208 protein-coding genes, 3 tRNA genes, 2 pseudogenes and 2 riboswitches (2 of these 215 running past the window's edge) are annotated in these 226944 nt (G+C 59.7%); of the genes and pseudogenes, 127 read left to right on the plus strand and 86 right to left on the minus strand.

All coding sequences use genetic code 11. From position 1 onward, the window contains the following. Positions 1-305: the end of an endonuclease/exonuclease/phosphatase family protein gene (locus ACRQ1B_RS20315; RefSeq protein ID WP_432295854.1), read on the plus strand. 544 nt of this gene lie to the left of the window's left edge; the window shows 305 of its 849 coding nt (coding positions 545-849); its start codon lies beyond the left edge, outside the window; its stop codon occupies positions 303-305. Here ACRQ1B_RS20315 and ACRQ1B_RS20320 read toward each other — a convergent pair. Beyond that, the gene (locus ACRQ1B_RS20320) at positions 285-1394 is read right to left on the minus strand and encodes an NAD(P)/FAD-dependent oxidoreductase (protein ID WP_432295855.1); all 1110 of its coding nucleotides are present in this window, start codon (positions 1392-1394) and stop codon (positions 285-287) included. The two genes, ACRQ1B_RS20315 and ACRQ1B_RS20320, sit on opposite strands and share 21 nt — an antisense overlap. An 803-nt stretch (positions 1395-2197) precedes the next feature. Between ACRQ1B_RS20320 and ACRQ1B_RS20325 the strand changes: the two are divergent. Further along, positions 2198-10666: pseudogene (locus ACRQ1B_RS20325) on the plus strand (GH36-type glycosyl hydrolase domain-containing protein); the annotation flags it as partial. A gap of 424 nt (positions 10667-11090) precedes the next feature. Here ACRQ1B_RS20325 and ACRQ1B_RS20330 read toward each other — a convergent pair. Together ACRQ1B_RS20330 and ACRQ1B_RS20335 are read right to left on the minus strand one after the other, a co-directional pair. Continuing rightward, a complete protein-coding gene (locus tag ACRQ1B_RS20330; protein ID WP_432295857.1) occupies positions 11091-11492 on the minus strand; it encodes an endonuclease domain-containing protein in 402 nt (133 codons plus the stop codon). Between the two features lie 262 nt (positions 11493-11754). Beyond that, positions 11755-13503 (minus strand): glucan ABC transporter ATP-binding protein/ permease, encoded by a 1749-nt coding sequence (locus ACRQ1B_RS20335; RefSeq protein WP_432295858.1) that lies wholly within the window; start codon positions 13501-13503, stop codon positions 11755-11757. Positions 13504-13732: 229 nt separating this feature from the next. Here ACRQ1B_RS20335 and ACRQ1B_RS20340 point away from each other — a divergent pair, with 229 nt between their 5' ends. Continuing rightward, positions 13733-13888 (plus strand): DUF3309 family protein, encoded by a 156-nt coding sequence (locus ACRQ1B_RS20340; protein WP_112728864.1) that lies wholly within the window; start codon positions 13733-13735, stop codon positions 13886-13888. A gap of 38 nt (positions 13889-13926) precedes the next feature. Continuing rightward, a complete protein-coding gene (locus tag ACRQ1B_RS20345) occupies positions 13927-14181 on the plus strand; it encodes a YMGG-like glycine zipper-containing protein (RefSeq protein ID WP_132277485.1) in 255 nt (84 codons plus the stop codon). 104 nt (positions 14182-14285) lie between these two features. Here the strand turns inward: ACRQ1B_RS20345 and phbB are convergent, their stop codons facing one another. Together phbB and ACRQ1B_RS20355 are read right to left on the minus strand one after the other, a co-directional pair. Continuing rightward, a complete protein-coding gene (phbB, locus tag ACRQ1B_RS20350) occupies positions 14286-15011 on the minus strand; it encodes an acetoacetyl-CoA reductase (RefSeq protein ID WP_432295860.1) in 726 nt (241 codons plus the stop codon). Positions 15012-15058: 47 nt separating this feature from the next. Next, positions 15059-16240 carry an acetyl-CoA C-acetyltransferase gene (locus ACRQ1B_RS20355; RefSeq protein WP_432295862.1) on the minus strand — a complete coding sequence of 394 codons (1182 nt, stop codon included), beginning with the start codon at positions 16238-16240 and terminating at the stop codon, positions 15059-15061. Positions 16241-16484: 244 nt separating this feature from the next. Between ACRQ1B_RS20355 and phaR the strand changes: the two genes are divergently transcribed. Continuing rightward, a complete protein-coding gene (gene phaR, locus ACRQ1B_RS20360; protein ID WP_432295863.1) occupies positions 16485-17069 on the plus strand; it encodes a polyhydroxyalkanoate synthesis repressor PhaR in 585 nt (194 codons plus the stop codon). Positions 17070-17159: 90 nt separating this feature from the next. On the opposite strand, the gene rpmF is transcribed toward phaR, so the two are convergent. From rpmF to mtgA, 3 genes are all read right to left on the minus strand, one after another. Further along, complete coding sequence (gene rpmF / locus ACRQ1B_RS20365) at positions 17160-17345, minus strand: 50S ribosomal protein L32 (RefSeq protein WP_112458846.1); 186 nt, start codon at positions 17343-17345, stop codon at positions 17160-17162. Between the two features lie 174 nt (positions 17346-17519). After that, complete coding sequence (locus ACRQ1B_RS20370) at positions 17520-18179, minus strand: glutathione S-transferase family protein (RefSeq protein WP_432295864.1); 660 nt, start codon at positions 18177-18179, stop codon at positions 17520-17522. Positions 18180-18251: 72 nt separating this feature from the next. Then, on the minus strand, positions 18252-18932 hold the full coding sequence (gene mtgA / locus ACRQ1B_RS20375; protein WP_432296137.1) for a monofunctional biosynthetic peptidoglycan transglycosylase: 681 nt from the start codon (positions 18930-18932) through the stop codon (positions 18252-18254). A gap of 215 nt (positions 18933-19147) precedes the next feature. Here mtgA and ACRQ1B_RS20380 point away from each other — a divergent pair, with 215 nt between their 5' ends. After that, on the plus strand, positions 19148-20074 hold the full coding sequence (locus ACRQ1B_RS20380; RefSeq protein WP_432295865.1) for a polyprenyl synthetase family protein: 927 nt from the start codon (positions 19148-19150) through the stop codon (positions 20072-20074). 49 nt (positions 20075-20123) lie between these two features. Next, positions 20124-20765: a LysE family translocator gene (locus ACRQ1B_RS20385; RefSeq protein ID WP_432295866.1), complete on the plus strand. Its 642-nt coding sequence runs from the start codon at positions 20124-20126 to the stop codon at positions 20763-20765. A gap of 82 nt (positions 20766-20847) precedes the next feature. On the opposite strand, the gene ACRQ1B_RS20390 is transcribed toward ACRQ1B_RS20385, so the two are convergent. From ACRQ1B_RS20390 to ACRQ1B_RS20400, 3 genes are all read right to left on the minus strand, one after another. Then, entirely contained in the window at positions 20848-21507 is a 660-nt protein-coding gene (locus tag ACRQ1B_RS20390; RefSeq protein WP_432295867.1) for a YiaD family glycine zipper/OmpA-like lipoprotein, read from the minus strand. A 138-nt stretch (positions 21508-21645) separates the two neighbouring features. Beyond that, entirely contained in the window at positions 21646-22896 is a 1251-nt protein-coding gene (gene ispG, locus ACRQ1B_RS20395) for a flavodoxin-dependent (E)-4-hydroxy-3-methylbut-2-enyl-diphosphate synthase (RefSeq protein ID WP_432295868.1), read from the minus strand. Between the two features lie 119 nt (positions 22897-23015). Then, positions 23016-24209: an MFS transporter gene (locus ACRQ1B_RS20400; RefSeq protein ID WP_432295870.1), complete on the minus strand. Its 1194-nt coding sequence runs from the start codon at positions 24207-24209 to the stop codon at positions 23016-23018. A gap of 105 nt (positions 24210-24314) precedes the next feature. On the opposite strand from ACRQ1B_RS20400, the gene ACRQ1B_RS20405 reads away from it, so the two are divergent. Further along, complete coding sequence (locus tag ACRQ1B_RS20405) at positions 24315-25214, plus strand: DMT family transporter (protein WP_432295871.1); 900 nt, start codon at positions 24315-24317, stop codon at positions 25212-25214. A 31-nt stretch (positions 25215-25245) separates the two neighbouring features. Here the strand turns inward: ACRQ1B_RS20405 and pyc are convergent, their stop codons facing one another. Beyond that, positions 25246-28704 (minus strand): pyruvate carboxylase, encoded by a 3459-nt coding sequence (pyc, locus tag ACRQ1B_RS20410; protein WP_432295872.1) that lies wholly within the window; start codon positions 28702-28704, stop codon positions 25246-25248. A 105-nt stretch (positions 28705-28809) separates the two neighbouring features. Continuing rightward, positions 28810-29550, minus strand: coding sequence for a helix-turn-helix transcriptional regulator (locus ACRQ1B_RS20415; protein WP_432295873.1), 741 nt, complete (start codon positions 29548-29550; stop codon positions 28810-28812). A gap of 446 nt (positions 29551-29996) precedes the next feature. Between ACRQ1B_RS20415 and ACRQ1B_RS20420 the strand changes: the two genes are divergently transcribed. From ACRQ1B_RS20420 to ACRQ1B_RS20440, 5 genes are all read left to right on the plus strand, one after another. Next, positions 29997-33101 (plus strand): helicase-related protein, encoded by a 3105-nt coding sequence (locus ACRQ1B_RS20420; protein WP_432295874.1) that lies wholly within the window; start codon positions 29997-29999, stop codon positions 33099-33101. A 4-nt stretch (positions 33102-33105) separates the two neighbouring features. Beyond that, positions 33106-33531 carry an RNA-binding S4 domain-containing protein gene (locus ACRQ1B_RS20425; RefSeq protein ID WP_432295875.1) on the plus strand — a complete coding sequence of 142 codons (426 nt, stop codon included), beginning with the start codon at positions 33106-33108 and terminating at the stop codon, positions 33529-33531. Between the two features lie 198 nt (positions 33532-33729). Next, a complete protein-coding gene (fdxA, locus tag ACRQ1B_RS20430; RefSeq protein ID WP_432295876.1) occupies positions 33730-34068 on the plus strand; it encodes a ferredoxin FdxA in 339 nt (112 codons plus the stop codon). 420 nt (positions 34069-34488) lie between these two features. Further along, positions 34489-35061 carry a CarD family transcriptional regulator gene (locus tag ACRQ1B_RS20435; protein WP_432295877.1) on the plus strand — a complete coding sequence of 191 codons (573 nt, stop codon included), beginning with the start codon at positions 34489-34491 and terminating at the stop codon, positions 35059-35061. A 307-nt stretch (positions 35062-35368) separates the two neighbouring features. Further along, positions 35369-36232 carry an RNA polymerase factor sigma-32 gene (locus tag ACRQ1B_RS20440; RefSeq protein WP_432295878.1) on the plus strand — a complete coding sequence of 288 codons (864 nt, stop codon included), beginning with the start codon at positions 35369-35371 and terminating at the stop codon, positions 36230-36232. A 131-nt stretch (positions 36233-36363) separates the two neighbouring features. On the opposite strand, the gene ACRQ1B_RS20445 is transcribed toward ACRQ1B_RS20440, so the two are convergent. The 7 genes from ACRQ1B_RS20445 to ACRQ1B_RS20475 all read right to left on the minus strand — a co-directional run bounded on the left by ACRQ1B_RS20445 (position 36364) and on the right by ACRQ1B_RS20475 (position 44834). Beyond that, positions 36364-37803, minus strand: coding sequence for a M48 family metalloprotease (locus ACRQ1B_RS20445; RefSeq protein WP_432296138.1), 1440 nt, complete (start codon positions 37801-37803; stop codon positions 36364-36366). A gap of 337 nt (positions 37804-38140) precedes the next feature. Beyond that, positions 38141-38860 carry a thiamine ABC transporter ATP-binding protein gene (locus ACRQ1B_RS20450; protein ID WP_432295879.1) on the minus strand — a complete coding sequence of 240 codons (720 nt, stop codon included), beginning with the start codon at positions 38858-38860 and terminating at the stop codon, positions 38141-38143. Continuing rightward, positions 38860-40482: a thiamine/thiamine pyrophosphate ABC transporter permease ThiP gene (thiP, locus tag ACRQ1B_RS20455; RefSeq protein WP_432295880.1), complete on the minus strand. Its 1623-nt coding sequence runs from the start codon at positions 40480-40482 to the stop codon at positions 38860-38862. The genes ACRQ1B_RS20450 and thiP overlap by 1 nt, the downstream gene beginning before the upstream one ends. A gap of 4 nt (positions 40483-40486) precedes the next feature. Continuing rightward, positions 40487-41470 carry a thiamine ABC transporter substrate binding subunit gene (gene thiB, locus ACRQ1B_RS20460; RefSeq protein ID WP_432296139.1) on the minus strand — a complete coding sequence of 328 codons (984 nt, stop codon included), beginning with the start codon at positions 41468-41470 and terminating at the stop codon, positions 40487-40489. Positions 41471-41541: 71 nt separating this feature from the next. Continuing rightward, a riboswitch (TPP riboswitch) is annotated at positions 41542-41646 on the minus strand. Between the two features lie 88 nt (positions 41647-41734). Continuing rightward, positions 41735-42145: a response regulator gene (locus ACRQ1B_RS20465; protein WP_432295881.1), complete on the minus strand. Its 411-nt coding sequence runs from the start codon at positions 42143-42145 to the stop codon at positions 41735-41737. 205 nt (positions 42146-42350) lie between these two features. Beyond that, on the minus strand, positions 42351-44174 hold the full coding sequence (locus tag ACRQ1B_RS20470; RefSeq protein ID WP_432295882.1) for an ABC-F family ATP-binding cassette domain-containing protein: 1824 nt from the start codon (positions 44172-44174) through the stop codon (positions 42351-42353). Between the two features lie 3 nt (positions 44175-44177). Further along, positions 44178-44834, minus strand: coding sequence for a thiamine diphosphokinase (locus tag ACRQ1B_RS20475; protein ID WP_432295883.1), 657 nt, complete (start codon positions 44832-44834; stop codon positions 44178-44180). A gap of 147 nt (positions 44835-44981) precedes the next feature. After that, a riboswitch (SAM riboswitch) is annotated at positions 44982-45059 on the plus strand. Between the two features lie 59 nt (positions 45060-45118). Here ACRQ1B_RS20475 and metA point away from each other — a divergent pair. Then, positions 45119-46045 carry a homoserine O-acetyltransferase MetA gene (metA, locus tag ACRQ1B_RS20480; RefSeq protein ID WP_432295885.1) on the plus strand — a complete coding sequence of 309 codons (927 nt, stop codon included), beginning with the start codon at positions 45119-45121 and terminating at the stop codon, positions 46043-46045. A gap of 122 nt (positions 46046-46167) precedes the next feature. Then, on the plus strand, positions 46168-47187 hold the full coding sequence (locus ACRQ1B_RS20485) for an aldose epimerase family protein (RefSeq protein ID WP_432295887.1): 1020 nt from the start codon (positions 46168-46170) through the stop codon (positions 47185-47187). Between the two features lie 4 nt (positions 47188-47191). Here the strand turns inward: ACRQ1B_RS20485 and ACRQ1B_RS20490 are convergent, their stop codons facing one another. From ACRQ1B_RS20490 to ACRQ1B_RS20520, 7 genes are all read right to left on the minus strand, one after another. Then, positions 47192-47845 (minus strand): exopolysaccharide biosynthesis protein, encoded by a 654-nt coding sequence (locus tag ACRQ1B_RS20490; protein ID WP_432295888.1) that lies wholly within the window; start codon positions 47843-47845, stop codon positions 47192-47194. A 117-nt stretch (positions 47846-47962) separates the two neighbouring features. Continuing rightward, positions 47963-48616, minus strand: coding sequence for a DUF2076 domain-containing protein (locus tag ACRQ1B_RS20495; protein ID WP_432295889.1), 654 nt, complete (start codon positions 48614-48616; stop codon positions 47963-47965). 28 nt (positions 48617-48644) lie between these two features. Then, positions 48645-49358 carry a Bax inhibitor-1/YccA family protein gene (locus ACRQ1B_RS20500; RefSeq protein ID WP_432295890.1) on the minus strand — a complete coding sequence of 238 codons (714 nt, stop codon included), beginning with the start codon at positions 49356-49358 and terminating at the stop codon, positions 48645-48647. A gap of 24 nt (positions 49359-49382) precedes the next feature. Continuing rightward, the gene (locus ACRQ1B_RS20505) at positions 49383-50156 is read right to left on the minus strand and encodes an anti-sigma factor family protein (protein ID WP_432295892.1); all 774 of its coding nucleotides are present in this window, start codon (positions 50154-50156) and stop codon (positions 49383-49385) included. Next, positions 50143-50688, minus strand: coding sequence for a sigma-70 family RNA polymerase sigma factor (locus ACRQ1B_RS20510; protein WP_432295893.1), 546 nt, complete (start codon positions 50686-50688; stop codon positions 50143-50145). Before ACRQ1B_RS20510 ends, ACRQ1B_RS20505 begins: the two co-directional genes overlap by 14 nt. Before the next feature lie 124 nt (positions 50689-50812). After that, positions 50813-50887: transfer RNA gene (locus ACRQ1B_RS20515), tRNA-Gly, on the minus strand. A gap of 240 nt (positions 50888-51127) precedes the next feature. After that, positions 51128-51202: transfer RNA gene (locus ACRQ1B_RS20520), tRNA-Gly, on the minus strand. A gap of 254 nt (positions 51203-51456) precedes the next feature. On the opposite strand from ACRQ1B_RS20520, the gene ACRQ1B_RS20525 reads away from it, so the two are divergent. The 4 genes from ACRQ1B_RS20525 to ACRQ1B_RS20540 all read left to right on the plus strand — a co-directional run bounded on the left by ACRQ1B_RS20525 (position 51457) and on the right by ACRQ1B_RS20540 (position 54046). Continuing rightward, positions 51457-51981, plus strand: a complete 525-nt coding sequence (locus ACRQ1B_RS20525; RefSeq protein WP_432295894.1) for a prolyl-tRNA synthetase associated domain-containing protein — start codon at positions 51457-51459, stop codon at positions 51979-51981. Between the two features lie 59 nt (positions 51982-52040). Then, positions 52041-53063: a thioredoxin gene (gene trxA, locus ACRQ1B_RS20530; protein ID WP_432295895.1), complete on the plus strand. Its 1023-nt coding sequence runs from the start codon at positions 52041-52043 to the stop codon at positions 53061-53063. A 111-nt stretch (positions 53064-53174) separates the two neighbouring features. Continuing rightward, entirely contained in the window at positions 53175-53849 is a 675-nt protein-coding gene (locus ACRQ1B_RS20535; RefSeq protein WP_432295896.1) for an LON peptidase substrate-binding domain-containing protein, read from the plus strand. A gap of 8 nt (positions 53850-53857) precedes the next feature. After that, positions 53858-54046, plus strand: coding sequence for a Trm112 family protein (locus ACRQ1B_RS20540; RefSeq protein ID WP_432295897.1), 189 nt, complete (start codon positions 53858-53860; stop codon positions 54044-54046). 1 nt (position 54047) lies between these two features. On the opposite strand, the gene ACRQ1B_RS20545 is transcribed toward ACRQ1B_RS20540, so the two are convergent. Continuing rightward, positions 54048-55262 carry a ubiquinone biosynthesis hydroxylase gene (locus ACRQ1B_RS20545; protein WP_432295898.1) on the minus strand — a complete coding sequence of 405 codons (1215 nt, stop codon included), beginning with the start codon at positions 55260-55262 and terminating at the stop codon, positions 54048-54050. An 80-nt stretch (positions 55263-55342) separates the two neighbouring features. On the opposite strand from ACRQ1B_RS20545, the gene tesB reads away from it, so the two are divergent. The 6 genes from tesB (at position 55343) to ACRQ1B_RS20575 (ending at position 62684) form a co-directional block, all read left to right on the plus strand. After that, on the plus strand, positions 55343-56230 hold the full coding sequence (tesB, locus tag ACRQ1B_RS20550) for an acyl-CoA thioesterase II (protein WP_432295900.1): 888 nt from the start codon (positions 55343-55345) through the stop codon (positions 56228-56230). A 213-nt stretch (positions 56231-56443) separates the two neighbouring features. Next, positions 56444-56794 (plus strand): P-II family nitrogen regulator, encoded by a 351-nt coding sequence (locus ACRQ1B_RS20555; RefSeq protein WP_432295902.1) that lies wholly within the window; start codon positions 56444-56446, stop codon positions 56792-56794. Between the two features lie 28 nt (positions 56795-56822). Next, positions 56823-58184, plus strand: a complete 1362-nt coding sequence (locus ACRQ1B_RS20560) for an ammonium transporter (RefSeq protein ID WP_432295903.1) — start codon at positions 56823-56825, stop codon at positions 58182-58184. A gap of 230 nt (positions 58185-58414) precedes the next feature. Next, complete coding sequence (locus tag ACRQ1B_RS20565; RefSeq protein WP_432295905.1) at positions 58415-61054, plus strand: FtsK/SpoIIIE family DNA translocase; 2640 nt, start codon at positions 58415-58417, stop codon at positions 61052-61054. Positions 61055-61127: 73 nt separating this feature from the next. After that, positions 61128-61772 (plus strand): outer membrane lipoprotein carrier protein LolA, encoded by a 645-nt coding sequence (locus ACRQ1B_RS20570; RefSeq protein ID WP_432295907.1) that lies wholly within the window; start codon positions 61128-61130, stop codon positions 61770-61772. A 111-nt stretch (positions 61773-61883) separates the two neighbouring features. Continuing rightward, positions 61884-62684, plus strand: a complete 801-nt coding sequence (locus tag ACRQ1B_RS20575; RefSeq protein WP_432295909.1) for an exodeoxyribonuclease III — start codon at positions 61884-61886, stop codon at positions 62682-62684. A 186-nt stretch (positions 62685-62870) separates the two neighbouring features. Here the strand turns inward: ACRQ1B_RS20575 and ACRQ1B_RS20580 are convergent, their stop codons facing one another. Both ACRQ1B_RS20580 and ACRQ1B_RS20585 read right to left on the minus strand, forming a co-directional pair. Then, positions 62871-63326 carry a cyclic nucleotide-binding domain-containing protein gene (locus ACRQ1B_RS20580; RefSeq protein WP_432295910.1) on the minus strand — a complete coding sequence of 152 codons (456 nt, stop codon included), beginning with the start codon at positions 63324-63326 and terminating at the stop codon, positions 62871-62873. Positions 63327-63338: 12 nt separating this feature from the next. After that, positions 63339-64022, minus strand: a complete 684-nt coding sequence (locus ACRQ1B_RS20585; RefSeq protein WP_153355576.1) for a response regulator transcription factor — start codon at positions 64020-64022, stop codon at positions 63339-63341. Between the two features lie 133 nt (positions 64023-64155). On the opposite strand from ACRQ1B_RS20585, the gene ACRQ1B_RS20590 reads away from it, so the two are divergent. Continuing rightward, complete coding sequence (locus ACRQ1B_RS20590) at positions 64156-64704, plus strand: L,D-transpeptidase family protein (protein ID WP_432295911.1); 549 nt, start codon at positions 64156-64158, stop codon at positions 64702-64704. A gap of 5 nt (positions 64705-64709) precedes the next feature. Here ACRQ1B_RS20590 and ACRQ1B_RS20595 read toward each other — a convergent pair whose 3' ends face one another. From ACRQ1B_RS20595 to ACRQ1B_RS20610, 4 genes are read right to left on the minus strand one after another with little or no spacing between them, the layout of a single operon-like run. Beyond that, positions 64710-65297: a biliverdin-producing heme oxygenase gene (locus ACRQ1B_RS20595; RefSeq protein ID WP_432295912.1), complete on the minus strand. Its 588-nt coding sequence runs from the start codon at positions 65295-65297 to the stop codon at positions 64710-64712. A gap of 51 nt (positions 65298-65348) precedes the next feature. After that, complete coding sequence (locus ACRQ1B_RS20600) at positions 65349-66446, minus strand: MBL fold metallo-hydrolase (protein WP_432295913.1); 1098 nt, start codon at positions 66444-66446, stop codon at positions 65349-65351. A 37-nt stretch (positions 66447-66483) separates the two neighbouring features. After that, positions 66484-66921, minus strand: coding sequence for a type II toxin-antitoxin system VapC family toxin (locus ACRQ1B_RS20605; RefSeq protein WP_432295915.1), 438 nt, complete (start codon positions 66919-66921; stop codon positions 66484-66486). Beyond that, positions 66921-67166 carry a type II toxin-antitoxin system VapB family antitoxin gene (locus tag ACRQ1B_RS20610; RefSeq protein ID WP_432295916.1) on the minus strand — a complete coding sequence of 82 codons (246 nt, stop codon included), beginning with the start codon at positions 67164-67166 and terminating at the stop codon, positions 66921-66923. The genes ACRQ1B_RS20605 and ACRQ1B_RS20610 overlap by 1 nt, the downstream gene beginning before the upstream one ends. A 310-nt stretch (positions 67167-67476) precedes the next feature. On the opposite strand from ACRQ1B_RS20610, the gene ffh reads away from it, so the two are divergent. From ffh to ACRQ1B_RS20685, 15 genes are all read left to right on the plus strand, one after another. Further along, positions 67477-69036: a signal recognition particle protein gene (gene ffh, locus ACRQ1B_RS20615; RefSeq protein WP_432295917.1), complete on the plus strand. Its 1560-nt coding sequence runs from the start codon at positions 67477-67479 to the stop codon at positions 69034-69036. Between the two features lie 14 nt (positions 69037-69050). Further along, complete coding sequence (locus ACRQ1B_RS20620; protein WP_153355566.1) at positions 69051-69368, plus strand: chorismate mutase; 318 nt, start codon at positions 69051-69053, stop codon at positions 69366-69368. A gap of 55 nt (positions 69369-69423) precedes the next feature. After that, positions 69424-69804 carry a 30S ribosomal protein S16 gene (gene rpsP, locus ACRQ1B_RS20625; protein WP_112728913.1) on the plus strand — a complete coding sequence of 127 codons (381 nt, stop codon included), beginning with the start codon at positions 69424-69426 and terminating at the stop codon, positions 69802-69804. A 135-nt stretch (positions 69805-69939) separates the two neighbouring features. Further along, on the plus strand, positions 69940-70548 hold the full coding sequence (locus tag ACRQ1B_RS20630; RefSeq protein WP_432295919.1) for an NYN domain-containing protein: 609 nt from the start codon (positions 69940-69942) through the stop codon (positions 70546-70548). Between the two features lie 13 nt (positions 70549-70561). Continuing rightward, entirely contained in the window at positions 70562-71098 is a 537-nt protein-coding gene (gene rimM / locus ACRQ1B_RS20635) for a ribosome maturation factor RimM (RefSeq protein WP_432296140.1), read from the plus strand. Between the two features lie 15 nt (positions 71099-71113). Then, a complete protein-coding gene (trmD, locus tag ACRQ1B_RS20640; RefSeq protein ID WP_432295921.1) occupies positions 71114-71788 on the plus strand; it encodes a tRNA (guanosine(37)-N1)-methyltransferase TrmD in 675 nt (224 codons plus the stop codon). Positions 71789-72036: 248 nt separating this feature from the next. Further along, positions 72037-72579: a 50S ribosomal protein L19 gene (gene rplS, locus ACRQ1B_RS20645; RefSeq protein WP_432295922.1), complete on the plus strand. Its 543-nt coding sequence runs from the start codon at positions 72037-72039 to the stop codon at positions 72577-72579. A 160-nt stretch (positions 72580-72739) separates the two neighbouring features. Beyond that, positions 72740-73498: a BA14K family protein gene (locus tag ACRQ1B_RS20650; RefSeq protein WP_432295923.1), complete on the plus strand. Its 759-nt coding sequence runs from the start codon at positions 72740-72742 to the stop codon at positions 73496-73498. A 288-nt stretch (positions 73499-73786) separates the two neighbouring features. Beyond that, on the plus strand, positions 73787-75193 hold the full coding sequence (gene leuC / locus ACRQ1B_RS20655; protein WP_432295924.1) for a 3-isopropylmalate dehydratase large subunit: 1407 nt from the start codon (positions 73787-73789) through the stop codon (positions 75191-75193). A gap of 922 nt (positions 75194-76115) precedes the next feature. Next, positions 76116-77018: a diaminopimelate epimerase gene (gene dapF, locus ACRQ1B_RS20660; RefSeq protein ID WP_432295925.1), complete on the plus strand. Its 903-nt coding sequence runs from the start codon at positions 76116-76118 to the stop codon at positions 77016-77018. Beyond that, entirely contained in the window at positions 77015-78301 is a 1287-nt protein-coding gene (gene mtaB, locus ACRQ1B_RS20665; RefSeq protein WP_432295926.1) for a tRNA (N(6)-L-threonylcarbamoyladenosine(37)-C(2))-methylthiotransferase MtaB, read from the plus strand. Before dapF ends, mtaB begins: the two co-directional genes overlap by 4 nt. A 20-nt stretch (positions 78302-78321) precedes the next feature. Further along, positions 78322-80079, plus strand: coding sequence for a signal recognition particle-docking protein FtsY (gene ftsY, locus ACRQ1B_RS20670; protein WP_432295927.1), 1758 nt, complete (start codon positions 78322-78324; stop codon positions 80077-80079). A 70-nt stretch (positions 80080-80149) separates the two neighbouring features. After that, positions 80150-80797 carry a septation protein A gene (locus tag ACRQ1B_RS20675; protein WP_432295928.1) on the plus strand — a complete coding sequence of 216 codons (648 nt, stop codon included), beginning with the start codon at positions 80150-80152 and terminating at the stop codon, positions 80795-80797. Further along, on the plus strand, positions 80794-81381 hold the full coding sequence (locus ACRQ1B_RS20680; RefSeq protein WP_432295929.1) for a DUF2585 domain-containing protein: 588 nt from the start codon (positions 80794-80796) through the stop codon (positions 81379-81381). The genes ACRQ1B_RS20675 and ACRQ1B_RS20680 overlap by 4 nt, the downstream gene beginning before the upstream one ends. A 112-nt stretch (positions 81382-81493) precedes the next feature. Then, positions 81494-82681, plus strand: coding sequence for a GGDEF domain-containing protein (locus tag ACRQ1B_RS20685; protein ID WP_432295930.1), 1188 nt, complete (start codon positions 81494-81496; stop codon positions 82679-82681). A 19-nt stretch (positions 82682-82700) separates the two neighbouring features. Here the strand turns inward: ACRQ1B_RS20685 and ACRQ1B_RS20690 are convergent, their stop codons facing one another. The 5 genes from ACRQ1B_RS20690 to ccmA are packed head-to-tail and all read right to left on the minus strand — an operon-like array spanning position 82701 to position 85616. Further along, positions 82701-83318 carry a DsbE family thiol:disulfide interchange protein gene (locus ACRQ1B_RS20690; RefSeq protein ID WP_432295931.1) on the minus strand — a complete coding sequence of 206 codons (618 nt, stop codon included), beginning with the start codon at positions 83316-83318 and terminating at the stop codon, positions 82701-82703. Next, positions 83315-83500 carry a heme exporter protein CcmD gene (gene ccmD / locus ACRQ1B_RS20695; RefSeq protein ID WP_432295932.1) on the minus strand — a complete coding sequence of 62 codons (186 nt, stop codon included), beginning with the start codon at positions 83498-83500 and terminating at the stop codon, positions 83315-83317. The genes ACRQ1B_RS20690 and ccmD overlap by 4 nt, the downstream gene beginning before the upstream one ends. 1 nt (position 83501) lies before the next feature. Continuing rightward, positions 83502-84272 (minus strand): heme ABC transporter permease, encoded by a 771-nt coding sequence (locus ACRQ1B_RS20700; RefSeq protein WP_432295933.1) that lies wholly within the window; start codon positions 84270-84272, stop codon positions 83502-83504. Positions 84273-84315: 43 nt separating this feature from the next. Beyond that, a complete protein-coding gene (ccmB, locus tag ACRQ1B_RS20705; RefSeq protein ID WP_432296141.1) occupies positions 84316-84975 on the minus strand; it encodes a heme exporter protein CcmB in 660 nt (219 codons plus the stop codon). Next, positions 84972-85616, minus strand: a complete 645-nt coding sequence (gene ccmA, locus ACRQ1B_RS20710; protein WP_432295934.1) for a heme ABC exporter ATP-binding protein CcmA — start codon at positions 85614-85616, stop codon at positions 84972-84974. The genes ccmB and ccmA overlap by 4 nt, the downstream gene beginning before the upstream one ends. Positions 85617-85886: 270 nt before the next feature. Here ccmA and acnA point away from each other — a divergent pair, with 270 nt between their 5' ends. From acnA to ACRQ1B_RS20730, 4 genes are all read left to right on the plus strand, one after another. Beyond that, positions 85887-88580 (plus strand): aconitate hydratase AcnA, encoded by a 2694-nt coding sequence (gene acnA / locus ACRQ1B_RS20715; RefSeq protein ID WP_432295936.1) that lies wholly within the window; start codon positions 85887-85889, stop codon positions 88578-88580. A 95-nt stretch (positions 88581-88675) separates the two neighbouring features. Continuing rightward, positions 88676-89413, plus strand: a complete 738-nt coding sequence (locus ACRQ1B_RS20720) for a TSUP family transporter (RefSeq protein WP_432295938.1) — start codon at positions 88676-88678, stop codon at positions 89411-89413. A gap of 189 nt (positions 89414-89602) precedes the next feature. Then, the gene (locus tag ACRQ1B_RS20725) at positions 89603-90352 is read left to right on the plus strand and encodes a DUF1223 domain-containing protein (RefSeq protein ID WP_432295940.1); all 750 of its coding nucleotides are present in this window, start codon (positions 89603-89605) and stop codon (positions 90350-90352) included. 310 nt (positions 90353-90662) lie between these two features. Next, on the plus strand, positions 90663-91052 hold the full coding sequence (locus ACRQ1B_RS20730) for a DUF2794 domain-containing protein (protein ID WP_432295941.1): 390 nt from the start codon (positions 90663-90665) through the stop codon (positions 91050-91052). Positions 91053-91064: 12 nt separating this feature from the next. Here the strand turns inward: ACRQ1B_RS20730 and ACRQ1B_RS20735 are convergent, their stop codons facing one another. From ACRQ1B_RS20735 to ACRQ1B_RS20750, 4 genes are all read right to left on the minus strand, one after another. Beyond that, complete coding sequence (locus ACRQ1B_RS20735; RefSeq protein WP_432295942.1) at positions 91065-91622, minus strand: GNAT family N-acetyltransferase; 558 nt, start codon at positions 91620-91622, stop codon at positions 91065-91067. Positions 91623-91728: 106 nt separating this feature from the next. Next, positions 91729-92463, minus strand: coding sequence for a Bax inhibitor-1/YccA family protein (locus ACRQ1B_RS20740; RefSeq protein WP_432295943.1), 735 nt, complete (start codon positions 92461-92463; stop codon positions 91729-91731). Positions 92464-92658: 195 nt separating this feature from the next. Next, a complete protein-coding gene (locus ACRQ1B_RS20745) occupies positions 92659-95205 on the minus strand; it encodes an ABC transporter permease (RefSeq protein WP_432295944.1) in 2547 nt (848 codons plus the stop codon). After that, a complete protein-coding gene (locus tag ACRQ1B_RS20750; RefSeq protein WP_432295945.1) occupies positions 95202-95915 on the minus strand; it encodes an ABC transporter ATP-binding protein in 714 nt (237 codons plus the stop codon). Before ACRQ1B_RS20750 ends, ACRQ1B_RS20745 begins: the two co-directional genes overlap by 4 nt. An 88-nt stretch (positions 95916-96003) precedes the next feature. On the opposite strand from ACRQ1B_RS20750, the gene ACRQ1B_RS20755 reads away from it, so the two are divergent. From ACRQ1B_RS20755 to ACRQ1B_RS20770, 4 genes are all read left to right on the plus strand, one after another. Further along, positions 96004-96666: an arylesterase gene (locus tag ACRQ1B_RS20755; protein ID WP_432295946.1), complete on the plus strand. Its 663-nt coding sequence runs from the start codon at positions 96004-96006 to the stop codon at positions 96664-96666. A gap of 66 nt (positions 96667-96732) precedes the next feature. After that, complete coding sequence (thpR, locus tag ACRQ1B_RS20760) at positions 96733-97320, plus strand: RNA 2',3'-cyclic phosphodiesterase (RefSeq protein ID WP_432295947.1); 588 nt, start codon at positions 96733-96735, stop codon at positions 97318-97320. A gap of 25 nt (positions 97321-97345) precedes the next feature. Then, positions 97346-97639 carry a 4a-hydroxytetrahydrobiopterin dehydratase gene (locus ACRQ1B_RS20765; RefSeq protein ID WP_432295948.1) on the plus strand — a complete coding sequence of 98 codons (294 nt, stop codon included), beginning with the start codon at positions 97346-97348 and terminating at the stop codon, positions 97637-97639. Between the two features lie 70 nt (positions 97640-97709). Beyond that, on the plus strand, positions 97710-98108 hold the full coding sequence (locus ACRQ1B_RS20770; RefSeq protein ID WP_432295950.1) for a YkvA family protein: 399 nt from the start codon (positions 97710-97712) through the stop codon (positions 98106-98108). 10 nt (positions 98109-98118) lie between these two features. Here ACRQ1B_RS20770 and ACRQ1B_RS20775 read toward each other — a convergent pair whose 3' ends face one another. Next, positions 98119-98706: a sigma-70 family RNA polymerase sigma factor gene (locus ACRQ1B_RS20775; RefSeq protein WP_432295952.1), complete on the minus strand. Its 588-nt coding sequence runs from the start codon at positions 98704-98706 to the stop codon at positions 98119-98121. Between the two features lie 324 nt (positions 98707-99030). On the opposite strand from ACRQ1B_RS20775, the gene ACRQ1B_RS20780 reads away from it, so the two are divergent. The 5 genes from ACRQ1B_RS20780 to ACRQ1B_RS20800 all read left to right on the plus strand — a co-directional run bounded on the left by ACRQ1B_RS20780 (position 99031) and on the right by ACRQ1B_RS20800 (position 103814). After that, positions 99031-99534 carry an invasion associated locus B family protein gene (locus ACRQ1B_RS20780; protein WP_432295953.1) on the plus strand — a complete coding sequence of 168 codons (504 nt, stop codon included), beginning with the start codon at positions 99031-99033 and terminating at the stop codon, positions 99532-99534. 220 nt (positions 99535-99754) lie between these two features. After that, positions 99755-100999: a dual-specificity RNA methyltransferase RlmN gene (gene rlmN, locus ACRQ1B_RS20785; RefSeq protein WP_432295954.1), complete on the plus strand. Its 1245-nt coding sequence runs from the start codon at positions 99755-99757 to the stop codon at positions 100997-100999. Between the two features lie 93 nt (positions 101000-101092). After that, positions 101093-102046 carry an ABC transporter substrate-binding protein gene (locus ACRQ1B_RS20790; RefSeq protein ID WP_432295956.1) on the plus strand — a complete coding sequence of 318 codons (954 nt, stop codon included), beginning with the start codon at positions 101093-101095 and terminating at the stop codon, positions 102044-102046. 77 nt (positions 102047-102123) lie between these two features. Then, a complete protein-coding gene (locus tag ACRQ1B_RS20795) occupies positions 102124-103023 on the plus strand; it encodes an ABC transporter permease (RefSeq protein WP_432295957.1) in 900 nt (299 codons plus the stop codon). Further along, positions 103020-103814 carry an ABC transporter ATP-binding protein gene (locus ACRQ1B_RS20800; RefSeq protein WP_432295958.1) on the plus strand — a complete coding sequence of 265 codons (795 nt, stop codon included), beginning with the start codon at positions 103020-103022 and terminating at the stop codon, positions 103812-103814. Before ACRQ1B_RS20795 ends, ACRQ1B_RS20800 begins: the two co-directional genes overlap by 4 nt. 66 nt (positions 103815-103880) lie before the next feature. Here ACRQ1B_RS20800 and ACRQ1B_RS20805 read toward each other — a convergent pair whose 3' ends face one another. Together ACRQ1B_RS20805 and ACRQ1B_RS20810 are read right to left on the minus strand one after the other, a co-directional pair. Continuing rightward, positions 103881-104522 (minus strand): LysE family translocator, encoded by a 642-nt coding sequence (locus ACRQ1B_RS20805; protein ID WP_432295959.1) that lies wholly within the window; start codon positions 104520-104522, stop codon positions 103881-103883. A gap of 66 nt (positions 104523-104588) precedes the next feature. Beyond that, a complete protein-coding gene (locus ACRQ1B_RS20810; protein ID WP_432295960.1) occupies positions 104589-105446 on the minus strand; it encodes an SDR family NAD(P)-dependent oxidoreductase in 858 nt (285 codons plus the stop codon). Between the two features lie 101 nt (positions 105447-105547). On the opposite strand from ACRQ1B_RS20810, the gene ACRQ1B_RS20815 reads away from it, so the two are divergent. The 3 genes from ACRQ1B_RS20815 to ACRQ1B_RS20825 all read left to right on the plus strand — a co-directional run bounded on the left by ACRQ1B_RS20815 (position 105548) and on the right by ACRQ1B_RS20825 (position 107415). After that, a complete protein-coding gene (locus ACRQ1B_RS20815; RefSeq protein WP_432295961.1) occupies positions 105548-105796 on the plus strand; it encodes a type II toxin-antitoxin system ParD family antitoxin in 249 nt (82 codons plus the stop codon). Beyond that, on the plus strand, positions 105786-106133 hold the full coding sequence (locus tag ACRQ1B_RS20820; RefSeq protein WP_432295963.1) for a type II toxin-antitoxin system RelE/ParE family toxin: 348 nt from the start codon (positions 105786-105788) through the stop codon (positions 106131-106133). Before ACRQ1B_RS20815 ends, ACRQ1B_RS20820 begins: the two co-directional genes overlap by 11 nt. A gap of 64 nt (positions 106134-106197) precedes the next feature. After that, positions 106198-107415 carry an argininosuccinate synthase gene (locus ACRQ1B_RS20825; RefSeq protein ID WP_432295964.1) on the plus strand — a complete coding sequence of 406 codons (1218 nt, stop codon included), beginning with the start codon at positions 106198-106200 and terminating at the stop codon, positions 107413-107415. A gap of 81 nt (positions 107416-107496) precedes the next feature. Here ACRQ1B_RS20825 and ACRQ1B_RS20830 read toward each other — a convergent pair whose 3' ends face one another. Next, a complete protein-coding gene (locus ACRQ1B_RS20830) occupies positions 107497-108672 on the minus strand; it encodes a multidrug effflux MFS transporter (RefSeq protein WP_432296142.1) in 1176 nt (391 codons plus the stop codon). 55 nt (positions 108673-108727) lie between these two features. After that, on the minus strand, positions 108728-109174 hold the full coding sequence (locus ACRQ1B_RS20835; RefSeq protein ID WP_432295965.1) for a MarR family winged helix-turn-helix transcriptional regulator: 447 nt from the start codon (positions 109172-109174) through the stop codon (positions 108728-108730). A 207-nt stretch (positions 109175-109381) separates the two neighbouring features. On the opposite strand from ACRQ1B_RS20835, the gene ACRQ1B_RS20840 reads away from it, so the two are divergent. The 7 genes from ACRQ1B_RS20840 to ppa all read left to right on the plus strand — a co-directional run bounded on the left by ACRQ1B_RS20840 (position 109382) and on the right by ppa (position 118770). Further along, complete coding sequence (locus ACRQ1B_RS20840; protein WP_432295967.1) at positions 109382-111472, plus strand: M3 family metallopeptidase; 2091 nt, start codon at positions 109382-109384, stop codon at positions 111470-111472. Positions 111473-111588: 116 nt separating this feature from the next. Then, the gene (locus tag ACRQ1B_RS20845) at positions 111589-112704 is read left to right on the plus strand and encodes an ABC transporter ATP-binding protein (RefSeq protein WP_432295968.1); all 1116 of its coding nucleotides are present in this window, start codon (positions 111589-111591) and stop codon (positions 112702-112704) included. After that, a complete protein-coding gene (locus ACRQ1B_RS20850; protein ID WP_432295969.1) occupies positions 112697-113656 on the plus strand; it encodes an ABC transporter substrate-binding protein in 960 nt (319 codons plus the stop codon). Before ACRQ1B_RS20845 ends, ACRQ1B_RS20850 begins: the two co-directional genes overlap by 8 nt. A gap of 121 nt (positions 113657-113777) precedes the next feature. Continuing rightward, entirely contained in the window at positions 113778-115457 is a 1680-nt protein-coding gene (locus ACRQ1B_RS20855) for an ABC transporter permease (RefSeq protein ID WP_432295970.1), read from the plus strand. Positions 115458-115591: 134 nt separating this feature from the next. Further along, a complete protein-coding gene (typA, locus tag ACRQ1B_RS20860) occupies positions 115592-117415 on the plus strand; it encodes a translational GTPase TypA (protein WP_432295971.1) in 1824 nt (607 codons plus the stop codon). A 201-nt stretch (positions 117416-117616) separates the two neighbouring features. Continuing rightward, complete coding sequence (locus tag ACRQ1B_RS20865) at positions 117617-118123, plus strand: GNAT family N-acetyltransferase (RefSeq protein ID WP_432295972.1); 507 nt, start codon at positions 117617-117619, stop codon at positions 118121-118123. A 113-nt stretch (positions 118124-118236) separates the two neighbouring features. After that, positions 118237-118770 (plus strand): inorganic diphosphatase, encoded by a 534-nt coding sequence (ppa, locus tag ACRQ1B_RS20870; RefSeq protein WP_432295973.1) that lies wholly within the window; start codon positions 118237-118239, stop codon positions 118768-118770. Here ppa and ACRQ1B_RS20875 read toward each other — a convergent pair whose 3' ends face one another. Beyond that, entirely contained in the window at positions 118771-119082 is a 312-nt protein-coding gene (locus tag ACRQ1B_RS20875) for a DUF167 domain-containing protein (protein WP_432295974.1), read from the minus strand. A gap of 9 nt (positions 119083-119091) precedes the next feature. Next, positions 119092-119436 carry a YggT family protein gene (locus tag ACRQ1B_RS20880; RefSeq protein WP_432295975.1) on the minus strand — a complete coding sequence of 115 codons (345 nt, stop codon included), beginning with the start codon at positions 119434-119436 and terminating at the stop codon, positions 119092-119094. A 113-nt stretch (positions 119437-119549) separates the two neighbouring features. Between ACRQ1B_RS20880 and ACRQ1B_RS20885 the strand changes: the two genes are divergently transcribed. Then, positions 119550-120794, plus strand: coding sequence for an MFS transporter (locus ACRQ1B_RS20885; RefSeq protein WP_432295976.1), 1245 nt, complete (start codon positions 119550-119552; stop codon positions 120792-120794). 3 nt (positions 120795-120797) lie between these two features. Here ACRQ1B_RS20885 and ACRQ1B_RS20890 read toward each other — a convergent pair whose 3' ends face one another. The 6 genes from ACRQ1B_RS20890 to hemC form a co-directional block, all read right to left on the minus strand. Next, on the minus strand, positions 120798-121568 hold the full coding sequence (locus ACRQ1B_RS20890; RefSeq protein ID WP_432295977.1) for a glutamine amidotransferase: 771 nt from the start codon (positions 121566-121568) through the stop codon (positions 120798-120800). Continuing rightward, complete coding sequence (locus ACRQ1B_RS20895; protein ID WP_432295978.1) at positions 121565-122056, minus strand: tellurite resistance TerB family protein; 492 nt, start codon at positions 122054-122056, stop codon at positions 121565-121567. Before ACRQ1B_RS20895 ends, ACRQ1B_RS20890 begins: the two co-directional genes overlap by 4 nt. After that, entirely contained in the window at positions 122056-123759 is a 1704-nt protein-coding gene (locus ACRQ1B_RS20900) for a heme biosynthesis protein HemY (protein WP_432295979.1), read from the minus strand. The genes ACRQ1B_RS20895 and ACRQ1B_RS20900 overlap by 1 nt, the downstream gene beginning before the upstream one ends. 9 nt (positions 123760-123768) lie before the next feature. Beyond that, positions 123769-125253, minus strand: coding sequence for a COG4223 family protein (locus tag ACRQ1B_RS20905; protein ID WP_432295980.1), 1485 nt, complete (start codon positions 125251-125253; stop codon positions 123769-123771). 111 nt (positions 125254-125364) lie between these two features. Beyond that, the gene (locus ACRQ1B_RS20910) at positions 125365-126063 is read right to left on the minus strand and encodes a uroporphyrinogen-III synthase (RefSeq protein WP_432295981.1); all 699 of its coding nucleotides are present in this window, start codon (positions 126061-126063) and stop codon (positions 125365-125367) included. Positions 126064-126066: 3 nt separating this feature from the next. Next, a complete protein-coding gene (gene hemC / locus ACRQ1B_RS20915) occupies positions 126067-126996 on the minus strand; it encodes a hydroxymethylbilane synthase (RefSeq protein ID WP_432295983.1) in 930 nt (309 codons plus the stop codon). Positions 126997-127069: 73 nt separating this feature from the next. Here hemC and tsaD point away from each other — a divergent pair, with 73 nt between their 5' ends. Genes tsaD through ACRQ1B_RS20940 form a run of 5 tightly spaced genes read left to right on the plus strand, consistent with a single transcriptional unit; the run spans position 127070 to position 130583 of the window. Further along, complete coding sequence (gene tsaD / locus ACRQ1B_RS20920; protein WP_432295984.1) at positions 127070-128164, plus strand: tRNA (adenosine(37)-N6)-threonylcarbamoyltransferase complex transferase subunit TsaD; 1095 nt, start codon at positions 127070-127072, stop codon at positions 128162-128164. Continuing rightward, the gene (locus ACRQ1B_RS20925) at positions 128161-129150 is read left to right on the plus strand and encodes an NAD(P)H-dependent glycerol-3-phosphate dehydrogenase (protein WP_432295985.1); all 990 of its coding nucleotides are present in this window, start codon (positions 128161-128163) and stop codon (positions 129148-129150) included. The genes tsaD and ACRQ1B_RS20925 overlap by 4 nt, the downstream gene beginning before the upstream one ends. Before the next feature lie 25 nt (positions 129151-129175). After that, complete coding sequence (locus ACRQ1B_RS20930) at positions 129176-129472, plus strand: YciI family protein (RefSeq protein WP_432295986.1); 297 nt, start codon at positions 129176-129178, stop codon at positions 129470-129472. Positions 129473-129478: 6 nt separating this feature from the next. After that, positions 129479-129919, plus strand: a complete 441-nt coding sequence (locus tag ACRQ1B_RS20935; protein WP_432295987.1) for an EVE domain-containing protein — start codon at positions 129479-129481, stop codon at positions 129917-129919. Positions 129920-129938: 19 nt separating this feature from the next. Further along, positions 129939-130583 (plus strand): class I SAM-dependent methyltransferase, encoded by a 645-nt coding sequence (locus tag ACRQ1B_RS20940; RefSeq protein WP_432295988.1) that lies wholly within the window; start codon positions 129939-129941, stop codon positions 130581-130583. Positions 130584-130602: 19 nt separating this feature from the next. Here the strand turns inward: ACRQ1B_RS20940 and ACRQ1B_RS20945 are convergent, their stop codons facing one another. Beyond that, a complete protein-coding gene (locus ACRQ1B_RS20945) occupies positions 130603-130983 on the minus strand; it encodes a hypothetical protein (protein WP_432295989.1) in 381 nt (126 codons plus the stop codon). A 302-nt stretch (positions 130984-131285) separates the two neighbouring features. Here ACRQ1B_RS20945 and sdhC point away from each other — a divergent pair, with 302 nt between their 5' ends. From sdhC to lpdA, 16 genes are all read left to right on the plus strand, one after another. Continuing rightward, positions 131286-131675 (plus strand): succinate dehydrogenase, cytochrome b556 subunit, encoded by a 390-nt coding sequence (sdhC, locus tag ACRQ1B_RS20950; RefSeq protein WP_306834224.1) that lies wholly within the window; start codon positions 131286-131288, stop codon positions 131673-131675. Positions 131676-131686: 11 nt separating this feature from the next. Continuing rightward, positions 131687-132067, plus strand: coding sequence for a succinate dehydrogenase, hydrophobic membrane anchor protein (gene sdhD, locus ACRQ1B_RS20955; protein WP_432295991.1), 381 nt, complete (start codon positions 131687-131689; stop codon positions 132065-132067). A gap of 6 nt (positions 132068-132073) precedes the next feature. Continuing rightward, positions 132074-133930 carry a succinate dehydrogenase flavoprotein subunit gene (gene sdhA / locus ACRQ1B_RS20960; RefSeq protein ID WP_432295992.1) on the plus strand — a complete coding sequence of 619 codons (1857 nt, stop codon included), beginning with the start codon at positions 132074-132076 and terminating at the stop codon, positions 133928-133930. Between the two features lie 18 nt (positions 133931-133948). Beyond that, complete coding sequence (locus ACRQ1B_RS20965) at positions 133949-134728, plus strand: succinate dehydrogenase iron-sulfur subunit (protein ID WP_432295993.1); 780 nt, start codon at positions 133949-133951, stop codon at positions 134726-134728. An 18-nt stretch (positions 134729-134746) separates the two neighbouring features. Then, on the plus strand, positions 134747-135553 hold the full coding sequence (locus ACRQ1B_RS20970) for a nucleotidyltransferase domain-containing protein (protein ID WP_432295994.1): 807 nt from the start codon (positions 134747-134749) through the stop codon (positions 135551-135553). 140 nt (positions 135554-135693) lie between these two features. Then, positions 135694-136218: a protease inhibitor Inh/omp19 family protein gene (locus tag ACRQ1B_RS20975; protein WP_432296143.1), complete on the plus strand. Its 525-nt coding sequence runs from the start codon at positions 135694-135696 to the stop codon at positions 136216-136218. A gap of 30 nt (positions 136219-136248) precedes the next feature. Next, positions 136249-137409 carry a cell division protein ZapE gene (gene zapE, locus ACRQ1B_RS20980; RefSeq protein ID WP_432295995.1) on the plus strand — a complete coding sequence of 387 codons (1161 nt, stop codon included), beginning with the start codon at positions 136249-136251 and terminating at the stop codon, positions 137407-137409. 189 nt (positions 137410-137598) lie between these two features. Further along, positions 137599-138561 carry a malate dehydrogenase gene (gene mdh / locus ACRQ1B_RS20985; RefSeq protein ID WP_432295996.1) on the plus strand — a complete coding sequence of 321 codons (963 nt, stop codon included), beginning with the start codon at positions 137599-137601 and terminating at the stop codon, positions 138559-138561. 35 nt (positions 138562-138596) lie between these two features. Then, on the plus strand, positions 138597-139790 hold the full coding sequence (gene sucC, locus ACRQ1B_RS20990) for an ADP-forming succinate--CoA ligase subunit beta (protein WP_432295997.1): 1194 nt from the start codon (positions 138597-138599) through the stop codon (positions 139788-139790). Between the two features lie 17 nt (positions 139791-139807). Then, on the plus strand, positions 139808-140713 hold the full coding sequence (sucD, locus tag ACRQ1B_RS20995; RefSeq protein ID WP_432295998.1) for a succinate--CoA ligase subunit alpha: 906 nt from the start codon (positions 139808-139810) through the stop codon (positions 140711-140713). Positions 140714-140917: 204 nt separating this feature from the next. Continuing rightward, positions 140918-143920: a 2-oxoglutarate dehydrogenase E1 component gene (locus ACRQ1B_RS21000; protein WP_432295999.1), complete on the plus strand. Its 3003-nt coding sequence runs from the start codon at positions 140918-140920 to the stop codon at positions 143918-143920. Between the two features lie 61 nt (positions 143921-143981). Next, positions 143982-145220 carry a 2-oxoglutarate dehydrogenase complex dihydrolipoyllysine-residue succinyltransferase gene (gene odhB / locus ACRQ1B_RS21005; protein ID WP_432296000.1) on the plus strand — a complete coding sequence of 413 codons (1239 nt, stop codon included), beginning with the start codon at positions 143982-143984 and terminating at the stop codon, positions 145218-145220. A gap of 29 nt (positions 145221-145249) precedes the next feature. Beyond that, a complete protein-coding gene (locus ACRQ1B_RS21010) occupies positions 145250-145663 on the plus strand; it encodes an MAPEG family protein (protein WP_432296001.1) in 414 nt (137 codons plus the stop codon). Between the two features lie 46 nt (positions 145664-145709). Next, complete coding sequence (locus ACRQ1B_RS21015; protein WP_432296002.1) at positions 145710-146462, plus strand: SDR family oxidoreductase; 753 nt, start codon at positions 145710-145712, stop codon at positions 146460-146462. Positions 146463-146481: 19 nt separating this feature from the next. Next, positions 146482-147120 carry a LysE family translocator gene (locus tag ACRQ1B_RS21020; RefSeq protein ID WP_432296003.1) on the plus strand — a complete coding sequence of 213 codons (639 nt, stop codon included), beginning with the start codon at positions 146482-146484 and terminating at the stop codon, positions 147118-147120. 28 nt (positions 147121-147148) lie between these two features. Beyond that, positions 147149-148555, plus strand: a complete 1407-nt coding sequence (gene lpdA, locus ACRQ1B_RS21025; RefSeq protein WP_432296004.1) for a dihydrolipoyl dehydrogenase — start codon at positions 147149-147151, stop codon at positions 148553-148555. A gap of 68 nt (positions 148556-148623) precedes the next feature. On the opposite strand, the gene ACRQ1B_RS21030 is transcribed toward lpdA, so the two are convergent. The 3 genes from ACRQ1B_RS21030 to ACRQ1B_RS21040 all read right to left on the minus strand — a co-directional run bounded on the left by ACRQ1B_RS21030 (position 148624) and on the right by ACRQ1B_RS21040 (position 152843). Continuing rightward, positions 148624-150621, minus strand: coding sequence for a BCCT family transporter (locus tag ACRQ1B_RS21030; RefSeq protein WP_432296005.1), 1998 nt, complete (start codon positions 150619-150621; stop codon positions 148624-148626). A 119-nt stretch (positions 150622-150740) separates the two neighbouring features. Beyond that, complete coding sequence (locus tag ACRQ1B_RS21035; RefSeq protein WP_432296006.1) at positions 150741-151838, minus strand: TraB/GumN family protein; 1098 nt, start codon at positions 151836-151838, stop codon at positions 150741-150743. 69 nt (positions 151839-151907) lie between these two features. Then, positions 151908-152843, minus strand: a complete 936-nt coding sequence (locus tag ACRQ1B_RS21040) for a tyrosine recombinase XerC (RefSeq protein WP_432296007.1) — start codon at positions 152841-152843, stop codon at positions 151908-151910. Between the two features lie 133 nt (positions 152844-152976). On the opposite strand from ACRQ1B_RS21040, the gene ACRQ1B_RS21045 reads away from it, so the two are divergent. The 20 genes from ACRQ1B_RS21045 to ACRQ1B_RS21140 all read left to right on the plus strand — a co-directional run bounded on the left by ACRQ1B_RS21045 (position 152977) and on the right by ACRQ1B_RS21140 (position 177032). Next, positions 152977-153903: a GNAT family N-acetyltransferase gene (locus ACRQ1B_RS21045; protein WP_432296008.1), complete on the plus strand. Its 927-nt coding sequence runs from the start codon at positions 152977-152979 to the stop codon at positions 153901-153903. A gap of 43 nt (positions 153904-153946) precedes the next feature. Next, positions 153947-155092 carry an AAA family ATPase gene (locus ACRQ1B_RS21050; protein WP_432296009.1) on the plus strand — a complete coding sequence of 382 codons (1146 nt, stop codon included), beginning with the start codon at positions 153947-153949 and terminating at the stop codon, positions 155090-155092. Between the two features lie 48 nt (positions 155093-155140). Then, positions 155141-157378: a primosomal protein N' gene (locus ACRQ1B_RS21055; RefSeq protein ID WP_489753111.1), complete on the plus strand. Its 2238-nt coding sequence runs from the start codon at positions 155141-155143 to the stop codon at positions 157376-157378. 59 nt (positions 157379-157437) lie between these two features. Continuing rightward, complete coding sequence (locus tag ACRQ1B_RS21060) at positions 157438-157821, plus strand: AGROH133_08824 family phage infection protein (protein ID WP_432296010.1); 384 nt, start codon at positions 157438-157440, stop codon at positions 157819-157821. A gap of 261 nt (positions 157822-158082) precedes the next feature. Beyond that, positions 158083-158649 (plus strand): F0F1 ATP synthase subunit delta, encoded by a 567-nt coding sequence (locus ACRQ1B_RS21065; RefSeq protein ID WP_432296145.1) that lies wholly within the window; start codon positions 158083-158085, stop codon positions 158647-158649. Next, on the plus strand, positions 158649-160178 hold the full coding sequence (gene atpA / locus ACRQ1B_RS21070; protein ID WP_432296011.1) for a F0F1 ATP synthase subunit alpha: 1530 nt from the start codon (positions 158649-158651) through the stop codon (positions 160176-160178). The genes ACRQ1B_RS21065 and atpA overlap by 1 nt, the downstream gene beginning before the upstream one ends. Before the next feature lie 30 nt (positions 160179-160208). Further along, positions 160209-161090 carry a F0F1 ATP synthase subunit gamma gene (locus tag ACRQ1B_RS21075; protein WP_432296012.1) on the plus strand — a complete coding sequence of 294 codons (882 nt, stop codon included), beginning with the start codon at positions 160209-160211 and terminating at the stop codon, positions 161088-161090. Between the two features lie 23 nt (positions 161091-161113). Then, positions 161114-162571, plus strand: a complete 1458-nt coding sequence (gene atpD / locus ACRQ1B_RS21080) for a F0F1 ATP synthase subunit beta (RefSeq protein WP_432296013.1) — start codon at positions 161114-161116, stop codon at positions 162569-162571. A 77-nt stretch (positions 162572-162648) separates the two neighbouring features. After that, on the plus strand, positions 162649-163056 hold the full coding sequence (locus ACRQ1B_RS21085) for a F0F1 ATP synthase subunit epsilon (protein ID WP_432296014.1): 408 nt from the start codon (positions 162649-162651) through the stop codon (positions 163054-163056). A gap of 129 nt (positions 163057-163185) precedes the next feature. Beyond that, a complete protein-coding gene (locus ACRQ1B_RS21090; RefSeq protein ID WP_432296015.1) occupies positions 163186-164328 on the plus strand; it encodes an iron-containing alcohol dehydrogenase in 1143 nt (380 codons plus the stop codon). Next, positions 164328-165827: an aldehyde dehydrogenase gene (locus ACRQ1B_RS21095; RefSeq protein WP_432296017.1), complete on the plus strand. Its 1500-nt coding sequence runs from the start codon at positions 164328-164330 to the stop codon at positions 165825-165827. Before ACRQ1B_RS21090 ends, ACRQ1B_RS21095 begins: the two co-directional genes overlap by 1 nt. A 6-nt stretch (positions 165828-165833) precedes the next feature. Next, positions 165834-166958 carry a mandelate racemase/muconate lactonizing enzyme family protein gene (locus tag ACRQ1B_RS21100; RefSeq protein ID WP_432296018.1) on the plus strand — a complete coding sequence of 375 codons (1125 nt, stop codon included), beginning with the start codon at positions 165834-165836 and terminating at the stop codon, positions 166956-166958. 94 nt (positions 166959-167052) lie between these two features. Next, the gene (locus ACRQ1B_RS21105; protein ID WP_432296019.1) at positions 167053-167985 is read left to right on the plus strand and encodes an L-lactate dehydrogenase; all 933 of its coding nucleotides are present in this window, start codon (positions 167053-167055) and stop codon (positions 167983-167985) included. 70 nt (positions 167986-168055) lie between these two features. Beyond that, positions 168056-168949: a LysR family transcriptional regulator gene (locus tag ACRQ1B_RS21110; RefSeq protein WP_432296020.1), complete on the plus strand. Its 894-nt coding sequence runs from the start codon at positions 168056-168058 to the stop codon at positions 168947-168949. A 159-nt stretch (positions 168950-169108) separates the two neighbouring features. After that, positions 169109-169582: a formate dehydrogenase subunit gamma gene (locus ACRQ1B_RS21115; RefSeq protein WP_432296146.1), complete on the plus strand. Its 474-nt coding sequence runs from the start codon at positions 169109-169111 to the stop codon at positions 169580-169582. Further along, complete coding sequence (locus ACRQ1B_RS21120) at positions 169579-171135, plus strand: formate dehydrogenase beta subunit (RefSeq protein WP_432296021.1); 1557 nt, start codon at positions 169579-169581, stop codon at positions 171133-171135. Before ACRQ1B_RS21115 ends, ACRQ1B_RS21120 begins: the two co-directional genes overlap by 4 nt. A gap of 4 nt (positions 171136-171139) precedes the next feature. Then, positions 171140-174019, plus strand: coding sequence for a formate dehydrogenase subunit alpha (gene fdhF, locus ACRQ1B_RS21125; protein ID WP_432296022.1), 2880 nt, complete (start codon positions 171140-171142; stop codon positions 174017-174019). A gap of 172 nt (positions 174020-174191) precedes the next feature. Continuing rightward, positions 174192-175016 (plus strand): formate dehydrogenase accessory sulfurtransferase FdhD, encoded by an 825-nt coding sequence (gene fdhD, locus ACRQ1B_RS21130; RefSeq protein ID WP_432296147.1) that lies wholly within the window; start codon positions 174192-174194, stop codon positions 175014-175016. 7 nt (positions 175017-175023) lie between these two features. Continuing rightward, positions 175024-175296 carry a formate dehydrogenase subunit delta gene (locus ACRQ1B_RS21135; protein ID WP_432296023.1) on the plus strand — a complete coding sequence of 91 codons (273 nt, stop codon included), beginning with the start codon at positions 175024-175026 and terminating at the stop codon, positions 175294-175296. A gap of 77 nt (positions 175297-175373) precedes the next feature. Beyond that, positions 175374-177032, plus strand: a complete 1659-nt coding sequence (locus ACRQ1B_RS21140) for an OFA family MFS transporter (RefSeq protein ID WP_432296024.1) — start codon at positions 175374-175376, stop codon at positions 177030-177032. 76 nt (positions 177033-177108) lie between these two features. Here the strand turns inward: ACRQ1B_RS21140 and ACRQ1B_RS21145 are convergent, their stop codons facing one another. From ACRQ1B_RS21145 to ACRQ1B_RS21170, 6 genes are all read right to left on the minus strand, one after another. Further along, on the minus strand, positions 177109-178893 hold the full coding sequence (locus ACRQ1B_RS21145; protein ID WP_432296026.1) for a methyl-accepting chemotaxis protein: 1785 nt from the start codon (positions 178891-178893) through the stop codon (positions 177109-177111). A 232-nt stretch (positions 178894-179125) separates the two neighbouring features. Further along, positions 179126-179605 carry a chemotaxis protein CheW gene (locus tag ACRQ1B_RS21150; RefSeq protein WP_153355374.1) on the minus strand — a complete coding sequence of 160 codons (480 nt, stop codon included), beginning with the start codon at positions 179603-179605 and terminating at the stop codon, positions 179126-179128. A 221-nt stretch (positions 179606-179826) separates the two neighbouring features. Then, on the minus strand, positions 179827-186243 hold the full coding sequence (locus tag ACRQ1B_RS21155) for a translocation/assembly module TamB domain-containing protein (protein WP_432296027.1): 6417 nt from the start codon (positions 186241-186243) through the stop codon (positions 179827-179829). A 49-nt stretch (positions 186244-186292) separates the two neighbouring features. Then, complete coding sequence (locus ACRQ1B_RS21160; protein WP_432296028.1) at positions 186293-188224, minus strand: autotransporter assembly complex protein TamA; 1932 nt, start codon at positions 188222-188224, stop codon at positions 186293-186295. A 223-nt stretch (positions 188225-188447) separates the two neighbouring features. Beyond that, positions 188448-189062 carry an acetate uptake transporter gene (locus ACRQ1B_RS21165; protein WP_432296029.1) on the minus strand — a complete coding sequence of 205 codons (615 nt, stop codon included), beginning with the start codon at positions 189060-189062 and terminating at the stop codon, positions 188448-188450. Positions 189063-189311: 249 nt separating this feature from the next. Next, the gene (locus ACRQ1B_RS21170; protein ID WP_432296031.1) at positions 189312-189578 is read right to left on the minus strand and encodes a YMGG-like glycine zipper-containing protein; all 267 of its coding nucleotides are present in this window, start codon (positions 189576-189578) and stop codon (positions 189312-189314) included. 347 nt (positions 189579-189925) lie between these two features. On the opposite strand from ACRQ1B_RS21170, the gene hemA reads away from it, so the two are divergent. Continuing rightward, positions 189926-191140 (plus strand): 5-aminolevulinate synthase, encoded by a 1215-nt coding sequence (gene hemA, locus ACRQ1B_RS21175; RefSeq protein ID WP_432296033.1) that lies wholly within the window; start codon positions 189926-189928, stop codon positions 191138-191140. A gap of 83 nt (positions 191141-191223) precedes the next feature. On the opposite strand, the gene dxr is transcribed toward hemA, so the two are convergent. Next, on the minus strand, positions 191224-192393 hold the full coding sequence (dxr, locus tag ACRQ1B_RS21180; protein WP_432296034.1) for a 1-deoxy-D-xylulose-5-phosphate reductoisomerase: 1170 nt from the start codon (positions 192391-192393) through the stop codon (positions 191224-191226). A 138-nt stretch (positions 192394-192531) separates the two neighbouring features. Here dxr and ACRQ1B_RS21185 point away from each other — a divergent pair, with 138 nt between their 5' ends. Then, positions 192532-193764: an FAD-dependent oxidoreductase gene (locus tag ACRQ1B_RS21185; RefSeq protein WP_432296035.1), complete on the plus strand. Its 1233-nt coding sequence runs from the start codon at positions 192532-192534 to the stop codon at positions 193762-193764. A gap of 23 nt (positions 193765-193787) precedes the next feature. On the opposite strand, the gene ACRQ1B_RS21190 is transcribed toward ACRQ1B_RS21185, so the two are convergent. Next, positions 193788-193864, minus strand: a tRNA-Arg gene (locus tag ACRQ1B_RS21190). 72 nt (positions 193865-193936) lie between these two features. After that, positions 193937-195100 (minus strand): M20 aminoacylase family protein, encoded by a 1164-nt coding sequence (locus ACRQ1B_RS21195; protein ID WP_432296036.1) that lies wholly within the window; start codon positions 195098-195100, stop codon positions 193937-193939. A 205-nt stretch (positions 195101-195305) separates the two neighbouring features. On the opposite strand from ACRQ1B_RS21195, the gene ACRQ1B_RS21200 reads away from it, so the two are divergent. Both ACRQ1B_RS21200 and ACRQ1B_RS21205 read left to right on the plus strand, forming a co-directional pair. Then, the gene (locus ACRQ1B_RS21200) at positions 195306-196361 is read left to right on the plus strand and encodes a D-alanyl-D-alanine carboxypeptidase family protein (RefSeq protein WP_432296148.1); all 1056 of its coding nucleotides are present in this window, start codon (positions 195306-195308) and stop codon (positions 196359-196361) included. Positions 196362-196408: 47 nt separating this feature from the next. Continuing rightward, positions 196409-197602: a CobW family GTP-binding protein gene (locus tag ACRQ1B_RS21205; protein ID WP_432296037.1), complete on the plus strand. Its 1194-nt coding sequence runs from the start codon at positions 196409-196411 to the stop codon at positions 197600-197602. Between the two features lie 3 nt (positions 197603-197605). On the opposite strand, the gene ACRQ1B_RS21210 is transcribed toward ACRQ1B_RS21205, so the two are convergent. The 5 genes from ACRQ1B_RS21210 to ACRQ1B_RS21230 form a co-directional block, all read right to left on the minus strand. Then, entirely contained in the window at positions 197606-197845 is a 240-nt protein-coding gene (locus tag ACRQ1B_RS21210; RefSeq protein WP_432296038.1) for a sulfurtransferase TusA family protein, read from the minus strand. 8 nt (positions 197846-197853) lie between these two features. Further along, a complete protein-coding gene (locus ACRQ1B_RS21215) occupies positions 197854-199179 on the minus strand; it encodes a L,D-transpeptidase family protein (RefSeq protein WP_432296039.1) in 1326 nt (441 codons plus the stop codon). A 208-nt stretch (positions 199180-199387) separates the two neighbouring features. Then, a complete protein-coding gene (locus tag ACRQ1B_RS21220) occupies positions 199388-200341 on the minus strand; it encodes an acetyl-CoA carboxylase carboxyltransferase subunit alpha (protein ID WP_432296040.1) in 954 nt (317 codons plus the stop codon). A gap of 53 nt (positions 200342-200394) precedes the next feature. Beyond that, positions 200395-201342, minus strand: a complete 948-nt coding sequence (gene xerD / locus ACRQ1B_RS21225; RefSeq protein ID WP_432296149.1) for a site-specific tyrosine recombinase XerD — start codon at positions 201340-201342, stop codon at positions 200395-200397. A gap of 19 nt (positions 201343-201361) precedes the next feature. Continuing rightward, positions 201362-201532: a hypothetical protein gene (locus tag ACRQ1B_RS21230; protein ID WP_432296041.1), complete on the minus strand. Its 171-nt coding sequence runs from the start codon at positions 201530-201532 to the stop codon at positions 201362-201364. 250 nt (positions 201533-201782) lie between these two features. Between ACRQ1B_RS21230 and ACRQ1B_RS21235 the strand changes: the two genes are divergently transcribed. From ACRQ1B_RS21235 to ACRQ1B_RS21245, 3 genes and pseudogenes are all read left to right on the plus strand, one after another. Next, a complete protein-coding gene (locus ACRQ1B_RS21235) occupies positions 201783-202382 on the plus strand; it encodes a shikimate kinase (protein WP_432296151.1) in 600 nt (199 codons plus the stop codon). Between the two features lie 5 nt (positions 202383-202387). Continuing rightward, the gene (gene aroB, locus ACRQ1B_RS21240; protein ID WP_432296042.1) at positions 202388-203518 is read left to right on the plus strand and encodes a 3-dehydroquinate synthase; all 1131 of its coding nucleotides are present in this window, start codon (positions 202388-202390) and stop codon (positions 203516-203518) included. Between the two features lie 128 nt (positions 203519-203646). Next, a pseudogene (locus tag ACRQ1B_RS21245) lies at positions 203647-204393 on the plus strand (transporter associated domain-containing protein); the annotation flags it as partial. An 18-nt stretch (positions 204394-204411) separates the two neighbouring features. On the opposite strand, the gene ACRQ1B_RS21250 reads toward ACRQ1B_RS21245, so the two are convergent. After that, a complete protein-coding gene (locus ACRQ1B_RS21250; RefSeq protein WP_432296043.1) occupies positions 204412-204693 on the minus strand; it encodes a BolA family protein in 282 nt (93 codons plus the stop codon). A 103-nt stretch (positions 204694-204796) separates the two neighbouring features. Here ACRQ1B_RS21250 and ACRQ1B_RS21255 point away from each other — a divergent pair, with 103 nt between their 5' ends. From ACRQ1B_RS21255 to ACRQ1B_RS21275, 5 genes are all read left to right on the plus strand, one after another. Next, positions 204797-205423: a J domain-containing protein gene (locus ACRQ1B_RS21255; RefSeq protein WP_306834316.1), complete on the plus strand. Its 627-nt coding sequence runs from the start codon at positions 204797-204799 to the stop codon at positions 205421-205423. Between the two features lie 65 nt (positions 205424-205488). Then, positions 205489-206481, plus strand: coding sequence for a cobaltochelatase subunit CobS (cobS, locus tag ACRQ1B_RS21260; protein WP_432296044.1), 993 nt, complete (start codon positions 205489-205491; stop codon positions 206479-206481). 19 nt (positions 206482-206500) lie between these two features. Then, the gene (gene cobT, locus ACRQ1B_RS21265; protein WP_432296045.1) at positions 206501-208393 is read left to right on the plus strand and encodes a cobaltochelatase subunit CobT; all 1893 of its coding nucleotides are present in this window, start codon (positions 206501-206503) and stop codon (positions 208391-208393) included. Between the two features lie 65 nt (positions 208394-208458). Then, on the plus strand, positions 208459-209415 hold the full coding sequence (locus ACRQ1B_RS21270) for an esterase-like activity of phytase family protein (RefSeq protein WP_432296046.1): 957 nt from the start codon (positions 208459-208461) through the stop codon (positions 209413-209415). Positions 209416-209462: 47 nt separating this feature from the next. Beyond that, positions 209463-210029, plus strand: coding sequence for an ATP-binding protein (locus ACRQ1B_RS21275; protein WP_432296048.1), 567 nt, complete (start codon positions 209463-209465; stop codon positions 210027-210029). Here ACRQ1B_RS21275 and ACRQ1B_RS21280 read toward each other — a convergent pair. Beyond that, on the minus strand, positions 210016-210651 hold the full coding sequence (locus tag ACRQ1B_RS21280; protein ID WP_432296049.1) for a queuosine precursor transporter: 636 nt from the start codon (positions 210649-210651) through the stop codon (positions 210016-210018). The genes ACRQ1B_RS21275 and ACRQ1B_RS21280 overlap by 14 nt on opposite strands. Positions 210652-210759: 108 nt before the next feature. After that, positions 210760-211050 carry a 50S ribosomal protein L28 gene (rpmB, locus tag ACRQ1B_RS21285; RefSeq protein ID WP_432296050.1) on the minus strand — a complete coding sequence of 97 codons (291 nt, stop codon included), beginning with the start codon at positions 211048-211050 and terminating at the stop codon, positions 210760-210762. A gap of 233 nt (positions 211051-211283) precedes the next feature. On the opposite strand from rpmB, the gene ACRQ1B_RS21290 reads away from it, so the two are divergent. Together ACRQ1B_RS21290 and ACRQ1B_RS21295 are read left to right on the plus strand one after the other, a co-directional pair. Next, positions 211284-212057, plus strand: a complete 774-nt coding sequence (locus ACRQ1B_RS21290; protein ID WP_432296051.1) for a DUF3108 domain-containing protein — start codon at positions 211284-211286, stop codon at positions 212055-212057. A gap of 36 nt (positions 212058-212093) precedes the next feature. Continuing rightward, complete coding sequence (locus ACRQ1B_RS21295) at positions 212094-212321, plus strand: hypothetical protein (RefSeq protein WP_432296052.1); 228 nt, start codon at positions 212094-212096, stop codon at positions 212319-212321. A gap of 131 nt (positions 212322-212452) precedes the next feature. Here the strand turns inward: ACRQ1B_RS21295 and ACRQ1B_RS21300 are convergent, their stop codons facing one another. Together ACRQ1B_RS21300 and gloB are read right to left on the minus strand one after the other, a co-directional pair. Next, complete coding sequence (locus ACRQ1B_RS21300) at positions 212453-212884, minus strand: cupin domain-containing protein (protein WP_432296053.1); 432 nt, start codon at positions 212882-212884, stop codon at positions 212453-212455. Next, a complete protein-coding gene (gene gloB, locus ACRQ1B_RS21305) occupies positions 212885-213655 on the minus strand; it encodes a hydroxyacylglutathione hydrolase (protein ID WP_432296152.1) in 771 nt (256 codons plus the stop codon). Positions 213656-213743: 88 nt separating this feature from the next. Here gloB and ACRQ1B_RS21310 point away from each other — a divergent pair, with 88 nt between their 5' ends. The 3 genes from ACRQ1B_RS21310 (at position 213744) to ACRQ1B_RS21320 (ending at position 216615) form a co-directional block, all read left to right on the plus strand. Next, a complete protein-coding gene (locus ACRQ1B_RS21310) occupies positions 213744-214487 on the plus strand; it encodes a class I SAM-dependent methyltransferase (RefSeq protein ID WP_432296054.1) in 744 nt (247 codons plus the stop codon). Positions 214488-214579: 92 nt separating this feature from the next. Further along, positions 214580-215689 (plus strand): histidinol-phosphate transaminase, encoded by a 1110-nt coding sequence (hisC, locus tag ACRQ1B_RS21315; protein WP_432296055.1) that lies wholly within the window; start codon positions 214580-214582, stop codon positions 215687-215689. Then, positions 215686-216615, plus strand: a complete 930-nt coding sequence (locus ACRQ1B_RS21320) for a prephenate/arogenate dehydrogenase family protein (RefSeq protein WP_432296057.1) — start codon at positions 215686-215688, stop codon at positions 216613-216615. Before hisC ends, ACRQ1B_RS21320 begins: the two co-directional genes overlap by 4 nt. On the opposite strand, the gene ACRQ1B_RS21325 is transcribed toward ACRQ1B_RS21320, so the two are convergent. Next, on the minus strand, positions 216616-217617 hold the full coding sequence (locus ACRQ1B_RS21325) for a DUF2125 domain-containing protein (RefSeq protein WP_432296058.1): 1002 nt from the start codon (positions 217615-217617) through the stop codon (positions 216616-216618). Between the two features lie 45 nt (positions 217618-217662). Here ACRQ1B_RS21325 and ACRQ1B_RS21330 point away from each other — a divergent pair, with 45 nt between their 5' ends. Beyond that, positions 217663-218214, plus strand: coding sequence for a gamma-glutamylcyclotransferase (locus ACRQ1B_RS21330; RefSeq protein ID WP_432296059.1), 552 nt, complete (start codon positions 217663-217665; stop codon positions 218212-218214). On the opposite strand, the gene ACRQ1B_RS21335 is transcribed toward ACRQ1B_RS21330, so the two are convergent. The 4 genes from ACRQ1B_RS21335 to ftsE all read right to left on the minus strand — a co-directional run bounded on the left by ACRQ1B_RS21335 (position 218215) and on the right by ftsE (position 221610). After that, positions 218215-219006 (minus strand): lysophospholipid acyltransferase family protein, encoded by a 792-nt coding sequence (locus ACRQ1B_RS21335; RefSeq protein WP_432296060.1) that lies wholly within the window; start codon positions 219004-219006, stop codon positions 218215-218217. It lies immediately after the preceding gene. Between the two features lie 95 nt (positions 219007-219101). Next, positions 219102-219818: a YdcF family protein gene (locus tag ACRQ1B_RS21340; RefSeq protein ID WP_432296061.1), complete on the minus strand. Its 717-nt coding sequence runs from the start codon at positions 219816-219818 to the stop codon at positions 219102-219104. A gap of 81 nt (positions 219819-219899) precedes the next feature. Next, positions 219900-220850 (minus strand): cell division protein FtsX, encoded by a 951-nt coding sequence (locus ACRQ1B_RS21345; RefSeq protein WP_432296153.1) that lies wholly within the window; start codon positions 220848-220850, stop codon positions 219900-219902. A 100-nt stretch (positions 220851-220950) separates the two neighbouring features. Continuing rightward, positions 220951-221610 carry a cell division ATP-binding protein FtsE gene (gene ftsE / locus ACRQ1B_RS21350; RefSeq protein ID WP_112728113.1) on the minus strand — a complete coding sequence of 220 codons (660 nt, stop codon included), beginning with the start codon at positions 221608-221610 and terminating at the stop codon, positions 220951-220953. A gap of 217 nt (positions 221611-221827) precedes the next feature. Here ftsE and ACRQ1B_RS21355 point away from each other — a divergent pair, with 217 nt between their 5' ends. From ACRQ1B_RS21355 to ACRQ1B_RS21365, 3 genes are all read left to right on the plus strand, one after another. Next, positions 221828-222520: a hypothetical protein gene (locus ACRQ1B_RS21355; RefSeq protein ID WP_432296062.1), complete on the plus strand. Its 693-nt coding sequence runs from the start codon at positions 221828-221830 to the stop codon at positions 222518-222520. 54 nt (positions 222521-222574) lie between these two features. Further along, a complete protein-coding gene (hpt, locus tag ACRQ1B_RS21360) occupies positions 222575-223135 on the plus strand; it encodes a hypoxanthine phosphoribosyltransferase (RefSeq protein ID WP_432296063.1) in 561 nt (186 codons plus the stop codon). Positions 223136-223264: 129 nt separating this feature from the next. After that, positions 223265-223645, plus strand: a complete 381-nt coding sequence (locus ACRQ1B_RS21365) for a response regulator (protein ID WP_432296064.1) — start codon at positions 223265-223267, stop codon at positions 223643-223645. A gap of 712 nt (positions 223646-224357) precedes the next feature. Here the strand turns inward: ACRQ1B_RS21365 and ACRQ1B_RS21370 are convergent. Both ACRQ1B_RS21370 and ACRQ1B_RS21375 read right to left on the minus strand, forming a co-directional pair. Continuing rightward, positions 224358-224651, minus strand: coding sequence for a GIY-YIG nuclease family protein (locus tag ACRQ1B_RS21370; RefSeq protein WP_432296154.1), 294 nt, complete (start codon positions 224649-224651; stop codon positions 224358-224360). A gap of 122 nt (positions 224652-224773) precedes the next feature. Continuing rightward, on the minus strand, positions 224774-226944 hold the 3' portion of the coding sequence (locus tag ACRQ1B_RS21375) for a TIGR02302 family protein (protein ID WP_432296065.1). Its footprint extends 610 nt past the window's final position; 2171 of the gene's 2781 nt are visible here — the last part of the coding sequence; the start codon falls outside the window, past its right edge; it ends in the stop codon at positions 224774-224776.

Genomic DNA, 226944 nt, shown 5'->3' on the forward strand with positions numbered 1-226944 from the left:
GATCGCGCTCCGAACAGCCGACCGTGCTGCTCGGCGATCTCAACGAATGGCGCCTTGGCGATCGCTCCTCTCTGCACGGGTTGGCCAGCGTGTTCGGCGGCACACCGAAAGCGGTGCCCAGCTTTCCCTCGCGCCTGCCGGTTCTGGCGCTCGACCGCATCATGAGCAATCGTGCCGGCCTGATCGAGCGTGTGCATGTGCACGACAGCGCGCTTGCGCGCATCGCGTCGGATCACCTGCCCATAAAGGCGGTTGTGCGGTCGGCAGCCGAAGCCGTTGCCCTGTCAGCCGACGCCCAGGCGTGAACGGATGTCCGCGGCAATTGCCAGTGAGGATGTCAGTCCCGGGCTCTCTATGCCGAACAGGTTGATCAATCCTGCCATGCCGTGCACCTCCGGCCCGTCGATGCGAAAGTCCTCTGCCGGCGCGCTCCGTTCGCCGATCTTGGGGCGAATCCCCGAATAGCCCGGGACCAGTCCATCATCCGGCAGATCCGGCCAGTAACGGCGGATCGCTTCGAAAAATCCGTCGGCGCGGCGGGGATCGACTTCGTAATCGATGGTGTCGACCCATTCCACATCGGGTCCGAAGCGTGCCTGCCCACCCATGTCCAGCGTCAGGTGCACACCTAGCCCATGCGCCTGCGGGGCAGGGTAGATCAGCCGGCTGAAGGGCGCCCGGCCCGAGAGCATGAAATAATTGCCCTTGGCATATCGCGTTGCAGGCACGAAATCGATCGAAAGTCCGCCGATCCTCCGGGCGATGTCAGATGCATAAAGTCCACCGGTGTTTATCAGCATGCTGCAGGTGAGCGTCATCGGCTCGGCGCCGCCGACTGAAACCGTAAAACCGGTTCCTGTCGCTGTCGCCTGCTCGAAAGGGGAAAGCAGCGCGATCGCTGCGCCGTTTTCCTCCGCGTCCCCGCGCAGGGCCAGCATGTAGCCATGGCTATCGATGATACCGGTGGAGGGAGAGACCAGTGCGGCAACGCAGGAAAGCGCCGGCTCCATTCGCCTGGCTTCATCGCCGGAAATAATTGCAAGGTCGTCGCAACCATTGCGCTTTCCCTTGGCCGCCAATCCCTCCAGAAACGCCACCTCCGCCTCTGTGGTCGCCACGATCAGCTTGCCGCAACGGCGATACGCCACGCCATGGCTCTTGCAGAACGCATAAAGCCGCCGCCGTCCTTCGATGCAGAACTTCGCTTTCAGGCTGCCTTGCGGGTAATAGAGCCCCGCGTGGATCACCTCGCTGTTGCGCGAGGACGTACCGGTGCCGATCGCATCGGAACTTTCAAGCACGACAACGGAGAGGCCTACCATTGCCAGCTCGCGCGCCACCGAAAGACCGATGACACCCGCCCCGATCACGATCGCATCGATATCCGTTGCCATTCTGTCCCTCTCCAATTTTTACAGTTTTTTTACATATCGTGAGGTTGGAGCAAAATACTGCGGTAATTGCCGAAATTCGCCGCATACGAAAAAGGATTTTCTAAGGCAACCGGGTGGCGGCGCAAGTTTATCTCTATCGAAGTGGTAGAGTTAAGATAGGATAGTGCTGGCTCAATCATGAGCTTTAAGGCTGGAGGACATCATGCGGCATCTCGATACACATGCGCCCCACCGGCAACTTTCCGGACGTTATAACAAGTGGCATTCTGTCCTGCACACCACTTTGGTCGCTGCGGCTTTTGCCTTTGTCTGTGCCGTCACGCTAGGGCTTTTCCCGTAAGGCGAATAAGTCATCATCGTTCTCGAAAAACACCTTCCATGTCCTGCATGGGAGGTGTTTTGCTTTGCGGAGATGTTTTAAGCGACGACAGGCTCACCATTTTTCACTGAACATCTTGCCTCTATTCGCCTGCCCTGAATATGTTTCGGTTGATCCAAATCTGCCTCGTCGTTGGACAGTCGTAAAAACATCGTAATCTATGTTCCAAGCGGCTGATTACGTTCAGGTTTCATTCAGGCCTCCGGCGCTAGACCGATCAACCCTTAGGATCCTGGAGGAACATGTGGGCCGTTGCTGTCATTCGATTTGCCATATCGCGCTTGGCCCCTATCTCCTCCGTGCCCGCAAGCATGATCCGGACTGTGTCCGGGTGATGCCTGCAGCAAAATGACAGGTGGGGCCGCCGGACCCGCAAATCCCCCGGCAAGCGCCTATCCGACATTCCTCTTTCAGAAGCCGAGTCATGTCCTTTCATAATACGCCGTCCGCCCCTCGCGAAACCGATACCAGACAGATCGACCATAACGAGGCGATCCGCTCCACCTATCTGACGATAGAGGAACTGCGCGAATGCGGAGAAACGCTGGCGCGCGACGGAACGCAGACCCTGCCCGGCCTGATGGATTTCTCCTTCCGTGAGCGCCATCGTGAAAACGAAGCGGAGATCCTGAAAGTCTACCGCACGACCGCGAAGGATGTGGATGCCGGCGCGACGATTACGCCCGCTGCCGAATGGCTGATCGACAATCATTACATCGTCGAGGAAGCCATTCAGGAAGTCCGGCGCGACTTCCCGAAAAAATTCTATGCCCAGCTGCCGACGATGAAGGTCGGTAGCATGGAGCTGCCGCGCGTTCTGGTCATGGCATGGCTTTATGTCGGCCACACCCACAGCACCGTCTCGCGCGAAAAGCTAACGGCCATTACAGAGGGCTTTCAGGTCCATCAGCCGCTGCAGATCGGTGAGCTTTGGGCGCTGCCGTCCTTCCTGCGTTTTGTGCTGGTGGAAAATGCCCGTCGCATCGCAGTTCGTGTGGCTCGCTCGCGCAACATGCGCCTCAAGGCCAATGAGGCAGCCGACGAAATCATCCGCCTCAACGATCCGACTGCAAGTGCGCAGCTTCTGGCGCAGCTTGAGCCGCTGACGGACGACAACACGTTCAACACCCAGTTCCTCTACCGCCTGCGCAATGCGCCGCAGAGCCAAAATGTTGCGCTGGAATGGCTGGAAGAGCGCATGCGCCGCGCCGGCACTGACGCCGAAGACGTGATGATGGCGGAGCATAACCGCCTCTCCTCCGGCAATGTCACGATGGGCAATATCATCAAGAGCCTGCGTGAGATCGACGATACCGAATGGAGCGTCTGGTTCGAGGAAGTCTGCCTTGTCGACCAGGTTTTCCGCGAGCAGAGCGATTACCAGGTTCTCGATTTCGGTTCACGCAACTCCTACCGCAACCGCGTCGAAAAGCTTGCCCGCCGCACCAAGAAGTCGGAAATCGATGTCGCGAAGGCGGCCATCGCGCTTGCCGAGCAGGCCTCAAGCGCGCCGGATGCCGATCCGCACAAGGCCAACGTCGGCGCCTTCCTTGTCGGCATGTACAAGGAAGATCTTGAAAACGCGATCGGCTACAAGCGCAGCCCCTGGCAGTCCTTCATTGCCAAGGTGCAGGGCATGCGCTGGCTGTCCGTCGCCGGCCCGATCCTGCTTCTGACTGCGCTCGTTCTCGGTATTGTCGGTTATTTTCTTGGCGCCGCCGGCATGTCCTGGCCGGTCATCCTGCTTTTCCTCCTGATGTTCGCTCTGCCGGCATCGGAAGGTGCCACCGGCCTGTTCAACACGCTGGTGACCTATGTGGTGAAGCCGGCGCGTCTGGTCGGTTACGAGTTCAAGGCCGGTGTGCCGGAAGAAGCCCGCACGCTCGTCGTCGTGCCCTGCCTCATCAACAATCGCGATACGGTCGATGAACTCGTCCGCAATCTGGAAGTCCATTACCTCGCCAATCCGCGCGGCGAAGTGTATTTCGCGCTTCTCAGCGACTGGCGCGACGCCCAGGTTGAAGAAGCCGAGGGCGATCTCGAAGTTCTCGAATACGCCAAGCGTGAAGTCGCCAATCTTTCCGCGCGTTACGCGTTCGATGGCGGCACGCGCTTTTTCCTGCTGCACCGCCGCCGCCTCTACAATCCGTCGGAAGGCGCGTGGATGGGTTGGGAGCGCAAGCGCGGCAAGCTGCATGAACTCAACATGCTGCTCCGTGGCGACAAGGACACGACCTATATGGCCGGTGCCAACACCGTGCCGGAAAACGTCCAGTACGTCATGACGCTCGATGCCGATACGCGTCTGATGCGCGATGCCGTCACCAAACTGGTCGGCAAGGCGCATCACCCGATGAACCGCCCGGTTCACGATCCGCGCACCGGCCGCGTCGTTCAAGGCTACGGCCTTCTGCAGCCGCGCGTCACCCCGTCTTTGACCACGGGCAAGGATGCCTCGGTCTTCCAGCGCATCTATTCCGCCAGCCGCGGCGTCGATCCTTACGTCTTCACCGTTTCCGACGTTTATCAGGACCTGACCGGCGAAGGTTCCTTCACCGGCAAGGGCCTCTACCACGTCGATGCCTTCGAACACGCGCTGCGTGGCCGTATCGACGAAAACACCGTTCTCAGCCACGACCTTCTCGAAGGGTCGTTTACGCGCTGCGCTCTCGTCACCGATGTCGAACTGGTCGAGGACTTTCCGACCCGTTACGAGGTCGAAGTCTCGCGCCAGCATCGCTGGGCGCGTGGCGACTGGCAGTTGTTGCCTTACATCCTCGACCCGATGCGCGGCGTCACCGCGCTCGGCCGCTGGAAGATGATCGACAACCTGCGCCGTTCGCTTACCCCGATCGCCTGGTTCTTCGCCTCGGTTCTCGGCTGGTATTTCATGTCACCGCTCGGCGCGCTGATCTGGCAGATCCTGCTGATCTTCATGCTGTTCGTCGCACCCACCCTGTCGCTCATCCGCGGCATCGTGCCGGGCTCGACGGATATCGTGCCGCGCGCGCATTTCCACTCGCTGTGGACCGATGTGCGCGATGCCAATGCACAGGTCGCGCTGCGGATCGTCTTCATTGCCGACTCTGCCTGCATGATGACCGACGCCATCGTGCGTTCGCTCTACCGCCTCTTTGTCAGCCGCAAGATGATGCTAGAATGGCGCACGGCCGCCAGTATCCAGGGTTCGGCCCAAGGCAGCCCTGCCGATTATTACCGGCAGATGTGGCACGCCCCGGTCGTGGCGCTGCTTGCCCTGTTCCTTGCGGCTCTGCCGGAAGACAACGCCTTCCTCATCGGCTTGCCTTTTGTCGTGCTCTGGGTCCTGTCACCGCTCGTTGCCTGGTATGTCAGCCAGTCTGCCGAGACCGAAGACCAGTTGTTCGTGCCGGAAACTGTCTCCGTCGAACTTCGAAAGATTTCGCGCCGCACCTGGCGTTATTACGAGACCTTTGTCACGCAGGAGCAGCATTTCCTGCCGCCGGACAATTTTCAGGAACGCCCGGAACCGATCATTGCTGCGCGCACCTCGCCCACCAATATCGGCGTCTATCTGCTGTCCACCGTGTCGGCCCGCCATTTCGGCTGGATCAGCTTCACGGAAACCGTCGAGCGTATCGAAAACACGCTCGCGACCGTTGAAAAGATGGACAAGTATCGCGGTCACCTGTTCAACTGGTATTACACCGATACGCTGAAGACGCTCGGCACCCGTTATGTCTCGACGGTCGACAGCGGTAACCTTGCCGGTCACCTGATCGCCATTTCGTCGGCCTGCCGCGAATGGGCGGAAGCGCCGTCGGCGCATCTTCAGGGCAATCTCGATGGTATCGGCGATGTCGCCGGCATCCTGAGTGAAAACCTGAAATCCCTGCCCGATGACCGCAAGACCGTGCGTCCGTTGCGCCGCCGTCTGGAAGAGCGTATCGCCGGCTTTGCCAGCGCGCTGGCCGCCGTCAAGCGCGAGCATGAATTCGCCTCGATCCGCATCATCAACCTGTCTGTTCTTGCGCGCGATATCCAGAAGCTCGCCGTCAATCTTGATCACGAGGTCGGTTCGCCGCAATCCGGTGAAGTGGTGCGCTGGACAGAATATCTGGTCGCCGCCTGCGAAGCCCATATCGCCGACACCACATTCGATCATTCGACGCTGGAACTGATGCGCAAGCGCCTCGCCGTGCTGCGCGACAAGGCCCGCTCGCTGGCCTTCGCGATGGATTTCACCTTCCTCTACAACAAGGACCGTCGTCTCCTGTCGATCGGTTATCGCCACGAGGAGAACGAACTCGACGAGGCCTGCTACGACCTTCTGGCGTCGGAATGCCGTCTCACCAGCCTGTTCGCCATCGCCAAGGGCGACCTGCCGACCGAACACTGGTATCGCCTCGGCCGTCAGGTCGTGCCGATCGGTTCGCGTGGCGCGCTGATCTCGTGGTCGGGTTCGATGTTCGAATACCTGATGCCGCCGCTCGTCATGCAGGAGCGTCAGGGTGGCATTCTCAACCAGACCAACAACCTGATCGTTCTCGAACAGATGAACCACGGTCGCCGTCTGGGTATTCCGTGGGGCATTTCGGAAGCGGCGTTTAACGCGCGCGATCATCAGCTGAACTACCAGTACACCAATTTCGGCGTACCCTCGCTCGGCCTGAAGCGTGGTCTCGGCCAGAACGCCGTCATCGCGCCTTACGCCTCGATCCTCGCCAGCCAGTATGCCCCGCATGCGGCGCTGGAAAATCTCGAAAAGCTGCGGGCCGTCGGTGCGCTCGGCAAATACGGCTTCCACGATGCGGTCGATTTCACGCCGACCCGCGTGCCGGAAGGCAAGCGTTGCGCCGTGGTCTACAACTATTATGCGCACCACCATGGCATGTCGATTGCGGCGATTGCCAATGTCGTCTTCAACGGTCGCCTGCGCGAACTCTTCCACGCCGATCCGGTGATCGAAGCCGCCGAACTGCTGTTGCAGGAAAAGGCACCGCGCGAAGTGCCCGTCATGAGCGCCAAGCACGAGGAAACCCCCGGCAGCGGCCAGGGCGAACTGTTGCGCTCGGAAATCCGCACCATCACCGATCCGGCCGCTCAGGATCGCCAGCTGGTCTTCCTGTCCAACGGTCACTACTCGACCATGCTCACCTCCACCGGCACCGGTTACGCCACCTGGAACGGCCTGTCCGTCTCCCGCTGGAAGCCGGATCCGACCGAGGATCGCTGGGGCCAGTTCATCTTCCTGCGCGACACCGCCACCAATCAGTGGTGGTCGACGACCGCGGAACCGCGCCGTATCGAAGGCGAGGAAACCAAGGCCATCTTCGGTGACGAAAAGGCCGAATTCCACAAGACGGTCGGCACCCTCACCAGCACGGTCGAATGCATCGTCGCCACCGAGCACGACGCCGAAGGTCGCCGCCTGACGTTGCTCAACACCGGCAGTGAAGACCGCTACATCGAGGTGACCTCCTACCTCGAACCGGTCATCGCCCACGACAATGACGACAGCGCCCATCCGGTGTTTTCGCGCATGTTCGTGAAGACAGAGATCGGCCGTCGTGGTGATGTCATCCGTGCGACGCGCAACAAGCGTTCGCCGGGCGATGCCTCGATGTGGGTGGCGCATCTCGCCGCCGACAATGCCGGTTCGTCGCGTCCGACCGAATTCGAAACCGACCGCCGCCGTTTCCTCGGTCGTGGCCGCACGCTGTCGGAAGCCGCCGCCTTCGATCCGGATGCGACGCTCTCGGGTACTGACGGCTTTACACTCGATCCGATCATGTCGCTGCGCCGCGTCGTGCGCGTTCCGGCCGGCAAGAAGGCGACGGTGATCTTCTGGACCATTGCCTCGCCGATCCGTGAAGAACTCGATGTGGCGATCGAACGCTACCGTCACGCCGATGCCTTCGGTCACGAACTGACGCAGGCCTGGACCCGCGTTCAGGTACAGATGCGCCACATCGGCATCAACTCGCAGCAGGCCGCCGCCTTCCAGCAGATCGGCCGTTACCTTGTCTATCCGGACATGAACCTGCGTGCCGATGCGGCAACGCTCGAAACCGGCCTTGGCCGCCAGTCCATGCTGTGGGCACAGTCGATTTCGGGCGATCACCCGATCCTGACCTTGCGCATCAATGACGAAATGGACATGGACGTCGCCAAGGAAGCGTTTTCCGCCCAGGAATATCTGCGCTCTCGCGGTGTCACGCTCGATCTCGTCATCGTCAACGAAAAGCCTGCCTCCTATGCGCAGGACATGCAGCACGCTATCGACCAGCTCAGCGAGAACATTCGCAAGCTCGGCCAGACCGAAGGTGCCCGCGAACACGTCTTCTCGCTGCGCCGCGACCTGATGGACGAAGAGACATGGGCGGCCCTCATCGCCGCCTCGCGTGTCGTCCTTCATGCCCGCAACGGCAAGATCATCGATCAGGTCACCCGCGCAGCCGCCCTTGCGCCGGCATCGGCGACAGCTGAAGCCAATCGTCAGGCCTTGCTATCTGCCGAAAACTTTGCCGCACCTGTTGGTGGCGAAGCACCTGCCGACCTCGATTTCTGGAACGGTTTTGGCGGCTTTTCCAAGGACGGTTCGGAATATGTCACCCGTCTCAACGGCGGCGGTTCGACGCCGCAGCCGTGGATCAACGTCATCTCCAACGAGAACTTTGGTTTCCACGTGTCGGCGGAAGGCGCCGGCTACACCTGGAGCCAGAACTCGCGTGACTACCAGCTGACGCCGTGGAGCAACGACATGGTAGTCAACCGTCCGGGCGAAGGTTTTTACCTGACCGACCTCGACAGTGGCATGCTGCATACGCCGTTTGCCGCCCTGTCGCGTCGCCCGGCAACGAAGTTCGAAGCCCGTCACGGCCTCGGTTATTCGGTCTTCTCCGCCGATGATGAAAGCCTGAAGATCGAGCTCACCCAGACGGTCGACCGCACGCGGCCGATCAAGCTGTCATCGATGAAGATCCGCAACTCCGGTTCGGAAACCCGCCGCCTGCGTGTCTATGGTTATGTCGAATGGGTGTTGGGTTATAACGTCAAGCGTTCCGCCCCGTTCATCCTCTCGTCTCGTGATGAGGACAGCGGCGCAATCTTTGCCACCAACCGGTTCAGCAACGATTTCCAGCGCACGGCCTTCTTCGTTTCGAGCGAACAGCCGTCCGGCTTCACCACCAGCCGCCGCGAATTCGTCGGCCGTCATGGGTCGGTGGCGCTGCCGTCTGCCGTCGTTGCCGGTGCTGCTCTCAGCAGCGCCATGGAACTGGATGGTGATCCGTGTGCGGCTCTCGCATGGGATGTCGAAATCGCACCGGGTGAAGAAAAGATCGTCACCTACGCGCTCGGCGATGCCGCCACCCGTGAGGAAGCGCAGGCCTATGCCTCCGGCATCCGCTCGGAAAGCTTTGGCGATATTCTCGCGAAGACCCAAGCCTTCTGGCAGGAATTCACCGGTCGCCTGCAGATCAGGACGCCGGATACGGCGTTGAACAACATGGTCAATCACTGGCTGCCCTATCAGGCGCTGGGATGCCGTATCATGGCCCGCACGGCCTTCTACCAGTCGAGCGGCGCATACGGTTTCCGCGACCAGCTGCAGGATACACTGGCCTTCCTCATCCACGAACCGGCCCTGGCACGTCGCCAGATCATCAATGCCGCCTCGCGCCAGTTCAAGGAAGGCGATGTCCAGCATTGGTGGCTTCCTGCCACCGGTGCCGGCGTGCGCACCAACATTGCCGATGACGTGGTGTGGCTCGCCTATGCTGCCAACCAGTATATCACCGCGACCGGAGACAAGACCCTGCTGGACGAGGAGCTTCCCTTCCTCACCGGTCAGGCCTTGGCTGCCGGCCAGCACGATATCTTCTTCCAGCCCGGCGTGACGGAAGAAAAGGTCAGCCTCTACGAACATGCCGCCATCGCTCTCGATCTCGCTATCGAGCGCACCGGATCGAACGGCCTGCCGCTCATCCTTGGCGGCGACTGGAACGACGGCATGAACCGCGTCGGCTCGGGCGGCAAGGGCACCAGTGTCTGGCTCGGCTGGTTCCTCGCCAGCGCTCTGCGCAGCTTCACGCCCATCGCCGAAGAGCGTGGCGACAAGACCCGCGCAAAACGCTGGACGGCGCATCTCGCCTCGCTGAAACAGGCTCTGGAAACGGCGGGCTGGGACGGCAGCTATTATCGTCGTGGTTATTTCGACGATGGCGGTCCGCTCGGTTCTTCGGAAAACCTCGAATGCAGCATCGATAGCCTCGGCCAGTCGTGGAGCGTGCTGTCGGGCGAGGGCGATCCGGAACGGTCCAGGCAGGGCATGGATGCGGTCGTCGAAAAGCTGATCGACGAACAGGCCGGCATCATCCGCCTGTTCACGCCGGCCTTCGTCAACACGCCGCAGGATCCGGGTTACATCAAATCCTATCCGCCGGGCGTGCGTGAAAACGGTGGCCAGTATACCCATGCTGCCATCTGGGTGGTGCTGGCGCTGGCAGCACAGGGCCGCAACGAGGATGCCTGGAAGGCCTTCCAGATCCTCAACCCGGTCAACCACGCGCTCACCCCGGATGCAGCCGAACAGTATCGCGTCGAGCCTTATGTCATCGCAGCGGACGTCTACGGCGTCGGCGATCTGACGGGCCGCGGCGGCTGGACTTGGTATACCGGTTCGGCGGGCTGGCTCTACCGCGCCGCCATCGAAGGCATCTTGGGCATCAAGCGGGAGGGCGGCCGTCTTCAGGTCAACCCGGTGATCCCGGCCGAATGGGACGGCTTTGAGCTCGACCTGACGCTGCCGGAAGGCACGTTCAAGGTGGCGGCCAAGCGGGCTGCCGGTGATGAGCTGGCGGTTACGGTGAATGGTGCGGCGCTCGACGCAGCAGGTGGTGCGGTTCTGGGCGGTAGTGCGGCGGTCATTGCTGCCACCGCTGTTGTCGAAAAGCCCGCCAAGGTTGTCGCTGCAAAGCCTGCCCGCGTTGCCAAGCCAGTTGTTGAAGAACCGGCGGCGGAAAAGTCTGCAAAGGTGACAAAGCCGAGGACACGCAAGAAGACAGAGGAGTGATCCTGTCGACTTGCTGAATTGATCAGAACCCGCTCTCCGGTTGGAGGGCGGGTTTTTTGATGGGGGATAGGGTGCCGGTGCCCCTCATCCGGCTGCCGCCACCTTCTCCCCGTCATGTCGGGGAGAAGGCATATGCCGCACTACCGTTGCCTCAAGCGCCGATGGCGAGCATGGCACGTCCCCTCTCCCCGTTCTTACGGGGAGAGGGTTAGGGTGAGGGGCAACCTCCAAGCCACCTGGCTTGTTTGGTGATCAGAAAACTTCAGCCTGTCTGCCACGGAATGAAACGCATCTCGGCAGTTTCGACTGCTTCCAACAACCGGCCATCCAGCACAGCGACAATCGTCTCCGTAACGGCCTCCGTCTCAGTCAGCACATCAACATTCCAGAACCGCAGAATGGCCCAACCCTCCTGGGTCATGAAGCCATCCCGGTGCCGATCATGCGCGCTGCCGGAATGCTGGCTGCCATCGACCTCCACGACCAGATGCGCTTCCCGGCACGCAAAATCGGCAAAATACTTCCCAATGGGAAATTGCCGCACGAACTTGAAGCCGTTGAGTTGCCGATTGCGCAATTCATTCCACAGCTTGGCTTCGGCATCATTATCTGTTTGCCGAAGCGATCGTGCGCGTTTGGTTTTGGGTTGATCGGGACCGCGCATCACCGCTTCATCCGTTGGCAATCAACGGTAAATCCCAAGTTTTCGATGCTTCAGCAAGTGCGAGATCTTTGTGTATGTGGCGGCCCCTCATCCGGTTCGCTGTCGCTCCACCACCTTCTCCCCGCATGCGGGGAGAAGAAATATGCCGCGCCGTATCGTCCCAAGCAGCAAGGCTGACCAGTGTGGACCTGCATCCCCGCTTTTCACCACACACAAAAATGCCCACCGGTGAGGGCGGGCATCATGTCGGTCGCGAGCAAAATCACTCAGCTGCGGTCTTGGTGTCGTCCGTCAGAAGCCCACTGGTTCTCAGCAGCGAGGCAAACCGCCCACCTTTCTCACTCAGCTCGTCAAAGCTGCCCATTTCGGCGATACGGCCCTGTTCGAGGAAAATGACCTTGTCGGCGTCGCGCACAGTGGAAAGCCGGTGGGCGATGATGAACGTGGTGCGGTTCTCACGCAGCCGGTCGATCGCCACCTTCACTCGCGCCTCGGTTTCCACGTCGAGCGCACTGGTCGCCTCATCAAGAACAAGGATCGGGGCGTTCTTGAGAATAGCACGGGCAATAGCGATACGCTGGCGCTCACCACCGGACAGCCGGTTGCCGCGTTCCCCGACAGAGGTGTCGAAACCCGTCAGTCGCGTCTGGATGAAATCGGCGGCGGCAGCTGCTTCGGCGGCAGCGAGCACCTCTTCTTCCGTCGCGCCATCCCGGCCGAGGCGGATGTTTTCGCTGATCGAGCGGTTCAGGAGGCCGGCATCCTGAAACACCGTGGCAATCGAATTGCGCAGCGATTTTCGGGTGACGGTGGAAATATCCGTGCCATCGATAAAAATCTTGCCCGTTTCCGGCTCGTAAACGCGCTGCAGTAGGTTGACCAGCGTCGTCTTGCCGGCACCTGTCGGGCCAACGATCGCAACTGTCTCACCGGCATTGGCAACGAAGGAAACGTCATGCACGCCCTGCGAGGTGCCGCCGAAAGCAAAGTTGATATTACGGAATTCCACCTTGCCGCGCACTGCGCCAAGTTCGGCAAGACCGGCCGGTTCTTCTCGCTCCTCGACGGAGTCTTCCAGCACGAAAAAGTCGTCCAGCTTGGCACGGGCTTCAAAGATCTGGGTAGCGAACTGGCGCAGAAGGTCCAGACGGCCGATCAGAAGGTTGGCGAAACCGATAAAGGCGATGACGTCACCGATCTTGAGTTCGCCGCGCTGAACAAGCATCGTGCCGATGACGAGAATAACGCCCATGGAAACGGTGGAGGCGGTGCGGTTCAAGGCGCCGGCAAGCGCCCACCAGTCGAGAACCGGATACTGGGCGGCCAGCAGGTTCTTGGTGTAGTCGCGTAGTGCACGCGTTTCCTGTTCGATGCGGTTATAGCTATGCACGACCGACACGTTGCTGATCGAGTCGCTGACGTGGGAAAATACGTTGTGATAATGGCTTTCCACGGAGGCCTGACCCTCCTTGGTGCGCTTCATCACCATGCGACCGATGAACCAGTAGATGATGGCGAGAACCATCAGCACGAGGCTGAGGCGCCAGTCCATGGAAATTGCGGTCGGGATCAGCAGTGCAATGGCAACGGCGGTGGCCAGATGCGTGCGCATGAATTCCAGCCACAGGCCGAACAGGGTTTCTGCGGCACGCAGAAGCGTGTGCAGCGCGTTGGACGTGCCACGCTTGTGGTGCCAGGACAGCGGCATGGAAATGATGCGGCCAAAGGCTTCCGTCAGAAGCGTGGCGCGGCGCCCATGCGCCAGCCGGTCCGCCTCACGGGCCACCAGCACGTAGGCGATCGTGTTGAACAGTCCAAAACCCGCCCAGGCGAGCAGGATAGGCGTCACCGGACTGTTGGAGGAGATCGCATCGAAAATCCGGCCAAACAGGATCGGCTCGATAATGGCTACCGCCGCAAGCACGACGTTGGCGATCACCACCACCGTCACCTTGAGGCGGTTGGCACCAAGATATTTCAGTGCTCTCCAATAGATCTGCAGCAGGCTCAATGCGTCATCCTTTGATGATATTTCATGCTTTTTTAGAGTGTCCAACCTGTATCGGCGCTGAACAGGTCAGATAGCGCGGCAGGTGGTGGCGACCAGACCGGCATGTTCAGGAGATAAATGTCATTCATCAGGTGTTCATACGGACTCTATCAAAACTTCGTGGAACAAAGTGATGGTTTTCACGTTGTCGCGGTCACAAAGCTAACATGATTTGTGTCGGAGAACTTCAATGCTTGGTACGATCCTGCTCGTTGTCCTTATCCTGCTTCTGATTGGTGCCCTCCCGAATTGGGGTCACAGCCGTAGCTGGGGTTACGGTCCGTCTGGCGGTCTGGGCCTCGTTGTTCTGATCTTGATCATTCTGCTTCTGATGGGCAGGATTTAACGAGCGGGGGACCCCGCGTTTTTGGGAAGGAAGTCGTTATGAAGAAAATCGTCCTCGTTGCCGCCATGGTCGGCGCTCTCGCATCCTGCACCTCCACCGAAAAGGGCACCGCCATCGGCGCAGGCTCCGGCGCCCTGATCGGTGGCGCGGTCACCAATAGCTGGGGTGGCGCAGCCGTCGGCGCGGTTGCCGGTGGTCTGGTTGGCGCCGCGATCGGCGAATCGCAGAAGCGTCAGGGCTACTGCATCTATCGCGATCGTTATGGCCGCACCTACGAAGCTCGTTGCCGCTAATCGACGGCTTGAACGTCCAGAAAACCGGCGCGGAGATGAAAAATCTCCGCGCCGGTTTTCTTTTGGCCCCAAGCATTACGACGTCTCAGGCGAAAAACGACGTCTCAGGCGAAAAACTGCCCGCCATTGGCGCTGAAGGTCGAACCGGTGATGAAGCCGGAATCATCCGACGCCAGAAACACCACGCAGCGGGCGATTTCTTCCGGCGTGCCCAATCTCCCGATCGGGATCTGTGGCAGGATTTTTTCGGCAAGCACATCCGGCGGTATCGCCATCACCATCTCCGTGCCGACGTAACCTGGGCAGATGGCATTGACGGTGATGTTGCGGTTCGCCCCCTCCTGCGCCAGCGCCTTGGTGAAGCCGAGATCGCCGGCCTTGGCGGCGGAATAGTTCACCTGGCCCGCCTGTCCACGCTGTCCGTTGATCGAGGAAATGCTGATGACGCGGCCAAAATTGCGCTCGCGCATGCCGGGCCAGACAGGATGCGTCATGTTGAAGAGCCCGGTCAGGTTGGTGGCGATCACCGCATTCCACATGTCGGGCGTCGTCTTGTGAAACATGGCATCGCGCGTGATGCCGGCATTGTTCACCAGCACATCCACCGGCCCCAGCAGCGCCTCCACCTCGGCGATGCCCGCCACGCAGGCATCGTAATCACGCACATCCCAGCGAAACACCGGTATGCCGGTTTTTTCGTGAAAGGCGCTCGCCCGCTCGACATTGCCGGCATAATTGGCGGCCACATGATAGCCCGCCGACTGCAAGGCGATGGAGATCGCAGCGCCGATCCCGCGCGTGCCACCCGACACCAAGGCCACTCTGGTCATTCCCGGCGCCTCCATTTCATCCGCTGCCACCGGCAGGCGGGCTTACATCACATCGCTTCCAGACACATGGCAACACCCATGCCGCCGCCAATGCACAAGGTGGCCAATCCCTTGGCAGCTTTCCGGCGCTTCATCTCGAACAGCAGTGTGTTAAGCACCCGCGCACCGGACGCCCCGATCGGGTGACCAATGGCAATTGCTCCACCATTGACGTTGACGATGGCCGGATCCCATCCCAAGTCGCGATTGACGGCGCAGGCCTGCGCCGCAAACGCTTCGTTGGCCTCCACGAGATCGAGGTCGGTAATTGACCACCCGGCTTTCTCCAGCGCTTTGCGCGAGGCCGGGATGGGCCCGGTACCCATCAGCTGCGGATCGACGCCGGCGGTCGCCCAGGAGGCGATGCGGGCCAGTGGCGTCAGGCCACGGCGCGCCGCTTCCGCTTCTGTCATCAAAAGCACGGCGGCGGCACCATCGTTGATGCCGGAGGCATTGCCTGCTGTCACCGTGCCATCCTTGTCGAAGGCCGGGCGCAGTTTCGCAAGGCTGTCCAGCGTTGCGCCGATGCGGATATATTCGTCGCTATCGATCGTCACATCGCCCTTGCGGGTCTTCAGCACAAAGGGAACAATCTCGTCGGCAAAGCGTCCGGCCTTCTGTGCGGCCTCGGCCTTGTTCTGCGAAGCGACGGCAAACTGGTCCTGATCATCGCGCGAGAGCTGCCACTGGCGAGCGATGTTTTCCGCCGTGATGCCCATGTGGTAACCGTAGAATGCGTCGGTCAGGCCATCGCTGATCATGGTGTCGACCATCTTCATGTCGCCCATCTTGGTGCCGCTGCGCAGATGCGCGCAATGCGGCGCCATCGACATCGATTCCTGCCCCCCGGCGACAATGATTGCGGCATCGCCGGTGGCGATTTGCTGCATGCCGAGTGCGACGGCGCGAAGTCCGGAGCCGCAAAGCTGGTTGACACCCCAGGCGGTCGTTTCCTGCGGTGCGCCCGCCTTCATCGCCGCCTGCCGCGCCGGGTTCTGGCCTTCACCGGCGGCAAGCACCTGGCCCAGAATGACCTCGTCCACCTCGCCCGCATCCACGCCGGCACGCTCCAGAACGCCTCGAATGACCGTGGCGCCCAGTTCGTGAGCGGGAACGGTCGAGAACGCGCCGTTAAAGGCACCGACGGCGGTGCGTGCAGCGGACACGATCACGATCGAAGGCTGGTTCATGGGATGTCTCCTCAAGCATCGGCATGGTTTTCCTGAAACTGGCAAAGCTCATGCGCCAAGTCAAACTGCATTGCACCAAGGCGAGGTAATGGCGGAATTGCTAATATGCCTGCATTTTCCGCGCAGCATGCCTTCATCGCAGCGCACAAAAATCCATTGTCACTGCAACCGGTTTGGGCGTAGTGTTCTCGCGGGAGAGGAAACCCGCATAACAGAACGATGTTAAGGGGACGAGGAGGAGAATATGGCGAAGAATGAAGGCCAAGTTGTCATCAAGAAATATGCCAACAGACGCCTCTATAACACAGGCACCAGCACCTATGTGACGCTGGAAGACCTTGCGAAAATGGTCAAGAAGGGCGAGGAATTCTCGGTCCAGGACGCCAAGACCGGCGAGGATATTACCCATTCTGTCCTGACGCAGATTATTTTCGAACAGGAATCCAAGACCGGCAACACCCTTTTGCCGGTGTCCTTCCTGCGTCAGCTGATCACCTATTACGGCGATCAGATGCAGATGGTCGTGCCGACCTTTCTCGAACATTCGATGAAGACGTTTGCCGATCAGCAGACGCAGATGCGCGAGCATATGACGCGCACATTCGGCGAAACGCCGCTCACGAAAAACCTGCAGGCACCGATGCAGATGATGGAAGAACAGGTGCGCCGCAATACGGAAATGTTCCGTCAGGCGGTGCAGATGTTCACGCCGTTCACAGGGCAGGTGGAAACGCCTCAAGAACCTCGCAAGCCGGCTGATGCGAAGGACCTCGACGAGCTGAAGGAACAGCTGCGCTCGCTGCAGACGCGTCTGGACAGCATGACATGATCTGTCCCTGAGCTTTCTTCGGCAACTAAGGACAACAAAAAAGCCCGGTCGCGAGACCGGGCTTTTTTGAATGACTTGCGTCAGAAAAGCTTATGCGCTTTCCTTCGGGGTCAGAACCTGACGACCGCGGTACATGCCGGTCTTCAGGTCGATGTGGTGCGGACGGCGAAGTTCGCCGGAGTTCTTGTCCTCGACGAAGGTCGGGGTTGCGAGCGCGTCAGCAGAGCGGCGCATACCGCGCTTGGATCGGCTAACTTTTCTCTTCGGTACTGCCATTTTAAGTACTCCAATTGACGTGCAGACTATAATCCCCGGCCGAGAAATCAGGCCGAATGGACGTGTCTGGAACTCGGAAATTGGGGCGGCTTATACATGCGGTATCGGCCTTTGACCAGTCCCCACAGCGATTTTCGAGTCGATTTTTGAGAATCGCCCGATCGGCACTTCGATTCAGGCCTCGTCCTCGGGAACGATCCAGCTTTCCGCCTTGGCCGCCGCCTCCCAGCTTTGCCATGCGGCTGTCGCCTTCATGGCTTCCATATAGACACGGGCGTCGTCGTCAACGGTTATGTCGTAGACATCCAGTCGATTGACGACAGGCGCATACATGGCGTCTGCGGCGGAAAAGGCGCCGAACAGGAAAGGCCCGCCGGAACGTTCGCGCATCTCCCGCCAGATGGTGGTGATACGCTTCACATCGTCCGCGACGGCTGTTGCCGTATCCGCATCAAGGTCGAGGGCGGCCCGCGGGCGTCGCATGTTCATCGGGCAGGCATTGCGCAGGCCGCGAAAGCCGGAGAGCATCTCCATGGAGATGGCGCGTGCCATTGCCCGGTCACCGGGATCTTCCGGCCAGAACTGTTTTTCCGGATAGAGCTCGGCGACATATTCGATGATCGCCAGCGATTCCCATACCCGCAGCCGGCCATGGTGCAGCACCGGCACTTTTGAGGTGGGGGAGATTTCGGCAAAACAGGGATTGCCGGCCGGCATGTCGAACGGGATCAGCACTTCTTCAAACGGCACGTCGAAAGCGGTCAAGGCGATCCACGGGCGAAAGGACCAGGAGGAATAGTTCTTGTTGCCGATATAAAGCGTCAGCGCATCCATGCCAGGATCTCCATTGGTGGTGAGGAGAACCTAACGACAGGTTGCAATCGTGACCAATGAAATCCTGAGAACCTATCTATAAAGGCAGGTGATATAATCGCCAGCACTCTGCGCGCGGCGTTCGACCACGGAGGCCAGGCGCTGCATGCCGCGACCGGGCTTGCTTGCGACCCGGGTGATAGGGTTTGGCAACGAAACGGCGAGGAGGGCGGCCTGCCGGCGGCTGAGTTTTGAAGCGGACGTCTTGAAATGTCTTTGGGCGGCCGCACCGGCACCGTAGGTCTGGGGCCCCAGTTCGGCGACATTGAGATAGATTTCCATCATCCGCTCCTTCGACCAGATGAAATCCGCCCACAGCGCAAGCGGCATTTCCAGCCCTTTGCGCAGAAAGGACCGGCCATTCCACAAAAACAGGTTTTTCACCGTCTGCATGGGAATGGTGCTGGCACCACGGGTGGATTCCCCATCCAGCGCATCCTGAACGACACCGCGCATCTGGTTCCAGTCGACGCCGCCATGGGCGCAGAACTGGCCGTCTTCCGACATCATCACCGAGCGCACGAGGTTCGGCGAGATATTTTCGAAAGAGGTCCATTGACGATCATAACCACGCAACATGGCAAGGTCTGCGATCATCAATGTTGAGATCGGGCGGATGAACGGGATGGCGTAAAGGACGACGAGAAAATAGGGGAGGATCAGAAACGCTGCGATGGCCAGCATAACGCGCCGGACAATCGTGTTTGAAAGCATCCGCCGGTGACGGGATCGCGCCACTGGCTGCTCCTCTTTCCTGTCATGCTGTTCGACCGGGCTGATGTCCAAGATCGCACTCATTTGTCGCCTCTCGCCCGTTCTAGCGTCCAAACCCCATAAAAACCAGCCGTCCGGCCCGGTCATGCCCGTAAAACTAACGGTGATCGGAATATGACATTGCCAGTGCTTTCGCCGCATGTCAGATAGCGCCCATGATCTCTGAGACCAGCCATTCCGCCTCCGTCTTCGAAAATCGCCTGCGTGACAGCGCGGCGGAAACGCAGGCGGCCCTTGTCGCCATGCTGGGCGGGGATGCGCTGGCGGACGAGACGGTACGGCCTTCGAACCTCCTGGCGGCCATGCGTCACGGCACATTGAATGGTGGCAAGCGCCTGCGGCCGTTTCTGGTGCGCGAAACGGCGGCCATGCTCGGCGGCAATGCCGCTGCGGCGCTGCGTGTCGGCGTGGCGCTGGAATGCCTACATTGTTATTCGTTGATCCACGATGATCTGCCAGCCATGGATGACGACGACCTGCGCCGTGGCCAACCGACCGTACACAAGGCTTATGACGAGGCGACGGCCATCCTCGCCGGCGACGCGCTTCTGACCTGCGCTTTCGATATTATCGCGGCACCTGAAACCGATCTTTCCGACCGCCAGAAGGTCGAGCTTGTGCTCGCCCTGTCACGCGCCGCCGGCATGGGTGGCATGGTGGGCGGGCAGGTGCTCGATATCGAGGCCGAAAAGAACCGGCCGGATGAAAAGGGTATTCTCACCCTGCAGGCCATGAAGACCGGCGCCTTGATCCGTTTTGCCTGCGAAGCGGGAGCCATCGCAGCCGGAGCCGGCGAAGCCGATCGCCAGACCCTGCGCCGCTTCGGAGACATCATCGGCCTTGCCTTCCAACTGGCCGATGATCTTCTCGACATCAAGTCGGATGCGGCAACGCTCGGCAAGGCCACCGGCAAGGATGCCGGCCGTGGCAAGGGCACGCTTGTTGCCTTGCATGGCATGGAATGGGCGGAAAAGCGGCTGGATACGCTGGTGGCCGATGCCGAAAATCTGCTCTCGCCCTATGGCGAAAAGGCTGCCATTCTGCGGGAAGCGGCTCGCTTCATCGCCGACCGCAAGAGCTGACCGGTTCGGACCCATCGGGTGCTTCGGACCTCCCGAGGGAGAGTAACGCATGCCGGATATACATACTTTCCTTTCGGCGATTTGGCCGGCTTATACGGCTTATCTCATCACGGTTCTCAGTCCCGGTCCCGCCAATTTCGCCATCATGGGTACGGCTATCGCGCAAGGCCGCCACGCCGGCCTCGTCATTGCGCGCGGCATTTTCTGTGGTTCGCTGACATGGGGTGTTTCAGCGGCGCTCGGTCTGGCGGCACTGTTGCGAACCTATGCTTTCGCACTCGAAATCATCAAGGTCGTTGGTGGTCTTTACCTGATATACCTCGCGTGGAAGGCCTACAGGTCTGCGCGGACGGCAGATGCCGCGCTGACGGGCGGCGACGTAAGGACGAACTATACGACCAGACAGCTATGGTTGCGTGGTTATGCCATCCACATCACCAATCCGAAGGCGATTTTTGGTTGGCTTGCGATCATGTCGCTGGGCTTGCCGGCCGATGCACCGCCGTCCATGGTTCTGTCGATGCTTGGCATCTTCAGCACGTCGAGTTTCGTCATCTTCATGGGCTATGCGCTGCTGTTTTCGACCCGGCATGCGCTGCGTATCTACAAATCCGCCCGCCGCTGGATCGAAGGCACCATGGCGATCTTTTACGGCGTCGCGGGTATCAAGCTGCTGACCAGCCGCATCTGATGACACTTGTCGAAATGAAAACAGCCCCGCAACCCATCAGGAGTGCGAGGCTGTCGATAATGGTTTTAGACCGTCAGGCCGATCAGTTCTGCTCGATCGGCGCAATCGCCACTTCGACACGGCGGTTCTGGGCGCGTCCGTCCGGCGTTGCATTGGTGGCAATCGGCTGCGACGGGCCGAAGCCCATGGTCGAGATACGGCGCTGGTCGATACCACGGCCGCCGAGATAATTGGCAACCGAAGCGGCGCGGCGCTCCGACAGGCCCTGGTTATGCTGCAGGCTGCCCGTCGAGTCGGTGTGGCCATTGATGTCGATATAGGTCTTGCCGAACTTGTTGAGCACGATCGCGACCGAATCCAGCGTCCGGTAGAACGGCGGAATGACCTGGTCCTGATCGGTGGCAAACGTGATGTTGGACGGCATGTTGAGGATGATGCGGTCGCCCTGGCGGGTGACGGACACGCCGGTGCCCTGCAGTTCGCGGCGCAGCTCGGCTTCCTGATTGTCCATGTAATTGCCGATCGCACCGCCGGCCAGACCGCCGATCGCGGCGCCGATCAGCGCATTGCGGCCCTTGTTGCCGCCGCCGACCACGAGACCGCCCAGTGCGCCGAGACCGGCGCCGATGGCAGCGCCGCCTGCCATGTTCGAGGTCTTTTGCTCACCCGTATACGGGTCGGTGGTGGTGCAGGCGGAAAGATAGGTGGCGCACAGCGCTACCAATGCAAACTTCTTCAGCATTCGAATCGTTGCCCCCGTCGTCTGAGATGTTTTTCCCTTTACCACAAAATGCGGCGAAACGACGAGTGAACGGATAAGTGATCGATTGTCAGTGCGGTGGTTACCGACTGACAGCCTGAATTCAGGCGTTTGCCGAGATTACTCGGCAGCCGTCTTCTGGCCAAAACGGTTCTCGATATAGTCGATCACCAGCTTTTCGAAATCGGCGGCGATGTTCGGTCCACGCAGCGTCATCGCCTTCTTGCCGTCGATGAAGATCGGCGCGGCCGGTGTTTCGCCGGTGCCGGGCAGCGAAATGCCGATATCGGCATGTTTGCTTTCGCCCGGACCATTGACGATGCAGCCCATGACGGCGACGTTCAGCGCCTCGACGCCAGGATATTTTTCACGCCAGATCGGCATGTTCTTGCGGATGTCGTTCTGGATGTTCTGGGCGAGTTCCTGGAACACGGTCGAGGTGGTACGACCGCAGCCGGGACACGCGGCCACGACCGGAATAAACTGGCGGAAACCCATGACCTGCAGGATTTCCTGGGCCACCTGCACTTCCTTGGTGCGGTCGCCATTCGGCTCCGGCGTCAGCGAAACGCGTATGGTGTCGCCGATGCCGTGCTGTAGCACGTAGCCCATGGCAGCCGACGATGCGACGATGCCCTTGGAGCCCATGCCGGCCTCGGTGAGGCCGAGATGCAGGGCATGGTTGGAACGCTCGGCCAGCATCGAATAACAGGCGATCAGGTCCTGCACCTGGCTGACCTTGGCCGAAAGAATGATGCGGTTGCGCGGGAGGCCGATCGATTCGGCGAGTTCCGCCGAGATCAGCGCCGACTGCACGATCGCCTCGTGCATGACCTGACGGGCCGACAGCGGCGATCCCTGTTCGGAATTGCGGTCCATCAGCGTGGTCAGGAGATCCTGATCGAGCGAACCCCAGTTGACGCCGATGCGCACCGGCTTGTCGTAGCGGATCGCCATCTCGATGATGTCGGCGAACTGCTTGTCCTTCTTGTCCTTGAAACCGACATTGCCCGGATTGATGCGGTACTTTGCAAGCGCCTCGGCGCAGGCCGGATGATCGGCAAGAAGCTTGTGGCCGATATAATGAAAATCGCCGACGAGAGGCACGTCGAGACCCAGACGCAGCAGGCGCTCGCGCACCTTTGGCACGGCAGCAGCACTTTCGTCGCGGTCGACGGTGATGCGCACGATTTCCGATCCGGCCTTGTAGAGGGCCGCGACCTGCGCGACCGTCGCATCGACATCGGCGGTATCGGTATTGGTCATGGACTGGACGACAACGGGCGCGCCGCCGCCGACGATCACGCCACCAACATCGACGGCAACAGTGGCGCGACGGGGTTTTGGATCATAATCGATGGGTGAGGACATCAAACGTCTCGGTACCTTGGCTATTGGACCACTCAGGTGGATCATGGCATGCGCCTTGTCAACCTGCGCGGTCGTCACTTTACCTCGTTCCGCTCCTCACGGCGAGCCTTCTCATTGCGTCAGTGATGTGCGCTGTCGGCATGGCGGGCAAGCGATGAAAACGCCATGGCGATGATGATCAGCACCGAAAGACCGACAAAGATGATGCCGAGCCCGGTATGGCGGGCGATGAAACCGATGGCCGAAGGCGCCACCAGAATGCCGGAATAGCCCATCGTCGTGACGATGGAGAGACCGACGCCCGGCGCCATGCCCGGCAGATTGCCGGCCGCGGAAAAGGCGATCGGCACGATGTTGGAAATGCCGATGCCGCACAGCGCAAAACCGATGATGGCGATGGTGGAATTGCCGGCGAAGCCGATAATCATCAGGCCGACAATGGCGATGGCGGCGCAGGCCCGCAGCGTTTTCACCGCGCCAAAACGGTCGCGGATCAGGTCGCCGGCAAAACGCATCACGGCCATGGTCAGCGAGAAGGCGGCAAAGGCGAAGCCGGACAGCGTCGTGGATGCGCCGAGTTCGTTGCGCATGTAGAGCGCACCCCAGTCGAGGATGGCGCCCTCCGGGATCATGCAGAACAGTGCCAGAATGCCGATCAGCCAAGGCAGGGGCGATTTCGGAAGGCCACGCGGTCGGCTTGAGGCGTCTTCGTCGGGATGCGGGGCATCATGAAAAACAAGCGGCCAGGCGGCAGCAAGCATAATGGCCGCAGCCACGGTTGCGATAAGGGCGTGAGAGCCGACGCCGATATGGTCTATGAGAAAGCCGCCGGTTGACGCGCCGATAAGCCCGCCCAAGCTCCAAAAGGCATGGCAGGACGACATGATGGCGCGGCGCATATGCCGCTCAACCGAAACCGCATTGGCGTTCATCGCCACATCCATGGCGCCGATCAGCCCGCCGAACAGGAAGATCGCAATGCCGCCGGTCCAGATATCGTAGACATAGGTGAGATAAAGGAGGCAGGGCGTCACCAACACTGCGACAGTGCGGGTGACGAGGCTCGAACCAAAACGGGCAATCTGGCTGCCTGCAATCGGCATCATCACCAGCGAGCCAAGACCAAAGATCAGGATCATGACGCCGAGTTTCGCCTCATCGAGGTGAAGCCGCGTCGCAAATTCCGGAATTTTGGGTGCCCAGGCGCCGATCAGGAAACCGTTCATCAGAAACAGGAGGGCAACACCGATACGTTCGCGGGTGATCGCAGGCCGTTCGGCCCGAGCGGCGGAATTTTGCATCTTCGTATCCATCCGTCCTCCCTTCATCGGGCGAAGCAGAAACCCGATTGCATTCTTTCTGAAATACCCTAAAGCGCAGAGCCTGCAACCATGCGAGGCGCCAACGGGCGTAATCCTTTGAAATCCAGCACAGCCAGCGGCATTCTTTTCGTCAGCCTGTCCTATTTCGTGTTCACGCTTCACGATGCGGTGGTCAAGCTTCTGGTCGCCGATGTCAGCGTCTGGCAGATCCTGTTTTTCCGCAGCATGACGATCCTGATCGCCTGCCTGATTATCGGCGGGCGTGGATTTGTCGGCCGCGTCATCCGCACGCCTGTGATGAAGCCGATGGCGGTGCGCAGCCTGTTCCTGCTCGGCGCGTGGTTTGCCTATTATACGGCGGCGAAATCGCTGCAGCTCGCCGAACTCACCACCATTTATTATGCCGCGCCAGTCGTCGCCACGCTGCTGGCCATCCCGATCCTGCATGAAAAGGTGCCACCCGTGCGCTGGGCAGCGATCATTCTCGGTTTTGTCGGCGTGCTGATTGCCGCCAATCCGGTCGGCCTCACCATCTCCATCCCGGTTGGCCTGGCCCTGCTGGCCGCAATCCTGTGGGCCGGCGCCAGCGTGCTGCTGCGCAAGACGGCAATGAACGAATCGACGCTGGTGCAGATGACGCTGACCAACGCCTTCTTTGTGCTGATGACCTGTGTCATGGCCATCTATCACTGGAAGGCAGTCGATCTCGGGAGTGGTGTCCTGCTTCTGCTGGTCGGCCTGCTCGGCGGCACGGCGCAGGCGGCGCTGTTCGAAGCCATGCGGCGTGCGCCGGTTTCTGTTCTGGCGCCATTCGAATATTCGTCGCTGATCTGGGCTTTCGTGCTGGGCTACGTCATCTGGCAGGATATTCCGGCCAGCAATGTGGCGTTCGGCGCCGCCCTGATTTTTTGCGCCGGTTTGCTCATCGTCTCTTCGGAGCGGCTGGCGGCCCGGCGTTATCGCCTCGGCAAGCCGGACGAGGTGACGGACGCCTGAGCTTTTGTCAGGCGCCCGCCATTCTTTCTGATCAGCTGCCGTAAACGATCAGCAGGTCTTTTGCGTCGATCTGGTCGCCGGCCTTCACCAGCACTTCCGAGATCGTGCCGTCCTTTTCCGCATGCAGCGCGGTTTCCATCTTCATCGCTTCGATGGAAAGCAGCACGTCACCGGCCTGAACCGTCTGGCCGGCGGCAACGGCCACCGTGGAGACAACACCCGGCATCGGCGCGCCGAGATGGGCTGAATTGCCCGCTTCGGCCTTACGACGCACAGCGCTTGCCGAGGTGCGGTTGCGATCCGGCACCTTGATGCGGCGCGGCTGGCCGTTCAGTTCGAAGAAGGCCGTCACCATGCCCTGCGCATCCGGAGCACTCGTCGCCTGGTTGACGATGACCAGCGTCTTGCCCTTTTCGATGTCAGCCAGCAGTTCCTCGCCATCCGCCATGCCGTAGAAATAGGCGTGGGTCGGCAGAACCGAGACCGGACCATAGGTATCCGACGCAAGCGCAAAATCGGTGAACACTTTTGGATACATCAGGTAGGAGGCGAACTCGAAATCGTCGACCTTGCGCTCCAGCTTGGTTTCGATGTCCTTGCGCTCCTTGTCGAGATCGGCCGGCGCCAGCAGCGAACCTGGCACGTCCGTATAGGGCGTGTCGCCCTTCAGAGCTTTTTTCTGGATGCCTTCCGGCCATCCGCCTGGAGGCTGGCCGAGATCGCCCTTCAGCATGGCGACGACCGAATCCGGGAAGGCGATATCCTTGGCCGGGTTTTCGACATCGGCAACGGTGAGGTCCTGAGAAACCATCATCAGTGCCATGTCGCCCACCACCTTAGAGGAGGGGGTGACTTTCACGATATCGCCGAACATCTGGTTCACGTCTGCATAGGTCTGGGCCACCTTGTGCCATTTGGTTTCCAGCCCCAGCGAGCGAGCCTGCTCCTTGAGGTTGGTGAACTGGCCGCCCGGCATTTCGTGCAGATAGACTTCCGACGCCGGACCCTTCAAATCGCTTTCGAAGGCGGCGTATTGGCCGCGCACCGCTTCCCAATAGAACGAGATTTTTCTGATCCATTCGGGATCGAGACCCGGATCGCGCTCGGTGCCGGAAAGCGCTTCGACGATCGAACCGAGGCAGGGCTGGGAGGTGTTGCCCGAAAGTGCGTCCATCGCCGCATCGACCACGTCGACACCGGCTTCCACGGCGGCCAGCACGGTCGCGGCCGAAATGCCGGACGTATCGTGTGTGTGAAAATGGATCGGCAGCGAGGTTTCTTCACGCAGCGCCTTGAACAGCGTGCGGGCGGCCGCCGGCTTCAGCAGACCGGCCATGTCCTTGACAGCGATGATATGGGCACCGGCCTTTTCCAGTTCCTGCGCCAGCGCGACGTAATATTGGAGATCGTATTTCGGGCGCGCCGAATTGGTCAGATCGCCCGTGTAGCAGATCGCCGCCTCGCAGAGTTTGTTTTCCTCCTGCACCGCATCCATCGATACGCGCATGTTGTCGACCCAGTTCAGGCAGTCGAACACGCGAAAGAGGTCGATGCCGCCCTTGGCCGCCTGACGGACGAAATATTTGACTACATTGTCCGGGTAGTTCTTGTAACCGACACCGTTGGCGCCGCGCAGAAGCATCTGCAAGAGCAGGTTCGGTGCGCCGTCGCGGATCAGCGACAGGCGTTCCCACGGGTCCTCGGTGAGGAAACGCATGGAAACGTCGAAAGTCGCACCGCCCCAGCATTCCAGCGAGAACAGGTTTGGCAAGGCGCGGGCATAAACATCGGCGACGCGGGCAATGTCATGGGTGCGCATGCGGGTGGCCAGCAGCGACTGATGGCCGTCGCGCATGGTCGTGTCGGTCATCAGCACACGATTTTGGCTGCGCACCCATTCGGCAAACTTTTTCGGGCCGAGTTCGTCCAGCTTCTGCTTGGTGCCGCTCTGGATCTCTCCATCGACATAAGGAAGCACTGGCTTTGCAGCATTGGCCGAAGGCTCCGGCCGCCCCTTGGTTTCCGGGTGACCGTTGACGGTCACGTCGGCGAGATAGGTCAGCAGCTTGGTGGCACGGTCGGCGCGCTTGACCTGCGCAAAAAGTTCCGGCGTCGTATCGATAAACCGTGTCGTATAGGAATTGTCGCGGAATTTTTCGTGGCCGATGATCGCTTCGAGGAAGGTCAGGTTGGTAGCGACGCCGCGAATACGGAATTCGCGCAATGCGCGGTCCATGCGGCTGATCGCTTCCTGCGGCGTCGAGCCCGAGGCGGTCACCTTCACCAGCAACGGGTCGTAATAGCGGGTGATGATCGCGCCCGTATAGGCCGTGCCACCATCGAGACGGATGCCGAAACCGGCCGCGGAACGATAGGCGGTGATGCGGCCGTAATCGGGAATGAAATTCTGTTCCGGGTCTTCGGTGGTGATGCGGCACTGCAGGGCGTGGCCGTTGAGGCGGATGTTTTCCTGAGCGGGCACGCCGGATTCTGGTGTGCCGATCGCAGCGCCTTCCAAGATGTGGATCTGCGCCTTGACGATATCGATGCCGGTCACGACTTCGGTAACCGTGTGCTCGACCTGAATGCGCGGGTTCACTTCGATGAAGTAGAATTTGCCGGTCTCGGCATCCATCAGGTATTCGACGGTGCCGGCGCCGACATAGTTCGTTGCCTTGGCGATCTTCAGTGAATAACCGGCGAGTTCGGCACGCTGCGCCTCGGAAAGATAAGGTGCCGGGGCGCGCTCAACCACTTTTTGGTTGCGGCGCTGGATGGAACAATCGCGTTCGAACAGATGAACGACATTGCCATGGGTATCGCCCAGAACCTGGCTTTCGACGTGGCGTGCGCTCTCCACCAGCTTTTCGAGATAAACTTCGTCCTTGCCGAAGGCGGCCTTGGCCTCGCGCTTGGCCTCGACGACTTCCTTTGCCAGATCCTTCGGATCGCGGATGGCGCGCATGCCGCGGCCACCGCCGCCCCAGGAGGCCTTCAGCATCACCGGATAACCGATTTCCTCGGCCATCTTTGCGACTTGCGCCATATCATCCGGCAGCGGATCGGTGGCAGGCACGACCGGCACGCCGACGGAGATCGCCAGATTGCGGGCCGCGACCTTGTTGCCGAGCTGGCGCATCGTATCGGGGCGCGGACCGATGAAGATGATACCGGCGGCATCGCAGGCATCGACGAATTCCGGGCTTTCCGACAGAAGGCCGTAACCGGGATGGATCGCATCGGCGCCGGAAAGTTTTGCCACCCGGATCACTTCGGAGATCGACAGATAGCTTTCGATGGGGCCCAGGTCTTTTTCCAGATGCGGGCCGCGGCCGACCTGATAACTTTCGTCCGCTTTGAAGCGGTGCAGCGAGAGTTTGTCCTCTTCCGCCCAGATGGCGACCGTTTTGATCCCGAGCTCATTGGCGGCGCGAAACACGCGGATGGCAATTTCGGATCGGTTGGCAACGAGAATCTTCGAGATCGGCAAGACTGTCTCCCATTCGTACTTGCGATATGCTGCAAACGCGAAACGAGCACTAATATCAGGCCGGATCAAGTCCAATCTATCGTTGGAATGGCGTCTGCGACAATCTCACGAGACAAGGCCGAGCCGAAAGGCGATGGCAACAACATGTTGTCTGTTGCTGGCTTCGAATTTTTCCTGAATGGCGTTGATGTACCAGTCCACGGTATGGTTCGAAATGGTCAGCGCCTTGGCTATTTCGTGCGAGGTCATACCCTCGGCAAGAAGGTGCAGCACTTCCGTTTCGCGGCGTGTGAGTGTGGTCTCGACCGATTTGATCGCTTCGAAATGCGATGCCTGGCCACCAAGCTCCAGCGTGCGCCAGAACATCTTTTTGGCGGCGGCGTCGAACATCGTCATTTCAGAGGGCGACAGTTCAATGATCTGGCCGCCGATGCTGACGTGACCGAGCAGGCCGTTGCGGCCATGGATGGGAAACGTATAGCCGTCGTTCAAACCGCTGCGGTTCGCATCCTGCATCATGCGCTGGATACGCTTGCGGTTTGGATCGCTCCTGAACATGCTGATGGCCTCGCGCCAGCGGAATGGCCGCTGCGCCACGGCCAACATGCGGACTGTCGGATCCACCATGCCGAATTTCTTGGCCGCGTAGGTTTCCTGCCAGCCATCCGGCCAGCGTCCGCATAAAACGGTGCTATCGAGATAGCCCAGTGTTTTGGATTTCATCCAGACACCGTAATAGCTGAAACCGTAGCTTTTCAGCACTGCCTCGAATTCCGCTGCCAGTTCTGTCTGGGTTTTGGCCTCTTGGGCCAAGACCAAAAAATGTAAAATCGAGTGAACCGTCACTCTAGCCCTCCGGCAACGGAAAAATTGGCATGCTTGTTCTCAGTCAATTCCGTCTGTCTGATAAACTCATGATTCATAGTCATCATCGTTTCTTAGCAATGCATAAAGGATAGAGCATGAAATCTTGCATTCAAATAAGAGCATGAATCGTATTTATACCCTCATTGTCCACTGCAAAATTAGAGTAAGGTTAGGTTCTCAAGAACAAATGCAGAATCGACCGAGTCAGCGATTCGTCGCCGTTTCGTTCCCACACTGTTCCAACTGCCGGTAAAGACTCGTCTTTCCTCCGTTCGTCGATGGCGGTTATCAGGACGCGGGCTCCTCAATCGCGAGAAACGTCTTGCGTTTGAAGGTCACTATCGCCATGTGTGGCGGAGCCTCCGGGGATGTCATTCTCCGGCGAAGTCATTTCAGTGCGGACTTTTGTCTTGAATGTTCAGCCCATGATATTGAGCGGCCGCGGTGTGACTGCGGTTCTCGGACCCACCAATACCGGCAAGACGCATTTCGCGATCGAACGTATGGTGGCGCATGGATCCGGCGTTATCGGACTGCCGCTGCGCCTGCTTGCGCGCGAGGTCTATGGTCGTCTGGTGGAAAAGGTCGGACACCACAATGTCGCGCTCATCACCGGAGAGGAAAAGATCACGCCGCATATGGCGCGCTTTTCCGTCTGTACCGTCGAGGCGATGCCGCGCGAGACCAAGGCTGCTTTCGTCGCCATCGATGAAGTGCAATTGGCTGGCGATCTCGAGCGCGGCCATATCTTTACCGATCGTCTCCTGCATCTGCGCGGCCGTGAGGAAACGCTGCTGCTCGGCGCCGCCACCATGCGTCCGATCCTGGAAAAACTTCTGCCCGGTATCACCGTCGTCGAGCGGCCGCGTCTGTCGCAGCTGTTTTATTCCGGCCAGAAAAAAATCACCCGGCTGCCGCAGCGCACAGCCATCGTCGCCTTTTCGGCCGACGAGGTCTATGCGATTGCCGAACTGATCCGCCGCCAGCGCGGCGGGGCCGCCGTGGTACTCGGCGCGCTCAGCCCGCGCACCCGCAATGCGCAGGTTGGGCTCTATCAGTCAGGCGATGTGGAATATCTGGTCGCCACCGATGCGATCGGCATGGGCCTCAATCTCGATGTGGACCACGTCGCCTTCGCGCAGGATCGCAAATTCGATGGGTATCAGTTCCGTAATTTGAACCCGTCGGAGATGGCGCAGATCGCCGGTCGTGCCGGTCGCCACCTGCGAGACGGCACGTTTGGTGTCACCGGTCAGGTACAGCCCTTTGACGAAGAACTGGTCGAGCGCATCGAAAGCCATCAGTTCGACAGTGTGAAAGTGCTGCAATGGCGCTCCAAGCAGCTCGATTTTTCGTCGCTGCGCGATCTGCGCAACAGTCTGGACGCGACGCCCGTCGTCCACGGGCTGACGCGGGCGCTGCCGGCAACAGACAGTCAGGCACTGGATCACCTGTCCCGTTACCCGGAGATCAAGGATCTGGCGACGACGCCCGCGCGCGTCGAAACATTGTGGGATGCTTGCGCGCTTCCCGATTATCGCCGAATTGCGCCGGCGCATCACGCGGACCTCATTTCGACGCTTTTTTCCGATCTGGTGCGACACGGCGCGGTCAACGAAGATTTCATGGCCGAGCAGGTGAAAAGGGCGGACCGAACCGAGGGCGAAATCGACACGCTTTCGGCGCGAATCGCCCAGATCAGAACCTGGACTTATGTTTCAAATCGCCCGGGTTGGTTGGCGCATCCGACACACTGGCAAGAAAAGACACGGGAAATCGAGGATAGGTTGTCCGACGCGCTACATGAAAGGTTGACGAAACGCTTTGTTGATCGCAGGACATCTGTGCTCATGAAGCGCCTGAGAGAGAATGCGATGCTGGAAGCAGAAATTAGTGTAAATGGCGATGTGTTCGTCGAAGGACATCACGTCGGACAACTTGCCGGTTTTCGGTTTACCGCCGTCTCGGGGACGGAAGGACCGGATGCCAAGGCCGTGCAGGCTGCCGCGCAGAAAGCGCTGGCTCTGGAATTCGAGGCACGCGCCGCGCGTCTTTACGCCAGCGGCAATGGTGACCTCGCGCTTGGTTCGGATGGTTTCGTCCGTTGGCTGGGTGATCCGGTGGCCCGCCTTGCGGAAAGCGACCATGTTATGCGGCCGCGCGTCATCCTGCTCTCCGACGAGCAGTTGACCGGCGCTGCCCGTGATCATGCGGCCGCCCGCATCGAGCGTTTTGTCAATCATCACATCGCCACGGTCCTGAAGCCGCTCGACGATCTGTCGCGCGCCGAAGACCTGCAGGGCATCGCCAAGGGGCTGGCATTCCAGATCGTCGAAAATCTTGGCGTGCTGTTCCGCCGTGACGTCGCCGATGACGTCAAGTCGCTGGATCAGGAAGGCCGCGCCTCGATGCGCCGGTATGGCGTGCGTTTCGGCGCCTACCACATTTTCATGCCTGCGCTGCTGAAGCCGGCTCCCGCCGAGCTGATCACGCTGCTGTGGGCGCTGAAGAACGACGGTCTCGACAAGCCGGGTTACGGCGAACTGATTCCTGCACTTGCAGCAGGACGTACCTCGGTTGTTGCCGACGCCACCTATGAGCGGATGTTCTATCGTCTGGCCGGTTTCCGTTTCCTCGGCAAGCGCGCCGTGCGCATCGACATCCTCGAGCGTCTGGCCGATTTGATCCGTCCACTGCTGCAGTGGAAGCCCGGTCAGCCGCGTCCGGAAGGTGCGTATGATGGCCGCCGCTTCACCACCACGACGGCCATGCTCTCCATCCTCGGCGCCACTGCCGACGACATGGAAGAAATCCTGAAGGGTCTCGGTTATCGCGCCGATGCCGTAAAGGCTGAAGAGGCTGCCGCATTCCTGGCTGGTGAAGACGCCAAGGCTGCCGTGACACCGGCTGTTGCCTCCGAACCTGCCGCTGAAGCCGTTGCTTCGGAAGAAGCTGCTGCTCCTGAAGCAACAGCCGAAGCCGCGCCGGTTGAAGCCGGCGCAGAAGCTGCCGAGCCGTCACCGGAAGTTTCCACGGAAGCCGCACCGGCAGCCGATGCCGAAGCGCCTGCGGGTGAGATCGCCGCTACCGAGGCCGAAGAGCCGAAGCCGGTTCTCCTGTGGCGTCCGGGTGGTGGTCGCAGTGAACAGCAGCGTGGCGGCCGTCCGCAGGGCGAACGCCGTGGCCATGGTCATCAGAACCGTGGTGAGGGCCAGAGTGCAGGCGAAGGTCAGCAACGTCGTGACAATCGTCGTGGCGGCGAAGGCCGCAACAACGAAGGTCGTGGCGAGCAGGAAGGCCGCGGCCGTGATGGCGGCAAGCCGAACCGTGGCGACCGTCGTCCCGACAATCGTGGTGGCGATCGTCCGCCGCGCGGCGACCGTCCGGAGCGTAATGACCGCAACGACCGTAACAAGTCGTCGCAGCAGCCGGCCCGTTTCGAGGCGCGTCCTCCGCGCAAGGAAAAGCCGCTGGATCCGGATTCGCCATTCGCAAAGCTGGCTGCTCTCAAGGAGCAGATGAAGAAGTGACGCCATGAGTGAAAAGCCATCTGGAGATCTGCGTCAGCGCATCGACAAGTGGCTTTTCTTCACCCGCATGGTGAAATCGCGGTCCCTGGCGCAAGGGCTGCTCAATTCCGGGCACGTCCGTGTCAACGGGCTGCCGATCCGCAAGCCCAGTTTCGAAGTGAAAGCCGGTGACAAGGTCGAGCTTTCACTCGAACGTCGAGACGTTATCCTGATCGTCAAGGCGGGTGGCGAACGTCGCGGTCCTTATGAAGAAGCCAGACAGCTTTATGAAGATCTGACGCCGCCACGCGAAGAGACGGAGCGCCTGAGCACCTTCGAGCAGGCACAACGTGTTCCGGGCAGTGGGCGCCCTACCAAGAAGGAGCGCCGCGAAACCGACCGGCTTTTTCCCGGTATAGGCGGTACGGATATCGATTGGCGGGACGATTAGAACAAACCTCCTGCGCTCAGTGATTTTTCGAAAAGCTTTATCCTTGCTAAGCAGGCTCAAAGGCTTTACCTGACGTTCGAAACAGCCGGATAGCCCGCCTCTGTCGTTCCAGCGGTCGCGTTGTCCTCGTCCGGCCCTCGGGGGCTCGACCTTTCCCGAAATCGGGTTCCTGACCAACGCGCTGACCTGGAGTGCCTCATGACGTATGTCGTGACCGACAACTGCATTCGCTGCAAATATACCGACTGTGTCGAAGTCTGCCCGGTAGACTGCTTTTACGAAGGCGAGAATTTTCTCGTCATCCATCCTGACGAATGCATCGATTGTGGTGTCTGCGAGCCGGAATGTCCTGCCGAGGCGATCAAGCCCGATACGGAGCCGGGGCTCGACAAGTGGCTGAAGCTGAATGCCGAATACGCCCAGGTCTGGCCGAATATCACCATCAAGCGTGATGCCATGCCGGAAGCCAAGGAAATGGATGGCGTAACCGACAAATTCGAGCAGTTCTTCTCACCTGAGCCCGGCTCTGGCGATTGATTTTATTGGGTAATCGGCGATAGTGAGAGCTGTCGCCGCCCTGTAGAATAAAGCGCAAATGATCAATGCCGTTTGGCATTGCCTAACCTTTACGCAGTGATTCGGGCGTTGTTTCTTCGCAACGGCGAAACCAAATCATTGATTTCCGCCTATTTTTGTGGTAGACAACCAATACTGTTCCACAAAGCGGCATGCGTGTGCCTTAAAAACATCACGAAAACAACACGTCCCTTTCGCGCGATCCCTGAGTTGCCATCAAGTCCGGGTGTCGGTCGCAATCGTGATCCTGTTGTTTTTTTCGCACGCGCTTCAAGCGGCGCAGTAATGGAGTCACCCGACGGTTTCCCCCGTCTCATCCGGGCCTGACTGACCCGGCCCCGGCAAGAACGCCGGGAGCGTAACAGGGAGTGTATTGTAAGAATGACGACCCAGCAGAAAAAATCTTCAGCGCGCCACGGCTTCAAGACTGGTGAATCCATTGTCTATCCGGCGCATGGAGTGGGCACCATCTCCGCAATCGAAGAACAGGAAGTGGCGGGCATGAAGCTCGAACTTTTTGTCATCGATTTCGAAAAGGACAAGATGCGCCTCAAGGTGCCGGTCGCCAAAGCCGTCAGCATCGGTATGCGCAAGCTTTCCGAGACCGATTTCGTTGAACGTGCATTGAAGGTCGTTCAGGGCAAGGCCCGCGTCAAGCGCACCATGTGGTCGCGTCGCGCCCAGGAATACGATGCAAAGATCAATTCCGGTGACCTGATCTCGATCGCCGAAGTCGTTCGCGATCTCTACCGCGCTGAAAACCAGCCCGAACAATCCTATTCCGAGCGCCAGCTTTATGAAGCTGCTCTTGACCGCATGGCCCGCGAAATCGGTGCCGTCAACAAGATGTCGGATACCGAGGCCGTTCGCCTGATCGAGACGAACCTCGCCAAGGGTCCGAAGCGCGGCAAGTCGGTTGAAGACGACGACGCACATGAGGAAGAAGCAGCCTGATCAAGGCCGCATTGACCTGAATTAAAAAACCCGGCTCAGCCGGGTTTTTTATTGGAACCATTTCTGGTTCCAAGCGTTACCCCGCCGGAACGGCGCTCTGATGTCTGAAGGGACCAGGCGCAGTTTTCATCCACGGGGGACATGGCATGAGCCGCGTATCCCTTACGACGAGCGACAAAACGAGGGGGCCACGACACCGCAGTCTCACGCCAAAATGCCGCATTTCTGGGTTCTTAGTAGCCCGTATGCGCAGGTCTCGTGAAATTGCGATGTCCTTGCCGGATCAACTTGTTTCAAGGAGACCGTGATGAATGCCATGTCCGCAGACCGCAATATGATCAAGATCGCCATGTCGGCACCCTACCTGGCCCGCGAGGAAGAAAGAGACCTCGCCGTGCGCTGGAAGGACGATCAAGACCAGGACGCCCGCAATCAAATTGCACTCGCCCATATGCGTCTCGTGATCGCCATGGCATCGAAGTTCCGCGGCTTCGGGCTTCCCATGAGCGACCTCGTACAAGAAGGCTATGTAGGGCTGCTTGAAGCGGCGGCAAGGTTTGAGCCCGCACGCGACGTTCGTTTCTCCACCTATGCCAGCTGGTGGATCCGCGCTTCGATGCAGGATTATATCCTGCGCAACTGGTCGATCGTCCGCGGCGGTACCAGTTCCGCCCAGAAGGCGCTGTTCTTCAATCTTCGTCGCCTGCGCGCAAAACTTGCCCGTGGCGACAGCAATCTCACCGCCCAGGCCATTCACGAGGAAATTGCAGTCGCGCTCGGCGTCAGCGTTGCCGATGTGCAGACCATGGATGCGCGCCTTTCCGGCAATGACGCCTCATTGCAGGCACCGTCGATCGCAGGCGATTCCGACAGTGGCGAGCGTCTCGACATGCTGGAAAGCGCAGAGCCTCTGCCGGATGAACAGGTGTCCGGCATGATCGACGGCGAGCGCCGCCTGAAATGGCTGCAGGGCGCGCTGACCAAGCTCAATGACCGCGAAAAGAAGATCATTCGCGCGCGTCGTCTGACCGACGATGGTGCCACCCTTGAGGCCCTCGGTGCCGAACTCGGCATTTCCAAGGAACGTGTGCGCCAGATCGAAAGCCGCGCCATCGAAAAGCTGAAATCAGCGCTGGTCACAATGAACCCGCAGATGGCTGCCGTTTCCTGAATGGTGGTTTCGAATAAAAGGCTTGCTGCGTCCTGCGCGCGGTTTTGCCGGTGACATAAAAAAGCCTCCAGGCCGCAGCGGCCTGGAAGCTTTCTTTTTATATAGTCGCTGTCAATTCCGGCAGGCTGGCATCATTCCGAAATGATCTTCACCTTCTGGCCGGGCGATACTGTTGCGCTGGCCGGCATGGCGTTGATCAGCTTGAAGAGGTCGAGTTTGCGATCCGTGCCCATCATGCGGGCCGCAAGACTGGTGATGGTATCATTGGCGCCGACGGTCACCACACGCACGCGCAGCGGCTTGAGGCTGGCAATCTCCTGCGGCGTCATCCGGCGAAAGCTCTGACGCAGGATATCTGCCGTCGGCTGCAGAATGGCGCTGCCCTTCGGCACGGCCGTCAGGAAACGAAAGATCTGCTTATCGATGCGAATGACGGTGACATCGAAATCCCAGCGCTCGGCGCTGGCGCGGGCAGTGGCCGCCGGCAGGCCGTTGACCGTGATTTCCCGCACGGTATCGGGCAGCAATCCGGCCACCCAGCCGCTGGTCATGTAATTGGTCAGGCTGCCGGTATCGCCGGCGGCAACGCCGTCGAAACGGATGGCGGTCTCGTTCGGACCGGTCGCCAGAACCGCCTCGACCTTGTTGTCGATACGAAACCCTTCCGGCACATCGAAACGGATGCCAAGGCCGCCATGCATGAACGTTTCGTTGCGCACATAGCCTTCTTCGGGGCTGTCGCCGTAAAGCAGGCCATCGATGCCGGCGAGATAGTAGTCGCGGCCACGGTCGCCGACCGTGCCTTCCTGGCCGAAATTGCGGGCATGCTGACGCGCCAGTTCCACGCGTTGCGGCGCGTTCGGATGGCTCGACAGGAAGTCGAGGCTCTGGTCATTGTCGGGATCGACCGCCGAATAGCGGGCGTAAGCCGCCATGGAATCGAGGAAACGCGGCGAAGCGTAAGGGTCGTAACCGGCTTCACCCAGCATGCGCACGCCGATCACGTCGGCCTGCAGCTCCTGTTGGCGGGAAAAGGCTGCGAGACGCAGTTTTCCACGCGCAAGCGCTGCCTTGCCGGCAAGGTCGCTGGAGAGCACTTCGGCGACCACCCGGCTGGCGATCACTTCCGCTTCTTCACGCTTCTGACGTTCGATGCCGTGGTTGGCCGTGACGTGGCCCATTTCGTGCGAGAGCACGGCCGCCACTTCCGAGGCATCATTGGCAAGCGCCAGCAGGCCGCGGGTAACGTAAAGATAACCGCCGGGCAGCGCGAAGGCGTTGATGGCCGGGGAGTTGAGAATGGTGATGCGGAATGACTGGTTCGGGTTTTCCGAAACCGCGGTCAGCGCGCCGGCAATGCGGGCCACCAGACGCTCCGTTTTGGCGTCGTGATATTCACCGCCGTAACTTGCCACGATGCGCGGATGCTCACGCGCGCCCATCTGCGCACGCGGATCGTTTTTCTGCACCTCATCAACAATCTGCGGATTGGACGAGGGCGAAACGTTGGCCTGATAGGTCTGGTCGAGGATCGACTGGCAACCGGAGAGGGCCGTCGCACCGGCCAGCATGAGACACAGTGCTGCGGACGACAGGCGACGGCGCGTCGTCGCAGGCGCATCAATCCGTGCTTCGCTGGTGCCTGTCATCACTTTCGCCGCGTTGCCTTTCGTCATGTGCCCAAGCCTGCCGAAGCAGGCGCCCTTGCAAGGTCAATATCATGACCCAACAAACGAAACCTGCCAAACGTCATATTCCACTTAGCTGATTTTGCGTGCCGCATGCACCCATATCCAAGGAAATAGAAAGAAACCCAGCTTTTGCAAGTAATTATCAATCCGTTATCGTTCGGATAGCGGACTTTGCATCAGGCCACGTCCAAATTGTGGCACGCCGGTTGACGCTTTTTCACAAGTCGAGGAATTCCGTGAGGCCGGGTATGTCTCGGCGCATCAAAAACACCTCGATTTCGGCCTGTAGAGTGATCTCGCCATGATCGATGTACAAGGCATGATCGGCGAGTTGGCGCAGTTCGCCGGCGTCATGGGTCACGATCGCAACCGTGTTGCCTGTCTCGCGGTGCAGGTCGAGCAAAAGGCTCGCCATGGTTTGCCGCAGGCCGGGGTCGAGTGCGGCAAAAGGTTCGTCGAGCAACAGGACCGGGCGTTCGCGCACCAGCGCCCGCGCAAAGGCGGCGCGCTGGCGCTCTCCGCCCGAAAGCGTGCCGGGCTTTCGTTTCTCGTAACCTGCCAGACCCACGCGCTCCAGCGCGTCGCCGATCCGTCTTCTGTCGTCCGAGGAAAGTTTCAGGGAAGGATCGATGCCAAGGCCGATATTGGTGGCAAGGTCGAGATGGGCAAACAGGTTGTTGTCCTGAAACACCAGCGAAACCGGTCTCTGTGATGGGTGAAGCGCCGTGACGTTGGTGGCACCGATCATCACCTTGCCGGTCTCTGGCGTCTCGAAACCGGCAATCAGGTTGAGAAGCGTTGATTTTCCCGATCCGGAGGGGCCGGTAATGGCGGTGATCGCACCGGCCGGCAATTCGCAATCGAAACGGAAATCTTTCGCGCCCAGCGTCAGGCCGACGTTCTGCAATCGAATGCCGGAAGGTTGGTTCGATGTCATTATCGGTCGTCTTTCCTGCCACGTTGGCCCACCGTCCCGGCAATCGTCAGGCTAAGGCACAGAAGAGCCAGAATCAGAGCAAACCCGTCCGCATCGGCCGTACGATAGCTGCCCAGCCGGCTATAGACCAGCCACGGCAGTGTGACGAGGTCTTCCGATCCGAACAGGGCGACCGCACCGAGATCACCGAGTGACAGCGCCATGGCGAAGGAAAAGGCGGTTGCGAGCGGTGCTGTCAGCACCGGCATATCGATCAGCTTCAGTCGGGCAAAACCGAATATGCCGAGATTGGCCGCCTGCCGTGCCGTCCGCTGCCTGTGTGTCGCAAAGGCAGGTGACAGGACGCGCATCACGAAGGGCAGCGCCGTCATGGCATTTATCATTACCACCAGCAGCGGCGCAAAACTTGCCACATCGCCATAGGGTCGCAGCAGCAGGAACCAGCCGGTGCCGATTACCACAGGCGGGACCAGAAGCACGAGGGACGACAGGCTGGCCAATAGCGCGGAAAAACTGCGCGCTGCGATGGCGGGTCTACTGGTATCGGCGAGTGCCGCGCGGGCGTTGATGATGGCGATGGCTGCCGTGAGCGATATCAGGCCTGCAAGACATGCGATCCACAAACTCGTCCACGCTGCTTTCCAGAAGGCAGGTGTGGTCAACAGCCGGGTGAAATCTGCCTTCAACCCGGCAAAAAGGATGGAGGCGAGGGGGAGGCAGAGAAAAAGCACGGCGAAAACAACAATGATCCTGTCCCAGGCGCGTGCGCCAAAACCGCTGCCATCAAAACGCCTTGCCGCACGGCCGGTGGCGGCGCTGTCATCCTTCGACGTCGGCAACAGCGCCATCAGCGCCAGTATGGTTGCCGTGACTGCGATCTGCAGCAACGCCAGCGAGATCGCACGCTGAGGATCGAAATCGAAACGCAACGACTGGTAGATCGCCACTTCCAGCGTCGTGGCTGCCGGTCCGCCGCCAAGCACCAGAACAAGCGTAAAGCTGGTGGCGCAGAGCATGAACACCAGCCCGGCAATACCGGCGAGCAGCGGTTTGATCGCCGGCCACTCGACAAAACGGAAGACCGAGAGCGCCGGCAGCCCAAGACTGGCCGATAGACGCCAATAGTCTGGCGGCAGCCGCTCCAGCCCGGCCAAAAGCAGGCGACAGGCGAGCGGCAGGTTGAAGAAGACATGGGCGATCAGAATGCCGCTCATGCCATAGATGCTGACCGGCTCGCTCAGCCCGATTGCGGCAAGCGCCGAATTTGCCACGCCGGTGCGGCCCCAGATGCCGATCAGGCCGAGCGCACCGATCAGCACCGGCAAGCCCATCGGCACGGCCATCAGCCGGATGATCCAGATGCGGCCCGGAAGATTTGGCTGTCGCGCCAGCGCCAGGGCCACTGGCAGGGCGAGCGCCACCGAAAGCAGAGTGGATAGGCCCGCCTGCCACAGCGTGAAGCGCAGGATACGCCAGACATAGGCGTCGAACAGCGGCCGGTCGCTCTCACCGCTATCGAAGGAGAGCAGGGCGAAGACGGCGAGAGCGATGAACAGGGTTATGCCGGCGAAAACCACTCCGCCGCCGGCATAGCTGCGCTGTCGCTCCGCCCTTGTCAGCATGGCATCAGTTCATGCTCATGGCGGCCAGCCATTCGTCGATCCAGGCGCGCCGGTTTTTTGCCACCTGTGCCGGATCCATCAGAAACGTCTTTGCCGGTTTTACCAGCTTGTCGAACGCTTCCGGCAGCGGTTTTTCGGTCGGCGCGGCCGGCATCATCCAGTTGGTCGTGGCGATTTCATACTGAAAGGCCGGCGTGACCATGAAGGCGAGAAACTTTTGGGCCAGTTCCCTGTTCGGCGCGTTCTTCAAAAGGCCGGCCACCTCGATCTGGATGTAATGTCCTTCCTCGAAGCTCGCTGCCTGATAACGATCGCTCTTCTCCTCCACCATGTGATAGGCGGGAGAGGTGGTATAGGACAGCACCATCGGCACCTCGCCCTTGGTGAACATGCCATAGGCTTCCGACCATCCGGGCGTCACCGTCAGTACGCGCTTCTTCAACTGTGCCCAGGCCTCCGGCGCCTTGTCGCCGTAAACCGATTTCACCCAGAGCAGCAGACCGAGACCCGGGGTTGATGTGCGCGGATCCTCGATGACGATTTTTTCGGAAGGATCACCCTCCACGAGTTCCTTCAGGCTTTTCGGCGGGGTTTTGATGGTTTCGGTATCGTAGACGACGGCAAAATGCCCGTAATCATAGGGCACAAAAATATCGTCGTGATAACCGCCGGGCACCGTCAGCTTCGTCATGTCGACGCCGCTCTTGTCGAATAGGCCGGTATCGACCGCTTCCTTGACGAGATTGGTATCGAGGCCGAGCGCGATATCGGCCTTGGTGCCTGCCCCCTCCAGCTTCAGTCGGGTCAAAAGCGCGACGCCGTCGGCCACTGCAACAAAGTTTACAGTGCAGTCGCAGGTCGCTTCAAAGGCGGCCTTCACCTTGGGGCCGGGGCCCCATTCGGCAACAAAACTCTCGTAGGTATAGACGGTGAGGGTCTTCTTCTCCTGTGCGACGGCGGGCAGGGCGAAGGAAAATGCGGCTGCCATGGCCGCAGCCAGAAAAGTGTTTGTCATGCGCATCGGCGCCTCCTCAATTCGATATTTGGGAATAGGGCGCTGCTGATGAGCCGTCTAATCCCTCCGCCGGTGTTAGCCGGATCAGGTTCCGCGGGTTGGCCAAAGCCTCTCAGCCGCATGGTCGTGCGGCACCCCGTTAGAGCGGTGAAATATTTAGTCGTCGCCTGCGGTCTTGGCAAGCGGTTGCAACTGCGTCGCGATGATCGTCAGTGCTTGGTGTTTAATTTTGGGTCTTCAATGCTGGGTCTGGCGAAACACGTGCAATTCGCGCGGAACGGAGGCGATGCCGCCGATGCGACTGGCGATCGCGTAATTGATCGACTGCTCCAGCACTTCCGGCATGGCCGGTTTGGTCAAAACACCCAGCGTGCCTTCGACGCCGTCATTCACGTCTTCCGGATTGGCGGTCATGAAGATGACGGTAATGCCGAATTCCTCGGCCAGTTGCCGGGCGATATCCGGTCCGGTCGGTCCATCGGACAGATTGATGTCCACGAGCGCAATGTCGGAGGAGGCCGCGAGTGCCATGGCATGCTTGCGTCCGCTCGCGAAGCCGGAAACTTCCAGCCCCATGCCTTCAATCGTTTCAGCTACATCGAGTGCTATGAGGAATTCATCCTCAACGATCATAACCCGTTGAATCATTGGCTTGCTCACCATCCGGCGAAACGCAGAACCCGCCGACATGGAACGTCCCCTCGTTGAACTCGAAACACGTCTCCGGGGCCATGCCTTAAGCATAGGCAGGCAACCGGATTACATGTCGAACGTCCAGCAAACGCTAATGTTCCGCCGCGCAACAGACTTTTTTTGGTTGCAAGATATTGTTAATGCTAACGTTTTGTAAATATTAGCTTTCCAGTTCCTCTCGCAGCATTTCCAGCTCCAGCCATTCCTCTTCCATCTTTGCCTGTTTTTCTCGCAGAGTTGCTGCCTGTTCCGCCAGTTTTGCAAAGGCTTTCGGGTCCTTGGAAAACAGGTTGGGGTCGGCCATGGCCTGGTCGTGCTTGGCAATCTCGGCTTCGGTCTTGGCGATTTCCTTCGGCAGGTTTTCCAGCGCGAATTTCTGCTTGAAGGAAAGCTTGCCTTTGCCTTTCACAGGTTCGGCACCGGTGGTCGAAGCCGCCGGCGCGGTATCCGACTTCGCCTTCTCGGCCTTGCGTTTTTCCTCCGCCGCGCCTTTTCGCTGTGCCAGCATGTCGGTGTAGCCGCCGGCATATTCGATCCAGCGGCCGTCCGGCGCGTCCGGAGTGGCCGGTGCAATCGTCGAGGTCACGGTGCGGTCGAGAAAGTCACGGTCGTGGCTGACGAGAATGACGGTGCCGTTATAACCCGCGACGATCTCCTGCAGCAGATCCAGCGTCTCGATATCGAGATCGTTGGTCGGTTCGTCGAGGATCAGCAGGTTCGAAGGTTTTGCCAGCATGCGGGCGAGCATCAGGCGGGCGCGCTCGCCACCGGAAAGGTTCTTGATCGGCGTGCGGATCTGTTCCGGCTGAAACAGAAAGTCCTTCATGTAACCGGCGACATGGCGCTGCTCGCCATTCACCAGCAGCGTTTCGCCACGGCCATCCGTCAGGTAATGCGACAGCGTGTCTTCCGGATCGAGGTCCTCGCGTTTCTGGTCCAGCGTGGCGATTTCCAGATTGGTGCCGAGCTTGATCCAGCCCTCATCCGGCTTCAGCTGGCCGGTCAGCATCTTGAGCAGTGTCGTTTTGCCGGCGCCGTTGGGGCCGACGAGACCGATACGGTCGCCACGATGCACACGGATGGAGAACGGCGCGACGATCGGTTTGTCGTATGTCTTGGTGATGTTTTCGGCTTCCACCACCAGCTTGCCCGACTCGCGACCTTCGGCCACCGACGCCTGAACCGAACCCTGCGGCCCCTTGTGGCCGCGATATTCGGCACGCATGGCCTGCAATTCGCCGACGCGGCGCATGTTGCGTTTGCGGCGGGCGGTCACGCCATAGCGCATCCAGTGTTCTTCGCGCTCGATCGCCTTGCCCAGCTTGTGCTGCTCGATCTCTTCCTCTTCCAGAACCTGATCGCGCCAGGCCTCGAAATGGCCGAACCCGCGCGATAGGCGACGCGATGTGCCGCGATCCAGCCAGACGGTGGCGTTCGATACCTTTTCGAGGAAACGACGGTCGTGGCTGATGACCACGAGCGCGCTGCGGGTCTTGCGCAGCTCGTCTTCCAGCCATTCGATCGTCGGCAGGTCGAGATGGTTGGTCGGCTCGTCCAGCATCAGGATGTCCGGCTCCGGTGCCATCACGCGGGCAAGTGCTGCACGGCGTGCCTCGCCACCGGAAAGACGGGAAGGCTCTTCCTCGCCGGTCAGGCCCAGATGCTCCAGCAGATAGGTGACGCGATACGGATCGTCCCCCGGTCCAAGCCCCGCTTCGGCATAGGCCTGCACGGTCGTGAAGGAGCCGAAATCCGGTGCCTGCTCGAGATAACGAATGGTCGCGGAAGGATGGCGAAACACCTCACCCGACTGCGCTTCCACCAGACCGGCGGCAATCTTCATCAGAGTCGATTTGCCCGAACCGTTGCGTCCGACAAGGCAGATGCGGTCACCCGGCTCCACCTGCAGGCTGGCGCCGTTCAGGAGCGGCGCGCCGCCGAATGTCAGCAGGATATCGTCGAGTTTCAGGATTGGGGGTGCCACGGTTCAGGCTCCGGTCATATCATAGGGGCGGGCAAGAATGATCGCCCTGCCGCTTTTCAAGGAAAATTCCACGGTGCCTTCCGCGACGTTTGAAACGGTGCGCGAGGAGCCGAAGGGAAGCGAGAAGTCTTTGAGCGGATAACGCACATTGCCGATATCCAGCCCGTCCAGATCGGAAAAACCGAGAACCGAGAACAGCGAGCCTTTGGGAAGGTCCAAAGATCTGGTGCCCGGCAGAAGCGGCACGGCCTCCTCGTCGCCCGAGGTCAGCACCACATCCAGCCCGCGTTCCGCAAGGCTGACAGCCGATAGCAGATGTTGCAGGGCGTGGTCCGAGCGTTCACCGGCAAGCGCGCCGACAAAGATCAGCCGCGTCGCTCCACGGGCAATCGCTTCCGCCGTAGCGATCTCGCCGTCGGTCTCGTTCTTGGCCGGCGGAAACGGCTGGCGCTCCACCTGCGGCCATTGGGCCAGCAGCGTATCGTCGGAGGAGTCGAAATCACCCACCCACAGTTCCGGCTCGATGCCCAGCGCTGCCGCATGCCGCATGCCGCTGTCGGCCGCAATGACGCGGCTGCCGGCCAGCATTTCGCGCACGCGGTCGGTTACATGCAGCGGGCCGCCGAGAAGGATGGTGAAGGTCGTTGATGTCATCGGCATTGCCCATAGCGCAAACCGGCGGAAAAGGGAAAGCGTGACACCTGCATCCTGTAAATTTCATCACCAAGGCAGAAGAGCCGCGATCGGCCTGTCCGGAGCAAAATCATGCTCCCATTGACGTCAACGCTGGCAAGGATTATCTGATATACCGAACTTCGTGGTGATTTGGCCGGCCGGCTTGCAGCCACGTTAAAAAAGTCGCTAAAGGGCCGCGAGGAAAAGGTACTCCCCACGGACCGGTCTGCGATTTTTTGCGGCCGGTTTTCTGTTTTGTGGGTTCCGACATGCCGATCAAGATTCCCGATACCCTGCCTGCCTTCTCGACCCTGGTTCAGGAAGGCGTACGCGTGATGACCGAGACCGCCGCCGTGCGGCAGGACATCCGCCCGTTGCAGATCGGCCTCCTGAACCTCATGCCCAACAAGATCAAGACCGAGATCCAGATGGCGCGCCTTGTCGGCGCCTCGCCGCTGCAGGTACAGTTCTCGCTCATCCGTATCGGCGGCCACAAGGCCAAAAACACCTCGGAAGAACATCTCCTCTCCTTCTACGAAACCTGGGAAGAGGTGAAGGACCGCAAGTTCGACGGTTTCATCATCACCGGCGCGCCTGTCGAAACGTTGGCTTACGAAGATGTCACCTATTGGGACGAACTGAAACAGATCCTCGACTGGACACATACCAATGTGCATTCGACACTGAATGTCTGTTGGGGCGCGATGGCGGCCATCTATCATTTCCACGGCGTGCCCAAGCACCAGCTCGATGAAAAGGCTTTTGGCGTCTATCGCCACCGCAATCTGGCGCCGGCTTCGGTCTATCTCAACGGCTTTTCCGATGATTTCCAAGTGCCGGTCTCGCGCTGGACGGAAGTGCGCCGCGAAGACATCGCAAAAGTGCCGGATCTGGAAATCCTGATGGAATCCGAGGAAATGGGTGTCTGCCTCGTGCATGAAAAGAAGGGCAACCGCCTCTTCATGTTCAATCACGTCGAATACGATTCCACCTCGCTTGCAGATGAATATTTCCGCGATGTCGATGCAGGCATCCCGATCAAGATGCCGCATGACTATTTTCCGCATAACGATGCCGAGCTGACGCCGCAGAACCGCTGGCGCAGCCATGCGCATCTGTTCTTCGGCAACTGGATCAATGAGATCTATCAGACAACGGCCTATGATCTCGAGGAAATCGGCAAGGACCGCGCCTGATCGGGAGGGCTTGCGGCACGACTATTGCGCCGCAAGATTTTCATAACCGTGACCATGCGTAAGCCATTGCTAAGGCAGCCGAAATAAGAGAGGTTGCTGTCTCTGGTTGAGGGAGCTGCTTTATGGTTGCGGGAGAACGCGAGGTTTTCGGTCATACGCCGAAGGGAGAAACCGTCCATCGGGTCACGATATCCGGAGGCGGATTGACCGCAAAAGTGCTGACCTGGGGATCCGTCATTCAGGATCTGCGGCTTGAGGGTCATGAGGCGCCGCTGGTGCTCGGCCTCAACACGTTCGAAGACTATCTGCGGCACTCCCCCTATTTCGGTGCCACGCCCGGTCGTGTTGCCAATCGCATCAGCGCCGGCAGTTTTGAGCTGGATGGCCAGGAATACCAACTTGAGCTCAACGAAAATGGCCTCGGCCACCTGCATGGCGGCAGCGATGGTATCGCCAAACGCAACTGGACGATCATTGATCTTGCCGCCGACCGCGTTGTTCTGTCGATCATCGATGCCGATGGTCGCGGCGGTTATCCCGGTAACTGCACCATCACGGCCACCTATCACCTGAAGGATGACGGCGTCTTATCGGTCGTCTACGAGGCGACGACCGACAAGCCAACCATCTGCAATGTCTGCCAGCATTCCTATTTCAACCTCGATGGCAGCGACACCATCCTCGATCACCAGATCATGCTGGCCGCCGATCATTACCTGCAGGTCGATGACATGTTGATGCCGACCGGTTCCCTGATCCCGGTTGCGGAAACCGATTTCGATTTTCGGCAGATGCGGGGTATCCGCCGCGAGGTCGAAGGCCAGCAGGTGCCTTACGACCACAATTTCTGCCTCTCGACGGAGCGGGTGGAAAAGCGCAGCGTGGCATTTGTGCGCAGCCTCAATTCCGGCGTTGCCATGGAAGTGCGCACCACCGAACCCGGCGTGCAGTTTTATGCCGGCGTGAAACTGCATGTGCCGGTCTCCGGCATCGGTGGCCGACCCTATGACAATTACAGCGGTTTCTGCCTCGAAACCCAGGTCTGGCCGGATGCCGCCAACCATCCGCGTTTCCCGACTGCCGTGTTGCGTCCGGGGGAGGTCCTGCGGCAGGAAACCGATTACGTCTTTTCCCGTAGCTGATTGGTTACTGGAAAAAGGTCAGGAGCAGATAGATGGCGCTCTTGACCATGGCGTAAACGACGCCGGCCACCACGCCGAGTGAAACCACGCCGATTGCAGAACCTGCGATCGTCCAGACCCCGTCCTTTTCGAGAATGCCGAAGGCGATGATGCACAGAGCCAGCGCCGGCAGCATGTTGCCGAGCGGGATCGGCAAAGCCAGCACAAGCGCGAGAACAAGGCAGAGGCACCCTAGCAGCCGTTCGGCCAGCGGTGTCGCGAAAATCTGCAGCCGTGGCTGCAGCATGCGCTCGGCCTTGATGATCCATGGCTGGGTTCTTGCCATCATCGCGGCAAAATCGGCTCTCGTCATCGAGCGATCGGCGATCAGCCGCGGCAGCCAGGGTTTCATTCCCAGCATCAATTGTGCGGTCAGAAAGATCAGCGGAATGCCGAGCACGGAGGATGTGCCGGGCGGAGTGGGAAAACAGTTCGGTACCGAAAATACAAAAATCAGCGCAGCGATGGCGCGATCATCCATGCTGGCAAGAATGTCGCCGACAGAAATGCGTTCGCGGCTTTCGTCGCCGGCCAGATTTGCAAGGATTTCGGAAAAGCGCAGGGCGTGTTGCCCTTTGTCACGATCGTCGGCAGTGCGGAATTTTTCGTCTGAGGCCATCGGGTCCAGAGATGTGATTAATGCGGCCGATGCGTGGCTTGTAGGGGAAACAGGTGACAGAAAAAAGAAATGGCCGCGGGCAGGCGCGGCCATTTCGGATGGTGAAGGCGAAGTGGATCAGAAATCCATGTCGTCGCCGCCGTCATCCATTCCGGTGTCGGCATCTTCCACGGGTTGAGCCGCTTCGGGTGCCGGGGTTTCGGCTGCCTGTGCCTCGTTGCCGCCCATCATTCCCATGATGGCATTACCGAGCAGCACGCCGCCGGCCACGCCCATGGCCGTCTGTGCGGCACCGGCCAGAAAGCCGCCGCCACCGCCCATCGGACCGCGTTGTGCGGCACCCTGACGGCCCCAAGGGCCGCTTGGCTGTCCGGCCTGCGGGCCACCCTGCTGACCATTGGCGTCAGCATAGGCATTCTGGGCATAACCCTGATTGCCATAGGCTGCCGCAGCCGGCGCAGCACCGCGATAGGGCGCAGGCTGCTCTCGTGGCGGGTTGCTGTTGCCGAACAAGCCGGAGAAGAAACCGCCGCCGCCGGCCGGTCGTGCCGAGGTCTGGTGTTCCAGTTCCTCGATCCGGCGTTGGGCAGCTTCGAGCGCCTGTTCCTGCACCACGATCGTCTGTGCCATGAAATAGGGCGCTGCAGGCTGCGAGGCGACGCGCTGGTTGATGAAGGCTTCGGCCTCGCCGTCCCGCGGTCCGGTCTGGCCTTCCACCTGCTTCAGTTTACCGAACAGGCCGTCGATTGCATGGCGGTCGTTCTGGTCCATGAAGAATGCTCCTTGTGTTGCGTCTGTCTTATTCTTCGCGCTGGCCGGTGAAGTTCAGCAGCAGCTGGAAGATGTTGACGAAGTTCAGGTAGAGCGACAGCGCGCCCATCACAGCCATCTTCTGCTGGCTCTCCTGATCGAAGTTTTCGGCATACTGTTCCTTGATGTTCTGCGTGTCCCACATGGTCAGGCCGAGGAAGACGATGATACCAATGACCGAGACGGCGAACTGCAGGGCGCTGGAGCCGAGGAAGATGTTGACGATCGAGGCGATCATCACGCCGATCAGGCCCATGATCATGAACGAGCCGAGCTTGGTGAGGTCACGCTTCGTGACATAACCATAGAGGCTGGTCGCGCCGAACATGGTGGCGGCGATGAAGAAGGTGCGGGCAATGCTGGCGCCGGTGAACACGAGGAACACGGAAGCGAGCGACAGACCCATTACGGCGCAGAACACCCAGAAGGTCATCTGGGCGGAAGCCGCCGACATCGACTGGATCTTGAACGAGAAGAAGAACACGAAGGCGAGCGGCGCCAGCATCACCACCCATTTCAGCGGGGTGGAGAAGATCGGCACGTAAAGCGCTGGCGTGGAGCCGACAACGAAGGCAACGAGGCCGGTGATGATGAGGCCGAGGCCCATGTAGTTGTAGATGCGCAGCATGTGCTGGCGAAGGCCCTCGTCGAAATCCGCACGGGACTGGACGGAGGAATTGTAGCCGAAGCGGGGCGTATTCATCAAATTGCTCCTCTTGTGATTGGTTTAGTAAAGCGTGTCGGCGAGGGTTTGCGCCTCGTCCTTCAACTGGTTGGCGTCTTGCGTTTCGGAGACGAGCGCATAGGCGACCTCACCGATCTGCCAGTAGGATGCCTGCACGCCAGCCGATCTGGTCAGCGTCGCCTGCTGCACGGCAAAGCTGCCGGGACGCACGGCAAACAGCGACAGCCGTTGAGTGCCGTCGCGCAGGATTGTCACCTCGACACTCGGGCCGAAGGCGGATGGAAAGATCTGCACGTCCTTCACCTGCCATTCGGCCGGGATGTCCGGCATGACGATGGCGGTGGCGGAGCGGATGCCGGCCGCGTCGTAATTGGCGGCCTCCATCTGCGAAGGCATGGTTTCGCGCAGTTTCGATGTCGTATGCGCGCTGATGGCCGCATCGACGAAGCTCGGAACCGGCGTCGAGGCTTCCACCGTGCTGGGTGTGAATGGGCCGACAGTGCTGTTGGCCACCCAGCCGGCGCCGATCAACAGGGCGACGGCCGCAACACGCTGCAGCGAATGCAGAATCCGGTGGCGTGACAACGCACCCTGCAGACGACGGGCCGCCTCGCGGGTTTCCGGTCGGCCATGTGTCGGTGCTGTTGCCAGCGCAAGGCGCAGCTCACCACGAATGGAAAGGTCGGCCATCACCTTGGCGGCGATCTCCGGGTGTTCGGACAGATAAGCTTCCACCTCGATCCGGCGCGCGGTGTCGAGCTGGTCGTCCACATAGGCGTCGATATCGGTGGGCAGGATCGGGTCAACGGGTTTCATCGCGTCCGCCTCCAATGATCTTCAGGTGACTGGGTGTGGCGTTGCGTCGACCTTCTTCGAAAGCGCGCAGTTTTTCGCGCGCACGCGAAATGCGCGACATCAGCGTGCCGACGGGAATGGAAAGTGCTGTTGCAGCTTCCTGATAGGAAAGCCCTTCGATCGCGACCAGATGCAGCGCATCGCGCTGCTCGTCGGGCAGGCCGTGAAAGGCATCGCGCAACTGTTTCAGGCGGATCGAGTGATTGGGATCGGTCTGCTCTGCCGTATCGACCAGATAGGCAGCCTCGTCATGGCGGCGGTCGAGCGATTTGGCGCGGCGCAGGCGGTCGATATGGGTGTTATGGACGATCGACAGCAGCCAGTTGCGCAGGTTGCCGCCGGTGCGGAAGGTGGCCTTGCGCTCATAGGCGCGCACCAGCGCGTCATGCACCAGATCCTCGGCATCGTCCGGGTGGCGAACAAGCGAGCGCGCGTAACGGCGCAAGCTCGAAAGCTGTGCCAGAACGTCAAAAGGCTGTCGTTTGTTGCTCATGACCGAATATACGCAAGCCGAAAGAAGTTTATTCCACTGGGCGCGAAATTTTTTCGGCAGCCGGCGCAAAGCCGTTTTGCGCCTGGTCAGATCGTCATGTCATGAGGATTGTCTGAAGAGAAATTGGAGCGGGTGAAGCGATTCGAACGCTCGACCCTAACCTTGGCAAGGTTATGCTCTACCCCTGAGCTACACCCGCTCATATCCACCGGTCCGGGGTAGTTATGCTGAACCGTGGGCCGCATCGCTGCGACGAGGCGGTGTATCGCTCAAACCATTTTCAAATGCAACACCTTTGTGACGTGGCGACAGCATTTTTTCTAAGAGCGTTTGTGGAAAAGATGGACGTGTCCAGCGAAATGCTGCGGCAGGCGCAAAGCGGATGAGACGCGAAAAAACGCGTTTTCCGGCATGTTTTCAATGTCATCTGAAGAGAAAATGGAGCGGGTGAAGCGATTCGAACGCTCGACCCTAACCTTGGCAAGGTTATGCTCTACCCCTGAGCTACACCCGCTCATCATCCATCGGTCCGGGGTAGTTATGCTGAACCGTGGGCCACATCGCTGCGACGAGGCGGTGTATCGCTCAAACCATTTTCAAATGCAACAGGGAAATTGCGCGGGCGCGAAGAAAATCTTTGACGACTGGAAAAATCGATTTGCGGGCGGGGCAGGTGGGGTTTGCTGGTCCGATCTTGTCGCTCGCAGACCTTGTTGCGTTCGGAAGCGCTGTCTAATGTCGCGAAAACATCGAATGGAACCACGCGACATGACCGAGACCGCTGAGCCCGTAACGCTGCCCGCTACTGCCGACGATCTTTTCAAATATCTGGACAGCCTCGGCATCCCGCATACGACGAAAACCCATGCTCCGGTCTTCACCGTGGCGGAGTCGGAAAGCCTGCGCGACGAAATCCCCGGCGCCCATACGAAAAACCTGTTCGTGAAGGACAAGAAGGACCAGTATTTTGTCGTCACCGTCGAGGAGAGGGCAGAGGTCGACCTCAAGACCATTCACAAGGTTATCGGGGCTTCCAGTCGCGTGTCTTTTGGTCGCCCGGAAAAGATGATCGAATTTTTAGGGGTCATCCCCGGTTCGGTCACGGTCTTTGCCGCCTTCAACGACAAGGACAGGAACGTCACTTTCGTTTTGGATGAGGCGCTGATGGAGCACGAGATCATCAATGGCCATCCGCTTTCGAATGATGCCACGACCTCGGTTTCGACCAGGGATCTCATCCGCTTCTTCGAGGCCACAGGCCATGAACCGCTTGTCTTGAAAGTAACGGGCTGACATACGATCTTTTCAGCCTACATATACAAAGACAAACAGACACTCCCGGGGAGACCATCATGAGCGACACGAACAATCCTTATGGCGGCAGCCAGTACGGCGGCTCCTATGGCCAGTCCTACGGTGGTCAGGGCGGCACTTCGGTTTCTTACGGTGGTGCCCCCGCCACACCGGCGCCTTCTGCCGCCGCCCCCGCGCCATCAGGTGATGTCATTGTCGACACGACCACGGCCGGTTTCACCAGGGATGTTCTGGAGGAATCCCGTCTCCGCCCGGTTCTGGTCGATTTCTGGGCGCCGTGGTGCGGTCCCTGCAAGCAGTTGACCCCGGTGATCGAAAAGGTCGTGAACGAAGCCGGCGGTGCCGTCCGTCTGGCCAAGATGAATATCGATGATCATCCGTCCATTCCCGGCCAGCTCGGCATCCAGTCCATCCCGGCCGTGATTGCCTTTGTCGATGGTCGCCCGGTCGATGGCTTCATGGGCGCCGTGCCGGAAAGCCAGGTGCGTGAATTCGTCGAGAAGCTCGCCGGCCCTCCCGGTGCCGATCAGGCCGCCGAGATCGAAGCGGCACTTGTCGAGGCCGAAGGCCTGCTGGCCGCTGGCCAGGTGCAGGAAGCAGCCCAGCTTTATGGTGCCGTTCTGCAGGCCGATCAGGAAAATGCAAAAGCTGCTGCCGGCATGATGCAGTGCCTGATCGCGCTCGGCGAAACCGCACGTGCTTCGCAGATGCTCGCCTCTCTGCCGGAAGAGATGACGGCTGATCCGGCCATCCAGTCGGTGAAGACAAAACTCGAGCAGATCGAGGAAGCCCGCAAGCTCGGCGATCCCGTGGCACTGGAACAGGCGCTTGCCGCCAATGCGGACGATCACGAAGCCCGCATGAACCTTGCAAAAATCCTCAATGTGCAGGGCGATCGCGAAGCTGCCGCCGAGCATCTGCTCGCCATCATGCGCAAGGATCGCACATTCGACGAGGATGGCGCCCGTCGTCAGCTGCTGCAGTTTTTCGAAGTCTGGGGTCCAAAGGATCCGGCAACGATCTCGGCGCGTCGCCGCCTGTCCTCCATTCTGTTTTCCTGAGCAAATCTTGCACTTGCGTTTCGCCATGACCGCCCCACATTACTCGTGAGGCGGTCAGCCGGCATGAAACAGGGCCGCGGGAGGGACCGCCGGTACTTCCGGAGGTTAGGCATGCATGTTGGCAACGCGCGATATCTGAAACTCGAGGATATTCCCGAAAAGATCCCCGTTTTTCCTCTGACCGGCGCGCTTCTCCTGCCCGGCGGGCAGCTCCCGCTCAATATTTTCGAACCACGTTATCTTGCCATGTTCGATGCGGCCATTTCCGGCAATCGCCTGATCGGCATCGTGCAGCCGGCCATGGGCGAACACGAGGGTGAAGAAGGCACGCGACCGGCCCTCAGTCATATCGGTTGTGTCGGCCGCATCACGTCGTTCGGCGAAACCGGAGATGGTCGTTATATCACCTCGCTCAGTGGCATCTGCCGTTTCCGTCTTCTCGATGAGGTGGGCGATGGTCACCCCTTCCGCAGCTTCAAAATCTCGCCGTTTCTCTCAGACCTGACGGATGACGACGAAGCCTCGGTTGATCGCGATGCCCTGCTGCGTGTCTTTCGTGCCTATCTTGATGCCAACAAGCTGGAAGCGGACTGGGAAAGCGTGGAGCGCGCCGGAAATCGCACGCTGGTCAACTCCCTGTCCATGATGTCCCCTTTCGGTCCGGCCGAAAAACAGGCATTGCTGGAAGCGCCGGACCTGAAATCCCGCGCCGACACGCTGATCGCGATTACCGAGATCCTGCTGGCGCGTGGCTTTGGCGAGGCTGATACGACACGGCTGCAATAGGTACGGCGATGGACGAAAGACTGAGCAAGGTTGATCCAAGACTGCTTGAACTGCTGGTCTGCCCGCTTTCCAAGGGGCGGCTGGTTTTCCAGCGCGATACCAATGAACTCGTGTCGGAAGGCGCGCGGCTTGCTTATCCGATCCGCGACGGTATTCCGATTATGCTCGTTTCCGAAGCCCGCAAGCTCGAAGATTGAGTTAGATCGCTTGCCCGGCCAGCAGGCGCGGGCCGCCCTTTTCCGATGTGCCGGCCGCTTCCCCGATAAAATAGGATTTTACGCCCGGCAGGCGCTCGACGATGCCCAGTCCCAGATCGCGGGCGATGCGGATCGGGCCGATATCGTTGGAAAACAGCCGGTTCAGCACATCCGTCGTCACACCCATCCTGAACGTGTCGAAGCGGCGCCAGGACTGGTAACGCTCCAGCACGTTCAGCGAACCGATATCGAGACCAAGTCGGTCGGCTTCGACCACGGTTTCCGCCAGTGCCGCGACATCCTTGAAACCGAGATTGAGGCCCTGGCCGGAAATCGGGTGAATGCCATGAGCGGCGTCGCCCGCCAGCGCAAAACGCTGTTTTACGAAAGCGCGTGAAAGCGTGAGGCCGAGGGGAAACGCCTTGCGTCCGCCCAGAACACGCAGTTCACCGAGCTTGTGACCAAAGCGGCGCTGCAGTTCTTCCTCAAAAACAAGGTCGTCCGAGGCAATCAGCCGTTCGGCATCCGCGGTGCGCTCGGTCCAGACCAGTGACGAGCGGTTGCCGGTCAGTGGCAGGATGGCGAACGGGCCGGATGGCAGGAAATGCTCCTCGGCAACGCCGTCATGCGGGCGTTCATGTTCGACCGTCGCAACAATGCCGGACTGGTCGTATTTCCAGCTGACAGTCTTGATGCCGGCCATGTCGCGCAGCTTTGAGCGCACACCGTCGCAGGCGACAAGAAGGCGGGTCACGACCTCAGAACCGTCGGAGAGCGAAAGCGTCGTTGCGGTATTGCCGGTGACAAAGCCTGTGCCGGAAACGCCGTGGCGGATGGTGATGCCAAGTCGTGCGCAGGCATTGCGCAGCGCCCGCACCATCGAGACGTTCGGGATCATGTGGGCGAATGGGCGGCCTTCCTCGACATCGCCGTCGAAGGTCAGGAAAACGGGACGAACCGGATCGGATGTGCGCGAATCGGTGACGATCATGCGGTTGATCGGTTGCGCATCCGGCAGAATTTCCTGCCATGCACCAAACACGTCGAGCATGCGGCTGGCGGCGGCGATCACGGCAGAGGCGCGCTCATCCTTTTCCCACACGCCTTCGGGTGCTGCTTCGATCACTTCCACAGCAAGGTGTGGTGCTGCCTGCTTGACGGCCACCGCGGCGCTGAGGCCCACATAGCCGCCTCCGACGATCAGCATGTCCAGCATTTGAAGCTCCGTTCGCTATTGCATTTCATGGTCTATATAGAGCATGCCTCTCCGGCTTCCTATCACCGGGACCCATCAAAATGCCGCATAAAGACAATTCGACATTCTCCGCCATGGACGGACTTCTCGCCACGCTCGACCTCGAAAAGCTCGAGGAAAACCTGTTTCGCGGCAAAAGCCCGAAAGTCGGCTGGCAGCGCGTGTTTGGCGGGCAGGTGATCGCGCAGGCGCTGGTTGCCGCACAGCGCACCGTCGATGCGGATCGTTTCACCCATTCGCTGCATGCCTATTTCCTGCGCCCCGGCGATCCGGCCGTGCCGATCGTCTATCAGGTGGAGCGCATGCGTGACGGCTCCAGCTTTACCACCCGCAGTGTCGTTGCCGTCCAGCATGGCCGGCCGATCTTCACCATGACGGCATCGTTTCAGGTGGATGAGCCCGGTTTCGATCACCAGATCGACATGCCCAACGTGCCACCACCGGAACAGCTTTTGGGTGAGGACGATTTCCAGAAGCAGGTCCTGAGCCATGCGCCCGACGCGATCCGGAAATATTGGGGCCAGAAGCGTCCCGTCGAATTCCGCCCCGTCTCGCTGCGCCATTACATGACGCGTGAAAAACTTGATCCTGAACAGCAGATCTGGGTGCGCACCACCGGTCCGGTGCCGGACGATCGCGGCGTGCAGGCCGCGGTGCTGGCCTACCTGTCCGACATGACCCTGCTCGACACCTCGCTCTACGCGCATGGCTCGACAATCTTCGATCCGGGCATTCAGGCGGCTAGCATCGATCACGCCATGTGGTTTCACCGTCCGGTCGCATTCGATGACTGGCTTCTCTACACGCAGGACAGCCCGAACGCGCGAAATGCCCGCGGAATGACCCGTGGCAGCCTTTTTACGCGTTCAGGCGTGCTGATCGCCTCCGTTGCGCAGGAAGGCCTGATTCGCAAACGGGCAAATGATTAAATGGCGTGCAATTTTAAAATTGCGCCAATAATTTAGGCAATATTTGGGCCGTCAAACATCGCATGTTTGGCGGCCTTATGTTTTTCGTAGATATTTCAATTTCTTAGTCCTTGTTCTGAAACTGGCACGCGCCTTGAATGGTAATCGCCAGTCGATGCGCCTGATCAGCCGTCGATCAGGGAACATCGGCCATTGGTGCCGAGATAACGAAGGATGGGAAACCGCATGAAAATCGTGATGGCCATTATCAAGCCGTTCAAGCTCGATGAAGTGCGCGAAGCACTCACGGCTGTCGGTATCCAGGGCCTGACTGTGACCGAAGTGAAGGGTTACGGGCGCCAGAAGGGACATACCGAAATCTACCGCGGCACGGAATATGCCGTCAGCTTCCTGCCGAAGCTGAAGATCGAAATCGCCGTCGCTGCCGATGTGGTCGAAAAGGCCGTGGAAGCCATCGCCTCTGCCGCCAAGACCGGCCAGATCGGCGACGGCAAGATCTTTGTCTACTCGATCGAACAGGCCGTGCGCATCCGTACCGGCGAAACCAACACAGAAGCGCTTTAAGCAGGGCGGACAGGGGAGTTTTCCAGCTATGTCGTTTACCAAATTTTCCACCCTTGGGCGCGTGGGAGCAGCAGCAGCTGCGCTTTTCGCTCCGGCCGTCGCATTTGCGCAGGAAGCTGCAGCACCTGCTGCTGCCGCCGCTGCCGCAACCCCGGTTCCGGACAAGGCCGATACCGCCTTCATGTTCATCAGCACGCTTCTCGTGTTCTTCATGATCATGCCGGGCATCGCGCTGTTCTACGGCGGTCTGGTGCGCACCAAGAACATGCTGTCAGTCCTGATGCAGTGCACGGTCGTTGCGGCCGCCGTCATGCTGATCTGGGTTACCTATGGTTACTCCTTCGCCTTTGGCGGCAGCACATCTGCCTTCTGGGGCGGCACGGCCAAGATGTTCCTGTCGGGCGTGACCGTCGATTCGACCGCCGCGACCTTCTCTGACGGCGTCGTCATTCCGGAATTCATCTTCGTGATGTTCCAGATGACGTTTGCGGCGCTGACGCCTTGCCTGATCGTCGGCGCCTTCGCCGAGCGCATCAAGTTCTCGGCCGCCGTGCTGTTCTGCATCCTCTGGGTGACCTTCGTCTATTTCCCGATCGCCCACATGGTCTGGGATGCCAACGGCCTGATCTTCGGCTGGGGCGCGCTTGATTTCGCCGGCGGCACGGTCGTTCACATCAATGCCGGTCTGGCAGGCCTCATCGGCGCGATCATGGTCGGCAAGCGTACCGGCTTCGGCAAGGACATGATGGCCCCGCATTCGATGACGCTGACGCTCGTCGGTGCCGCCATGCTGTGGTTCGGCTGGTTCGGCTTCAACGCCGGTTCCAACCTCGAGGCTTCCGGCGGCGCGATGCTCGCAACCGTCAACACTTTCGTCGCCACCGCTGCCGCCGTCCTGTCGTGGTGCGTCGTCGAAACCTTCACGCGCGGCAAGGCATCGCTGCTCGGCGCAGTTTCGGGCATGATCGCCGGTCTCGTTGCCATCACCCCGGCCGCCGGCATTGCCGGCCCGATGGGCGCCATCGTCATGGGCCTCATCGTTTCGCCGCTGTGCTACTTCTTCGTCGCCGTCGTGAAGAACAAGTTCGGTTACGACGATACGGCTGACGTTTTTGGCGTCCACGGTATCGGCGGTCTGTTCGGCGCGCTGGCCACCGGCATCTTCGCCTCCTCGTCGCTCGGCGGTATCGGTTATGCCGATGGCGTCACCATGGGCGGTCAGTTCATGACCCAGCTCTACGCCGTTCTCGTCACCATCGCATGGTGCGGTATCGGCTCCTTCGTCCTCTACAAGATCGTTGATCTCATCGTCGGTCTGCGTGTCACGGTCGAAGCCGAACGCGAAGGTCTCGACCTCGCCTCGCACGGCGAAGCCGCCTACCACAACTGATCGGTCTTCGCGCGGCAGGCCGCTACTGCCGCGCGGGCCTGAGATTTCGAACACTTCAAAAGGCCCGGAACAGCGTGTTCCGGGCCTTTTTGGTGGGTAAATATTGCCCTTACAGGCGTGGTTAAAGCTGCGTTAACCTGCTTTCGTTAACCTTCAGCGCATCTGGGCGCATTGCGTGTCGAGCCGCCGATTCGGCCGCCATGCCCAAAACTGGTTACAGGCTGGTGATAATGAGCAGAAGCAATTCGGCAGCCATGGCGCATCGTTCAACGCGCGTCGTGCTTACCGCTTTCGTCATGCGTCAGGTTTTGGCGCTCCTTGGCTTCGGGATTTTTCTCGGGCTCGCGCTGGCCGTCGCCGCGCTGGCAACGTGGAATGTTGCCGATCCGAGCTTCTCATATGCGACCGACAACGAACCGCGAAATATTCTCGGTTCCACAGGTGCGGCCTTTGCCGACCTGATGATGCAGTTTCTCGGCCTTGCCAGCGTGCTTGCGCTTCTACCGGTGCTTGCCTGGGCGATGGCGCTGATCACCGGTCGTCATATCGACCGCATGCCGGCCCGCATTGCTGCTTGGGCGGGTGCAGCACTGGCCGGTGCCGCCACGATCGGCTGTTTTCCCGCGCCGCTCACCTGGCCGATCCCCACTGGTATCGGCGGTGTTCTGGGCGACATGATCCTGCGCTTTCCGGCACTGTTTGTCGGCGCTTACCCGACCGGCATGCTCGCCACCGTTCTCGGCTGCATCTTTGCCCTGCCGACCGCATGGCTGATGCTGTTTGCCTCGGGCATGGTTGGGCACCGCGAAGCTGTCGAGGTCGATGAGGACGATATTCCCGAACCGCCGCGCCGCAATGCCGCGCAGGACGATGACGAGGATGACGAAGGTGGCTTTGGCGGTTTCCTCGCTTTTGGCGCGCTCGCCCACTATTGGTATACGACCCAGGCCCAGTTCCGCCGCATCTTCGGTATCAAGTCGCGCAACCGCATGGGCGGTCAGCATGAGCAGCCATATGATTTCAACGATGACGAATTCGGCCGACTGAACGAGCCGGTGCGCGCCAAGACGAACCGTGGCGAGCGCCGTGAACCCTCCATGGATGGCGGCGAGTTCGCCAACCGCACGATGGCACGTCGCGCCATCGCAGCACCCCCGATGTCGGATGATGACGATGACGGTTATGACGACGATGTCGGCATGCGCCGTCCGGCCGGTATTCTGCCGGATGATGACGAATTCGTCTCCAGCCCGCGCGGTCGTGGTACTTCGCGTGTCAAGCCGGCAGCGGCTGCGCCAAAACCGAGTGATCGTGTCGGCCGCGAGGCGCAATCCTCCTTCATCGATCCGGAAGGCTTTCAGCTACCATCCGTCCACCTGCTGACCGAACCGAAAGCTGTCGCCCGCGATGCGACGTTGTCGGCCGATGCGCTGGAGCAGAATGCCCGCATGCTGGAAGGCGTGCTCGAAGACTTTGGCGTCAAGGGCGAGATCATTCACGTCCGCCCAGGTCCCGTCGTCACGCTTTACGAACTGGAGCCGGCGCCCGGCATCAAATCGTCGCGTGTCATCGGCCTCGCCGACGATATCGCCCGTTCGATGAGCGCGATCGCCGCCCGTGTCGCCGTCGTGCCCGGCCGCAATGCGATCGGTATCGAATTGCCGAATTCCACCCGCGAAACCGTCTATCTGCGCGAGATGATCGGCAGCCGCGATTTCGAGGGCAGCAAGGCCAAGCTCGCCATGGCGCTCGGCAAGACGATCGGCGGCGAACCCGTCATTGCCGACCTCGCCAAGATGCCGCATCTTCTTGTGGCCGGTACCACCGGTTCGGGTAAGTCGGTCGCCATCAACACCATGATCCTGTCGCTGCTTTACCGGCACAGCCCGGAAAAGTGCCGCCTGATCATGATCGATCCAAAGATGCTGGAATTGTCGATCTATGACGGCATCCCGCACCTCTTGTCGCCCGTCGTCACCGATCCGAAAAAGGCCGTTGTCGCGCTCAAATGGACCGTCCGCGAGATGGAAGAGCGCTACAAGAAGATGTCGAAGATCGGCGTGCGCAATATCGACGGCTTCAACACCCGCGTCGAGCAGGCGCTCGCCAAGGGCGAAGTTCTGACCCGCACCGTGCAGACCGGTTTCGACCGCCAGACGGGCGAAGCGATGTACGAGACGGAAGAGTTCGATCTCAAGCCGCTGCCCTATATCGTCGTCGTCATCGACGAAATGGCCGACCTGATGATGGTGGCCGGCAAGGATATCGAAGGGGCAGTGCAGCGTCTGGCGCAGATGGCGCGTGCCGCCGGTATCCATGTCATCATGGCGACCCAGCGTCCGTCCGTCGATGTCATCACCGGCACGATCAAGGCCAACTTCCCGACCCGTATTTCCTTCCAGGTCACGTCCAAGATCGACAGCCGCACCATCCTTGGCGAACAGGGTGCCGAACAGCTGCTCGGCATGGGTGACATGCTCTATATGGCCGGTGGTGGACGCATCCAGCGCGTCCATGGTCCGTTCGTGTCGGATAACGAAGTCGAGGAAATCGTCTCCTACTTGAAAAGCCAGGGTTCGCCCCAATATCTCGAAGCAATTACGGCAGACGACGAGGATGACGACGAAGGCGGCCCGGCGGGCACATCCAATCTTTCCGATTCGGATGACCCTTACGATCAGGCAGTGGCAATCGTGCTGCGTGACGGCAAGGCCTCGACGTCCTACATCCAGCGTCGGCTGGGCATCGGTTACAACCGCGCTGCATCGCTGATCGAGCGGATGGAGCAGGAAGGACTGATCGGCCCGGCCAACCATGCCGGCAAACGCGAGATACTGGTGCCGACAGAGAACGATATTCTCGATCGGTAACCGCGCTGTGATAAGGCGCGGCCATCAAGCCGCCGCCTTTCATGGTGAGGAAGAGACTGAAGGAGAATACCGAATGACACCCAAAAGCATGCCGCAGATCCTGACGCCCTCCCTCAGCCGCCGCGCTTTCGTAACCGGCGTCACGGCCACGGCAGTTGGTAGCCTTATCGGCCTGCCCGCACTCGCGCAGGGCACCGCCTCGGCGCAGAAGATCGCCGACCACTTTTCCTCGGTCAAAACCATGATGGGCGAATTCGTGCAGTTCGGCCCCCGCGGCGAACAGACCGGTGGAAAGTTCTTCATCGAACGTCCCGGCAAGCTGCGTTTCAATTTCGAGGACCCGTCGCCGATCCGCGTCATCGCCGACGGCAAGAATGTCGTCATCGGTAACCTCAAGCTGAAGACCTGGGATATCTATCCCCTGTCCAAGACGCCGCTCAGCCTGCTTCTTTCCGACAAGATCGATCTGCAGAACCAGACCGTGCGCGACGTCAAGGAAGAGTCGGATCTGATCACCATCGTGCTCGGCAACAAGAGCATTTTTGGCGACAGCACCATCACCATGATGTTCGATCCAAAAACCTACGACCTGCGTCAGTGGACGATTACCGACCTTCAGAACAAGGAAACCTCGGTGATGATCTATAACGTCAAGAACGGCACGCAGTTCGACGATAAGGTGTTTCAGATCGACTATCAGGCCGTTCACCGCCGATAAGCTGTTTACAGCAGGACGAGAAATCGAAGGGTCGCCGAAATGGCGGCCTTTCTGCTTTTCAGCACATCGGAAATTTCATAGACCCTTGCCCATCAGCAGGGGATTTTTCGAATGTCATTTTCCATCACCACCTGGAACATCAATTCGGTGCGGCTGCGCATGCCGATCGTCGAGCAGTTCATTGCCCGCCACCAGCCGGACATTCTCTGCTTGCAGGAGATCAAGTGCCAGGAGCCGGAATTTCCGCTCGCACCCCTGAAGGCACTCGGTTACGAGCACATCATCATCCATGGGCAGAAGGGCTATCACGGCGTGGCGATCGCTTCACGTGTGCCGCTCATGGAAGATCATCGCCAGAATTACTGCAATGTCGGCGATGCCCGCCATATCTCGGCGATCTTCGAGCGCGGTTCGCGCCGCATTCGCCTGCACAATTTCTACGTTCCTGCCGGTGGCGACGAACCAGACCGTACGATCAATCCGAAATTCGGCCACAAGCTCGACTTTCTGGAAGAGATGAAGGTGCTCAAGGCGGACATGCCGGGCGTCTCCTCCATTCTGGTCGGTGACCTCAACATCGCGCCGCTGGAACACGACGTCTGGTCACACAAGCAGCTTCTGAAGATCGTCAGCCACACGCCGGTCGAAACCGACGGCATGAAGGAAGTCATCGCCAAGGGCGGCTGGCTGGACCTGATGCGTCAGTACACGCCGGAGCCGGAAAAGATCTACACATGGTGGAGCTACCGCGCCAAGGACTGGGAGGCCGCCAACAAGGGCCGTCGTCTCGACCACATCTGGTCGTCGCCGGAACTAGGGCCTTTCCTCGACAAGATTGAAGTGCTGAAGGAAGCGCGCGGCTGGAACCAGCCGTCGGACCACGTTCCGGTGACAGCGACATTCAAGTTCTGAAGTCGGTGGGCTTGGGTTTGGATCCTCGGGTCGAGCCCGAGGATGACCAAGAACAGTGGGGGGAGCGTTACCCGCAACATTTCAGCAAATTCAGTGGTTGTTTTGGGGCAGCGACTTCCCCCCAAGCTCGTCATCCTCGGGCTTGACCCGAGGATCCACACCCCAAACTCGCTGAGCCAACCGTCCTTACTGGAACCGGCTTTCCATTGCCGACGCCGCCTGCGCCATGCGTACAAGGTTATCGCGGATGCGCGCCTGCAGCAATTGCGCTGCCCGCGGGTATTCCTCCAGCAGGCGGTGGAACAGGGTGCGGGTCACTTTCAGCACATCGCTGTCCTGCAGCGCCACCGCTGTATATTTGCGCTCGACCATTGTCACCAGCGCCAGTTCGGAAAGCAGCGCGCCTGCGCCCACTTCCTTCTCCACCTGCATATGGCCGTCACGCCCCAGCGTCGACAGCTGAAACCGCCCGCTCGCCACCACGAAGGCGCATTCGGCCGGCGAATGTTCGCGAAACAGCGCCTGGCCGTAAGCGACCGTCCGCCGTTCGGCACCGAAGGCGATCAGCCGCAACTGGTCGCCATCCATGTCGGAAAACAATGGCACCTGCGAAAGCAGGCGAATGTCGTCGGCAAGTGCCATTGTCAAAAGTCCTTACGGTACGATCTTGTAGCCGCCGTTTTCCGTCACGAGGATTTCCGCGTTGGACGGGTCGCGCTCGATCTTCTGGCGCAGGCGGTAGACATGGGTTTCCAGCGTGTGGGTGGTGACGCCGGAATTATAACCCCAGACCTCTTCCAGCAACACATCTCTGGTCACGACCTTCTGGCCGGCGCGATAGAGATACCGGATGATCGCCGCTTCCTTTTCAGTGAGGCGGATCTTTTTGCCGTCGTCGGTGGTCAAGAGCTTCTGGCTGGGCTTGAACACGTAGGGGCCGACGGTGAATGTCGCGTCCTCACTCTGCTCGTACTGGCGCAGCTGGCCGCGAATACGGGCCAGCAGAACCGCGAAACGGAACGGCTTGGTCACATAGTCGTTGGCGCCGGCTTCCAGGCCGAGAATTGTGTCGCTGTCGGTGTCGTGGCCGGTCAGCATGATGATCGGCGCCTTGAAGCCGCTCTTGCGCAAAAGCTTCACGGCTTCGCGTCCGTCCATGTCCGGCAGGCCGACATCCATGATCAACAGGTCGATCTGGCCGGCCTTGGCAGCCTGCATCGCCTTGGTGGCGTTGCTTTCCTGCAGAATGTTGAATTCTTCATAAAAGGAAAGCTGCTCGACCAGCGTTTCGCGCAGGTCGTTGTCGTCGTCGACCAGAAGGATGGTGCGTGCTGCCATGTAGAACTTGCCTCTTTGTTGTCGCGGGCCATCACGGATGGTGCGCGGCCGACTGTTTCGGGCACTTGATGTAAGTGCTAGCTTGCTATGAATTCAAATAAAATCATGAGCAAAGCAAAAACTTGTGAGGAAAATGCGAGCAGATTGCCAAAAGAAAAGGGCTTGTTCGACGATTGTCGTACGCAAGGCGCCCGGAAAGCAATCGCGGGCCCTTGTTCAGATCGGCCCGCTGACCATTCCGGCGGCCATCGGCCGCTCCGGCCGGACGGCGCGCAAGCGGGAAGGTGACGGGGCAACACCGATCACCACCATGTCCGTTCTTTACGGCTTTTTCCGCGGCGATCGCGTCCGATCGATGCCCACCGCATTGCCCATGCGGCGTATCCGGTCCGACATGTTGTGGTGCGATCAGCCCGAGCACCCCAGCTACAATCGCCTCGTCAAGGCCCCGTTCAAGCCAAGCCATGAGGATATGGAGCGGGAAGACGGGCTTTACGATGTCTGCCTCGTGCTCGACTGGAACATCTCGTCGCGCAAACGCCATTGTGGATCGGCGATTTTCTTTCACCTGATCCGGCCGGGCTATCAACCGACGGCCGGCTGCGTGGCCGTCAAGCTGCGCGATATGCAGCGGTTGTTGCGGATGATCCGCAAGGGCACGGTGGTCAAGGTAGTGGGGTAGGGGGCTTACCCGAAGATTTTTTCCACCAGCCCATGTACGCGCCGGAACGCTGCTTTTGCACCCTCGGCCGCGTCCAGTTCTTCAGCCTGCGACAGCGGCAGGTCGTTATAGGCAGAAACGAAATTGCGCCAGTGCAGGCCACGGCCTTCCGGATGGCCGGCAAGGTGACGCGCACCGAAATCGTCGGACAGGTCAATTTTCATCGCTTCCTTGCGCAGGAAGGCCGCGCCGAGATTGGAGCCTTCAGCGACATAGACCCAGCCGAGAGCGGCGGCGGGGCTCAAGGGACCGGTCGTGCTGGAGAGCGTTTCGGCCACACCGCCAAGATCGACGATATCCTGACGCAGGGCTTCCAGGCGGCAGCGATCTGCGAGGCCCGGAAGTTTCGTGTTCAGTTCATTCGACGCATAAAGCGGCGCGACATCGGTGTGGAAATGGAGCTGAACCTCGAGAAACAGAGCGTATCGCTCGCGGCTGGCAAACGGCTCCGCCCGCATGATGCGCTTGTCCAGCGTGTCATGCGTTCCCGTCGTCAGCGCTTTGAGCCGCTGGATACGGGTTTCGTCCGCCGGACGTTCGAGTTCGATCAGCATTTCTTGTCCCTCATACTCATGTTTCGCATGAAGCAAATCGGCACGGAACCGTCAAGTGCGTGTGGCGGGGGAAGCGGAAGCCGGCACGTCAAAAACCTCGCCGGGTCGCATGGGACGAAAACGCTCACGGGAAATTTTTCGCGCATCGAGGGCGGCATGAAGCGCTTCCACCGGTTGCTCGATGCCTTCATTGGTAAGTTTCACCGTGCCCCAGTGATGGCCGGCAACAAAGGATGCGCCGCATAACTGCATGCCTTCCACCGCCTCTTCCGGGTTCTGGTGCTGCGGTGCCATGAACCAGCGCGGTTCGTAAGCGCCAAACGGCAGGTTGGCGAGGCGAAAACCGCCATGCTTTTCCTTCGCCGAACGATAATTGATGCCGCTGTGAAAACCGGTATCGCCGATATGATAGATCTTTCCGGCCGGGGTTTCGAACACGAAGGCGGCCCAGAGCGCCTGACGGCGGTCGTTCAGGCCACGTGCCGACCAGTGATGGCAAGGTTCGCAATGGAAGGTTACTTCGGGCGCGACGGTTTCCTGACCACCCCAGTCCATTACCGTGATTTTAGCGTCCGGGACCTTGCTGCGGATGATCGCGTCATTGCCAAGGGGCGTGATGAAATGCGGTTTGTCGCGGCCCTGCAGCACCCACAGCGTTTCGAGATCGAGGTGGTCGTAATGATTGTGGGTGACGAGCACAATATCGATCGGCGGCAGATCGCCGATGCGGATGCCGGGCGGATTGACGCGTTTCGGGCCGGTCCAGTTGAACGGACTGGTGCGCTCCGACCAGACGGGATCGGTCAGGATGTTAAGGCCGGCGACCTGGATGAGCATGGAAGCATGTCCGACCATGGTGACGACGATGCGATCGCCACTGACACGCGTTTCCGGCATTGCCTGCGGAAACGGGCTGGCAAATGTTTCGGGCCAGGGAATGTTGCCATTGCCGAGTTTCCAGCGCAGCAGATCCATCATGCCGGCCGGTTCTTCGCCATTCGGATTGAAGAAATGCGTGCCGTCGAAATGATCCGAGACGGGTCCGCTGTAATATTTATTGCCAGCCATGGCGCTCCTTGCCGTCACACCACCGGCAAGCGCGGCGATGGCTGCAAGACCGGTCCATTTGAAAAAATTGCGACGGTTCATGAGATCAGTCCGATGGCCGGGGTTTTCAAGGAGAGGGTCAGGCGGTTTCGATATCCGTCTGCGCAAAATCCTCGCCGACGAAGAGAAGCGGCGATTTGAGCGTTTTCGCGGCGGCATAGGTAAAACAATCGCCGAAATTGAGTTGTGCCGGATGACCGACAAAACGGCCGTAAGTCTTTGCGGCATCGAGTGCGATATCGTGGAGGCCGATGGGAAAGTCGATTTCGGTGGCGCCGATGCTGCGCATAAAGGCGATCACATCCTCTCGAGCGTCTTCGATCATCTGCGGTGGCGTCGGTCGCTGGTTACCATGAACGCTGATGGCATTCTTGCGGGCAACTGCAATGACGGCTTCAAACATCGTAACCGACGAATAATGGATTGTGGTGCGGGCTGCAGCGACCTTGGAAAGCAGTCGGTCCGCATCTTTCTCGCGGGTCATGATGGCGACAACAGCCGAGGCGTCGAGAAACATCAGTCCTCCCACATTTCATCCATATAGGCTTTCTGATCGAAATCGACCGCTAATGGCCCCATCCTTGCGGCCACCCGGTCTTGAATACGCCGTACCCGCTCTTCGACAGAGAGTTTTTCGTCTGCCTGCTTCAGCACGCTTTCCAGCGCATAACGCACGGCTTCCGTCTTCGTCTTTGTGCCGAGTTGACGCATGGCTTCGTCCGCAAGTGCATTGACCTTTGGATCACGAATATAAAGGGACATGGCGCTCTCCCTCTCGGCAGGAGTGATGGAATATTCCTGATATTGCCATTGAATATTCAAGTGCGCAACGTCGCAAATTCGGCTCTTCCCTTGACTCATCGCCCCATTTCCTGTTTAAGCTCGAAAATCTGCTGACAAGTCACGACTTGGAGCCGCCGACCGGGGCCGACATATTGAGCCCGGAGGTCAACATCCGACAGCGCGTTGCGCCCTCGGGTGCTTTTTGGCTTTGCGCGCAACTTCGCGTCTTGTTTTCAGCGGTAAAAGACCCGACGTTTCCGGGCACCCGGAAACGAAGAAGGAAGTTGCGATGTTTGAGAACCTGCAGGACCGTCTTGGCTCCATTCTGAATGGACTGACCGGCCGTGGCGCGTTGAGCGAGGCGGATGTTTCCGCAGCACTCCGCGAGGTTCGCCGTGCGCTTCTGGAAGCCGACGTTGCGCTCGAAGTCGTGCGCGCCTTCACCGACAAGGTGCGTGAAAAGGCCGTCGGCGCCGAGGTTCTGAAGTCGATCAAGCCCGGCCAGATGGTCGTCAAGATCGTCCATGACGAACTGGTCGAGATGCTGGGTTCGGAAGGCGTGGGCATCAGCCTTCATGCCGCCGCCCCCGTCGTCATCATGATGGTCGGCCTGCAGGGTTCGGGTAAAACCACGACCACCGGCAAGATCGCCAAGCGGCTGACCGACCGCGACAAGAAAAAGGTGCTGATGGCGTCGCTCGATACGCGTCGTCCCGCAGCCCAGGAGCAGTTGCGCCAGCTCGGCGTGCAGACCGGCGTCGACACGCTGCCGATCATCGCCGGCCAGTCGCCGACCGATATCGCCGCACGCGCAGTTCAGGCCGCAAAGCTCGGCGGCCATGACGTCGTCATTCTCGACACCGCCGGCCGCACCCATATCGATGAACCGCTGATGCAGGAAATGGCGGAAATCAAGCGGAAGTCCAATCCGCATGAAATCCTGCTGGTTGCGGACAGCCTGACCGGTCAGGACGCCGTCAATCTTGCCCGCAACTTCGACGAACGCGTCGGCATTACCGGCCTCGTCCTGACCCGCATGGACGGCGATGGCCGTGGCGGTGCAGCGCTGTCGATGCGCGCCGTTACCGGCAAGCCGATCAAGCTGATCGGTATCGGCGAAAAGATGACGGAGATGGAGGAATTCCATCCCCGCCGTATCGCCGACCGTATCTTGGGCATGGGCGATATCGTTTCACTGGTCGAAAAGGCTGCCGAAAACATCGACGCCGAAAAGGCGGCCGCCATGGCCGCCAAGATGGCCAAGGGCAAGTTCGACCTGAACGACCTCGCCGACCAGCTCCGCCAGATGAAATCGCTCGGCGGCATGGGCGGCATCATGGGCATGATGCCGGGCATGGCCGGCATGAAGGACAAGCTCGCCGCAACCGGCATGAACGACAAGACGTTCGACCGGATGATCGCCATCATCGGCTCGATGACCAAGGCCGAGCGCGCCAACCCGGACATGCTGAAGCATTCCCGCAAGAAGCGTATTGCCGCCGGTTCTGGCACCGATGCGTCCGACATCAACAAGCTTCTGAAAATGCACCGCCAGATGGCCGACATGATGAAAATGATGGGCGGCAAGGGCAAGGGCGGCATGATGAAGCAGATGATGGGCGGCCTTGCCTCCAAGATGGGTATGGGTGGTATGGGCGGTATGCCTGACCTTTCCAAGCTCGACCCGAAGCAGCTCGAAGCCCTGCAGAAGCAGGCCGAAGCCGCCGGCTTGAAGCCGGGCGGCATGCCGGGTTTGCCGGGTGGCGGAATGCCGGGTCTGGGCGGCGGTGGCCTGCCGGGGCTTGGTGGTTTTCCGGGCCTGCCGGGTCTGCCGGGCAAGAAGAAGTAAGAGGGAGCGCGTAGATGGTTGACCCGCAAGTGAAGGCAAAGCTTCTGAGCTACCGCCAGTCGATCGACAATATCGACGCGGCGCTGGTGCATATGCTGGCCGAACGTTTTCGCTGCACCAAGGAAGTGGGCCACCTCAAGGCTCAATACGATTTGCCGCCGGCCGACCCGGCGCGTGAAGAATTCCAGATCGAACGCCTTCGCCAGCTGGCGAAGGATGCCAATCTGGACCCGGATTTCGCGGAAAAGTTCCTGAACTTCGTCATCAAGGAAGTCATCAGGCACCATGAAGCGATTGCCGCCGAACATGGCGGCACCAAAGAGACTGCATAACCAAGTTTTCAAGACACGGCCCGCCGGATGGCGGCCCAAACTTAGGAGAATAACAATGTCCCTGAAGATTCGTCTGGCCCGTGGTGGTTCCAAGAAGCGTCCTTACTACACCGTCGTTCTGGCTGACGCCCGTTCGCCGCGCGACGGCCGCTTCCTGGAGAAGCTCGGTTCCTGGAACCCGATGCTGGCCAAGGACAACCCGGCCCGTATCGAACTGAACGCCGAGCGCATCCAGCACTGGATCGCCAACGGTGCACAGCCGACCGACCGCGTTCTGCGCTTCCTGGCCGACGCCAACATCGCGACCCGCGAAGCCAAGAACAACCCGGAAAAGGCAAAGCCGGGCAAGAAGGCAACCGAACGCGCTGCTGAAAAGGCTCAGAAGATCGAAGATGCCAAGGCAGCTGCTGCCGAAGCCGCCGCTTCTGCTGAATAATTTCTGCGCAGACGGCCGGAGTTGATTACACCTCGCATATGAGGCATAATCAGGCTCTATCCGTACGCCCGTAGGCGGGCCTATATTTGATCCCTCATGCCCAGGCATGGGGGATCTTTCATTTGGCGGGGCTGAATGACAACGAAGATCGCTATTCTCATTGATGGTGGCTATCTGCGTACTGCCGCCAGTTCGACCTATGTCTACAATCCCGATTTCATAGAAAAAGTCGCCCGTCGGGTCGTGCTGCCCGACGAGACGCTTCAGCGGATTTTCTATTACGATTGCGATCCCTTCAATGGAGAGGTAAAGCTCCCCGTCTCAGGAGAACTGAAGAAGTTCGAAATGAGAGGTTGGCTCGATATCCTCGCCATGAAAGACCTGTTCGCGGTCCGTAAGGGCACTTTGAAATTCAGGGGATTCAAGCCAAAGAAGATACCGGTCAGCTCGGATACGTTGACGGATGCCGACTTCAAGCCCTACTTCGAGCAAAAGGGTGTCGATATGCGGATTGGGCTGGATATAGCCACGCTTGCATCATCCGGACGCATTGAGAGGATCGTATTGGTCACAGGCGACACCGATTGTGTTCCGGCCATGAAACATGGACGCATTGCTGGCCTGCAGGTCGCTATCGTTAGGTTTCCCGGCCAAAGCCTATCGCGAGAACTTTTGTGGCACGCCGATTTTTGCCGATCCATAGAATGGCCAGAGGATGCCGAGAAGTTTGACAAAAAAACTTGAAAACCCAATCCTGATGGCCACGATCGGCGCGGCACAGGGCCTGCGCGGCGAAGTGCGCGTGCGCACCTTCACCGAGGACCCGATGGCGATCGGCGATTACGGCAACCTGCACAGTTCCGATGGTCGCGTGTTCGAGATTCTTGATCTGCGTGAAGCCAAGACCGTCGTGATCGTGCGGTTCCGTGGCGTCAACGACCGCAATACCGCCGAAGCCCTTAACGGTCTGGAACTGTTCATCGACCGCGACAACCTGCCGGACGACGAGCTGGAAGAAGACGAATTTTATTATGCTGACCTCGAAGGCCTCGAAGCTGTCGATGCCGAGGGCAAGAGTTATGGCAAGGTAACCGCCGTGCACGATTTTGGCGCCGGCGACCTTCTGGAGCTGAAGGGCCCGGGCCGTCGTCCCGCCCTGATCCCCTTCTCCGAAGCCGCCGTGCTGGAGATCGATCTCGAAAACGGGCGCCTTCTCATAGACCCGATGGCGGCGGGCCTGATCGAGGATCCGAACGAGGGCAAGGGCCAGGACGGCTTTCCCGGCAGCAACTGATCCGGGTATCGATCCATGACCTTTCGCGCCACCATCCTGACGCTCTATCCCGAAATGTTTCCGGGCCATCTTGCCACCTCGCTGGCCGGCAAGGCCGCCGCGCGCGGCGAATGGTCGGTTGAAGCAGTGCAGATCCGCGATTTTGCCGAGGATAAACATCGCACCGTCGATGACACGCCAGCCGGCGGCGGCGCCGGGATGGTGCTGAAACCGGATATTCTGGCGAAGGCGATCGATTCGGTTGCGACTGACAACCGTCCCCGGCTGCTGATGAGTCCGCGTGGAAAACCGCTGACGCAGGCGCGTGTGCGCGAACTGGCGGCCGGCGATGGTGTCGTTGTCGTCTGCGGCCGTTTCGAGGGTGTCGACCAGCGGGTGATCGATGGTCGCGAACTCGAGGAAGTGTCGATCGGCGACTATATCCTGTCCGGTGGCGAGCCGGCGGCGCTGATCCTGCTCGACGCCGTGGTGCGCATTCTGCCCGGCGTCATGGGCAATGTTCTGTCCGGCACGCATGAAAGTTTCGAGACCGGCATGCTGGAGCACCCGCATTACACGCGACCGCAGGTGTTCGAGGGTCAGGAAATCCCGGCGGTCCTGACCTCCGGCAACCATGCGGCCATCGAAAAATGGCGCCAGCAGCAGGCGCTGAAGCTGACAAAAGAACGACGTCCGGACCTTCTGGACTGAAGGATATGGCGACAGAGGGCGAAAACCGCGCTGTTTCGTCATAAAAACGCAACCAACGGGATGACAACCGCCCATCTTTCGTGTAATTGCGCGCTCGGAAATGGGCGAACGCCCGTAACCCTTAAGCAAAGAATGGCGAACCCGCTCTGCCGAACAGGCTGATCCGGAGGCATTGACCCACAAGGTCATGACCAAGGGATGATCATCGAGCGCTCTGGCTGTTTCAGAAAAAAGAGAGAGTTAGATCGATGAACATCATCCAGCAGCTTGAGGCCGAACAGGCCGCCAAGATCGAAGCACAGCGCACGCTTCCGGAATTCGCTCCGGGCGACACTGTTCGCGTCAACGTACGCGTCAAGGAAGGCACCCGTACCCGTGTACAGGCTTACGAAGGCGTCTGCATTGCCCGTTCGGGCGGCGGCATCAACGAGAGCTTCACGGTTCGTAAGATTTCCTACGGTGAAGGCGTCGAGCGCGTATTCCCGGTTTACTCGCCGCTGGTCGAAGGCGTCGAAATCGTTCGCCGCGGTAAGGTCCGTCGCGCCAAGCTGTACTACCTGCGCGATCGCCGCGGCAAGTCGGCTCGTATCGTTGAAAACACCGGTACCCGCGCCCGCAAGCTGAACGAAGCCGAACGCGCTGCAGCTGCCGAGGAAAAGGCACGTCTGGAAGCCGAAAAGGTAGCAGCAGCACAGGCACTGGCCGCCGAAAAGGCAGCTCAGGAAGCCGCTGAAGCCAAGGCCGCTGAAGAAGCAGCCGCAGCAAAGGCAGCAGAAGCTTCTGCCGAATAAGATTTGCCCACAAGGCATGATGAAAAGGCGGTCCTCGGGCCGCCTTTTTTGTTGCCGCCATGATAGACGTCAAAATATTGCGTGTCAGGCCGCAAACAGAGGGAACCCCCGGGCGTTTCCCGCATTTTCCGCTCTGGATTGAAAGCCGGAGCCTTTTCCCGTGAAGCCGATCGTCACCGCCTCCCTGAAACTCGCAACCTGCCTCACCATGGGTGTCGCTGGCGTGATCGGTGTGGTTTACGCGGCCTCGTTTGTGATCACCGATTATACGCCGCATCATTTCGCGCATATGGATGCGCCGCTCTGGACCGATAAACCGGTTGTCGTAGACCGCAACGCGCAGGCGCTCGAACGGCTGCCGGCGCTTGTCGCTGCTGCAGATGTGCCGGCACAGGAAATCCCGCTCGGCGGCGAGATCAACAGCGTCGCCAATGCCGTACCGCCGCAACGGTCGGCCGATCGCGGTGAACTGGCGTCCTTGCAAAACGATGATCCGATGTTGCAGCAGGCAGAAGCCACGCCGATGGACAACGGGACCGACGGCAACATGGTCGAACTGAGCGCCGCCCATATCGACTGGTGTTTTGCCCAATACCGGTCCTACCGGATCGAGGACAACAGCTATCAGCCATTCGATGCACCGGAGCGCCGGGAGTGCCAGTCGCCACATGAAGGCGGCATGCCGATCGCGGATGCTTCCGGCATGGATGACGGCACCTTGACCCCGGAGACCGTGCAGGACACAATGACAGGACGACCGATGACGGCTGAAGAGCCGCAGATGGTCGCCGCCTCCGGCGGTGTCGATACCGGCTGGTGTTTTGCGCAATACCGTTCCTACCGCGCCGAAGACAATACGTACCAGCCTTTCGACGGTGGCCCGCGCCGCCAGTGTGTACCGCGTGAGCGAAGCTACTGACGCCGATCGGCAACGGCGCAAGCATCGGTCATCACACCATCACACACCCGATTGCCGACATTTCATCGAACTGCTATATAAGCCGCCATGGGATCAAAATTCGGATGCCTCGCGAGACAGATGATCGTGCTGCAGGACCATAAGCGTCTGCCGGCACGTTTCTTCGCGCGCGTATCCGGGGCGCTTTGCAGCCGACTTAGCTGACCGGGCCGACATGCCCGGCACGGCGGTATTTACCGCCCGCATTCCCGTCTCCAAAACATGAATTTTTTGAAATGGATGTCAGCCATGAGCGCACCGCGTACCCTCTATGACAAGATCTGGGACGACCACGTCGTATCGGAAGAAAACGGAACCTGTCTTCTCTATATCGACCGTCATCTCGTTCACGAAGTGACGTCGCCGCAAGCTTTTGAAGGTCTGCGCATGGCCGGCCGCAAGGTGCGCGCACCGGAACGTACGCTCGCCGTCGTCGACCACAACGTGCCGACCACCGCCGACCGTCACCTCGGCATCAAGAACGAGGAAAGCCGCATCCAGGTGGAGGCGCTGGCCCAGAACGCCGCCGATTTCGGCGTCGAATATTATTCGGAAAAGGATGTGCGTCAGGGCATCGTGCACATTGTCGGCCCCGAACAGGGCTTTACCCTGCCGGGCATGACCATCGTTTGCGGTGACAGCCACACGTCCACGCATGGCGCCTTCGGTGCCTTGGCGCACGGTATCGGCACGTCCGAGGTCGAGCATGTTCTCGCCACGCAGACGCTGGTGCAGAAAAAGGCCAAGAACATGCTGGTGCGTGTCGATGGCAAGCTGCCGGAAGGCGTGACCGCCAAGGACGTGATCCTTGCCATCATCGGCGAGATCGGTACGGCAGGTGGCACCGGCCACGTGGTCGAGTTTGCCGGCGAAGCGATCCGTTCGCTTTCCATGGAAGGCCGCATGACGGTCTGCAACATGACGATCGAAGGCGGCGCCCGCGCCGGTCTGATCGCGCCGGACGAAACCACGTTCGAATACATCAAGGGCAAACCGCGTGCGCCGAAGGGTGCTGCACTCGATATGGCGATCGATTACTGGAAGACGCTGCACAGTGACGAGGGCGCGCATTACGACAAGGTGATCGTGCTCGACGGCGCCAACCTGCCCCCGATCGTTTCCTGGGGGTCCTCGCCGGAAGACGTCATCTCGGTTGAAGGCGTGGTGCCGAACCCGGATGACATTCAGGAAGAAAACAAGCGCAGCTCGAAATGGCGTGCGCTGGAATATATGGGCCTGAAGCCCGGCCAGAAGATGACCGACATCACCGTCGATCGCGTCTTTATCGGTTCCTGCACCAACGGCCGTATCGAGGATTTGCGCGCGGCCGCAGCAATGGTCGAAGGTAAGACCGTGGCCTCCACCGTCAACGCCATGATCGTGCCAGGCTCCGGTCTCGTCAAGGAACAGGCGGAAGCCGAAGGCCTCGACGTCATCTTCAAGGCTGCCGGGTTCGAATGGCGTGAGCCGGGCTGTTCCATGTGCCTTGCCATGAACGACGACCGCCTCAACCCGTATGAGCGCTGCGCCTCCACCTCGAACCGCAATTTCGAGGGCCGTCAGGGTTACAAGGGCCGCACGCATCTCGTATCGCCTGCCATGGCGGCGGCGGCGGCGATTGCCGGGCACTTTGTCGATATCCGCGACTGGACGTGAGTGTCAGGGGAGGGGCGCGTTTTCGTGCCCCTTACTGACTGCTGAGGGTCTTCCGCTTCCTCTCTTTCGTGCTCCGGCGCCTCTCTGGCGCCATCCCGGCCTACTTTGTTATTCCGGTCCCTTCCTCCGTCATTCCGGCTTTGCGCCGGAAACCAGCATCGCCGCGTCCGCGGCGCGATAGACTGAGATGCGGTCACCGCGAAGGAAGAGCTCTTTCACCGCGCGGACGCGCGGTGGCTAGATTCCGGCACAAGGCCGGAATGACGCAGAGGAGAGAGGAGGCCACCTCCCCCACTACACAACAAAAACGGCATTCAATGTCGCAAACAGAATATTTTCTCCTCAAGCCGACACTCTTCGGTCCAACAAAATCAAGATCTTGTATCTAATTTCATCCCCGCATTTCGGGACCGTGCGACACTCATCGCGTTCTGTTTCGGCTACACCGGTCTGCATTGCCGGCGAGATAGAGCCGGTGATCGCATGGGACGCCCTGATGCAGGTGATCCATGCGGGGCTGCGCAGAAAATGGTCTTCCTCTCGCCTGAAAGATGGCGGGGCGTGCGTGTGTCGCACACAAACCGGCTCGATCTAATAACCAATAACAGCGAGTCGCCGCAGAAGGACCGGAGTTGCGCGGAAAAACCACCGAACGGGGCACGTCGTGCGCCATTATAAAATTAAATTAGGAGGCACAGGACGTGCCCCGGCCGCATAACCCGCAAACGACAGCGGGCAAAAATTGAAAAATCGAAGATCGCCAAGGGACGACTCTGTCCGTTTGGCGGCAAGGCGGCGTGACATCAATAAACATTGAAAACGTGACGTGGTCGCCACCATGCCGCCGCCACTGGTAATTCACGGCACTTTCGGCCATATACGCCACAGAACAGGCGCAGGACGCCCGAACAGGATCAGCATCATGACAGGACAGGTCGAATTCGCGCGTATGAACGGGCTTGGCAACAAGATCCTCGTTGTCGACATGCGTGGCCGTTCCGACATGGTGACGCCCGATGCGGCGATCGCGCTCAATGCCGATCCGGCCACCCAGTTCGATCAGATCATGGCCATCCATGATCCGCGCGCCGACGGCACAGATGCCTGGATCGATATCTTGAACTGCGATGGCACCAAGGCGCAGGCCTGCGGCAACGGCACGCGCTGCGTCGTGCAGGCATTGGCGGCCGAGACCGGCCGCAAGACATTCACCTTCCAAACGGTCGCCGGCATCCTGAATGCCGAGGAACACGCGGACGGCACGATCTCCGTTGATATGGGCAAGCCTGTTTTCGCCTGGGACAAGATCCCGTTGGCGGAAGAGTTTTTCGACACCAGCCGTATCGAATTGCAGATCGGCCCGATCGATGCGCCCGTCCTGCACTCGCCGTCTGCCATGTCGATCGGCAATCCGCATGCGATCTTCTGGGTCGATCAGGATCCGATGACCTTCGATCTCGAACGTTTCGGTCCGATGCTGGAAAACCATCCGATGTTTCCGGAAAAGGCCAATATCACGCTGGCACAGGTCACGTCGGGCGATGCCTTGCGCACCCGCACATGGGAACGCGGTGCCGGGCTGACGCTCGCCTGTGGTTCTGCTGCCTGCGCCGCCGGTGTCTCCGCTGCTCGCACCGGTCGCACGGGTCGCACCGTAACGATCGATGTTGCCACCGCACCGACAGGCCAGCCGCTTGTGATCGAATGGCGCGAGGATGACCACGTCGTCATGACCGGCCCCGCCGAATGGGAATGGTCCGGCAAGGTCGATCCCGTCACCGGTAGTTTTGTGCGTGATGAAGAACCTCAGGCGAGGGCGAATTGAGCGGCGTCGAGGTCATCACCTTCGGCTGTCGGCTGAACACCTATGAATCGGAAGTGATGCGCGCCGAGGCCGAAAAAGCAGGCCTCAACAATGCCGTTCTGGTCAATACCTGCGCCGTGACAGGCGAGGCCGTGCGCCAGGCGCGCCAGACCATCCGGCGTGTGCGTCGCGAAAATCCGCATGCCCGCATCATCGTCACCGGCTGTGCCGCGCAGACGGAAAAGCAGACCTTTGCCGATATGGCCGAAGTCGACATGGTGCTCGGCAACGAGGAAAAGCTGTCGTCGAAATCCTATCGCGCCCTGCCGGATTTCGGCGTGTCGGCGACAGAAAAGCTGCGCGTCAACGATATCATGAGCGTCAAGGCGACAGCGCCGCAGATGATCAGACATATCGACGGCCATGTGCGCGCCTTCATCCAGGTGCAGAACGGTTGCGATCATCGCTGCACCTTCTGCATCATCCCGTATGGGCGCGGTAATTCCCGCTCGGTGCCCATGGGTGCGGTGGTGGAGCAGGCGCGAAAACTCACGAAAAGCGGTTATCGTGAAATCGTGCTCACCGGTGTCGATGCCACCAGCTACGGTGCCGATCTGCCCGGTAATCCGACGCTCGGTTATCTTGCCAAGACCCTGCTGAAACAGGTTCCCGAAATTCGTCGCCTGCGCCTGTCATCGATCGACAGTATCGAGGCCGACAATCATCTTTGGGATCTGATTGCCGACGAACCGCGTTTCATGCCGCATCTGCATCTGTCCTTGCAGCATGGGGATGATATGATCCTGAAGCGCATGAAACGCCGCCACAGCCGCGCCGAAGCTTTGGCCTTCACCGAGCAGGCCCGCCGGCTGCGCCCCGAAATCGCTTTCGGTGCGGATATGATCGCCGGTTTCCCGACCGAGACGGAAGAGATGTTCGAAGGTGCCGCAACGTTGGCGGAAGAGGCCGGCATCTCCTTCCTGCATGTCTTCCCCTACAGCCCGCGCCCCGGCACGCCGGCCGCCCGCATGCCGCAGGTCGATCGCGCGCTGGTCAAGGAACGTGCCGCAAGGCTGCGTGCGCGTGGCGAGGCGCTGCACCGCGCCCATCTCGATCGCATGGTCGGTACCGAACAGGTGATCATCGTTGAAAACAACGGCATGGCGCATACGGAAAACTTTTCGCTGGTTGCAGCCCCGACACTTATTCCCCGCGACTTCAAGCGCGTTATGATAACGGGGCATAACGGCAAACATCTCGACATGGCCGTCGTGGCCGATGCCTGCCATGAGCAGGCGGCCTGACCGGAACGGAATTTTTTGAAATGGTAAGCTTCATCAGACGCGTTTTCACTTTTGGCGACAAGCCGGTGGAAAAACAGACCTCGCAGGTCCCGCAGGTCCCGCAGGATGCGCCGGACGTGACGGTGGATGCCGCCGTTCAGGCGGAGTTGGAGCCGAAATCGCGCGATGAGGATCTGCCTGTTGCCGCCGACCCGGTGGCTCAGGTGGAGATGGACACGGCGGGCGGCCCGTCCGGCGATGCGGTCGAGACGATTGAGGAAGCTGTCGTTGAAGCATCGGCCGCCGAGGACGAGCCTGCGGCTATCCTTCCCGGCGTCGAGGAAACCTCTGATCTGGGCGTCGTGCCCTTGTCGCTGCTGGAAGCCGAGGCTGCGGCGGAAACCGCGCCCGTTGCGGATGCGGATCTCCCCCCCTCTGCCCTGCCGGGCATCTCCCCCACAGGGGGGGAGATCACGGATGCAGCTGTCTCGACCCCATCTGACCCGGGCGTAACAGGCGCTGAAGGCGTTGCCGAAGTTGGCAGTGATAACGGGCCTGTCGAAGGTGTGAAGCATGCTGCTGATGAGGCTGTAATCAACGCCAAGGATCTCGACGTCGTTTCCCCGCCCGCGACGTCTGCTGTAGAGCAGGAAGCGTCCCCCTTGCTGATCTCCCCCCTTGAGGGGGAGATGCCCGGCAGGGCAGAGGGGGGTGGGTCCACACCCGCCGAGGCCAGCGGTGAACAACCGGCAGCAACCAACGCCCGCAGCGAACGTGAAGGGCTGGGCGAAGACGCCGCACCCGCAACGCCCGTCCTCCCCAAAGGCTTCTCCACCGCCAAACCGGAAGCCGAACCCGTTGCCGTCGTCGCCCCGCCGACGCTCACATGGTTCCAGCGCCTGCGTGCCGGTCTTGCCCGCACCTCGTCGCAGCTCACCGGCCAGATCACCGCTCTTTTCACCAAGCGCAAGCTGGATGAACAGACGCTGGAAGAGCTGGAAGACCTGCTGATCCAGGCCGATCTGGGCGTCGAAACCGCCATGCGCATCACCGACACGCTGTCTTCGGAACGGTACGGCAAGGATGTGACGGGTGAAGACGTGTCGCGCATCATGTCTGCCGAAATCACCAAGGTCCTCACGCCGGTCGCAAAACCGCTGCAGCTCGATCTCGATCACAAGCCGCATGTCATCCTCGTCGTCGGTGTCAACGGCACCGGCAAGACGACGACCATCGGCAAGCTCGCCGCCAAACTCTCCGGTTCCGGCCTGAAGGTCATGCTCGCCGCCGGCGACACGTTTCGCGCGGCCGCCATCGAGCAGTTGAAGATCTGGGCGGATCGCACCGGTTCGCAATTCATCGGCACCAAGCTCGGCGCCGATGCCGCCGGTCTTGCCTATGACGCTTTCGAACAGGCGCGCGCCAACAAATCCGACGTGCTGATCATCGATACCGCCGGCCGTCTGCAGAACCGCACGGAACTGATGGCGGAACTGGAAAAGATCGTGCGCGTTTTGAACAAGCTCGATCCTGATGCGCCACACACTGTGCTGCAGACACTCGATGCCACGACCGGCCAGAATGCCATGAATCAGGTGGAAATCTTCCGCAATGTCGCCGGCGTCAGCGGCTTGATCATGACCAAGCTCGACGGCACGGCGCGTGGCGGCATTCTGGTCGCCATCGCGGCCAAGCACAAACTGCCGGTTTATTTCATCGGTGTCGGTGAAGGCGTGGACGATCTGGAGCCTTTCGAGGCCAAGGATTTCGCCCATGCCATTGCCGGCCTGACGCATTGATGCCACGAAAAGCGTGTTTGGCTTCGCCAGCACAACCCGTTTGACGCTTTAGCTTAAGAAGTTGGATGCCATGCAGATCGAAAGCGACACCACGCCGACCAAGGAAGAAAAGCAGCATCCCGGCCTCAAGCTGGCGCTGGAAATCGGGCCTTTGCTAGTGTTCTTTTTCGGTAACCTGCGCGGCGAATGGCTGGCGGAAAAGTTTCCCGCGCTGACCGCCATCGGCGGGCCGCTTTTGATTGCGACGGCGCTGTTCATGGTCGCTACCGTCATTTCACTGATCGTCTCGAAAATCGTCTTCAAGCACCTGCCGGTCATGCCCTTCGTCTCGGGCGTCGTCGTCATGGTGTTCGGTGGCCTGTCGATCTGGCTGCAGGACGAAACCTTCATCAAGATGAAGCCGACCATCGTCAACACGCTGTTCGGCGTCGTTCTGCTGGGCGGTCTGCTATTCGGCAAGTCGCTGCTCGGTTATGTCTTCAACGCTGCCTTCCGGCTGGATGAGGAAGGCTGGCGGAAACTGACTGTTCGCTGGGGCATTTTCTTCCTGTTCCTCGCTGTCATCAACGAAATCGTCTGGCGCAATTTTTCCGATCAGTTCTGGGTCAATTTCAAGGTCTGGGGCACGATGCCGATCACCATCGCCTTCACGCTCTCGCAGATGCCGCTGATCATGCGCCACACGATCGAAGACACGGCGACGGATAACGGCAAGTGACGGCGCTGGGCGTTTCCGAACCGGGTTCACAATCGCATCGCTGGCTCATCGGCGCGCTGGTTCTGTTCATCGCGCAGATCGCCATCCTTTATTTCATGGGCCGCATTCCGATCTGCGAATGCGGCTATATAAAACTGTTCGAACCGGGCGTGAATTCACCCGGCAATTCGCAGCATATCGCTGACTGGTACACACCGTCCCACATCATCCACGGTTTCCTGTTTTACGGCCTCGGCTGGCTCATCCTGCGCCGCGCGCCGCTTGCGGCCCGGCTGTCGCTGGCCGTGCTGATCGAGGCGGCTTGGGAAATCCTCGAAAACTCGCCCATCATCATCGACCGTTATCGCTCCGCCACCATGGCGCTCGGTTATAACGGCGACAGCATTTTGAACTCGGCCATGGATACGGTGTCCATGATGATCGGATTTTTTATTGCGGCCCGCCTGCCGGTCTGGATGACGGTCGTGATCGCGATATTCTTCGAGCTTCTGACCGGTTATCTGATCCGCGACAATCTGACGCTCAACGTGCTGATGCTGATTTCCCCTGTGGATGCGGTGCGCGAGTGGCAGTCAGCCCTGTAAAGGGCGTGTATCTGCTGTCTCTCAATCAGGTTTCGTTAACAGTCGCGTCCTAGAACCTGAATGTCAGTTCGTGGAGGGGGATGTACCCCTTAGGCCGCGTCGCGAGGACGACATGGAATCCCAGGATAATTTTGCCTATCTGCTGCCCTTCATCTTCCTGACCTTCGGTCTGGTGTTCTTCGGGGTGGCGCGACTGGGCGACCGCAGTGCCCCTGCCTGGGGTTTTGGTTATATCGCCGCCGCTCTCGGTTTCGCCACACCCATGCTGCTTGGTTTCCTGCCGGCGCGGGGGCAGGCGGTTCTGGCGAACGCCTTCTTTTTCACCGGCTTCTATCTGTTCGGTGACGCGCTCCTCCTGCGGTTCCGTCGCCCGCGTTTTCGTAAAGCACGCATGGCGCTCTGGGCGGCCGGCATGGCCTCCATCGGTTATTTCGTCCTGATCGCGGACAGCATGCGTGGCGAACTGCTGTCCAGTGACGTCTTCTGCCTGGCTCTTATTGCCCTGCCGCTTGCAGCCGTGGTTCGCGATCTGCACCGTCCGATCGATTTCGCGCTGTTCGGTATCGTCAGCCTCGTCTTCGTCGAAACCCTGGTGCGATTGGTTACCATGACGTTCGTGCTGGCCGACCAGTCCTATCTGGGGTTCGAGCGATTTCTGGCCTCCGACTACGCCTTCTTCATGCAGGTCGGCGCCAGCCTTATCGGTTTCCTGATGGCGCTGACGGCGCTTGCCGCAACGGTTCTTGATGTCATCGGAGGTCATCAGGATGCGGCGCATCGCGATCCGCTGACCGATGCGCTGAACCGCCGTGGTTTCGACCGTGCCATCGCCGATCTGGGTGAGGGAGCGGAACGCGGGGTGATCATCTGCAGTGATGTCGATCATTTCAAGCGCGTGAACGATGATTACGGACATGCCGCCGGTGATGTGGTTATCAAGCTGCTGGTCGAACTGTTTCGGCGGCAACTACCGGAGGGCGCACTGATTGCCCGGTTCGGTGGCGAGGAGTTCGTCGCTTTTCTGCCCGGCATGTCGATGACCGAAGGCGGCGTGCATGCGGAGGTGATTTGTCACGCCTTTGCCAACCGTCGTTGGGAAACGACCGGCATTCGCCGCACCGTGACGGCAAGTTTTGGCGTTTCCGCACTCACCCGCAATGATCGCTCTGTGCATGACGCGATATCGCGCGCCGATAGCTGCCTTTATGCGGCAAAGGATGCCGGTCGTAATCGTGTCGTCATCGATGGGCGGCAGCGGCCGGAAACCACGGCCACCATTCACAGCATCTCGGCGGCCTGAGCCACCGATTATCTGTTTCTCAGGATTTGGACAGCGCTTTTTCCATCGCCGGCAGCAGGCCGTTGGTGAGGCTTTGGCTGTCGAAAGGGCCGACCTTCTTGTAAAGGATCGTGCCATCGGGGCCGACCAGATAACTTTCCGGAATGCCGTAAACACCCCAATCGATCGCGGCCTTGCCGTTCGGATCGACGCCGATCGCCGTGTAGGGATTACCCAATTCGCCGAGGAAACGCAGCGCGTTGTCGTTGCGATCCTTGTAGTTGATGCCGACAATGTTCAGCTGGCCTTGTTCGGCCAAGCTTTTCAGGATCGGGTGTTCCTGACGGCACGGTACGCACCATGAGGCAAACACGTTGACAAGCGTCAGCTTGCCCTTGATGGCATCATCCGTCAGCGCCGGAAGATTGACGCCTTCAAGGGCCGGCATAGCCAGTGACGGCGCTTTTTGACCGAGCAAGGCGGACGGAATGGCGGAGACATCGCGACCGTTGACGTCCTGGTCGTAGAGCATCTTGCCGGCCACGAGGGCAAAACCGGCAAACACAACAAGTGGAATGAACGCAAGAGCATAACGCCCCAAACCGCGGCGTTGGCTTTCCGGCTGCTTCTGTTGCGTCGTTTGTGGTGAGCCTGTCATGCCTGCTCACCTTCCGGCGTAGCAGCGGTCTTTGGTGCCGAACGACGGCGAACACCAGATGCTTCCAGTTCCGCCAGTTCTCTGCTCCGGGCCCGGCCATCCAGCCAGACCCAGGCGATCAGACAGAGGCTGATGAGAGCGGCGATGCCGTAGGACATGGCAATGTAGAATGTATGGGTCATGTCACGCACCCTTTTCAACGGTCTGGCCGGCCATGCGGGCTGCCATGCGGCGCTGCGCGCTGACGCGGCGGCGCCAGATCTCGTTTCGCATGGCTGCGACATGCAGCGTGAAGAACAGCATGGTGAAGGCAATAGCCATGATCAGCAATGGCCAGAGAAAGGTGCTGTCGATCGTCGAGCCGCCCATGCGGATAACGCTTGCCGGCTGGTGCAGTGTATTCCACCAATCGACCGAAAATTTTATGATCGGGATGTTGACGAAGCCGACAAGGATCAGCACGGCCGAAACACGCGCAGCCTTGCCCGGATCGTCCATGGCGCGGTTGAGTGCGATCAGGCCGAGATACATCAGGAACAGCACGAAGACGGAGGTCAGGCGTGCGTCCCACACCCACCATGTCCCCCACATCGGCTTGCCCCACAGCGAGCCGGTAGCCAGCGCGATCAGCGTGAATGCGGCGCCAAGCGGCGCTGCGGCCTTATGGGAAACGTCGGCCAGCGGATGCCGCCAGACCAGCGTGCCGATCGCGGATGCCGCCATGACCGAATAACACATCATCGACAGCCATGCGGCCGGCACATGTACATACATGATGCGCACCGTCATACCCTGCTGGTAATCGCCTTCGCCGGCAAAGCTCAGATAGAGACCGACCATAAACAGGATCAGGGTGATCCCCGCCATCCACGGAAGAATGCGCGCCGCAAGGCTCAGGAACCGCGTCGGGTTGGCGAGATCGATCAGTTTTGTCAAAGCAGCAGTTTGAGACATGGGGCTTTCTACTTGGCTACGCGGCCTAAGGCTTTGCTTCTAGTCAATCGCCGGCATTTCTTAAAGCCAGTGCGGCACCCAATGGGCCAAGGACGGCAAAAAACATCGTGATTGCCACCAGGATCAGGAATGGCGGCATGAAAGGGGCCGGATCCTGCACGGCGGCATAAGAGGCGCTGACGCCGAAAATCAGTACGGGGATGGCCAGAGGCAGAACGAGGATGGAAACCAGCAGGCCGCCGCGGGGGAGGGCAACGGCGACGGCCGCGCCCACGGCGCCGATGAAGGTGAGTGCGGGTGTGCCGACCAGAAGCGTCAGCATGGTCGCGCCGATCGCCACCTCGTCCATGTTCATGAACAGGCCGAGCAGCGGCGAGGCAATCACCAGCGGCAAGCCGTTGCCGAGCCAGTGCGCGAGACATTTGATCAGCACGGTCAGAGCAAGTGGATGTTCCTGCATGAGAATGAGATCGAGCGAACCATCCTCGCGGTCGGTCTGGAACATGCGGTCGAGGCCGAGCAGTGCCGAGAGCAGGGCGCCGATCCATACGATGGCGGGACCGATTCGCGACAGAAGATTGAGGTCCGGCCCGACCCCGAACGGAATGACGGCCACGACCGTCGTGAAGAACAGCACGCCGATCAAAGCGCCACCACCGGCACGCACGGAAAGTTTGATGTCACGGAGAAGGAGAGCGATCACCACATGCTCTCCATCACACCGGCAAACCCCGTCATTTTCAGTTCCTTTGTGTTTTCCAGTCCGAGCGGCTGGTGTGTCGCGGCGAGCACGATGCCGCCTTTCGACAGATGCGCCTTTATCAGTGTGGTAAAGACACCTTCCGCGTTGACATCGAGGGCCGCTGTCGGCTCGTCGAGAATCCACACCGGTTTCCATGCGACGAGCAGTTTTGCAAAGGCCATGCGGCGCTGCTGGCCCGCTGAGAGGTAACCGAACGGGAGATGGGTGATGTCTCCGAGCCCGACCGATTCGGCTGCTTCGCCGATCGCCATGCCGTGACCACCCGGAAAGTCACCGATGAAACTCTTCCAGAAGCCGAGATTTTCGCTGACCGACAATTCCGCCTTCATGGCGTTGCGGTGACCGAGATAATGACAGGCTTCGGCAGCACGCGTCTCGACATCTGCGCCTTCGGACTGCCAGATCACCCGTCCGCTGTCCGGTCGTAACAATCCGGCCACTGCGCGCAGCAGGGTGGACTTGCCGGAACCGTTGCGGCCCGTCAGAACAAGGCTTTCGCCGCGCTCGAGCGTGAAGGAGATATCCTTGAAAATAAGGTCTTCTCCGCGTCTTGCGCTCAGGGCTTCTACCATCAGTCGCATCTGCGAGGTCTCGTTTAAGTTTTTAATCATCTAGACGCAAAAAATTGTTTCGTATCCTGCGTCAAAGTGTCTGGAACGCTTCTTAGAAATTATCTATAAGCATCGCAACCACGCCAGCGGCCGGCGTGATTTCCACCTAGCGCCGGACCTGAAGACAAAATCTTCTCGTGCGGACAGCGGAAATGGTCGCACCCGCATCCTATAGTGCATTCCAGTGCATAGGCGTCCGCACGCGCGTGTTGGCTCTTGATATCAGCGGGGTTACTTTCCGTGGCTAAATCTATCGACAGTTTCAATTGTCGCTCCGTCCTTACCGTAGGCGGTAAGGACTATGTCTATTTCAGCCTTCCGAAGGCCGAGCAGAATGGTCTGCCAGGCGTTTCGAAGCTGCCCTTCTCCATGAAGGTTCTGCTCGAAAACCTGCTGCGCTTCGAAGACGGCCAGTCCGTCACCAAGGAGCAGATCCTCTCTGTTGCCGAATGGCTGAACAACAAGGGTCTCGCCGAGGCTGAAATCGCCTACCGTCCGGCCCGCGTTCTCATGCAGGACTTTACCGGCGTTCCGGCAGTCGTTGACCTTGCTGCCATGCGCGACGGCATCAAATCGCTCGGTGGCGATCCGGAGAAGATCAACCCGCTCGTGCCCGTCGATCTCGTCATTGACCACTCGGTCATCGTGGACGAATTCGGCACGCCGACCGCCTTCGCCAAGAACGTCGAACTCGAATACCAGCGTAACGGCGAACGTTATCGCTTCCTCAAGTGGGGCCAGCAGGCATTCAAGAATTTCCGGGTTGTTCCTCCGGGCACCGGCATCTGCCACCAGGTGAACTTCGAATATCTCGGCCAGACCGTCTGGACCAACGAGGAAGACGGCGAAGTGACCGCTTATCCGGACACCTGCGTCGGCACCGATTCGCATACCACGATGATCAACGGCCTGGGCGTGCTCGGCTGGGGCGTCGGCGGTATCGAAGCGGAAGCGTCCATGCTCGGCCAGCCGGTCTCGATGCTTCTGCCCGAAGTCATCGGCTTCAAGCTCACCGGCAAGCTCAAGGAAGGCGTCACCGCGACCGACCTCGTGCTGACCGTCGTGCAGATGTTGCGCAAGAAGGGCGTTGTTTCCAAGTTCGTCGAATTCTTCGGCCCTGGCATGGACAACATGCCGGTCGCAGACCGTGCGACGATCGGCAATATGGGCCCGGAATACGGTGCAACCTGCGGCTTCTTCCCGGTCGACGCAGAAACCGTCAACTATCTCAACATGTCCGGCCGCACCAAGGACCGTATCGCGCTTGTCGAAGCCTATTCGAAGGCACAGGGCATGTGGCGTGACAACGATGGCTCCGACCTCGTGTTCACCGACACGCTCGAGCTCGACCTCAACGACGTCGTGCCGTCCATGGCCGGCCCGAAGCGTCCGGAAGGCCGTATTCCGCTGGAAAACATCGCGTCCGGTTTCGCCGGCTCGATGGATACCGAATACAAGAAGCCGGGTCAGCTGGAAAACCGCTATGCGGTCGAAGGCACGGATTTCGATCTCGGTCATGGCGACGTCGCGATTGCCGCCATCACGTCCTGCACCAACACGTCCAACCCATCGGTTCTGATCGCTGCCGGCCTTCTCGCCCGCAACGCCGTTGCCAAGGGTCTGAAGTCGGCTCCGTGGGTGAAGACCTCGCTCGCTCCGGGATCCCAGGTCGTCGGCGAATATCTCGCCAAGTCCGGCCTGCAGGATTCGCTCGATGCGCTCGGCTTCAACCTCGTCGGTTTCGGCTGCACGACCTGCATCGGCAATTCCGGTCCGCTACCGGCCCCTATCTCCAAGACGATCAACGACAAGGGCCTCATCGTTTCGGGCGTGCTTTCGGGCAACCGTAACTTCGAAGGCCGCATCTCGCCGGACGTCCAGGCCAACTACCTCGCTTCGCCGCCGCTCGTCGTCGCTTATGCGCTGGCCGGTACGGTGCAGAAGGACCTGACGACGGAGCCGCTCGGCATCGGCAGCGATGGCCAGCCGGTTTTCCTCAAGGATGTCTGGCCGACCTCTGCCGAAGTGCAGGAGTTCATCCAGAAATACGTCACCCGCGAACTGTTCGAATCGAAGTATGCGGACGTCTTCAAGGGCGACGAAAACTGGCAGGCCGTGCAGATTCCGGAAGGCGATACCTATGCCTGGGACGACAAGTCGACCTATGTGCAGAACCCGCCTTACTTCGTCGGCATGGGCAAAACCGGTTCGGGCCTAAAGAACATCAAGGGCGCGCGCGTCCTCGGTCTCTTCGGCGACAAGATCACCACCGACCACATCTCTCCGGCCGGTTCGATCAAGGCTGCTTCGCCGGCTGGTGCTTACCTGACCGAAAACGGCGTCGCTGTGGCGGACTTCAATCAGTACGGCACCCGTCGTGGCAACCACGAAGTGATGATGCGCGGCACGTTTGCCAACATCCGCATCCGCAATCACATGCTCGGCCCGAACGGCAAGGAAGGTGGCTACACCATCCACTATCCGTCGAAGGAAGAGATGTCGATCTACGATGCGGCCATGCAGTACAAGGAAGAGGGCACGCCGCTGGTCATCTTCGCCGGCGTCGAATACGGCAACGGCTCGTCGCGTGACTGGGCTGCCAAGGGCACCAATCTTCTCGGCGTCAAGGCCGTCATCGCGCAGTCGTTCGAGCGTATTCACCGTTCGAACCTGGTCGGCATGGGTGTCGTCCCGTTCACCTTCGAAGAAGGCACGACCTGGGCGTCGCTGAACCTCAAGGGCGACGAAACCGTCACCATCGAGGGCCTCGAAGGCGACATCAAGCCGCGCGAATGGAAGATCGCCAAGATCACCTATGGCGACGGCACGGAGAAGGAAGTCAAAATCCTTTGCCGCATCGATACGCTCGATGAGGTCATCTACATGAACAACGGCGGCATTCTGCAGACCGTTCTTCGAGATCTGGCCGCATAAGGCCAAACGACAGAGCGCCCGCCGGTCCATCCGGCGGGCGTTTTCCTTTCTGGCGCAAATTGCGCCTGCAAAGCATTCCTTTCAGGTTTCCGCTCGTGTCCCTCATCATCTTCATCGGAATGACGGTGACCGTCTTCCTGACGTCGTTGCTCTCCGGCATCTTTGGCATGGCGGGCGGGCTGATCCTGCTCTGGGTGCTGCTTTTTCTTTATCCTGTCGGCACCGCCATCGCGATCCAGGGCGTCATCCAGATGGTTTCGAACGGCTCGCGGGCATGGTTCTCACGCGCCTATATCGACTGGAAGATTCTCTCTATTCTGTGTTCGGGCGTGGCGGTTTCGGCTCTCGTTCTGTTCATCACCAATTACACGCCGAGCCTCATGGTGGTGCTGATCGGCGTTGGTCTGATGCCGATCCTTGTCTGGTTGCCTGTCAACAAGCTGCAGCTTGATGCGTCACGCCCATCACATGCCTTTCTGGCCGGGCTGCTGTCGGGCGCAATGACAATCAGTGTCGGCGTGGCCGGTCCGACTGTCGATATCTTTTTCATCCGTACCGAGATGGATCGTCGCAAGATCATCGCCACAAAAGCGTCGATCCAGACACTGTCGCATCTGGCCAAGATTGCCTTCTACTGGGAGGCGGTCACGCAACTTCCAACCGTTGATGCCGTCGCCGTGTTGATCGCTGCTCCAATCGCCATTCTCGGCGCGCGGGCCGGCAATGGCATCCTGCAGAAGATGACCGATGCAAACTTCCGCGCCTGGACGCGATGGGTGGTGACGGCTGTCGGTGCCGTTTATTTGACCCAAGGTCTGCTGAAACTGGTTTGACGCAAAAGGTTTTTTCAGCAATTCATGGCAAATCTTCAAGAAACATGGCAGGGAAACCGATCACGTATCTGGTCCTCACCCTGTTGTGACTTCCGTTTGACCGGATGGATTGAGTATTTTGCAGGGTAAGATGTGCGTGGCCGTTTCGTCACCGCTGTGATGTCCGGTTCGCCCAGAGGGTTTTATTCGATGTTGTCGACTGTCCGTAACGCCGCTTTCCTGATCGGCCTGTTTTCAGCCGGTCTGGCCTGCGCAGGCGATATTGCGGAGCCGAAAGGTGTCGTCGAGCTGTTCACTTCGCAAGGCTGTGCCTCTTGCCCGCCTGCCGATGCCGCCTTGAAAAAACTGGTCGAGCAGGGCGATGTTGTCGCGCTTTCCTATCATGTCGATTACTGGAACTATCTCGGCTGGACGGACACGCTGAGCTCGAAGGAAAATACCGAACGCCAGTATGGCTATGCCCACGCCTTCGGGCGTAGTGGTGTTTACACGCCTCAGGCGGTCGTGAACGGTCGTGAGCATCTGATCGGAACTGATATCGCTGCCATCAATCAGAAGATGGACGGCATGAAGATGGCCGGGCAGGGAATGACCGTGCCGATCAAGGCCGCCATGAACGACGAAGAAATCGAAATCAATATCGGCGCCGGCGCTGGCAAGGCCGATATCGTCATTGCCTACTTTACCAAGAAGGAAAAGGTCGAGGTCCAGAAGGGCGAAAACACCGGCAAGCAGATGGAATATTGGCACAGCGTCTATGATGTGCAGACCGTCGGCATGTGGGACGGCAAGGATATGAAGATCACCGTACCCGCCCGAACCATGGGTAAGGGCAAGAAGGATGGCTGCGCCATTCTGTTGCAATCCTCGACCCCGAGCGGTGAACCTGCCGCAATCGTCGGCGCAACCGTGCTGATGGCCGGTCGCAAGCGCGACTGACGTTTTTACCGCGAAAATCTGGCACTGATGCCGGGAAAGGGTGTTGGTTGCCCGATCCGAGGCGTTGGGGGGCTGGGGGTAAGGGTCAGCGCTCCGGACCGGGCTTGTTTGACGCGAAGGCGTCAACCAACAATGCCAATCTCGCTTCGGATTCGGGCGCTGTTTTGACCGAAATGCGGCGAGAAAAATAACCTTGTCGGTTTGCAGCTGCTGATTTTGCAGCGCTTCTCCAACTCAACCGTCCGCGCTTGCATTTTATCCTTGCTGAGGCACACTGTCATATCTCTGCAATAGTCGATCTGGAGCCGTGATGACTGATCAGCCGGATTTTCCGAGGGGATCAAACCCCGAGGACAGCACCGTTGTTGTCGATCTCAACCAGTACAGACAGAACCGGGACCCGCTTCCCATAACATTCCATCGACGTGAACTTGATGCCATTCTATGGATTTACGGGCGCATGGTGGGTGAGGGCGAGTGGAAAGACTACGCCATCGACCATTTGAAGGACAAAGCGGTTTTCTCCGTCTTCAAGCGGTCCGGCGAAATGCCGCTTTTTCGCATCGAGAAAAATCCGAAGCTGGCAGCCAAGCAGGGCGCGTTCTCGGTCGTGAACACACATGGTATGATCCTCAAGCGTGGACACGACTTGCCGCAGGTGCTGAAAGTGTTCGACAAGGTGCTGAAGCTGATCGATTGAGTCGCGGGCCGCTTATTCGGTGTACAGCGAACCGGGATAGGCGACCATATCCGGCTCAGAACCCGTTCCCTCGCCGAGGGCGATCTGCATGAAGGCTGTATCCAGCCATTTGCCATGCTTGAATCCGGTGCCCTTCATCGTGCCGGTCATCTCGAAGCCAAGGCTTTTGTGAACGGCGACAGAGGCCGGACTGGCGCCGCCGATAACGGCGACCATTTGCCTGAACCCGAGTGCTTGGCAGCGAGCGAGCAGTTCCCTGAGCAGCGCCTTGCCGACGCCTTTGCCGCGCGCTTCCGGCGACAGATAAATCGAATCCTCCACAAGCCATCGATAGGCGGGGCGCGTGCGAAAAGCCGACGCATAGGCATATCCAAGGAGCGTTCCATCCTCCGCTTCGGCGGCGATATAGGGGTAGCCCTTGTCCTTGATCGCTTGAAAGCGGTGGGTCATTTCGGACTGGTCCGGCGGGGCGATCTCGTAGCTCGCCGTGCCATTCAGCACGCTGTCGCGATAGATGTCGGTAATGGCGCAGAGGTCGGCGATAATAGCATCGCGAAGGCGAAAGGTCATGACGGGACATCACTGTGGAGGGTGACCGAGCCTATGCCGGGCATCAGGTCTGGGCAACAAAAAAGGCGGCTGACCCGCCGCCTTTTCACTGTAATCACCTGATTGCTCAGTCGCGGTTGCCCATGAAGCGCAGCAGGAACAGGAACAGGTTGATGAAGTCCAGATACAGGTTCAGTGCGCCCATGATGGCCATGCGGCCGGTGGTGGCGTCATCGTGACCTTCGTAATACATTTCCTTGATCTTCTGGGTGTCGTAGGCGGTAAGGCCTGCGAAGATCAGCACGCCGATCGCCGAAATGGCGAAGTCGAGGGCGGTGGAGGCCAGGAAGATGTTGACGATCATCGCGATGATCAGGCCAAACAGACCCATCAGCAGGAACGAACCCATCCCCGACAGGTCCTTCTTGGTGGTGTAGCCGTAAAGCGATAACGCGCCAAAGGAAGCAGCGGTAACGAAGAAGGTCTGCACGATGCTCTGGCCGGTATAGACCAGGAAAATCGACGACAGCGACAGGCCCATCAGCGCCGCATAGATCCAGAACGTCATCTGCGCAGCAGCAACGCTCATCTTGTGGATGCGGAAGCTGATGAAGAAGACCAGAGCGACTGGTGCAAGCATCACCACCCAGCGAAGCGGTGAGCCATACATTGCCTGGGCAAAGGCGGGGCTATTGAGTGCGGCGGTATAGGTGCCGTAAGCCGCCAGGCCGGTGATCGCAAGACCGAGCGCCATCAGGTTATACACCTTCAGCATATGGGCCCGTAGGCCCTGATCGATCATCGCGCCCGACTGTACGCCGCCGCGTGCCGTGCGGTCTTGGTAGTTGTACGGATCAGCCATGGTTTCCTCTCAAAGCTCCGAGATATCTTCGGTGTGCAGGAAAATCCCGGGCGCCGCTGCGGAGCTCCAGCAAGCATGAGGAGAATATGCTGGTAGTTGCGTTGTCATTCAAGGCTTTGAAGCCCGAATCCTGAAAGTGAAGATAATTTAATGGTTCAGCTTCGATATGAGACCTGACGAACGTCAGGTCCGGCATCAGAGTTCGCGCAATACGGGTGCTGCCTTCTGTCCCAGAATGCGCCATGTACCGGCAAGGCCGATACCGACTGTCAGAACCAGTGCAATCACCAGCGTCAACACGGCTACGTCAGGCATGAAGGTTGATTGCAGACGCATGATTTTCGCCACCACATACCACGCAGCGCCGGTGCCTGCGAACAGGGCAAAGATCGCCGTTGCAGTTCCAAGGATCATATATTCGTAGCTGAAAGCCCGGATCAGCATGGAACGCGTGCCGCCTAGCGTTTTCAGGATGACCGCGTCATGGGTACGTGCGCGGTTTCCAGCTGCGAGTGCGCCGGCAAGGACCAGAACCGAGGCAATCAGCGCAACGGCTGCTGCGGCGCGGATCGCGGTCGCAAGCTGGCCCACAAGTTGGTCAACGATATCGATCGCGTCTTTTACTCGGACGCTGGTTATGGTGGGGAACGCATTGGTAACGGTCTTGAGGATCGCCGCCTCGGCTTGCGGAGACGCGCCGGTATCCGTCAGCGTTGCCAGCCAGGCATGTGGTGCGCCTCTAAACGTGTTGGGCGAAAACACCATGACGAAATTGATCGATAGCGATTCCCATTCGATCCTGCGGAAATTCGCGATCCTGGCGGTGATATTGCGACCGAGCACGTTGACCGTGACGGTGTCGCCGATCTTCAGCCCCAGTTCGCCGGCTTCTTCCGCCGAGAAGGAAACAAGTGGTTCGCCGTTATAATCGTCCGGCCACCACTCGCCTTCCACCAGTTTTGAGCCAGTCGGCAAATTGGCGTCATAGGTGATGCCGCGGTCGCCGCGCAGCACCCAGCGGCCTTGGGATGGTACGTTCATCTTGGCGACGTCCTCGCCATTGAAGGCAAGAATGCGTCCGCGCAGCATCGGTACCTCGGTGATCGTGCCCTGCGGTGACTGCTGCTTCAGAATGTCGACAAATCCCTGACGTTCGGCACTTTGGATATCGACAAAGAAGAAATTGGGTGCGTTCTGCGTCATCGTGCCGTTCAACTGGCGGCGCAGATTGCCGTCGATCAGTGTAAGGGTGACGAGCAGGGCGAGACCGAGACCAAGTGACAGAACCACGGATGGCGTGAGAGCGCCGGGCCGATGAATATTGCCGATGGCCAGCCGCAAAGCCGGAGAGGCAACGCGCGGACAACGACGCGCCAGCGTGGCGATGCCGCCGGCAACGATGCGCAGTAGTATGAAGGCGGCGGCTACCGCGCCGAGGAAGACGGATGCGATGAAACGGTCCTCAGCAGCGAAGATGGCCAGTGCGGCCAATGCGGCTAGAGCAATGCCGCCGGCCACGAGATAAGGCCAGGGGGGCAGGCGTGTCTGTTCAAAACCCTGTTCGCGGAAGAGCGCGGTGGCAGGAACTTCGCGCGCATGGCCGAGCGGCAGGATGGCGAAGGCAAAGGTCGTCAACAGGCCGAACAGCGCGGCAATACCCAGTGCAGACGGATAAAGTGTTACTTCGGCCGGAACGGGCAAGGCACCCTCAAGGAAGCGCAGGGCGACGAATGGAGCGACCGCGCCGACAGCCAGGCCGATCGCAATGCCGACGCCACCAAGGATCAGGATCTGGAAGAGATAGGTGGCTGTGACGACGAAAGCGGGGGCGCCAAGGCATTTCAGCGTCGCGATGGTCGTGCGCTTGCTGTCGAGAAAGGCACGGACCGCGTTCGCAACGCCGACACCGCCGACAATCAGGGCGGTCAGCCCGACAAGCGTGAGAAACTGCGAAAACCGGTCGACATTTTCGGTGAGTGACGGTGCTGCGCGGTCGCTGCTGCGAACCGACCAGCCGGCACTCGGAAACTGCTTGTTGGCATTGGCCACGACGGTTCGACTGGTGGAGGGGTCGGCCAGCTTGATGCGATAGGCATGTTCGACAAGACTGCCGGTGGTGATCAGGCCGGATGCGACCAATGCATCACGTGCGATCAGCAGGCGCGGAGCAAAGCCGAAACCTTCGGAAACGGCATCCGGTTCGGTGACGATCGTCCCTTTGATCTTGATACGGGCACTGCCGAGCAGCACCTCGTCGCCGACCGTGATGCCCAGCCTGTCGAGAAGGAGGGGCGCTGCGATCGCGCCGTAGACACCGTCCTCATGGGTGAGGATGTTGGTGAGCGGCATGTCCGGTTCAGTCTTCAACTGGCCATACAGCGGATAAACGCCATCAACCGCTTTCACCTCCGCCAATGTCTGGTCGGATCCATCTGGCAATCGCGCCATTGAGCGAAGATTGGTGGAAACCGACACGGTGCCGAGGCTGTTGAGGAAGGTGCGCTCTTCTTCGGTTGCTTCGCGATTGTTCAGCTCGAACCGCACGTCGCCGGCCAGCAGGCTCTGGCCCTGCGTGGCGATGGCACCCGTAATGGCGCGTGAAACGGAATTGACCGAAGCGATCGCACCGGTGCCGAGCGCAATGCAGGCAAGAAAGATGTAGAAGCCGGAAAGGCCACCGCGCATTTCACGGATGGCGAGGCGAAGCGCGATCGACAGGCGGGCAGACGTGCTGTTTCTCATGCGCGGATCGCTTCTCCGACGCTGCCGGGAGCAGCACCTTCGGCGACGATTTCGCCTGATCGCACACGGATCTGCCGCGAGCAGCGCGCTGCGAGTGCGTTGTCATGTGTGACCAAAAGCATGGTCATGCCGCGTTCGGCCTGTTTGGAGAAGAGCAAATCGGCGATCTGCCGTCCGGTTTCGGTGTCGAGATTGCCGGTTGGTTCATCAGCGATCAGAACGGAAGGCGAGGGCGCAAGCGCGCGGGCAATCGCCACACGCTGCTGTTCGCCGCCGGAGAGTTGGCCCGGGTAATGGTTGAGACGCTCGCCGAGACCGACGGCGATCAATTCCTGCCGCGCGATCTCGAACGGGTTGGCGACATTGGCCAGTTCCAGCGGCACCGCCACGTTCTCGATTGCCGTCATGTTGGCGATCAGATGAAACGATTGGAACACGATGCCGATATTGCGCCCGCGGAAATCGGCAAGTCCATCCTCGGAAAGCTGATGAAGCGGCGTGTTGAGAATGACGATTTCGCCACTGTCCAGTCTCTCGAGACCGGCGAGAACCATCAGAAGGGTAGACTTGCCGGACCCGGATGGGCCGACAATGCCGACAGCTTCGCCGCGACCGATCTGGACATCGATGTTTTTCAACACATGCACGGATGCTGCGGCGCTGCCGAGGGTGAGATCAGCCTTCTTCAGCTCGATGATGGTTTTAGTCACGCGCAGGCGTCCTATATTGGCATGTAACAGCGGTAATTGGGATGCCGGCAAGGTCCGGCGAACAGGTTGGCAATCTAGGAAGGTCTTCATGGGATTGAAAGCGCTCGCACTTCACTTCACCGTCATAACCGGTTTGTCATTCGCGGCTTTTTCGGCAGCCGCGCAAAGCCCGGCGCAGACCCAGACCGTGCAGCTCGTCGGTTTCGGCGACAGCCTGATGGCCGGTTATCAATTGCCGCCGAACGAATCCTATACGGCGCAGCTCGAAGCCGCGCTCAAGGCTGACGGATTGAACGTCACGATCACGAATGCCGGCGTTTCCGGTGATACGACATCGGGCGGGCTGTCACGCATCGACTGGTCTGTACCGGACGGAACGCAGGGCGTGATCGTCGAGCTGGGTGCAAACGACGCCCTGCGCGGCATCTCGCCGGAGCAGAGCGAAAAGAACCTCGATGCGATGCTGGCGCGGTTGAAGGAACGGAATATTCCAGCGGTTTTGGCCGGCATACTGGCGCCACCGAACATGGGCGGCGAATATGCCGAGCGCTTCAATCCGATCTACAAGAAGCTCGCGGAAAAATATGACGTGCCGCTCTACCCCTTCTTTCTCGATGGCGTCGCAGCCCAACAATCGCTGCAATTGGCCGATGGCATGCATCCCAATGCCGAGGGCGTAAAGGTCATGGTTGAGCGCTCGAAACCGGTTATGCAGGACTTTGTTCGCTCTATTCTTATGGAAAAGAAATAGTAGGTTGCGCGGAACCTCCATGCGTGTTCCGCTGTTGTCAGATCCGAGAGATTCGAGGAGGTCCCCATGCCGAGACTTTTCACCGCCCTCGAGATACCGCGCAATGTCGCGATGAGTCTGTCCTTGCTGCGGGGTGGAATACCCGGAGCGCGCTGGATTGATGTCGAAAACTATCACATCACCCTCCGTTTTATTGGCGATGTTGACAACCGCACCGCCGACGAGATCGTTGACCGGCTCGATCGCATAGACCGGCAGGAGTTTCAGGTCAGCATCAACGGGATCGGTTCCTTCGGTTCGAAAAAACCGCATTCCGTCTGGGCTGGCGTCACGCCTTCCCCGGAAATGGCGGCGTTGCAAGGCGAGATCGAACGAATTTGCCAGCGTATCGGTCTGCCAGCGGATCCAAGAAAATTCATGCCACACGTGACATTGGGCCGGCTAAAATCCTGCCGTCTGGATGATGTCGTGCATTATCTTGGCGGTCGCGGCAATTTCCACGCCATGCCTTTCACGGCCAGTCGCTTCGTCCTTTTGTCCTCCAAGGAATCGGTTGGCGGTGGACCTTACGTCACCGAGGAAGTGTTTCCGCTGAATGAGGCTTGGGGCATCGGCCATGCCGGTGGTGAGGTTTACGAAACGAGCCGATACTGAGATTTCTCGATTCCGGAGGTGCATAATGCGGCCCCAGAAACTCGAAGCGTCATCCATTCAGAGCGAGGTGGCCAGACTTGCCGGATGGGCGCTGCGCGAGGATGGCAAAGCCATTCTCAAGACATTCAAGTTCAAAAATTTTGTCGAGGCTTTCGGCTTCATGACACAATGCGCGTTGGCGGCGGAAAAGCTCGATCATCATCCGGAATGGTTCAATGTGTATGCCACGGTCGACGTTACACTGTCGACGCATGATGCCGATGGACTGACCGAACTCGATTTCAGGCTGGCAGGTCTGATGGATAAGACTGCGGGGTGAGATTGAACCTTCGTCAGGCCGTCGCCATATAGAACACCTACACCGCGAGGCTTGCTTCGGAGACGCGTTGATGGATGATGTGAAAATCGGTGAAATTCTGCTGCCGGGTGACGAGGAGACCCAGAACCGGCGCGAAACGCAGGTGCGGGCCAAATTTTGGCCGACCCTTCGGAAAGCCGTGCGCCACGTGCCCTTCTCGCGTGATCTCGTCGCGGCCTTTTATTGCGCTACCGATGCCAAGACACCCGCGCGTGCCAAGGGCGTGCTTCTGGCGGCGCTGGGTTATTTCGTGCTGCCGATCGATATCATTCCCGATTTTCTCGTCGTGGCAGGTTTTACCGACGATGTCGCCGTGCTTGCGGCCGCGTTGAAGATGATCAGCGTCCATATCACCGACGAGCATTACGATGCGGCGGACAGGGCCTTGGCAGACCAGCCGGATATGGCCAAGGCTGCGACTTCCAAATAATATTTGTCACTCAGGAAGCGGATGCATCGTGAGTATCGAGCGCCTTGCGCAGATGCTCGAAAGCCAAACGGATGCGCGATTTGACCGTGCCGAGCGGCAGCCCGGTGCAGGCGGCGATCTCGCTATGGGAATAGCCAAGGAAAAACGAAGCGCGCACCAGTTCCATCTGCTCGCCCGGAATACGCGTAAGTGCCTCCCTCACGCGCGCCTCGCGTTCCTCACTTTCCAGCATCGTTTCCATGCCGGGAACGTCATCGATCTGCAGCAACGGTTCCTGACCATCGATCATGCGGGTTCGGGTTCTGCGCTCGAGATCGATATGGCGGTTGCGCGCGATGCGGAAAAGCCAAGTGGAAAGCGAGGACCGATTCGGATCGTAGAGTTCGGCGCGGTGCCAGAGAACGGTCATGACCTCCTGAACGATTTCCTCAGCTTCTTCATTCGGAAGGCCTCGGCGATGGAGCCAGAAATTCAGGCGCGGTGCGAAATGATCGAACAACTGGCGGAACGCAAACTGGTCGCGACGTTCCGCAACAGCCTTGGCCAAAGCGGCGAAGCGATCTTTCTGGTCACCGTCGCTGAGCGCGTCATGGGTCATTCATCAAATATCCGCGTCATATCCAACTATTCTAATGTCAAAACAGCGTATTGGAAGAGGACAAACTCTCGCCCCATTCCTTGTGTCAGTAAATTATCAGGGGCGCGCAGGCCCGCAATCGAACTTCGAGCAAAACCAAGTCACATCGTGGTTAAAGCCGGGTTGGGACGAAGGTTGCTATGAGGCCTGAGGCGGTGCATCTTCTCGTCTTTACAAATCGACCTTCACGGTTTGGTAACCAGAATTTGCTCAAAATAGAGCGATCACGACCATGCCCGTAGGGCTTTCCGGTCGGTCGTTCATAAGAAAATTGGCAGGAAACCCATGTTTGCAAGACAAATTGTCATCGCGCTGAGCCTCATGCTGGCAGGCACGAGCATTGCCGCTGCGCAGGCGCCGAACCGTATTCAGCAGTTCAAGGCTTGGGGTGCCTATTCCTACAAGCAGGGCAACGCCAACGTCTGCTACGTGCTTTCGGTCCCGACCACCAAGGAACCCGCTTCAGTCGATCACGGTGATATCTTTTTCATCGTTTCTCAGCGTCCTGGCCAGAATATTTCCTATGAGCCACAGGCGATGATGGGGTACACGCTGCAGACCAATTCCAAGGTCACCGTTACTATCGACGGCAAGAATTTCGTGATGTTCACCAAGGAAAAGGCGGCTTGGGTAGAAAATGCTGCCGAAGAGCCGGCTCTCGTAGCAGCCATGAAAACCGGAACGAACATGAGTGTCAGCGCCGTATCCGGTCGCGGCACCAAGACCTCCTACGCTTATTCGCTGGCCGGCATTTCCGCAGCCCTGAAGCAGATCGAAACCTGCAAATAAGCGCCGCGGCACCAATTCCAATGAAAGGCCGGTCGCGCGCGACCGGCCTTTCGCGTTTTTGCAAGACAGGGTGACGCGGCGGCATTTTGATGATAAAGCCCCGCTCAACAGGGTCGGGCCGGATGGTGCTGCGGCCATTACAGGTTTCACGAACAGACATGCCTCGCTTTATCCGCCGATGTCGCGGTGGCGCTGGTCATGTGCTCGAACGGGATAGAACATGTCAGTCACAGCAGAGGTTTTTGCGCCCGGCGTCGTTGCAAAGAAGCCGCTTGTCGCCAATCCTGATCTTTTCGCCTCCAAGCCGACTTTGATCGGCATGACGCGCGAACAGATGGCGACTGCGCTGAAGGAAAAGGGCGTTGCCGAAAAGCAGGTGCGCATGCGTGTGAACCAGCTTTGGCACTGGCTCTATATCCGCGGCGTTTCCGATTTCGACGCGATGACCAATGTCGCCAAAGACATGCGTGAAATGCTGAAACAGCATTTCACCATCGCCCGGCCGGAGGTTGTCGAGGAGCAGATCTCCAACGATGGCACGCGCAAATGGCTGCTGCGCTTTCCGCCGCGTGGTGCGGGACGTCCGGTCGAGATCGAGACGGTCTACATCCCGGAAGAAGGTCGTGGCACGCTGTGCATCTCCAGCCAGGTCGGCTGCACGCTCACCTGTTCCTTCTGTCACACCGGCACGCAGCGCTTAGTGCGCAACTTGACGGCTGAAGAAATTCTCAGTCAGCTTCTTCTGGCCCGCGACCGGCTCGGCGACTTTCCGGGTGCGGACACGCCGCCCGGCGCCTTCGTGCCGACCGGTGATCGCAAGGTCACCAATATCGTCATGATGGGCATGGGCGAGCCGCTCTACAATTTCGACAACGTCAAGACGGCGCTGCTCATTGCAACCGACGGCGATGGTCTGTCCCTGTCGAAACGTCGCGTGACGTTGTCGACCTCGGGCGTCGTGCCGGAAATTTTCCGCACCGGTGAAGAGATCGGCGTGATGCTGGCGATCTCGCTGCATGCCGTACGCGACGAGTTGCGTGACATGCTGGTGCCGATCAACAAGAAATATCCACTCAAGGAGTTGATCGACGCCTGCCGCAAATATCCCGGCTTGTCGAATGCCCGCCGCATCACCTTTGAATATGTGATGCTGAAAGACGTCAACGACAGCCTGGAAGATGCCAAGGCCATGGTTCAGCTGTTGAAGGGCGTGCCAGCCAAGATCAACCTGATCCCCTTTAACCCTTGGCCGGGCACGAATTATCAGTGCTCCGACTGGGCGACGATCGAAAAATTTGCCGATTTCATCAATCAGGCCGGTTATGCCTCGCCGATCCGCACACCGCGCGGCCGTGACATTCTCGCCGCCTGCGGCCAGTTGAAGTCCGAATCGGAGCGCATGCGCAAGACTGATCGCCTCGCCTTCGAAGCCATGATGATTGCCGGTCACGGCGAGGACGATTGATCGATCGTCTTTGCCTGCGGCAATCAGGTCGTTGTTGATTTTGGACGGCGCGCTCCATAAGAAGCCCGACAGATAATCTGCTCGGAGGAATTTATGCGCACTTTCATTCTCGCACTTGCCGCTGCGACCGTTCTCGTCATGCCTGCCAAGGCTGCCGATGTCACCGTCGCGGTTACCGCGATCGTCGAACATCCTGCACTGGATGCCGCCCGCGATGGCGTCAAGGAAGCTTTGGCCGAAGCCGGTTACAAGGACGGCGAAAACCTCAAGTTCCTGTATGAATCCGCGCAGGGTAACCCCGGTACTGCGGCGCAGATTGCCCGTCAGTTCGTTGGCGAAGAACCGACGGTTATCGTTCCCATTTCCACACCGTCGGCTCAGGCGGTGGTATCCGCAACCCGCGATATTCCGGTCGTCTTCACGGCTGTTTCCGATCCGGTCGGCGCGCAACTTGTGAAGGATGTGGCCAAGCCGGGACGCAATGTCACCGGGCTTTCCGACATGTCGCCGGTCGCCGAGCATATTAAGCTGATCAAGGAAATCTCGCCAAACGCCAAGTCTATCGGATTTCTCTATAATACCGCAGAAACCAACTCGATCTCGATCCTTGCTGCTCTCAAGGAAGAAGCTGCCAAGAACGACATGACCGTCATCGAGTCCGTTGCCACAAAATCGGCTGAGGTGCAGGGTGCTGCCCGTGCGCTGGTCGGCCGCGCCGATGTCTTCTATATTCCAACCGACAACACGATCGTTTCTGCTTTCGAGGCTGCCGTTGGTGTTGCTGAAGAAGCGAAAATCCCGCTTTACGCGGCCGACACGGGCTCGGTGGATCGCGGCGCTGTCGCGGCCCTCGGCTTCAATTATTTCGACGTGGGCAAGCAGACCGGTGCGATCGTCGTTCGTATCCTCAAGGGTGAAGCACCGGGTGATATTCCGGTCACTGTCGCTGCCGGCACCGATCTGGTCATCAACAAGGGTGCGGCAAGCCGCATGGGTGTGACCCTGCCGGAAGCGATCGTGTCGCGCGCTACGCGCACGGTCGAGTAAACTATATACCCGCGCATCGGATGGTTTTACGCCGTCCGGTGTGACCGACGATAAACCGGTGCGGGAAGCCCGGATAAATGAGGGGAGCACGAAAGGTGCTTAGTCAGATCGCCTTCTGGGGCGCAGTGGAGCTTGGGCTTGTTTTCGCCTTCGTTGCCATCGGTGTATTTCTCGCCTTTCGGGTGCTCGATTTTCCCGACCTGACGGTCGATGGCTCGTTCCCGCTCGGCGCGGCCGTTGCCGCCGTGCTGATCACCATCGGCGTCAATCCGTGGCTTGCGGCCGCCGCCGCGATGATTGCCGGTGCCGTTGCCGGCATGGTGACAGCGTTCCTGAACGTGCGTTTCCGCATCCTGAACCTGCTCGCCTCCATTCTCACGATGATCGCGCTTTTTTCCGTCAATCTCAGAGTTATGGGCAAGCCGAACGTCGCGCTGATCAATGCCGATACGATGCTGAGCCCCTTCCTTGGCCTGGGGCTGCGTGAGGTTTATGTACGGCCGCTGTTCGTCGGCGTGCTGGTCGTCCTTGCGGTGATTGCCGTCTGGCGTTTTCTGGAAAGCGATGCCGGTCTTGCCATGCGGGCTACGGGCGCCAATCCGCGCATGTCGCGGGCGCAGGGCATCGATACAAGCTGGCAGGTTTATCTCGGTCTGGCCTTGTCCAATGCCCTCGTTGCGCTGGGTGGTGCATTGTTCGCTCAGACCAATGGTTTTGCCGACGTGACGTCCGGTGTCGGCACAATCGTGGTCGGGTTGGCGGCCGTCATCATTGGTGAAACGCTTTTTGGAGCGCGCGGTATTTTGCTGGCACTGATCGGCTGTGTCGTCGGGTCTATCCTCTACCGCATCGCTATTCAGGTGGCGTTGTCTACGGATGCGTTGGGCCTCAAGGCATCCGACCTCAATCTCGTCACCGCTGTTCTGGTGGCCGTGGCACTGGTTCTGCCGCGTTTGCGCCGTGGGGCTTCGTCATGATCGATCTCAGCAATATCCATGTCACCTTCGGCAAGGGAACACCGCTGCAAAAAGAAGCCCTGAAGGGCGTTAGCCTCACCATAGAGGAAGGCTCCTTCGTGACGGTTATCGGATCGAACGGTGCCGGAAAGTCGACCTTGCTCGGCGTTCTGGCCGGAGATGTTCTGGCCAACGAAGGCAAGGTCATGATCGGCAATACCGACGTGACGCGCAAATCGACGTCCGCGCGGGCCGGTCTGGTTGCTCGCGTCTTTCAGGATCCGCTGACGGGCAGTTGCGGTTCGCTGTCCATTGAAGAGAATCTGGCGCTTGCGGCCCGCCGTGGCGAGCGTCGCGGGCTGCGATCGGCACTTGGTCCGCGTCGCCGTGAGCTTTTCCGCGATCGCATTTCCGAACTTAATCTCGGCCTCGAAAACCGCATGAAGGACCGCATGGACCTTCTGTCCGGCGGCCAGCGTCAGGCTGTGTCTCTGGTCATGTCGACCTTGTCGGGCTCGGAAGTGCTGCTGCTCGATGAACATACTGCGGCGCTTGATCCGGGTATGGCCGAGTTCATCATGAAGCTCACCCAGCGTGTCGTCTCCGAGCGCAAGCTCACCACGCTGATGGTCACCCATTCCATGCGCCAGGCGCTGGATTTCGGTCACCGCACGATCATGTTGCATGGCGGCGAGATCATTCTCGATGTCAGCGGAGACAGCCGCAAGGACCTGCAGGTCGAGGACCTGATCGCCATGTTCCGCAAGATGCGCGGCGAAACACTGGATGACGACGCCCTGCTGATCGGCTGACGTCGTCCGGTTTTATCGATCTGCCTGTCGTCCCGAGACCGGTTCCGGCCTTGGGGCGATTGCGTTTCAGCGTGCCTGCGTCAGGAAAATCTTGGCCGCGAAGACCGAAAAGACGCCGGCGAACGTGTAGTCTATGCCGCGCAGCACTTTCGGATTGGCCTGTAGCCAGTTGGCAAGCTTGTCGGCGGCGAGGATGGCCGCGATATTCACCGGCATGCAGATGATGATGAAGTAGATGCCGAGGAAGATCAGCTTGCCGGTGACGTGAGGATCGCCGGCGGTAACGAACTGCGGCAGGAAGGTCATGAAGAAGATGATGACCTTCGGGTTGAGAATGTTGACCCAGAAGCCGACCGAGACGTTGGCCAGCGCACTGCTTTCCGCCTTGTCGACCTTCTGCACCGAAAGGCTGGAGCCGTAGCGGATGGCCTGGATCGCCAGCCAAAGCAGATAGGCGGCACCGCCCGTCTTGAGGATGAAGAACGCCGTCGGCGAGGCGGTGATCAGTGCCGAGATACCGAAGGCAACGAGCAGCGTGTGGCAGACGACACCGAGCGTGGTGCCCAGCACCACGTACATGGCCGGCTTGCGGCCCTGGCCAAGCGCGCGGCTGATGGAGAGGGTCATGTCCGGGCCGGGCGTCAGGGCGAGAAGAAGGCCTGCGGCGGAAAAGGCGAGCAGGGTGGCAATGCTGGGCAGGAAATCCATGGGTGCACTCGAAAGCCGGATGGTCGATACATCTGTGTATCCGGCTTTCAAGATCCTGCCAATGGATCAGCGTCCGGTGATGAATGCCTTGGAGGCCTCCGCATAATCCGGGTGCCAGCGTGATAGCGGCGGACGGTTTTCGATGATGTCGCCGATCGCCCAAGCCATGCGGCGCTCATCCGTTGCGCGATCGACATCGTTGTCAGGGCAAAGGATATAAAAATCGCCGCGCTCGATGCTTTTCAGCATGAACTCGACGGTCTGTTCCGATGTCCAGGCACCTTCGGGTTTCTCAGTGCGCCCACCTGCGGCCAGCGGCGTGAACACGAAGCCCGGGATCAGCAGATGCGCTTCAACATTGCATTCCGGCGTGTTGCGGAGTTCGTGCTGAAGGGCTTCAGTGAATGCTTTTACGCCTGCCTTGGAGACGTTGTAGGCCGGGTCGCCGGGCGGCGTGGTTATGCCCTGTTTTGAGCCGGTGTTGATGATCAGCGCCGGTTCCCTGTGGGCGATCATGCCGGGACCGAAAACGCGGCTACCGTTGATGATGCCCATCAGATTGACGGCCAAAACACTGTCCCAGTTCGCCTGCGGGGCAAAAATGCTGCTGCCGGGCTGGATGCCGGCATTGTTCATCAGCACATGTACGCGCCCAAAGCGCTGGATGACGGCGCGTTCCAGTGCTTCAAGCTGGTTGATCCGCGAAACGTCTGTGGGGATTGCAACGACATCGGCCTCGCCGTCTTCTGCCAATGCTGAAACCTCGCGTGCGGCTTCAGCCAGCCGATCGCCTTCGAGGTCGATAAGCACGACACAGAGGCCAAGCCGCGCGAACGCCTTGGCTGCGGAAAGACCGATACCGGAGGCAGCACCGGTGACGACGGCGACATTGTCCTTCTTGAGGGCAGGATGAATTGTGGTCACGGCACATCTCCTCTGTGAGGCTGCAGTTCAAAGGTTCGGCGGCATATGGTACGGTGGCGGTACTCCGTCAACATGACGGGAGGGTGAACCGGAGCCGGCAGATGGGCGAGATCACATCGATCAAGGTGGATGAGGAATTGACCGCTTTCGTGAAAAAGCAGGTGGATGACGGACGTTATTCTTCCGAGAGCGAAGTGATCGAGGAGGCGTTGCGTCTGCTCAAGGAGAGCGAAGAGGCGGCCATTGATGCAATTCGCGCCGCAATCGAGGAAGGCGAGGCTTCAGGGGAGCCGGAAACCTTTGATGCCGACGTGTTTTTAGCCGAAATCCATCGTAAACATGGCCGATGACTCGAAGCGCTACAAGCTTTCTCCAAGAGCGAAACGAGATCTCTTGGAGATCTGGCTCTATACCCGCGAAACGTGGTCGATCACCCAGGCGGATAGCTATTATCGAGATCTTGTCGCCTCGATGGAAGCTTTGGCTTCTGGCGTGAAACGTGGCAAGTCGATTGACGATATCCACTCCGGCTATTTCAGTGTTGCGTCCGGCTCGCATCGGATCATCTACCGCCGCGCGAACCGGCAGGTTCTGGTTATCTGCATCCTTCATCAGCGCATGACCTGCGCCAGCATCTCTGACGCCGTTTTGCCGGGTTTCCCTTGCGTGGCCCGCGAAACTCGCTAAAAAGTTTGGCGATCCAATTGGGCGGAATTGTTTCCGCCACCACCCGCAGACGGATAATTTCGACATGGCTCTCCCCAAAGACGTAAAGAAGGTCGTTCTCGCCTATTCCGGCGGCCTCGACACCTCGATCATCCTGAAATGGCTTCAGACCGAACTGAACGCTGAAGTCGTGACCTTCACCGCCGACCTCGGCCAGGGTGAAGAACTCGAGCCGGCCCGCAAGAAAGCTGAAATGCTCGGCATCAAGGAAATCTATATCGAGGACGTCCGCGAAGAATTCGTGCGCGATTTCGTGTTCCCGATGTTCCGCGCCAATGCCGTCTACGAAGGCGTCTACCTGCTCGGCACCTCGATCGCCCGTCCGCTGATCTCCAAGCACCTGATCGATATCGCCAAGAAGACCGGTGCCGATGCCATCGCGCATGGCGCGACCGGCAAGGGCAATGACCAGGTTCGCTTCGAACTGTCGGCCTATGCGCTGAACCCCGATATCAAGATCATCGCTCCGTGGCGCGACTGGTCGTTCAAGAGCCGCACCGATCTCCTGAACTTCGCTGAACAGCACCAGATTCCTGTTGCCAAGGACAAGAAGGGCGAAGCGCCGTTCTCCGTTGATGCCAACCTTCTGCACTCCTCGTCCGAGGGCAAGGTTCTGGAAGATCCGGCCGTCGAGGCGCCGGAATATGTGCATATGCGTACGATCTCGCCGGAAGCCGCTCCCGACAAAGCCACCACGATCAAGGTCGGTTTCCGCAAGGGTGATGCCTGCTCGATCAACGGTGTCGAGATGTCACCGGCAACCCTGCTCAAGACCCTCAATGACTACGGTCGCGACAACGGTATCGGCCGTCTCGACCTCGTTGAAAACCGTTTTGTCGGCATGAAGTCGCGCGGCGTCTATGAGACCCCCGGCGGTACGATCCTGCTGGCGGCTCACCGCGCGATCGAATCGATCACGCTCGATCGCGGTGCCGCGCACCTCAAGGACGAGATCATGCCGCGTTACGCCGAGCTGATCTATTACGGCTTCTGGTTCTCGCCGGAGCGCGAAATGCTGCAGGCCCTGATCGACAAGAGCCAGGAGCATGTCGAAGGCGAAGTGACGCTGAAGCTTTACAAGGGCAATGTCATGGTCACCGGCCGCGAGAGCGACAAGTCGCTCTATTCGGACGCGCTGGTGACCTTCGAGGACGACCAGGGCGCATACGACCAGAAGGATGCGGCCGGCTTCATCAAGCTGAATGCACTGCGCCTGCGCACGCTCGGTAAGCGCAACAAGTGATTTTCAGCGGCGTTGAGTCGCTGATCCGATGATTTGGAAGCCCGTTCTCCCTTGTGCAGGACGGGTTTCCTTTTGTCCGGTTCAGCGTGGCCGGGTGAGGGCGAGATAACCGAAGTAACCGGCAATGGCGATCAGTTCCATGGTTGGAATGACGATACTGAAGGCAAAGACAGGCGAGCCGATGGCCGCGGCTGCCACCCCACCAGCAAAACCGAAACTCATCTGGATGAAGCCCATGATGGCCGAAGCCGAACCGGCTATGTGAGGGAACGGAGCAAGCGCCATCGTCACGACTTGTGGAGTGATGAAGGCGAGCCCGAACGTGCAGATAGCGACTGGCCCCATGATCGAGATTAGCGTTGCCGGCATAACGTTGTTCCAGGTGAACATCATTAGGGCGCCAAAGCCGATCAGCGCAATGCCGACCCTGAGTGCGCCCATGCCGCTAAGTCCTTGAGAGACTTTTTTAAGGGTGAGTGAGCCCGCGAAATAAGCGCCGGATTGCATCAGCATGGCAAGGCCGAACTGGGTGGGCGTCAGGCCGATAGTGCCGATCAGCACAAAAGGTAGCATGGTCGATTGCGCATAGAGCGCACCAACAGAGCCACCCAGAATAAGCGCGGTGGCGATAAAGCGTGGTTCGGACAGGGTTTCCCCATATGCGGCAATCAGGCGTGTCGGCCGAATTCGACTGCGATCAGGGACGGTGGTTTCCTTGAGCAGAGCGAAAACGCTGCCGATAATTCCAGCACCGAACAGAACCATGAGAATGAAAACGGATTCCCAGCCGAAAGCAGCGAGCGTCAGGCCTCCGATTGTCGGACCCATGGCCGGGCCGATCGCCACCATGATGCCTACGAGGTTCATGATGCGAGCGGCTTCTGAACCGGTGAAAAGATCACGAACGATGGCGCGGGCGACGGTGACGCCGACCGAAGCGCCAACACCCTGAATGAGGCGGCCAATCAGCAAGGCGTCGACCGACGTGGCGAAGACCGAGATCAGCGCGCCCACGAGATAAATGGTCATGAAGGAGAGCGTGGCTTTACGGCGACCAAAAGCGTCAGAGGTTGGGCCGGCCAGAAGCTGTGCGATGGCAAAACCACCGAAATAGAAAGAGAGGCTGAGTTTGATTGCGGCTTCCGTCGTGCCGAAGGCTCTGACCATTTCCGGCATGGCGGGGGTCGAGATTGCCATTGAGATCGGGCCGATCGCCGTCAGCACTGCACCGAAGATCGCTACCCGGCGTTCGCTCATACGCTTTGGAGTTTGCGGCGGATCGGAAGATGTCATGAGCGTTTACGGCCTCGGCTCAAGGTGTTTCGGCCAGAAGGTTGTCGTGCACGGTTTCGAGGACACGCATGAAAATTGCCACATCAGCGTCCGCCACGCCACCCGTCGCCTGCGCGATCAGTTCGTCTAGTTCATGGCGAATGCGCTTGATCAGATCGTGTGATTTCGGCGTCAGCAGCACCAGTTTGGCGCGGCGGTCGCTGGGGTCGGGCTGACGTTCGATCAGGTCCGCCGCCTGCAGCTTGTCTAGAAAGGCGCAGACAGTCATCGGCTCGATGCCCATGCGAGCGGCAAGATCCAGCTGCCGACCGTTTTTCAGTATTTCCACATTCAGCAAAGTGCGGGCTTCCGCGGGCGTAACTTCCAGTCCCGCCTGTTCGATGCGCCGTTCGAAAGCCGTCCGCAGCACGCGCGCGCTGTCGGAGATCAGAAAGGTCAAGGTGTCGGTGTTCTGCTTTGCGTCCATCGATCCTGCTGCCGTTGTCGCGGGCACCCTTACTAAAGTTCCGCCGACAAGGAAAACCAAAAAGCCCGCGAAATAAGGTGTGTATTCCAAAACCCGGTGCAACAGATGTTCGCCGTGTAACAGGTTGGCGTGAAACCCTCCCAATCCTGAAGTGTTTCTCCTATGTAGTATTCAAGAGATTCATACCGATGCAGAGGACATGCGCGCATGGCAATCGAACAGCAGATCAATCCCGCCCTCGTCGACTGGAATGGCCAGAACGGCCTGCCGAAATTCGAACTGGTGAAGGACGAGGATTTCGCCGCCGCCTTCGATGCCGCTCTTGCCGCGCATGAGGCGGAGATCGATGCGATTGCCGGCAATACGCAAACCCCGACGTTTGAAAACACCATCATCGCGCTCGAAATCGCCGGCGATGCTCTGTCTCGTGTGTCGGCGCTGTTCTGGAACAAGGCAGGTGCGCATACGAATGAGGTCATTCAGGCGCTGGAGCGCGAGATCGCGCCAAAAATGTCGCGGCATTATTCGAAGATCGGCATGAATGCGGCTTTGTTTGCGCGTGTCGATGCACTCTGGGATGCGCGCTCGACGCTGGATCTGGGTCTCGAACAGACGCGCGTGCTCGAACGTCACTGGAAGGGTTTCGTGAAGGCGGGCGCGAAGCTTGCCAAGGATGAACAGGAACGGCTTGCCAAGATCAATGAAACCCTTGCCGGCCTTGGTGCAAGCTTCGGTCAGAACGTGCTGGCCGATGAAAAGGACTGGTCTCTGATCCTGACGGATGAGGCCGATCTTGCCGGTCTGCCGGCTTTCCTGCGTGATGCGATGGCGTCCGCTGCCGAAGATCGGGGCTCGTCGGGTGCCTATGCAGTCACCCTGTCGCGCTCGATTATAGAGCCGTTCCTGACCTTCTCCGAGCGTCGCGATCTGCGTGAACAGGCTTTTGCCGCCTGGGTGGCGCGCGGTCGTAACGGTGGAGCGACCGACAATATCGGCATCGTCAAGGAAACGCTGGCGCTGCGCTCCGAAAAGGCAAAGCTGCTCGGTTATGCCGATTTTGCAGCGTTCAAGCTCGACAACACGATGGCCAAGACCGCCGAAGCGGTGAATGGCCTTCTGCATCAGGTCTGGGAAAAGGCGCGATCCAAGGCGCTGGAGGAAGAACAGAGCCTTTCCGGCCTGATCGCCGAGGAAGGTAAAAACCATGCAGTCATGCCGTGGGACTGGCGCTTTTACGCCGAAAAGCTGCGCGAGCGCATGTTCGATTTCTCCGAGTCGGAACTGAAGCCTTACCTTCAGCTGGAAAAAATCATCGAGGCCTGCTTTGATGTCGCCAAGCGCTTGTTCGGCGTCGATATCAAGGAAGTTTCCGGCATTGCAGCCTATCACCCGGATGTGCGGGTCTTCGAAGTGCGCGACGAAACCGGTGCGCTGAAGGCGATGTTCCTCGGCGATTATTTTGCCCGTTCCTCCAAGCGTTCTGGTGCATGGATGAGTTCGTTCCAGTCGCAGCACAAGCTCAAGCTGAAGAACGGTGCGGAAGGCGAGTTGCCGATCATCTATAACGTCTGCAATTTTGCAAAACCTGCCATCGGCAAGCCTGCGCTTCTGTCGCTCGATGATGCGCGAACCCTGTTCCACGAGTTCGGTCACGCCCTTCACGGCATGCTTTCCAACGTCACCTATCCGTCAGTCTCGGGCACCGGCGTATCGCGCGATTTCGTCGAGTTGCCGTCACAGCTTTACGAACACTGGCTGACCGTTCCGGAAATTCTCGAAAAATACGCGTTGCATCACGACACCGGTAAGCCGATGCCGAAGGCGCTGCTCGACAAGGTTCTGGCGGCAGCCACGTTCAACGCGGGTTTCGCGACAGTGGAATTCACCTCATCGGCTCTGGTCGACATGGCATTCCACACCCGTGGTCCGGTCGAGGATCCGCTTGCGGTGCAGGCGGAGGTTCTGAAGGAGCTCGGCATGCCGGCCTCCATGGTCATGCGTCACGCCACCCCGCATTTCCAGCATGTCTTCTCCGGTGACGGTTATTCGGCCGGTTATTATTCCTACATGTGGTCGGAAGTGCTGGATGCCGACGCGTTCGCCGCCTTCGAGGAAACCGGCAATGCGTTTGATCCGGTCATGGCCCGCAAGCTGAAGAACAATATCTATTCGGTTGGCGGTTCGATCGATCCGGAAGACACGTACAAGGCTTTCCGTGGCAAGCTGCCGGATCCAACGGCGATGTTGAAGAAAAAGGGCCTCTCTATTCTCGTTGAATTGTCCGGCAGCGATGCCTGATAGGTGTAATCCAAACCAATTTTGCGCCTGTCATCTGCCTGTCGCAAAATTGTAACAGGCCTGTCATGAAGCCTTAATATTGGAACCGGCATCGCTTTCTGCCGACGCCGGTTCCCATGACAATTGAATTGCCCGCAAATGATGCTGCCGTTTCGACGGCTGGACTGGAGTTGCATTACGGTGCGACCCCGGTGCTGAAGGGTATCGACATTGCCTTGGGGCAGGGCAAAACCCTTGCGCTGCTCGGGCCCTCCGGTTGCGGAAAGACCACGCTTCTGCGTCTCGTCGCGGGCCTTCTTGCCCCCAGCAAGGGTTCCGTTTCGATTGCCGGCCAGATCGTTGCCGATGCAGCATCCGGCGCCTTTGCGCCGCCGGAAAAGCGCAATCTCGGCATGGTCTTTCAGGACTACGCGCTCTGGCCGCATATGACGGTCGGCGGCAATGTTGCCTTTCCTCTTGAAATGCGCGGTCTCGGTCGTGCTGAGCGTGATCGTCGGACGATGCGGGCGCTGGAGCGTGTCGGCCTGTCCGCCTATGCCGACCGCCGACCGAGCGACCTTTCCGGTGGTCAGCAGCAGCGCGTCGCGATCGCCCGCGCCATCGTTGCCGAACCGCAGCTGATCCTGTTTGACGAACCACTCTCCAATCTTGACCGCGAACTGCGTGAAAACATGGTGGGCGAACTGGTGGAACTGATCGCCTCGCTTGGCCTGACGGCCATCTATGTCACCCACGATCACTCGGAAGCACTGACACTGGCCGATCAGGTTGCCGTCATGCGCGGAGGTCTGGTGGAGCAGCTGGCATCGCCGGATGCGCTGATCGCGACGCCGGCCACACCAGAAGTTGCCGATTTCCTGCGCCTTGGCGGTATCGCGGAGCTGCAGCGTCGTGGTGAAAATCTTGTCTTCAAAGGCGGTGATACGGTGCTGATGAAGGCGCCGTCCGGTGTTGCCGATCAGGTTCAGGTGCTTATTCCGGTTGCGGCCATCACACCCGGCCCTGTTCAAGCCGGCCACCTGGCGGCAACCGTGCTTCGCTCGCAGTTCCGCGGCGATGGTCATCTGGCGACCGTATCGCTCACCGGCACCGACCAGATCGAGCTGCAGGTTCTGAGCCGCACCAAATTGCGACCCGGCGAAAGCGTCGGGCTCGCCATCGATCTCGACCAGCTCCGCTGGTTTGGAAATTTTATGCATTCACCCCAAAAGGAAAGTCTGGAACATGCTTAAGTCGCTGAAGAGCATCACCCTCGGCGTTGCTGCCGCTGTCCTGATGGCCGGCGTCGCCCACGCCGACATCACCGTTTACACCGCCGGCCCGCAGAGCCTGATCGATAAAATGTCGGAAGGCTTTACCAAGCAGACCGGCATCAAGGTCAACGTCTTCCAGGCAACGACCGGCAAGGTCATGGCCCGTATCGAAGCCGAAGCTTCCAACCCGGTCGTCGACGTTCTGATCTCTGCTTCGTGGGATACCGCGACCGATTTCGAAAAGCGCGGCTGGCTGGTCAAGTATTCGAGCCCCAACGCCGCCAAGGTTCCGGATTTCCTCAAGTCCGACTATGCCGTTGCACAGGGCATCTCGGCTCTCGGCATCGCCTGGAACACCAAGAGCGGCACGCCGAAGCCGTCCGAATGGGCTGACCTGACCAAGCCGGAATACAAGGACATGGTCAACATTCCCGACCCGGCACAGTCCGGCTCGTCCTTCGAACTGACGGCTGCTCTTGCCGGCCAGGACGATTTCAAGCTGTTCAAGGACCTTCAGGCCAACGGCGCGATCATTGCCGGCGCCAATGCGGAAGCATTGAACCCGGTTCTGCAGGGTGCCAAGGCCGCCGTCTTCGGCGCTGTCGACTACATCACGCTTGCTGCTGCCAAGAAAGGCGAAAGCGTTGAGGTTGTCTTCCCGGCTTCCGGCACGGTCATCGCGCCACGTCCGGCGATGATCCTCAACTGGTCCAAGAACCAGGACGATGCCAAGAAGTTCATCGACTACATGCTGTCCGACGAAGGCCAGAAGATGGTTGCCGCCCAGATGCTGATGCCGGCCCGCTCCGACGTCCCGGCTGACCGTCCGCTGATCAGCGACCTGAAGCTCCTGAAGTTCGATAACGCTGCCGTTTACGGCAAGCGCAAGGAAACGCTGGCCGAAGTCACCAAGATTTTTGGCGGCAAGTAATTTTTCTCGCGGCGTCGCATGTCTTTCGGGGCATGCGGCGCCATTCCTTTTTAAAATTGCGCGGCATTCCTCAAGTCATCGGTGATCTGATGAATGTTGCGACAGGCGATAGGACTGCAGGATGACGGCGAAAAGCGTGGGGGGATCGGCTCCGGCCGCCTGGCTGGCGATTGCGGGCCTCGTCCTCGTCGTCGCCATTCCGTTTGCTGCGGTCGTCATGCAGGGCATCTTCCCCAATCTCGGGCAGGGTTCGTTTGCAGCACCTTTCTCCTCGCTTGTCTCGACGCTGAATGATGGCGCGCTGATCGGCATGGCCGGCAATACCATCCTGCTCGGCGCCTGCGTCGTGCTGGCTTCGGCGCTGGTTGCCGTGCCGCTCGGCGTTTTTCGCGCGCTTTACCGTATTCCCTGCGCTTCGTTGTTCGATGTGCTGCTGCTCGTGCCGTTCATGATCCCGCCCTATATCGCCACGCTCGGCTGGATCATGACGCTGCAGCCGCGCGGTTATCTGCAGCAGATTGCTGGTTTCAATCTTGCGCCCTTCCTGTTTTCGCTGGCTGGCATGACCATGGTCATGGCGTTCAATACGTTCCCTGTCGTCTACTTTGCCGTGTCGCGTACGGTGGAAGCCGTCGGCGCACGTTATGCCGATGTCGGGCGTGTGTTCGGGGCAACGCCGACAAAGGCGTTCTGGCGCATCACGCTGCCTTTGTCTGCGCCGGGGCTGGCCGCCAGCCTGATGCTGGTCTTCGCCGCAGCAATCGAGGAATACGGCACGCCGGCAGCGCTTGGCCGCCGCGCCGGGTTTCAGGTTCTCGTCACTGGCATTGATCTTCGCATTTCCGACTGGCCGATCGATCTACCGGGCGCATCCATCATGTCGCTGCTGCTGGTCGGCCTGTCGCTGATCACTTTTCTCGGGCAGCGCTGGATCCTGTCGCGCCGGTCCTACCAGACCGTCAACGGCAAGCCGACTGCCAAGGACAAACGTCCGCTCGGGGCCATGAAACTGCCGGTCATGCTGGCATTTATCGTTGTGTCGTTTCTTGCAACCGGCGTGCCGCTTCTGTCGATCCTGGCGACGGCTTTGTCGAGAACGATTTCCGGCGGTCTGGCAATCGACAATATCAGCTTCGAAAATTTTCTTTCGGTGTTCCAGAACAGCGCTGGTGCGCTCGGTGCTCTTGCCAACAGCTTCTCGCTCGGAATCGGTGCTGCTCTCATCACCGGTCTGATCGGCGTCACCGCCGCCTATACCGTGGTGAAGACGAAAATCCGCGGGCGTCTGGCGATCGACAGCCTGACGATCATTCCCAATGCGCTTCCCGGCATCGTCGTTGCCGTCGGCCTGATCCTCGCCTGGAACATGCCGTGGCTGCCGCTGACGCCCTACAACACGCCGTTCATCCTGCTTTTGGCCTATTGCTGCATTCTTCTGCCACAGCCGATGCGTTACACCACGGCAGCCTTCCAGCAGATCGGCGACAATCTGGAAGCGGCGGCGCGCGTGTTCGGAGCGTCCAGTTTTACCGCCTTCCGGCGCATCCTGCTGCCGCTGGTTTTCCCCAGTCTCGCCTCTGCCATGCTGCTTGTCTTCGCGCTGGCTTCGCGCGAACTTGTGGCCTCCGTCGTCATTGCGCCGGTCGGCATGCAGACGATCGCTACTTTTATCTGGCGCCAGTTCGAGCAAGGATCCATAGGTCTTGGCATGGCGATGGCTTTTATCGCTATTCTCATCACCACGCTTCTGCCGCTGGCCTTGATTGCCCTCTTGAGGAGGAGCGGTTTGGTGGCCGAATAGGCCGATCGACAGGCAGTGAAAATGCCCTTGCGCTTGGCCCCCCTTTCGCGATTGCAAAAAACGGGGTATGAGCGCGCCAACGAAATTGGCGTGGCCCGGTGATTGTTGCGCCCCAACTTCAGAGAACCCCAAATATGGCACTTCGCAACATCGCGATCATCGCGCACGTTGACCATGGCAAAACGACGCTTGTCGACGAGCTCCTGAAACAGTCCGGTTCGTTCCGCGAAAACCAGCGCGTTGCAGAACGCGTCATGGACTCGAACGATCTCGAAAAGGAACGCGGCATTACCATTCTCGCGAAGGCAACTTCGGTTGAATGGAAGGGCGTCCGCGTCAACATCGTCGATACCCCCGGCCACGCCGACTTCGGCGGCGAAGTCGAGCGCATTCTCTCGATGGTGGACGGCGCGATCGTTCTCGTCGATAGTTCTGAAGGCCCGATGCCGCAGACGAAGTTCGTTGTCGGCAAGGCGCTGAAGGTTGGTCTTCGTCCGATCGTCGCGATCAACAAGATCGACCGTCCGGACGGCCGCCACGAAGAGGTCATCAACGAAGTTTTCGACCTGTTCGCAAACCTCGACGCTACCGACGAGCAGCTCGACTTCCCGATCCTTTACGGTTCCGGTCGCGATGGCTGGATGAACGTCAACCCGGAAGGCCCGAAGGACGAAGGTCTGGCACCGCTGCTCGACCTCGTGCTGAAGCACGTTCCGGAGCCGAAGGTCGAAGAAGGTCCGTTCCGCATGATCGGCACGCTTCTCGAAGCCAACCCGTTCCTCGGCCGCATCATCACCGGTCGCGTTGCTTCCGGCTCGATCAAGCCGAATCAGGCCGTCAAGGTTCTGTCGCAGGATGGCAAGACGGTTGAAACCGGTCGTATCTCCAAGATCCTCGCATTCCGCGGTATCGAGCGTCAGCCGATCGAAGAAGCCATTGCCGGTGACATCGTCGCCATTGCCGGTCTTTCCAAGGGCACCGTTGCCGACACGTTCTGCGATCCGTCGGTCACCGAAGCCATGCAGGCCCAGCCGATCGACCCGCCGACCGTCACCATGTCCTTCATCGTCAACGACAGCCCGCTGGCCGGCACCGAAGGCGACAAGGTTACCTCGCGCGTTATCCGTGACCGCCTGTACAAGGAAGCCGAAGGCAACGTCGCGCTGAAGATCGAAGAAGCCGAAGGCAAGGATTCGTTCTACGTGTCCGGTCGTGGCGAACTTCAGCTCGCCGTTCTGATCGAAACCATGCGTCGTGAAGGCTTTGAGCTTGCCGTTTCGCGTCCGCGCGTCGTCATGCACAAGGACGAAACGACCGGCCAGACCATGGAGCCGATCGAAGAAGTCGTCATCGACGTCGATGAAGAACATTCCGGCGTCGTCGTTCAGAAGATGTCCGAGCGCAAGGCAGAAATGACCGAACTGCGTCCTTCGGGCGGCAGCCGCGTTCGTCTGAAGTTCCTCGCTCCGACGCGCGGCCTGATCGGCTACCAGTCGGAACTGCTGACCGACACGCGCGGTACGGCGATCATGAACCGCCTGTTCAACGACTACCAGCCGTATAAGGGCGAGATCTCCGGCCGTACCAACGGCGTTCTCCTGTCCAACCAGGCTGGTGAAGCTGTTGCTTACGCCATGTTCAACCTGGAAGACCGCGGTCCGATGATTATCGAGCCGGGCGACAAGGTCTACATGGGCATGATCATCGGTATCCATACCCGTGACAACGACCTCGAAGTCAACGTTCTGAAGGGCAAGCAGCTGACGAACATCCGTTCGGCCGGCAAGGACGAAGCCGTTCGCCTGACCCCGCCGATCCGCATGACGCTCGACCGCGCTCTCTCCTGGATCCAGGACGACGAACTGATGGAAGTGACGCCGAAGTCGATCCGCCTGCGCAAGATCTATCTCGACGCCAACGACCGCAAGCGTTTCGACAAGTCGAAGGCCGCTCTCTGATCGAGCGTTTTAACCAAGACAAAAGAACCCGGCCTTCGTGCCGGGTTTTTTAATGTGCGTTGCATCGGCGCAGGCTTGTCGAGCTCATTAAAAAAGCGTTAACCTTCACGGAAATTTAATGGCCGATTAGGCTGTGGGCAACGCAACCCGGAGTCACTACCGGGATTGGCGAATCAGCCCCTGCGAGACCAGAGTGGCGTTATGAAGACGTTATCCATAGATGTGCGGCGAGCAGAGCCCAATGATGCCCGGGAGATCTCCGAGGTGCACCGTGCCGCGTGGGCGCAGGCCTATACCGGCCTTATTCCTCACAGATCGCTCACGCAGATGCTGGAGCGCCGCAACGAAGGCTGGTGGCGCAAGGCTGCCCGTGGGCCGGCAACGCTGTTGGTGCTGGATGTCGCCGGAACCATTGCCGGTTATGCGACCGTTGGTCTCAATCGTGCCAAAGCGCTGCCGCAGGATGGCGAAATCTACGAAATTTACCTGCGTCCTGAATATCAGGGCATCGGTCTCGGTCGTCGCCTGTTCAGCGAAACACGTCGGCTTCTGAAGTCGCTGGGTTGCAACGGTCTCGTTGTCTGGTGCCTGGAAGACAGCGAAAACGCGACGCGTTTCTTCCGTCGCCACGGTGGCCATGACCTCGCCGAAGGCATGGAAGATTTCGATGGTGCGAACCTGCGCAAGATCGGTTTCGTCTGGCCCTGATGCCGCCCGTGGTGATACCCGATCTTCAGTCGGGTTTGGTAAATGGCAGGTTGCCATGTTCCTGAAATCCCGATATCCAAATCCCCGAATGTTCAATTACTTCGAGGACCAGAATGCGTATCGACGCCATTTCCATCGGCAAAAACCCGCCTGAAGACGTCAATGTCATCGTTGAAGTGCCGGTCGGCGGTCAGCCGATCAAGTACGAGATGGACAAGGATGCCGGCGCGCTGATCGTCGACCGTTTCCTCTACACGCCGATGACTTATCCGGGTAACTACGGCTTCATTCCGCACACCCTGTCGGAAGACGGTGATCCGTGCGACGTGCTGATCTGCAACACGCGTCCGCTCATCCCGGGTTGCGTCATCAATGTTCGCCCGATCGGCGTCATGATCATGGAAGACGATGGCGGCAAGGATGAGAAGATCATTGCCGTACCGGTTCCGAAGCTGACCCAGCGTTACGACAAGATCAAGAACTACACCGATCTGCCGGAAATCACGCTGAAGCAGATTGAGCACTTCTTCGAGCACTACAAGGATCTGGAGCCCGGCAAGTGGGTGAAGATCGGCGGCTGGCAGGATGTCGACGTTGCCAAGAAGCTGATCGTCGAAGCCATCGACCGCTACAACGCCCAGAAGTAATCAGGCCATCAGGCCTTCGAGTTTCGCTTTCAAATCCTCCGGGTCGCCCTCGATCCGGAGGATTTTTTTACGCGCTGTTTCGCCTGAAATGAAGCTGATCGTGCTTTTGGGCACACGGAGTTTCTTGGCAAGAAGGGCTATCAGCGCCTTGTTGGCCTTGCCGTCTTCCGGCACGGCCGAAACCCGCGCCTTCAGATAGGCGTGGTCTTCGGCGTCCACTTCCATGCCTTCAATAGAATCGCGGCCCCCGTTCGGCGTGAGCCGGACCGAGAGCCGCAGATGATCTGAATGCAAATTGTAGGGCTTGTTCAAGCTGGCCTCTTACGAGACAGCCGAGATCAGCGCCGGTGCAATCGGGTTGGCGATGATCATCTGCAGGAAGTAGATGATCAGGATCAGCACGATCGGCGAAATATCGATGCCGCCAAGGTTCGGCATCACGCGGCGGATCGGGCGCAGGACCGGCTCGGTGACATTATAGAGGAACGAACCGATCGAATTCACGAACTGGTTGCGTGAATTGATGACGTTGAACGCATAGAGCCAGGAAAAGATGGCGCTGGCGATAAGGATGTAGACGAACAGCGTCAGTGCCATCTGAATGACTTGGATCAGAGCGAAAATAATGCCCGCCATCGAGTTCTCCATTTCGTGGTTGACAGACATGTAGACATTGGGGCCTTAACGAGCAAGTGCCGCGCCGTTGGCTGCCATGAAACATGTTTAACGGGCGCTCGTAACAGTCCTGCCGTCTCTGGCTTTCTGAAAGTGCGTTTCCCATGAGCATCTCGACTTCGGGAGATCGTTTCGCCGCTTTCCGGCATCGCTCCTATGCCCTGTTTTTCTCCTCGCGTTTCCTTGCCGCCTTCGCCATCCAGATCGTCAGCGTGTCCGTCGGCTGGCAGATGTATGAGGTGACGCGCAATACGCTTTATCTCGGCCTGATCGGGCTCGTGCAGTTTCTGCCGGCGCTGCTGCTCATCCTCGTCACCGGCTCGGTGGCTGATCGCTACAATCGCCGTGTCATCGTCTCGGCCTGCATGGTACTTGCCGCTATCTCCGCCGCAGCGCTTCTGGGCTTGACGCTGGTGGGTGCCTTCGAGCCGCTGCCTGTCTTTATCATCCTTGTCCTGTTCGGCATCGAGCGCGCCTTCATGGGGCCGGCCGTGCAGTCCTTGGCGCCCAATCTCGTTCCGGAAAAGGATCTCGCAAACGCCATTGCCTGGAATTCCTCGTCCTGGCAGACCGCATCGATCATCGGCCCGGTGGCCGGTGGCTTGCTCTATGGCCTTGGCGCATCGGTTGCCTATTCGGTCGCACTAGCCATGTTCGTGATTGGCGCGCTTCTGGTGTCGATCATTCCGAAGCCTGCGCAGCGAACATCGTCGAAGGCGACGAGCTGGACGGAAATCCTGGCCGGTTTCAGTTTCATCCGCCGTGAAAAAGTGGTGCTCGGCGCCATCTCGCTCGATCTGTTTGCCGTGCTTCTGGGCGGGGCGGTGGCGCTGATGCCGGTCTTCGCAACGGACGTTCTGGCACTCGGTCCGTTGGGGCTTGGCCTGCTGCGCTCGGCTCCGGGCGTTGGCGCCATTATCGTGGCGATCTGGCTGGCTTTTCGGCCGATCCAGCACAATGCCGGGATTGCCATGTTCGTTGGTGTTGCCCTGTTTGGTCTCGGCACCGCGGTTTTCGGCCTGTCGCAGACACCGTGGATATCGATTGCAGCGCTTGCGGTGATGGGCGCGTCCGACATGATTTCCGTCTATGTGCGCGAAACGCTGATCGCCTTGTGGACGCCGGATGAAGTGCGTGGCCGCGTCAACGCCGTCAACAGCGTGTTCATCGGCGCGTCCAACGAACTGGGCGAATTCCGCGCCGGCACGATGGCGCATATCATCGGTGCGGTTCCGGCCGTCGTCATCGGTGGTTTCGGAACGCTGGCGGTGGCGGTGATCTGGTCACTCGGTTTTCCGCAATTGCGCAAGATCGATAGCCTGCAGGCGCCTGACCGGACGGAACGGTAACGCTCAGGCGTTCGCCGATTTCGGCGCCGGGCTGTATTTGGGCAGTTCGGCTTCTTGCTTTTTCGGCTCGAAAACCAGATCCAGATAATTCCACAACCATTCCCTGAGCGGCTGGTCGAACAGCATGCGGCCTTCCAGATGCCTACTGCCGACCTGCGCATTCGGCATCGTAAATCGCTCGGCACCATGCACGACCCAGCGCTGCATCATTGCGCGGGTCAGTTCGGCGTGGAACTGCACACCCCAGGCATTGTCGCCGTACCGGATGGCCTGATGCGGGTAGGCGTCGCCTTCGGCCAGCAGTTGCGCGCCACGCGGCACGTCAAACCCTTCGCGATGAAAATGGTAGACCATCTTTGGCCAGTGCATGAGCAGGCGGCCATGCTCGGTCGGGCGCAGCGGGTACCAGCCGATTTCGGTCAGGCCCTGTTTATCCGCATGCACCTTGCCGCCGAGATGGCGTACCAGCATCTGTGCGCCCAGGCAGATGCCGAGATAGGGCTTGTTTTCCTTCAGCGGCACCTTGATCCAGTCGATCTCGTCCCTGACGAAATCATGCTCGTCATTGGCGCTCATCGGTCCACCAAAAATGACGGCGCCTGAATGGCCGGCAAGTGTCGAAGGCAGGCTGTCGCCAAGGGCCGGACGCCTTACATCGAGAGGATAACCTTTTTCAACCAGCATCTGCCCTACGCGACCGGGGGAGGACCGTTCCTGATGCAGGACGACGAGAACCGGTGCCTTATCTGTACGACGGTCAGGCGAGACGATCATTCCTGTTCCTCAATCTCCTCGGCAAGGTTTTGCGCTTTCGCACGCGAGGCGGCCTGCTGGCGTTGCAAGACCCGATCACGCGACGATACACCGAGCAGATCGGCAACCCGCCAGATGACGTGGTCTTCCATTTCGCTGCGGTCACCATCGGCATAAACGAGATCCCAGAGAATGCCGAGCAGTTCGGTACATTCCTCCGGCGACAGATGGCGTTTCAGATCCGAGGTGAAGCGGTAATAATCCACCGCCTCTAGACCGGCTTCCTGACCTGCCTCGATCAATACCTGCAACTGACCGCTTGTCAGGCCGTAACGCTCGCCGAGCAGGTCCTTCAGGCGTTGCATCTCGGACTTCGAAACCTTGCCGTCCGCTTCCATGACTTGAAAACAGAGGGCCGCGAATGCGACGCGCGGGTCATCACCTGAGAACTCGTTTTCCGGTCGGTCGGCCGTGAGCGTCTGGAGGAAAGCCTGAATCCTCTCCAGCATCAATAAAGCCTCAGCCGTGTCGGCGCTTCGTTGCTGGCAGCCTGATCCTTTACGCCCGGGTCATCTGGCGGTCGGCCGTTGAAGGGATCGGGTTCTGATTCTCTTGCCACGGGTTCGGTTTTTGCCGGTACCGGTGCAGGTGTCTGTGTCCGCGCTGGGGCCGGTGCCGGTGCCGGGGCCGGTTTGGCAATCGGCTTTTCCTCCACTTTGGCAAAGGTCAGGGGCGAAAATTTTTGCGTTTCGGCCGGTGTGGGTGCAGGTGCCGCAGAAGGTTTTTGCTCTGTCACAATGGAGGTTTTCTCCTCCGGTTTCGTCTCCGTGACTTTCACGTTGGTTTGTTCCGACGCGGTGTGAACAGCCGGCAGGCTGGCGATCGCGTTTTCGGCCAGACTGCCTTCCTCCACCGGGCTTTCCAGCTGGCCGAACGGCACCTTCCATTCGAATGCGTCCAGTTTGCCGGTTTTCGGCGACACCGCGAGCCAATGGTCGGAAACGATGCCGTCTGCCACCCAGGCCGGATCACGCGGCGCACGCAGTGCCTGACCGAGCCAGTGACGCACACGTCCCTGATCACAGGTATCCGCCTCCTCGATATCGGCGAGCAGCAGATAGACGCCTTCACGCGAATCCATGCGAGCCGCAGCTTCCGCCTTGGCACGAGCCTTGGCAAAATCCCTGGCGTCCAGCGCGGCGCGGGCAACGGTAATCAGCGATTCGACGTTGTTGGGGCGCAGGGCTTCCAGTTTTTCGGCGCGCTTCAGGCGGTCGATCGTGCTATCGCCACTGCGAGCACGAACATAGGCTTCGGCAAGTTCCGGGTGCGGCGCGATCTTCCAGAGGCTTTCGAGAACCGATGCCGTCTTGCGAAGATTGTTTTCGCGCGCATACGCTTTCGCAGCGATCACGCCGGCCGGCACCAGATCCTTGGCCAGTTTCAGCGCGGCGGTCGCATCGTCGCGGGCACCACGGGGGTCGCCTTCCAGCTTTTCGCCAGCCTTTGCGGTCAGGAGCACGGCTTTCAGACGATCGGCCTTGTCACGCTCGATAATGCCAGCCACGCGCTGCTGGTCGAGCAGGCGGATGGCATCCTCCCAGCGACCGGCCTGCGAGCGATATTCAAGCGTCGCCTGCGCGGCCCACGGCAGATAAGGCGCGTTTTCGGCAGCGCGCTCGGCATATTGCCGGGCGGCTTCGTCGGCACCGAGACGGCGGGCTTCGATATAGAGACCACGCAGGCCGATTTCGCGGGTTTCCGGGTCCTGCGACATCGATTCGAAGATCGTGCGGGCTTCGTCATGCTTGCCTTCGATCAGTGCCGTCTGCGCCTCAAGCAGCAGGATCAGCGGTTCCTGATCGGCGCGGATGAGGCTGCGGCTTCGCAGGCTCATCTTGCGGGCCAGATTGGCATTGCCGGCACCGGCAGCAATGAGGCCCGTCGACAGCGCCTGATAACCACGGTCACGCTTGCGGGCGCGAAAATGGCGCTGCACCAGATGCGGCGAGCTCCAGATGATGCGTACCAGCCAGCTGACAAACATCATGGCGGCCACGATGGCGACCAACAGCGTGGCGGCTACCATCAGGCTGGTTTCGATCAGTTGGCCCTGCCAGGTGATGGCGATCAGCCCCGGTCGGTCAGCCAGCCAGGAAAAACCCCAGCCGCAGGCCAGAACAACGATGGCGAATAAAAACAAACGGATCATCGATGAACCTCAGCCTGCATTGCTGGCGCCTGAAATGGCGCGGTTGAGCGTGTTGTCGACAAGGCCATCGACCTCGATACGGGCATCGAGCGTCTGCTTGTAGGCGACCGAGGCATCCTTGGCGGGTTGCGGCAGGGCTTCCCACTCTGTTGACGCCCCCTTCAGGTCCCCCTTGCGCAGCTTGTCTTCCATGCGGGCGACAACTGCTTCCGGCGTATCACCCTCGACATCGCCCACGGGACGAACCTTGAACATCTGCATGGCGCTGGACAGTAGCCGGCTACCGACCCCTGCCTGCTCGTCCATCTGATGAGCGGCGTTCAGGATGGTCGTGGCCGTCTGCGGAAATTTTTGGACGAGGTCTGATGCCGACGGCACACCGCTTTGTGCGAATTTTTCCAGCGTTTGCACAGCCGGTTCATTGCCCGAAATTCCTGAGAACGTCTGAAGTTCTCCGGTAAAGGGGCCGCCGCGATCGATTGCCGTCTTGAGCGCCGAAGCCGCAAGTGCCTTGGCAACGGCTTCCTCGCGGCCGGGCTGATCCACCTTGCTTTCCAGCGCAGCGAGGCGCTGTGTCAGGGCATCTGAAGCCGCACTGTTGGAACCGGCTTCGGCAATCCGGGCTTCCAGGGCCGCCAGACGTTCGGCGATCTCGGTTCCGACATTGCCAGTGCCTGCGGTCGCTGCCGTCTTGAGAGCCTCGATGGCGGATGTGCTGGATGCCAGTTGCTGGTTGAGGCTGTCGATCTGCTGCTGCAGGGCGCCAGTTTCCGTTGTGTTGCCCCCGGATGCGCCGGGAATGACGCCTGCGTAAAACATGCTACCGGCCAGCGCCAATGCGATGATGCCGCCAAAGATGCCTGCGGCGATCAGCGATGAGGTTGCCGGCGCCGGACGGGCAGGTGCTTTTGCGGCGGATGTTGCACCGTCGCCTGATGTCGCCGGTTTCGGCTGCGGATCAGATTTTGCTGTCGTCGATGACGCGCCGGCCGTGCTGCTTGCGCTGGTCGTGTTGGTGCCGAAGTTTTTCGGGGCGCCTGCGTTGGCAGAGCCGTCGACCGTATTGGCGCTTGCGCTATTGCTCCCGGATGTGGACGCGCTGCTGCCGGGCGAAGCGGTCGCTGCTGGTGTCGGGGTTGATGCCGGCGCGCTTGTGCCCGGTCCGGAGCTTGTCCCGGTCTTGAGCGGCTCAGCTGGTTTGGTCGGTTCAACCTTGCCGGTTGCCGTGCTGCCTGCCGCCGCCGGTTTTACATCGGCGATTTTGGTGTCTGCCGGCTTTGCCGTTTCGGCCTTAGATGTCACCGTGTCTTCCTTGGCGGATAAGGGTTTGCTGGTATCAGCCGCCTTGGCGTCCGTCTTTGCTGCAGCCACCGGAACGTCGCTGTCGTCACTGCGCACGGGTGTCGCGATCATGCTGACGTCTTCGGCCGCAAGATCGATCGTGACGGGAGACTTGTCCGATTTGGAGCGGCGTGGGGGCTTGTCCGAAACCATGGCAACCTCATTTCTTGGCATTCAATACAAAAGTAGACAGCGCGACCAGCGAAGGGAAGGGGCGCAAGCCCAATTAGGCTGCTGCAAGTGCCTTGTTATCCGACGTGATAGTTACAGAAGTGCCAGCAGGCTTGCTTCGTCAGGCCGTTCGGCAATTTTTACCCGGTCCTGCAACACGGAAGGTATGGCGTCGGCAATACGCGCGCCGAGGCAGGCGATTGCGCTGGAGCGCCATGCCGAGAGATTCTCGGCAATCGCCGGCAGCGCGAAAAAGAGACAGGCTGTTTCGCGCGAATGGAAAAGAATGGCGCCGGGCGGTGAGGCAAGCAGTGTATCGATGTCTGCAGATGACGGCTGAAGCGGCATCATTTCGTAACATTCGACGATGGAATGCGGAATTTCGGCTGTCTCGAGAGCTTTTTCAAACGTTGGTGATCTTGGCCGTCCTGTCAGGTAGATAACATGGGCCGGGGAATGCCGGACAATCAGCTCTGCCAGCGAAGCGCCGTCGCCATCGGCTATGCGGATATTTTTGAAGCCAGCATGTTCCGCTGCTGCCGCTGTCTTGCGGCCAACGGCAAAGAATGGCGTTTCCAGATGCGATGAGAGATCGAAACCAGCCAATGCTCGAAGCGCTTCCGCACTTGTTAGCGCGATAGCAGGGTAGGGGCGGGCAAGCGCCCGCTCTGCGGCATCTGTCAGATGTCGGGCTTCGCTCAGAGGCAGCAGTATCGGTTCGTGCCCCATGCCGCGAAGCTGGGTGGCGGTGGCTTCAGACCTGTTGAGCGGCCGTGTTACCACCACCCGCATCGGTCAGCTCCAACTGGTGAAAAAGCCGGGACCGGCGGCGGTGCGTACAGTTTCACCCGCCTGCTTGCCGAGCTTGACGGCGTCGTCACGCAAACCGTCGATGCTGACGGCATGTTCCCTTGTGCCGTCCGGCGTGAGAATCAGGCCGGAAAATTTCAGGTGGTCGCCATCCAGGACCGTGTAACCGGCGATCGGCGTGCGACAGGAGCCATCCAGAACTTCCAGAAAGGCGCGTTCACAGGAAACCGCGTCAAAGGTCGGTTTGTGGTTGATGCCTTCGAGCAGATCAAGCACGCGACGGTCACCGATCCGGCTTTCAATGCAGATCGCGCCCTGCGCCGGCGCCGGCGGAAACTCCGTCGGGTCGAGCAGTTCGGTGATCACATCTTCGCGGCCAAGGCGTTTCAGGCCGGCGAGCGCGAGAAGCGTGGCATCGACCTGCCCTTCATTGAGCTTGCGCAGCCGGGTTTCCACCGAGCCGCGAAAAACGATGACCTCGATATCCGGGCGCATGCGGCGGATCAGTGCCTGTCGGCGCAGCGAAGCGGAACCCACAACAGCACGGTCGGGCAGGGCGGTCAGGCTCGGCGCGGTGCGGCCGACCACGGCATCACGAAAATCCTCGCGTGGCAGATAGGCGGAAATTTCCAGCCCTTCCGGCAGCCATGTGGGCATGTCCTTGGAAGAGTGAACGGCAAAATCCAGCTCGCCGGACAACAGCTGCTGCTCCAGTTCCTCTGTGAACAGGCCTTTGCCGCCGATCTCGCTCAGGGCGCGGTCGGTAATGCGGTCGCCCTTGGTCGATAGCACCACGACTTCGAACATTTCTTCGGGCAGGCCGTGGGCTTCCATCAGACGGGAACGAGTTTCGGCGGCCTGGGCGAGGGCCAGCGGGCTGCCACGCGTGCCGATCCGGAAAGGTTTTGTTTGCATCCGCAGTCATCCATTGTTAGGCGGTAGCTTCGTAACCGGCTTCTAGCCCCATCGCAATCAATCCGACAGACCCATGGCACCGTTTCTGCGTATTCTCGGCATCGAAACCAGCTGCGACGAGACCGCCGCGGCGGTGGTCGCACGTCACGACGACGGTCGTGGCGAAATCCTCTCCGACGTTGTTTTTTCGCAGCTTGAGGAGCATAGCGCCTATGGCGGCGTCGTGCCGGAAATTGCCGCGCGTGCCCATGTCGAAGCCGTTGACGGGCTGATCAACGAGGCGCTTGCCCGCGCCAATCTGTCGCTGTCGGATATTGACGCCATCGCCGCGACGTCGGGTCCAGGGCTGATCGGCGGCCTGCTGGTCGGCCTGATGACCGGCAAAGCGATTTCGCTTGCCACCGGCAAACCGCTTTATGCGATCAACCATCTCGAAGGGCATGCGCTAACGGCGCGGCTGACAGACGGTTTGTCCTTCCCTTACCTGATGCTGCTTGTTTCCGGCGGCCATACGCAGCTTATTCTGGTCAAGGGTGTCGGCGAATACGAGCGCTGGGGCACGACGATCGATGACGCGCTCGGCGAAGCTTTTGACAAGACGGCTAAGCTGCTCGGCCTGCCTTATCCCGGCGGTCCGGCGGTGGAAAAGGCGGCGCTTTCCGGCAACCCGGATCGTTTTGTCCTGCCGCGTCCGCTGGTCGGCGAAGCCCGTCTCGATTTCTCCTTCTCCGGTTTGAAAACGGCCGTACGTCAGGCGGCGACCGAAATCGCGCCTCTTTCCGATCAGGATGTCGCCGATATCTGCGCCTCCTTCCAGAAGGCGATTTCGCGCACGCTGAAGGACCGCATCGGCCGTGGTCTGGCGCGCTTCAAGGCCGAATATTCGGATGTTGACGAGCCTGCGCTTGTCGTTGCCGGTGGTGTTGCCGCCAATCAGGAAATTCGCCGCACGCTGCAATCGTTGTGCTCCGAACACCGGTTCAATTTCATCGCGCCGCCGATGAATCTGTGTACCGATAATGCCTCGATGATCGCATGGGCCGGACTTGAGCGGATGGCCAGGGATGTGTCGCCCGATACGCTCGAAGTTGCGCCGCGTTCGCGCTGGCCGCTCGATACGGCTGTGCAAACCCTGCTCGGTTCTGGCAAGAGGGGAGCGAAGGCATGAGCGGACGCCAGAAGATCGCCGTCATCGGTGCCGGTGCTTTCGGCACCGCGCTCGCCACCGTTATGGCGCTGGATGGCCGCTCGGATGTCACGCTTGTCGGACGTGATCTGGCATTGATGGCCGACCTGCGTGATGACCGCATGCATGATGCGGCTTTGCCGGGTGTGCCGCTGCCGGATGGTCTGCAGTTTTCGGCAGAGCCGGATGCATTGGAACAGGCCGATCTCGTTCTTTTCGCCATGCCGGCGCAGGCGCATGATGCCGCCGCACACTATTACGGTCCTTATCTGCGCGGTGACGTCGTGGTCGTCACCTGTGCCAAGGGCATCGAACGGTCGAGCGGACGCATGCTGACGGATGTGCTCAAGGCCTCGCTGCCGAACAATACGGTGGCGGTTCTTTCCGGTCCCGGTTTTGCCGCCGATATCGCGCGCGGCCTACCGACGGCCATGTCGATTGCCGCGGAAGATTTAGGCGTTGCCGAACATCTGGCACAAACCATTTCCAGCCCGACCTTCCGTCTTTATGCCTCGTCCGATCGCATCGGCGTGCAATTGGGTGGCGCCTTGAAAAACGTGCTGGCGATTGCCTGCGGCGTCGTTGAGGGCGCCGGTCTTGGCGATAGCGCCCGTGCGGCGCTGATCGCGCGCGGCCTTGCGGAAATGTCGCGTCTGGTCGTGGCGCTGGGTGGCTCCGCCGACACGGTGCGCGGCCTGTCCGGCCTTGGCGACCTCGTGCTGACGGCGACGAGCCACCAGTCGCGCAACCTGCGTTTCGGCATCGCGCTCGGTGAAGGTGTGCCGGCGGATTCAGCGGCGGGCGGGCTTGTCGAAGGCGCACACACTGCGTCTGTTGCTGTCAGGCTGGCGCGAAAGAACGGCGTCGAAATGCCGGTCGCGGAAGCGGTTGCGGCCATTATCGATGGCCGGCTCGGTGTTCGCGACGCCATGGAAGCATTGATGACGCGGCCGATCACCACGGAATGATTTTTGTCACGGGAGTTCTGACACCATGCCTCTCTTCTCCTTTCTCTGCACCGACAAGCCGAATTCTCTCGAATTGCGCATGGCGACGCGCCCGCCGCATGTCGAGCATCTGACGGCGCTCAACGAAAAGGGCATTCTGAAAATGGCCGGCCCGTTTCTCGATGCCGATGGCAAGCCGAATGGCAGCCTGGTGATCGTCGAGACAGCCACGATCGAGGAAGCGAAAGCGCTTGCCGATGCCGATCCCTACGCAAAGGCCGGCCTGTTCGAGAAGGTCGAAGTGAAACCGTTCAACTGGGTTTTCAACCCGCCGAAGGCTTGATCGCATATGGCTTACTGGCTTTTCAAATCCGAACCTGACGTCTGGTCCTGGGAGCAGCAGAAGGCGAAGGGCGCCGCCGGCGAAGAATGGACCGGCGTGCGCAACTATCAGGCACGCAACAACATGCGGGCCATGAAGATCGGCGACAAGGGGTTCTTCTACCACTCCAACGAGGGACTGGAGATCGTCGGTATCGTTGAGGTCTGCGCGCTGTCGCATCCGGATAGTTCGGCCAAGGGCGATCCCAAATGGGATTGCGTGGATATCCGCGCCGTCACGGACATGCCGAAACCGATCACGCTCAAGGACGTCAAGGCCAATCCAAAGTTCGAAAAGATGTCGCTGGTGACATCGATGCGGCTTTCGGTGCAGCCGGTGACGGACGAGGAATATCTTGAGATTTCCCGTCTCGGCGGTCTCGACAATCCGCCGAAGTCGCCGGATTGATCCAAAGGGCTGGTGCGGTGTGAAGACCGATCCCAAAACCTTCATCCTCGAAAATACCGATCTCATGCGTCCGCCGCATGTGCCGGAAGTATTGTTGCATCTGGCCAGTGAAGCGCATGATCTCTGGCTGAAGACAGAGGATGAGTTACAGGAGATCGGTCTGCCGCCGCCCTTCTGGGCTTTTGCCTGGGCAGGCGGGCAGGGGCTTGCTCGACATGTTCTCGATCATCCCGAATTGGTGGCCGGCAAGCGGGTGCTGGATTTCGCCACGGGCTCGGGACTGGTGGCGATTGCGGCGATGAAGGCCGGAGCGGCGGATGTTCTGGCTGCCGATATCGATCCCTGGGTGGAAACGGCCGTTTCGCTCAATGCCGAAGCCAACGGTATCGAACTGGTTTTCATGCGCGAAAATCTGATCGACCAAGCGGTCGATGCCGATGTCGTGCTCGCGGGCGACGTCTTTTACGACCGTGATTTCGCAGCAATGCTTGTGCCGTGGTTCAGACGGCTTTCCGCGCAAGGTAAGTCGGTGATCGTTGGCGATCCCGGCCGCAGCTATTGCCCGAAGGAAAGCCTAGTCGCTTTGGCAACTTATGAAGTGCCGGTCACACGCGCGCTGGAAGATAGCGAGGTCAAGCGAACCACCGTCTGGCAATTCGCCTGAAGCTCGTAAACCCTGTTAATCAGCGATCGCCGCGAATGACGCATACACCAGCTTCCATGGCGCAGCCGTTACGTGGTGCAAACGCATCGTCATAGGCTACGGCATCCACATCGATGATCTTCGCCTTGGGCGCGAGGGCTGTGGTTGATCTGGCGCTTTTGCGCTTTTCGCGGGTTTCACGCTTGTCGATAAATGTACTGACAATAAACAGCGAAGGATAATGGCGCTCGCCGGAATAGTATCTGCCTTGATCTTGGCCGCTATAGGAACGTGCCCCGATAGAATTGCCAAGAGACCCGTTGCCGCTGCCAAGAGAACGATCATTGGCATTGGCGATAGGTGCGGCGCACACAAACAGAAGAGCGGCAGTCATGCCGCGGCAGATGCTTTTCGCCATCATGGCGGATCCTCCGAACGCATTACGGTTAATCAATCGTTAACACATAAGAATCGGGAAAACGCCAGTAGTTTTTATCTTCTCCGAAAACTGACTGAAATGGTTAACTTTTGCGGCGGAGAAAATGCGGCATGAGAGTGCCGCTTCCCAATCGATTAAATTCGGAATCGCTCTGAAATAAGCTTGTCGTCGCGGCAATCGGCGATTAAAGCATCGCATGATGCAATGCACATTTCTTCGGCATCGTGCATTGCCGGGAAAGCGCCAGGAGGTTTGCGCGCCCCGTGATACGCCGCGAGGATATGATGGCGAATGTGACGAATAAGCGGCCCCTGTCGCCGCACCTGCAAATCTACAAGCCCATTCCCACTATGGTTATGTCGATTGTTCACCGTATTACCGGTGGAGCACTGGCTGTGGGAACCATTATTTTGGCATGGTGGCTAATTGCCGCAGCCTCGGGCAAGCCGTATTTCGATTGGATCAGCTGGCTGCTCGGCACCTGGATCGGTCTTCTCGTGCTGTTCGGCTATACCTGGGCGCTGGTTCACCACATGCTCGGCGGCATGCGCCACTTCATGTGGGACATGGGCCACGGCTTCGACAAGCACTTCACCACCAAGCTGGCGATTGCGCTTCCGATCGTCTCGATCTGTCTCACCGTGGTGATCTGGATCGTCGGTCTGGCGATCTGAGGGGAAAAATCATGGATATGCGTACGCCTCTGGGCAAAGTTCGCGGTCTCGGGTCGGCCAAGGAAGGCACCGAGCATTTCTGGGTGCAGCGGATGTCTGCCGTGGCCATGGTGCCGCTGGCCATCTTTTTCATCATCTTCCTGATCCGCTACGCGGGCGCTCCTTACGAGGAAGTCGTCGGCGCGCTGTCGAACCCGATCGTTGCCGTCCTGTTCGGCATGATGATCATTGCCGGTCTCGTGCACATGCGCATCGGCATTCAGGAAATCATCGTTGACTATGTCCATCACGAAGGACTGAAGTTCCTCGTGCTGATGCTCAATACATTTTTTGCAATGCTGATCGGTGGTCTCTGTCTTTTCGCCGTTCTGAAGATTGCGTTCGTAGGATAACCCGCCATGGCATCCGTTACCCCTATCGCCCCATCGGCCTCTCAGAACGGCAAGGCCTATACCTATGTCGACCATTCCTATGACGTGATCGTCGTTGGTGCCGGTGGCGCCGGCCTGCGTGCCACGCTCGGCATGGCCGAACAGGGCTTTAAAACCGCCTGCATCACAAAAGTTTTCCCGACGCGTTCGCACACCGTCGCGGCACAGGGCGGCATTGCCGCCTCGCTGCAGAACATGACGCCGGACAGCTGGCAGTGGCACCTCTATGACACCGTCAAGGGTTCCGACTGGCTCGGCGATGTCGACGCCATGCAGTACATGGTCATGGAAGCGCCGAAGGCCGTTTACGAACTCGAGCATTACGGCGTGCCGTTCTCGCGTAACGAGGAAGGCAAGATCTATCAGCGCCCGTTCGGCGGCCACATGCAGAATTTTGGCGCCGGCCCGCCGGTACAGCGCACCTGCGCTGCCGCCGACCGTACCGGTCACGCCATCCTGCACACGCTGTATGGTCAGTCGCTGCGCAACAATGCCGAATTCTTCATCGAATATTTCGCGCTCGATCTGATCATGTCGGACGATGGCAGCCGCTGCGAAGGCGTCGTTGCTTGGAACCTCGATGACGGCACGATCCATCGTTTTGCCGCCAAGATGGTGGTTCTGGCGACCGGTGGTTACGGCCGCGCCTATTTCTCAGCAACGTCCGCCCATACCTGCACCGGCGACGGTGGCGGCATGGTGGCGCGCGCCGGCCTGCCGATGCAGGACATGGAATTCGTTCAGTTCCACCCGACCGGCATTTACGGTTCGGGCTGCCTGATCACCGAAGGTGCACGCGGCGAAGGCGGTTATCTCGTCAATTCTGAAGGCGAGCGCTTCATGGAGCGTTATGCGCCTTCGGCCAAGGACCTAGCCTCGCGTGACGTGGTTTCGCGCTGCATGACGATGGAAATCCGTGAAGGCCGCGGCGTCGGCAAGAACAAGGATCACATCTTCCTGCATCTCGACCATCTCGATCCAGCCGTTCTGCACGAACGCCTGCCGGGCATTTCCGAGAGCGCCAAGATTTTTGCGGGCGTCGACGTGACGCGCGAACCGATTCCGGTCCTGCCGACCGTTCACTACAACATGGGCGGCATTCCGACCAACTACTGGGGCGAAGTGCTGAACGCCGATGCCAACAATCCGGAACGCATCCTGCCGGGTCTGATGGCCGTGGGTGAAGCCGGTTGCGCATCGGTTCACGGTGCCAACCGCCTCGGCTCCAACTCGCTGATTGACCTTGTGGTTTTCGGCCGCGCCGCCGCCATCCGCGCCGGTCAGGTCATCGACCGCGCCTCGCCGATCCCGGCGCTCAACACGGCCGCATGCGACAAGATCATGGACCGTTTCGACGGTCTGCGTCACGCTTCCGGCGGCACGCCGACGGCGGTTCTGCGTGATCGCATGCAGCGCACCATGCAGGACGATGCTGCCGTCTTCCGTACCCAGGAATCGCTCGAATCCGGCTGTCGCCGCATGAGCCAGATCTGGGGCGAGATGAAGGATATCAAGGTCACCGACCGTTCGATGATCTGGAACTCCGATCTCGTCGAGACGCTGGAACTGCACAACCTGATGGCCAACGCGATCACCACGGTGTATGGCGCGGAAGCCCGCAAGGAAAGCCGCGGTTCGCACGCGCGCGAAGACTATACCGAGGGTGCATTCGCCGGACGTGACGACGTCAACTGGCGCAAGCATACGCTCGCCTGGGTCAATGATGCCGGCGACGTCAAGCTCGACTATCGCCCGGTCCACACCGACCTGATCGCCGACGGCATCGATCCTTACAAGATCGAGCCCAAGGCGCGCGTCTATTGATCTGAAGGGAATTGGACCATGGTTGAACTCGCTCTCCCCAAAAATTCCCAGATGACCGAAGGCAAGGTCTGGCCGAAGCCGGAAGGTGCCCAGAACGTTCGGGAATATCGCATCTATCGCTGGAACCCGGATGACGGCCAGAACCCGCGGATCGATACCTATTACATCGATATCGACGATTGCGGCCCGATGGTGCTGGACGGTCTCTTGTACATCAAGAACAAGATCGACCCGACGCTGACGCTGCGCCGTTCCTGTCGCGAGGGCATTTGCGGTTCCTGCGCGATGAACATCGACGGCACCAACACGCTGGCCTGCACCAAGGGCATGGACGACGTGAATGGTACGGTAAAAGTTTATCCGCTGCCGCATATGCCGGTCGTGAAGGATCTCGTTCCGGACCTCAACAACTTCTACGCCCAGCACCGCTCCATCGAGCCGTGGCTGAAGACGGTATCGCCGACGCCGGCCAAGGAGTGGAAGCAGAGCCATGAGGATCGCCTCAAGCTCGACGGTCTCTATGAGTGCATCCTGTGTGCCTGTTGCTCGACCTCCTGTCCGAGCTATTGGTGGAATGGCGACAAGTATCTCGGTCCGGCTGTTTTGCTGCAGGCCTATCGTTGGCTGATCGATAGCCGCGATGAAGCCAAGGGCGAGCGTCTCGACGATCTCGAGGATCCCTTCCGTCTTTATCGCTGCCACACGATCATGAACTGCGCCCAGGCCTGCCCCAAGGGTCTGAACCCGGCCAAGGCAATTGCCGAAATCAAGAAGATGATGGTCGAGCGCCGCGTTTAAGGCGCTCGAAGGATAGACATGTCACTGAGCGAATTCGATCCGCTTGCCGTTGCCGAAATCCGCAAGCGGCTCGAATCCGTCAAGGCATCCGGTATCCGCATCGGCTTTGCCATTGAAAGCGGCAGTCGCGCCTGGGGTTTCCCGTCCCCCGATAGCGATTACGACTGCCGTTTTATCTATGTGCGTTCCCGTAACGATTATCTCAGCCTGTTTCCCAAACGCGATGTCATCGAATTTCCGATCGTCGGGGACGTCGACGCCGGCGGCTGGGATCTGCGCAAGGCGCTGCTTCTTGCATTGAAGGGCAATGCGGCGCTGGTGGAATGGGTGACGTCGCCGATTGCCTATGAGGAAGAGCCGGGTTTTCGCGACCGGCTGAAGCTGCTGCTTGACGAGATCATGGTGCCGCGCAAGGTGGCGCTGCATTATGTCGGGCTGCTGCATCGGCATGTGCCGGCGGACAATTTCGCCCAATCAAAGCTCAAGAAGCTGCTTTATGCAGTGCGTCCGGCCATTTCCCTGCGGTGGATGAGCGAGCGGGGTTTTGACGCCCTTCCGCCAATGAACATCATGGAGTGCCTCGATGGCTGTCGTGTGCCGGATGAGCAACGTCAGGCCATTGTCGATCTGGTCGCCTTGAAAAAGGTGACGCGAGAAATGGGCGAGGGGCCTGTGCCGGCACCGATCGCCGCCCTACTTCAGGAAGCGTTGATGGCATTCGGCGGGCTTTCGAAAACCTTCGATCCTGCCGAGATTTCTGAAAACGAAACGATGAAACAGCAGGCAGATGCCTTCTTTATCAGGGAAATCGATCAGGGCGGCTGACGGTCGGGCAAGGTCAAAGCCTCGTCAAATTGTTGTGGTACGACTTGATTAACCAAATCGCTTTACGATAATCGGGCTTAAATTCAGTGGCCCTGGGCCAGTGGCATGGTGCGGCGCGCACTGAACGCAGGAGTGGAATGATGCAGTTGAAATACGTGGTGACAGGACTTGTGGTTGCCGTTGCTCTCGCTGGCTGCCAGAGAACGTCCAACAACCCCTATAACAATCTGCAGTCGCCGCCGCCGCTTCAGGCGCAGCCGGTGCCGTCCGTGCAGTCCGGCCAGTTGCCGCCTCCGGGCGCCGGTGGCCAGCAGTTCCCGAACGCGCCGATGGGCAATCAGAACATGGCGTCGCTCGATCCGGGCGCCACGCCTGCCAATGCGATGGATGTCACCAAGGAATCCATGGTGGGCAACTGGCGCGTTTCCAATGGCGGCGCGTCCTGCGACATGTTCCTGACGCTGACCAATCTCGGCAGCGGTTCGCGTGGCGGTACGCGCGGTTGCGCCGGCGAACTCACGGCCATGGGCTCGTGGGAAGTGTCCGGCAAGATGGTCCAGTTCAAGAACCGCAATGGCGATGTCATCGGCCGCGTCTACAAGAGCGCCGACAACCGTTACGATGGCACCACCAATTCCGGCCAACCGGTCAGCCTCAGCCGCTAAAACCCGCAGGGTATCGGCGGGGAGGGCTGATTGGAACGCATACCGGATTATAAGCTGAGCGTCGGCGACGAACTCAAGTCGCTGACCTCGGCAGGCAAGCTGCAGGCGGACGCCGCGCAGCTTGAAGTCGCCGCAAGGCTCGATCACGTGCTTTCCTCTCTGCGGGACATGCGCCCCGCCAAGAAGAAAAGCGCGCTCGGCTGGCTTTTTGCACGTGGTGCCAAGCCCCAGCACATTCGCGGGCTTTATGTTTACGGCAGTGTCGGCCGCGGCAAGACCATGTTGATGGACATGTTCTTTGCGAAGGCTCCCGTGGAGCGCAAACGCCGCCTGCATTTTCATGAATTCATGGCGGATGTTCATGGCCGGATTCATGAGCATCGCCAGAAGCTGAAAAACGGCGAGACCAAGCAGGCCGACCCGGTGCCGCCAGTTGCCGCCGCCCTGTTCGCCGAAGCCGAGCTTCTGTGTTTCGACGAATTCACCGTCACCGACATTGCCGATGCGATGATCCTCGGCCGGTTGTTCACCGAACTGTTTTCGCTTGGCTGCGTCTTGATCGCTACCTCCAATGTCGAGCCGCAGAATCTTTACAGGGAAGGGCTCAATCGCAGCCTCTTCCTGCCGTTCATCGCGCTTCTTCAGGAGAATGTCGACGTCATCACGCTCGACTCGCCGACCGATTATCGTATGGAAAAACTCGCAAGCCTGCCGGTCTACATGACCCCGGCGGATGCACATGCGGACGCCGCGATGGAAGCGGCTTGGCATCACATCACCGATGGCGCAAAATCCGCGCCGGACGAGATCCCGATGAAAGGCCGCAGCATACATGTGCCGATTGCCGCCGGACGCGCGGCGCGCTTCAATTTTGCTGACCTCTGCGAGAGACCGCTCGGCGCCAGCGATTTTCTGGCCATTGCCGACCGTTACGATGCCATATTCATCGAGCACATTCCAAAACTCAACCCGGAGAGACGCAACGAGACGAAGCGTTTCATTACGCTGGTCGATGCACTCTACGATAAATCCGTCCGTCTTTATGCAACGGCAGCGGCGCCTGCGGAGGATCTTCTGACCGAGCGTCGCGGCACCGAGGGGTTCGAATTCGACCGTACCGTATCCCGTCTTTTCGAAATGCGTTCACCCGATTATCTCGCACTGCACAAAAGCGAACGTGCTGATATCTAACACATTGATGACAAAAATTCTTACGTTTACGTAAGAATTTTGATATCTAAACGATTGAAAAATATAGCGTCGAATTAATTGCAGTAATAACCGGTTGCCAATTTGTCGCAGCCGGTTTATGTCCTCTCCCCACATCGGTCGACAACTGTCCGTGCCGGCCATGGATTTGAATGGAGAGGAAGCATCTCGATGGCACGCAAGAAGATTGCACTTATTGGTTCCGGTATGATCGGCGGCACGCTGGCGCATCTCGCCAGCCTGAAAGAACTGGGCGACATCGTCCTGTTCGATATTGCCGACGGCATCCCGCAGGGTAAGGGCCTCGATATCGCCCAGTCCGGCCCGGTCGAAGGCTTTAACGCGAAGCTCACCGGCGCCAGCGACTATGCTGCCATCGAAGGTGCCGACGTCTGCATCGTCACCGCCGGTGTCGCCCGCAAGCCGGGCATGAGCCGCGACGATCTGCTCGGCATCAACCTCAAGGTCATGGAACAGGTCGGCGCCGGCATCAAGAAATATGCCCCGAACGCCTTCGTGATCTGCATCACCAATCCGCTTGATGCCATGGTCTGGGCTCTCCAGAAGTTTTCCGGCCTGCCGAAGAACAAGGTTGTCGGCATGGCCGGTGTTCTCGACTCGGCTCGTTTCCGCCTCTTCCTCTCCGAAGAATTCAACGTTTCCGTTCAGGACGTCACTGCCTTCGTTCTCGGCGGTCATGGCGACACGATGGTGCCGCTTGCCCGTTATTCGACCGTCGGCGGCGTGCCGCTCACCGATCTGGTCAAGATGGGCTGGGTCACTGCCGAGCGTCTCGAAGAAATCATTCAGCGCACCCGTGATGGCGGCGCCGAAATCGTCGGTCTCCTGAAGACCGGTTCGGCCTATTACGCCCCGGCCGCCTCGGCGATCGAGATGGCTGAATCCTACCTCAAGGACAAGAAACGCGTGCTGCCGGCTGCTGCCCATCTGTCGGGCCAGTACGGCGTCAACGACATGTATGTCGGCGTTCCGACGATCATCGGTGCCGGCGGCGTCGAGCGCATCATCGAAGTCGAATTCAACAAGGACGAAGAAGCAGCCTTCCAGAAGTCGGTCGGCGCTGTCGCCGGTCTTTGCGAAGCCTGCATCGCTATCGCGCCGACTCTCAAGTAATCGGCCCGAAATAATTCAAACAGGGACATCGCCCCATGAACATTCATGAATACCAGGCCAAGGCTCTCCTGAAGGGTTTTGGCGCTCCGGTCGCCGAAGGTGTGGCCATCCTCAAGGTCGAGGAAGCCGAAGCTGCTGCCAAGTCGCTTCCCGGCCCGCTCTATGTCGTCAAGAGCCAGATCCACGCTGGCGGTCGCGGCAAGGGCAAGTTCAAGGAACTCGGCCCCGACGCCAAGGGCGGTGTCCGCCTGGCCAAGTCGATCGAGGAAGTCGTGGCGCACGCCAAGGACATGCTCGGCAACACGCTGGTCACCGCCCAGACGGGTGATGCCGGCAAGCAGGTCAACCGTCTCTACATCGAAGACGGTGCGGACATCGAGCGCGAACTGTATTGCTCGCTGCTGGTCGATCGCTCGGTTGGTCAGGTTGCTTTCGTCGTTTCGACCGAAGGCGGCATGGACATCGAAGCTGTTGCCCACGATACGCCTGAGAAGATCCACACGATCGCCATCGACCCGGAAACCGGTGTGACTGCTGACGACGTTGCCAAGATCTCCAAGGCTCTCGAGCTTTCGGGCGCGGCTGCTGAAGATGCCAAGGCCCTGTTCCCGGCGCTCTACAAGGCGTTCGGCGAAAAGGACATGGCGCTCCTCGAGGTCAATCCGCTGATCGTTATGAAGGACGGTCATCTGCGTGTTCTCGACGCAAAAATGTCCTTCGACGGCAATGCGCTCTTCCGCCACGACGACGTCAAGGCGCTGCGCGACGAGACCGAAGAAGACTCCAAGGAAATCGAAGCTTCCAAGTGGGACCTCGCCTACGTTGCCCTCGACGGTAACATTGGCTGCATGGTCAACGGTGCCGGTCTCGCCATGGCGACGATGGACATCATCAAGCTGTACGGCAAAGAGCCGGCTAACTTCTGCGACGTCGGCGGTGGCGCCGGCAAGGAGAAGGTTGCTGCAGCCTTCAAGATCATCACCGCCGACCCGAAGGTTGAGGGCATCCTCGTCAACATCTTTGGCGGCATCATGCGTTGTGACGTCATCGCCGAAGGCGTTGTCGCTGCCGTGCAGGAAGTTGGCCTGAAGGTTCCGCTCGTGGTTCGTCTCGAAGGCACCAATGTCGAGCTCGGCAAGAAGATCCTCAACGAGTCCGGTCTGGCGATTACCGCTGCCGACGATCTCGATGACGCGGCGAAGAAGATCGTCGCGGCGATCAAAGCCTAATTTGAGGAACCTGATACATGTCTATTCTCGTCAATAAAGACACCAAGATCCTCGTTCAGGGCCTGACCGGCAAGACCGGCACGTTCCACACCGAACAGGCGCTCGGCTATTACGGCACCAAGATGGTCGGCGGTATCCACCCGAAAAAGGGTGGGGAAACCTGGTCGTCGGGCGTCGATGGTACGGCACTGCCGATCTTCGCTTCGGTTGCCGAAGCCAAGGAGCGTACCGGCGCCGATGCGACCGTGATCTATGTTCCGCCGGCAGGTGCTGCCGACGCGATCATCGAAGCGATCGAAGCCGAAGTGCCGTTCATCACCTGCATCACCGAGGGTATCCCGGTCATGGACATGGTGCGCGTCAAGGCAAAGCTCGACAAGTCGAAGTCGCGCCTGCTCGGCCCGAACTGCCCGGGCGTCCTGACGCCGGAAGAATGCAAGATCGGCATCATGCCGGGCTCGATCTTCCGCAAGGGTTCGGTCGGTATCGTTTCGCGCTCCGGCACGCTGACCTACGAAGCCGTGTTCCAGACGTCCAACGAAGGCCTCGGCCAGACGACGGCTGTCGGCATCGGCGGCGACCCGGTCAAGGGCACCGAATTCATCGACATGCTGGAAATGTTCCTTGCAGACGACGCCACCCAGTCGATCATCATGATCGGCGAAATCGGTGGTTCGGCTGAAGAAGATGCAGCCCAGTTCCTGATCGACGAAGCCAAGAAGGGCCGCAAGAAGCCGATGGCTGGCTTCATCGCCGGTCGTACGGCTCCGAAGGGCCGCACCATGGGCCATGCCGGCGCTGTCGTTTCCGGCGGCAAGGGCGACGCGGAATCCAAGATCGCTGCCATGGAAGCAGCCGGTATCAAGGTTTCGCCTTCCCCGGCACGCCTCGGCAAGACGCTGGTTGAAGTCCTCAAGGGCTGAGACCACATAGGGACCATCTCCGGCGAGGAAAGCCGGAGTTGGTCTGAAAAATCGGGCAGGCGGCCTTTTCCGCCTCCCGATCCGGCGCTTCAAGGCGCTGCCGTTTCGAACGGCGAATAGAGACAAGACCCAAGCGGCGGCCGGCGCTTTGTTTTCCCGGCCCTCAATTACGTGAGGAGGCGGGCGCGGCGCCCGCGGGACATCATGGCACGGCAAGAAGCCAACGAGCAGTTTCTCATCACTTCCTTCCTCGACGGCGCGAACGCTCCCTATATCGAGCAGCTTCATGCGCGTTACGAGGAAGATCCGAACTCCGTGAACGAGGAGTGGCAGGCCTTCTTCAAGGCGCTGGCCGATAGTTCCGATGACGTCAAGAAGGCGGCCAAGGGCGCCTCCTGGAAGCGCGCCAACTGGCCGCAGGCTGCCAGTGGCGATCTGGTTCATGCGCTCGACGGCAACTGGCCGATCGTGGTCGAAAAGGCCGTCGAGACCAAGGTGAAGGCCAAGGCTGAAGCGGCTGCTGCCGCAACCGGCCAGCCGGCCAACCCGGCAGACGTTCATCAGGCGACCCGCGACAGCGTGCGCGCCATCATGATGATCCGTGCCTACCGCATGCGCGGCCATCTGCATGCCAAGCTCGATCCGCTCGGTATCGCCAGCCCCGTCGATGACTATAACGAACTGTCCCCGACCTCCTACGGCTTCACCGAAGCCGATTATGACCGCAAGATCTTCATCGATAACGTGCTCGGGCTGGAATATGCCACCGTGCGCGAAATGATCGATATTCTCGAGCGCACCTATTGCTCGACCATCGGCGTCGAATTCATGCACATGTCCAACCCGGACGAAAAGGCCTGGATTCAGGAACGGATCGAAGGTCCGGACAAGGGCGTGGATTTTACCCCGGAAGGCAAGAAGGCCATCCTGTCCAAGCTGGTCGAGGCCGAGGGTTTCGAGCAGTTCATCGACGTCAAGTACAAGGGCACTAAGCGTTTTGGTCTTGATGGCGGTGAAGCGCTGATCCCGGCGCTGGAACAGATCATCAAGCGTGGCGGCCAGGAAGGCCTGCAGGAAGTCATCGTCGGCATGGCCCACCGTGGCCGTCTGAACGTTCTGACCAACGTCATGCACAAGCCGCACCGCGCCGTGTTCCACGAGTTCAAGGGCGGTTCGTTCAAGCCCGACGAAGTCGAAGGTTCAGGCGACGTGAAGTACCATCTCGGTGCCTCTTCCGACCGCGAATTCGATGGCAACAAGGTTCACCTGTCGCTGACGGCAAACCCGTCGCACCTTGAAATCGTCAACCCGGTCGTCATGGGCAAGGCCCGCGCCAAGCAGGACATGCTGACCAAGGTCTGGGACAAGGACAACATCATCCCGCTTTCCGAGCGCGCCAAGGTTCTGCCGCTGCTGCTGCACGGCGATGCTGCCTTTGCCGGTCAGGGCGTGGTTGCCGAAATTCTCGGCCTGTCGGGCCTGCGCGGTCACCGTGTTGCCGGCACGATGCACGTCATCATCAACAACCAGATCGGTTTCACCACCAATCCCGGTTTCTCGCGCTCGTCTCCGTATCCGTCTGACGTCGCGAAGATGATCGAAGCGCCGATCTTCCACGTGAACGGCGACGATCCGGAAGCGGTCACCTACGCGGCCAAGATCGCCACCGAATACCGCATGAAGTTCCACAAGCCGGTCGTTGTGGACATGTTCTGCTACCGCCGCTTCGGCCATAACGAAGGCGACGAGCCGTCCTTCACGCAGCCGAAGATGTACAAGGTCATCCGCGCACATCAGTCGGTTTCCGAGATCTATGCTTCGCGCCTGATCTCTGAAGGCGTGATCAGCGACGGCGATTTCCAGAAGATGAAGGCCGATTGGCGCGCGCATCTGGAAACCGAATTCGAGGCCGGTCAGTCCTACAACCCGAACAAGGCCGACTGGCTGGATGGTCAGTGGTCGGGCATGCGTTCGGCCGACAATGCCGACGAACAGCGTCGTGGCAAGACTGCCATGCCGATGAAGAGCCTCAAGGAAATCGGTCGCAAGCTGTCGACCATTCCGGACGGCTTCAACGTTCATCGCACCATCAAGCGCTTCATGGAAAACCGTGCGCAGATGGTGGAGACGGGTGAGGGCATCGACTGGGCGATGGCAGAAGCGCTTGCCTTCGGTTCGCTTGCCGTCGAAGGCACCAAGATTCGTCTATCGGGTCAGGATTGCGAGCGCGGCACGTTCAGCCAGCGTCATTCTGTTCTCTATGATCAGGATAGCGAAGAGCGGTACATCCCGCTCGCCAACCTGCAGGCCGGCCAGGGCAAATACGAAGTCATCAACTCGATGCTTTCGGAAGAAGCCGTTCTCGGTTTCGAATACGGCTATTCGCTGGCCCGCCCGAGCGCGCTGACGCTCTGGGAAGCCCAGTTCGGCGATTTCGCCAACGGTGCGCAGGTCGTGTTCGACCAGTTCATCTCGTCGGGCGAACGCAAGTGGCTCCGCATGTCTGGTCTCGTCTGCCTTCTGCCGCATGGTTATGAAGGTCAGGGTCCGGAACACTCCTCCGCCCGTCTCGAACGCTGGCTGCAGATGTGTGCGGAAGACAACATGCAGGTCGCAAACTGCACGACGCCGTCGAACTATTTCCATATCCTGCGCCGTCAGATGAAGCGCGACTTCCGCAAGCCGCTGATCCTCATGACGCCGAAGTCCTTGCTGCGTCACAAGCGCGCCACCTCGACGCTTGCCGAAATGGCCGGCGAATCGTCCTTCCACCGCCTGCTGTGGGATGATGCCGAGGTGATTAAGGACGGCCCGATCAAGCTCCAGAAGGATGCAAAGATCCGCCGCGTCGTGATGTGCACCGGCAAGGTCTATTACGATCTGCTCGAAGAACGCGAAAAGCGCGGCATCGACGATGTCTACCTTCTGCGCGTCGAACAGCTCTATCCGTTCCCGGCCAAGGCTCTGATCAACGAGCTTTCCCGCTTCCGCCATGCCGAAATGGTCTGGTGCCAGGAAGAGCCGAAGAATATGGGCGCATGGTCGTTCATCGACCCCTATCTGGAATGGGTGCTGGCGCATATCGACGCCAAGTATCAGCGCGTGCGCTATACCGGCCGTCCGGCCGCCGCCTCTCCGGCAACGGGTCTGATGTCGAAGCATCTGCAGCAGCTCGAAGCCTTCCTCGAAGACGCATTGGGCGGCTGATCATTCAGTCTCCCGCCTTTTCGCAAATTCAACGAACACCTGACAAAAACGGAAACAAGTCATGGCCACCGAAATCCGCGTTCCCACCCTCGGCGAATCCGTCAGCGAGGCGACCGTCGGCACCTGGTTCAAGAAGGTCGGCGACACCGTCAAGGCCGATGAGCCGCTGGTCGAACTCGAAACCGACAAGGTCACCGTCGAAGTGCCGGCCCCGGCATCCGGCGTCCTGACCGAGATCGTCGCCCAGAACGGCGAAACCGTTGGCCTCGATGCCCTGCTCGGCCAGATCGCCGAAGGTGCCGCAGGCTCCGCTTCTGCGGCTCCTGCCGCTGCAAAGCCTGCTGAAGCTGCACCCGCTGCCGCACCTGCACCGGCTGCTGCTGCCGCACCTGCTGGTGGCTCTGCCATGCCGGCCGCTCCGGCTGCCGCCAAGGTTGCTGCCGACAACAATATCTCGACCTCGGATATCGATGGTTCCGGCAAGCGTGGCCAGGTTCTTAAGGGCGACGTACTGGCTGCCATTTCCAAGGGCACGTCTGCTCCGGCAGCGCCTGCCGCCGCTTCGGCTGCGCCGCGCCCGGTCTCTTCGGCTGACGACGCTTCGCGCGAAGAACGCGTGAAGATGACGCGCCTGCGCCAGACCATCGCCAAGCGCCTGAAGGATGCTCAGAACACCGCAGCCATGCTGACCACCTATAACGAGGTGGACATGTCGGCTGTTATGGATCTGCGCAACCGCTACAAGGACGTGTTCGAAAAGAAGCATGGCGTGAAACTCGGCTTCATGGGCTTCTTCACCAAGGCCGTCACGCACGCGCTGAAGGAACTGCCGGCCGTCAACGCCGAAATCGACGGCACCGACATCATCTACAAGAACTACTGCCACGTCGGCATGGCTGTCGGCACGGACAAGGGCCTCGTTGTTCCGGTCATCCGTGATGCCGACCAGCGCTCGATCGCCGGCGTCGAAAAGGAACTCGGTCGTCTTGCCAAGGCAGCCCGCGACGGTTCGCTTTCCATGGCCGACATGCAGGGCGGCACGTTCACCATCACCAATGGTGGCGTTTACGGTTCGCTGATGTCCTCGCCGATCCTCAATGCGCCGCAGTCGGGTATTCTCGGCATGCACAAGATCCAGGAGCGTCCGGTCGCCATCGGCGGTCAGGTCGTCATCCGTCCGATGATGTATCTGGCGCTCTCCTACGATCACCGTATCGTTGACGGCAAGGAAGCGGTGACCTTCCTCGTGCGCGTCAAGGAAAGCCTGGAAGATCCGGAACGTCTGGTTCTGGACCTCTGATTATGCCATCCTGATGGGAGGAGACCACGATGGACGCCGCTTCTGCCAATGCCACCACCCTTCTGGTGCTGCTCAGCCTGAGCGTCGTCCTGCTCGTGGTCCATATCCTCCTGCAGGGGAATTTTGCGACCAAGGAACGCGGCCTGCAATGGAATGCCGGGCCGCGTGACGGCGATAACGAGCCGAAGAGCGCACTTGCCGGACGTTCGGCTCGCGCCTCGAAAAATTTTCAGGAAACCTATCCGGCCTTTATCGGCCTGCTGCTGGCGATGATCCTGACCGGCGATCCGTCCGGCCTTGGCCTTATCGGCGGCTGGGTCTGGCTGATTGCGCGTATCGTCTACATTCCGCTTTATCTCGGCGGTATCGCCTATGTGCGCTCGCTGGTCTGGGTGGTCAGCCTGCTTGGGCTGTTGCTGATGATGATCGGGCTGTTCCTGTGACGGCACGGCTGATCACAATTGGAGTGAGCTGCCGGAGTGCGCTGTCATGACTGACAAACCCGTCCTTCTCGTAACCGGCGGCAGCCGTGGCATCGGCGCTGCGATCTGCCTGCTTGCCGCCGCCAAGGGTTGGCGAGTGGCCGTGAACTATGCCGCCAACAAGGCTGCGGCGGACGCGGTCGTCTCCGAGATCGAGGCCGGTGGTGGCGAGGCTTTTGCGATCAGGGGCGATGTCGGCAATGCCACCGATATCGTCGTGATGTTTGAAGCCGTTGACAAACATTTCGGACGGCTGGACGGACTTGCCAACAATGCCGGCATTGTCGATGCGCCGGCGCGGGTGGACGAGATGTCGGTCGAACGCCTCGAGCGGATGATGCGCATCAATGTGACCGGCTCCATCCTCTGCGCCGCCGAAGCCGTGCGCCGCATGTCGACGCGTCACGGCGGCAGGGGCGGTGCGATCGTCAATATTTCGTCGATGGCGGCGATCATCGGCTCTCCTTCGCAATATGTCGACTACGCCGCCTCCAAGGCCGCGATCGACACGTTTACCATCGGTCTTGCCCGCGAAGTCGCGGCTGAAAATGTTCGGGTGAATGCGGTACGGCCGGGCGTCATCGATACCGAGATCCATGCTTCCGGCGGCCTGCCGGACCGGGCGCGCGACATGGCGCCGAGCATCCCGATGCAGCGTGCGGGAACGGCGCAGGAAATTGCCGATGCGGTGCTCTACCTGTTGTCGCCTGAGGCTTCCTATATCACGGGCTCGATCCTCAATGTGAGCGGCGGTCGATGACCCCAATGGCGGTGTGAACATGCAGTACATTCTGGAATTTCTCGGCCTGATGGCCGTCCTCTCCATTTTCATCGTCGTTCCCGGCGCCGACTTTGCCGTCATCTTGCGCCAGAGCATCGTGCATGGCCGACGCGCGGCGATCATGACCGGCCTTGGCATGGGTTTTTCGCTGCTGTTTCACATCAGCTATACCATTTTCGGTCTCGGGCTGATCGTCTCGCAGTCGCTGATGCTGTTTTCCCTGATCAAGTGGGCCGGTGTCGCTTACCTCATCTATCTCGGCATCATGTCTTTTCGCGCGTCCGGCTTTGATGTCGCCGAAATCCAGGTGACGGAAGCGGACCGCAAACCGATCTCGGCGCTGAAATGCCTCGGCATGGGTTTCATCACCAACGCGCTGAATCCGAAACCGGTTCTGTTCTTCCTGTCGCTGTTTTCGACGCTGGTGCATCACGACACGCCGGCACTGATCCAGTTCAGCTACGGCATCGGCATGGCGGCGGCATTGACCGCCTGGTTCGCCGGCGTATCCACCTTTTTCACCGTCAAGGCCGTTCGCGATCGTTTCATCGCCAGCGGCAAATGGTTCAACCGCATTACCGGTGCCGCTCTGGTCGGCTTCGGCTTCCGCCTCGCACTGACCCGTGCCGCGGACTAAACAGACAATCTCAAGAGGAAAAGCAACAATGTCCTATGATGTGATCGTTATCGGTTCCGGCCCCGGTGGTTATGTCTGCGCCATCAAGGCAGCGCAGCTCGGCCTCAAGGTCGCGGTCGTCGAAAAGCGCGCCACCTATGGCGGCACCTGCCTCAATGTCGGCTGCATCCCCTCCAAGGCATTGCTGCACGCTTCGGAAATGTTCCATCACGCAGCCCACGGCATGGATTCGCTCGGCATCGAGGTGTCCGCCCCGGTGCTGAACCTCGAAAAGATGATGGCGCACAAGGATGCCACCATCAAGTCGAACGTCGAAGGCGTGTCCTTCCTGTTCAAGAAGAACAAGATCGACGGCTTTATCGGCACCGGCAAGATCGTTGCCGCCGGCAAGGTTTCCGTCACCGCCGAAGACGGTCAGGTGCAGGAACTTGAGACGAAGAACATCGTCATCGCCACAGGTTCGGACGTTGCCGGCATTCCGGGCGTCAATGTCGAGATCGACGAGAAGGTCATTGTGTCCTCGACCGGCGCACTGGAGCTTTCCAAGGTTCCGCAGAACATGATCGTCGTCGGCGGCGGCGTCATTGGCCTGGAACTCGGTTCGGTCTGGATGCGTCTCGGCGCAAAGGTCACCGTCATCGAATATCTCGACAAGCTGCTCGGCGCGATGGATGCCGACGTGTCGAAACAGTTCCAGCGCATGATTGCCAAGCAGGGCATGGACATCCGCACCGAAGCCAAGGTGACGGCGGTCGAAAAGACCGAAACCGGCGCCAAGGTTACCTATGAGCCGGTTAAGGGCGGTGATGCCGTGACCGTCGAAGCTGACGTCGTGTTGATTTCCACCGGTCGCAAGCCTTACACCGAAGGTCTCGGCCTCGAGGGTGCTGGCGTGGCGCTCGACAACCGTGGCCGCGTCGAAATCGACCACGGCTTCAAGACCAATGTTGCCGGCATTTATGCAATTGGCGACGTCGTGAAGGGTCCGATGTTGGCCCACAAGGCTGAAGACGAGGGTGTGGCGCTTGCTGAAATCCTCGCCGGCCAGCATGGCCATGTGAACTATGATGTCATTCCGGGCGTGGTCTACACCCAGCCGGAAGTCGCTTCCGTCGGCAAGACCGAGGAAGAGCTGAAGGCCGCAGGCATCGCCTACAAGGTCGGCAAGTTCCCGTTCACGGCCAATGGTCGCGCCCGCGCCATGCAGGTTACCGACGGTTTTGTAAAAATCCTGGCTGACAAGGAAACCGACCGCGTTCTCGGCGGCCATATCGTCGGTTTCGGCGCCGGCGAGATGATCCACGAGATCACCGTGCTGATGGAATTCGGCGGCTCGTCGGAAGACCTCGGCCGCACCTGCCACGCGCATCCGACCATGTCGGAAGCTGTGAAGGAAGCGGCACTTTCCACCTTCGCCAAGCCGATCCATATGTGATCGATCGCCAAAACTGAAAAAGGAAAAACCCGGTCTGGAAACAGGCCGGGTTTTTCTTTGGTGGGTATTCAGCTTCTCACGGCATGGAGATACTGGAAGTGCCTGTCATATTGTACGAGCACATCCTGGATCAGTTCTTCGCGCGTGAAGCCCATGACGTCGTAATCCTGTCCGCCATCCGACAGGAACACTTCGGCACGATAGTATTTTCCCGCAGTTTCCCGTTCATCGGGTGTGTCGATGAAGCTGTAGGTCGGCATCGTGTAGGGGCGCGTGCGAATGCCGTAGGAGAACTCTTCCTCACTGCCGGGCGTAACGACCATCGTCACGCGGTAATCGTTGCGCCGAACTTCCACTTCCACGGATTTTTTCCGCAGTTCTTCCGCAACATCTTCCAGCGCCGGGCCAGCGATATCCTGCATGAACCGTTTGATTTCCTCGCGTGTCGGATAGCTGATGATGCCGTGCAGCTGCCGCTGCCAACTGACCGATTTCCGGGGCCGCAGGCTTTGCACCAGAGCATTCTGGCGCACGCCTTCGCGACGCAGACCCTGAAAAAGGCCCCAGCACATCAACAGCATGACGAACGTGAACGGCAGGGCGCCGGCGATCGAGGCCGTTTGCAAGGCATTGAGCCCACCGGTGGCGAGTAGGACGGCTCCGATGACGCCGCCGGTGATGGCCCAGAAAACACGGCGGGCGACTGGGCCATCCTCGCGACCTCCGGACGTCAATGTGTCGATAACGAGAGCAGAGGAGTCCGCACCGGTAACGAAGAAGAACACGATCAGCGCCATGGCGAACCAAGAGACATAAACGCCGGCCGGGAACTGTTCGAGGAAAACGAACAGCGCCAGCGTTACATCCTTGGCAACAGCATCTGAAACGGCCGTGGTCTGGCCGGTCAGGTGCATGGCAAGCGCCGTATCACCGAACACCGTCATCCAGGCGAAGCTGAAGCCTGCCGGCACGAGCAGCACACCGAGGATGAACTGGCGGATGGTGCGGCCGCGGGAAATACGGGCAATGAACATGCCGACAAAGGGTGACCATGCAATCCACCAGCCCCAGTAAAACAACGTCCAGTCTCCGAGCCATTCGGCAGGCTGCTCGTTGGGCGCATAGGCATACATGTAGAACGTCCGCAGGACGAAATTGTCGAGATAGGTGCCGAGGTTCTGCACGAAGGCACGCAGAAGGAAGGTCGTCGGTCCCATGATGAAGACGAAGGCCATCAGGGCGATCGCCATGAACATGTTGAGGTTCGACAGGAATTTGATGCCCTTGTCGAGGCCGGTGGCGACGGAGATCGTGGCCATGCCGGTGATGACGATGATCAGAGGCAACTGTACCCAGAAATCCATCGGCCAGCCGAGAACGTGGGCAAATCCGGCATTGACCTGAAGTACGCCGAGGCCAAGCGACGTGGCGACGCCGAAGAGTGTGCCGATCACGGCAAAGATGTCCACCGCGTTGCCGATGGGTCCATAGATACGGTCGCCAATGATCGGATAGAGCGCCGAGCGCATGGTGAGCGGCAGGCCGTGACGATAGGAAAAATAGGCGAGCGACAGGCCGATAACCGCATAAACCGCCCAGGCATGCAGGCCCCAGTGGAAATAGCTGATTTCCATTGCCGTTCGGGCAGCCTGAATGGTGGCCGCATCCCCGACCGGTGGCTTGGTGAAGTGGTTGACGGGCTCGGCAACGCCAAAGAATACGAGGCCGATGCCCATGCCGGCTGCAAACAGCATGGAAAACCATGCGGGATAACTGAAATCCGGCTCGGAGTGATTGGGGCCGAGCTTGATATTGCCATAGCGCGACGCGCCGAGAAACAGCATCAGCATCAGGAAGATCGCGACCGCGAGCAGATAGATCCAGCCCAGCTCCCGTACGATCCAGCTTTGCACGGCGGCAAATGTCGCCGCAGATGCTTCAGGCGCGATCACGCCGCTCAGGACAAAGAGAAGTGTGATACCGGCCGACCACAGGAATACGGGTTTGTTGACGCCCTCCGTCAAGCCGACTTTGCGAGAGGTCTGTGTCTCGTTTGTTTCTGCCATGTACGCCCCTGACACTATCTGCATGTTGCGTCAGGCATCGTCTTATTAGCCTGATCGCATGAGCGGATATGGAGCCATGCTTTCGTTCGCCAAGAGGCTGTTTAATAACTGACAAATCGTCAGATGGCGGGCGTGACGGTGTAGCCCTGTTTGCGCAGAAGTTCGATCACGCCTTCCTCGCCCGGCAGATGCAGTGCACCGACGGCCAGGAACAGGCCGCCATCTGCGAGAAGCGGCGCTGCCCGTTCCGCCATGATGTGATTACGCTTGGTGACGATCATCTCTTCGAAGGCAGCATAACCTTCGTCTGCATCCTTGGCGTCTTCTTCCGGCGTCAGCGCACGCAGCATCGGCACAGTCAGGCCGATATCACCGGAAAGGTAGAGCTCCGTCATCGTTTCGGTCACATCGTTCATGCGTGAGCCGAGATCCAGCGTTTCCGTCAGCGATTTAAGATGCAGGTCCATGGGCAGGGCGGCCATGGCGGAAAGCTGTTCTGCCATGGTCTCAAGCCCTTTGACCGGCTTGCCGGCAGCGATGGCATCCAGTGCAATCTTCTTGTCGAGGAAAGGGGCGGCATTGGCCTTGCGGGCCAGTTCGCAGGCGGGCAGGGCGATCATGCCGGAAATCATCCAGGGCTTGAAGCTCTGTACGGCTGCCAGTGGAATGTTGCGTTCCTTCAGGGCCGCTTCGAGCTTTGCCACCTGATCTTCCGGCAGCAAGGTCTTGATGGTCTTGCCGTCAATGAACATCAGAAGGTCAGGCTTGGTCATCAGACCGGCCATGGCCTTCTTTTCGTCGAGAATTTCGTCCGATTCGATGGCGATTGCCTTGGCATCCTTTGCCGCGTCAGCCGCGCCCGCCGGCATGGCCAGAACACGCGGATCGGTCACATGCATGGTGCCGAGCAGATAGGAGGGGGCGACTCCCTCCTTTTCGATCTTCCAGAAGATGCCCCTGCCGTTCGGTGTCTTTTCGCCCTCCGCAATCACGGCCGCGTAACGGTCGGGGTCCTGCGTCTTCAACTCGTCCAGCACGTTCTTGCCAGTGCAGACGGGTGCTGCCGCATCCTGCGCATGCGCCGGCGAAAGCGACGCCATGATCGCCATGAATGAAAGGAAGACGACGACATGCAGCGCCGCCAGAAGCCAAAGGGCGATATCGCCGGGCTGATGCGAAGCAGGATGTCTGGACGGGTGCGAGGCGAATCTTGTCATGGCTTCGGTTTACCGCCTTGGTCTCGAAAAGCCCTTAACAGGCGTGGTTAAGCAATGCTTGATCGCCGTTCAGGCGCGAGGATGGGCGCGGTCATAAACGTCCAGCAGGCGGGCGGCATCGACGCCGGTATAGACCTGAGTCGTCGACAGGCTGGCATGGCCGAGCAGTTCCTGAATGGTGCGCAGGTCACCGCCACCGGCCAGAAGATGCGTGGCGAAGGAATGGCGTAGCGCATGCGGCGTTGCGGTTTCCGGCAGGCCGAGGGCGCCGCGCAGCTTCCGCATCTCGCTCTGGATGATCGCTTGCTGCAATTTGCCGCCGCGAGCACCGCGAAACAGCGGTTCGTTGTCGGGCAAGTGATAGGGGCAGAGCTTCCTGTAGTTTTCGACTGCTTCAAGTGCAGCCGGCAGAAGCGGCACGACGCGCATCTTGTTGCCCTTACCGGTGACGCGCAGCGAAGTCGCGCCCGGCGTCAGGTCTGACGGTGTCAGATCGAGCGCTTCGGAAATGCGCAGGCCGCAGGCGTAGAGTAGCGTCAGCACGGCGGCGTCGCGAGCAGCGATCCATGGTGTCTCGTGCAATTGTGCGTCCGACCCAACGACGGTGATTGCCTGTGTGTCCGAAAGCGGTTTCGGCAGTGATTTCGGCTGCTTTGGCGTGCGGATGGCCGAGGCGCCGGCGGCGTTGACCAGCCCCTTGCGCTCCAGATAGCGCAAAAATGAACGCAGGCCCGCCAGATGGCGCCCGAGCGAACGATTGCCGGACCCTTCACGGCGGCGCGCGGCCAGAAAAGCGCGCAGATCCGCCGGGCGGAGCGTATGGATATCGCTCATCCGGGCCGGCTCAGCGAGGTGGCCGGTCAGAAACTTCAGGAATTGGCGGGTGTCGCGCTCATAAGCTTCCAGTGTGTTTTCGGAAAGCCGGCGCTCGTCAGACAGACTTGCGAGCCACTCGCGACGCTTCTCCAGAAGTTCGGGAACCGCAATGATCAGGATTTCGTTCATCACAGGCCTGTTGAATTCGTGTGCCAAAATCCCACATTGCCGATGGTTCCGTTACGAATTCCCTAAAGCCGGCACAATGTCGTTTTGACATCGCGAGGGACTGCGATATACGGCAAGTGGTAATGGAGTTTGTATGGCGCGCCGTGATAATTCGACCGCACTCGGTCACTTTGCTCAAACGATAGCGCTCGTCTCCCAAGGCCGCCCCGGACATATCGTTGATACCCTGATTGCCGAACGCGGCCAGCGCATCGTCAAACATCCGCTGTGGCCGCTGATGCGCCCCTTTCTTTATTCGCTGCTGCGTTATGACCGCGCCATCGGCTTTGCCAATGATGTCGCCACCTTGAGCGGTTTCGAATCCTTCGAATATATGAGCGACCTGCTGCATCTCGATGTGCAGGCGAAACACACGGATCGCATTCCGGCTTCCGACGGTTTCATCCTTGTCAGCAACCACCCGACCGGTATTGCTGATGGCGTCGCCGTCTTCGATCTTTTGAAGCCGAAGCGCCCGGATATCATGGTGTTTGCCAACCGCGATGCCGTGCGCGTCAATCCGCGTTTTGCCGAAACCATCATTCCGGTGGAATGGCGCGAAGAGCACAAAAGCAAGCTGAAGACCCGCGAGACGCTGATCCTGACCAATCAAGCGGTAGAAGCCGGCAAGGTCATGGTTCTTTTCCCGTCCGGCCGCATCGCTTATTGGGAAAACGGCAAGCTCAATGAACGTCCGTGGAAAACGTCTGCTGTCGGCCTTGCCCGCAAATACAATCTGCCGATCCTGCCGATCCACATGACGGCGCGCAATTCCGGTCTGTTCTACTGGTTTGCCAAATGGTCGACCGAGCTGCGTGACATGACTGTTTTCTACGAGTTGCTCAACAAGAAGGGCAACCGTTTTGACATGACGGTTGGTCATCTCATTCCGCCGGAAGCGTTGGATGGTGATATCAACGAGGTGACGCAGGCGCTGGAGCGGCACACCGTGCACAATCTGGCCGCCGATGCGGATGCGCGTTTTGCTTTCGGGGTGGATGACAGTTCGGCTGCGGCCTGAACCTCTCTTCCGTTTTCGTTGTCCGGCGATGTAGGATCAGGTCATGCTGCTGCGATCCATGTTTGCCAAGAACTATAGGTCCCTGCGCTCCATTCATATGGATGTTGCCGGCGTCAACGTGTTCGTCGGCGAAAACGGTGTCGGCAAATCCAATCTCTACCGCGCGCTGCAACTGTTGCAGGCGGCGGTGCGTGGCACTCTGGCGCATGAGATTGCTGCCGAGGGCGGCATGGCCTCCGTGCTGTGGTCCGGCCGGCGCTCACCGACAGACAAGAATTTCCGTATCCGGCTGGAAATCGAGGTGCTGGATGAAGAGCGGGCCATCAGCTTCCGTTACCGCGTCGAGGCGGGCCTGCGCCCGCCCAAGGCCGCTGCCGGTTTTGCCTTCGAGCCACAGATCAAGGCGGAAGAGTTCTGGGTCGATACCGGTTCGCGGTCGGTGACGATGATGAAGCGCGACGGCCCCGGCATCATGGTGCGCGGCGAGCGCGGGCGCATGCAGGAATATCCGGAACAGGGGCTGACATCGGAGACGGCGATCTCGCTGCTCGGAAATGCCGGCCACTATCCCGAGATCGGCACGTTCCGACGTGCTATCGACAACTGGCGGTTCTTTCATGGATTTCGCACCGATCGCGACTCGCCATTGCGTCAGCCTTGTCTTGCCGTCACTTCGCCTCTGCTGGCAGAGGATGGCCGCAACATGGCGGCGGTGTTTGCAACGCTCGTTCATACACGTGGCGACACGGTGGAGCTTGACCGGGCGATTGCCGATGCGCTGGGCGGAGCCGAACTTTCCGTGCCGGCACCGGGCGAATATGCGGAATTCGGTCTGGTCTTCCCGGATTTTCCCTTACGCACATTTCACCCGCGCGAACTGTCCGATGGCCAGATCCGCTTTCTCGGGCTTGCCGCCGCTTTGATGTCCTATCGCCAGCCGCCGCTGATCGCGCTCAACGAACCGGAGGCTAGCCTGCATCCGGATATGCTGGTGCCGCTGGCCGACATGATTGCGCAGGCATCACGATACAGCCAGATCTGGGTCGTTACCCATTCGCAGCAATTGGCGTCTGCCATTCAGGAGCGATGCGGTGTGCGGCCGAAGCGGGTGATCCGTCAGCAAGGTGCCACCTGGATCGAAGGCATGCGGCTGCTGACGGGTGTCATGCAAGATGATGAGGACGAATGATCGGTGGAGGGTTCACTTTTGTTCTCTCTTTCGGCATGGTTGCCGCACATGGGCATAGGTAATTTGGGCACAGATAATTCCAGTCTTTTCGGTTCACTGTTTGAGGCGCCGCCGCTGAAGCGTGTGGTGCCCGTGCTTGTGCCTTTGCCTGTGCCGGTGCCTTACAGTTACGCCGTGCCGGAGGGCATGCATGTCGAGCCCGGTTCCGTAGTGCAGGTGCCGGTCGGTCCGCGTCAACTGATTGGCGTCGTCTGGGATGGCGACAGTCAGGACGGGCTCGATCCGAAAAAGCTGCGACCGATCACGCTGGCGTTCGATTGCCCGCCGCTATCGAAGGAAATGCGTGATTTCGTCGATTGGGTCGCTGCTTATACATTGTCGCCTCCCGGTCTGGTGGCGAGGATGGCGGTCAGGGCTCCGGCCGCGCTTGACCCTGAGCCTATGGTCGAGGCGGTGCGTTATGTCGGAGGTCAGCCAGAGCGTTTGACCCCGGCGCGCGTGCGCGTGCTGGATATCGCGAAGGCTGAGGACATTCCATGGACACGTAGTGGTCTGGCACATGCTGCCGGCGTATCCATGAGCGTGATCGATGGTTTGACGGCGCAGGGTGTTTTTGAAACCGTCTTCCTTCCTCCGCCGCCTGTCGTCGCGAAGCCGGAGCCGGATTATACCGCGCCGCGTATCGAAGGCGTGCAAAAGGAAGCAGCAGCCGAAATCGTCGCCTCTATCCGTGAAGGCGAGTTTTCCGCATCGTTGATCGACGGCGTTACCGGCTCGGGCAAGACGGAAGTCTATTTTGAAGCGATCGCTGAAACGCTGCGACGCGGCAAGCAGGTTCTGATCCTGCTTCCGGAAATCGCGCTGACGCCTGCCTTCCTTGAGCGGTTTCAGGATCGCTTTGGCGCCAAGCCCGGCGAATGGCATTCCGATCTTTCGCCGCGTATGCGCGAAAAAGTGTGGCGCGGTGTGGTGACGGGCGAGGTGCGAGTGGTGGCCGGCGCGCGGTCGGCACTGTTCCTGCCTTTCGAAGAGCTTGGCCTGATCATCGTCGATGAAGAGCACGACCCGGCCTACAAGCAGGAAGACCGCGTCTTTTATAATGCCCGCGACATGGCTGTGGTGCGCGGCCGTATCGGTGATTTTCCGGTCGTGCTGGTATCTGCCACGCCCTCCGTTGAAAGTCAGGTCAACGGTCTTTCCGGCCGTTACAATCTCGTGCAACTGCCGACGCGTTTCGGCGATGCGGCCCTGCCGGACCTGCATCTCATCGACATGCGCCGGCATGCGCCGGAGCGTGGCGGTTTTCTCTCGCCGCTTCTATTGCGGGCGATGAAGCGCACGATCGAGCGCAAGGAACAGGCGCTTCTTTTCCTCAATCGCCGCGGTTATGCGCCGCTGACGCTCTGCCGTGTCTGCGGGCATCGGTTCCAGTGCCCGCAATGTTCCAGCTGGCTGGTGGAGCACCGGTTCAAGAGCCAGCTGCAGTGCCATCAATGCGGGTATCATCAGCACACGCCGGAACATTGCCCGGACTGCGGCACGTTCGATCATCTGGTTGCCTGCGGGCCGGGTGTAGAGCGCATCGCCGAAGAGGTGGAGAAACATTTTCCCGATGCCCGTACCATCGTCATGTCCTCCGACATTCTCGGTGGCGTCAAGCGCATGCGGCTGGAACTGGAGGCGATCGCCAATGGTGAGGCCGATATCGTCATCGGCACGCAGCTCGTCGCCAAAGGCCATAACTTTCCGCTGATGACGCTGGTCGGCATTGTCGATGCGGATCTCGGTCTGGCCAATGGTGATCCGCGCGCCGCCGAGCGTACGTTCCAGCTTTTGAGCCAGGTAACAGGCCGTGCCGGTCGTACCGGCCTGAAGAGCCTTGGCCTGTTGCAGACCTATCAGCCCATGCACCCCGTCATGCAGGCGATCGTATCCGGTGATGCTTCAGCCTTCTATGAGCGTGAAATCAACGAGCGGGAAAAGGCCATTCTGCCGCCATTCGGTCGACTGGCTTCCATCATCATATCCGCCGAAACGCGCGCCGATGCCGAAACGCATGCGCGTGGTCTGCGTGCAGCCGCGCCAAAAGTGACCGGTATCTCTGTGCTCGGTCCTGCCGAAGCGCCTTTGGCTCTTGTGCGTGGCCGCCATCGCTTTCGCCTGCTCGTGCATGGGCGGCGCAATTCCGACATGCAGGCGTTTTTGCGCGTCATGCTGAGTGCCGGGCCAAAGCAGCGTGGTTCCGTTCAAGTCCAGCTCGACGTCGATCCGCAGAGCTTTCTTTAACCATAACCGGTTAGCTGCTACACACTCTCACCTTATGCATGCATGGAGCGGAAGCCCTCATGGAATTCTACTTTCCGACCGAACTGCCCGAACAGATTGCCTTTATCGCCTCCGCGCTTACCGCGCTGATCGGCCTGCTCCTCCTCCTGTCTCCGGCAACGGCGTTGCGGCTTGGCGGCTTTCAGGTCGGGCAGATCACGCCTGAAGGTTATGGCGCCACTCGTTCGACCGGCGGCCTCTATGTCGGCCTGCCGCTCTGCGCTCTCCTGTTCGCGCAGGAATTCTATTATCTCGCCGTCGGTGTCACGCTAGGTTTCGCCGCTCTGGGACGTCTCCTGTCGTTGTTCCTCGATCGCGGTGTCGTTGCGCGTAATCTCGCTTTTCTGGTGGTGCAGCTTCTGCTTGCTGCCGGACCTCTCGGCTATTCCCTCGGGTATTTCTGAGCTGCGGATTTGCTCTGTGACCACGGGTCGCGCTGGCCGGACCTGTTGAAAGCGCTTAAAAACGCGCAAACCCATCGCAGAGAGGGTGATTTGCGGTCCCGCGCGTGTTGCGAGTCCAAACGTCGTATGCTAGACGAACCGCGAATTAAAAAGAACGGCGGGGGGAGGTTCCCTGTTCGTCTCGTGAAAATGAAACGATTTCAGGCGTTTGCTTAGCTCCTCAAAAATGAGTGATGCGCCTGAATGACAATCAGGGAACTTGTGCCCGTGGCTGACACATCCCAGCGTGTTTCCGGCGTTGCCGAACGTTACGCATCCTCGCTCTTCGAGCTGGCTGTCGAGACCAATGCGATCGAACAGATTGCTGGTGATCTTGACCGTTTTCAGGTGATGCTTGACGAAAGTGAAGATCTGCGACGCCTCGTGGCGAGCCCGGTCTTCTCGTCCGAGGAGCAGAAGGCAGCGATCGCTGCTATTGCCGAAAAGGCTGCTTTCGGTCCGGTTGTATCGAACTTTTTGAAAGTCGTTGCCGGTAATCGTCGCCTGTTCGCGCTGCCGGGCATGATCCGTGCATTCCGAGACATTGCTGCGGCTCACCGCGGCGAAGTTGTTGCCGAAGTCACTTCGGCGCATGCGCTCACCGTAGCGCAGGACAAAGAACTTAAGACGGCGCTGAAGGGCGTCACTGGCAAGGATGTCACCATCAATGTGACTGTCGACCCGTCGCTTCTCGGCGGTTTGATCGTCAAGGTTGGTTCGCGCCAGATCGACACTTCCCTTCGCACCAAACTTTCCACCCTTAAGCTTGCACTGAAAGAGGTTGGCTGATGGACATCCGCGCCGCGGAAATTTCCGCAATTCTGAAAGATCAAATCAAGAATTTCGGCCAGGAAGCCGAAGTTTCCGAAGTCGGCCAGGTGCTTTCCGTCGGTGACGGTATTGCCCGCGTCTACGGTCTGGACAACGTTCAGGCCGGCGAAATGGTCGAGTTCCCCGGCGGCGTCCGCGGTATGGCCCTCAACCTCGAAGCCGACAATGTCGGCGTGGTTATCTTCGGTTCCGACCGTGCCATCAAGGAAGGCGACACCGTCAAGCGGACCGGCGCCATCGTTGACGTTCCGGTTGGTCCGGAACTGCTCGGCCGCGTCGTTGACGCGCTCGGCAACCCGATCGACGGCAAGGGCCCGATCAACGCTACGCGCCGTTCGCGCGTTGACGTCAAGGCTCCCGGCATCATTCCGCGCAAGTCGGTTCATGAGCCGATGTCGACCGGCCTCAAGGCTGTCGACGCCCTGATCCCGGTTGGTCGTGGCCAGCGCGAGCTCGTCATCGGCGACCGCCAGACCGGCAAGACCGCCATCATTCTCGACACGATCCTGAACCAGAAGGCCATCCACGACAACGGCCCGGACGGCGAAAAGCTGTTCTGCGTCTACGTTGCTATTGGCCAGAAGCGTTCGACCGTTGCCCAGTTCGTCAAGGTTCTGGAAGAGCGCGGCGCCCTGCAGTACTCGATCATCGTTGCTGCCACGGCTTCCGACCCGGCTCCGATGCAGTACCTCGCACCGTTCGCCGGTTGCGCCATGGGCGAATACTTCCGTGACAATGGCATGCACGCCCTGATCGGTTACGACGACCTTTCCAAGCAGGCTGTTGCCTATCGTCAGATGTCGCTCCTGCTGCGCCGCCCGCCGGGCCGCGAAGCATATCCGGGCGACGTCTTCTACCTGCATTCGCGTCTGCTTGAGCGCGCCGCCAAGATGGGCGACGAAGCCGGCAATGGTTCGCTGACGGCTCTGCCGGTCATCGAAACGCAGGGTAACGACGTTTCTGCCTTCATTCCGACCAACGTGATCTCGATCACCGATGGCCAGATCTTCCTTGAAACCGACCTGTTCTACCAGGGCATTCGTCCGGCCGTTAACGTCGGTCTGTCGGTTTCGCGCGTTGGTTCTGCCGCTCAGATCAAGGCCATGAAGCAGGTTGCCGGTTCGATCAAGGGCGAGCTTGCCCAGTATCGCGAAATGGCCGCCTTCGCCCAGTTCGGTTCCGACCTCGACGCCTCGACCCAGCGCCTGCTGAACCGTGGTGCACGCCTGACGGAACTCCTGAAGCAGCCGCAGTTCTCGCCGCTCAAGACGGAAGAACAGGTTGCCGTGATCTTCGCAGGCGTCAACGGTTACCTCGACAAGGTCGCGGTTTCCGACGTCGGCAAGTTCGAGCAGGGCCTGCTGTCCTACATGCGTGGCGAAGGCAAGCCGGTTCTCGATGCGATCCGCACCGAGAAGCAGGTCTCCGACGACACCAAGGCAAAGCTCAAGGCTGCGCTCGACGCCTACGCCAAGTCTTTCGCCTGAAACCGGAACTAGCCCGAGGACCGATAACGGATGCCTTCACTTAAGGATCTGAAAAACCGGATCGCCTCCGTCAAGGCGACGCAGAAGATCACCAAGGCGATGAAAATGGTCGCCGCGGCAAAGCTGCGTCGCGCCCAGGAGGCTGCCGAAGCCGCACGTCCCTACGCGGAACGCATGGGCAAGGTTCTGGCCAGCCTTTCGGCTGCCAATGCCGGCAACGCGGAAGCACCTCTGCTTCTGTCGGGCACCGGCAAGGACCAGGTTCATCTTCTTGTGGTCGCCACCGGCGAGCGCGGTCTGGCTGGGGGCTTCAACTCCTCCATCATCCGCCTTGCCCGCGACCACGCGCTGAAGCTTCTGTCGGAAGGCAAGACGGTCAAGATCCTGACGGTCGGCCGTAAGGGCAACGACATCCTGCGTCGTTCCTTCCGCGAGAACATCGTCGACTACATCACCTTCCGTGAAGTGAAGCAGCTGAGCTTCGTTCAGGCGGATGAGGTGGCGTCCAAGGTGCTGACCATGTTCAACGCCGGCGAGTTCGATATCGCCACGTTGTTCTATGCACGCTTCCAGTCGGTGATCTCGCAGGTGGCAACTGCCCAGCAGATCATTCCGGCCAAGTTCGAAGAGGTTTCGGCAAGCGACAATGCTTCCGCGGCACTTTACGAATACGAGCCGAGCGAACAGGAAATCCTCGAAGAACTGCTGCCGAAGAACGTGGCCATGCAGATTTTCCGGGCGCTCCTCGAAAACAACGCTTCCTTCTACGGTGCGCAGATGTCCGCAATGGATAACGCGACCCGCAATGCCGGTGATATGATCAACAGGCTGACTTTGTCGTACAACCGTCAGCGTCAGGCACAGATCACCAAGGAACTCATTGAAATTATCTCCGGCGCGGAAGCGCTCTGAAGTCCTTAGAAAGGGTAAGAAACATGGCTAGAGCAGCTACCCTGAAGACCCGCGCCAAGAGCGCGCCTGCCGCTGCCGGCAAGGTCACCCAGGTTATCGGCGCCGTCGTCGACGTATCGTTCGAAGGCGAACTGCCGCCGATCCTGAACGCACTTGAAACCGAGAACAACGGCAACCGCCTCGTTCTCGAAGTTGCGCAGCATCTCGGCGAAAACTCGGTCCGCACGATCGCCATGGACTCGACCGAAGGTCTGGTTCGCGGTCAGCCGGTTTCCGACACCGGTGCACCGATCTCGGTTCCGGTTGGCGACCATACGCTGGGCCGTATCATGAACGTCATCGGCGAGCCCGTCGATGAAGCCGGTCCGCTGGACCGCACCCATCTGCGCGCCATCCACCAGGAAGCGCCTGCCTACGTCGATCAGGCCACTGAAGGCCAGATCCTCGTCACCGGCATCAAGGTCGTCGACCTTCTCGCTCCTTACGCCAAGGGCGGTAAGATCGGCCTGTTCGGCGGCGCTGGCGTTGGCAAGACAGTTCTGATCATGGAACTGATCAACAACGTCGCCAAGGCGCACGGTGGTTACTCGGTTTTCGCCGGCGTGGGTGAACGTACCCGCGAAGGTAACGACCTTTACCACGAAATGATCGAATCGGGCGTGAACAAGCACGGCGGTGGTGAAGGCTCCAAGGCTGCTCTCGTTTACGGCCAGATGAACGAACCGCCGGGCGCTCGCGCTCGCGTCGCACTGACCGGTCTGACCATCGCTGAAGATTTCCGCGACAAGGGCCAGGACGTTCTGTTCTTCGTCGACAACATCTTCCGCTTCACGCAGGCTGGCTCGGAAGTGTCGGCTCTGCTCGGCCGTATTCCTTCGGCCGTTGGTTACCAGCCGACGCTGGCCACCGACATGGGTCAGATGCAGGAACGCATCACCACGACCACGACCGGTTCGATTACCTCGGTTCAGGCCATTTACGTTCCCGCGGACGACTTGACCGACCCGGCACCTGCAACCTCGTTCGCCCACCTGGACGCAACGACCGTTCTGTCGCGTTCGATCGCTGAAAAGGGTATTTACCCGGCCGTTGACCCGCTCGACTCGACCTCGCGCATGCTTGACCCGATGATCGTCGGCGAAGAGCATTACGAAGTCGCCCGTAAGGTTCAGACGACCCTGCAGCGCTACAAGTCGCTCCAGGACATCATCGCCATTCTCGGCATGGACGAACTGTCGGAAGAAGACAAGCTGACGGTTGCCCGCGCCCGCAAGATCGAGCGCTTCCTGTCGCAGCCGTTCTTCGTTGCTGAAGTCTTCACCGGTTCGCCGGGCAAGCTGGTTGCTCTCGAAGACACGATCAAGGGCTTCAAGGGCCTCGTCAACGGCGAGTACGACCACCTGCCGGAAGCTGCCTTCTACATGGTTGGTTCGATGGAAGAAGCCATGGAAAAGGCCAAGAAGCTGCAGGCTGCTGCCTGATCTGATCGATGCCTCGACGGCGCGTGAGAAACGCGCCGTCGGCTCCTGCCTGAAACATCATCTGAAAGTGGACCGTCATGGCCGACACCTTCAATTTTGAACTCGTATCGCCCGAGCGTCTTCTCGTCTCCGAACAGGTGACGGAAGTTGTCATTCCGGCGACCCTCGGCGAGATGACGGTGCTGGTCAATCACGCACCGACGATGACGACCATCAAGCCGGGCGTGGTTTCCGTGAAGCTCGCTTCGGGCCAGGTCGAAAAATACGCCGTTCTCGGCGGTTTTGCCGATATCCTTCCGACCGGCTGCACGCTGCTCGCCGAAGCCGCATTGCCGCTTCAGGCGCTGACGCGCGAAAAGCTGCAAGCTCGCATCGAGCATGCGCAGAAGGAACTCGATAATGTCGACAGCGACGAGCACAAGACCAAGCTCGAGCAGTTCCTGGTGGACCTGACGCATCTCAACAACACGGTTGCCGCCAGCTAAAGCTGACAGCAATTCCAATGATCGGGGCGGCCTTCGGGTCGCCTTTTTCATTTCCAGGATTTGCCTGCTTGCAGATCTTGGCCGATCAGGCATGCTGATACCGTCACTTCATGGGGGCGGGCAGCATTGATGTTTTCCAATTCCTTCATTCCAGACATGCGCTTCGGTGCCGGCTCGTTTTCCGAAATCGGAGCGGCTGCAGCGGCACTTGGCACGATCGACCGGACACTGGTCGTCATGGACAGCTTTCTGGCAGCGTCCGGGCTGGCGAACAGGCTGATCGATGACCTGAGGGCGCATGGCATCATCGCCTCGTTATTCGCAGACTTTGCCGGTGAGCCGAAACTAACGCATCTACAGGCGGCGATGCGGGCAGCACGTGGGGCACAACTGGTGATCGGCGTCGGCGGCGGTTCGGCGCTCGATATCGCCAAAATCACCTCTTGCTGTGCGGCTTCGGCTCAGGATCCGATGTTTTACGCGCTTGCCGCCAATCCACTGCCAAAAAATCCATTGAAGAAGATCATGGTGCCGACCACGGCCGGTACCGGTTCCGAAACTTCGGCCACCAATATTTTCGCCGGCCCTGAGGGTAAGAAACTCTGGATTTGGGGGCCGGAGACCAAGGCGGATCTGGTCATTCTCGATCCGGCTCTCACGATGACATTGCCACGGCACCTGACGGCGTGGTGCGGCATGGACGCTTTCATCCATGCGTTCGAGGCTGCCACCAATCGCAATACACATGCCGGCGCGCAGCTCCACGCCCATGAGGCACTGCGGCTTGTGGCAGGCTCTCTCGAAACCGCGGTAAGTTCGCCATCCGATCTGGATGCGCGTGGCAAGGTTCTGCTTGGGTCGTGTTATGCCGGTATCGCCATCGACAATTGCGGCACGGCAATCGCGCATAATATCAGCCATGCGATGGCAGGATTGGCCCCGGTCCATCATGGACTTGCGACGGCACTTGCATTCGAAACGACTCTGCCATGGCTGGTATCTGCCCGAACAACCGAACTGGAGGCTACAGCCAGGGCACTTGGCCTTGGTTCGGCAGAGCAATTACCCGCCTTCGTCAGCGACCTGATGGATCGCTGCGATATCCTTCGTGCAGTGCCGTCTGCCTTTGACGCCTATTCCGACGGTGATCTTGCCGCCGAAATGCGCGCGACAGAGAACAGGCCGATGCGCAGAGCCACAATCCGGGATGTCACGGATGATGACGTCGATCGCTTTGCGGCGATGATCATGTCGCTGCCGAGGTCGCTTTGATGACGAAGAGCTACACACGGGAGCATTGGGAAAATGCGCTGGCGGCCCTGAAGCTCGAAGGCCGGTGTTTTGTCGATGGGCAACATCGTGATGCTGCTTCCGGCAAAACGTTTGCGCGAACGCGCCCGATGGACGGCAAGCGGGGTGCTGTGCTGGCACGCGGTGAGGCGGCGGATATCGATGCCGCTGTCCTATCGGCTCGCAAGGCGTTCGAAAGCGGCGTGTGGCGAAATAAGGAACCGCTCGAAAAGAAGCGCATCATGCTCGCCTGGGCCGACCTCATTCGCACCCATGCCGAGGAACTGGCGCTTCTGGAAACTATCGATGTCGGCAAACCGGTGCTTGCCTCGCTGAATGTCGATGTGCGGCTTTGTGCCGATGGCATCCAGTATTATGCCGAGATGATCGACAAGCTTTACGACGAGATCGCGCCAACCGGTCCGAACGCGCGTGCGCTTGTTCGAAAAGTGCCGCTCGGGGTCATTGGGGCGATTACGCCTTGGAACTATCCGATGATCATCGACGCCTGGAAACTCGGCCCGGCGATCGCTGCCGGCAATTCGGTGGTGCTGAAACCGGCCGAACAATCCTCGCTCTCTGCCATCCGTCTGGCTTCGCTGGCTGTCGAAGCCGGTCTGCCGCCCGGTGTATTCAATGTCGTCACCGGTTATGGCGAGGAGGCAGGCAAACCGCTAGCCCTGCATATGGATGTCGACATGATTGCCTTTACCGGCTCCACCGAGGTCGGCAAGCTGATCATGGGTTATGCCGCGCAATCCAACATCAAGCGCGTGGCGCTGGAACTTGGCGGCAAGTCGCCTCTCGTGGTGTTTGCCGATGCCGATCTTGATGCCGCCGCTTCTGCCGTCGCCTGGGGATGTTTCTACAATTCCGGTGAGACCTGCCATGCCTCGACACGGCTACTTGTCGAACGCTCGGTGCAGGTGCAGCTGATCGATAAGATCGAGGCGGTGACGAGAAGCGATATCACGGTTGCGCATCCCTTCGATCCCTCGGCGCAGATCGGTGCCCTGATCGAACAGGCGCATATGGAAAAGGTGCTTGGGCTGATTGCGGAGGGCGAGAGGGAAGGGGCAAGGCGGGCATTCGGTGCCGAACAGGTGCTGTCGGAAACTGGCGGTTATTACGTTTCGCCCGGTGTGTTCGTGGATATGACCAACGACATGAGCCTCGCCCGCCAAGAAATCTTTGGGCCGGTGCTGGCCGCCATTCCCTTCGATACCGAGGAGGAGGCGCTGCGGCTGGCCAACGACACGATCTACGGGTTAGCCGGGGCCGTCTTCACAAAGGACATGGACCGCGCGCACTGGTTTTCGGAAGGTCTGCATGCTGGCACGGTGTGGATCAACACCTATGACATGTCGAATTTCGCCACACCGTTCGGCGGCTTCAAGCAGTCCGGTTTCGGGCGAGACAGGTCCGTGCATGCGATCGACAAATATTGCGACTACAAGACGATCTGGCAGCAATTCGGGTGAGGGCAGATGAGCCGCATCGCATCGATCAAAATCTCGCACCACCGATTGCCGCTCGATCCGCCCTTCAAGGCCAGTTGGGATGGCCGCCCCCGGCATCATTTCGATGCCACCATCGTGCGTGTCCGTGATGAGGACGGGCGCGAGGGGATCGGCTCCGGAGACCTGATGAAGGGTTTCGAGGGGCACGAAGACCTCTTCGTTGGCCATGATCCGCGCCATCTGGAGCGGCATTACGAAGTCCTGTCGCATATCAATTTTCACTATGGCCGTTGTTGGCCGCTCGATCTCGCTTTGTGGGATTTGGCTGGCAAGATTATGGGTGAACCAGTCTGGCGCATGCTGGGCGGACGGGCTGATCGTGTCCGGCTTTATGCGTCTTCCGGCGTGCTGCGAGAACCGGCTGCCATGGCGGAACAGGCCGAGCAGTATCTCGACGAAGGTTTTACCGCGATGAAGGTGCGGTTCTCGTCTTCGGCGGGTGGGCGCTCAAGCTGGCGCGAGGACGTCAAGGCGCTGGAGGCGATCCGGGCGCGCGTCGGCGACCGGCTGGACCTGATGGTCGACTGCAATCAGGGTTGGCGCATGCCTTGGGATACGACGCTGCCATGGACCTTCAAGGACGCATTGACTGTCGCGAAGGAACTGGAACAGCTCGGTATCTACTGGATGGAGGAACCGCTGCATCGATCAGACGTCAAAGGCATGAAGGCATTGCGAGAGGCGACCTCTATCCGTATCGCCGGCGGAGAGATGACCCGTGAACTCTACGAATTCCGCGACATCATCGAAGAGCGCGCCTTCGATGTCATTCAGCCGGACGCGGCTTTGGTCGGCGGCATTACCGGCTGCCGGCGTCTGGTTTATCAGGCGCGGGAGGCGGGCGTGACCTTCACTCCGCATAGCTGGACGAACGGGATCGGTGTGCTTGCCAATGCGCACCTGACGGCCGGCGTTGGCGATGCGCCTTTCCTCGAATATCCTTACGACAACCCGGAATGGAGCGAGGCACGGCGGGATTATCCGTTGATCGCGCCACTTTCTCATAGACAGGGTTGGCTTGAGCTTGGGGAAACTCCGGGGCTTGGCATCGTGCTGGATGAAGACCGGCTGCAGGCAACGCAGACGGCATAACGTCTGGTGCGGCACATGCCGTGCACCACCTAATATCAAAGACTTTGTCGCTTCCTGCCCTAAGTTCGGATGCAGATATTACGGAGTGTTTTTCATGAAGGTTGGTATCATCGGTGCAGGCATGGTCGGCAGTTCGGTGGGTTTTGCGCTCGCCATTACCGGTTATGTGAGCGAGGTCGTCATCATCGACCGCAATGAGCCCTTGGCGGTCGCGCAGGCCGAAGATATCGCCCATGCCGTGCCCTTTATGTCGGCAACACGGGTGAGGGCTGGCAGCTACGCCGATCTTGATGGTTCCGGTATCGTCATTCTCGCCGCCGGCGCCAGCCAGAAGCCGGGCGAGACACGGCTTGAGCTTCTCGGTCGCAACACGCAAGTCTTTCGGGAGATCGTCGGGCAGGTTCTGGCTGTTGTCAGCAACCCCATCCTGCTGGTCGCCTCCAATCCGGTCGATGCCATGACCTTCATCACCCAGCGTCTGTCCGGCTTGCCGCCGCAGCGGGTTATTGGCTCCGGCACGGTTCTCGATACTGCCCGTTTCCGCAGCCTGATTGCCAGACACCTGAACATCTCACCGCAGTCGATCCATGCCGATGTCATCGGCGAGCACGGCGATAGCGAGGTCCTTGTCTGGGAAAGTGCGCGCGCCAGTTCGGTGGATCTCGCCTCCTTTGCGGAGCAGATCGGTGCGCCGCTGACCGAAAAGGTGAGGGCCGAGATCGACGATAATGTCCGCAATGCCGCCTACAAGATCATCGAGGGCAAGGGTGCCACCTATTACGGTATCGGCGCCGGCATCGCCCGCATTGTGCGCGCGATCGCACGTGATGAAGGTGCGGTGCTGACCGTATCGCTGGTGACAGATCATGTTGCCGGTTTTGAACAGGTGGCGCTGTCATTGCCGCGCGTCATTGGTACCGATGGTGTGATTGCGGACATGCTTCCTGATCTCTCACAGACGGAGAATGAAGCACTGAAGAATAGTGCCGATATCCTCAAACGCATTACGGATGCGCTGCAACTCTGATCGTCTGGCAATTGCAAGCTGTTGAATTGAGAAGCAGAACCGGTTAGCCCTTGTCATCAAGGGAGTGGCCATGATCGACAAGCTGGAATTTTTCATCGTGCTGGCGCGCGAGCAGCATTTTGGACGTGCCGCGGAAGAGTGTGGCATTTCCCAGCCGACGCTTTCGGCGGCGATCCGGCAGCTTGAAGAAAGTCTCGGTGTCGGTCTGGTCGTGCGCGGTTCGCGGTTCCAAGGGCTGACGCCCGAAGGCCAGCGCGTGCTGGAATGGGCACGTCGCATCGTTGGCGATACCCGCACCATGCGTGAAGAAATGCGCGCTGCCCGTAAGGGGTTGGCCGGGCATATCCGGCTGGCCGCCATTCCGACAGCCTTGGCCATGATCCCCAAACTGACCGAACCATTTCAGGCGAAGCACCCAGAAGTGACATTTTCCGTCGTTTCTCGCACCTCGCTGCAGGTGTTGAGCCAGCTGGAAAATTTCGAGATCGATGCCGGACTGACCTATCTCGATAATGAACCGCTTGGTCGCGTTACCAGCGTTCCGCTGTATGCCGAACATTATACGCTGGTCACGTCAGAGGGCACGCCGCTCTCCGCTCGCAAGGAAGTAACCTGGAAGGACATGGCCGGTCTTCGTCTCTGCCTGCTGACGCCGGATAACCAGAACCGCCGTATTATCAATCAGCATCTGGCCGATGCCGGAGTGGATGTGCGCACCATGCTGGAATCCAATTCCATGGTCGTGCTTCTGGCGCATGTGGGCACTGGCCGTTGGGCCAGCATCATGCCGCGCAACGTTGCACGTTCATTTGGTTTTTCCGCGCGAATCCGCACGATTCCGATCGTTGAGCCGAAGGCGAGTCACATCGTCGGCCTTGTCGCCACGCATCGCGAACCGTTCACACCACTGGTTTCAGCACTGCTGCACGAAGCGCGAAATCTCGGTGAGATCGATCCGGATTGATAGAAATGTTCTATCGCGTAATGCGATGACGTTATTGACCCTTGCCCTAACCTGCTGCGAAACTTTGCAAATGTAAGTGGAGGAGGATGTCTGTTTGCTCCGGCAAAAAGACATCGGGCTTGCATGACCTGAAGTCGGTTGGGAGGCTGACGAATGAACATGAATCTCGCTGCGGCCGATATGGCCGCGCGTTCTCGCGAAATCGTACGCGAACACAAGCATCTCGAAGGTCCGTTGCTGCCGATCCTGCATGCGATACAGGCGGAATTCGGTTATGTGCCGGAGGATGTGAAGCCGGTGATTGCCGGCGAACTCAACCTGTCGCGTGCCGAGGTGCACGGTGTCGTCACCTTTTACCACGAATTTCGCGATCATCCGGCCGGTCGGCATGTGCTGAAACTCTGTCGTGCCGAGGCCTGTCAGTCGATGGGCAGCGATCGGGTTGCCGACCGGGTGCGGCAGATGCTGGGCATCGATTTTCACGAGACGACACAGGATGGCGCTGTAACGCTGGAGCCGGTCTACTGTCTTGGTCTTTGCGCCTGCGCGCCCGCAGCTATGCTGGATGGAGAGGTTTACGGCCGGGTGGACGACCACTGTCTTTCCGACATCGTTGCGGAGGCACGCCGATGACGGTCACGGTTTTTGTTCCCCGCGACGCCGCTGCCCTGGCATTGGGTGCCGAAAAGGTCGCGAAGGCCGTTGCGCATGAAATCGAAACGCGTGGCCTTGATGCGAAAATCGTGCGCAACGGTTCGCGCGGCATGTTCTGGCTGGAACCGCTGATCGAGGTGCGCACCGAGCGTGGGCGCATGGCCTACGGGCCAGTGAAAGCATCGGATGTCGCATCACTTTTCGATGCCGGGTTCCTGACCGGCAAAGATCATCCCCTCTGTCTGGGGCTGACGAAGGAGATCCCCTTCCTTCGTCAGCAGACGCGCCTGACCTTCTCCCGCTGCGGTGTGACTGATCCGCTTTCTCTGGATGACTATCGTCATTACCAGGGGCTGAAGGGGCTGGAAAAGGCCGTTGCCATGGCGCCGACCGAGATCGTTGCGCAGGTGACGGACAGCGGTTTACGAGGACGCGGCGGCGCCGGTTTCCCGACGGGTATCAAGTGGAAGACGGTGATGGAGGCGAAGGCGCCGCAAAAATACATCGTCTGCAATGCCGACGAGGGTGACAGCGCCACGTTTGCAGACCGGATGATCATGGAGGGCGATCCCTTCGTGCTGATCGAAGGCATGGTGATTGCCGGCATCGCGACGGGCGCCACCAAGGGCTATGTCTATACCCGTTCAGAATATCCGCATGCGATCGCCACGATGAGCGAAGCGGTCACGATTGCCCGCAAGGCCGGTATTCTCGGGCCATCGGTTCTGGGGTCCGCGCATGCATTCGATCTGGAAATCCGATCGGGGGCGGGTGCTTATGTCTGCGGCGAGGAAACCTCGCTGTTGAACTCGCTGGAGGGCAAGCGCGGTGTCGTGCGGGCGAAACCGCCTTTGCCGGCGCTGCAGGGTTTTCTCGGGCGGCCGACTGTGGTCAACAATGTCATTTCGCTGGCCTCCATCCCGGTCATCATGGATAGGGGCGCAGAATTCTACAAAGACTTTGGCATGGGCCGCTCACGCGGCACTATCCCGATCCAGATCGCCGGCAATGTCAGATATGGCGGTCTGTTCGAAACCGCCTTCGGTCTGTCACTTGGCGAGATTGTCGATCATATCGGCGGCGGCACAGCGAGCGGACGCCCGGTCAAGGCGGTGCAGGTGGGCGGTCCGCTCGGGGCTTATTTTCCGCGTGCGCTGTTTGATACGCCGTTCGATTACGAAGCTTTTGCTGCCAAAGATGGTCTGATCGGTCATGCCGGCATCACTGTCTTCGATGATACGGCCGACCTGTTGAAACAGGCACGGTTTGCGATGGAATTCTGCGCCATCGAAAGCTGCGGCAAGTGTACGCCTTGTCGGATCGGCTCCACCCGTGGTGTCGAAACGGTCGACAGGATCGCGCAAGGTATCGAGCCGGAAAAGAACAAGGCGCTGCTGGCTGACCTTTGCAACACGATGAAGTTCGGTTCGCTCTGTGCGCTTGGCGGTTTCACGCCTTATCCGGTGATGAGCGCAATGACGCATTTCCCGGAGGATTTCGCGCCTACACCCCTGATCGAAGCGGCGGAGTAACATCATGTCCCTCATTCATGAAATCGACTACGGCACGCCTGCCGCCCGTTCTGAAAAACAGGTGACACTGACCATCGATGGCCGCGCCATCACCGTGCCGGAGGGCACATCGATCATGCGTGCCTCGATGGAGGCCGGCATCCAGATTCCGAAACTCTGTGCCACCGACATGGTGGATGCCTTCGGCTCCTGTCGGCTCTGTCTGGTGGAGGTGGAGGGCCGCAACGGCACGCCGTCCTCCTGCACCACGCCAGTTGCGCCGAAAATGGTCGTCCATACCCAGACCGGCCGCCTGAAGGATATCCGTCGTGGGGTGATGGAGCTTTATATTTCCGACCATCCGCTCGATTGTCTCACCTGCGCAGCCAATGGCGATTGCGAATTGCAGGACATGGCGGGCGCGGTGGGCTTGCGCGATGTGCGCTACGGTTACGAGGGCGACAATCATGTCCGCGCCCGCAACAGTGGCGAGATGAACGCCAAATGGATGCCGAAGGACGAGTCCAACCCCTATTTCACCTATGATCCCTCGAAATGCATCGTCTGTTCGCGCTGCGTGCGTGCCTGCGAGGAAGTGCAGGGTACGTTCGCGCTGACCATTGAGGGACGTGGTTTCGAGAGCCGTGTGTCGCCCGGCATGCACGAACATTTTCTCGATTCCGAATGCGTCTCCTGCGGTGCCTGTGTGCAGGCCTGTCCCACCGCGACGCTGACGGAAAAGTCGGTGATCACAATCGGCCAGCCGGAACATTCCGCCGTTACCACCTGTGCTTATTGCGGCGTCGGCTGCTCGTTCAAGGCAGAAATGCGCGGCGAGGAACTGGTGCGCATGGTGCCCTGGAAGGATGGGCAGGCGAACCGCGGCCATTCCTGCGTGAAGGGCCGTTTTGCCTATGGTTATGCCAGCCACAAGGACCGCATTCTCAACCCGATGATCCGCGAGAAAATTTCCGATCCATGGCGGGAAGTCAGTTGGGAGGAGGCTTTTTCGCACATTGCCTCGGAGTTTCGACGAATCCAGTATCAGTACGGTCGGGAGTCGATTGGCGGTATCACGTCGTCGCGCTGCACCAATGAAGAAACCTTTCTCGTCCAGAAACTGATCCGCGCCGGCTTCGGCAACAACAATGTCGATACCTGTGCCCGCGTCTGCCATTCTCCGACCGGTTATGGTCTGGGCCAGGCGTTTGGCACCTCGGCCGGCACGCAGAATTTCGACAGCGTCGAGCATACGGATGTGGTGATCGTCATCGGCGCTAATCCGACCGATGGCCATCCGGTCTTCGGCTCGCGGCTGAAGAAGCGATTGCGCCAGGGCGCAAAACTGATCGTCATCGATCCGCGCCGTATCGATCTCGTCAAGACGCCGCATGTCGAGGCGGCCTATCACCTGCCGCTTCTGCCCGGCACCAATGTGGCGATGATGACGGCGTTGGCGCATGTGATCGTCACCGAAGGGCTGTTCGCGGAAGCGTTTATCCGTGAACGTTGTGACTGGTCGGAATTCGAAGACTGGGCAGCTTTTGTATCGGAGGAAGCGCATAGCCCTGAAGCAACGGAAAGGTTTACGGGTGTGCCTGCTGATCTGGTGCGCGGTGCGGCCCGGCTGTTTGCCACCGGTGGCAATGGCGCGATCTATTATGGCCTTGGTGTCACCGAACACAGCCAGGGATCGACGACGGTTATGGCGATCGCCAATCTCGCCATGGTCACCGGTAATATCGGCCGTCCCGGGGTCGGTGTGAATCCGTTGCGTGGCCAGAACAATGTGCAGGGCTCCTGCGACATGGGCTCTTTCCCGCACGAGTTGCCGGGTTACCGCCATATCTCGGACGATGCCACGCGCGAAACCTTTGAAAAGCTGTGGGGCGTGACGCTCAACAACGAACCGGGCCTGCGTATTCCCAACATGCTGGATGCCGCCGTCGAAGGTTCGTTCAAGGGCATCTATATTCAGGGCGAGGATATTCTGCAGTCCGACCCGGATACCAAACACGTGTCAGCCGGCCTTGCCGCGATGGAATGTGTGGTCGTGCATGACCTTTTCCTCAACGAAACGGCCAATTACGCGCATGTCTTTCTGCCCGGTTCGACCTTCCTTGAAAAGGATGGCACTTTCACCAATGCCGAACGCCGCATCAACCGTGTGCGCAAGGTGATGACGCCGAAGAATGGTTATGCCGATTGGGAAGTGACTCAGAAACTGGCGCAGGCTATGGGGCTGAACTGGAACTACCAGCACCCGTCCGAAATTATGGACGAGATTGCCGCTTCGACGCCGAGCTTCGCTTTGGTTTCCTACGATTATCTCGAAAAGATGGGCTCGGTTCAGTGGCCGTGCAATGAGGCACATCCGGTCGGTTCACCGATCATGCATGTCGACGGATTTGTCCGTGGCAAAGGCAAATTCATCCGCACGGAATATGTGGCGACGGATGAACGCACCGGCCCGCGCTTCCCGCTACTCCTCACGACCGGGCGTATCCTTTCCCAGTATAATGTCGGGGCACAGACGCGGCGCACCGAAAATGTCGCCTGGCATGCGGAAGACAGGCTGGAAATCCATCCGCACGATGCAGAGCAGCGCGGCATCAAGGATGGCGACTGGATTAAGCTTGCCAGCCGTTCGGGCGATACGTCGCTACGGGCGCTGATCACCGATCGTGTCGCCCCGGGTGTAGTCTATACGACCTTCCATCACCCTGACACGCAGGCCAACGTCATCACCACGGATTTTTCGGACTGGGCGACCAATTGCCCTGAATACAAGGTAACGGCGGTGCAGGTATCGCCATCGAACGGACCAAGCGAATGGCAGGAGGATTACGAGGAACTGGCCCGTCGCTCACGCCGTATTGCCGGCAAGCTGGAGGCCGCCGAATGAGCTGGGCGTGTCTGCTTTTGACCGACGAAAAATCAATCATGCGCCGCCCGTTGCGTGGGCGTCGCCGATGACTATTTTGACCGGCATCAAGAAACAGGAAGTGGTGGTCGAAAGACGGCACATTTCCGCGCACAGGATGCCTCTCATGTCGACCACCGAACAAACCTCGAATATTCGCATCGCAACGACCGCTGCCGCGCCGCAGACGATCCGCCGTGATGGCGTGGTTCGCACGGCTGTCCGGTCGGTCCCCGAGGAAGTGCCGATCGCATTTTCCTATGGTGGTTCCAGTCATGCGGTGATGATGGGCACACCGGCGGATCTGGATGATTTTGCGACCGGCTTCAGCCTCACCGAGGGCATCATCTCGTCGCTTGCCGAGATCGAGAGCATCGACGTGCTGCAGGAGGGCGATGGTTTGGATGTCCAGGTGACGCTCGCCGAAGACAAGGAGGACGCACTTCGCGCCCGTCGCCGGCATATGGCGGGGCCGGTCGGCTGCGGTCTCTGCGGCATCGAATCCATCGAGCAGGCCATGCGGCCGGTGCCGGATGTTTCCGCCGGGAAGATGTTTTTGTCTTCAGCGGATATCGCGACCGCCAGTGCGGCGCTGAACGAGGCGCAGCCGCTGCATGCGGAAACACGGGCGGTTCATGGGGCAGGTTTCTTCATTCCCGGCGAAGGCCTGATCGCCGTACGGGAAGATGTCGGCCGGCACAACGCACTCGACAAGCTCTCCGGCGCCGTTTTGCGCTCGGGCCGTCAGGGGCGGGAAGGTGTGGTTGTTGTTACCAGCCGCATCTCTGTGGAAATGGTGCAGAAGGCGGCCATTCTCGGTTCACCTATCCTGATCGCCATCTCCGCGCCGACGGCGCTTGCGATCCGTACCGCCGATGCTGCCGGCATGACGCTTGTTGCTCTCTCGCGCGGCGAGGATTTTGAAGTGTTTACGCATCCCAACCGTATTCGATTCGAGGCTGAACCCGATGTCTCATGAGGCAGATTTGAGCGACCAAAAACCCGAGAAACTGATTCGTATGGCAAATCAGATAGGTACTTTCTTTTTGTCCCAGCCGAAAAACACCCAAATTGAGGGGGTCGCGGGACATATCAACAAGTTTTGGGAGCCTGGGATGCGTCGCCGGCTTTTTGCCCATATCGATCAGGGCGGAGACGGTCTATTGGCAATCGTCAAGGACGCGTCTGCGCTGATCCGTCGCACGGGGTGCGACGATAAGGCGCCCGTTCAATCCCGAACACCGGGGGACACCGCATGAAGTCATGCGGCCGGGTGGGAGAGAGCCGGTCGCGTTCGTGACTTGAAACACTTATTTTCCCAGAGGGAGGAATGCGCATGGCAGTTGCATCAGCTGCGGGCGAAGCGTCCGCAGGCAATGCCGGTCTTCTCGACCGCGAACGCATTATCGCAAAACCAGGTTTTAACCGCTGGCTCGTACCGCCGGCAGCATTGGCAATCCATCTTTGCATCGGCATGGCATACGGCTTCAGTGTTTTCTGGCTGCCGTTGACCAAGGCACTTCCCGGCACGCCGGACGCCGCCTGCGCCAGCATGACTCTTGTTTCGGCCCTTTTCAGCACCGAGTGCAACTGGCGTGTTGCCGATCTCGGCTGGATCTACACGCTGTTCTTCGTCCTGCTTGGCTGCTCGGCTGCCATCTGGGGCGGCTGGCTGGAGAAAGTCGGCCCCCGCAAGGCAGGTTTTGTGTCCGCGCTTTGCTGGTGTGGTGGTATTCTTGTTGCTGCTCTCGGTGTTGCCACTCACCAGCTCTGGCTGATGTGGGTCGGCGCCGGTGTCATCGGTGGTATAGGTCTCGGCCTTGGCTACATCTCGCCGGTTTCGACCCTGATCAAGTGGTTCCCGGACCGTCGCGGCATGGCGACCGGTATGGCCATCATGGGCTTTGGTGGCGGCGCCATGATTGGTGCTCCGCTCGCCAACCTTCTGATGAACTTCTTCAAGACGGATGTTTCGATCGGCGTCTGGCAGACTTTTGTCGTCATGGCCGTCATCTATTTTGTCTTCATGATGGGCGGCGCCTTCGGTTACCGCATTCCGCCGGCTGGCTGGCGTCCTGAAGGCTGGACGCCCCCGGCTTCCAAGTCGACCATGATCACCCACAAGCACGTCCACCTGCGCGATGCGCACAAGACGCCGCAGTTCTGGCTGATCTGGGCCGTTCTCTGCCTCAACGTTTCGGCAGGTATCGGTGTTATCGGCATGGCTTCGCCGATGCTGCAGGAAATCTTTGCCGGTTCGCTGATCGGCCTGCCTGACCTGACCTTCTCGCAGCTCGATGCCGCGCAGAAGACACAGATCGCAGCAATCGCCGCCGGCTTCACCGGTCTGATCTCGCTGTTCAACATCGGTGGCCGTTTCGTCTGGGCATCGCTGTCGGACAAGCTGGGTCGCAAGAACACCTATTACACGTTCTTCATCCTCGGCATCATCCTCTACACGCTGGCACCGACCTTTGCGGATATGGGCAACAAGGCGCTGTTCGTATTGGCTTTCGGCATCATCCTGTCGATGTATGGCGGTGGTTTTGCCACTGTGCCGGCTTATCTCGCCGATATCTTCGGTACGCAGTTCGTCGGCGCCATCCATGGTCGTCTGCTGACCGCATGGGCAACCGCCGGCATTCTTGGCCCGGTCGTCGTCAACTATATCCGTGAAGCGCAGATCAGCGCTGGCGTTGCACCGGGTCCGGAACTCTATACCGGCACCATGTACATCCTTGCCGGCATGCTGGCTCTCGGCCTGGTCGCCAACTTCCTGGTGCGTCCGCTTGGTGACAAGTGGTTCATGTCGGATGAAGAAGTTGCCTCGCTGCAGGCCAAGACGGCTGCTGCAAATGCTGGCCCGACCGGTTCGTTCGGTATCGGCACCGGTGGTCTCGACGCCAAGGCGGCATTCGCCTGGGCCGTGGTCGGTATTCCGCTTCTTTGGGGTGTCTGGACGACGGTGAAGAGCAGCTTCGCGCTGTTCGGCTAAGACCGGCACCTTTTGATGCAGATACTAAAAAGGGCAGCTTCGGCTGCCCTTTGTCGTTTCCGGAGATGGGGGAGGATCAGAAATCTTCCCAGCCATCTTCCGCAATGGCAACCGCCTGGCCGCCCTGAGCGACACGTGCTGCCGGCCGCGTGGCTGCAGCGCGGGTGTGAGGCGCAGGAGCTGTGTGCCGGGGCATGGATGTTGCTGCCGCGGGGCCTGATGTGCGGCCGATGCGGAATTGCTGCAGCAGACGTCGCAGATTTTCTGCTTCGGAAGAAAGCGAATGGCTGGCGGCGGTGGTTTCTTCAACCATGGCGGCGTTTTTCTGGGTTGCCTGATCCATGACGTTGACTGCCTGATTGATCTCCTTGAGGCTGGCCGACTGCTCGCGCGATGCCTCGACAATTGCCGCCACATTGGTGTGGATCGCTGCAACCTGATCGACGATTTCACCCAGTGCCGAGCCGGTCTGACCAACGAGATTGACGCCGTTCGAAACGTAGCCACTGGACGCGTTGATAAGCGTCTTGATCTCCTTGGCCGCAGTGGCAGAGCGCTGTGCCAGTTCACGCACTTCCTGTGCCACGACCGCAAAGCCTTTGCCCGCCTCGCCGGCGCGTGCCGCCTCCACGCCAGCGTTCAGCGCAAGGAGGTTTGTCTGGAAAGCGATCTCATCGATCACGCTGATGATATTGGTGATCTCGCCAGACGATTTGGCAATCTGGTCCATGGCGGCGATGGCATCACGAACAATCTGGCCTGATTGCTCGGCATTCTGCTTGGTAAGCGTGACCAGACGGCCCGCTTCATCGGCGCGGTGGCTGCTGTCGGATACCGTGGTGGTGATCTGTTCAAGGGCGGCTGCCGTTTCTTCCAATGAGGCTGCCTGTTGCTCTGTGCGGCGAGCAAGGTCGTCGGATGCTCCGGCGATTTCACCCGAAGCGGCAGCGATGCCGGATGCATTCTCTGCCACCGTTTGCATGGCCGCACGCAGTTTCGCCACCACCTCGTTAAAATCCTGGCGCGTGGCTTCCATGCTCGGCACAAATGTCATGTCGAGGCGCTGCTCGAGATCGCCATCGGCCAATGCCTTCAGACCATTGCCGAGGCTGTTGATGGCGCTCATACGGGGGGTCACGTCGGTGGCGAATTTCACCACCTTGTAGACCTCGCCTTTGAGATTGCGGATCGGGTTATAAGCCGCCTGGATCCAGATCTCTTTGCCACCCTTGCCGAAGCGCACGAACTCATCGGCGATGAATTCTCCTGAAGCCAGTTTCTGCCAGAATGCGGTGTATTCGGGCGAAGCGGCATAGGTTGCGTCGCAGAACATGCGGTGATGCCGGCCCTTGATCTCGGAAAGCGCGTAGCCAAGGCCCTGGCAGAAATTGTCGTTGGCATCCAGGATTTCGCCCTGCGCGGTGAACTCGATGACTGCCTGGGAGTGAGAAATGGCCGAGAGTTTTGCTGCGTCCTCGGTGGCTCTGGCCTTCGCTGCCGTGATGTCTGCGGCGATCTTTACCACCTTGATCGGCTTTCCTCCCCGCATGACCGGATTATAGGAGGCCTGGATCCAGATCTCTTCACCGGCCTTGGTGTGGCGCTTGTATTCGCCTGCATCGAATTTGCCGGAGCCGAGATTGGCCCAGAACTGACGGTATTCCGCCGTTGCCGCATAGGCCGGATCGCAGAAGATGCGATGATGCTGGCCCTTGATCTCTTCCAGCCGGTAACCGAGCGCCCGGCAGAAATTCTCGTTGGCATGGAGAATGTTGCCTTGGAGGTCGAATTCGATAATCGCCTGCGATCTGGATAATGCGTCGACAACCTGCTGTGCGCCTGACGTGCCAAGTCCGAACATTCTTCGCTCCCAAGGGCCTATGCGTTCTCGTCGGTTCGTCTGATGGCAGGCGAATACAACCGGCGATTCATCTCATGGTTACTTTAGACATTTAAAACTTAATAATAAATTGAAATAAAGTGAACCCGACTCACAATATTTCGCGAGACGTGAACAAAGGGTTTTTCGGACCATGAATCAAAAAGGCCACCGCAATGGGTGGCCTTTTCGTCTTGTATTGTCTGGAAGGGGATCAGGCTGCGAGGTCTTCCGCCTCGGTGCCCTTGAACATTTTTGCAAGGTTCAGGAAGCAGATCATGCCGTTCTCGTTGGCGATCACTCCTTCGGAGAAGGACTTGTCGAAGGACGCCGAAACTTCCGGAACGGGCTGAACCTGGCTGGCGGAAATCGTCAGGATGTCGGAGACGCGATCGACCAGCATGCCGATGACCATGTTGTGTACTTCGGCAACGACGATGGCGCTGCGCTCGTTGGCAACGGTGCTCTTCATGCCGAGCTTGTAGGCAAGGTCGATGATCGGAATGACCGAACCGCGCAGGTTCATGACGCCGATGACGTCGGCTGGCGCGTGCGGGATCGGTGTCGACGGTGCCCAGCCGCGAATTTCGCGGATGGTCGTGGTCTTCACGCAGAATTCCTGATCGTGCAGACGGAACGCGATGATCTCCAGGTTCTCATCGCCATAGCTTACGGAATTCACCATCGTAGCCATCTGAAACTCTACCCCATTGCCCTGTGCTGCACGGGAGCGGACGCACCTTGAAATGTGCTCGCGACCGTTGCCGAAAAACCTTCTCGCCGATCGCACGGGATGTGCTGTCGATCGATTCGAAGGTTACTGTAGGGGAAGAGTATTTCTTAAATCTAAACCGATCGCCAAAAGGCGGCGCGGAATCAGCCGGTTAGCGGATACTGATGGACAGCCTGTTCCGATCAGTATTCCTTTTCGTAAAACACACCGGCCGAACCGCCATCGCCGCCGGCACCGGCCTTGAGCTTCACGCCGCGTCCGACGTCCAGATTGATGGTGGCGCGGGCGCCGGCCTTGCCGCCCTGTTCAAGCTGAAGGTAGGTGCGGTCGTTGATGTAACGACCGACGGAAACGGTCGTCTGGCCGCTCGAATCGGTATTGATGTCGAGATCGTCGACGCCGAGATTGGCGCGCAGTGTGTCGAGCAGCGAGTTCGAACCACCACCGGCCAGCTGGCTGACAGCATCCGCCAACTGGGCAATCTGCAGCGGCGACAGCTTTGACATGGATTGGCCGAAGACAAGGCGGGCCAGAACCTCATCCTGCGGCAGGGCAGGGGAGGAGGAGAAGCTGATGTCCGGATCGTTAGCGACGCCCACAACATTGACTGTAATGGTCGTCTGCTGCGAGCTGGTATTGGCTTCCATGTCGAGAACGGGGATCAGGCCACCGCCGAAGGTGATCTTGCCTTCGGTAAAGTCCAGACGCTTGGTGAGAATGATAATGCGGCCACGGCGCATTTCAAACCCGCCGGAGACGTTCGGTGCTGCCGACGTGCCGGTGACCTTCAACTCGCCGCCAAGCTCCGCATCGATGCCACGGCCGCGCACAAAAATGCCGCTCGGCGCGCTGATGACGAGATCAAGGCCCAAGGCCGAAGAGTTGCCGCTGCCACCCTTGGGCTGGATTTCCGCCATCTGGCGGCGGACATCGGCAGGTGCGTTCTTCTGCTTGATGTTGAGTTCCGCCAGAGAGGATGGAAGTTTGGCGGGGACGGTGATCGACGTCTTCGACAGGCTGAGGCGGCCACCGAGGATGGCATTGGTCAGAAGCGGACCCTTGACCGTCAGCTGGCCGTCGGCGGTCGAGGCGAGCAACTGGCCGTCGACGTAAGTGGCCTTGGCAAGCGTCACGGTCAGGTCGGCCGGCAGGCCGGCTGCCGGATTGATGCCGATCGTGCCCTGTGCGGAAACGGTGCCGCCGGTCGACAGATTTGCCGTGACCGACGAGAGCGTCGCCTGATCGCGGTTGAAAGCTATGTTGGCAGCAAGATTTTCAAGGGCGAGGTTGCGGCGGACGTCGATCAGTCGGGCACCGGATGTGTTCGCGGAGCCGGTGATCAGTGGCGCCGTCGCCGTGCCGCCGACATTCACGTCGATATTGCCATTGCCTTCGAGCACAAAGCCCTGACCGGCCAGCTGTGCGCCAAGAAGCGCGAAAGGCACGCCACCATTGATCTTGAGGTTCAGCGGGCGATTGCCGGCAAGACCGACGGAGCCGCTGCCGGAAATGGCCAGACCGGACTGACCGGAAAGGCGGGTATCGACGGTGACGGTGTTGTTCTCGAAACGGCCATTGGCAGCAATGCGGAAAGGAGCAAGGCCGGCAGAGCGTGTCTGGGCGACGGCTGCATCATCCCAGGCGAGATTGAACTGCACGCCAGGGGTCGAGGCGTTGTTGAGTGCGGTGATCTTGCCAGTAATCTTGCCGCCCGCATCGAGGCCGGGCACAAAACCGTTGGCGAGGCTAGCCGGCAGGGCGTTGATATCGGCATTGACATCGAGAACGGGGCCAGCCTTGCCACCCAGTACCACGCGACCGCCTGCTGTCAGCGACATGCCCTGCGGGCCGGTGAGGCGCGTTTCAGCCAGGTTCAGCGTGTTGTTCTCGAAATTTCCGGCTGCCTTAAGGTTCATGCCGGAAATGCCGGCCGCGCCCTGACGGCGGATTTCCGCGTCATTCCATTGCAGGTCGTAACGGAGGGCGGGGGTCGCCATTGCGCCGCTTGCTGTCACCGAGCCGGTAATCTCACCACCGGTCTGGACGCCAGGGAGAAAACTGTTGGCAAGGCTTGCCGGCAATGAAGCAACATTGGCAGTGACACTGATCGGACGGTCGCCAACAAGGCTGACGGAACCCTTGGCATCGACAGAGAGACCTGAAGGACCGGACAGTCTTACGGCTTCGAGATTGGTTACGCCCTGTTCGAACGTGCCCGCTGCGTTCAGCTGCAGGGCATTCAGACCGGCTGCCCTGGTCTGCCGCAGGGCAAGGTCTGCCCAACGCAGGTCATAGCGAATGGCGGGTGATGTGGCTGTGCCAGTGGAGGTGATCTTGCCTGCAATTATGCCGCTGGCATCAAGGCCGGGCACAAAACCATTGGCGAGGCTGACCGGTAGCGCGGCAATATCGGCGTTGATATCAAGTGCAGGCGCACCGGATGGGCCATTGAGGATAACCCGACCTGCCGCCGAGGCGGAAAGTCCGCCGGAACCGGTGATCGTGGTTTCCTCAAGGGTCGCGATGCCGTTTTCAAAATTGCCCTTGGCCTTCATCTGCAAGGCGGAAACGTTGGCCTGTCGTGTCTGGCGCGTGGCGATTTCGGTCGTGCCGAGATCGTAGCGAACGACGGGCGTGTCAACCGTGCCGGAGGCGACAACTGAACCGTTGATAGAGCCGCTGGCTTCGAGATCGGGACGGAAAACGTTGGCAAGTGCGACAGGAACCGACGCCAGATTGGCCGTCATGTCCAGTTTGCGGTCACCGGACAGCGCTGCATTGCCGTGCGCCGTGAGGGAAAGGCCCTGAGGTCCGGTGAGATCCGCTGCTTCAAGCGTGAGCGCTTGATTATCGAGGCGTCCTTTTAGCCGCGCCTGAAGACCGCTGAGCGCAACGTTACCCTGCCCAACCGCAAGGTTGGTGCCGGTGAGATCGACAACCGCATTGGGTGCCGAAAGGTTGCCGCTGGCATTCAAGGTCCCGGCGAAGGAACCGGCCGCATTCAGATCGGGGCGAAACGCGTTTGCAAGCTTGGCCGGAAGCGCGGAAATGGTGGCATCCATCAGGAGAGGACGTTCGCCTGAGAGATCAAGCCAGCCTTTGGCCGACAGGCCAAGATTGTCACCGGAGCCTGAAAGCGTGTCGAGCGTGATGCGATTGTTTTCAAACCGTCCCCGCGCCGTGATCGCAAGCGGGCCGACGGCGGGATCGCGGGTCTGGCGAACGGCTGCGTCACGCAGGGCGAGATCGAAAGTCGCGGAAGGAGCCGCAAGCGTGCCCTTGGCGCCGATGCGGCCGGAAAGCAGGCCACCGGCATCCAGATCGGGCACGAAGGCATTGGCCAGCGCGGCAGGGATGTCGGTCAGTTCGCCGTCGATATCGACTGTCTGCGCTTCGCCGAGTGCAATGGAGCCGCGTGCGGAAAGACCGAGCTGGCCGGGACCTGCAATACGAGCGTCGGCGATCGTGACCGTGTTGTTTTCGAACTTGCCAGCGGTCTCGATCTGAAGGGCGGAGAGGCCTGCCTTGCGCGTTTCTGTCGTCGCCGCATCAGTCCATTTCAGATTGAAGTCTGCGACTGGTGCCGTAATCGTGCCCTTTGCACTGGCCGAACCTGAAATCCTGCCAGCGGCATCAAGCCCGGGTCGAAAACCGTTGGCGAGTTTTGCCGGTAATGAGCCGATCTCGGCATTCACGTTCAGTCCGGGACCGCCATCCTTCAAACCGACCGAGCCGTTTGCCGCCAGTGACAGGCCGTCCGGATTGGTGATGCGGGTCGTGCCAAGCGTGACGACGTTATCCTGAAGCTGGCCGTTGGCTTCGATCAGGAAAGGAGAAATGCCGGCGGCCTTGGTCTGGCGAAGCTGCGCATCGCTCCACTGAAGATCGTAGCGCACGACCGGTGCCGCCGTCGTGCCCGTCGCGACGATCTTGCCGCTGATGGCCCCGGCCGCATCAATATTGGGAACGAAAGCGTTGGCAAGCGTTGCGGGCAGAGTGGTGACGGTGGCGGTGAGGTTAAGATTATCGCCTGCCTGCCCGTCCAGCACCACCCGGCCGTTGCCGGCGTTGAGTGTGAGTTCGGACAGTGTGACGCCGCCGTCGGCAATGTCGATGCGTGATGGCCGCGACAGAGCCACGTCAATGCCACGCGGTTTGGCCGTGAAATGATCGATCGTGACGGCCATGCCGCGGTCATTCTGGGTCAGCGATCCAGCAGTCGAAAGCGGTGCCGAATCGAATTGGGCGGCAAGATCGAACTGCGTTGCGGCATCCTGCCTGCGCACGCCGAGCACAACGTCGGTCAATGCCTGTGCGCCAACGCCGATGCTGGCGGCGCGGATCGTGCCTTCAGCGGTCAGGGCGCGAAGATCAGGCAGCCGCATGTCGACCGTCGGCGACGCAACGGTGAGACCACCGCGCGTCAACGCATTACCGGTCGCCTTGACGGCGAGGGAGGGCGTTGCGTCGGCGTTGACGAAGGTGACCGTACCGCTCAGGTCGCCCTGCAATTGCTGTCCGGCGAAGGAGGCGAGAAGGGCCAAATCTGGAAAATCAAAGTCCAGATTGCCTTGTGGCAGGAATTGTTCGGAAAAATCCAGCGCGCCGGTCAGCTGGTTGGGCCCGACATTGAGTTGCAGGTTCGACGTCGACAGACGGTTGCTGACATAAGCGACATCGGAGCCGGCGGTGATCTGCTTGCCATCAATCCTGGTGGTCAGGCCGACGCGCCCACGCGGCGCGTTGGGATCGGCGGTACCATCCACGGTGACGCTGAAGGCTTCGATCATTCTGCCGGCAATGCGGGCCTCGGCCGAATTGACCACGCCCTTTAACGTGATGGCGGACAGTGGACCGGTCGCGGAAATATCGTAGCCGGCAGCACCCTTGGCATCCGGCCGAAGCTTGCCGATATCGGGCAAGCGGCCGGCCAGCCGTGCATTGATCGTCTGGTTTTCCACCACGGCATTGCCGTGGCCCTCCACAGTGCCGGAGCGGATCGTCAGGTTTTCCAGCGCCATGCGCCCGCCGATAACAGCGTTGACATAGGCTTCGACGCCGATCGCCTCGGAAAATTTTGCAGCAACGGCAGGTGGCAGGACAGCCGGGTTGGCGGTCATGCGGATATTGCCGGTCACGGCCTGTTTTGACAGATCATACGCGCCGCTGATCGTACCGTTCAGGTTGGCGCTTTCGATCGTGGCTGCATCAAGACCCACTGCCGGGAGTGCCAGACGGATTGGCGCATCCAGCGTGAACGGAGAACGGATCACACGGTCGAGATCGGCATTGGCAAAAGCTGAGCGGGCGATCGTAAGCCGGCTGCGAATGCTGCCGGCGCGCTCGATGAGATCGAGATCCTCGCTCTCCGCTTGCAGGCGAACCTGCTCAAACCGGCCCTGCGGCAGGTCTGCTGAGCGGATGGCGGCAGTGGCGTTGAAGCGGGCCGAGGTCGCAGCGCCCGTCAGCGTGAAATTGACGTTGTCGATCGAAAGGCGGGCCTGCTGGTTTTGAGCCAAGGGCCAGTTGATGGCGATCGGACCGTTTGCGCCGGCAACGCTGGCCGTCAGGCTGTTGTCGCCCTTCTGATCAAGAGCGCCGGCTGCGGAAACCTTCACGGCGCCCGTGCTGATATTGCCCTTGTCGATATCGATGCGCTCGCCATTCCCGAAGCGGGCTGCGACATCGATGGCGGTCAGACCAGCGAAGAAGGGGCGTACGGCCGGAGGCAGCATTTCCTGCAACTGCCCGCCGCCCGTCAATTCGAGACGATGGCGGCCGTTTTCGGTAAGCGTGTGCTTGCCATTGATGCTGAGGACAGGTGCGCCATCCACATTGCCGTCGAGTTGACCGGTCCAGTTGGAAAGCGGTCCGCTGCCGTCGAGCGCCATGGCCACGGCCGGATTGCCGGGCAACCTCAGGAGACGGGCTATCAATCCGCCCTGTGGTTCGGCGACGGAAGCCTGCAGTTTCAGTTCATTCTGCTCAGGCGCGTAAACGAGATCGGCTTGCGCCATCGCATCGGGGAGGTCCTGCCGATGGGCGGCAAAGTTCAGGCCAACACGTTCCGATGTCGCATCGACCGCACCATTGGCAGCAATCGAAAAGTCCCGGCCAGCCAGCGCTTCGGCAAGGCGAATATCCGGCAGTTCGAACCGGTCGATTTTCAGTTCGACGGGCAGCGAAAACCCGCTACCACTGCTGTTGGTCGCCTCAGTCGGTGTTTCGCCTTCGGTCGGCGCACGCGTCAGGGAGATGGAACCGATTGCAATGCGTTCAGCGTGGAATGTCGCTGTCAAAAGGGAAAGCGGAGACCAGTCGACGGCGATATTGCGGATTTCGCCAAACGTGCCGTCACGGTCGGAGAGGCTCACTCCCTCGATGCGCAGGCGGCCGGACAGGACACCTTTCAGGCGAGAAATCTTGATAGTCTGGTCAGGTGTGGAAACGAGGGAGGAAATGGTGTCGGCGGCCATGCGTCCGCCGGCCGGCACAAGCCCGACAAACAGGACGACGACTATGCCCAGGACGAGCAGAATCGCGACGGCGCCCACAAGGGCGCGCGTGATCCATTTCATCAGGCGAAACAATACTGTCATCGAACGCGATCAGACCTTTCCACTTGCCCTTCGGGCTCGCTGCATTCTCTTAGAACGACTGCCCTATGCCTGCATAGATGCCGTATGAACTGCCGCCTTCATATCGATCAAGCGGTAGCGCGAAATCGATACGCAAAGGACCGAACGGGGTTGCGTATCGAAGCCCGATCCCGGCGCCCATGCGGATATCGGAGAAATCGGGCACGATTTCGGTGGCAACTGTACCGACATCCAAAAACGGCACAATTCCGATCGAGTCGGTAATTTTTATACGCGCTTCCAAAGACGTTAACATGTATGAGCGCCCGCCAAGCGCCTCGTTATCATCGTTGTAGGGCGAAATTTCGCGGTAGGAATAACCGCGTACAGATCCGCCGCCACCCGCATAAAAACGTCGCGTTGCCGGTATGCTTGCCAAACCATCACCACCGATGAGCGTTCCCGCAGCGAGCTTTGCGGCCAGAACGACGCGATCCTCCTGGCCAAGTCCAAGATAGCCGGAAATGGAGCCTTCGAAAGAGGAGAATACACTGCCGTTCAACGCCTCATAGCTCGGTTTGGCGGAAAGCGTGCCGTAATAACCTTCCGTCGGATCCAGCTTGTTGTCGCGGGCGTCGCGCTCATAACCGATCGGCAGGCTGAAGGTCAGGTAATCGTTGTCACCATAGACGTCTTGGGTCTGGGTATATGCGATTTCGCCGCCGCCGGTGAATTTGTCCTGATCTGTGAGTTCGTAGGTGAACTGGCCGAGCGCAGTTACCGATCTTGCGTCATAACTATCGTAGTTTTCGGTCTTCGCTTCCACGCTTGCATCGAAGGTGATCTGCGGCAGGAACATGCCCGGCTTTTTGAAATAGACGCCGGCACGATAATTGAGGTCAGCAACATCGGTGCCTTCGGTCGAACCCAGGCCGGAAACCTCGCCTTCGACACGCAGCGATTCCGCTTGTCCGAACAGGTTGCGATGCCCCCAGTAACCGGAAAGACCGCCACCATCGAGCGAGGAATATTCGGCGCCAAAGCCAAAATACCTGAATTTTCCTTCGGACACTTCGATCGAAAGTGGGATCGAACCGTCCGGCGCCAGAGATTTGTCCTCCTGGATGGTGAGGCTGGAAAACACGCTGAGTTCCCGCAAGCGGTCTCCCGCCTTCTTCATCTGGTCAGGTGAATATTGCTTTCCCTGATCGAGGCGCGAATAACGGCGAATGAAATCCGGATCGACCGCGCGTGCACCCTTGACCGTAACGGTGCCGAAGGGCGCGACGGGACCACCACGGGCGTCGAGTGTCACATCCACCTTGTTGGTCGCGTGATCGGCGACGACGTCCCGTGTCGCCAGTTCAGCCAGCGGTCGTCCTTCGTTCTTCAGATCGCGGACGACAGTTTCTCCAGCCTTGATGATCAGGCGCGAACCGGCCTTTCCATCGGGAACGAGATCATATTTTGCCGGATCACGGCCGGCGGCGTCGCCCAGCATCGTGATCTTGCCGAGCGTGAAGACAGGACCGGGCTCTACCGAAACGGTAACGGGGATAGGCTTGCTGCGGTCGAATGTCGGATTGGGAGGAAGCCTGTCGATATCCTGTCCGGCAATCGTGATGTTGACGATGCCGCCATAGCGCGCTTCCTCGAAAAGTACGGCCACGAGGCGATCGCGGTCCTCGCGCGCCTTGATGACGATACCAAGATCGCCGGAAACCGGATTATCCTTGTCTGCCACCAGCGAGGCTGCATTCTCAAGCCGCTCTTCGAGATCGCTGTTTGCGTCTCCGGCCTGGAAGGTGACGTCATATTTGACGGGGTCGATCACTTCGACCTCATCCTTGTCGCTTTCGAACAAGGTCAGCCCAAAAATCTTGAGCGCATGCGCTTCCGGCGCGAACCCGGGAAAGCTTGTCGTCGCCAAAGCAAGGGTCAGAGCCGTCGCACCTCTTTGCGCGAATCGAATGACCGGTGCCGTATGGAGGCGTTTCCGCAATACTAGGATGTGTCCGCCCTCGCCGGTCTTTGCTCGTTGTGTTGAATGCTAATTTATTCGCAAAAACAGGGGCAACATATGTCTTTTAATGAGCCAGGTCGAATCTTTCTGTAAAAAAGCAAGGGCTTTCGCATCCAGGTGTTGCCTCAGAGCCGCGCAAGTCGGCGCAAAAAAGACCGGGCGCCTTGGCGCGCCGCCCGGTCCCCCAAGTGGAATGCGTGGCTCAGCCGATCATGGGCTTTCCGACAGGCAGCACATCGCGGCCAAAGGCATCCTTGTAGATCGTATGCGCCATGACGTAGAGCGCGATGGCGCCGCACACCATCAGCTCGTAGCCGGCGATCACATTAAACACCGGCGGGCCGAAATGCCCGGCAACGAGCAGGCCGAAGCCGACCAGCAGCGTGATGAAGACCAGACCAAGCCCCGTATTGGCGCGCATGGCGCCGGGTGTCATGATCGCGGTATAGCCTGTCCAGATGACCAGGAACCAGCCCAAATCCTCATGGCTGACCGGAAACAGGCCTGTGGCATTACCGATCTGTATCAGGCACAGCGCGATCCAGAAGCAGCCATAGGACGTGAAAGCGGTGTAGCCGAAATTGTTGCCGATCTTGCCTTCGTGCAGGCCAGCGATGAGCTGGGCCAAGCCGCCGAAGATGAGGCCGGTCCAGATCACAGGACCAAGCGAAGCCCAGCCGACATTGTGGAATTGTAGCAGAATGGTGGTCATGCCGAAACCGGCAAGGCCCACGACGGCCGGATTGCCGTGTGTTCCATGACTGCGCGTGGCAGGTTCTGCCGTGATGACCTGATCGGGGGGCGTGTTGGCGTTCATCTGATATCCGTGACTGGAGCCGCAATGAAAGCTGCCAATCCGGATGGATATGTGCAGCGCTTGGTGGTGGCTGCTGGCTAAGCAGGTGCGGACATCGGAGGATTGATCTGCCGCAATCTGCGGCCATAGGTCTCAGAGGGCTATGGGAAATGATCCCAGGAAAATACGCGCCAATAACAAAAAAAGCCCACGGACGTTATCCGTGGGCTTTTTGTCAGCCAGGCCGGCAGTGCGGCCCTGAAACTTGCGTCAGTACCCGCCGCGTGGGCAGCTATCGATGTAACGACCGCCATTTCGGTCACGATAATAGCACTGGCCGGGCTGTTCGGAAACGTTGCCGATGACGGCCCCTGCTACGCCGCCGATCGCACCGCCAACTGCAGCGCCACGGACATTGCCGGTTGCCAGACCGCCGATGACGGCACCGGATGCAGCGCCGATGCCGGCGCCTTTTTCAGTCTGTGTGCAGCCCGCCAGCGACAGGCCGGCCAGAGCGAGAACCATCAGTTTTTTCATAACACTCTCCATTCATTGAAGACGGCCGCAGGTCGTGATCTCGCCTCTCACCACATACCGCAAGCAGCATCGTCGTGACAGAGGATAGGGTTCCATATCCATATGTCCATACTGTGGTGCAGGTCGGCTTTGGTTACGCCAAGCGGTTCTCTACGGCATACGAGTTGGAAAAAATGCAATTCGTCAAAATTTGACATCGATCAACACGGGGGCGTATGGCCTCTCTATCTTTTGACTAGAACAGTTCAAAAAAGTGGGCCATTTGCCGCAGGAGCCTCTATTAGAGATCGCTGGGGTTGACGGAAGAAAAGGCAGAACTCACAAAAGTGCAGGTTCTGGAGTTTGACATGGATTTCGAGGCATTTTTCAAGAACGAGCTGGATGGACTTCATCAGGAAGGCCGCTACCGCGTGTTTGCAGACCTTGAGCGCCAGCGCGGAAGTTTTCCTCGCGCGACGCACCATACGCCTGATGGTACGAAGGATGTCACCGTCTGGTGTTCCAACGACTATCTCGGCATGGGCCAGCACCCCGCCGTTCTTGCCGCCATGCACGAAGCCATAGATCACTGTGGCGCGGGTGCGGGAGGCACCCGGAATATTTCTGGCACCACCCATTACCACGTTCTTCTGGAGCGCGAGCTCGCAGACCTGCACGGCAAGGAAGCCGGCCTGATCTTCAATTCCGGCTATATGTCGAACTGGGCGGCCCTCGGCACGCTCGGCCAGAAGATCCCCGGCATGATCATCTTCTCCGATGCGTTGAACCATGCGTCGATGATCGAGGGCATTCGTTACGCCAAGTGCGAGCGGGTGATCTGGAAGCACAACGATCTCGCCGATCTGGAAGCCAAGCTCGCTGCCGCCGATCCCAATGCGCCAAAAATGATCGCCTTCGAGAGCGTCTATTCTATGGATGGCGATATCGCGCCGATCCGGGAAATCTGCGACCTCGCCGACAAATACGGCGCGATGACCTATCTCGATGAAGTGCATGCCGTCGGCATGTACGGCCCGCGCGGTGGCGGCATTGCCGAACGCGAAGGCTTGATGGATCGCATCACCGTTATCGAAGGTACGCTCGGCAAGGCGTTTGGTGTGATGGGTGGTTATATTACCGCATCGACGGCGCTTTGCGATTTCGTACGCTCCTTCGCTTCGGGCTTCATCTTCACGACGGCTTTGCCGCCGGCTCTGGCTGCCGGTGCGATCGCTTCGATCCGCCACCTCAAGAACAGCCAGTTCGAACGGGCACGTCATCAGGAGCGCGTGCGCAAGCTGCGGTCCATGCTGGATGCAAAGGGCATTCCGCATATGCCGAACCCCAGCCATATCGTGCCGGTCATGGTCGGCGATGCCGCCAAGTGCAAGTGGATTTCCGACCTCTTGATGGACAATTGCGGCATCTACGTGCAGCCGATCAACTACCCCACCGTGCCGCGCAAGACCGAGCGTCTGCGCATCACGCCGACGCCGCTGCATACAGATGCCGATCTTGAACATCTGGTCGATTCGCTGCATCAACTGTGGTCGCGCTGTGCGCTTGCCCGCCACGTCGCATAAGATCGATATTGCATCGCTAAAACACAAAAGGCCTGATCGCTTCCGATCAGGCCTTTTTCTTTGATGCCATGTGCGTTCGTAGCTCAGCCGATGTGCTGGGCGGCGAGGCGGCGTGCTTCGATATCGGCGGCAAAAACATCGTTCATGCTGGATGCGGGCGGCAGGGTTGAAAGCTCGGTCATCACCTTTTCGGTGATCTCAGCCATGGTGAGAAAACCGATGCGGCCGGCGATAAAGGCTTCGAGCGCCACTTCTTTGGCGCCATTCAGAACAGCACCCTGAACGCCACCGCGCGTCATCGCCAGTCGCGCCAGCCGCAGAGCCGGGAAACGGGTCTCATCCGGGGCCTCGAAATCCAGTCGCGCCAGCTTTGCGAAATCCAGCCTTTCGACAGCCAAATTGGCACGCTTCGGATATTGCAGGGCATAACCGATGGCGGTGCGCATATCCGGGCAACCGAGCTGTGCCAGAACCGAGCCATCCGTATAACCCACCATGGAATGGATGATCGATTGCGGATGCACGATCACTTCCACCTGTTCAGGGGTAAGGCCAAACAGATGTTTGGCCTCGATCATTTCCAGCGCCTTGTTGAACATCGAAGCGCTGTCGATCGAGATTTTTAGTCCCATCGACCAGTTGGGGTGAGCGCGTGCGACATCTGCCGTTACGCCAGCCATCTGTTCGAGCGTATAGGTGCGGAAAGGTCCACCGGAGGCGGTGATGATCACCCGCTCCAGTGCGTGGCGCTGATTTTCCTCCAGAACCTGAAAGATGGCATTGTGTTCGCTGTCCACCGGCAGCAGCTTGCCGCCGCCCTGTTTCACCGCCTCGACAAAAAGATCGCCGGCGGACACCAGACATTCTTTGTTGGCAAGCGCGATATCAGCGCCGCGTCTTGCCGCCGCAAGCGTCGGGGCTAGGCCCGCCGTGCCGACGATCGCTGCCATCACCAGGCCGGCATCCATGTCGGCTGCTTCGATCAGGCCGCTACGACCGGCCGCGACCTGAATGCCGGTGCCGGCGAGCGCATCCTTGAGATCGTTGTAGCGATTTTCGTCGGCGGTCACGGCAAGTTTGGCATTGAAAGCGCGCGCCTGTTCGGACAGCAGGGCAATATTGCTGCTACCCGTCAGCGCAGCGACCTCGAACGTTTCTCGCCCCAGATGTTTGACAACATCCAGCGTGCTGACGCCGATCGAACCCGTGGAACCGAGAACGGTGATGGAACGCGAATGCTGCACCGATGTCATGAATTGTCCGCCTGCTTCTGAGAGCGCCGGTCTAGCCTTGAATGCCTGAGGTCACAAGTCCCGCCAGTTTTCCGCGCCGCAAGCGGGTGTGACAAAGCAATGGCTTGATCGGATCACGCCGGCGGTAGAAGGTGCGGCATGACCAGTATCAATTCCGCGTTTTCCAAACAGCTCGAAACATCCTGCGCCATCGTCGGCGGTGGCCCGGCCGGGCTGATGCTTGGTCTCATTCTGGCGCGATCCGGTGTCGATGTCGTGGTTATCGAAAAGCATGGCGATTTTCTGCGCGACTTTCGCGGCGACACGATCCATCCGTCGACGCTTGAAGTGATGCGCGAACTCGGCCTCGATGAGGCTTTCCTTCAATTGCCGCATACGAAGGCGCCAAAACTGTCCGCTGACATTGGCGGAAGACAGATCACCATTGCCGATTTTTCCAGATTGCCGGTGAAGCACAGGTTCATCGCCTTCATGCCGCAATGGGAGTTTCTGGATTTCTTGAGCCGTGAGGCAAAGCGATATCCGAATTTCCGGCTTATCATGCAGGCGCAGGTGGATGCGCTTGTCGAGGAACAGGGGCAGGTCGTCGGCCTTTCTGCTTCGGCGCCGGAAGGTCGGATCGACATCCGCTGCCGCCTCGTCGTGGGCGCGGACGGACGCAATTCCGTCATCCGCGCCAAGGCCGGTCTGGAGGTCGAGAGTTTCGGGTCTCCGAGCGAAGTGGTCTGGATGAAGCTGTCCAAACAACCGGGTGATCCGAACGAAACCATGGGCCATGCCGGGCCACGGCAGGGTTTTGTGCTGATCGATCGTGGTGATTACTGGCAATGCGGTTTCGTCATCCGGCGCGGCACGTTTGCGCAGATGAAAACGCGCGGCATAGAGGCCTTTCGCGAGGCGGTGATTGCGGTGTCGCCGCTGCCGGCCGAGCGGATGCAGGAGATCGCCGGTTGGGACGATGTCAGTCTGCTGCAGGTCAGGATCGACCGGCTGAAACGCTGGTGGCGGCCGGGCCTGTTATGTATCGGCGATGCCGCGCATGCGATGTCGCCGATCGGCGGCGTCGGTGTCAATCTGGCCATTCAGGATGCAGTGGCGACGGCAAATCTTTTGGCCGAACCGCTGAAATCCGCCCGTTTGACTGAGAGTGATCTGGCGGCTGTCGAAGCCCGCCGCAGCTTTCCCACACGTGCCACGCAAAAATTGCAGCTGATGATGCGCAGTTCACGTCGCACGGGTCAGGGAAACGAGGAAAAACGCAAAGGCCCGCCGGCCTTCATTCGCGGCATTGCGCGTTTTCCGCTGCTGGCGCATCTGGCGGGCCGATTGATCGGGCTTGGCTTCCGCATGGAACATGTGCGGCGGCGGTAGCTGCGTCAGTCGAAAAAGGGAAATGGTGATTCCGACGCGATTCGAACGCGTGACCCTCAGATTAGGAATCTGATGCTCTATCCTGCTGAGCTACGGAACCACTAAAGCCATCCATACAAAAGGCCGGGCGGCAAGCCAAGCCCCTTTTCCTGTGCAAACGCCTCCTATGCCCTCAGCCGATCAGGCGCTGTTCCGCAAGCTTTGCCCAGAAGGATATCCCGTGGGCAATCGCTTCGTCGTTGAAGTCATAGGCGGGGTTGTGCAGGCCGGCGCTGTCGCCGTTGCCGATGAAGATGAAAGCACCGGGGCGGGCGTTGAGCATGAAGGAAAAATCCTCACCGGCCATCATCGGATCGGTATCGGCATCAACGTTTTTCGGTCCGGCAATGGCGGTGGCGGCTTCGGCCGCATATAGCGTTTCGTTGTCGTGGTTGATCGTTACCGGGCAGGCGCGTTCGTATTCGAATGTCGCTGTTGCGCCATGGGCGGATGCGATGGTTTCCACCAGTTGGCGCAGGCGCTGTTCGGTGAAATCGCGCACAGCTTCATCGAGCGTGCGCACCGTACCTTCCAGTTCTGCCGTTTCGGGGATGATGTTGTGGGTGGTGCCCGACTGAAAGCGTGTGACGGAGACGACGACGGAGCGCAGCGGATTGATGTTGCGTGCAGCAATCAGCTGGATGTTGCTGACGATATGGGCGCCGATGGCGATCGGATCGACCGTGTTGTGCGGTTCGGCGGCATGGCCGCCACGGCCGGTGATGCTGATCGAAAACTTGTCCGGTGCGCCCATGATGGCGCCCTTGCGGATGGCGAACTGACCTAGCGGAATGCCAGGGCGATTGTGCATGCCATAGACTTCCTGGATGCCGAAACGCTCCATCATGCCGTCCTTGACCATGGCCTCGGCACCGCGACCACCTTCTTCGGCCGGCTGGAAGATGACGGCCAGCGTGCCGTTGAAATTGCGGGTTTCGGCCAGATATTTGGCGGCGCCCAGCAGCATGGCGGTATGGCCATCGTGGCCGCAGGCATGCATTTTTCCGGGCGTTTTGGAGGCCCAGTCGGCGCCAGTGATCTCGGTCAACGGCAGCGCGTCCATATCAGCGCGAAAGCCGATCGTGCGGCTGCCGGGATTTTTGCCGCGAATGATGCCGACCACGCCGGTGCGGCCGATGCCCGTCACCACCTCGTCTACGCCGAATTCTTTCAGTTTTTCCGTCACGAAACCGGCGGTATGCTCGACCTCGTAGAGAATGCCGGGGTTTTCATGGATATGGCGGCGCCAGCCGGCAACTTCATCCTGCATTTCGGCGGCTCTGTTCAAGATCGGCATCCGGTATCCATTTCGCTTGTCTGCACGGTATGTGGTGTTCGGTTCCATATTGCGCCGCGGAATTGACGGAATCAACGATCTTTGCCATTGCTAGGTCATAGTGGTCGGATAACGGCCATGCTCGTCACGCTCAGGATTGTACGAGGACAACCCCTTGCATAAAGCAAAGACTGTTCTGCCGCTCGTTTCGAAATCGATCGGTGCCATGATGGCTTTTTCGGTGTTTTCCGCTGGTTTCGCATCGGTGGCCGCCGCCAATCCGAAAATGGTCGTCGATGTGCGCACTGGCCGGGTGATCAGCCACACGGAAGCGTTTCGCAAATGGTACCCGGCATCGCTGACCAAGCTGATGACGGCCTATGTCACCTTCCGTGCCATCAAGAGCGGACGGCTGAGCCTCGACAGCGTCGTGACGATGAGCAAGCGGGCGGCCGACCAGCCGGCAAGCAAGATGTATTTCAAGGCCGGCACGCGCCTGACGCTCGACAATGCCCTGAAGATGACGCTGGTGAAATCGGCAAATGACATGGCCGTCGCTGTGGCCGAGACTGTCGGCGGTTCGCACGAGCAGTTCGTGGCGATGATGAATTCCGAAGCCGCCCGGCTCGGCATGAATTCGACGCGCTTCATTAATCCACATGGTCTGCCGGGCAAGGGCCAGTACACGACAGCACGCGATCTGGCGATCCTGACGGTGCAGTTGAAGCGGGAGTTTCCGGAATTTGCCGGTTATTTCTCGATCGAGGGCATCGACGTCGGCAAGAAACAATATGCCAATTTCAACATGCTGATCGGCCGTTTCGACGGTGCCGATGGCATGAAGACCGGCTTTATCTGCGCCTCCGGTTTCAACCAGATCGGTTCGGCAACCCGCAATGGACGCTCTGTCGTCACCGTCGTGCTCGGCTCGGACAGCCTTGCCGGTCGCGCCGACGATACGGCCAATCTGCTGCAGGCTGGCCTGACTGCCGGTTCCAATCAGGGCACGCCGCTCGGCTCGCTGGCGCCTTACGGCGACACGGTTGCCGTCAACGACATCAGCGCCGAGATCTGTAACCCCAAGGCGGCAAAGATGCGCAGCGAAACGCGCGATGATGCCGGCCGCATGATCACCCATTCACCCTATATCCGCGAACTGTCGCACCCGATTTCCTACACGTTCGCCGGCCTTCTGGCGGGTACTGAAACGGTTGCCGCGACCGGTGGTGCCGGCCAGTTCGCCAATGTGCCGATCCCGATCCCGCGTCCAAGCAGTTTTTGATCGCGGCGATCTGGTCCGGCCTGACAAGCAAGCCAGAAAGTATGCCCATGTCCCCCTTGCGTGACCGCATTCCGGTTTCCATCCTCACCGGCTTTCTCGGTGCGGGCAAATCGACCCTGCTCAATCGTATCCTGAAGGATCCGGCGACCAAGGATACGGCGGTCATCATCAATGAATTCGGTGAGGTGGGGATCGACAATCTGCTCGTCGAATCCTCCGGCGATACGCTGTTACAGCTTTCCAATGGCTGCCTGTGCTGCACCATTCGCGGTGAATTGGTCGATACGCTGGCGACGTTGATCGATCAGGTGCAGACGAAAAAACTGCAGCCGATCCGCCGCGTGGTGATCGAAACCACCGGCCTGGCCGATCCGGCCCCGGTTATGCAGGCGGTGATGGGCAATCCGGTCATCGCCCAGAATTTCGAGCTCGATGGCGTGATTACCGTGGTCGATGCCGTCAATGGTCTGTCCACGCTGGATCGTCACCCGGAAGCGGTGAAACAGGCGGCGGTGGCCGACCGGCTGATCATTTCCAAACAGGGCATGGCCGAAGCCGGTGTCGTGTCGGCGCTGAAGGCACGGCTGGCGACGCTCAACCCGCGTGCGCCGATGATCGACGGTGACAGCGCCGATGCCGGCACGGCCGTCATTCTCGCCAATGGTCTCTATGATCCGGAAACCAAGATCGCCGATGTTGGTCGCTGGCTGCGTGACGAGATGGCGGCGGACGCGCATAATCATGCGCATCACGATCATCACCATGGGCACGATCAACACGGGCACCACAGCCATGATCACCACGATCACGGACATACGCATCAAGACCACGGTCACCACCACCATCACGATGTAAATCGCCATGGCGATGACATTCGTTCCTTCTCGATGATCCATGACAAACCGATCTCGCCGATGGCGATCGAAATGTTTGTTGACCTGCTGCGTTCGGCGCATGGCGAGAAACTGCTACGAATGAAGGCGGTCGTGGCGCTGTCGGATAATCCGGATCGCCCGCTGGTTCTGCACGGCGTGCAGAGCATCTTTCATCGTCCGGAACGGCTGGCGAAATGGCCTGATGGCAGTGACCGCCGTACCCGCATGGTGTTGATCACCCAAGGCATGCCGGAAGCTTTTGTGAAAGACCTGTTTGCCGCCTTTACCGGCGAACCAAGGGTGGATCGTCCGGATCGTGCGGCGCTGGAGGATAATCCGCTCGCCGTGCCCGGGCTGAAACTCTGAAACTCAGGCCACCGATCCCTTGCGGATCAGAAAACGGTGGCCGTCCTGAGTCTTTTCCGATGACAGGACGGTGTGACCGTCTTCCCGGCAGAAATGCGGGATGTCGATGCCGGCGAGTGGATCGCTGGTCTCGATGAGAAGATCCTCACCCGTGTGCATGTCCTTCAGGCGTCGGCGCGTTTTCAGCACCGGCAGCGGACATTTCAGGCCTCTGAGATCGTAAATGGTCGCGGTATCGCCCATGCGGGCGACTACCAGAGTTTCCAGAACGGCTTTTTGGATTCCGGCTCGGGGGCCGGTGCCTGCGCGTAAGCGAGCGGGTTCTGGGCGGGCACCGGAATGGCGCCGGTGGAGGTCGTGCCGTCGCGGTCGGTCTTTGCCGCCGTGTTGGTCTGCGGGGTAGCAGTGTCTGCAACAACCGGTGCGCCACGGCGCTTCTGGGCATCGGCTTCCATCACGGCGGCGGCGCTGGTGCGCGGCTGCGTTGCCTGTGCGCCTGCCGAGCCATCTGCCGGAGCGGACGCAACCATCGGACCAGCCGGCTTGGAGCCACCGCCCATGCGCGAAGCCATCATCTTTTCGAATTCGGCTTGCTTCATCAGCTTGCCGGCTTCAAGTGAAGTGCCGGTCGGGGCAAATGCCAGTTCGCGGCCCTTGCGCTTATCGGCGACAACAGCCTTGCGTTCTGCTTCGCTCGGCTCGTACCAGACCATGCCGTCGAGTTTGTTCACGGCCTTGGTGTAGGCGAGGTCGTAATTTTTCTCATAGGATGCGAGCGCTACGTTCAGCGCCGGAGGCGTCGACATGGTCGGGCAAGCACCGCCCGGCGTAAAGCCGCCGCTGGCCTGCTGGTTGAAGACATATTTCTTCTCGCAGACATTCACTTCCGGTGGGCGTTTGGTGACTTCGAAATTGTCGTAGCCGACCTTCAGCATTTTCCAGAATTCGAAATGTTCGCTGCTGCGATGGCGGGCCATGTTTTCCGCCGTCATGCGGAAGGGGAAGGCCTGCATCTGCACGGACGTCTGGCCGCCCTTGAAGGCGTCGCGGGCGAAACCATAGATTTCGAGAATCTGTTCGTCGGTCATCGAATAACAACCGGACGAGGAGCAGGCGCCATGGATCATCAGGTTCGAACCGGAGCGCGCGTTGGCAGCGTCATAACGGTTCGGAAACCCGGTGTTGATGGCGAGGTAATATTTGGAATTCGGGTTCAGGTGGGCCGGCGTCAGGCCGTAAAAACCTTCAGGCGCCTGACGGTCGCCTTCCTTCACCTTGGGTCCGAGTTTTCCGGACCAGGCGCAGATCTGGTAGCTGGTCAGCTTGTCGAAGCGATTGTCGGCCTTCGCCTTCCAGATCTCCAGAACACCTTCTTCCTTGAAGATGCGGATCATGATCGGCGAGGTGCGCGGCATGTCCTTTTTCTGCATCTCCGCGACAATGCGCGAGGACAGAGGTTGCTCGACCTTGTTCTTGACCTTGGAGATGTCGATGCTCGACGCCGAATCCAGCGTGTCGTTGCAGCCGGTCAAAACCGTGCCGACGAGAAGGGCGAGAGCGATGTGTTTCAGGCGCATCACGGACAACCACGTATTGCTGACGATACGAATAAAGCAGGCAGAGCCAAGCTTCCTATCCATTCTCAATAGAATGGTAATCTTTACATCTTCTTAACCGCATACGACGATGCCGGCTGCAAATCAAGCGACCGGCATCGTCTAGCATAGCAATGTGACTGTCAATGTGGCGGTTTTCGGGGCGACGGTTTTCCGGCCGCCTCGACTTTTAGAGATTGCGACCGATCGCCAGAAATTTCTGGCGACGGGCATTGCGCACTTCCTCGCCCGACAGCTGGCCGAGTTCGGCCAGCGCCTTTTCGATGACGTTACCGGCGGCGGTGATCACCGTTTCCGGTTCGCGATGGGCGCCGCCCAGTGGTTCTGCAATGATTTCGTCGATGACGCCGAGACCCTTGAGGTCTTCGGCGGTGATCTTCATGTTGGTGGCGGCCTCGCGGGCGCGGGTGGAATCGCGCCACAGGATGGAAGCTGCACCTTCCGGCGAGATGACCGAATAGATCGAATGCTCGAGCATATAGACCTTGTTGCCGGTGGCGATCGCGATCGCGCCACCCGAGCCGCCTTCACCGATGACCAGCGAGACCATCGGCACTTTCAGGCCAAGGCACATTTCCGTCGAACGGGCGATGGCTTCCGCCTGGCCGCGTTCTTCGGCGCCAACGCCCGGATAGGCGCCTGCCGTATCAACCAGCGAAATGACCGGCAGGCCAAAACGGTCCGCCATTTCCATGACGCGCATGGCCTTGCGATAACCTTCCGGTCGCGCGCTGCCAAAATTGTGCTTGATACGGGTCTTGGTGTCGTGACCCTTTTCCTGACCGATCAGGGCAACGGGTTGGCCACGGAAGCGGGCGAGGCCCGCCTGAATGGCGGCGTCTTCGCCAAACGTGCGGTCACCGGCCAGCGGCGTGAATTCGGTGAACAGGTTTGCGGCATAATCGACGAAATGCGGGCGCTGCGGATGGCGCGCGACCTGTGTCTTCTGCCAGGCGGTGAGCTTTGAATAGATGTCCTGGATCGCTTCGCGAACCCGAACTTCGAGGCGCCCGATCTCATCCGAGGTGTCGATGCTTTCGTCCTCGGAAGCGAGCTTTTTCAGCTCATGGATCTTGCCTTCGAGATCCGCAATGGGTTTTTCGAAATCGAGATAAGTCTGCATAAGAACCGTTTTCCGATCTTGCTGGCTGATGGCTGGCCGCGCGTTTGACCGCTCTAATCCCGGTTTTTGGCCTGTTTTGCAAGAGGGTGATGCGTTTCCACCAGTTCACGAAGTCTTTCTTCCAGAACATGTGTGTATATCTGAGTGGTGGAAATGTCTGAATGGCCAAGCAGTTCCTGCACGACACGCAGGTCTGCGCCATTGGCCAGAAGATGGCTTGCAAAAGCATGGCGCAGCACGTGCGGCGAGATCGCGGGTGCCGGCAAACCGGCCCGGATGGCGAGATCCTTCAGGTCGCGGGCAAACACCTGGCGCGGCAGAAAGCCGCCCTTGCCGGAGGAGGGGAAAAGCCATGGGGTTTCCTCCGTCTTTTCCTTCTGTCGGGCGACTTCCATTTTGGCCGCACCATAGATCCGCATGGCCTCGATGGCGGCACGCGACAGCGGCACCAGCCTTTCCTTATTGCCCTTGCCCTTGATCATCAGGAAGCGGCCCTGCTGGTCAAGCACGCGCGCTGGAAGCGACACAAGTTCGCTGACGCGCATGCCGGTCGCATAAAGAAGTTCGAGCAAGGCCAGCATGCGCAAGCGTGACAAACGGCCCGGCGACGTGTCTTCCGCCTCGGCTGCCGCCTGTGCGAGCAGCTTGCCGACGTGATCCTCGCTCAGCGTCTTCGGCAGCGGGCGGCCCTTTTTAGGAGCGTCGAGAATGGCGGTCGGATCGTCGGTGCGCAGGCCTTCGGCATAAAGAAACTTGTAGAACTGCCGCATGGCCGACAGCCGTCGTGATTGCGACGAGGCGGCAAAGCCCTGGCGCGCAAGATGGGCGAGGTAGCTGGAGAGGTCATCGCTTTGCGCCTCGGTCAGCGTCTGTTTCTTGCCCAGAAAGTCGCGCAGGTCGGTGAGGTCACGCTCATAAGAGGCGAGCGTGTTGGCGGCGGCTCCGCGCTCCGCGCTCATCATTTCCAGAAAGGATTCGAGATGTGCGCCAGACAGGTCCATCACGTCCGGTCCATCTTGTTCATGGCCTTGCCGGGGCGGGCGGTGCCGACGGATTCAGGCGTTCGGACGGTACGCGCACGGTCACGTCGCGCTCCTTCGGCTCCACCAGCAGAACCAGCGCCATCATGCTTCCGTAGATCACCCCCGCGATGACGGCCAGGATGAAGAGAAACCGGAAGAGTGTGGGCATGCGAGGCTCCGTTTGATTGGCCCCTTTATGAGCAAAGCCTTCGGCCAGTGCAAGCCGACTTTCGCTGACATTCCGGTATCCGACCTGCGGTTTTCTGTCGGCGTTGCAGGTCTGCTGCGTCGCTTCCTCGGAATAGGCCGGTTGCATCTTTCGAGGATGACAAGCCTTGACGCTGCCGGTGCATTTGTCGATAGGGTTTTCTATGGAAGACCCCAAGGAACAGGCACACCCGGTGATGACCGATCTTGTTATGCCCGAGGCGCTCACCGTGGCTCCGTCGCTCAGTGATCGGGCGCGTGAAGCACTCGGTGGTCGCAACCTGATCTTTGTCGGGTTGATGGGCGCTGGCAAATCGGCGATCGGCCGATTGGTGGCGCAACAGCTTTCCCTGCCTTTTGTCGACACCGATGCCGAAATCGAAAAGGTTTCGCGCATGACGATTTCCGAACTGTTCGCCACCTATGGCGAAACGGAATTTCGTGCACTCGAAGCCCGAGTGATGGAGCGCCTTCTGTATCAGTCGCAACGTGTGGTCTCCACTGGTGGCGGTGCCTTCATCAACGAACAGACACGTGGGCATATCAAGGATGGCGGGTTGTCGATCTGGCTGCGCGCCGATCTCGACCTTTTGTGGGAGCGCGTTCGCAAGCGCGATACGCGGCCATTGCTGAAGACCGAAAACCCGAAGCAGACGCTCGAAAACCTGATGAACCAGCGTTACCCGATCTATGCGGAAGCCGAGTTGACGGTCGAATCGGCGGATGTCCGCAAGGAAACCATGGCGCATAATGTGCTGGCTGCGATTGCGGGACTTCCCGCCGGCGGCCGGCAATTCGATGGTGGAAAGTGATTGAAATGACGAAGTCCTCTTCGCAGGCCGAACGGCTGGTGCATGTCCCCCTCGGTGAGCGGGCCTATGATATCCTGATCGGTCCCGGCCTGATCGGGCGTGCGGGCGGCGAGATCACTAGTCGCATCAAGGGACGCAAAACAGCGATCGTCACCGACGAAAATGTCGCACCGCTTTATCTCGAAGCCCTGACCGATGCCTTGCAGACGGATGGTATCGAGGTCGCCTCGCTGACCCTGCCGGCCGGTGAGAAAACGAAAAGCCTCGATCATCTGGCCGCCGTCTGCGACATGGCGCTGGCGGCCCGTATCGAACGCAATGATGCGATCATCGCGCTGGGTGGCGGCGTGATCGGCGATCTCGCCGGTTTTGCTGCCGGCATCGTGCGCCGTGGCGTGCGCTTCGTGCAGATCCCGACCTCGCTTCTGTCGCAGGTCGACAGTTCCGTCGGTGGCAAGACCGGCGTCAATTCCCGCCACGGCAAGAACCTGCTCGGTGTGTTCCATCAGCCGGATCTGGTGCTTGCCGATACCGATACGCTCAACACGCTGAGCGAACGGGAATTCCGCGCCGGTTATGCCGAAGTCGCCAAATACGGTCTGATCGACAAGCCGGACTTTTTCGAGTGGCTGGAAAAGAACTGGAAGGATGTGTTTTCCGGTGGCCCGGCCCGCGCCGAGGCTATTGCCACCAGCTGTCAGGCCAAGTCGGATGTCGTTGTCGAAGACGAATTCGAAAACGGTCGTCGCGCTCTGCTCAATCTTGGCCATACATTTGGGCACGCGCTGGAAGCGGCGACCCAGTATGACAGCAGCCGTCTGGTGCATGGCGAAGGTGTCGCCATCGGCATGGCGCTTGCCTATCGCTTTTCCGCGCGCCTCAATCTGGCAAGCCCGGATGATGCGGAGCGTGTCGAGGCGCATCTGAAGGCTGTTGGCCTGCCGACCCGCATCAGCGATATTCCGGGCGATAAGCTGCCGGTCGAGCGCCTGATGGAAGCGATTGCGCAGGACAAGAAGGTGAAAAGCGGCAAGCTGACCTTCATCCTCACGCGTGGCGTCGGCCAGTCCTATGTGGCTGATGATGTGGCGGCGTCGGAAGTTCTCACATTCCTGGAGCTGCAGAAGGCAAGATGACGTCAAACAAGGGGCTTTTGTCACGCTTCGTCAATGCTTTCGTGCGCGGCACGCTGCGCGCGACGGGCACGACACTGACCCCTTCGACGCTGAAAACCGCCTCCCATGACGATTTGCACGCGGCGCTGGACGAAGTGCATCGCGACGGCAATTTTGAGCAACAGGATCGTGACCGCCTGAGCGGTCTGTTCGATCTCGAAGAACTCGAAGTGTCCGATGTGATGGTGCATCGTCTGGCCATGCGCGCCGTCAATGCCGCCGATCCGCCGGAGCAGATCGTCCGCACCGTGCTGGAAAGCCCCTATACACGAATGCCGGTCTGGCGTGGTTCGACCGAAAACATTGTCGGCGTAATCCATGCCAAGGATTTGTTGCGAGCCTTGTCGGAGCCGGATGTGCGGCCTGAAACGGTCGATATCGTCAAGGTCGCGCAAAAGCCCTGGTTCGTGCCGGATACAACCAGCCTCAAGGATCAGCTCAACGCCTTCCTGCGTCGCAAGGTGCATATGGCTGTGGTGGTCGACGAGTATGGCGAGATGCAGGGCATCGTCACGCTGGAAGATATTATCGAGGAAATCGTCGGCGATATCGCTGATGAGCACGATCCGTCGCTGCAGGGCGTGCGGCAGGATGCGGATGGTTCGATCGTCGTTGATGGCGCAGTGCCGATCCGCGACCTCAACCGTGCCCTCGGTTGGAGCCTGCCTGATACGGAAGCGACAACCATTGCCGGCCTCGTCATCCACGAATCGAAACTGATCCCGCAAGAGCGGCAGGCTTTCACATTCTACGAAAAGCGTTTCATCGTGCTGAAGCGCGAGAAGAATCGCATCACCCGTTTGCGTATCCGGCCTGCGGTTGCGCAAATTCAGTAATTCGCGCTCGCGCAATTGTTACCAGCGGGTCGGCTCGCCCGGTGCCGAAGCCTCTACGGCCAAAGCATGTAAACCGGCTTGAAGTTCGGGCTTCAAAATATCATTTATGATGCGGTGCCGCTCGATGCGGCTCTTCCCCTCGAACGCCTTCGACACGATTCGAACCCGCATATGGGTTCCGTCCTGCCCGGCAAACTCCGGCTTGTGGCCAGCGTGCTGGTGGCTTTCGTCGATCACGTCCAGCCGCTCCGGTTCAAGGGCATGGGTGAGGCTCGCTTCGATGCGGGCTTTTGCAGTCATGATTTTGCTCCGAAGCAGTGTGAAAGGGCACTCCACAAACCAGCAGCAAAGGGAATTGTCAATTCTTGTCCTCTCCCTTTGTGCAGCCCATAATGTGCGTCTGATGAACCTAGATTCAAAATATTTCGACCGTATCCGGACGCGCCGGAACCGCAAGCAGGAGGAGCCCGCGCAGGCACCTACCTGCCAATGGGACGGGTGCGACAAGCCGGGCGCGCATCGTGCCCCCGTCGGCCGCAATGCCGAGGGCCAGTTCTTCCTGTTCTGCTTCGAGCACGTGAAGGACTATAACAAGGGCTATAATTATTTCTCCGGCCTGTCCGACAGCGAGATTGCCCGTTACCAGAAGGAGGCGATCACCGGTCATCGCCCGACCTGGTCGGTCGGCGTCAACAAGGACGTCAAGGACGCGCCTTTGCACGCGACCGTGCGTTCCGGCAGCGCCGCCAGCCATAACCGCGTCAAGGATCCCTTCGGCTTCGTGCGCGAGGGGCGTGCCGGTGGTGGCCCGCGTTTCCCGCAGGAACGCAAGCTGAAGACGCTGGAACAGAAGGCTTTCGACACGATGGAGCTGACCGCAGGCGCAACGTCTGAGGATATCAAGCGCCGTTACAAGGAACTCGTCAAGAAGCATCACCCCGATGCCAATGGTGGCGACCGCGGATCGGAAGAACGTTTTCGCGCGGTAATTCAAGCATATCAGTTGTTGAAACAGTCTGGTTTCTGCTAAGCCGTAACGAACAGGATGCAGCAAGGATTGCTGCCGGGCTACGGACCGTCCGGCATGGAGTGGTGATGAGCAAAATTGATCTTGATATTTCCAATCTTCCCGACACGACCGTTTCCGTAAGAGACGTTTTTGGCATCGATACCGATCTGAAGGTTCCCGCCTACAGCAATGGCGACCCTTATGTTCCGGATCTCGATCCCGACTATCTTTTCGATCGCGACACCACGCTCGCCATCCTCGCCGGCTTTGCCCATAACCGCCGCGTCATGGTTTCCGGTTTCCACGGTACCGGCAAATCGACCCATATCGAGCAGGTTGCCGCCCGCCTCAACTGGCCCTGCGTGCGCGTCAACCTCGACAGCCATGTCAGCCGTATCGATCTCGTCGGCAAGGACGCCATCGTGCTGAAGGACGGCAAGCAGATTACCGAATTTAAGGACGGTATTCTGCCCTGGGCCTACCAGCACAATGTCGCTCTTGTTTTCGACGAATACGATGCCGGTCGCCCGGACGTGATGTTCGTCATCCAGCGCGTGCTGGAATCTTCCGGCCGCCTGACGCTGCTCGACCAGAGCCGTGTCATCCGTCCTCACCCCGCCTTCCGCCTGTTCGCGACGGCCAACACTGTTGGTCTGGGCGACACGACTGGCCTCTATCACGGCACGCAGCAGATCAACCAGGCGCAGATGGACCGCTGGTCGATCGTCACCACGCTGAACTATCTGCCGCATGAAAAGGAAGTCGATATCGTTGCCGCCAAGGTCAAATCCTTTGGCAAGACGACAGAAGGCCGCGAGACGGTTTCCAAGATGGTCCGCATCGCCGACATGACCCGTTCGGCCTTCATCAACGGGGACCTGTCGACCGTGATGAGCCCGCGTACCGTCATCACCTGGGCGGAAAATGCCGAAATCTTCGGTGATGTCGCTTTCGCCTTCCGTGTCACCTTCCTCAACAAGTGCGACGAGCTTGAGCGCACGCTGGTGGCCGAACAGTACCAGCGCGCTTTTGGTGTCGAGCTGAAGGAAAGCGCCGCCAACATCGTTCTCGGGGCTTAAGAGCGCGGGAGCAGCAAGCATGGCAGGTCGCGGAGACAATTCGAAGCCCAAGGCTGGCGGTCAGGTCGATACCGAACCGTTGCGCCGGGCGATCACCGGTTGCGTGCGTTCGGTCGCGGGCAATGGCGAGGTGGAGATCACCTTCGCCAATGAGCGCCCCGGCATGGCCGGCGAACGCATTCGCCTGCCGGAAATTTCGAAACGTCCGACCGCCCATGAACTGGCGGTCACTCGCGGTCTCGGCGACTCGATGGCACTGCGGCTTGCCTGCCACGACACCAATGTTCATGCCACGATGGCACCACAGGGTTCTGATGCCCGTGCCATTTTTGATGCCGTCGAGCAGGCGCGCGTCGAATCCATCGGCTCGCTGCGCATGGCCGGCATGGCGCAGAATATCGGCAGCATGAATGCCGAAAAATATGCCAAGGCGAATTTCTCCGGGATCGAGCGTCAGGATGATGCACCGATCGCCGAAGCGGTTGCCATGCTGGTGCGCGAAAAGCTGACAGGCCAGACGCCGCCGGAAAGTGCCGGCAAGGTGCTGGATCTGTGGCGCCCGTTCATCGAGCAGAATGCCTCTGCCGATCTCGATAACCTCAAGGGTGCGATCGAGGACCAGCAGGCATTTGCAAAACTGATCCGCCACATGCTGTCCTCCATGCAGATGGCCGAGGATTACGGCGACGACGAGAGCGAGCCGGAAGAACTCGAAAACCAGAGCGAGGAAGACCAGGCCCGCAGCAACGAGACCGAAAACGAAGAGGTCGAGGAAGAGGCGGGATCGGACGCAGCGCCAGCCGAACAGAGCCAGGCCGCTGAAGACGAGATGGACGACGGCGAGATGGACGGCGCCGAGATCTCCGACGACGACATGTCGGAAGAGAGCGAAGAACATTCCGAGACGCCGGGTGAGACCAAGCGCCCAAACAGCCCGTTCGACGATTTCAACGAGAAGGTCGACTACAAGATCTTCACCAAGGAATTTGACGAGGAAATTACTGCCGAAGAACTGTGCGACGAGGCCGAACTCGATCGCCTGCGCGCTTTCCTCGACAAGCAGCTGGCGCATCTCCAGAGCGCAGTCGGCCGTCTCGCCAACCGTTTGCAGCGCCGTCTGATGGCGCAGCAGAACCGTTCCTGGGACTTTGACCTGGAAGAGGGTTATCTCGATCCGGCCCGTCTCGTGCGTCTGGTCATCGACCCCATGCAGCCGTTATCCTTCAAGAAGGAACGCGACACGAAATTCCGCGATACGGTCGTGTCTCTCGTCATCGACAATTCCGGCTCAATGCGTGGCCGCCCTATCACCGTTGCTGCGTCCTGCGCCGATATTCTGGCACGTACGCTGGAGCGCTCCGGCGTCAAGGTCGAGATTCTCGGCTTTACCACAAAGGCGTGGAAGGGTGGCCAGTCGCGTGAAAACTGGCTCGCCAGCGGCAAGCCGGCGACGCCCGGCCGCTTGAACGACCTGCGCCATATCATCTATAAGTCGGCCGATGCGCCATGGCGTCGTTCGCGCCGCAATCTCGGCCTGATGATGCGTGAGGGTCTGCTCAAAGAAAACATCGATGGCGAGGCGCTGATGTGGGCGCATAACCGCCTGATCAATCGCCGTGAGCAGCGCAAGATCCTGATGATGATTTCCGATGGCGCGCCGGTCGACGATTCGACGCTGTCGGTCAATCCGGGCAATTATCTGGAACGGCACCTGCGCGCCGTCATCGAACAGATCGAGACACGTTCGCCGGTCGAGCTTCTGGCCATCGGTATCGGCCACGATGTGACGCGTTATTACCGCAAGGCCGTCACCATCGTCGATGCCGACGAGTTGGCAGGCGCCATGACCGAGCAGTTGGCTTCGCTCTTCGAGGAAAACACCGGCACCGGCCGCGGTCGTCGCGCGGGGTGAAAGCCATCCCGCGTATGCGCCACAGGTTTTCGGGTCTTCGCACCTTTCTCGTCGCGTCGTTATTGATGACGGTGTCTCCGCTGCCCTTGACGGCGGCGGAGGTCGAGGCGCCGATCAAGGCGCGCGCTTTCCATGAGTTCAAGGCCGGCCAGCCGGACAATCAATTCGGTGCGCTCGAATTTGTCGGTGGCATCGAATACACGTCCGACAACGATCTCGTCGGCGCAGTCTCCGGCATCCGTTTCCGGCCGGATGGAAAGAGCTTTGTGTCGGTGCTCGATACCGGACACTGGATGACGGGTGCGACCGAGCGCGATGGGCAGGGGCGCCTGTCTGGCATGCGTGATGTGCGCATCCTGCCCATGGTCGACGCGAGTGGGCGTGAGCCGCGGTCCAAGGGTGATATCGATGCCGAGGGTGTGACGCTTCGCGATGGGGAGGTCATCGTCAGTTTCGAGCGCCGCCATCGTGTGGACGTCTATCCCGATCCCGGTTTCGAAACATCTCGCCCGAAGAAGACGCTGGATTTCCTCATTCCCCGTCGGGAACTGCGTGCCAATGATGGTTTGGAAACGGTCGTCGCCGCGCCAAAATCCGGTCCGCTGGCCGGTGCCATTGTCGTGGTGGCGGAAAAGAGCGTCGATGACGATGGCAATTTTTACGCCGCCATTCTGGAAGGACCGCGCAAGGGCCAGTTCAAGGTGAAGCGTCATCACCCGTTCGATATTACCGATGGCGCCTTTCTGCCAAATGGCGATTTCGTTCTGCTTGAGCGTTCGTTCAGCGTGCTTGGTGGCGTCGGCATGCGCATTCGGCGCATCGATGGCGATAGTCTGAAGCCGGGCGCGCTGGTGGATGGCGAGATGTTGATCGAGGCCGATATGGGCCAGCAGATCGACAATATGGAAGGCCTAGATGTGGTGGCGGGGCCGGACGGTGTGCCGCATCTGATCGTCGTGTCCGATGACAACCATTCGATTTTCCAGCGCAACCTGATGCTGGAATTTCGCTTGAAGCCCTGATGTGGCTTGCCTTAAGCTCTTTGCTCACCGTTTGAAGGACAGGGAACATGCTCCGTATTCATGTGACGGGTGCATCCGGTTCCGGCACGACGTCGCTGGGCGCCGTGCTGGCGGAGCGACTTGATATCCGCCATCTCGATTCCGACAATTTCTACTGGATGCCGACCGATCCACCGTTCACGACGCCGAGGGAAATGGTGTCGCGCATTTCGATGTTACGCGCGCAGGCGACGAATGACAGGGGCTGGGTCCTGTCCGGGTCCGCACTGAAATGGGGACTGGCGGTGGAGCCACTCTATCAGCTGATCGTTTTTCTGCGGCTGCAGCCTTCTATCCGTATGGATCGCATCTACAATCGCGAACGGCAGCGTTATGGCGCACGGATCGAACCGGGTGGCGACATGGCTGAGAAAAGCCGGCAGTTTCTGCAATGGGCGGAAAGTTACGATACGGCGGGCCCCGAGCAGCGTAGCCTTGCTGCGCATGAGGCCTGGCTGTCAGTTCAGGCGACACCTGTTCTGCGGCTGGATTCGATAAACTCAGTGGCGGAGCTTGCCGAGGCTGTTCTCCGCCATCCTGTTGTTCAGGCAAAGGCTGCTCTTAGCGGGCGCTAACCTGCGGCATTGGCTTCAAAACGTTCATCAGCGCGCCATAAGGCAAAAGCAGCACGACGCCGACCACGATCTTGACCACGAGGTCACCCAGTGCCCAGGAGATCCAGCGTGGTGCTTCCGTTGCCATCACGCCAAGGATCGGAGCCGGCGCGACTGCAAAGTCGATGTTCGGGCCGATAAAAGCGAAGAAAGGCGCAAAGGCGAGCGAGAAGAACAGAACGGTGTCAATCGCCGTGCCAACCATTGAAGCGGCCAGCGGTGCCTTCCACCACGTCTTGCGGCGCAGTTCGTTGAACACCGAAATATCGAGTAGCTGGCCGATCAGGAAAGCGCTGCCAGAAGCAATCGCGATACGCGGGTCCGACAGCCAGAAAGAGAGAGCCACGCCGACGACGAAGCCGACAAACACGATCCTTCGGGCGATTGCCGGGCCGAACTGGCGGTTGGCAAGGTCGGTGACGAGGAAGGCGACCGGATAGGTGAATGCCCCCCAGGTCAGAAGATCGCCAAGGGCGATGCCGAAGAGCACTCCCGTCAGATGAAACTGGACGAGAATATTGGACGCGACCACGATGGCGGCCATGACGAGGGCATAGATGAGGGTATGACGTTGCGTCAGCATTTTTTTATCCTGGGAGATGCCACCAGTTGGAATAAAGCAAAGGAAAAGGCTTGTGCGAAAAACGCCCAAGCCTTCACCAGAACCGATGATGTATAATGCTGAAGCTTATTAAGCGGCTTCGGCAGTCTTCTTGACGATCTGGCGGCGCAGCAGACGGGCGCGCATCGACAGTTCGGATTCGTCAGCCTTGACGAGGAATGCATCGAGGCCACCGCGGTGCTCGACCGAGCGCAGGGCGTGAGCCGAAACGCGCAGACGGAAACGCTGGCCGAGTGCGTCGGAGATCAGCGTAACCTGGCACAGGTTCGGCAGAAAGCGACGACGGGTACGGTTGTTGGCGTGGCTGACGTTATTGCCGGTCATTACGCCCTTGCCGGTCAGTTCACACACACGGGACATGAGTACACCTTTGTTCTTCTGCAATTGGAGGCTACTTTCGGGCAACGCCTGACAAGCCGATCCAACTGGTCCTGATTGGAAAGTTGCGGTTCTATAGTCAGTAGGGCCGCGCGCGTCAAGCCAAACCTTCAACCGAATCGGGATAATCCCGGTTCAGGCTGCGCATCGCGCTATTTTCTTGCCATAGTGGCACGTCTATATGACGTCAACATTTCTCAGGTCAGGACTGGTTCATGGTCGCCAAGACTTCCGTCGCATTCGCCGCCGCCGTCACCGCTTTTTCTGCGGCCTTACCTGTCGGCGCCGCCGAAATCAGCCATACGAGTGAGTATAGTGTCTCTCTCGGCATCCTGCCGGTGGCTCGCATGTCCTTCGCTAGCTCGTTCGACGACAAGTCCTATACGATCAATGGTCGTTTCAGTTCTGCGGGTATCGTCGATGTGATTGCGAAAACCTCCGCGGAAACGACGGTAAAAGGGTCCATGCGCCGAGATCGGCTGCAAGCCAATTCCTATTCTCTGGTCTATACGACAAAGAAGAAAACTCAGACTTACGACGTTCAGTATCGCAACGGCAATGTCGTCTCGACGACAGTGAAGCCGGAGCCCAAGGCACGGCCTTCGACGTGGGTCCCCATCCGGGATGCCGACCTGCGCTCGGTGCTTGATCCTTTGTCCGGCATGATTTTTCCGGCCGACGCAAAGGTTTGCCCGAACAAGCTGCCGATCTATGATGGTGAGTCTCGACTTGATCTGGTGCTGACGGCAAAGGGCACGGAGAAATTTTCCACGAGCGGCTTCAAGGGTGACGCCATTGTCTGCTCGATCCGCTACGTACCGAAATCGGGTTATCGAAAAGGCCGTTCTGATATCGAATATCTAAAGACGGTTTCGATGGAAGTCTGGTTCGCGAAGGCGGATGGTGCCAATGTCTATGCGCCGGTCTATGCCTATATCCCGACCCGTATGGGGCCGCTCTACGTGAAGGCGACGAAATACGGTGGGTGAGGGGTAATATGCATTCCGACTTGGGAGAGTTGGGACATGTCGGTCTTCCATAACGAGCAGACGAAATATATCGCCAATGCATTTGACCGGGCATCGACCTCCTGCCTGACGGTCGGCGTGTTTGCGCCGATCGCGGCGGCGTTTTATGCGCCTGTCGGGGCGGTGGCCAGCACGGTGACTGTGGTGGTTGTCGGCTCCTGTTGGTTTTTTGCCGCCGCTGTATTGCAGTTATCCGTCAAGTACACCTTACGAGGTCTGCTATGACCGGTTTGCAGATTTACGCATTCACTGTATTGCCGCTCAGCATCGCAGCAGGCGGCTGGGCCTACGCGTATTATTGGGTTCGCCATAGCGAGAACAAACGCGAGTATCATCCCGGCGAATAAGGCCGGCGTTCAAGACTTCTTCGGCTGCCAATCAGGCGGCGCCATTTCGAAACTTGCAAAATCAAAGCCCGGTGCCACCGTGCAGCCGACAAGTGTGAAGGCGCCCAGCGGTTCTGCGGATTGCCATGCATCGACAGGCACTACAGCTTGCGGTCTCTGGCCGGCGGCAAGGTCAGTGCCGAGCGTCACGGTTTCCATTTCATGGCCATCGGCCGAGATTTTCAGCAGCAGTGGATCGCCGGCATAAAAGTGCCAGACTTCGGCGGCATCGCGCACCCTGTGCCAATGTGAACGCTCTCTTGCCTGCAGCAGATAATAGATCGCGGTCGAGTGGCCGCGTGGCGCGCCATGGTCATCCCGAAACGTCTCGACATACCAGCCGCCTTCCGGGTGCCGTTGCATGCCGAGTGTGGTGATGATCTCCTCTACGCTGCCGGTCATTCAGAAATTGTCCTTGCGCTTGCGGATTTCGGCAAACACTTCCTCATTGGTCTTGCCTTCCATGATCAGGTTGCGGCGGATCAATGGATCGGTGGCGCGCAGGAAGGGATTGGTTTCCTTCTCCAGTCCCATCATGGTCGGTATCGTGAACCGGCCCTCGGCGCGCATTTCCTCGATCTGCGCGGCTCGGCGCTGCAATGCCTCGTTGTCCGGATCGATGGTGAGCGCGAAGCGCGCGTTGGATAGCGTGTATTCGTGGCCGAAATAGATTGCGGTTTCATCCGGCAAGACGGCCAGTTTCTGTAGAGAATGCCACATGTCGGCGGCTGGACGTTCGAACAGGCGGCCGCAGCCGAGTGCAAACAGCGTATCGGCGGCAAACAGGATCTTGTCTTCGGGAAAATGGAAACAGATGTGGCCCGCCGTATGGCCGGGTGTCTCGATCACCCGCACGGGATGTTCGCCGAACAGGAACTCGTCACCATCCTCGACGCTGCGGTCGAGGCCCGGAATGGCGACGGCCTCATTGACCGGGCCGATGATTTCCAGCCCGAAACGCGCCTTCAGCGCTAGGTTGGCTTCCACATGGTCCGTATGATGGTGGGTGGTAAAGATGTGGCTGATGCTCCAGCCGCGCCGTTCGGCGGCTTCCACGATCGGCTTTTCCTCCGGCGCGTCGATCGAGGCGGTCAGGCCCGTCTCGGGATCGTGCACCAGCACGCCATAGTTATCGCTGCGGCATGAAAAGACTTCGATCTCCAGGGATTTCATCAATCGGCCTCTCTTGTTTGAATGGCTTTCAGAACAATGTAGAGATTGGGGCCTTGAAGTCCAACAGCCGTTTGATAGCAAAATTACCATGCACGCCGATATCGTTGACCTCCGTGAATTTTATCAGACACCGCTCGGCCGCGTGGCCGAACAGTCGATTGCCATGGCGCTGTCGTCTCTCTGGGCGCGGTTGCCGGAGGAACGCCTGGTCGGCATGGGATATGCCGTTCCCTATCTCGACCGTTTCCGCAAGGATACCGAACGCACGTTCGCCTTCATGCCGGCGGGACAGGGCGCAGTAAACTGGCCGCCAGGCGAACTCTCCTCGACGGCGCTGGTATTCGATGAGGAGCTGCCGCTGCCGGATTCCTCGATAGATCGTTTTCTCATGGTGCATTCGCTGGAGTTTGCCGAAAATCCTCGCGAGACACTGAAGGAAATCTGGCGCGTTCTGGCGCCGGGTGGGCGTCTGGTCATCGTCGTGCCCAATCGTCGCGGTGTGTGGGCGCGCATGGAGCATACACCTTTCGGTTCCGGCCGGCCCTATTCGCGCAGCCAGCTGACATCGCTTCTGCGGGAGAGCAATTTCACGCCGTCGGCTAGTGCTGAAGCCCTGTTTTTTCCGCCGTCGAAACTACGGTTCCTGCTGAAATTGCGGCATTTGTTCGAGCAGGGCGGGCGGCGTTTCTGGCCGGTGTTTTCGGGTGTGATCGTGGTGGAGGCGCAGAAGCGGCTGTATCAGGGCCTGCCGGTGGCAGCGCGCGCGTCCCGCCGTGTCTTCGTGCCGGTTCTGGCGCCGCAGGGCGTGCCGACCACGCGCAACCGCGACTAACTCTTCCACTCGACAAGACGGCGCTTCCGTTTTATTGCCTCTGGGCAATCTTTCGCCGGCTTTTCCGGCGTATTCCCTGGAAGGTCTGTCTGATGAGCACCGAGATGATGAAGCCCGCTCCGCGCCCGGGTATCCTGGATATTGCCGCTTATGTGCCCGGCAAGGATCATGCGGAAGGTGTGGCTCGCGTCTACAAGCTCTCGTCCAACGAAACGCCGCTCGGCGCCAGCCCTAAAGCCATCGAGGCTTTCCGCGAGGCGGCCGGCAATCTCGAGCTTTATCCGGACGGTCAGGCGCATGCCCTGCGTGAGGCAATTGCCTCGATCAATGGCCTGAACGCCGCCAATATTCTTTGCGGCAACGGTTCCGACGAATTGTTGGGCCTGCTCTGCCACGTCTATCTCGGCGCCGGTGACGAAGCCATCATCACCGAGCACGGCTTTCTGGTCTACAAGATCCAGATCATGGGTGCCGGCGCCACGCCGGTGACCGTGCCCGAGAAGGACTATACGGTCGATGTCGATGCCATTCTGGCGGCCGTGACGCCGAAGACAAAGCTCGTCTTCATCGCCAATCCGGGCAACCCGACGGGCACCTATGCGCCGGTTGCCGATATCCGCCGCCTGCAGGCCGGCCTGCCGAAAAACGTCATTCTGGTTCTCGATGCGGCCTATGCGGAATATGTCCGCAAGAACGATTACGAAGCCGGTATCGAACTGGTGTCGTCCAACAGCAATGTCGTCATGTGTCGGACCTTCTCCAAGGTCTATGGTCTGGCGGCGCTGCGTATCGGCTGGATGTATGGCCCGCTGGAAATCGTCGATGCGATGAACCGCGTGCGCGGCCCGTTCAACCTCAACGCTCCGGCCATCGCTGCCGGTGCTGCCGCCATGCGCGACCAGGCCTTCATCGGCAATGCCGTTGAATACAACAAGCTGTGGCTCGACAAGCTGACCCACGCCTTCGAGACGATCGGCCTCAAGGTCACGCCTTCGGTCACTAATTTCATCCTCATTCACTTCCCGGATGTGGATGGCAAGCGTGCGCCGGATGCGGATGCCTTTCTCTCCAGCCGTGGTTACATCCTGCGTGCAGTGAAGGGTTATGGTCTGCCGAATGCTCTGCGCATGACGGTTGGTCCGGAAGAAGCAAACCGCGGCGTTATCGAAACGCTCGGCGAGTTTATGGCGAAAAGCGTATGAGTGATCCGCAGTTCAATCGTATTGCCCTGATCGGTATCGGTCTGATCGGTTCTTCCATCGCCCGTGATGTGAAACAGCTTGGTCTTGCCAATGAGGTGGTGATTTCCTCGCGCAGCACTGAAACGCTGAAGCGCGCGGAAGAGCTGGAGCTTGGCACACATTACGTTTCTTCCGCTGCCGAGGCCGTGAAGGATGCCGATCTCGTTATCGTATCGGTGCCGGTCGGTTCGTCCGGCGCCGTTGCCGAACAGATCGCGCCGAACCTCAAGCCGGGCGCGATCCTGACGGACGTCGGCTCGACCAAGGCGTCCGTGATTGCCCAAATGGCACCGTTCGTGCCGGAAGGTGTGCATTTCATTCCGGGCCATCCGTTGGCTGGTACGGAAAAATCTGGCCCGGATGCCGGTTTTGCCGGTCTGTTCCGTGATCGCTGGTGCATCTTTACGCCGCTGCCGGATACGGATGCACAGGCTCTGGAAAAGCTGAAGGCCTTCTGGATCGCACTCGGTTCGCGTGTCGATGACATGGATCCGCAGCACCATGACAAGGTGCTCGCCATCGTTTCGCACCTGCCGCATATCATCGCCTACAATATCGTCGGCACGGCCGATGATCTGGAGACGGTAACGGAATCGGAAGTCATCAAATATTCGGCCTCCGGTTTCCGCGACTTTACGCGTCTGGCCGCGTCCGACCCGACCATGTGGCGGGATATCTGCCTGCACAACAAGGAAGCGATCCTCGAAATGCTGGCGCGGTTTTCGGAAGACCTGGCCTATCTGCAGCGGGCGATCCGTTGGAGTGAGGGCGACAAGCTGTTCGAGCTTTTCACCCGCACCCGCGATGTTCGCCGCTCCATCATTCAGGCCGGCCAGGACGTGGACGCACCGGACTTCGGACGCCACGCGCTGGACCCGAAAAAATAATCAGATCGGCGGAATTTCACCGATTGCGATGAAGCCGCCGACCAGAATTTTCCCGTTCCTGATGGTGAAATCGATCGAAGCGCGATCACCACCACCGAGCGCCGACAGCATGTTTGTGGCGTTGTTCAGCATCGGGCCGATGCCGGGAATGATTGTTTCCAGGCTTGCCTTCCACGCTTCCAGCTTTTCCACCCGCAGCTTCATCTTGCCGTTGATGCGGCCGTCGGCGGTGAAGCTGAACGGGCCGGACAGCGTAATGACGCGGCCTTCGCCGAGATCGGCGGACAGATTGCGAATCTCACCTTCGGCACCGTAAAGCGAGACATTGCGGTCGCTGCCATCGATCAGCCCGGCCTTGCCGGTCAAGCTCACATCGGCGCTTGTTGTCAGCGCAGGCAGGCCTTGTGGCAGGTTGCCACCGGTCAGGCTGGCATTGGTCACCGTCATCGCCGCATCGAGATCCGCGCCATTCTGGCGCAGATGCATTTCGGTGTTGGCGGCGGCGAAGTTGAAGGTTTGGCCGGTGGCCGATGACACAATCGCCGACTGTAGCGCACCGATGATCGTGGACGAACGTTCGACGCCGCGGCCCTTGGCGGTCAGGCTCGATTGCAGGCTCTCCCACTGCGAGGAAATGTTCAGGCCATGGCTGGTGCGGATTTCCGACGGGCCGTCCAGTTCCCAGACGACATGTTTGGGATCATAGACCTGCGCCGCCGAACGAAGGCTGCCGAAGACGGCCGATACGCCATTGTTGCGGTCATCGACCGACACCTTTGAGCAGAACAGGCCGATGCGGAATGGATAACCGCGATATTCGGCATCCGTGCATTCCGCATTGACGCCAGCCTGCTGCTGGCTGCCGAGCAGGGTGAGGGTCCGTTCCTTCAGGAGCGATGCGGCATAAAACCAGCCGCCCGTGTAAACGCCGATCACCAGAATGATCAGGGCTGCGAGAAACCAAATTTTGCCGCTGACGCTCCGCCGGCTTGACGCTGCCATGATGTTCTCCAATGGTGCTTCGATTGCAGAGGTGTTGCGTCGGATATGGACGAATTTTGGGTGTTTGGCTACGGCTCGTTGATGTGGAATCCGGGCTTTGAGTATGAAGAGCGGCTGGCCGCGCGTGCGTTCGGATACCGCAGGTCGCTTTGTATCCGCTCTTTCGTCCACCGCGGTACGCCTGAAAATCCGGGGCTCGTGCTGGGGCTCGATCGGGGTGGCTCCTGCCGCGGTGTCGCCTTCAAGGTGCGGGCAGAGCTCCATGAACCCGTCATGGCTTATTTACGTGAACGCGAACTTGTGACGAATGTTTATCTGGAACGCATGTTGCCGTTGATGCTTGCGGATGGGCGCAAGCTGCAAGCGGTCGGTTATGTCGTTGATCGCAGTCATCAGCAATATGCCGGTGCACTTGGGGTGGAAGAAGCGTCCCGTGTTGTTCACGCTTCCGTCGGTCAGTCCGGCCCGAACGATGCCTATGTGCTCAGCACGCTAAGCCATTTGCGCGAGATGGGAATCCGTGACCTATGGCTAGAAGGCGTGGGCAGCCGGGTGGAAGCGCTGCAACGACAGGGGGCAGCAGCGCTCGATCAATGATCAGGAAACGGTCTGCGCCTGCAGTTCCGCAAGCCGTTTCGCAGCAGTCGGTGGAAGCGGCAGGTTCGGGTTGTCGATCGTGGTCTGAACAAGCAGTTCGTCGCTTGCCTGTTCCAGCGTGGCGATCAGGTGGGTGAAGAAAGCGTCCGGCTCCATGCCCGGCTGGATCGGCGGCAGGATCTTTACCTTGAAACGGCCGGGATATTTGACCAGCTTGCGGCGCCCCCAGAACAGGCCCCAATGGGCAACGATCGGCACGACCGGTACCTGCATGTCGCGGTAGATGCGGGCGATGCCATAACGATAATCGGGCGTGTCGCCCGGCGCGCGGCGTGTGCCTTCGGGATAAATGATCAACTGGCGGCCGGCATCCATCTCTTGCTTTGTGCGCTTCATCACCTCGACCATGACCTTGCCGCGCGCGCCGCGGTTGACCGGGATCATGCGTTGCTTAGCGACATACCAGCCGAAGAGCGGGATCCACATCAGTTCACGCTTGAGGATATAGACCGGATCGCGCTGGTAGGGCAGGAGCGCAAACGTGTCCCAGGCCGACTGGTGCTTTGGTGCGAAGATGCAACCACCTTCGGGAATATTCTCCATTCCCTCGATCTCGAATTTTGCACCGACGATCTTTTCCATCAGCCAGTTCGAGGACGACGCCCATCCCCTTGGCACGAAAAAGGCCGGCTTGCGGGGCATCAGAAAATAGACGGGCGCGAAGATGATCATCCGCGTGATCATGTTGACGTAAAACGCGGTGTTGAACAGGATCGAACGCAAGAGCAGCATGAATGCATATCCGGATGGAGAGACATGCGGTGCCTACACGATATCCGTGGGTGAGGAAAGCTCGTGTATTGTTGTGGTGCCGATGAAAATCGACCTCAATTGTCTTTCGGCGTCGTGTCGTCCTCGTCGGTTCGCAACCCGCTGCCCTGCGTCATGCCTGCCCAATCACGAACCATTGCTGCGCCCATCTTGCCGTATTCGGCGAGCATGATGCGCAGCGCATCTGGATCGGCAAACCATGCCTTGCGTGCCAGATCGGAGTTGATCACCGGGTAGGGGATGAACTTCGTTTCGCCATCGCGCCGGCGCAGTTCATGCAGACTGCGCAGCATATGGTAGTTGCTGGTCACCACCAGTACCGAGCGATAGTCGTGGTCATGGATCCAGCGGATGATTTCGTTGGCATTACCGATCGTGTCGATCGCGTCATAACCGATGTCGACACAGCAGGAAAACAGGTCGGCGGAGACCTGCGTGGTCTTGCGGATCTGGTTCGGTGTGGCGGACGGGTGCGCGCCGGAAATCAGCAGCCGTTTGCCGGCGCCATCACGCAGCAGGCCGGCCGCCTGATCGATGCGCTGATAACCGCCGGTCAGCACAACGATCGCGTCGGCCTTCACCCCGTCGGGTGCCTTGAGCGAGGTCACCTCGTTGGCAAACCATAAAAAACCACCGCAGAACACGGCAATCAGGGTCAGACAGCAAAAGATTACCCAGCGCCCAAACCGGCGAAGCGGACTGCTGCGTGACAGCCAGCCGCTGCGTTTCCGGCGTTCCGGCTTGCGCTGCGGTTCCTGCTCGTTGCTGGTCATCCCGGGTCTCATGCTCTGTCCTTAGCCCGAGATTCGCGGCAAGAACAGGGCCATATTTGAGAGCGGATCAACGACTGCCGGTCAGGACGAGGGAAGCCCGTCGGAGCGGGCAGGATCGGAGCGGACCAGATCGATCTCGTCGATCGTGCGCATCACCGTGAAACGAGCCGTCAGGGTGGTCAGAAGCGCGATGATGGCGATCGTGGCGATGATGCCGAGATAACCACCCATGCCGATGGTGAAGGTGCCGAACAGTGCGGTTGCCTGATCGCTTTCCGGCGTCGCCAGCGAGCGGCTTTGCCAGAAGCTGGCAATGGCGAACAACAATGCCGCCAGCACGCCACCGGCGGCCGAGCCTTTCAGGCTGATCATCAAAAAGTGTTTCTGGAATTCTCGGGCCACGAAACCGCTTTCGGCGCCGACGAAATGCAGCACTTCGACGATGTGGCGGTTGCTCGACAAGGCGCCACGGGTGGCAAAAACAACGGTCAGGATCATCGCCGTGAAGACGAGAATGAGAATGCCGCCGCCGATCATCACCGTGGTCTTTGCCATGGAGACCAGACGATCGACCCAGGTGCGATGGTCATCCAGAAACGCCTGCGGAATTTCCGCATGCAGGCGGTCGCGCATGGCCTGGAAATCCGGCGGATTGCTTTCGTCGATAGTGATGATGACGAGGCGCGGCACCGGCAGTTCCTTGAGGTCGAGGCCACTGCCAAGCCAGGGTTCGAGCAGGCGCGCGGTGGCGCCGTCATCCATGATCGTGCCGCCCTTGGTGCCGACGAAGCTGAGCGCCAGATCGCGCGCCTTGGCAAGCGTGGCGTTCATGTCCAGCCCGTCATCCGGCTTGATCTGGATGGTGATCTCGCGGGAGATCTGGCTTTCCCAGCTGGAGGCGGTGGCGCGCACCATGCTGACGCCGCCGAGTGTGAGACAGGCGAGGAAGGACATGATGGCGATCACCACCATCAGCGCATTGCCCTGAATGTTGGAGGGCGGCAGGATTGGGCCGGTTGGGCGCACCTGCATTTCTGCGCGACGCGGCTGCTGTTGCGGCAGATCGTCGGTGGCGGGGATGGACCGCTTCGATTCCGTCTTGGGCAGGCGGGACCGCCTGATACGCTCGAACTCATTCATAGATATCGAGCCGCCCTTCGGTGAGGATCATCCGGCGCGCATCCACCTGATCCATCAGGGCCAGATCGTGCGTGGCGATGACGACGGCGGTGCCGAGCCGGTTGAGTTCGAGGAACAGATTGAGCAGGCGGCGCGCCATCGGCGGATCGACGTTACCGGTCGGTTCGTCGGCGAGCAGGATTTCCGGCTGGTCCATCAGGGCGCGTGCGATCGCGGCACGCTGCTTTTCACCGCCGGAGAGGACAGCCGGCAGAACATTAATGCGCTCGCCGAGGCCTACCCATTTCAGCAGTTCGATGACGTCATTGCGGTAGGAAGACTCTTCCTTGCCGCGCACCCTCAGCGGCAGGGCGACGTTCTCGTAGGTCGTCAGGTGATCGAGAAGGCGAAAATCCTGATAGACGATGCCGACGCGCCGGCGCAGCATCGGCATTTCGCTGCGCGGGATCTGCGTCAGGTCACGGTCGAACATGCGGATCAGGCCACGCGTCGGCTGCAGCGACAGGAACAGCAGGCGCAGAAGCGTGGTCTTGCCGGCACCGGAAGGGCCGGTGAGGAATTGGAATGAGCCGCTCGGAATGTCGAACGTCATGTCCCGGAGAATTTCCGGACCCATTCCATACCGCAAACCGACATTTTCGAAATGGATCAACCGATCGTCCAGTCCATCAGGTTTTGGTTTCCCGCGTGCGTAAACATCGAAGGTTTACGGAGCATGAATCTTCCGCGGAAAGAGGTGGCTTAACGGCCGTCTTTGCGAAGCATTAACCATTTAAATTTACTAGTGGGCGGGATTCGTTTCAATGCCCCCGCTTCTTCGTGTTTTTCAACTCTCGGGGATAACGGGGCTGGAGGAGGCCGGAGAAGCCATGAGCGCATTCCGTTCACGCCAAGAGAACACGACCGCTGCCTACGATATCCTGCCGCCCGCGCCAAGCCGTCGGTCGCAGACACAGAGCCGAAATGCGCATAATGAGGTTGTCGATGCGCAATTCGTGACGGTCCGTGATAGGGGGCCTCGCCAAAATTTCGAGGCGTCGCCCCGAAATGATAATCGCCGAAATGTGCGTCCTCCGGTCAAAACTGCGGCTGCTCCGGTGTCACAGGCCGGTTTTGCCACGCGGTTGGTGGAGCGGGCTGAGCAGGCTCTGATGCGCATGTCGGCGGATTTTTTCTCCGCCATCGTGGCGCTCGTCTTCGTGCTGGTCTTTGGTCTTTCCGGTGGCTTTTCCCTGATCGGCGGCGGGCAGGCGGATGCAGCACCTGTGCGGGGTCTCGGCATCACCCATGTCAACCTGACGCCGCAGGATGCCAATGGCATGCAGGCGATGCTGGTGACCGGCATTATCGAAAACGCCGATGCCGTCGCTCGCCAGCTTTCGCCAATGCGCGCCGAACTGGTGTCCGGCGGCCGGGTGGTGGCGCAGACGCTGATCGCGCCGCCGACGGCGACGATCGGACCTGAGGAAAGTCGCGGGTTTTCGGCTCGTATGGCCTATGCCGGTGGAAAAAAGCCGGAGATCAGGCTTTCCTTCGTCGATAAGGGTGCCCCGCGCCCCTGATTGTGCTATCGGCCCCGCTTTAAACCCGAGCCCAACAGGCCCAAGGAGAAGCATATGCCCGTGGTCCGCGGAAAGACTATCGAACCGCTCTACACTGCCGAGCAGATTGCCGAGCGCAACCACGATATCGCAGCCAGGATCGCTGCGGGTCCGACCAAGGACCTGCTGGTCATCGCCATCCTCAAGGGCTCGTTCATCTTCGCGGCCGACCTTTTGCGCGCCATGCATGATGTGGAACTTGCGCCTGAGGTCGAATTCATCACGCTCTCCAGCTACGGCACGGGTACCGTCTCGCAGGGCGTTCGCATCGTAAAAGATATCGACAGCGACGTGCATGGCCGTGACGTTCTGCTGATCGACGACATTCTCGAATCCGGCCGCACGCTGAAATTTGCCAAGGAACTGCTTTACGAACGTGGTGCACGAAACGTCACCATCGCCGTGCTGCTCGACAAGCGCGTCAAGCGCAAGGAAGACCTCGAGGCGGACTATGTCGGTTTCGAATGCCCGGACTATTTCGTGGTCGGTTACGGCATGGACGTGGCCTATGCCTTCCGCGAACTGCCGTTCGTCGGCGTTGTGACCGGCGATGCAGAGGCCGCATCGGAAGGCTGACAGGTGTCGCAACCTGACACAATGACACGGCCTGTTAACCACGTTGCTTGACCCTGTGACCGGTGTTTACTCCTTAAAAAGGAAAGACCGGTCAATTGGGTGCCGAATTGAAGCACGGAGAAAACAGCCATGGCAAAAATCCTGATCACCGAGGATGAGGATTCCCTGCGCCGGTTCGTGGCTCGCGCATTGCGTCTGGATGGTCATGAAACCTGCGAGGCTGCCGATGGCGCCGAAGGTTTGGCGCTTCTGGATGAAGGTCCGTTTGATCTCCTCCTCTCCGATATCCGCATGCCGGTCATGGACGGTATCGAGCTTGCGCATCAGGCGTCTGCCAAATTTCCCGACCTGCGTATCCTGCTGATGACCGGTTATGCCGAACAGCGCGAACGCGCCGACGACCTGATGACCAAGGTCATCGATGTGGTCGACAAGCCGTTTGCCCTGCCGGATATCCGCAAGGCGGTGGCGCAGGCGCTGGCAGCGCAGCGCGAGACGCGGGCGGCCTGAGACGCTGATGGGCGGTCATTGACCTGCGCTGGTATCAGGGCAGACTCGTCCCTTGGCGATCTTCGATTTTCAAAAAACGCCCGCTGTCGTTGCGGGTTATGCGGCCGGGGCACGTCGCGTGCCTCCTAATTTAATTTTATAATGGCGCACGACGTGCCCCGTTCGGTGGTTTTTCCGCGCAACTCCGGTCCTTCTGCGGCGGCCCTGTTCTCGTTTTTATAACCGTCGGGCCGGTTTGTGTGCGACACACGCACGCCCCGCCATCTTTCAGACGAGAGGAAGACCATTTTCTGCGCAGCCCCGCATGGATCACCTGCATCAGGGTGTCCCATGCGATCACCGGCTCTATCTCGCCGGCAATGCGGACCGGTGTAGCCGAAACAGAACGCGATGAGTGTCGCACGACCCCGAAATGTGGGGATGAACTCGGAGTCAACGTATTGATATCGTTGAATCGACCCCTCAAAACGTCCACGGGCTTTTGGCAGTTTCGGGGATGAATGGGTGGCAACACGCTCTCCTTTCTCCGTCATTCCGGCCTTGAGCCGGAATCCAGCCACCGCGCATCTGCGCGGTGAGAGAACTCTTTCCCTGATGTGGCCGTCATCGAGTCTATCGCGCCGCAGACGCGTCGCTGCTGGATTCCTGTGACAAGCATAGGAATGACGGAGGAGAGGTAGTGCCTTAAATAATCGGTAGAGGCTGCATGGGGTCACAAACCGTGTAGATAATGCGCAATATCCTGCCAATCCGGGTTCATCGTCTCAATCAGATTGAGCTTCCACGCGCGCGGCCACTTCTTGATCGTCTTTTCGCGGCGAATGGCATCAACGATCAGGTCATGTTCTTCGAACCAGGCAAGAGTCTTTACGCCATACCGGCTGGTGAAACCCGGCGTCAGTTCGTGTTGATGATCATAGAGGCGCCCCGGCAAGTCGCTGGTCATGCCGGTATAGAGCGTGCCGTTACGCTTCGATGCCAGGATGTAGACATACCCTTTGCGCATGTGCCCGAGGATGGCGGAAGCTGAATTGCCCGTAAAGGTTGATTTTGGTGGTGCAGCCGCCTTCTGGCTGTTTTGATGGCGATTCGACACGTAAATGCGGTCTCTCTGCGTCAACTTGCAGGTCAGCGCATTTCCAGCAGCCGCTCGAGATACCGCCGCTCGGCCTCACCTGACAGCGCACCGCCAAGCTTTTCGCGGATGGCATCGAGAATTTCGCGGGCGCGCTGCACGTCGATCTCGTCCGGCACCTTCACCTGATCGCCAAACTCGGGGCCGGAGCTGGAGCGCAAGCGACCGAGCGGGTCTCGGCCGTTCTGGCCTCCCTGATTGGCCATGCCTTCCCCTTCGCCCTGACCCTGGCCGGGCTGCTGGCCCTGCATGGCCTGCATCATCTGCTGCATCATGCTCTGGGCAACCTGACGCAGCGCGTTGAGCGCATTGCCCTGGCCTTCAACGGCCTGTTCGCCCTGGCCCTGACCCAGTGCCTGACCGGCATTGCCCATCTCGCGTTCAGCCTGACCGAAGCCGGGGCCGGGATCCATGCCGAGTTCCTTCAGGCCCTTCTGCAATTCGCCGAGCTGCTTGCCGAGACCTTCCTGCTGGGCACGAAGATTCTTTAGCGCCTCGCGCAGCTGTTCGGCGGTCATCTGATCGGTCGATTGCTGGCCCTGCTGCCCTTGGCCCTGCTGTCCCTGTTGACCTTGCTGGCCCTGTTGCTGCTGGCCACCCTGCTGGTTCTGGCCTTGCTGATTTTGATCTTGCTGGTTGCCTTGTTGATTTTGTCCCTGCTCATAGGGGCTTTCGCCCTGCTGTTCCGGGTCGCCGCGCTGCAGGCGGTCGCGCAGGGCCTGATCGAGCTTGAACGTTTCGTCCATCAGCCGCTGCTGCTGCTGCATGATCTCGCCGAGCTTGTCGATCTGCTGGCGCATCTGGCTGTTCTGCTGCTGGCCCTGTTGACCCTGCTGGCCGCGCTGCGGGCGTCCGGCCTGCAGGTTGTTCATCATACGCTGCAATTGCTGCAACATCTGCTGGGCGGCGTCGCGGTTGCCGGAACGGGCCAGATTTTCGATCTGGTCCATCATGTTCTGCAGGTCGCGCTGGCGGATCATGTTTTGGGCCTGCATGTTCTGCTGCCCCTGCGGCGCATTCTGCATGCGCTGCGCAAGCTCGTTCATGAACTGTTGCATGGCTTCGCGCAGTTCCTGCGTCAGCTTGGCGATTTCTTCGTCGCTCGCGCCCTTTTCGATGGCGTCAGACAAATTTTGCTGCGCATCGCGCAGGCGTTTTTCCGCCGCCGAAAGGTCGCCGTCCTCGATGCCAAGGGCGATTTCCCAGAGATATTCGGCGGTCTGTTTCAGCTGTTCCTCGCCACGTGCCAGTTCCATCCGGCCCTTGGCGGACTGGATCAGCAGAAAGTGGCTGAGGTTCGGAATGGTCTCGTCGGGGCGGATGGTCAGCGCCTCGTTGAGCGCGATGGCTTTCGGCATCTGTCGAGTGTCGAGCGCAAACACCTGACGTTCTTCCGCGACGGCTGCGGCCAGCGGTTCGGTGAAATTGCGCGAGGGCAGAACCATTTCCAGCGACGGGCTGCGGCCTTCCTGACCGGCACCGTCGGTGGCGACCAGCGTGATGCGCACGCGTTTGCCGGCGAGCGGATGTTCGGTCAGGTTGCGGCTGGAAAGCCCCTTGGCCTCGCGATTGTTTTGACGCGGGATGTCGAGCTTGTAGTCCGGCAGCGGATAAAGCGGCTTTGCCTTGTCGTCGGCTTTTTCCACCGGCTCGATCAAGGCAAGCGCCTTGGTGATCCCGTAATCGTCCTTGGCGCGGAAACCGATTTCCAGCGCACCATTGACGGCACGGCGTGGCTGGTTGTCGAAGGCGATTTCCGGTGCCTTGTCGGGAATGACGTCGAACATCCATTGCTGGCCGTTGACGCTCAGGTCGCCGCTTTGTGCAACTTTCATCGCATAGGTGCGTGGGGCTAACGGCTTGTCGCCGTCTTCGGAAGCGGTTGTTGGTGCCGGTGCTGTCGGTGCCGGCGTGCCCGGAGCGGCAGGATCCTGCGGCTTGGGTTCGTTGGCAGCCAAGACACGGGCCTCTCCGCCTTCGAGCGGCGAAAACCGAACGGTTTCCTCGCCTTCACCGCCGGTGACACGGACGGTCAGTTCGGAGTTCTCCGGGATTTCCACGGCCTGTGCGCCGGTCGCTTGGCGGCCGGTGAGGAAGACCGGTGCCTTGCCGGTATAGCTCGGCGGCGTCAACCACGCGTCGATGCGCAGATCGGGATTGACGC

The organism is Endobacterium panacihumi, assembly GCF_050847465.1.
GTDB classification, from domain to species: Bacteria; Pseudomonadota; Alphaproteobacteria; order Rhizobiales; family Rhizobiaceae; genus Neorhizobium; species Neorhizobium panacihumi.

Bases quoted from the DNA above. Each gene is read 5' to 3' on its own strand.
- ACRQ1B_RS20320 (WP_432295855.1), bottom strand. From the start codon at position 1,394: ATGGCAACGGATATCGATGCGATCGTGATCGGGGCGGGTGTCATCGGT.
- ACRQ1B_RS20330 (WP_432295857.1), bottom strand. From the start codon at position 11,492: ATGCGCGGTCCCGATCAACCCAAAACCAAACGCGCACGATCGCTTCGG.
- ACRQ1B_RS20340 (WP_112728864.1), top strand. From the start codon at position 13,733: ATGCTTGGTACGATCCTGCTCGTTGTCCTTATCCTGCTTCTGATTGGT.
- ACRQ1B_RS20345 (WP_132277485.1), top strand. From the start codon at position 13,927: ATGAAGAAAATCGTCCTCGTTGCCGCCATGGTCGGCGCTCTCGCATCC.
- phbB (WP_432295860.1), bottom strand. From the start codon at position 15,011: ATGACCAGAGTGGCCTTGGTGTCGGGTGGCACGCGCGGGATCGGCGCT.
- ACRQ1B_RS20355 (WP_432295862.1), bottom strand. From the start codon at position 16,240: ATGAACCAGCCTTCGATCGTGATCGTGTCCGCTGCACGCACCGCCGTC.
- phaR (WP_432295863.1), top strand. From the start codon at position 16,485: ATGGCGAAGAATGAAGGCCAAGTTGTCATCAAGAAATATGCCAACAGA.
- rpmF (WP_112458846.1), bottom strand. From the start codon at position 17,345: ATGGCAGTACCGAAGAGAAAAGTTAGCCGATCCAAGCGCGGTATGCGC.
- ACRQ1B_RS20370 (WP_432295864.1), bottom strand. From the start codon at position 18,179: ATGGATGCGCTGACGCTTTATATCGGCAACAAGAACTATTCCTCCTGG.
- mtgA (WP_432296137.1), bottom strand. From the start codon at position 18,932: ATGCTTTCAAACACGATTGTCCGGCGCGTTATGCTGGCCATCGCAGCG.
- ACRQ1B_RS20380 (WP_432295865.1), top strand. From the start codon at position 19,148: ATGATCTCTGAGACCAGCCATTCCGCCTCCGTCTTCGAAAATCGCCTG.
- ACRQ1B_RS20385 (WP_432295866.1), top strand. From the start codon at position 20,124: ATGCCGGATATACATACTTTCCTTTCGGCGATTTGGCCGGCTTATACG.
- ACRQ1B_RS20390 (WP_432295867.1), bottom strand. From the start codon at position 21,507: ATGCTGAAGAAGTTTGCATTGGTAGCGCTGTGCGCCACCTATCTTTCC.
- ispG (WP_432295868.1), bottom strand. From the start codon at position 22,896: ATGTCCTCACCCATCGATTATGATCCAAAACCCCGTCGCGCCACTGTT.
- ACRQ1B_RS20400 (WP_432295870.1), bottom strand. From the start codon at position 24,209: ATGGATACGAAGATGCAAAATTCCGCCGCTCGGGCCGAACGGCCTGCG.
- ACRQ1B_RS20420 (WP_432295874.1), top strand. From the start codon at position 29,997: ATGATATTGAGCGGCCGCGGTGTGACTGCGGTTCTCGGACCCACCAAT.
- ACRQ1B_RS20425 (WP_432295875.1), top strand. From the start codon at position 33,106: ATGAGTGAAAAGCCATCTGGAGATCTGCGTCAGCGCATCGACAAGTGG.
- fdxA (WP_432295876.1), top strand. From the start codon at position 33,730: ATGACGTATGTCGTGACCGACAACTGCATTCGCTGCAAATATACCGAC.
- ACRQ1B_RS20435 (WP_432295877.1), top strand. From the start codon at position 34,489: ATGACGACCCAGCAGAAAAAATCTTCAGCGCGCCACGGCTTCAAGACT.
- ACRQ1B_RS20440 (WP_432295878.1), top strand. From the start codon at position 35,369: ATGAATGCCATGTCCGCAGACCGCAATATGATCAAGATCGCCATGTCG.
- ACRQ1B_RS20445 (WP_432296138.1), bottom strand. From the start codon at position 37,803: ATGCTGGCCGGTGCGACGGCCCTCTCCGGTTGCCAGTCGATCCTCGAC.
- ACRQ1B_RS20450 (WP_432295879.1), bottom strand. From the start codon at position 38,860: ATGACATCGAACCAACCTTCCGGCATTCGATTGCAGAACGTCGGCCTG.
- thiP (WP_432295880.1), bottom strand. From the start codon at position 40,482: ATGCTGACAAGGGCGGAGCGACAGCGCAGCTATGCCGGCGGCGGAGTG.
- thiB (WP_432296139.1), bottom strand. From the start codon at position 41,470: ATGGCAGCCGCATTTTCCTTCGCCCTGCCCGCCGTCGCACAGGAGAAG.
- ACRQ1B_RS20465 (WP_432295881.1), bottom strand. From the start codon at position 42,145: ATGATTCAACGGGTTATGATCGTTGAGGATGAATTCCTCATAGCACTC.
- ACRQ1B_RS20475 (WP_432295883.1), bottom strand. From the start codon at position 44,834: ATGCCGATGACATCAACGACCTTCACCATCCTTCTCGGCGGCCCGCTG.
- metA (WP_432295885.1), top strand. From the start codon at position 45,119: ATGCCGATCAAGATTCCCGATACCCTGCCTGCCTTCTCGACCCTGGTT.
- ACRQ1B_RS20485 (WP_432295887.1), top strand. From the start codon at position 46,168: ATGGTTGCGGGAGAACGCGAGGTTTTCGGTCATACGCCGAAGGGAGAA.
- ACRQ1B_RS20490 (WP_432295888.1), bottom strand. From the start codon at position 47,845: ATGGCCTCAGACGAAAAATTCCGCACTGCCGACGATCGTGACAAAGGG.
- ACRQ1B_RS20495 (WP_432295889.1), bottom strand. From the start codon at position 48,616: ATGGACCAGAACGACCGCCATGCAATCGACGGCCTGTTCGGTAAACTG.
- ACRQ1B_RS20500 (WP_432295890.1), bottom strand. From the start codon at position 49,358: ATGAATACGCCCCGCTTCGGCTACAATTCCTCCGTCCAGTCCCGTGCG.
- ACRQ1B_RS20505 (WP_432295892.1), bottom strand. From the start codon at position 50,156: ATGAAACCCGTTGACCCGATCCTGCCCACCGATATCGACGCCTATGTG.
- ACRQ1B_RS20510 (WP_432295893.1), bottom strand. From the start codon at position 50,688: ATGAGCAACAAACGACAGCCTTTTGACGTTCTGGCACAGCTTTCGAGC.
- ACRQ1B_RS20525 (WP_432295894.1), top strand. From the start codon at position 51,457: ATGACCGAGACCGCTGAGCCCGTAACGCTGCCCGCTACTGCCGACGAT.
- trxA (WP_432295895.1), top strand. From the start codon at position 52,041: ATGAGCGACACGAACAATCCTTATGGCGGCAGCCAGTACGGCGGCTCC.
- ACRQ1B_RS20535 (WP_432295896.1), top strand. From the start codon at position 53,175: ATGCATGTTGGCAACGCGCGATATCTGAAACTCGAGGATATTCCCGAA.
- ACRQ1B_RS20540 (WP_432295897.1), top strand. From the start codon at position 53,858: ATGGACGAAAGACTGAGCAAGGTTGATCCAAGACTGCTTGAACTGCTG.
- ACRQ1B_RS20545 (WP_432295898.1), bottom strand. From the start codon at position 55,262: ATGCTGGACATGCTGATCGTCGGAGGCGGCTATGTGGGCCTCAGCGCC.
- tesB (WP_432295900.1), top strand. From the start codon at position 55,343: ATGCCGCATAAAGACAATTCGACATTCTCCGCCATGGACGGACTTCTC.
- ACRQ1B_RS20555 (WP_432295902.1), top strand. From the start codon at position 56,444: ATGGGAAACCGCATGAAAATCGTGATGGCCATTATCAAGCCGTTCAAG.
- ACRQ1B_RS20560 (WP_432295903.1), top strand. From the start codon at position 56,823: ATGTCGTTTACCAAATTTTCCACCCTTGGGCGCGTGGGAGCAGCAGCA.
- ACRQ1B_RS20565 (WP_432295905.1), top strand. From the start codon at position 58,415: ATGAGCAGAAGCAATTCGGCAGCCATGGCGCATCGTTCAACGCGCGTC.
- ACRQ1B_RS20570 (WP_432295907.1), top strand. From the start codon at position 61,128: ATGACACCCAAAAGCATGCCGCAGATCCTGACGCCCTCCCTCAGCCGC.
- ACRQ1B_RS20575 (WP_432295909.1), top strand. From the start codon at position 61,884: ATGTCATTTTCCATCACCACCTGGAACATCAATTCGGTGCGGCTGCGC.
- ACRQ1B_RS20580 (WP_432295910.1), bottom strand. From the start codon at position 63,326: ATGGCACTTGCCGACGACATTCGCCTGCTTTCGCAGGTGCCATTGTTT.
- ACRQ1B_RS20585 (WP_153355576.1), bottom strand. From the start codon at position 64,022: ATGGCAGCACGCACCATCCTTCTGGTCGACGACGACAACGACCTGCGC.
- ACRQ1B_RS20590 (WP_432295911.1), top strand. From the start codon at position 64,156: ATGCGAGCAGATTGCCAAAAGAAAAGGGCTTGTTCGACGATTGTCGTA.
- ACRQ1B_RS20595 (WP_432295912.1), bottom strand. From the start codon at position 65,297: ATGCTGATCGAACTCGAACGTCCGGCGGACGAAACCCGTATCCAGCGG.
- ACRQ1B_RS20600 (WP_432295913.1), bottom strand. From the start codon at position 66,446: ATGAACCGTCGCAATTTTTTCAAATGGACCGGTCTTGCAGCCATCGCC.
- ACRQ1B_RS20605 (WP_432295915.1), bottom strand. From the start codon at position 66,921: ATGTTTCTCGACGCCTCGGCTGTTGTCGCCATCATGACCCGCGAGAAA.
- ACRQ1B_RS20610 (WP_432295916.1), bottom strand. From the start codon at position 67,166: ATGTCCCTTTATATTCGTGATCCAAAGGTCAATGCACTTGCGGACGAA.
- ffh (WP_432295917.1), top strand. From the start codon at position 67,477: ATGTTTGAGAACCTGCAGGACCGTCTTGGCTCCATTCTGAATGGACTG.
- ACRQ1B_RS20620 (WP_153355566.1), top strand. From the start codon at position 69,051: ATGGTTGACCCGCAAGTGAAGGCAAAGCTTCTGAGCTACCGCCAGTCG.
- rpsP (WP_112728913.1), top strand. From the start codon at position 69,424: ATGTCCCTGAAGATTCGTCTGGCCCGTGGTGGTTCCAAGAAGCGTCCT.
- ACRQ1B_RS20630 (WP_432295919.1), top strand. From the start codon at position 69,940: ATGACAACGAAGATCGCTATTCTCATTGATGGTGGCTATCTGCGTACT.
- rimM (WP_432296140.1), top strand. From the start codon at position 70,562: ATGGCCACGATCGGCGCGGCACAGGGCCTGCGCGGCGAAGTGCGCGTG.
- trmD (WP_432295921.1), top strand. From the start codon at position 71,114: ATGACCTTTCGCGCCACCATCCTGACGCTCTATCCCGAAATGTTTCCG.
- rplS (WP_432295922.1), top strand. From the start codon at position 72,037: ATGAACATCATCCAGCAGCTTGAGGCCGAACAGGCCGCCAAGATCGAA.
- leuC (WP_432295924.1), top strand. From the start codon at position 73,787: ATGAGCGCACCGCGTACCCTCTATGACAAGATCTGGGACGACCACGTC.
- dapF (WP_432295925.1), top strand. From the start codon at position 76,116: ATGACAGGACAGGTCGAATTCGCGCGTATGAACGGGCTTGGCAACAAG.
- ftsY (WP_432295927.1), top strand. From the start codon at position 78,322: ATGGTAAGCTTCATCAGACGCGTTTTCACTTTTGGCGACAAGCCGGTG.
- ACRQ1B_RS20675 (WP_432295928.1), top strand. From the start codon at position 80,150: ATGCAGATCGAAAGCGACACCACGCCGACCAAGGAAGAAAAGCAGCAT.
- ACRQ1B_RS20685 (WP_432295930.1), top strand. From the start codon at position 81,494: ATGGAATCCCAGGATAATTTTGCCTATCTGCTGCCCTTCATCTTCCTG.
- ACRQ1B_RS20690 (WP_432295931.1), bottom strand. From the start codon at position 83,318: ATGACAGGCTCACCACAAACGACGCAACAGAAGCAGCCGGAAAGCCAA.
- ccmD (WP_432295932.1), bottom strand. From the start codon at position 83,500: ATGACCCATACATTCTACATTGCCATGTCCTACGGCATCGCCGCTCTC.
- ACRQ1B_RS20700 (WP_432295933.1), bottom strand. From the start codon at position 84,272: ATGTCTCAAACTGCTGCTTTGACAAAACTGATCGATCTCGCCAACCCG.
- ccmA (WP_432295934.1), bottom strand. From the start codon at position 85,616: ATGCGACTGATGGTAGAAGCCCTGAGCGCAAGACGCGGAGAAGACCTT.
- ACRQ1B_RS20725 (WP_432295940.1), top strand. From the start codon at position 89,603: ATGTTGTCGACTGTCCGTAACGCCGCTTTCCTGATCGGCCTGTTTTCA.
- ACRQ1B_RS20730 (WP_432295941.1), top strand. From the start codon at position 90,663: ATGACTGATCAGCCGGATTTTCCGAGGGGATCAAACCCCGAGGACAGC.
- ACRQ1B_RS20735 (WP_432295942.1), bottom strand. From the start codon at position 91,622: ATGACCTTTCGCCTTCGCGATGCTATTATCGCCGACCTCTGCGCCATT.
- ACRQ1B_RS20740 (WP_432295943.1), bottom strand. From the start codon at position 92,463: ATGGCTGATCCGTACAACTACCAAGACCGCACGGCACGCGGCGGCGTA.
- ACRQ1B_RS20745 (WP_432295944.1), bottom strand. From the start codon at position 95,205: ATGAGAAACAGCACGTCTGCCCGCCTGTCGATCGCGCTTCGCCTCGCC.
- ACRQ1B_RS20755 (WP_432295946.1), top strand. From the start codon at position 96,004: ATGGGATTGAAAGCGCTCGCACTTCACTTCACCGTCATAACCGGTTTG.
- thpR (WP_432295947.1), top strand. From the start codon at position 96,733: ATGCCGAGACTTTTCACCGCCCTCGAGATACCGCGCAATGTCGCGATG.
- ACRQ1B_RS20765 (WP_432295948.1), top strand. From the start codon at position 97,346: ATGCGGCCCCAGAAACTCGAAGCGTCATCCATTCAGAGCGAGGTGGCC.
- ACRQ1B_RS20770 (WP_432295950.1), top strand. From the start codon at position 97,710: ATGGATGATGTGAAAATCGGTGAAATTCTGCTGCCGGGTGACGAGGAG.
- ACRQ1B_RS20775 (WP_432295952.1), bottom strand. From the start codon at position 98,706: ATGACCCATGACGCGCTCAGCGACGGTGACCAGAAAGATCGCTTCGCC.
- ACRQ1B_RS20780 (WP_432295953.1), top strand. From the start codon at position 99,031: ATGTTTGCAAGACAAATTGTCATCGCGCTGAGCCTCATGCTGGCAGGC.
- rlmN (WP_432295954.1), top strand. From the start codon at position 99,755: ATGTCAGTCACAGCAGAGGTTTTTGCGCCCGGCGTCGTTGCAAAGAAG.
- ACRQ1B_RS20790 (WP_432295956.1), top strand. From the start codon at position 101,093: ATGCGCACTTTCATTCTCGCACTTGCCGCTGCGACCGTTCTCGTCATG.
- ACRQ1B_RS20795 (WP_432295957.1), top strand. From the start codon at position 102,124: ATGAGGGGAGCACGAAAGGTGCTTAGTCAGATCGCCTTCTGGGGCGCA.
- ACRQ1B_RS20800 (WP_432295958.1), top strand. From the start codon at position 103,020: ATGATCGATCTCAGCAATATCCATGTCACCTTCGGCAAGGGAACACCG.
- ACRQ1B_RS20805 (WP_432295959.1), bottom strand. From the start codon at position 104,522: ATGGATTTCCTGCCCAGCATTGCCACCCTGCTCGCCTTTTCCGCCGCA.
- ACRQ1B_RS20815 (WP_432295961.1), top strand. From the start codon at position 105,548: ATGGGCGAGATCACATCGATCAAGGTGGATGAGGAATTGACCGCTTTC.
- ACRQ1B_RS20820 (WP_432295963.1), top strand. From the start codon at position 105,786: ATGGCCGATGACTCGAAGCGCTACAAGCTTTCTCCAAGAGCGAAACGA.
- ACRQ1B_RS20825 (WP_432295964.1), top strand. From the start codon at position 106,198: ATGGCTCTCCCCAAAGACGTAAAGAAGGTCGTTCTCGCCTATTCCGGC.
- ACRQ1B_RS20830 (WP_432296142.1), bottom strand. From the start codon at position 108,672: ATGAGCGAACGCCGGGTAGCGATCTTCGGTGCAGTGCTGACGGCGATC.
- ACRQ1B_RS20835 (WP_432295965.1), bottom strand. From the start codon at position 109,174: ATGGACGCAAAGCAGAACACCGACACCTTGACCTTTCTGATCTCCGAC.
- ACRQ1B_RS20840 (WP_432295967.1), top strand. From the start codon at position 109,382: ATGGCAATCGAACAGCAGATCAATCCCGCCCTCGTCGACTGGAATGGC.
- ACRQ1B_RS20845 (WP_432295968.1), top strand. From the start codon at position 111,589: ATGACAATTGAATTGCCCGCAAATGATGCTGCCGTTTCGACGGCTGGA.
- ACRQ1B_RS20850 (WP_432295969.1), top strand. From the start codon at position 112,697: ATGCTTAAGTCGCTGAAGAGCATCACCCTCGGCGTTGCTGCCGCTGTC.
- ACRQ1B_RS20855 (WP_432295970.1), top strand. From the start codon at position 113,778: ATGACGGCGAAAAGCGTGGGGGGATCGGCTCCGGCCGCCTGGCTGGCG.
- typA (WP_432295971.1), top strand. From the start codon at position 115,592: ATGGCACTTCGCAACATCGCGATCATCGCGCACGTTGACCATGGCAAA.
- ACRQ1B_RS20865 (WP_432295972.1), top strand. From the start codon at position 117,617: ATGAAGACGTTATCCATAGATGTGCGGCGAGCAGAGCCCAATGATGCC.
- ppa (WP_432295973.1), top strand. From the start codon at position 118,237: ATGCGTATCGACGCCATTTCCATCGGCAAAAACCCGCCTGAAGACGTC.
- ACRQ1B_RS20880 (WP_432295975.1), bottom strand. From the start codon at position 119,436: ATGTCTGTCAACCACGAAATGGAGAACTCGATGGCGGGCATTATTTTC.
- ACRQ1B_RS20885 (WP_432295976.1), top strand. From the start codon at position 119,550: ATGAGCATCTCGACTTCGGGAGATCGTTTCGCCGCTTTCCGGCATCGC.
- ACRQ1B_RS20890 (WP_432295977.1), bottom strand. From the start codon at position 121,568: ATGATCGTCTCGCCTGACCGTCGTACAGATAAGGCACCGGTTCTCGTC.
- ACRQ1B_RS20895 (WP_432295978.1), bottom strand. From the start codon at position 122,056: ATGCTGGAGAGGATTCAGGCTTTCCTCCAGACGCTCACGGCCGACCGA.
- ACRQ1B_RS20900 (WP_432295979.1), bottom strand. From the start codon at position 123,759: ATGATCCGTTTGTTTTTATTCGCCATCGTTGTTCTGGCCTGCGGCTGG.
- ACRQ1B_RS20905 (WP_432295980.1), bottom strand. From the start codon at position 125,253: ATGGTTTCGGACAAGCCCCCACGCCGCTCCAAATCGGACAAGTCTCCC.
- ACRQ1B_RS20910 (WP_432295981.1), bottom strand. From the start codon at position 126,063: ATGCGGGTGGTGGTAACACGGCCGCTCAACAGGTCTGAAGCCACCGCC.
- hemC (WP_432295983.1), bottom strand. From the start codon at position 126,996: ATGCAAACAAAACCTTTCCGGATCGGCACGCGTGGCAGCCCGCTGGCC.
- tsaD (WP_432295984.1), top strand. From the start codon at position 127,070: ATGGCACCGTTTCTGCGTATTCTCGGCATCGAAACCAGCTGCGACGAG.
- ACRQ1B_RS20925 (WP_432295985.1), top strand. From the start codon at position 128,161: ATGAGCGGACGCCAGAAGATCGCCGTCATCGGTGCCGGTGCTTTCGGC.
- ACRQ1B_RS20930 (WP_432295986.1), top strand. From the start codon at position 129,176: ATGCCTCTCTTCTCCTTTCTCTGCACCGACAAGCCGAATTCTCTCGAA.
- ACRQ1B_RS20935 (WP_432295987.1), top strand. From the start codon at position 129,479: ATGGCTTACTGGCTTTTCAAATCCGAACCTGACGTCTGGTCCTGGGAG.
- ACRQ1B_RS20945 (WP_432295989.1), bottom strand. From the start codon at position 130,983: ATGATGGCGAAAAGCATCTGCCGCGGCATGACTGCCGCTCTTCTGTTT.
- sdhC (WP_306834224.1), top strand. From the start codon at position 131,286: ATGGCGAATGTGACGAATAAGCGGCCCCTGTCGCCGCACCTGCAAATC.
- sdhD (WP_432295991.1), top strand. From the start codon at position 131,687: ATGGATATGCGTACGCCTCTGGGCAAAGTTCGCGGTCTCGGGTCGGCC.
- sdhA (WP_432295992.1), top strand. From the start codon at position 132,074: ATGGCATCCGTTACCCCTATCGCCCCATCGGCCTCTCAGAACGGCAAG.
- ACRQ1B_RS20965 (WP_432295993.1), top strand. From the start codon at position 133,949: ATGGTTGAACTCGCTCTCCCCAAAAATTCCCAGATGACCGAAGGCAAG.
- ACRQ1B_RS20970 (WP_432295994.1), top strand. From the start codon at position 134,747: ATGTCACTGAGCGAATTCGATCCGCTTGCCGTTGCCGAAATCCGCAAG.
- ACRQ1B_RS20975 (WP_432296143.1), top strand. From the start codon at position 135,694: ATGCAGTTGAAATACGTGGTGACAGGACTTGTGGTTGCCGTTGCTCTC.
- mdh (WP_432295996.1), top strand. From the start codon at position 137,599: ATGGCACGCAAGAAGATTGCACTTATTGGTTCCGGTATGATCGGCGGC.
- sucC (WP_432295997.1), top strand. From the start codon at position 138,597: ATGAACATTCATGAATACCAGGCCAAGGCTCTCCTGAAGGGTTTTGGC.
- sucD (WP_432295998.1), top strand. From the start codon at position 139,808: ATGTCTATTCTCGTCAATAAAGACACCAAGATCCTCGTTCAGGGCCTG.
- ACRQ1B_RS21000 (WP_432295999.1), top strand. From the start codon at position 140,918: ATGGCACGGCAAGAAGCCAACGAGCAGTTTCTCATCACTTCCTTCCTC.
- odhB (WP_432296000.1), top strand. From the start codon at position 143,982: ATGGCCACCGAAATCCGCGTTCCCACCCTCGGCGAATCCGTCAGCGAG.
- ACRQ1B_RS21010 (WP_432296001.1), top strand. From the start codon at position 145,250: ATGGACGCCGCTTCTGCCAATGCCACCACCCTTCTGGTGCTGCTCAGC.
- ACRQ1B_RS21015 (WP_432296002.1), top strand. From the start codon at position 145,710: ATGACTGACAAACCCGTCCTTCTCGTAACCGGCGGCAGCCGTGGCATC.
- ACRQ1B_RS21020 (WP_432296003.1), top strand. From the start codon at position 146,482: ATGCAGTACATTCTGGAATTTCTCGGCCTGATGGCCGTCCTCTCCATT.
- lpdA (WP_432296004.1), top strand. From the start codon at position 147,149: ATGTCCTATGATGTGATCGTTATCGGTTCCGGCCCCGGTGGTTATGTC.
- ACRQ1B_RS21030 (WP_432296005.1), bottom strand. From the start codon at position 150,621: ATGGCAGAAACAAACGAGACACAGACCTCTCGCAAAGTCGGCTTGACG.
- ACRQ1B_RS21035 (WP_432296006.1), bottom strand. From the start codon at position 151,838: ATGACAAGATTCGCCTCGCACCCGTCCAGACATCCTGCTTCGCATCAG.
- ACRQ1B_RS21040 (WP_432296007.1), bottom strand. From the start codon at position 152,843: ATGAACGAAATCCTGATCATTGCGGTTCCCGAACTTCTGGAGAAGCGT.
- ACRQ1B_RS21045 (WP_432296008.1), top strand. From the start codon at position 152,977: ATGGCGCGCCGTGATAATTCGACCGCACTCGGTCACTTTGCTCAAACG.
- ACRQ1B_RS21050 (WP_432296009.1), top strand. From the start codon at position 153,947: ATGCTGCTGCGATCCATGTTTGCCAAGAACTATAGGTCCCTGCGCTCC.
- ACRQ1B_RS21055 (WP_489753111.1), top strand. From the start codon at position 155,141: ATGGGCATAGGTAATTTGGGCACAGATAATTCCAGTCTTTTCGGTTCA.
- ACRQ1B_RS21060 (WP_432296010.1), top strand. From the start codon at position 157,438: ATGGAATTCTACTTTCCGACCGAACTGCCCGAACAGATTGCCTTTATC.
- atpA (WP_432296011.1), top strand. From the start codon at position 158,649: ATGGACATCCGCGCCGCGGAAATTTCCGCAATTCTGAAAGATCAAATC.
- ACRQ1B_RS21075 (WP_432296012.1), top strand. From the start codon at position 160,209: ATGCCTTCACTTAAGGATCTGAAAAACCGGATCGCCTCCGTCAAGGCG.
- atpD (WP_432296013.1), top strand. From the start codon at position 161,114: ATGGCTAGAGCAGCTACCCTGAAGACCCGCGCCAAGAGCGCGCCTGCC.
- ACRQ1B_RS21085 (WP_432296014.1), top strand. From the start codon at position 162,649: ATGGCCGACACCTTCAATTTTGAACTCGTATCGCCCGAGCGTCTTCTC.
- ACRQ1B_RS21090 (WP_432296015.1), top strand. From the start codon at position 163,186: ATGTTTTCCAATTCCTTCATTCCAGACATGCGCTTCGGTGCCGGCTCG.
- ACRQ1B_RS21095 (WP_432296017.1), top strand. From the start codon at position 164,328: ATGACGAAGAGCTACACACGGGAGCATTGGGAAAATGCGCTGGCGGCC.
- ACRQ1B_RS21100 (WP_432296018.1), top strand. From the start codon at position 165,834: ATGAGCCGCATCGCATCGATCAAAATCTCGCACCACCGATTGCCGCTC.
- ACRQ1B_RS21105 (WP_432296019.1), top strand. From the start codon at position 167,053: ATGAAGGTTGGTATCATCGGTGCAGGCATGGTCGGCAGTTCGGTGGGT.
- ACRQ1B_RS21110 (WP_432296020.1), top strand. From the start codon at position 168,056: ATGATCGACAAGCTGGAATTTTTCATCGTGCTGGCGCGCGAGCAGCAT.
- ACRQ1B_RS21115 (WP_432296146.1), top strand. From the start codon at position 169,109: ATGAATCTCGCTGCGGCCGATATGGCCGCGCGTTCTCGCGAAATCGTA.
- ACRQ1B_RS21120 (WP_432296021.1), top strand. From the start codon at position 169,579: ATGACGGTCACGGTTTTTGTTCCCCGCGACGCCGCTGCCCTGGCATTG.
- fdhF (WP_432296022.1), top strand. From the start codon at position 171,140: ATGTCCCTCATTCATGAAATCGACTACGGCACGCCTGCCGCCCGTTCT.
- ACRQ1B_RS21140 (WP_432296024.1), top strand. From the start codon at position 175,374: ATGGCAGTTGCATCAGCTGCGGGCGAAGCGTCCGCAGGCAATGCCGGT.
- ACRQ1B_RS21145 (WP_432296026.1), bottom strand. From the start codon at position 178,893: ATGTTCGGACTTGGCACGTCAGGCGCACAGCAGGTTGTCGACGCATTA.
- ACRQ1B_RS21150 (WP_153355374.1), bottom strand. From the start codon at position 179,605: ATGGCTACGATGGTGAATTCCGTAAGCTATGGCGATGAGAACCTGGAG.
- ACRQ1B_RS21155 (WP_432296027.1), bottom strand. From the start codon at position 186,243: ATGACAGTATTGTTTCGCCTGATGAAATGGATCACGCGCGCCCTTGTG.
- ACRQ1B_RS21165 (WP_432296029.1), bottom strand. From the start codon at position 189,062: ATGAACGCCAACACGCCCCCCGATCAGGTCATCACGGCAGAACCTGCC.
- ACRQ1B_RS21170 (WP_432296031.1), bottom strand. From the start codon at position 189,578: ATGAAAAAACTGATGGTTCTCGCTCTGGCCGGCCTGTCGCTGGCGGGC.
- hemA (WP_432296033.1), top strand. From the start codon at position 189,926: ATGGATTTCGAGGCATTTTTCAAGAACGAGCTGGATGGACTTCATCAG.
- dxr (WP_432296034.1), bottom strand. From the start codon at position 192,393: ATGACATCGGTGCAGCATTCGCGTTCCATCACCGTTCTCGGTTCCACG.
- ACRQ1B_RS21185 (WP_432296035.1), top strand. From the start codon at position 192,532: ATGACCAGTATCAATTCCGCGTTTTCCAAACAGCTCGAAACATCCTGC.
- ACRQ1B_RS21195 (WP_432296036.1), bottom strand. From the start codon at position 195,100: ATGCCGATCTTGAACAGAGCCGCCGAAATGCAGGATGAAGTTGCCGGC.
- ACRQ1B_RS21200 (WP_432296148.1), top strand. From the start codon at position 195,306: ATGATGGCTTTTTCGGTGTTTTCCGCTGGTTTCGCATCGGTGGCCGCC.
- ACRQ1B_RS21205 (WP_432296037.1), top strand. From the start codon at position 196,409: ATGTCCCCCTTGCGTGACCGCATTCCGGTTTCCATCCTCACCGGCTTT.
- ACRQ1B_RS21210 (WP_432296038.1), bottom strand. From the start codon at position 197,845: ATGGGCGATACCGCGACCATTTACGATCTCAGAGGCCTGAAATGTCCG.
- ACRQ1B_RS21215 (WP_432296039.1), bottom strand. From the start codon at position 199,179: ATGCGCCTGAAACACATCGCTCTCGCCCTTCTCGTCGGCACGGTTTTG.
- ACRQ1B_RS21220 (WP_432296040.1), bottom strand. From the start codon at position 200,341: ATGCAGACTTATCTCGATTTCGAAAAACCCATTGCGGATCTCGAAGGC.
- xerD (WP_432296149.1), bottom strand. From the start codon at position 201,342: ATGGACCTGTCTGGCGCACATCTCGAATCCTTTCTGGAAATGATGAGC.
- ACRQ1B_RS21230 (WP_432296041.1), bottom strand. From the start codon at position 201,532: ATGCCCACACTCTTCCGGTTTCTCTTCATCCTGGCCGTCATCGCGGGG.
- ACRQ1B_RS21235 (WP_432296151.1), top strand. From the start codon at position 201,783: ATGCCCGAGGCGCTCACCGTGGCTCCGTCGCTCAGTGATCGGGCGCGT.
- aroB (WP_432296042.1), top strand. From the start codon at position 202,388: ATGACGAAGTCCTCTTCGCAGGCCGAACGGCTGGTGCATGTCCCCCTC.
- ACRQ1B_RS21250 (WP_432296043.1), bottom strand. From the start codon at position 204,693: ATGACTGCAAAAGCCCGCATCGAAGCGAGCCTCACCCATGCCCTTGAA.
- ACRQ1B_RS21255 (WP_306834316.1), top strand. From the start codon at position 204,797: ATGAACCTAGATTCAAAATATTTCGACCGTATCCGGACGCGCCGGAAC.
- cobS (WP_432296044.1), top strand. From the start codon at position 205,489: ATGAGCAAAATTGATCTTGATATTTCCAATCTTCCCGACACGACCGTT.
- cobT (WP_432296045.1), top strand. From the start codon at position 206,501: ATGGCAGGTCGCGGAGACAATTCGAAGCCCAAGGCTGGCGGTCAGGTC.
- ACRQ1B_RS21270 (WP_432296046.1), top strand. From the start codon at position 208,459: ATGACGGTGTCTCCGCTGCCCTTGACGGCGGCGGAGGTCGAGGCGCCG.
- ACRQ1B_RS21275 (WP_432296048.1), top strand. From the start codon at position 209,463: ATGCTCCGTATTCATGTGACGGGTGCATCCGGTTCCGGCACGACGTCG.
- ACRQ1B_RS21280 (WP_432296049.1), bottom strand. From the start codon at position 210,651: ATGCTGACGCAACGTCATACCCTCATCTATGCCCTCGTCATGGCCGCC.
- rpmB (WP_432296050.1), bottom strand. From the start codon at position 211,050: ATGTCCCGTGTGTGTGAACTGACCGGCAAGGGCGTAATGACCGGCAAT.
- ACRQ1B_RS21290 (WP_432296051.1), top strand. From the start codon at position 211,284: ATGGTCGCCAAGACTTCCGTCGCATTCGCCGCCGCCGTCACCGCTTTT.
- ACRQ1B_RS21295 (WP_432296052.1), top strand. From the start codon at position 212,094: ATGTCGGTCTTCCATAACGAGCAGACGAAATATATCGCCAATGCATTT.
- ACRQ1B_RS21300 (WP_432296053.1), bottom strand. From the start codon at position 212,884: ATGACCGGCAGCGTAGAGGAGATCATCACCACACTCGGCATGCAACGG.
- gloB (WP_432296152.1), bottom strand. From the start codon at position 213,655: ATGAAATCCCTGGAGATCGAAGTCTTTTCATGCCGCAGCGATAACTAT.
- ACRQ1B_RS21310 (WP_432296054.1), top strand. From the start codon at position 213,744: ATGCACGCCGATATCGTTGACCTCCGTGAATTTTATCAGACACCGCTC.
- hisC (WP_432296055.1), top strand. From the start codon at position 214,580: ATGAGCACCGAGATGATGAAGCCCGCTCCGCGCCCGGGTATCCTGGAT.
- ACRQ1B_RS21320 (WP_432296057.1), top strand. From the start codon at position 215,686: ATGAGTGATCCGCAGTTCAATCGTATTGCCCTGATCGGTATCGGTCTG.
- ACRQ1B_RS21325 (WP_432296058.1), bottom strand. From the start codon at position 217,617: ATGGCAGCGTCAAGCCGGCGGAGCGTCAGCGGCAAAATTTGGTTTCTC.
- ACRQ1B_RS21330 (WP_432296059.1), top strand. From the start codon at position 217,663: ATGGACGAATTTTGGGTGTTTGGCTACGGCTCGTTGATGTGGAATCCG.
- ACRQ1B_RS21335 (WP_432296060.1), bottom strand. From the start codon at position 219,006: ATGCTGCTCTTGCGTTCGATCCTGTTCAACACCGCGTTTTACGTCAAC.
- ACRQ1B_RS21340 (WP_432296061.1), bottom strand. From the start codon at position 219,818: ATGACCAGCAACGAGCAGGAACCGCAGCGCAAGCCGGAACGCCGGAAA.
- ACRQ1B_RS21345 (WP_432296153.1), bottom strand. From the start codon at position 220,850: ATGCAGGTGCGCCCAACCGGCCCAATCCTGCCGCCCTCCAACATTCAG.
- ACRQ1B_RS21355 (WP_432296062.1), top strand. From the start codon at position 221,828: ATGAGCGCATTCCGTTCACGCCAAGAGAACACGACCGCTGCCTACGAT.
- hpt (WP_432296063.1), top strand. From the start codon at position 222,575: ATGCCCGTGGTCCGCGGAAAGACTATCGAACCGCTCTACACTGCCGAG.
- ACRQ1B_RS21365 (WP_432296064.1), top strand. From the start codon at position 223,265: ATGGCAAAAATCCTGATCACCGAGGATGAGGATTCCCTGCGCCGGTTC.
- ACRQ1B_RS21370 (WP_432296154.1), bottom strand. From the start codon at position 224,651: ATGCGCAAAGGGTATGTCTACATCCTGGCATCGAAGCGTAACGGCACG.